Annotated in this window: 222 protein-coding genes and 1 riboswitch (2 of these 223 only partly in view); of the genes, 22 read left to right on the top strand and 200 right to left on the bottom strand. The window is 43.3% G+C overall.

What is annotated here, in order from left to right; translation table 11 throughout:
* From J2Z69_RS09695 to J2Z69_RS09765, 15 genes are all read right to left on the bottom strand, one after another.
* Positions 1-254 carry the beginning of a beta/alpha barrel domain-containing protein gene (locus J2Z69_RS09695; RefSeq protein WP_209861570.1) on the bottom strand. 1036 nt of this gene lie to the left of the window's left edge, so the window shows 254 of its 1290 coding nt (coding positions 1-254); its start codon is at positions 252-254; its stop codon lies beyond the left edge, outside the window.
* Positions 255-278: 24 nt separating this feature from the next.
* Positions 279-1523 carry a M20 metallopeptidase family protein gene (locus J2Z69_RS09700; RefSeq protein WP_209861572.1) on the bottom strand — a complete coding sequence of 415 codons (1245 nt, stop codon included), beginning with the start codon at positions 1521-1523 and terminating at the stop codon, positions 279-281.
* On the bottom strand, positions 1516-2844 hold the full coding sequence (locus J2Z69_RS09705) for a helix-turn-helix domain-containing protein (protein WP_245339238.1): 1329 nt from the start codon (positions 2842-2844) through the stop codon (positions 1516-1518). The genes J2Z69_RS09700 and J2Z69_RS09705 overlap by 8 nt, the downstream gene beginning before the upstream one ends.
* A 30-nt stretch (positions 2845-2874) precedes the next feature.
* Entirely contained in the window at positions 2875-3675 is an 801-nt protein-coding gene (locus tag J2Z69_RS09710; protein ID WP_209861574.1) for a sugar phosphate isomerase/epimerase family protein, read from the bottom strand.
* Positions 3676-3724: 49 nt separating this feature from the next.
* Positions 3725-4723 carry a Gfo/Idh/MocA family protein gene (locus tag J2Z69_RS19425; RefSeq protein ID WP_209861575.1) on the bottom strand — a complete coding sequence of 333 codons (999 nt, stop codon included), beginning with the start codon at positions 4721-4723 and terminating at the stop codon, positions 3725-3727.
* 12 nt (positions 4724-4735) lie between these two features.
* Complete coding sequence (locus J2Z69_RS09720) at positions 4736-5560, bottom strand: carbohydrate ABC transporter permease (RefSeq protein WP_209861576.1); 825 nt, start codon at positions 5558-5560, stop codon at positions 4736-4738.
* 30 nt (positions 5561-5590) lie between these two features.
* Positions 5591-6553 (bottom strand): carbohydrate ABC transporter permease, encoded by a 963-nt coding sequence (locus J2Z69_RS09725; RefSeq protein ID WP_209861577.1) that lies wholly within the window; start codon positions 6551-6553, stop codon positions 5591-5593.
* A gap of 125 nt (positions 6554-6678) precedes the next feature.
* The gene (locus J2Z69_RS09730) at positions 6679-8004 is read right to left on the bottom strand and encodes an ABC transporter substrate-binding protein (RefSeq protein WP_209861578.1); all 1326 of its coding nucleotides are present in this window, start codon (positions 8002-8004) and stop codon (positions 6679-6681) included.
* A 61-nt stretch (positions 8005-8065) separates the two neighbouring features.
* Positions 8066-9964, bottom strand: a complete 1899-nt coding sequence (locus J2Z69_RS09735; protein WP_209861579.1) for a family 20 glycosylhydrolase — start codon at positions 9962-9964, stop codon at positions 8066-8068.
* A 19-nt stretch (positions 9965-9983) separates the two neighbouring features.
* Positions 9984-12041 carry an alginate lyase family protein gene (locus J2Z69_RS09740; RefSeq protein WP_209861581.1) on the bottom strand — a complete coding sequence of 686 codons (2058 nt, stop codon included), beginning with the start codon at positions 12039-12041 and terminating at the stop codon, positions 9984-9986.
* Positions 12038-12967 carry an L-serine ammonia-lyase, iron-sulfur-dependent, subunit alpha gene (sdaAA, locus tag J2Z69_RS09745; RefSeq protein ID WP_209861583.1) on the bottom strand — a complete coding sequence of 310 codons (930 nt, stop codon included), beginning with the start codon at positions 12965-12967 and terminating at the stop codon, positions 12038-12040. The genes J2Z69_RS09740 and sdaAA overlap by 4 nt, the downstream gene beginning before the upstream one ends.
* 52 nt (positions 12968-13019) lie before the next feature.
* Positions 13020-13685 (bottom strand): L-serine ammonia-lyase, iron-sulfur-dependent subunit beta, encoded by a 666-nt coding sequence (sdaAB, locus tag J2Z69_RS09750; protein WP_209861585.1) that lies wholly within the window; start codon positions 13683-13685, stop codon positions 13020-13022.
* The gene (locus J2Z69_RS09755) at positions 13682-14755 is read right to left on the bottom strand and encodes a dihydrodipicolinate synthase family protein (protein ID WP_209861587.1); all 1074 of its coding nucleotides are present in this window, start codon (positions 14753-14755) and stop codon (positions 13682-13684) included. The genes sdaAB and J2Z69_RS09755 overlap by 4 nt, the downstream gene beginning before the upstream one ends.
* A complete protein-coding gene (locus J2Z69_RS09760) occupies positions 14756-15772 on the bottom strand; it encodes an NAD-dependent epimerase/dehydratase family protein (RefSeq protein WP_209861589.1) in 1017 nt (338 codons plus the stop codon). It abuts the gene before it with no gap.
* A 175-nt stretch (positions 15773-15947) separates the two neighbouring features.
* Positions 15948-16388 (bottom strand): VOC family protein, encoded by a 441-nt coding sequence (locus tag J2Z69_RS09765; RefSeq protein WP_209861591.1) that lies wholly within the window; start codon positions 16386-16388, stop codon positions 15948-15950.
* Positions 16389-16842: 454 nt separating this feature from the next.
* Between J2Z69_RS09765 and J2Z69_RS09770 the strand changes: the two genes are divergently transcribed.
* The gene (locus J2Z69_RS09770) at positions 16843-20715 is read left to right on the top strand and encodes a S8 family serine peptidase (RefSeq protein WP_209861593.1); all 3873 of its coding nucleotides are present in this window, start codon (positions 16843-16845) and stop codon (positions 20713-20715) included.
* 132 nt (positions 20716-20847) lie between these two features.
* On the opposite strand, the gene J2Z69_RS09775 is transcribed toward J2Z69_RS09770, so the two are convergent.
* Positions 20848-21435, bottom strand: a complete 588-nt coding sequence (locus J2Z69_RS09775; protein WP_209862628.1) for an MOSC domain-containing protein — start codon at positions 21433-21435, stop codon at positions 20848-20850.
* Between the two features lie 185 nt (positions 21436-21620).
* On the opposite strand from J2Z69_RS09775, the gene J2Z69_RS09780 reads away from it, so the two are divergent.
* On the top strand, positions 21621-22997 hold the full coding sequence (locus tag J2Z69_RS09780; RefSeq protein WP_209861595.1) for a cryptochrome/photolyase family protein: 1377 nt from the start codon (positions 21621-21623) through the stop codon (positions 22995-22997).
* Positions 22998-23105: 108 nt separating this feature from the next.
* On the opposite strand, the gene J2Z69_RS09785 is transcribed toward J2Z69_RS09780, so the two are convergent.
* The 19 genes from J2Z69_RS09785 to J2Z69_RS09875 all read right to left on the bottom strand — a co-directional run bounded on the left by J2Z69_RS09785 (position 23106) and on the right by J2Z69_RS09875 (position 45986).
* The gene (locus J2Z69_RS09785; RefSeq protein WP_209861597.1) at positions 23106-24002 is read right to left on the bottom strand and encodes an ABC transporter permease subunit; all 897 of its coding nucleotides are present in this window, start codon (positions 24000-24002) and stop codon (positions 23106-23108) included.
* Positions 23999-24943 carry an ABC transporter ATP-binding protein gene (locus J2Z69_RS09790; RefSeq protein WP_209861599.1) on the bottom strand — a complete coding sequence of 315 codons (945 nt, stop codon included), beginning with the start codon at positions 24941-24943 and terminating at the stop codon, positions 23999-24001. The genes J2Z69_RS09785 and J2Z69_RS09790 overlap by 4 nt, the downstream gene beginning before the upstream one ends.
* Positions 24940-26136 (bottom strand): hypothetical protein, encoded by a 1197-nt coding sequence (locus tag J2Z69_RS09795; RefSeq protein ID WP_209861600.1) that lies wholly within the window; start codon positions 26134-26136, stop codon positions 24940-24942. The genes J2Z69_RS09790 and J2Z69_RS09795 overlap by 4 nt, the downstream gene beginning before the upstream one ends.
* A 35-nt stretch (positions 26137-26171) precedes the next feature.
* Positions 26172-26708 (bottom strand): sigma-70 family RNA polymerase sigma factor, encoded by a 537-nt coding sequence (locus J2Z69_RS09800; protein ID WP_342591578.1) that lies wholly within the window; start codon positions 26706-26708, stop codon positions 26172-26174.
* Between the two features lie 188 nt (positions 26709-26896).
* Positions 26897-27958 carry a sensor histidine kinase gene (locus tag J2Z69_RS09805; protein WP_209861604.1) on the bottom strand — a complete coding sequence of 354 codons (1062 nt, stop codon included), beginning with the start codon at positions 27956-27958 and terminating at the stop codon, positions 26897-26899.
* Positions 27955-28632 carry a response regulator transcription factor gene (locus J2Z69_RS09810; protein ID WP_209861606.1) on the bottom strand — a complete coding sequence of 226 codons (678 nt, stop codon included), beginning with the start codon at positions 28630-28632 and terminating at the stop codon, positions 27955-27957. The genes J2Z69_RS09805 and J2Z69_RS09810 overlap by 4 nt, the downstream gene beginning before the upstream one ends.
* Before the next feature lie 56 nt (positions 28633-28688).
* Positions 28689-30473, bottom strand: coding sequence for an ABC transporter ATP-binding protein (locus J2Z69_RS09815; RefSeq protein WP_281069397.1), 1785 nt, complete (start codon positions 30471-30473; stop codon positions 28689-28691).
* A gap of 97 nt (positions 30474-30570) precedes the next feature.
* Positions 30571-31257, bottom strand: a complete 687-nt coding sequence (locus J2Z69_RS09820) for an MgtC/SapB family protein (RefSeq protein ID WP_425354997.1) — start codon at positions 31255-31257, stop codon at positions 30571-30573.
* Positions 31258-31567: 310 nt separating this feature from the next.
* On the bottom strand, positions 31568-32194 hold the full coding sequence (locus tag J2Z69_RS09825) for an FMN-dependent NADH-azoreductase (RefSeq protein WP_209861610.1): 627 nt from the start codon (positions 32192-32194) through the stop codon (positions 31568-31570).
* Positions 32195-32343: 149 nt separating this feature from the next.
* Positions 32344-34635, bottom strand: a complete 2292-nt coding sequence (gene metE / locus J2Z69_RS09830; protein ID WP_209861612.1) for a 5-methyltetrahydropteroyltriglutamate--homocysteine S-methyltransferase — start codon at positions 34633-34635, stop codon at positions 32344-32346.
* 157 nt (positions 34636-34792) lie between these two features.
* Positions 34793-34993: riboswitch (cobalamin riboswitch) on the bottom strand.
* A gap of 42 nt (positions 34994-35035) precedes the next feature.
* Positions 35036-36352 carry a voltage-gated chloride channel family protein gene (locus tag J2Z69_RS09835; RefSeq protein ID WP_245339172.1) on the bottom strand — a complete coding sequence of 439 codons (1317 nt, stop codon included), beginning with the start codon at positions 36350-36352 and terminating at the stop codon, positions 35036-35038.
* A gap of 11 nt (positions 36353-36363) precedes the next feature.
* Positions 36364-36735, bottom strand: a complete 372-nt coding sequence (locus J2Z69_RS09840) for a replication termination protein (RefSeq protein ID WP_209861614.1) — start codon at positions 36733-36735, stop codon at positions 36364-36366.
* Between the two features lie 292 nt (positions 36736-37027).
* On the bottom strand, positions 37028-37699 hold the full coding sequence (locus J2Z69_RS09845) for a response regulator (protein WP_209861616.1): 672 nt from the start codon (positions 37697-37699) through the stop codon (positions 37028-37030).
* Entirely contained in the window at positions 37700-38533 is an 834-nt protein-coding gene (locus J2Z69_RS09850) for a sensor histidine kinase (protein WP_209861618.1), read from the bottom strand. It abuts the gene before it with no gap.
* A 136-nt stretch (positions 38534-38669) separates the two neighbouring features.
* Complete coding sequence (gene nagE, locus J2Z69_RS09855; protein ID WP_209861620.1) at positions 38670-40127, bottom strand: N-acetylglucosamine-specific PTS transporter subunit IIBC; 1458 nt, start codon at positions 40125-40127, stop codon at positions 38670-38672.
* Positions 40128-40160: 33 nt separating this feature from the next.
* Complete coding sequence (locus J2Z69_RS09860; RefSeq protein WP_209861622.1) at positions 40161-40661, bottom strand: PTS sugar transporter subunit IIA; 501 nt, start codon at positions 40659-40661, stop codon at positions 40161-40163.
* A gap of 33 nt (positions 40662-40694) precedes the next feature.
* Entirely contained in the window at positions 40695-41549 is an 855-nt protein-coding gene (locus J2Z69_RS09865; protein ID WP_209861623.1) for a PRD domain-containing protein, read from the bottom strand.
* Positions 41550-41756: 207 nt separating this feature from the next.
* Entirely contained in the window at positions 41757-44132 is a 2376-nt protein-coding gene (locus J2Z69_RS09870) for a glycosyl hydrolase family 18 protein (RefSeq protein ID WP_209861624.1), read from the bottom strand.
* 522 nt (positions 44133-44654) lie between these two features.
* On the bottom strand, positions 44655-45986 hold the full coding sequence (locus J2Z69_RS09875) for an outer membrane protein assembly factor BamB family protein (RefSeq protein ID WP_209861626.1): 1332 nt from the start codon (positions 45984-45986) through the stop codon (positions 44655-44657).
* A gap of 101 nt (positions 45987-46087) precedes the next feature.
* On the opposite strand from J2Z69_RS09875, the gene J2Z69_RS09880 reads away from it, so the two are divergent.
* Positions 46088-48238, top strand: coding sequence for a YhgE/Pip domain-containing protein (locus J2Z69_RS09880; protein ID WP_209861628.1), 2151 nt, complete (start codon positions 46088-46090; stop codon positions 48236-48238).
* A 75-nt stretch (positions 48239-48313) separates the two neighbouring features.
* Here J2Z69_RS09880 and J2Z69_RS09885 read toward each other — a convergent pair whose 3' ends face one another.
* The 11 genes from J2Z69_RS09885 to J2Z69_RS09935 all read right to left on the bottom strand — a co-directional run bounded on the left by J2Z69_RS09885 (position 48314) and on the right by J2Z69_RS09935 (position 62500).
* The gene (locus J2Z69_RS09885; protein WP_209861630.1) at positions 48314-48868 is read right to left on the bottom strand and encodes a general stress protein; all 555 of its coding nucleotides are present in this window, start codon (positions 48866-48868) and stop codon (positions 48314-48316) included.
* Between the two features lie 82 nt (positions 48869-48950).
* Positions 48951-51461 carry an ATP-dependent helicase HrpB gene (gene hrpB / locus J2Z69_RS09890; RefSeq protein ID WP_209861633.1) on the bottom strand — a complete coding sequence of 837 codons (2511 nt, stop codon included), beginning with the start codon at positions 51459-51461 and terminating at the stop codon, positions 48951-48953.
* A gap of 138 nt (positions 51462-51599) precedes the next feature.
* Positions 51600-52406, bottom strand: a complete 807-nt coding sequence (locus J2Z69_RS09895; protein ID WP_209861635.1) for an SDR family oxidoreductase — start codon at positions 52404-52406, stop codon at positions 51600-51602.
* Positions 52407-52575: 169 nt separating this feature from the next.
* Positions 52576-53400, bottom strand: a complete 825-nt coding sequence (locus J2Z69_RS09900; RefSeq protein ID WP_209861637.1) for a hypothetical protein — start codon at positions 53398-53400, stop codon at positions 52576-52578.
* A gap of 3 nt (positions 53401-53403) precedes the next feature.
* Positions 53404-54156, bottom strand: a complete 753-nt coding sequence (locus tag J2Z69_RS09905) for a vWA domain-containing protein (RefSeq protein ID WP_209861639.1) — start codon at positions 54154-54156, stop codon at positions 53404-53406.
* A gap of 33 nt (positions 54157-54189) precedes the next feature.
* Entirely contained in the window at positions 54190-56292 is a 2103-nt protein-coding gene (locus J2Z69_RS09910) for a serine/threonine-protein kinase (RefSeq protein WP_209861641.1), read from the bottom strand.
* Between the two features lie 19 nt (positions 56293-56311).
* Positions 56312-56590 (bottom strand): WXG100 family type VII secretion target, encoded by a 279-nt coding sequence (locus J2Z69_RS09915; protein ID WP_209861643.1) that lies wholly within the window; start codon positions 56588-56590, stop codon positions 56312-56314.
* A gap of 42 nt (positions 56591-56632) precedes the next feature.
* Positions 56633-57370 (bottom strand): hypothetical protein, encoded by a 738-nt coding sequence (locus J2Z69_RS09920; protein WP_209861645.1) that lies wholly within the window; start codon positions 57368-57370, stop codon positions 56633-56635.
* Between the two features lie 5 nt (positions 57371-57375).
* A complete protein-coding gene (locus J2Z69_RS09925) occupies positions 57376-58200 on the bottom strand; it encodes a hypothetical protein (protein ID WP_209861647.1) in 825 nt (274 codons plus the stop codon).
* Positions 58201-62172: a type VII secretion protein EssC gene (essC, locus tag J2Z69_RS09930; RefSeq protein ID WP_245339243.1), complete on the bottom strand. Its 3972-nt coding sequence runs from the start codon at positions 62170-62172 to the stop codon at positions 58201-58203. It abuts the gene before it with no gap.
* Between the two features lie 49 nt (positions 62173-62221).
* Positions 62222-62500, bottom strand: coding sequence for a hypothetical protein (locus J2Z69_RS09935; RefSeq protein WP_209861651.1), 279 nt, complete (start codon positions 62498-62500; stop codon positions 62222-62224).
* Positions 62501-62861: 361 nt separating this feature from the next.
* Between J2Z69_RS09935 and J2Z69_RS09940 the strand changes: the two genes are divergently transcribed.
* Both J2Z69_RS09940 and J2Z69_RS09945 read left to right on the top strand, forming a co-directional pair.
* A complete protein-coding gene (locus J2Z69_RS09940) occupies positions 62862-63101 on the top strand; it encodes a hypothetical protein (protein WP_209861653.1) in 240 nt (79 codons plus the stop codon).
* 606 nt (positions 63102-63707) lie between these two features.
* A complete protein-coding gene (locus J2Z69_RS09945) occupies positions 63708-64484 on the top strand; it encodes an alpha/beta hydrolase (RefSeq protein ID WP_209861655.1) in 777 nt (258 codons plus the stop codon).
* A gap of 99 nt (positions 64485-64583) precedes the next feature.
* Here the strand turns inward: J2Z69_RS09945 and J2Z69_RS09950 are convergent, their stop codons facing one another.
* Together J2Z69_RS09950 and J2Z69_RS09955 are read right to left on the bottom strand one after the other, a co-directional pair.
* Positions 64584-65087 (bottom strand): DUF3939 domain-containing protein, encoded by a 504-nt coding sequence (locus J2Z69_RS09950; protein WP_209861657.1) that lies wholly within the window; start codon positions 65085-65087, stop codon positions 64584-64586.
* 100 nt (positions 65088-65187) lie between these two features.
* A complete protein-coding gene (locus J2Z69_RS09955) occupies positions 65188-65784 on the bottom strand; it encodes a DUF2087 domain-containing protein (protein WP_209861659.1) in 597 nt (198 codons plus the stop codon).
* Positions 65785-65972: 188 nt separating this feature from the next.
* On the opposite strand from J2Z69_RS09955, the gene J2Z69_RS09960 reads away from it, so the two are divergent.
* Complete coding sequence (locus J2Z69_RS09960; RefSeq protein ID WP_209861661.1) at positions 65973-66977, top strand: YpdA family putative bacillithiol disulfide reductase; 1005 nt, start codon at positions 65973-65975, stop codon at positions 66975-66977.
* Positions 66973-67419, top strand: coding sequence for a DUF441 domain-containing protein (locus J2Z69_RS09965; RefSeq protein WP_209862636.1), 447 nt, complete (start codon positions 66973-66975; stop codon positions 67417-67419). The genes J2Z69_RS09960 and J2Z69_RS09965 overlap by 5 nt, the downstream gene beginning before the upstream one ends.
* A gap of 144 nt (positions 67420-67563) precedes the next feature.
* Here J2Z69_RS09965 and J2Z69_RS09970 read toward each other — a convergent pair whose 3' ends face one another.
* Positions 67564-69312, bottom strand: coding sequence for an ABC transporter ATP-binding protein (locus J2Z69_RS09970; protein WP_209861663.1), 1749 nt, complete (start codon positions 69310-69312; stop codon positions 67564-67566).
* Positions 69313-69487: 175 nt separating this feature from the next.
* Here J2Z69_RS09970 and J2Z69_RS09975 point away from each other — a divergent pair, with 175 nt between their 5' ends.
* On the top strand, positions 69488-70000 hold the full coding sequence (locus J2Z69_RS09975) for an ADP-heptose synthase (protein ID WP_209861665.1): 513 nt from the start codon (positions 69488-69490) through the stop codon (positions 69998-70000).
* 53 nt (positions 70001-70053) lie between these two features.
* Here J2Z69_RS09975 and J2Z69_RS09980 read toward each other — a convergent pair whose 3' ends face one another.
* Positions 70054-70359 carry a HesB/YadR/YfhF family protein gene (locus J2Z69_RS09980; protein ID WP_209861667.1) on the bottom strand — a complete coding sequence of 102 codons (306 nt, stop codon included), beginning with the start codon at positions 70357-70359 and terminating at the stop codon, positions 70054-70056.
* 520 nt (positions 70360-70879) lie between these two features.
* Between J2Z69_RS09980 and J2Z69_RS09985 the strand changes: the two genes are divergently transcribed.
* The gene (locus J2Z69_RS09985) at positions 70880-72637 is read left to right on the top strand and encodes an ABC transporter ATP-binding protein (RefSeq protein ID WP_209861669.1); all 1758 of its coding nucleotides are present in this window, start codon (positions 70880-70882) and stop codon (positions 72635-72637) included.
* Positions 72638-74713, top strand: a complete 2076-nt coding sequence (locus J2Z69_RS09990) for an ABC transporter ATP-binding protein (protein WP_245339175.1) — start codon at positions 72638-72640, stop codon at positions 74711-74713.
* A 58-nt stretch (positions 74714-74771) separates the two neighbouring features.
* On the opposite strand, the gene J2Z69_RS09995 is transcribed toward J2Z69_RS09990, so the two are convergent.
* The 3 genes from J2Z69_RS09995 to J2Z69_RS10005 form a co-directional block, all read right to left on the bottom strand.
* On the bottom strand, positions 74772-75638 hold the full coding sequence (locus J2Z69_RS09995) for a protease complex subunit PrcB family protein (RefSeq protein WP_209861671.1): 867 nt from the start codon (positions 75636-75638) through the stop codon (positions 74772-74774).
* Positions 75639-75684: 46 nt separating this feature from the next.
* Positions 75685-76146, bottom strand: a complete 462-nt coding sequence (locus tag J2Z69_RS10000) for a hypothetical protein (protein ID WP_209861673.1) — start codon at positions 76144-76146, stop codon at positions 75685-75687.
* Positions 76147-76324: 178 nt separating this feature from the next.
* Positions 76325-77410: a branched-chain amino acid aminotransferase gene (locus J2Z69_RS10005; RefSeq protein WP_209861675.1), complete on the bottom strand. Its 1086-nt coding sequence runs from the start codon at positions 77408-77410 to the stop codon at positions 76325-76327.
* Positions 77411-77534: 124 nt separating this feature from the next.
* Here J2Z69_RS10005 and J2Z69_RS10010 point away from each other — a divergent pair, with 124 nt between their 5' ends.
* Positions 77535-78443 carry a LysR family transcriptional regulator gene (locus J2Z69_RS10010; protein ID WP_209861678.1) on the top strand — a complete coding sequence of 303 codons (909 nt, stop codon included), beginning with the start codon at positions 77535-77537 and terminating at the stop codon, positions 78441-78443.
* 120 nt (positions 78444-78563) lie between these two features.
* On the opposite strand, the gene J2Z69_RS10015 is transcribed toward J2Z69_RS10010, so the two are convergent.
* Both J2Z69_RS10015 and J2Z69_RS10020 read right to left on the bottom strand, forming a co-directional pair.
* Positions 78564-78896 (bottom strand): four-helix bundle copper-binding protein, encoded by a 333-nt coding sequence (locus J2Z69_RS10015; RefSeq protein WP_209861681.1) that lies wholly within the window; start codon positions 78894-78896, stop codon positions 78564-78566.
* A 96-nt stretch (positions 78897-78992) separates the two neighbouring features.
* On the bottom strand, positions 78993-79955 hold the full coding sequence (locus tag J2Z69_RS10020; protein WP_209861684.1) for a CobW family GTP-binding protein: 963 nt from the start codon (positions 79953-79955) through the stop codon (positions 78993-78995).
* 111 nt (positions 79956-80066) lie between these two features.
* Between J2Z69_RS10020 and J2Z69_RS10025 the strand changes: the two genes are divergently transcribed.
* Positions 80067-80582, top strand: coding sequence for a MogA/MoaB family molybdenum cofactor biosynthesis protein (locus tag J2Z69_RS10025; protein WP_209861687.1), 516 nt, complete (start codon positions 80067-80069; stop codon positions 80580-80582).
* 108 nt (positions 80583-80690) lie between these two features.
* Here the strand turns inward: J2Z69_RS10025 and J2Z69_RS10030 are convergent, their stop codons facing one another.
* The 9 genes from J2Z69_RS10030 to J2Z69_RS10070 form a co-directional block, all read right to left on the bottom strand.
* A complete protein-coding gene (locus tag J2Z69_RS10030) occupies positions 80691-81185 on the bottom strand; it encodes a hypothetical protein (RefSeq protein WP_209861690.1) in 495 nt (164 codons plus the stop codon).
* A gap of 249 nt (positions 81186-81434) precedes the next feature.
* Complete coding sequence (locus J2Z69_RS10035) at positions 81435-82451, bottom strand: D-alanine--D-alanine ligase family protein (protein WP_209861693.1); 1017 nt, start codon at positions 82449-82451, stop codon at positions 81435-81437.
* Positions 82452-82610: 159 nt separating this feature from the next.
* Complete coding sequence (locus tag J2Z69_RS10040; RefSeq protein ID WP_209861696.1) at positions 82611-82880, bottom strand: hypothetical protein; 270 nt, start codon at positions 82878-82880, stop codon at positions 82611-82613.
* A gap of 263 nt (positions 82881-83143) precedes the next feature.
* Positions 83144-84601, bottom strand: coding sequence for a nicotinate phosphoribosyltransferase (locus J2Z69_RS10045; RefSeq protein ID WP_209861699.1), 1458 nt, complete (start codon positions 84599-84601; stop codon positions 83144-83146).
* A 49-nt stretch (positions 84602-84650) separates the two neighbouring features.
* Entirely contained in the window at positions 84651-85193 is a 543-nt protein-coding gene (locus J2Z69_RS10050) for a cysteine hydrolase family protein (protein ID WP_209861702.1), read from the bottom strand.
* Positions 85194-85226: 33 nt separating this feature from the next.
* A complete protein-coding gene (locus J2Z69_RS10055; protein ID WP_209861705.1) occupies positions 85227-86003 on the bottom strand; it encodes an NUDIX domain-containing protein in 777 nt (258 codons plus the stop codon).
* A 114-nt stretch (positions 86004-86117) separates the two neighbouring features.
* Entirely contained in the window at positions 86118-86531 is a 414-nt protein-coding gene (locus tag J2Z69_RS10060) for a YlbF/YmcA family competence regulator (RefSeq protein WP_209862641.1), read from the bottom strand.
* 68 nt (positions 86532-86599) lie between these two features.
* Positions 86600-88147, bottom strand: coding sequence for a tRNA (N6-isopentenyl adenosine(37)-C2)-methylthiotransferase MiaB (gene miaB / locus J2Z69_RS10065; protein ID WP_209861708.1), 1548 nt, complete (start codon positions 88145-88147; stop codon positions 86600-86602).
* Positions 88148-88359: 212 nt separating this feature from the next.
* Complete coding sequence (locus J2Z69_RS10070; RefSeq protein ID WP_209861710.1) at positions 88360-88566, bottom strand: DUF1657 domain-containing protein; 207 nt, start codon at positions 88564-88566, stop codon at positions 88360-88362.
* Between the two features lie 199 nt (positions 88567-88765).
* Between J2Z69_RS10070 and J2Z69_RS10075 the strand changes: the two genes are divergently transcribed.
* From J2Z69_RS10075 to spoVAD, 3 genes are read left to right on the top strand one after another with little or no spacing between them, the layout of a single operon-like run.
* Entirely contained in the window at positions 88766-89626 is an 861-nt protein-coding gene (locus J2Z69_RS10075; protein ID WP_209861712.1) for a DUF421 domain-containing protein, read from the top strand.
* Positions 89627-89638: 12 nt separating this feature from the next.
* On the top strand, positions 89639-90127 hold the full coding sequence (spoVAC, locus tag J2Z69_RS10080; protein WP_209861714.1) for a stage V sporulation protein AC: 489 nt from the start codon (positions 89639-89641) through the stop codon (positions 90125-90127).
* 3 nt (positions 90128-90130) lie between these two features.
* Positions 90131-91144, top strand: a complete 1014-nt coding sequence (gene spoVAD, locus J2Z69_RS10085; protein WP_209861716.1) for a stage V sporulation protein AD — start codon at positions 90131-90133, stop codon at positions 91142-91144.
* 497 nt (positions 91145-91641) lie between these two features.
* Here spoVAD and pduL read toward each other — a convergent pair whose 3' ends face one another.
* The 96 genes from pduL to sucC all read right to left on the bottom strand — a co-directional run bounded on the left by pduL (position 91642) and on the right by sucC (position 190314).
* Entirely contained in the window at positions 91642-92214 is a 573-nt protein-coding gene (pduL, locus tag J2Z69_RS10090; protein WP_209861718.1) for a phosphate propanoyltransferase, read from the bottom strand.
* Between the two features lie 111 nt (positions 92215-92325).
* Positions 92326-93192, bottom strand: a complete 867-nt coding sequence (locus tag J2Z69_RS10095) for a 2-oxoacid:ferredoxin oxidoreductase subunit beta (protein ID WP_209861720.1) — start codon at positions 93190-93192, stop codon at positions 92326-92328.
* Position 93193: 1 nt separating this feature from the next.
* On the bottom strand, positions 93194-94969 hold the full coding sequence (locus J2Z69_RS10100) for a 2-oxoacid:acceptor oxidoreductase subunit alpha (RefSeq protein ID WP_209861722.1): 1776 nt from the start codon (positions 94967-94969) through the stop codon (positions 93194-93196).
* Positions 94970-95185: 216 nt separating this feature from the next.
* Positions 95186-96151: a dipeptidase gene (locus J2Z69_RS10105; RefSeq protein ID WP_209861725.1), complete on the bottom strand. Its 966-nt coding sequence runs from the start codon at positions 96149-96151 to the stop codon at positions 95186-95188.
* 90 nt (positions 96152-96241) lie between these two features.
* Positions 96242-96502 carry a stage V sporulation protein S gene (locus J2Z69_RS10110; RefSeq protein ID WP_007430104.1) on the bottom strand — a complete coding sequence of 87 codons (261 nt, stop codon included), beginning with the start codon at positions 96500-96502 and terminating at the stop codon, positions 96242-96244.
* Between the two features lie 122 nt (positions 96503-96624).
* Positions 96625-97419, bottom strand: a complete 795-nt coding sequence (locus tag J2Z69_RS10115) for a TIGR00282 family metallophosphoesterase (protein ID WP_209861728.1) — start codon at positions 97417-97419, stop codon at positions 96625-96627.
* Between the two features lie 109 nt (positions 97420-97528).
* Positions 97529-99070, bottom strand: a complete 1542-nt coding sequence (gene rny, locus J2Z69_RS10120; RefSeq protein ID WP_209861731.1) for a ribonuclease Y — start codon at positions 99068-99070, stop codon at positions 97529-97531.
* A 304-nt stretch (positions 99071-99374) separates the two neighbouring features.
* A complete protein-coding gene (locus J2Z69_RS10125) occupies positions 99375-100181 on the bottom strand; it encodes a regulatory protein RecX (protein ID WP_245339179.1) in 807 nt (268 codons plus the stop codon).
* A gap of 119 nt (positions 100182-100300) precedes the next feature.
* Positions 100301-101359, bottom strand: coding sequence for a recombinase RecA (gene recA / locus J2Z69_RS10130; protein WP_209861734.1), 1059 nt, complete (start codon positions 101357-101359; stop codon positions 100301-100303).
* 270 nt (positions 101360-101629) lie between these two features.
* The gene (locus tag J2Z69_RS10135; protein WP_209861737.1) at positions 101630-102895 is read right to left on the bottom strand and encodes a competence/damage-inducible protein A; all 1266 of its coding nucleotides are present in this window, start codon (positions 102893-102895) and stop codon (positions 101630-101632) included.
* 50 nt (positions 102896-102945) lie between these two features.
* Positions 102946-103542 carry a CDP-diacylglycerol--glycerol-3-phosphate 3-phosphatidyltransferase gene (pgsA, locus tag J2Z69_RS10140; protein ID WP_209861739.1) on the bottom strand — a complete coding sequence of 199 codons (597 nt, stop codon included), beginning with the start codon at positions 103540-103542 and terminating at the stop codon, positions 102946-102948.
* Between the two features lie 225 nt (positions 103543-103767).
* The gene (locus J2Z69_RS10145; RefSeq protein WP_209861743.1) at positions 103768-104259 is read right to left on the bottom strand and encodes a YajQ family cyclic di-GMP-binding protein; all 492 of its coding nucleotides are present in this window, start codon (positions 104257-104259) and stop codon (positions 103768-103770) included.
* Positions 104260-104576: 317 nt separating this feature from the next.
* Positions 104577-105608, bottom strand: coding sequence for a helix-turn-helix domain-containing protein (locus tag J2Z69_RS10150; RefSeq protein ID WP_209861746.1), 1032 nt, complete (start codon positions 105606-105608; stop codon positions 104577-104579).
* A 38-nt stretch (positions 105609-105646) separates the two neighbouring features.
* Positions 105647-106417 (bottom strand): YmfK family protein, encoded by a 771-nt coding sequence (locus J2Z69_RS10155; RefSeq protein ID WP_209861750.1) that lies wholly within the window; start codon positions 106415-106417, stop codon positions 105647-105649.
* A gap of 213 nt (positions 106418-106630) precedes the next feature.
* Complete coding sequence (locus J2Z69_RS10160) at positions 106631-106885, bottom strand: DUF3243 domain-containing protein (protein ID WP_209861753.1); 255 nt, start codon at positions 106883-106885, stop codon at positions 106631-106633.
* Between the two features lie 94 nt (positions 106886-106979).
* Positions 106980-107747, bottom strand: a complete 768-nt coding sequence (ymfI, locus tag J2Z69_RS10165) for an elongation factor P 5-aminopentanone reductase (protein ID WP_209861756.1) — start codon at positions 107745-107747, stop codon at positions 106980-106982.
* Entirely contained in the window at positions 107744-109027 is a 1284-nt protein-coding gene (gene yfmH, locus J2Z69_RS10170; RefSeq protein ID WP_209861759.1) for an EF-P 5-aminopentanol modification-associated protein YfmH, read from the bottom strand. Before yfmH ends, ymfI begins: the two co-directional genes overlap by 4 nt.
* A 3-nt stretch (positions 109028-109030) precedes the next feature.
* Positions 109031-110311 (bottom strand): EF-P 5-aminopentanol modification-associated protein YfmF, encoded by a 1281-nt coding sequence (gene yfmF, locus J2Z69_RS10175; protein ID WP_209861761.1) that lies wholly within the window; start codon positions 110309-110311, stop codon positions 109031-109033.
* A 150-nt stretch (positions 110312-110461) separates the two neighbouring features.
* The gene (sleB, locus tag J2Z69_RS10180; protein WP_209861763.1) at positions 110462-111331 is read right to left on the bottom strand and encodes a spore cortex-lytic enzyme; all 870 of its coding nucleotides are present in this window, start codon (positions 111329-111331) and stop codon (positions 110462-110464) included.
* 137 nt (positions 111332-111468) lie between these two features.
* Complete coding sequence (locus J2Z69_RS10185; RefSeq protein WP_245339188.1) at positions 111469-114087, bottom strand: FtsK/SpoIIIE family DNA translocase; 2619 nt, start codon at positions 114085-114087, stop codon at positions 111469-111471.
* A 69-nt stretch (positions 114088-114156) separates the two neighbouring features.
* Positions 114157-114387, bottom strand: coding sequence for a YlzJ-like family protein (locus tag J2Z69_RS10190; RefSeq protein ID WP_209861765.1), 231 nt, complete (start codon positions 114385-114387; stop codon positions 114157-114159).
* A complete protein-coding gene (locus J2Z69_RS10195) occupies positions 114384-115151 on the bottom strand; it encodes a ClpP family protease (RefSeq protein WP_209861767.1) in 768 nt (255 codons plus the stop codon). Before J2Z69_RS10195 ends, J2Z69_RS10190 begins: the two co-directional genes overlap by 4 nt.
* A 175-nt stretch (positions 115152-115326) precedes the next feature.
* Positions 115327-117006: a ribonuclease J gene (locus tag J2Z69_RS10200; protein ID WP_209861769.1), complete on the bottom strand. Its 1680-nt coding sequence runs from the start codon at positions 117004-117006 to the stop codon at positions 115327-115329.
* Positions 117007-117364: 358 nt separating this feature from the next.
* Complete coding sequence (gene dapA, locus J2Z69_RS10205) at positions 117365-118237, bottom strand: 4-hydroxy-tetrahydrodipicolinate synthase (protein WP_209861772.1); 873 nt, start codon at positions 118235-118237, stop codon at positions 117365-117367.
* 37 nt (positions 118238-118274) lie between these two features.
* Entirely contained in the window at positions 118275-119495 is a 1221-nt protein-coding gene (gene dapG / locus J2Z69_RS10210) for an aspartate kinase (protein WP_209861775.1), read from the bottom strand.
* Between the two features lie 79 nt (positions 119496-119574).
* Entirely contained in the window at positions 119575-120618 is a 1044-nt protein-coding gene (locus J2Z69_RS10215; protein ID WP_209861779.1) for an aspartate-semialdehyde dehydrogenase, read from the bottom strand.
* Positions 120619-120685: 67 nt separating this feature from the next.
* The gene (locus J2Z69_RS10220) at positions 120686-121270 is read right to left on the bottom strand and encodes a dipicolinate synthase subunit B (RefSeq protein ID WP_209861782.1); all 585 of its coding nucleotides are present in this window, start codon (positions 121268-121270) and stop codon (positions 120686-120688) included.
* Positions 121252-122163, bottom strand: coding sequence for a dipicolinate synthase subunit DpsA (gene dpsA / locus J2Z69_RS10225; protein ID WP_209861785.1), 912 nt, complete (start codon positions 122161-122163; stop codon positions 121252-121254). Before dpsA ends, J2Z69_RS10220 begins: the two co-directional genes overlap by 19 nt.
* A 156-nt stretch (positions 122164-122319) precedes the next feature.
* Complete coding sequence (gene dut, locus J2Z69_RS10230) at positions 122320-122769, bottom strand: dUTP diphosphatase (RefSeq protein WP_245339190.1); 450 nt, start codon at positions 122767-122769, stop codon at positions 122320-122322.
* A complete protein-coding gene (locus J2Z69_RS10235; protein ID WP_209861791.1) occupies positions 122747-124012 on the bottom strand; it encodes a M16 family metallopeptidase in 1266 nt (421 codons plus the stop codon). The genes dut and J2Z69_RS10235 overlap by 23 nt, the downstream gene beginning before the upstream one ends.
* Before the next feature lie 97 nt (positions 124013-124109).
* Positions 124110-125114, bottom strand: coding sequence for a polysaccharide deacetylase family protein (locus tag J2Z69_RS10240; RefSeq protein WP_425354998.1), 1005 nt, complete (start codon positions 125112-125114; stop codon positions 124110-124112).
* Between the two features lie 133 nt (positions 125115-125247).
* Entirely contained in the window at positions 125248-127344 is a 2097-nt protein-coding gene (gene pnp / locus J2Z69_RS10245; protein ID WP_209861797.1) for a polyribonucleotide nucleotidyltransferase, read from the bottom strand.
* A gap of 177 nt (positions 127345-127521) precedes the next feature.
* Complete coding sequence (gene rpsO, locus J2Z69_RS10250) at positions 127522-127791, bottom strand: 30S ribosomal protein S15 (RefSeq protein WP_209861800.1); 270 nt, start codon at positions 127789-127791, stop codon at positions 127522-127524.
* A 168-nt stretch (positions 127792-127959) separates the two neighbouring features.
* Positions 127960-128907, bottom strand: a complete 948-nt coding sequence (locus J2Z69_RS10255; RefSeq protein WP_209862651.1) for a bifunctional riboflavin kinase/FAD synthetase — start codon at positions 128905-128907, stop codon at positions 127960-127962.
* A 52-nt stretch (positions 128908-128959) separates the two neighbouring features.
* Complete coding sequence (gene truB, locus J2Z69_RS10260) at positions 128960-129883, bottom strand: tRNA pseudouridine(55) synthase TruB (protein ID WP_209861802.1); 924 nt, start codon at positions 129881-129883, stop codon at positions 128960-128962.
* A complete protein-coding gene (locus J2Z69_RS10265) occupies positions 129880-130857 on the bottom strand; it encodes a DHH family phosphoesterase (protein ID WP_209861805.1) in 978 nt (325 codons plus the stop codon). Before J2Z69_RS10265 ends, truB begins: the two co-directional genes overlap by 4 nt.
* Positions 130858-130869: 12 nt before the next feature.
* Positions 130870-131217, bottom strand: a complete 348-nt coding sequence (gene rbfA, locus J2Z69_RS10270; protein WP_209861808.1) for a 30S ribosome-binding factor RbfA — start codon at positions 131215-131217, stop codon at positions 130870-130872.
* 14 nt (positions 131218-131231) lie between these two features.
* Positions 131232-133811 (bottom strand): translation initiation factor IF-2, encoded by a 2580-nt coding sequence (gene infB / locus J2Z69_RS10275; protein ID WP_209861810.1) that lies wholly within the window; start codon positions 133809-133811, stop codon positions 131232-131234.
* Positions 133804-134127 carry a L7Ae/L30e/S12e/Gadd45 family ribosomal protein gene (locus J2Z69_RS10280; RefSeq protein ID WP_209862654.1) on the bottom strand — a complete coding sequence of 108 codons (324 nt, stop codon included), beginning with the start codon at positions 134125-134127 and terminating at the stop codon, positions 133804-133806. Before J2Z69_RS10280 ends, infB begins: the two co-directional genes overlap by 8 nt.
* Complete coding sequence (gene rnpM, locus J2Z69_RS10285) at positions 134120-134437, bottom strand: RNase P modulator RnpM (RefSeq protein WP_209861815.1); 318 nt, start codon at positions 134435-134437, stop codon at positions 134120-134122. The genes J2Z69_RS10280 and rnpM overlap by 8 nt, the downstream gene beginning before the upstream one ends.
* A gap of 28 nt (positions 134438-134465) precedes the next feature.
* On the bottom strand, positions 134466-135563 hold the full coding sequence (nusA, locus tag J2Z69_RS10290; protein ID WP_209861818.1) for a transcription termination factor NusA: 1098 nt from the start codon (positions 135561-135563) through the stop codon (positions 134466-134468).
* Positions 135564-135608: 45 nt separating this feature from the next.
* On the bottom strand, positions 135609-136076 hold the full coding sequence (gene rimP / locus J2Z69_RS10295; RefSeq protein WP_209861821.1) for a ribosome maturation factor RimP: 468 nt from the start codon (positions 136074-136076) through the stop codon (positions 135609-135611).
* Positions 136077-136309: 233 nt separating this feature from the next.
* On the bottom strand, positions 136310-140635 hold the full coding sequence (locus tag J2Z69_RS10300) for a PolC-type DNA polymerase III (RefSeq protein ID WP_209861824.1): 4326 nt from the start codon (positions 140633-140635) through the stop codon (positions 136310-136312).
* A gap of 131 nt (positions 140636-140766) precedes the next feature.
* The gene (gene proS, locus J2Z69_RS10305; protein ID WP_209861827.1) at positions 140767-142218 is read right to left on the bottom strand and encodes a proline--tRNA ligase; all 1452 of its coding nucleotides are present in this window, start codon (positions 142216-142218) and stop codon (positions 140767-140769) included.
* 37 nt (positions 142219-142255) lie between these two features.
* Positions 142256-143527, bottom strand: coding sequence for an RIP metalloprotease RseP (gene rseP, locus J2Z69_RS10310; protein WP_209861830.1), 1272 nt, complete (start codon positions 143525-143527; stop codon positions 142256-142258).
* A gap of 118 nt (positions 143528-143645) precedes the next feature.
* Entirely contained in the window at positions 143646-144785 is a 1140-nt protein-coding gene (locus J2Z69_RS10315) for a 1-deoxy-D-xylulose-5-phosphate reductoisomerase (RefSeq protein ID WP_209861833.1), read from the bottom strand.
* Positions 144786-144825: 40 nt separating this feature from the next.
* Positions 144826-145629 (bottom strand): phosphatidate cytidylyltransferase, encoded by an 804-nt coding sequence (locus J2Z69_RS10320; RefSeq protein WP_209861836.1) that lies wholly within the window; start codon positions 145627-145629, stop codon positions 144826-144828.
* A 22-nt stretch (positions 145630-145651) separates the two neighbouring features.
* Positions 145652-146425: an undecaprenyl pyrophosphate synthase gene (locus tag J2Z69_RS10325; RefSeq protein ID WP_209861840.1), complete on the bottom strand. Its 774-nt coding sequence runs from the start codon at positions 146423-146425 to the stop codon at positions 145652-145654.
* 69 nt (positions 146426-146494) lie between these two features.
* Complete coding sequence (gene frr / locus J2Z69_RS10330) at positions 146495-147049, bottom strand: ribosome recycling factor (protein ID WP_209861843.1); 555 nt, start codon at positions 147047-147049, stop codon at positions 146495-146497.
* The gene (gene pyrH / locus J2Z69_RS10335; protein ID WP_209861846.1) at positions 147049-147777 is read right to left on the bottom strand and encodes a UMP kinase; all 729 of its coding nucleotides are present in this window, start codon (positions 147775-147777) and stop codon (positions 147049-147051) included. Before pyrH ends, frr begins: the two co-directional genes overlap by 1 nt.
* Positions 147778-147905: 128 nt before the next feature.
* The gene (gene tsf / locus J2Z69_RS10340) at positions 147906-148556 is read right to left on the bottom strand and encodes a translation elongation factor Ts (protein ID WP_209861849.1); all 651 of its coding nucleotides are present in this window, start codon (positions 148554-148556) and stop codon (positions 147906-147908) included.
* Positions 148557-148681: 125 nt separating this feature from the next.
* Positions 148682-149380 carry a 30S ribosomal protein S2 gene (gene rpsB / locus J2Z69_RS10345; RefSeq protein ID WP_209861852.1) on the bottom strand — a complete coding sequence of 233 codons (699 nt, stop codon included), beginning with the start codon at positions 149378-149380 and terminating at the stop codon, positions 148682-148684.
* Positions 149381-149575: 195 nt separating this feature from the next.
* Entirely contained in the window at positions 149576-150166 is a 591-nt protein-coding gene (locus tag J2Z69_RS10350; RefSeq protein WP_209861854.1) for an endolytic transglycosylase MltG, read from the bottom strand.
* Entirely contained in the window at positions 150163-150726 is a 564-nt protein-coding gene (locus tag J2Z69_RS10355) for a DUF6115 domain-containing protein (protein ID WP_209861857.1), read from the bottom strand. The genes J2Z69_RS10350 and J2Z69_RS10355 overlap by 4 nt, the downstream gene beginning before the upstream one ends.
* 25 nt (positions 150727-150751) lie before the next feature.
* The gene (locus J2Z69_RS10360; protein WP_209861860.1) at positions 150752-151075 is read right to left on the bottom strand and encodes a hypothetical protein; all 324 of its coding nucleotides are present in this window, start codon (positions 151073-151075) and stop codon (positions 150752-150754) included.
* A 24-nt stretch (positions 151076-151099) separates the two neighbouring features.
* A complete protein-coding gene (locus J2Z69_RS10365; protein ID WP_209861863.1) occupies positions 151100-152512 on the bottom strand; it encodes a FapA family protein in 1413 nt (470 codons plus the stop codon).
* Positions 152513-152544: 32 nt separating this feature from the next.
* Positions 152545-153333, bottom strand: a complete 789-nt coding sequence (locus J2Z69_RS10370) for a FliA/WhiG family RNA polymerase sigma factor (RefSeq protein WP_209861866.1) — start codon at positions 153331-153333, stop codon at positions 152545-152547.
* 15 nt (positions 153334-153348) lie between these two features.
* Positions 153349-153738, bottom strand: a complete 390-nt coding sequence (locus J2Z69_RS10375) for a hypothetical protein (protein WP_245339195.1) — start codon at positions 153736-153738, stop codon at positions 153349-153351.
* A 14-nt stretch (positions 153739-153752) separates the two neighbouring features.
* Positions 153753-154250 (bottom strand): chemotaxis protein CheD, encoded by a 498-nt coding sequence (locus tag J2Z69_RS10380; protein WP_209861871.1) that lies wholly within the window; start codon positions 154248-154250, stop codon positions 153753-153755.
* Entirely contained in the window at positions 154247-154834 is a 588-nt protein-coding gene (locus J2Z69_RS10385) for a chemotaxis protein CheC (protein ID WP_245339198.1), read from the bottom strand. The genes J2Z69_RS10380 and J2Z69_RS10385 overlap by 4 nt, the downstream gene beginning before the upstream one ends.
* A gap of 36 nt (positions 154835-154870) precedes the next feature.
* Positions 154871-155332, bottom strand: coding sequence for a chemotaxis protein CheW (locus tag J2Z69_RS10390; protein WP_209861876.1), 462 nt, complete (start codon positions 155330-155332; stop codon positions 154871-154873).
* A gap of 13 nt (positions 155333-155345) precedes the next feature.
* Complete coding sequence (locus tag J2Z69_RS10395; RefSeq protein WP_209861879.1) at positions 155346-157430, bottom strand: chemotaxis protein CheA; 2085 nt, start codon at positions 157428-157430, stop codon at positions 155346-155348.
* Between the two features lie 30 nt (positions 157431-157460).
* On the bottom strand, positions 157461-158864 hold the full coding sequence (locus tag J2Z69_RS10400) for a protein-glutamate methylesterase/protein-glutamine glutaminase (RefSeq protein ID WP_209861882.1): 1404 nt from the start codon (positions 158862-158864) through the stop codon (positions 157461-157463).
* A gap of 31 nt (positions 158865-158895) precedes the next feature.
* Positions 158896-159789: a MinD/ParA family protein gene (locus J2Z69_RS10405; RefSeq protein ID WP_209861885.1), complete on the bottom strand. Its 894-nt coding sequence runs from the start codon at positions 159787-159789 to the stop codon at positions 158896-158898.
* Positions 159786-161132 carry a flagellar biosynthesis GTPase FlhF gene (gene flhF / locus J2Z69_RS10410; protein WP_209861888.1) on the bottom strand — a complete coding sequence of 449 codons (1347 nt, stop codon included), beginning with the start codon at positions 161130-161132 and terminating at the stop codon, positions 159786-159788. Before flhF ends, J2Z69_RS10405 begins: the two co-directional genes overlap by 4 nt.
* The gene (gene flhA, locus J2Z69_RS10415; protein ID WP_209861890.1) at positions 161129-163162 is read right to left on the bottom strand and encodes a flagellar biosynthesis protein FlhA; all 2034 of its coding nucleotides are present in this window, start codon (positions 163160-163162) and stop codon (positions 161129-161131) included. Before flhA ends, flhF begins: the two co-directional genes overlap by 4 nt.
* A 24-nt stretch (positions 163163-163186) precedes the next feature.
* Complete coding sequence (gene flhB / locus J2Z69_RS10420; RefSeq protein WP_209861893.1) at positions 163187-164275, bottom strand: flagellar biosynthesis protein FlhB; 1089 nt, start codon at positions 164273-164275, stop codon at positions 163187-163189.
* 21 nt (positions 164276-164296) lie between these two features.
* The gene (fliR, locus tag J2Z69_RS10425; RefSeq protein WP_425354999.1) at positions 164297-165052 is read right to left on the bottom strand and encodes a flagellar biosynthetic protein FliR; all 756 of its coding nucleotides are present in this window, start codon (positions 165050-165052) and stop codon (positions 164297-164299) included.
* A gap of 44 nt (positions 165053-165096) precedes the next feature.
* Positions 165097-165366, bottom strand: a complete 270-nt coding sequence (gene fliQ, locus J2Z69_RS10430; protein WP_209861896.1) for a flagellar biosynthesis protein FliQ — start codon at positions 165364-165366, stop codon at positions 165097-165099.
* A 60-nt stretch (positions 165367-165426) separates the two neighbouring features.
* Positions 165427-166185, bottom strand: a complete 759-nt coding sequence (gene fliP / locus J2Z69_RS10435; protein WP_209861899.1) for a flagellar type III secretion system pore protein FliP — start codon at positions 166183-166185, stop codon at positions 165427-165429.
* An 8-nt stretch (positions 166186-166193) separates the two neighbouring features.
* Positions 166194-166706 (bottom strand): flagellar biosynthetic protein FliO, encoded by a 513-nt coding sequence (locus J2Z69_RS10440; protein WP_209861901.1) that lies wholly within the window; start codon positions 166704-166706, stop codon positions 166194-166196.
* Positions 166707-166717: 11 nt separating this feature from the next.
* The gene (locus tag J2Z69_RS10445; protein WP_209861909.1) at positions 166718-167083 is read right to left on the bottom strand and encodes a response regulator; all 366 of its coding nucleotides are present in this window, start codon (positions 167081-167083) and stop codon (positions 166718-166720) included.
* Positions 167084-167108: 25 nt separating this feature from the next.
* Positions 167109-168401, bottom strand: coding sequence for a flagellar motor switch phosphatase FliY (gene fliY, locus J2Z69_RS10450; protein WP_209861910.1), 1293 nt, complete (start codon positions 168399-168401; stop codon positions 167109-167111).
* Positions 168391-169389, bottom strand: coding sequence for a flagellar motor switch protein FliM (gene fliM / locus J2Z69_RS10455; protein ID WP_209861911.1), 999 nt, complete (start codon positions 169387-169389; stop codon positions 168391-168393). The genes fliY and fliM overlap by 11 nt, the downstream gene beginning before the upstream one ends.
* Before the next feature lie 39 nt (positions 169390-169428).
* Positions 169429-169884: a flagellar basal body-associated FliL family protein gene (locus J2Z69_RS10460; RefSeq protein WP_209861912.1), complete on the bottom strand. Its 456-nt coding sequence runs from the start codon at positions 169882-169884 to the stop codon at positions 169429-169431.
* Positions 169881-170105: a flagellar FlbD family protein gene (locus tag J2Z69_RS10465; protein ID WP_209861914.1), complete on the bottom strand. Its 225-nt coding sequence runs from the start codon at positions 170103-170105 to the stop codon at positions 169881-169883. Before J2Z69_RS10465 ends, J2Z69_RS10460 begins: the two co-directional genes overlap by 4 nt.
* 57 nt (positions 170106-170162) lie before the next feature.
* On the bottom strand, positions 170163-170981 hold the full coding sequence (gene flgG / locus J2Z69_RS10470; RefSeq protein ID WP_209861916.1) for a flagellar basal body rod protein FlgG: 819 nt from the start codon (positions 170979-170981) through the stop codon (positions 170163-170165).
* Between the two features lie 97 nt (positions 170982-171078).
* Positions 171079-171459 carry a TIGR02530 family flagellar biosynthesis protein gene (locus tag J2Z69_RS10475; protein ID WP_209861920.1) on the bottom strand — a complete coding sequence of 127 codons (381 nt, stop codon included), beginning with the start codon at positions 171457-171459 and terminating at the stop codon, positions 171079-171081.
* Complete coding sequence (locus J2Z69_RS10480; protein ID WP_209861922.1) at positions 171456-171971, bottom strand: flagellar hook capping FlgD N-terminal domain-containing protein; 516 nt, start codon at positions 171969-171971, stop codon at positions 171456-171458. Before J2Z69_RS10480 ends, J2Z69_RS10475 begins: the two co-directional genes overlap by 4 nt.
* A gap of 44 nt (positions 171972-172015) precedes the next feature.
* Complete coding sequence (locus J2Z69_RS10485; protein ID WP_209861925.1) at positions 172016-173476, bottom strand: flagellar hook-length control protein FliK; 1461 nt, start codon at positions 173474-173476, stop codon at positions 172016-172018.
* A gap of 40 nt (positions 173477-173516) precedes the next feature.
* Positions 173517-174434 (bottom strand): MotE family protein, encoded by a 918-nt coding sequence (locus tag J2Z69_RS10490; protein WP_245339200.1) that lies wholly within the window; start codon positions 174432-174434, stop codon positions 173517-173519.
* 40 nt (positions 174435-174474) lie between these two features.
* Positions 174475-174918, bottom strand: a complete 444-nt coding sequence (gene fliJ, locus J2Z69_RS10495; protein ID WP_209861928.1) for a flagellar export protein FliJ — start codon at positions 174916-174918, stop codon at positions 174475-174477.
* 11 nt (positions 174919-174929) lie between these two features.
* The gene (gene fliI / locus J2Z69_RS10500) at positions 174930-176246 is read right to left on the bottom strand and encodes a flagellar protein export ATPase FliI (RefSeq protein WP_209861931.1); all 1317 of its coding nucleotides are present in this window, start codon (positions 176244-176246) and stop codon (positions 174930-174932) included.
* Positions 176236-177093, bottom strand: coding sequence for a FliH/SctL family protein (locus J2Z69_RS10505; RefSeq protein ID WP_209861934.1), 858 nt, complete (start codon positions 177091-177093; stop codon positions 176236-176238). Before J2Z69_RS10505 ends, fliI begins: the two co-directional genes overlap by 11 nt.
* Complete coding sequence (gene fliG, locus J2Z69_RS10510) at positions 177086-178102, bottom strand: flagellar motor switch protein FliG (protein WP_209861936.1); 1017 nt, start codon at positions 178100-178102, stop codon at positions 177086-177088. The genes J2Z69_RS10505 and fliG overlap by 8 nt, the downstream gene beginning before the upstream one ends.
* Before the next feature lie 11 nt (positions 178103-178113).
* Positions 178114-179706 (bottom strand): flagellar basal-body MS-ring/collar protein FliF, encoded by a 1593-nt coding sequence (gene fliF / locus J2Z69_RS10515; protein WP_209861939.1) that lies wholly within the window; start codon positions 179704-179706, stop codon positions 178114-178116.
* A 34-nt stretch (positions 179707-179740) separates the two neighbouring features.
* Positions 179741-180049 carry a flagellar hook-basal body complex protein FliE gene (fliE, locus tag J2Z69_RS10520; protein ID WP_209861943.1) on the bottom strand — a complete coding sequence of 103 codons (309 nt, stop codon included), beginning with the start codon at positions 180047-180049 and terminating at the stop codon, positions 179741-179743.
* A gap of 36 nt (positions 180050-180085) precedes the next feature.
* On the bottom strand, positions 180086-180538 hold the full coding sequence (flgC, locus tag J2Z69_RS10525; protein WP_209861945.1) for a flagellar basal body rod protein FlgC: 453 nt from the start codon (positions 180536-180538) through the stop codon (positions 180086-180088).
* Between the two features lie 2 nt (positions 180539-180540).
* On the bottom strand, positions 180541-180951 hold the full coding sequence (flgB, locus tag J2Z69_RS10530) for a flagellar basal body rod protein FlgB (RefSeq protein WP_209861947.1): 411 nt from the start codon (positions 180949-180951) through the stop codon (positions 180541-180543).
* 371 nt (positions 180952-181322) lie between these two features.
* On the bottom strand, positions 181323-182729 hold the full coding sequence (gene hslU, locus J2Z69_RS10535; RefSeq protein WP_209861950.1) for an ATP-dependent protease ATPase subunit HslU: 1407 nt from the start codon (positions 182727-182729) through the stop codon (positions 181323-181325).
* A gap of 26 nt (positions 182730-182755) precedes the next feature.
* Positions 182756-183298, bottom strand: coding sequence for an ATP-dependent protease subunit HslV (hslV, locus tag J2Z69_RS10540; protein WP_209862658.1), 543 nt, complete (start codon positions 183296-183298; stop codon positions 182756-182758).
* Between the two features lie 99 nt (positions 183299-183397).
* Positions 183398-184717: a methylenetetrahydrofolate--tRNA-(uracil(54)-C(5))-methyltransferase (FADH(2)-oxidizing) TrmFO gene (trmFO, locus tag J2Z69_RS10545; protein WP_209861952.1), complete on the bottom strand. Its 1320-nt coding sequence runs from the start codon at positions 184715-184717 to the stop codon at positions 183398-183400.
* Positions 184718-184763: 46 nt separating this feature from the next.
* Entirely contained in the window at positions 184764-186860 is a 2097-nt protein-coding gene (gene topA, locus J2Z69_RS10550) for a type I DNA topoisomerase (protein WP_209861955.1), read from the bottom strand.
* An 86-nt stretch (positions 186861-186946) separates the two neighbouring features.
* Positions 186947-188032 carry a DNA-processing protein DprA gene (dprA, locus tag J2Z69_RS10555; RefSeq protein ID WP_209861958.1) on the bottom strand — a complete coding sequence of 362 codons (1086 nt, stop codon included), beginning with the start codon at positions 188030-188032 and terminating at the stop codon, positions 186947-186949.
* A 164-nt stretch (positions 188033-188196) separates the two neighbouring features.
* On the bottom strand, positions 188197-189126 hold the full coding sequence (gene sucD, locus J2Z69_RS10560; protein ID WP_209861961.1) for a succinate--CoA ligase subunit alpha: 930 nt from the start codon (positions 189124-189126) through the stop codon (positions 188197-188199).
* A gap of 27 nt (positions 189127-189153) precedes the next feature.
* Positions 189154-190314, bottom strand: a complete 1161-nt coding sequence (sucC, locus tag J2Z69_RS10565; protein WP_209861964.1) for an ADP-forming succinate--CoA ligase subunit beta — start codon at positions 190312-190314, stop codon at positions 189154-189156.
* Positions 190315-190736: 422 nt separating this feature from the next.
* Here sucC and J2Z69_RS10570 point away from each other — a divergent pair, with 422 nt between their 5' ends.
* Positions 190737-191243 carry an RDD family protein gene (locus J2Z69_RS10570; RefSeq protein WP_209861967.1) on the top strand — a complete coding sequence of 169 codons (507 nt, stop codon included), beginning with the start codon at positions 190737-190739 and terminating at the stop codon, positions 191241-191243.
* A 166-nt stretch (positions 191244-191409) separates the two neighbouring features.
* A complete protein-coding gene (locus J2Z69_RS10575) occupies positions 191410-193020 on the top strand; it encodes a YifB family Mg chelatase-like AAA ATPase (RefSeq protein WP_209861971.1) in 1611 nt (536 codons plus the stop codon).
* Positions 193021-193116: 96 nt separating this feature from the next.
* Here the strand turns inward: J2Z69_RS10575 and J2Z69_RS10580 are convergent, their stop codons facing one another.
* The 11 genes from J2Z69_RS10580 to rplS all read right to left on the bottom strand — a co-directional run bounded on the left by J2Z69_RS10580 (position 193117) and on the right by rplS (position 202373).
* A complete protein-coding gene (locus J2Z69_RS10580) occupies positions 193117-193779 on the bottom strand; it encodes a hypothetical protein (RefSeq protein ID WP_209861974.1) in 663 nt (220 codons plus the stop codon).
* Positions 193780-193791: 12 nt separating this feature from the next.
* Positions 193792-194304, bottom strand: coding sequence for a hypothetical protein (locus J2Z69_RS10585; protein WP_209861975.1), 513 nt, complete (start codon positions 194302-194304; stop codon positions 193792-193794).
* Between the two features lie 415 nt (positions 194305-194719).
* Positions 194720-195223, bottom strand: a complete 504-nt coding sequence (locus tag J2Z69_RS10590; protein WP_209861977.1) for a DinB family protein — start codon at positions 195221-195223, stop codon at positions 194720-194722.
* A 233-nt stretch (positions 195224-195456) separates the two neighbouring features.
* The gene (locus J2Z69_RS10595) at positions 195457-195855 is read right to left on the bottom strand and encodes a YraN family protein (protein WP_342591579.1); all 399 of its coding nucleotides are present in this window, start codon (positions 195853-195855) and stop codon (positions 195457-195459) included.
* Entirely contained in the window at positions 195852-196145 is a 294-nt protein-coding gene (locus tag J2Z69_RS10600) for an EscU/YscU/HrcU family type III secretion system export apparatus switch protein (protein WP_209861979.1), read from the bottom strand. Before J2Z69_RS10600 ends, J2Z69_RS10595 begins: the two co-directional genes overlap by 4 nt.
* Positions 196142-198229 (bottom strand): flagellar hook-length control protein FliK, encoded by a 2088-nt coding sequence (locus J2Z69_RS10605; protein WP_209861980.1) that lies wholly within the window; start codon positions 198227-198229, stop codon positions 196142-196144. Before J2Z69_RS10605 ends, J2Z69_RS10600 begins: the two co-directional genes overlap by 4 nt.
* Positions 198230-198302: 73 nt before the next feature.
* Positions 198303-198923 (bottom strand): ribonuclease HII, encoded by a 621-nt coding sequence (locus J2Z69_RS10610; RefSeq protein WP_209861982.1) that lies wholly within the window; start codon positions 198921-198923, stop codon positions 198303-198305.
* Entirely contained in the window at positions 198920-200107 is a 1188-nt protein-coding gene (locus J2Z69_RS10615; protein ID WP_209861986.1) for a polysaccharide deacetylase family protein, read from the bottom strand. Before J2Z69_RS10615 ends, J2Z69_RS10610 begins: the two co-directional genes overlap by 4 nt.
* A 252-nt stretch (positions 200108-200359) precedes the next feature.
* On the bottom strand, positions 200360-201223 hold the full coding sequence (gene ylqF, locus J2Z69_RS10620; protein ID WP_209861989.1) for a ribosome biogenesis GTPase YlqF: 864 nt from the start codon (positions 201221-201223) through the stop codon (positions 200360-200362).
* 87 nt (positions 201224-201310) lie between these two features.
* On the bottom strand, positions 201311-201925 hold the full coding sequence (gene lepB / locus J2Z69_RS10625; RefSeq protein WP_209861992.1) for a signal peptidase I: 615 nt from the start codon (positions 201923-201925) through the stop codon (positions 201311-201313).
* A 103-nt stretch (positions 201926-202028) separates the two neighbouring features.
* Entirely contained in the window at positions 202029-202373 is a 345-nt protein-coding gene (gene rplS / locus J2Z69_RS10630; RefSeq protein WP_209861996.1) for a 50S ribosomal protein L19, read from the bottom strand.
* Between the two features lie 232 nt (positions 202374-202605).
* On the opposite strand from rplS, the gene J2Z69_RS10635 reads away from it, so the two are divergent.
* Complete coding sequence (locus tag J2Z69_RS10635; RefSeq protein ID WP_245339202.1) at positions 202606-203070, top strand: cupin domain-containing protein; 465 nt, start codon at positions 202606-202608, stop codon at positions 203068-203070.
* Positions 203071-203281: 211 nt separating this feature from the next.
* Here J2Z69_RS10635 and J2Z69_RS19300 read toward each other — a convergent pair whose 3' ends face one another.
* The 21 genes from J2Z69_RS19300 to J2Z69_RS10735 form a co-directional block, all read right to left on the bottom strand.
* Positions 203282-203416: a hypothetical protein gene (locus J2Z69_RS19300; RefSeq protein ID WP_281069399.1), complete on the bottom strand. Its 135-nt coding sequence runs from the start codon at positions 203414-203416 to the stop codon at positions 203282-203284.
* A 151-nt stretch (positions 203417-203567) separates the two neighbouring features.
* On the bottom strand, positions 203568-203936 hold the full coding sequence (locus J2Z69_RS10640) for a YkvA family protein (protein ID WP_209862000.1): 369 nt from the start codon (positions 203934-203936) through the stop codon (positions 203568-203570).
* Between the two features lie 27 nt (positions 203937-203963).
* The gene (gene trmD, locus J2Z69_RS10645; protein WP_209862002.1) at positions 203964-204773 is read right to left on the bottom strand and encodes a tRNA (guanosine(37)-N1)-methyltransferase TrmD; all 810 of its coding nucleotides are present in this window, start codon (positions 204771-204773) and stop codon (positions 203964-203966) included.
* The gene (rimM, locus tag J2Z69_RS10650) at positions 204773-205291 is read right to left on the bottom strand and encodes a ribosome maturation factor RimM (protein ID WP_209862004.1); all 519 of its coding nucleotides are present in this window, start codon (positions 205289-205291) and stop codon (positions 204773-204775) included. Before rimM ends, trmD begins: the two co-directional genes overlap by 1 nt.
* 90 nt (positions 205292-205381) lie before the next feature.
* Positions 205382-205612 carry a KH domain-containing protein gene (locus J2Z69_RS10655; protein ID WP_209862006.1) on the bottom strand — a complete coding sequence of 77 codons (231 nt, stop codon included), beginning with the start codon at positions 205610-205612 and terminating at the stop codon, positions 205382-205384.
* A gap of 23 nt (positions 205613-205635) precedes the next feature.
* Positions 205636-205908 carry a 30S ribosomal protein S16 gene (gene rpsP, locus J2Z69_RS10660; RefSeq protein WP_209862664.1) on the bottom strand — a complete coding sequence of 91 codons (273 nt, stop codon included), beginning with the start codon at positions 205906-205908 and terminating at the stop codon, positions 205636-205638.
* Positions 205909-205956: 48 nt separating this feature from the next.
* The gene (gene ffh / locus J2Z69_RS10665) at positions 205957-207345 is read right to left on the bottom strand and encodes a signal recognition particle protein (protein ID WP_209862009.1); all 1389 of its coding nucleotides are present in this window, start codon (positions 207343-207345) and stop codon (positions 205957-205959) included.
* 32 nt (positions 207346-207377) lie between these two features.
* Positions 207378-207722: a putative DNA-binding protein gene (locus J2Z69_RS10670; RefSeq protein ID WP_209862012.1), complete on the bottom strand. Its 345-nt coding sequence runs from the start codon at positions 207720-207722 to the stop codon at positions 207378-207380.
* A gap of 131 nt (positions 207723-207853) precedes the next feature.
* The gene (gene trhA, locus J2Z69_RS10675) at positions 207854-208501 is read right to left on the bottom strand and encodes a PAQR family membrane homeostasis protein TrhA (RefSeq protein WP_209862015.1); all 648 of its coding nucleotides are present in this window, start codon (positions 208499-208501) and stop codon (positions 207854-207856) included.
* A 26-nt stretch (positions 208502-208527) separates the two neighbouring features.
* Positions 208528-209532, bottom strand: a complete 1005-nt coding sequence (gene ftsY / locus J2Z69_RS10680) for a signal recognition particle-docking protein FtsY (RefSeq protein ID WP_209862017.1) — start codon at positions 209530-209532, stop codon at positions 208528-208530.
* Positions 209533-209631: 99 nt separating this feature from the next.
* Positions 209632-213201, bottom strand: a complete 3570-nt coding sequence (gene smc / locus J2Z69_RS10685; protein ID WP_209862020.1) for a chromosome segregation protein SMC — start codon at positions 213199-213201, stop codon at positions 209632-209634.
* 164 nt (positions 213202-213365) lie between these two features.
* Positions 213366-214067 (bottom strand): ribonuclease III, encoded by a 702-nt coding sequence (rnc, locus tag J2Z69_RS10690; RefSeq protein WP_209862024.1) that lies wholly within the window; start codon positions 214065-214067, stop codon positions 213366-213368.
* Positions 214068-214079: 12 nt separating this feature from the next.
* Complete coding sequence (fabF, locus tag J2Z69_RS10695; protein ID WP_209862027.1) at positions 214080-215318, bottom strand: beta-ketoacyl-ACP synthase II; 1239 nt, start codon at positions 215316-215318, stop codon at positions 214080-214082.
* A gap of 203 nt (positions 215319-215521) precedes the next feature.
* A complete protein-coding gene (gene acpP / locus J2Z69_RS10700) occupies positions 215522-215755 on the bottom strand; it encodes an acyl carrier protein (RefSeq protein WP_024630176.1) in 234 nt (77 codons plus the stop codon).
* 82 nt (positions 215756-215837) lie between these two features.
* Complete coding sequence (fabG, locus tag J2Z69_RS10705) at positions 215838-216587, bottom strand: 3-oxoacyl-[acyl-carrier-protein] reductase (protein ID WP_209862031.1); 750 nt, start codon at positions 216585-216587, stop codon at positions 215838-215840.
* A gap of 184 nt (positions 216588-216771) precedes the next feature.
* Positions 216772-217716: an ACP S-malonyltransferase gene (gene fabD / locus J2Z69_RS10710; protein WP_209862034.1), complete on the bottom strand. Its 945-nt coding sequence runs from the start codon at positions 217714-217716 to the stop codon at positions 216772-216774.
* Between the two features lie 74 nt (positions 217717-217790).
* On the bottom strand, positions 217791-218780 hold the full coding sequence (locus J2Z69_RS10715; protein ID WP_209862037.1) for a beta-ketoacyl-ACP synthase III: 990 nt from the start codon (positions 218778-218780) through the stop codon (positions 217791-217793).
* Entirely contained in the window at positions 218781-219776 is a 996-nt protein-coding gene (plsX, locus tag J2Z69_RS10720; protein WP_209862040.1) for a phosphate acyltransferase PlsX, read from the bottom strand. It abuts the gene before it with no gap.
* Positions 219760-220356, bottom strand: coding sequence for a transcription factor FapR (gene fapR, locus J2Z69_RS10725; protein ID WP_209862665.1), 597 nt, complete (start codon positions 220354-220356; stop codon positions 219760-219762). The genes plsX and fapR overlap by 17 nt, the downstream gene beginning before the upstream one ends.
* Before the next feature lie 203 nt (positions 220357-220559).
* A complete protein-coding gene (gene rpmF, locus J2Z69_RS10730; RefSeq protein WP_026263995.1) occupies positions 220560-220733 on the bottom strand; it encodes a 50S ribosomal protein L32 in 174 nt (57 codons plus the stop codon).
* Positions 220734-220775: 42 nt separating this feature from the next.
* Complete coding sequence (locus J2Z69_RS10735) at positions 220776-221288, bottom strand: YceD family protein (protein ID WP_209862042.1); 513 nt, start codon at positions 221286-221288, stop codon at positions 220776-220778.
* A gap of 229 nt (positions 221289-221517) precedes the next feature.
* Between J2Z69_RS10735 and J2Z69_RS10740 the strand changes: the two genes are divergently transcribed.
* Positions 221518-222747, top strand: coding sequence for a nucleotidyltransferase (locus J2Z69_RS10740; protein ID WP_209862045.1), 1230 nt, complete (start codon positions 221518-221520; stop codon positions 222745-222747).
* Here the strand turns inward: J2Z69_RS10740 and J2Z69_RS10745 are convergent.
* Positions 222734-223768 (bottom strand): SepM family pheromone-processing serine protease, encoded by a 1035-nt coding sequence (locus tag J2Z69_RS10745; protein ID WP_245339206.1) that lies wholly within the window; start codon positions 223766-223768, stop codon positions 222734-222736. The genes J2Z69_RS10740 and J2Z69_RS10745 overlap by 14 nt on opposite strands.
* Positions 223769-223877: 109 nt before the next feature.
* Here J2Z69_RS10745 and J2Z69_RS10750 point away from each other — a divergent pair, with 109 nt between their 5' ends.
* Positions 223878-225122 (top strand): nucleoside recognition domain-containing protein, encoded by a 1245-nt coding sequence (locus tag J2Z69_RS10750; protein ID WP_209862050.1) that lies wholly within the window; start codon positions 223878-223880, stop codon positions 225120-225122.
* A 1-nt stretch (position 225123) separates the two neighbouring features.
* Here the strand turns inward: J2Z69_RS10750 and coaD are convergent, their stop codons facing one another.
* The 5 genes from coaD to J2Z69_RS10775 all read right to left on the bottom strand — a co-directional run bounded on the left by coaD (position 225124) and on the right by J2Z69_RS10775 (position 228091).
* A complete protein-coding gene (coaD, locus tag J2Z69_RS10755) occupies positions 225124-225636 on the bottom strand; it encodes a pantetheine-phosphate adenylyltransferase (protein ID WP_209862053.1) in 513 nt (170 codons plus the stop codon).
* Entirely contained in the window at positions 225629-226231 is a 603-nt protein-coding gene (gene rsmD, locus J2Z69_RS10760; protein ID WP_209862056.1) for a 16S rRNA (guanine(966)-N(2))-methyltransferase RsmD, read from the bottom strand. The genes coaD and rsmD overlap by 8 nt, the downstream gene beginning before the upstream one ends.
* A 46-nt stretch (positions 226232-226277) precedes the next feature.
* Positions 226278-226472 carry a single-stranded DNA-binding protein gene (locus tag J2Z69_RS19165; protein WP_245339207.1) on the bottom strand — a complete coding sequence of 65 codons (195 nt, stop codon included), beginning with the start codon at positions 226470-226472 and terminating at the stop codon, positions 226278-226280.
* Between the two features lie 302 nt (positions 226473-226774).
* Positions 226775-227047, bottom strand: coding sequence for a WGxxGxxG family protein (locus tag J2Z69_RS10770; RefSeq protein ID WP_209862059.1), 273 nt, complete (start codon positions 227045-227047; stop codon positions 226775-226777).
* A gap of 501 nt (positions 227048-227548) precedes the next feature.
* Positions 227549-228091 carry a DoxX family protein gene (locus tag J2Z69_RS10775; RefSeq protein ID WP_209862062.1) on the bottom strand — a complete coding sequence of 181 codons (543 nt, stop codon included), beginning with the start codon at positions 228089-228091 and terminating at the stop codon, positions 227549-227551.
* A gap of 286 nt (positions 228092-228377) precedes the next feature.
* On the opposite strand from J2Z69_RS10775, the gene J2Z69_RS19170 reads away from it, so the two are divergent.
* Both J2Z69_RS19170 and J2Z69_RS10785 read left to right on the top strand, forming a co-directional pair.
* Positions 228378-228641 (top strand): restriction endonuclease, encoded by a 264-nt coding sequence (locus J2Z69_RS19170; RefSeq protein ID WP_342591586.1) that lies wholly within the window; start codon positions 228378-228380, stop codon positions 228639-228641.
* A gap of 66 nt (positions 228642-228707) precedes the next feature.
* A complete protein-coding gene (locus J2Z69_RS10785) occupies positions 228708-228917 on the top strand; it encodes a DUF6199 family natural product biosynthesis protein (protein WP_209862064.1) in 210 nt (69 codons plus the stop codon).
* Positions 228918-229228: 311 nt separating this feature from the next.
* On the opposite strand, the gene J2Z69_RS10790 is transcribed toward J2Z69_RS10785, so the two are convergent.
* Both J2Z69_RS10790 and J2Z69_RS10795 read right to left on the bottom strand, forming a co-directional pair.
* A complete protein-coding gene (locus J2Z69_RS10790; protein ID WP_209862067.1) occupies positions 229229-230455 on the bottom strand; it encodes an exo-alpha-sialidase in 1227 nt (408 codons plus the stop codon).
* Between the two features lie 22 nt (positions 230456-230477).
* Positions 230478-230686, bottom strand: the 3' portion of a protein-coding gene (locus J2Z69_RS10795; protein WP_209862069.1) for a hypothetical protein. 160 nt of this gene lie beyond the right edge of the window; only the last 209 of its 369 coding nucleotides appear in the window; the start codon falls outside the window, past its right edge; the stop codon is at positions 230478-230480.

Raw genomic sequence — 230686 nt, forward strand, 5'->3', positions numbered from 1 at the left:
ATGAACCCGAGTCCTGCATCCACATCCGCCTTGACTTGATCCACATTGACTGATAATTGACCTGAAGCTTTACCGAATGGGTTCTTGATCCAAGTGGTCCCGTATCTAGAAGACACATCCACCCCATACTTGTCTAAAATGAACTGTTCCACCTGCACAGGAAGTCCACCTTTGAAGCGATCGTAATCTTTTGCAATTTCCAGCAGTACATCTTTGGCAACGAGTGGGTGTGCCGGAAGAATAGGGCCCATCATTGTACGTCAACCCCCTGTCCGTAATCATGAATCGATTCGTACTTCATCCTCTTCAGGATGGATTGTCTCTTGATTATTTTGTGCTCCTATGCGATCTAGGGCGCTTATGGCAAAAGCCGTAAGAAAAGTAGCCCCATAGATTAAAGCCTTCTCATCGATATTTAGTTTGGGATGATGCAGAGGGAAATTCATTTCATGAGGATGACCTGCTCCCACAAGAACGAACACGCCAGGAATTTGCTCTAGGTAGTAGGCCATATCTTCGCTCGTCATCTGTGAATGCTTCAGCTCGACTACCGCAGGTATGCCCCAGATTGATTCAATAGTCTCTTCAGCCAGCGTATTCAATTCGATATTGTTCACGGTTGGAGGATAGCCGAAAGTGTAATTCACTTCTGCCTTAGCATTCATGCCTTCTGCCACATGCTCAGCTAGAGCTTGAATGCGAAGAGCCATGCGCTCGCGAGTTATGGCATGGACAGAGCGAACGGTTCCTTTGAGTTCCACACGGTCCGCGATAATATTAGGAAGTGTTCCTCCATGTATAGAACCCATGCTAAGAACGACAGGTTCCGAAGGATCACTTTCCCGGCTGATTAACGATTGGAGCGCCGTCATAACGTGGGCAGAGATGAGCACGGCATCTACACCTTGATGAGGAGCTGCACCGTGTCCAGCTTGACCGATGATCGTGATATCTACGGGATCCATACTTGCCATGATCGTTCCTGACCGCACACCAAACTGTCCTACGGCCAGGTCAGGCCATACATGCAGTCCAACAATAGCCTCGACCTTCGGATTCTCAAGTACCCCTGCTGTAATCATATGCCGAGCACCGCCCAGCATTTCCTCCGCGGGCTGAAAAATAAACTTTACTGTTCCTGAAAGCTCTTCACGCATGGTGCTTAATATGTTTGCAGCACCTAGAGCCATAGCCATATGCCCATCATGTCCACACGCATGCATTTTCCCTTCGTGCAAAGACTGAAAATCAAGCGCAGTCTGTTCATCTAGTGGAAGTGCATCCATATCCGCTCTTATCGCGATGACGGGCCCTGGTTGGCCACCCTTCAGTATGGCGACTACTCCTGTTCCCGCAATCCCTGTCTGTACTTCTAAGCCTATCCGGGTTAGCTCTTCAGCCACATAAGCGGAAGTGATAAATTCTTCAAAACCAAGTTCAGGATATTGATGCAGATGCCGCCGAATGTGTTGCAAATCCTCAGCTAAGGTCTGGGCCAAGTTCCAAATGCGATCATTAGTCATGGCTAACTCCTTCTATAGTTAGATGATAGATTTGTCTAGGTCGGCCCCTTCCAGCGGGTTGCTCCTCGCCTACAATTTGGGCCACATCGAATTTTTCCAATACCGCCATAATCCGCCGTGCGCTTCGCAGGGTAATTCCAAAACCTTCTGCAAGCTGTGATGCCGTGAACGTTGTCGTCCCTAATCTTCTGCAAAAGGACTGCAACTTGTTGATCGTCCCTACACTCAGTCCCACTTTTTTAGCTATCGAGAGTAGATAAGGATCTTCGCTTCGTACCGAGTATTCCAAGGTGAGTTCCGAACCCAAAGGCCCAAACACTAATCCATCTTGCATAATCAAAAAGCAGTTGCCTCCACCACTAAGCTTGGCTTTAAGTAAAGCTTCTCTCGCCTTCCCCTCCGCTTCGTTCGCGGTCCGACCAATGCCAATGCCCACACTTGCATTCCACTGCAATTTCTCCATAATCTCAAACAGCAAGGGCGCTTCCTGAAAACTACGTGTTGTCTGTTCGATAATGCCGCGGGTTGTAATGAAGGACACTTCATCGCCATCGCTCCATTTAATTAATGACTGAGTCTCTTCCCCAAAATCTAGCAAGATTTGCTGGAGGATTAGCTTTTTACGCTGAATCTCATATTCGGAAGAAGCTTCCTTAGTAAGCTGCAAAAAGTTATCTATATTAATAATTCCTACCGCGATCTGAGAACTGCTGAAAGAAAGGCTTTTACGTTCTAATAATGCACGATTCAACCCGTCCCGTATGGCCGATCCAGTGGGGACCACGCGGTACACGGGTAAACCCAACTTTTGCAGGCGGTTATAGACCGAAGTAATACATGTCACCGTAGCGTCTACTTTTCCTTGCTGCCAAAGATTCTGATGAAATGCGACCAGTTCGTCCGTCTCCATCCCGACGTCATACTTCTGAATGAACAACTCATACTGCACGATTCCAATCTCCTTAAGCCGTTCTATCACAGCTTCCCGCTCCAACACATCCACGCTAATTCGTAGCTTTCGATCAAAATGCATGACCTCGTCCCGTAGACAATCGAATAAAACTTTGTATAGCGCCGTCCCCGAATAATGGATATAGACCATAGGTTTGTCTCGAACGACTTCCAAGGCGAATTGATAGGGAATGGGACCTGTAAAAACCATGATGTCCACTTGGCTTTTTAGTTCAATCACAAGAGGAAGAGTATCCCGCTCATGAATATACACGCCGGGAATCATCGAGAATTGCTCGAACTGGGAACCGAATGTCATTACGGCATGCACCAGATCTTGAGGGCCAATTACAGCAATCTTTGTGTTCATGGGCAAGCTCAACACCTCCGCCAGTTTGGTCTACTGGTCTTTTGCGGCATGTGGCCCCCTGCTCTGTATCAAGTAGGCTTCAATCTCTTGAGCTGAATGCGCCGCAAGTTCAACACTCCGCTCTCCAAAATATTCCAGTGAAATCGATCCCTTATAGCCCAGCCGCTCAAGTGCATCTACGATCTCCAAGTGATCGCAATCCCCTGCCAGAATCGAAGTCGGTATACTCGCACTCCAATTCTCCCGATTCCATGTATAATTTTTGAAATGAACATGCCCTATCCGTTCGTAATAAGATTCTAAAATCGACAATCGATCCACTTGGTCTACATATAAATTAAAGGGATCATAGATCAATTCAATGGCGGGATGCCCAGACATCTCCAGCATTTCCTGAAGGCTATGTGCACGGTCTGCCATCGTATGATTATGAATCTCTACAGCTAGCTTCACCTGATGCGTAGCACAAATCTCTGCGGCCAGCTGTAATCCTGTGGCAATTAGCACCCGTTCTTCCGGTGCATATTCTTGAGAGGGACGCTGACCCGCGAACGTCCGCACTCGCTCGCTGCCTAAAGCTGTGGCCCAAGAGGCTGCCTCATGAATGATAGCTAGATCGCTATCTACATCGCTATCTCGTGCTAAACCTTCGATTTTAGCGTCGAATCTAGCATAGGTAGCAATTGCAGGAACCGTTAAGTTTGCTTTTTTTAGTTGATCAGCGATCTCTTCACGGCTGTGCCCATGTTCTACTGCCATCTCAAGATGCCCAAGCCACAGCTCAATACCATCTAATTCAGCAGCGGTAGCCGCAGCTATATATTGCTGCAAAGTCCACTCCTTATGACCAGTAGAACAAATACAATAACGCCAGAGTCTTTTATTTAAAGGGGTCAATCTTCCGCTCAGCTCCTTCGTCATGGGACAGATACGCCGCTTCAATGGCTGCGATGACAGACCTTGCGTACATTCCTGAACTTCCAGGAGGCTTTTTTTCTTCGATCTCCTGCACAAGATCTTGATACATTCGTATAAATGGGTCTTCCAGAGCATCCAGAGATTCGATTTCAAATTCCTGCCCTTCGCTTACCCATAAGCCTGCACTAGAGATCAATCTTGCTCTTCCCCCTGTGAAGATTAGCTCCGTAAGATCCAAGGGCTTTCCCAGATAACCAGACTGTACAATCGTAGCCGCGACTCCTGTTGACGTGGTTAAAAAAAGAACACTACTTCCCTCTACATCCCCGATTGATCCATACTTTGTCATCGATGCCGATATACGGTCCACACGGCTAGAAGTCAGAAATTGAATTTTATCGATGGAATGAGCACCAAGGTTCATAAGAATGCCTCCGCCCGATTTAGCCTTCTCAAGGAACCATCGCGGGCGTTCCTCACTGAAATAGGGAAGGTGCCTCGTATCCTGTATAGCAATCAGGGGGCCCAGTCTACCGCTCTCAATAAGCTTCTTCGCCTGTAAGTTCGCTGGCCAATAATGCTGCGTATGCCCTACGAGCAGTGTAACCTTAGCCTCAGTCGCCGCAGCCAAAATCTCATTACATTGCTCCAGCGTGAGCGCCATCGGTTTTTCTAGTAAAATATGACAGCCCTTTCCTGCACACCATACTGCACATTCTTTATGCAAAAAGTGAGGCAACGCAATCACTGCAATATCAGGTCGCTCCGTTTCGATCATTTCCTGATAATTCGTAAAGGCCTGTAGATCATACGCTTCAGCCCATACTTCCGCCTTGCTCCGATCGATATCTGCTATAGCTACGGCTTGTAACTCAGGATGAACTTGTATTGCGTCCAGATGATTTTTGGCGATTATGCCTCCACCAATTAAGGCCACCCGATAGCTTGTAGCTTGGGACACCCCATCCCCTCCTTATTTGATCCCTGCCGAATTACTGCCCTGAACGAAATATTTCTCTGCAAAGAGAAAGACTAGCAATATAGGAACTAAGCTCATTAAAGCTGCGGCCACCATGTACTGTTCATTACCAGACCACTGACCAGTCATAGATAAAATCCCGATCGGCAACGTGAAATTCTCTTTGGATGTAAGGAAAATAGCTGGCGATAGGATCTCATTCCATTTCGTCATGAACGTGAATACCGCAAGCGTTGCAAACGTAGGTTTGCACATCGGAATGAAGATGCGCCAATAAATCTCGAATGGATTGCAACCATCCAGCTTGGCAGACTCTTCATAATCCTTGGGAATGGCTAGGAAGGCCTGCCGCATTAAAAAAATGCCGAAAGGCTGAGCCAGCCACTCTAAAATCCACAGCGGCGTTAAAGTATCGAGCATCGATAAATTTTTGAAGATAACAAATTGAGGGATGATAAGGACTACAGGCGGAATCATCATCGTTCCGAGCACAACCATAAATAACGTATTTCGAAACGGAAACTGGATTCTAGCAAAAGCGTAAGCCACCATCGAGCAAGATAGCAGTGCACCCACTACAGATACGAGCGTAACAATTGCACTATTCCAGGTGTACTGGGCAAACGGGCCCATTTTCCAGACTTCACTATAATTGCTCCATTGAATGGGCGTCGGGAACCACTGGGGAGGGACAGCCGTGTACTGAACGTAGGTCTTCAAAGAGTTAAATAACGTCGTAAGGAACGGCACCAACATGATCAACGAGCTTACGATAATAACGAAATAACTAAGCATACTGCGAAATCTTATCCGGCCCATGGAATTCCCTCCTCTCTGACAGCCTCTACGCTATTCATAGTGCACCCATTTCTTCTGCAGACGGACTTGGATGACAGTAAGCACGAATAAAATAATGAATAATACCCAAGCAATTGCTGAAGCATAGCCCATACGTAAAAAGGAAAATCCTTCTCGGTACAAGTAGATCATCAGGACAAGACTTGAATTGTTAGGACCTCCAGCCGCTGTGGCATCCAGAGCCCCTCCTGTCATCACATAAATCTGTTCAAAGGCTTGGAACGTTGAGATCGTACTCAGTACGACCACAAGGAACGTTGTACCAGAAATCAGTGGAACCGTGATATTGATAAATTTCCTCCATGTTCCTGCACCATCAATCTGAGCCGCTTCATAGACATCGGAGGGAACATTTTGCAGTCCTGCTAGAAAAATCACCATAATATAGCCAATCCCTTTCCAGATGGCAATCAAGACTAGTAAAGGAATCACAAGCCTCTCATCTTGCAGCCAACGCTGTGGGTCCAGGCCTAATTTGACCAAAAAAGCATTTGCAAGACCAAATCTTATATTAAAGAACGCATCCGCTACATACAAAATTACGGTCCATGAGGAAATGACAGGCAAGAAATGAGCTAAGCGGAATAATTTCAGTCCCTTTAATCGCTGATTGAGCGCAGTCGCCAGCATTAAGGCAAATACCGTCTGAAGAGGAACGAACAATACGGCGAAATAAAGCGTATTTCCTAGGGATTTCCAAAATATTGGTTCATGAAACAGCTTCTCGTAATTTTGTAATCCTGCCCATTTGGGGGGATTCAGAATGTCATATTCTGAGAAGCTGTAATAAAGCGAGGCCAAGAGTGACCCTAATACAAACACCACAAAATGAATAAGATAGGGGGTAACCATAAGCAGACCCCATTTCCCATCTGAACTACGCAATTTCTTTCGGCGCACTGGCCGTGCCGTTTTGGAGCTTGGGGAAGGATGGATCACATCGGCGGGTTCCATGATTGCTGTTCACCTTCTTCATTTGAATAGTTAGATTCGTCATGTCGTTAATTATGCGCTTTACTTTACGAACACCTTAAGTCCTGCCCGGGAAGGAAGCAGGACTAACCGGTATGTGGACTTTTTTATTTTTTATAGAAACCGTCTAGCACCTCTTGAACTTCTTTGTTGGCTCCAGCAATGGCGGCATCTACCGTTGTCTCGCCATTAAAAGCTCGGTTGATATTATCGTTGAATTTACCCACCCACTCGCTCCATACCGCATTGACATCCAGCGTTCCAGCAAATGCAAAGCTATCAAGGAATGCTTTCTTATTCGCAGGTTTGCCGTTGAGAAAATCTGCGGAATTAGCCACGGATTTCTTCACGGGTACAGCTTCACCCAGAGAAGCCCATTCTTTCTGAGCTTCAGCATCTGTTGCCCAGTACTTCACCCATTCCCAAGCGGCATCGCCTAACTTCCCTTCAGACTTCTTGTTAATCACCCAAGAGTTCGCGATAACCGGGGAGAATCGTTTGCCATCTGGACCCTTCGGAAGCACGGTAACGTCATAATTCAGTCCTGCGTTGTTGGCATCAATGGTCCGTGCGTAGATCCCGATTCTCATCGCCGCAGCTTTACTTGGAAAAGGAGCCATATTACTTTGGAAGCTCTTTAAATCCGCAGGAGTAGGAAGCAAATGACGCTTCATTCCATCCACAATCCAGTCTAGCGCTTTCTTATTCTCGGGTGATTGAACAGTGGATTTTGTTAGACTAGCATCGAGTACATCGCCGCCGAACGCTTTGATAACGGGCATCCAGCCCTCTGTGACACTAAAGAAAGTAAGGCCATATTGCTTCACTTTTTTTCCGTCAAATGCCGCATCTGAGGCATATTTCCCATTGGCATCCAATGTCAATTTGGCGGCCGCCGCCTTAAGATCATCGTAGGTCCAACTATCTGTAGGGTAAGCAACTTTGGCGGCATCGAACATATCTTTGTTGTAATACAGCACTCCAATCTGAATCCCTTGAGGTACTCCCCAATATTTTCCGTTCTTATCTTTATTGAAATCCAGACCGTAGTAATCATCATGCTTCAAGTCTTTGCTAATCGAAGCGGTTAGATCTTTGAGTGCACCACGTTCTGCATATTTAGGAACTAGCACACCATCGGACAACCAGACATCGGGTGCATTACCTGCCGCAATTTGAGTATCTAACTTCTGGAAGAATTGTCCGTAAGGAGAGGATTCTGGTTTCACCTTGATGTTTGGATGAGTGGATTCGAATTTTTTGACAAGTTCCTGCATTTTTGCGTCGGTTTGAGCAGATGAATAATAGCCAAGTCTTAACTCAACCTTGTCATCTGAGTTTTTATTGCCACTGTTACACGCGGACAGTACAACAGAGGTCAGCAGTACTGCCGATATAAGCCCTGCACATCTTTTGAATGCCTGATTGTTCATGAACATCCCCCTTAAAATAATCGATCGATCCATTCCCTTAATTACTGTGGACAACACCACATCAAATGAGATGTGCAGTTACAATTCTCTTATATTCGTTATTACGTCCAAGTAATGAGTGTCCTTCTTTAGTTAGCGTCCAGTATTTCAATCTTTCTTCTTCTAACTCTTCCAACGTATCTATATCGCCCTTCAAAAAAGACTGTAGACGATACATGCTGGTCTCGATGCGAGAGAGTAGCCCGCCATATCTCAGGTCTAATACCTCCCAACCAAAAGGTCTATACCAGGTATGCCATAACGATCGGTGGCGAATTCGAAGTTCTTCCACAGCTTGCGTTAATAGTGGTAAGGCCTTCTGCTCCACCTCCTCTAATTGCATGCGCTTCCCCTCCCTGTAACTTTGCTGTATATGAAGTCCAAGTCCTGCCTTGATGGAGAGTACTAAGGCCAGCTGTTGATAGAACGATAGCAACGATGACCACGTTCCTTCTTTAGCTATGGACTGTGCTTCTGATGCTAGCTGCTGATAATACTCAGGCAATGCGGGGACGTCTAATTGATGATCAAATAATCCAATGAAAGGGTCCGACCACAATATATATTTAGATGGATTATCCGGCTCTAATCGGTGCGGATTCGCACCTGGTGGACAATCCAATCGTCCTAGCGTTAAGAAAGCATCCCAATCCCCACCCGTACAGGTCTGAAAACGTTGTGCCAGTTGATCATCTTGCATCTCAGCATGATAGGCATGTTCTGCAAAAAGCTGTAACCCCGGAAGAGCCGTAATCATGGGCGTCTCTGCACCATCATCCAGCCAAATCGTAGCTAATACTTCCTGCACGCCCTTCTTCTTACATGAATTTAGGGCTGCATGCGTACTTAAAAAAGACTTGGTATAGTGCGGGGCAATTCCTGCAAAGGTCCATACGCCTCCAGCAAAAATAGTTCCAGGTGCGAGTTCATCATGCCGATCCAAGTAATCTTCGTAGAAGGCCTCATCTTCATGGTAGTAATCCCAATAGACGAGCTGAACTCCTTCAGGAATATGCGCAGCAACTTCGGGAGGGATAGCCCCTTCGAGGTCGTAGTATTCACCCGTTGTAGACCCTAACCTAAAATACATATCACTCCAGATAATAGGCTTCAGTCCCAATGATTCAGTAATATTTAATACTTGCTGTAAATGCCGATTCATGAGTTCAAATCGATTCTGATATCCGTAATTCTCCAAGTAGCGACCTAGCCCAAGACCGTGGGCTTCATCCATACCGATATGAATTCTTCGGCTGCGCACGGGCCGCTGGGCCGCTTCAATCATCTGCCGAATCCATGCATAGGTGGGTTCTTCACCGATAATAAGTACATCTGCGGTATCTTTGAGCGTAGAAGCCGTGTCCCAGCGGAGGAAGGTGGCTAGGTGAGCCAGCGTCTGGATGCAAGGGATGAGTTCAATGCCTAGCTTATCTGCATAATCATCGAAACCCTTAATCTCATCTTCGCTATATCTGCCCCTCATATAGCCAAAATAAGGTTGGCTCTCTATGGTATACGTGTCTTCGGTATATAACATGAACGTATCAAAACCCATAATAGCTGTCATTTCTAGAAATTGTTCTACACTTTCCTTTGTAAGAACGGCATTTCGGGATACATCCAACATGCACCCTAAGGTGCGGAACTGAGGGGTCTCCGTTAATGTACGCCTTGTTATTCCTTCTTTAATGTGTTGAATAAGCAATCCTAGTCCTCGGAAGAAATGAACCCGCTTGCCTCCGTATCGTATGACATGGCGCTGATCTTCAGAACCTACAGATACTTCCACCAAGTCCTCTTTTACATAAATGACTTGGACTTCTTGCCCTTGATCGGTCTGTTCGAATTCAAGCCGCTGTTCGAGCAGGCCTATTCCTTCAATCAATCCTTCAACATCTCCTATAAATTGAATAGCTATCACGTGGCTCCCTCGCCTCCTTTCAGATTTTAAGAGTCCAGCTCTCTGATTTCTTTCCAACATCTTGTCTCGCTAACAATACGGTTCCACTTCGATGTACACCCGCAAATTGATATCCTTTTGGGCCTTGATGGGACAGCAAGAGGGTATCCGTAACGACTCCATGCTGAATCTCAATTACAGTAGCTTTGTCAGACGTCACTTCTTTTCCATAACTATCTAGACAAGAGGTCTCCTTAAAATAAAGCTTCGTATGTTCATTTGGACGTTCCGGATACAGCAAAGTAATGAACTGCGTTATTCCCCGTCCGCTCTGACTGAGGACCGCCTTTACAGCAGGAGATTTCTCATTGTAATGGCGTGACACCCAAGAAGGCTCAAATGCCATACCGACCGGTCTAAGACTAAAAATTCTTAGGGAAGGGTCACAAATCGATGCCTTCTCGGACGTGGCGATGAGCTCATGCCGATCTTGGTTCTCAGTCAGCGTTAAACCTTCAGCAAAATGCAAAGGTAGTTCATAATGATGCGCATCCTTGGACAAGCATGTATCAATCACAATCCAATAACTTGGTTTCACAAATACAATTTGTCGTTTGACTTGAACGGGGCTCTCTAGCTTCCAATAGCCATCATGCGAAGCCTCTGCATAGTCATAGCTGACATGACTGCGCCAGAAGGCACCTATGGGATTGGCTTCATCCTTCCAATTCCAAGAATCCACGTAATTAGACATAGCCTTCCTGTCTACATGCAACGTGTTATGCTGCCAAGAAGTTTTGAAGTAGTGTCTCATTTCATTCTCCATGTAAGTGTATCTTCCAGGATCAATTAGAAATTCCTGACCGTATGCACTAAGACTAATGTGCAGGACATCATCATGACCATGAGCACGAATCACATCCATATGCCCTGCATCGAAGAGTAAGTATTTGGCATCCGAAGACCAGTCACTACGCATGAAAGCGTAACCACTATCTTCTAAGTAAATGGAAGCTACGGCAGGAGCTATAGCTGGTAGTTCATCATAATTCCGCCATCCCGTAGCACCGAAGTACCACAGTCCATCATAATCAAGGGTTGGATACGCCTGACTCTTCAGATCTCCACGCTGGAACAGTACGGCACCTCGCGCAAGAACATCTCTAACATCCGTGCCATCGCTATCCCCCAGCATAGGCTGCGTCCCATTAGGCTGAATAAAGGCAAGCGTTGCAGAATACATACGGTTCAATGTATCAGCCACCTCCGCAGGTAGATCCATGTGATTGCGTTGGCATAGAGCTAAAGATTCGAATAAGCAATGGAGCACTTCATGGTGATACATTGTGCATTGTTCATTATGCATCCCATCAGGGAAGACTTGGATCTTCGCCATATCAGTCAGGCGTGCTATAGCCGTCTTAAGCCAAGCTTGCGATTGTTCCAGATCAGAAAACAGTAAGGCTAACTGCAATAAACCATTCGTCTCTAAATACCCCCAGTTACTTTGTGCATCATGCACTGTGTATGCGCGGCTAAGATATACTCCGTGAAGTTGCACGCTAGAGCGGAATAACTGCTCCTCCTCTTCCCCCCATGCCTCCGACGACCTTATGCAGTAATATCCTTTAAGCCAGTGCGTGATTCGGATGCCGCTATCAAGCTTCCTCCATGTATCCTTGACGTTAAAAGCACGAGTAGCACTAGACTCTAGTTCCTCTTCTGTAAGTGCATTACTCTGAATCCAATCTTTCATCAGCCGAATATATCCCGCCGCATAACTCTCATCACCTGTCAGCCAATAGGCCTGCCCCAGCTCACCCATATAACGCGCTCGATTTAACATGACAAGCCATTCTAGGTCCTCATTGTGTCGATAATTCCAATCTACTGTATTAACAAAGGTTACGGGATCTGTGCAACGTTCCATATCCCAGCGATGGGTGAAGATAAATGTCAGTTCAAGCGCCAGATCTGCACGGTGTAGTACTTCTTTCACTTCATCTGGCCAGTGCTTAAGCGCTGTAGTGACAATAAACTCACGATCTGCTTCATTCCAAAAAAAAGTGTTGGGTCTATGCTTAATGTGTGCGTTCATGCTGTGGAATCCTCCTCTCGCTCACTCCCTACTGCCCTAGGTGAGGGAGAATTTATGCCAAATAGGCGCTCTTTAATTTGTCTACCTGTTGGAGTGTCCGCCAATCCACCCAGTGCGGTTTCTTTTAATGTGCTGGGCATCGCCTGACCTACGCGGTACATAGCGGATACCACTTCATCCGCTGGAATCACAGTGACTACCCCCGCCAAAGCTAAATCTGCAGCTACATAAGCATTCGCTGTACCCATCGCATTACGCATAACACAAGGCACTTCTACTAAGCCGGCCACAGGATCACATACCAAACCTAATGTATTCTTGAGTGCAATGGCTGCAGCATGTGAGGACTGTTCTGGCGTTCCCCCCGCCATCTCCACGATAGCAGCAGCGGCCATAGCTGAAGCCGATCCGACTTCGGCTTGACACCCACCCGCGGCGCCTGAGATGAATGATTGATTCGCAATGACAAAACCAATCGCACCTGAGGTGAACAAGAACCGCACCATCTGTTCCCGGGTTGCGCCAAGCGATGGAGCAAGACCGAATAGACATCCCGGGATGACTCCGCAAGCGCCAGCCGTTGGAGTAGCGACGATGGTGCCCATAGCTGCATTCACTTCATTGGTTGCAATCGCTCTACTTACAGCCTCAAGCATGGCCGTACCTGATATGGTGTTGCCTCGCTGCATATAGCCATGTAGACGTTTGCCTTGGCCTCCCGTCAGCCCACTGCGAGATTGTATATCTTCATGCAGCCCACGCTCCACCGCTTGTTCCATAGTGTTCAAATGTTCTTCCATTCGAACCATGACTGCTTCTCTTGTGCAGTCTGAGACGGACATTTCTTCCTGGATCATAATTTCCGAGATTGGCAATTCCTCTTGTAAGGCTAACTCCACCAATTGCTGAATCGTCTTGAATCTCATCACATGCCTCCTCCCTCTACACACTGTACTCCGCTGTTATTTTCCATCTCTCTTATAGAGGGGGCGTAATCCGTGCACTCGTAACATGTTCAAATTGTTCAATGTGAGCCAGAATGGAAGGGTCCATCTCTTGATCAGTCTCAATGATTAATAATGCCGACTGCCCTTTGCCTTGACGCGACATGTGCATGCTCCCGATATTAATGCACTGATCCGCAAGCAACTGCGCTACGGAAGCAATCATTCCGTAATGATCTTCATGAAAGACGAGCAACGTGGGAGCATCCCCATGCATCTGCACTTCAAAATTATCAATTTCAATAATTTCAATCTTGCCTCCACCAATAGAAATTCCTTTTACATCTAATCTTCCCTGCTCATCATGAAGCTTCACCAGCACTGTGTTGGGGTGTTGCTCTGGGTCATCTTCCGTGTGAATGACGATGTCCATCCCCACATCTTTGGCTATCGTCAAGGCATCTTTGATTCGCGGATCCGATGTATCAAATAAAAGAATGCCTCCTGCAAGTGCTACATCTGTTCCATGTCCTTTATACGTAGTGGCAAAAGAACCATATAGAACAAATTCAGCACGGGCTGGCTGTCGGCCAAATAAAGCACGAGCCATTCGGCCTATCCTTGCGGCTCCCGCTGTATGCGAACTGGAAGGCCCAATCATTGCTGGACCAATGATATCGAACACCGATTTGAATTTCATGCCGTAAGCCATGCGTCCAGATGAGCTGCAATGAAGGCATCGTCATTTAGTTCAGGGTATGCTTCATAGACACGATCAATCTCCTCTTTTTGGCCCGGCGACAATTCTTCATTTGGATCTAAGCACCATCGACCTTCTAATAATCCTTGACGACGAAGTACCTCATGAATCCCTGGAATACAGCCATGAAAAGCGTGTGCAGGATCAAAAAAGGCAGCGTTTGCATCGGTAATCTGAATTCCTTGGGTCAATAATGATTCCGAAATAACCCCACCATGTTCTCGTTGTTCAATGATAGCTTGCAAAAGCTGGACTGCCTTCTGCGTCCACACGGCCCAGTGACCTAATAACCCTCCTGAAATACGCTTCGTTACTTGACGACCTTCCACTTCAAATTGATAGGTCGTTAGCAAATCCGGAACAATGTTATCATCATTTCCTGTGTACAGGACAACTTCATCTCTTCTACTACTGCTGCATACTGCACGCACCACATCTAGCGACTGGTAACGATTAAATGGAGCCAGCTTAATCGCTTTTACACCTGGAATCTCAGCTAGTTCTCGCCAGAACGAATAACTAAGCGCTTTTCCGCCGACCGCAGGCTGTAAGTAGAATCCAAAGACCGGAATAATGGCCGTAATCTCTTCGACTCGCTTAAGCAATTGACTTTCGGACCAATCCTGAAGCCCTCCTGCACTAACAAGACCTAAATCATAATCATATTTGACAGCTAGTTCCGCCTCGCGTAATGCCTGATCGGTTGGCCCGCAAATGCCCGCAATCTTAATCGGTAGTTGATCCAATTTGGCCGCGTCGATCTCTTCTGCCGCCAGACGAAGAACGGGTTCAAGTAAGTCCACACCGGGATTACGGATTTCGAATTGTGTCGAGTGCACCGCTACTGCTAGCCCTCCAGCGCCTGCAGCTAGATAATACCTCGTCAGTGCCCGCTGTCTACGTTCATCTAATTTGCGATTCGCATCCAGTGCTAACGGATGGGCTGGAATAACCATACCTCGCTCCAGACGTGAATGCAGAACAGAACTCCATGCCTCCGATTGCCCCATTTAGAATGCCCCCGTTCTTTCCTGAAAGTGAGTAGGCTTTCCTAATGTCTCTCCGCCTTGATTGACCCAGTCCGCAGTCCATTCGATCATCTGACGCAAGGACACTCTTGGATAGCCGAACGTCTGATGGGATTTGGACGCGTTATTTAATAGCGCAGTATCCCGCTCTGTTCCAATGAACTGAGGCGTTATTCCAAAAATAGTTCCAAATCGTTCTGCCAACCAGCGAATGGAAACGGTTTCAGGACCAGTTATATTAAGCGTTACTGCTGGAGAATCAGCAATCAACAAGGATCGAATCGCCATTTCATTCGCATCCCCTTGCCAGATCACATTTACTTGACCCATACCTAGATCTATAGGTCGCCCTTCTTTGACCGCTGTGGCTACCTCAAGGAGAATGCCATAACGCAGATCAATGGCATAGTTAAGTCTAAAATTGACGACAGGCGTTCCATATTGATGTGAGAAATATTCGAAAATACGTTCTCGACCAAGACAGGATTGAGCATATTCTCCAACGGGGCCAACCGAGCTCTCTTCCGATGCCCCGCCCAGCGATATCGGGGTAAGTGGATAAATGTTACCTGAGGAAAAGGAGACGATATTCGATTGTTTGAACTTCTCTGCAACACGTCCGGGTAGATAAGAATTCATCGCCCACGTAAAATATTCCCTGCCCGTGGTTCCAAATTTATGTCCTGCCATGTAGATGACATTTTTCACTTCGGGTAGCGCTTGCAATGCACCATCATTCAGTAGATCAGCGGCGATCGTCTCCACACCTGCATCTACAAGCTCTTGCTGAAGAGAACCTGTGGAGAACCGGGATACGCCAATAATTTTTTTGGATACTCCCGCGGCATCCGCCCCACGCTTAGCCAATTTAGCCAAGCTAGGCCCCATTTTTCCACCAACCCCTAAAATCAGAATATCTCCATCCAGCTGAAGCAGATCTTCAGCCAATGCCGCGGATGGCTCACTCAGTTTTTCTTCCAATTCGGTTACAGATTTCACAAGCTATCACCTCATCGTCAATATGGTATTTCCTACCACAAATCATATGAGCGACCGCATTAAAAGACAACGACTTTAAATAGTCCCTAATTCACAGCTACATACAAAAAACCCCTCGGACACCATCCGAGAGGCATTATTATTGCATTTCATATTCATAGAGTACTTACATGAGCTAGAAGGAAATCATGGCTCCGCTTTCATCAAAGATCGCAGCAGGGTTATAAGCCACTTCCCAGACGTGGTGTTCTGGATCAGAGAAATACCCCACCCTACCTCCCCACACCGCTTCGAACGGTTCACGCAAAATTTGAGCACCATGTTTTTTTACCGAGGCCATTACAGCATCCACTTCTTCGGCGGATTCAACGTTAATCGCTAAGGTGATACCAGAGAACGTCAGACTGGGCTGTCCATGAACCCCGGGATCTAGATTCGTGTCCTTGAGCAGATCTTGATAAGGATATAGTGATAAGAGAACACCCGCTGTCGTGAACACACTATAATCATCACTACTTGCCGGCGTTTCCTCCCAGCCTAGTGCACTATAAAAAGATCTCAGCTTTGGCACAGATTGTGCACCTAATGTAATCAGCGTAACTCGTTGCGGCACCATTCACATCATCCCCCTTTAGTTAAAAAATAAGAATCCCCCTATACCTATTTAAGCAAAGAAAGTTGTAATGTACATCGTACATCTTCAAGCTCAGAATTTCCATACATTTCCTCACTAATCCCGAAAAATTTCAACCCTATTTTACCGTAATAAAATATCCTACTGAAATGGACCCTCTATTAATCACCCTTCACATCTATTTTTTCATCGTGACTTTAGAGGGTTGAATTGTATTTAAGCATTGTTATACAGTTCTTAAGGTTTAGGTATATGGACCTTCATTTTCCTTGTATCTAGCAAATCCGACGTGATTAGCCCTAATCTGTCGATAGGAACCAGCAATCGCCATTCCCGATAACATAGTATAAGGGTAGGATTTAAATCTACTGGAATTTATGTAAAATCTTAACTACCTTGAAGGTGATCATTTAGTAGAATCTAAGGAGGAAGGCATTTGAACAATTATTCGCGTCAACCATGGTTAGCAGGTGCTCTAAGTTTGTCGTTATTGCTTGGCTTAGCCACTCCAGGACTAGCTTCAGCGAAAGAGACAGCAGGAACCTCAGAACTCAAGTCAAAGATTCAGTCCAAACTGAATCCTGAGCTCAATCTCTCACGCAATCTAGCCAATGAGTTGGACCATCAACGCGCTACAAAAGCCGCAGACCCTTCCATCACAGGTCCCCAAAATTTTGTCCCTGCCAGTGACAGTAGCGCCCTAACCACCGTCATTGTTCAACTAGAGAATGAACCCGTCAAAGTATATGAGAAGCAAGCCGTAAACGGCAGCACCAGTGATCAGGTGAATAAAATCCGTATTGAGCATAACCGATTTAAGTCGGCTGCCCAGGCTTTGATCTCCTTAACTATTCATAGAGAGTATACCAAAGCGTTCAACGGATATTCTGTTCAACTTCCCGCAGATCGTATAGAACAACTTTTGAAATTACCTGGTGTTAAGGCGATCTATCCTAATATTGAATACCATGCCATCCCTATAGAATCCGATGTTTCGGATGCAGCAGTAAGTGCTAAAGGTACAGACCTAAGCTCCAAACAAGACCATAGCATTCCTTTTATCGGAGCTGAGACTTTATGGAATGCGGGTTACAAAGGAAAAGGGATTAAAGTAGGCGTAATTGACACGGGCGTGGATTATAATCATCCAAGTCTGAAGGCTGCATTCAAAGGGGGATATGACTTTGTCGATAACGATAAAGATCCTTTTGAGACCAAGCCGAACCCATCGGTTCCTCCGGTAGCAGGCAAATCTTATGAGACCGAACACGGCACGCATGTATCCGGTACAATTGTAGGACGTGGGGATCCAAGTAATCCCAAAGGAGCTACAGGCTGGGCACGCGGCGTGGCCCCTGAAGCTGATTTGTATGTATATCGTGTGCTTGGACCCTACGGAAGCGGCACAAGTGAGAACGTCATTGCAGGTGTCGAAGAAGCGGTAGCGGATGGCAATGATGTTATCAACCTCTCCCTAGGTTCCGATTCCAATAATCAATATACAGCAGACGCCATCGCACTCGACAATGCTGTCAAAGCTGGGGTTGAAGTCGCTGTAGCTAACGGTAATGCAGGACCTGGACAACAAACGGTAGGCAGCCCCGGCGGATCACATTTGGCTATATCCGTAGGTGCTTCCACTCCACTTACAGACACACCCGTATTTAAAGCTCCAGGACTTAGTGACATCTTCGCAAATCTCGCGACATACTCTCCAGAACTTAAGGATACAACGGCTGGCTATGAAGTTATTGCTGCGGGTCTTGGCAAACCTACCGACTATGCCGGCATTAATGTGAAAGGCAAGATAGCATTAGTCTCGCGTGGAGAAATTTCTTTTCATGACAAAGCAGTGAATGCTAAAGCTGCGGGTGCAGCAGGCGTCATCATTTATAACAATACGACAGGTGAGATTCAAGCTACACTAGGTAGTGAGGGTAACTACGCACCGACCTATACCGTTACCCAAGCTGATGGTCTGAAGCTTAAGGACAAAGCTGCTGCTGGGGGGTACTTCATTCATCTTACATCTGTTAAAGAACAAGATCACCTCGCTGACTTCAGTTCAAGGGGACCTGCCATTCCAGACTATACGATCAAACCGGACGTACTTGCCCCAGGAGTAGATATTACTTCTTCTATTCCTTCATTTAACGGCGATTACAGCAATGCCTATGCTTCATTACAAGGGACGAGTATGGCTTCGCCGCATGTAGCTGGCGCTGCAGCACTGCTGATCCAACGGTACAAATCCGAGCGTAAAGAAAAGCATTTGAATCCTGAAGAAGTCAAGTCACTTCTCGCTAATAATGCCACAGAAGCCCATGATCGATCAGGCAAAGCATATACCGTGCAAGAGCAAGGAGCGGGACGAATTGATCTGACCAACTCTTACTCTGCGGAAGCCATCGCACTTGTGAATGAGACCCTTCCCGTGCAACTTCAAGGCAATAGCAGCACGTATCAGACAAGTAGTTTGTCTTTTGGACCTCAAGTGGCGGGTGCCAATCTTAGCAAAGAGATTACACTCAAAAATATAGGGGGAACTCAGCAGACTTATACGGTTCAGGTCAAATGGAGTGGCACGGGCGACAAAGCACCTGTACTAACCTCCTCTAGCCAGCAGATTACACTTCAAGCCGGACAAAAAGATACTAAATTTCATGTGAATCTCACAATTCCAAAAGGAACATCAAAAGGCGTGTATGAAGGTCAAATCTCCCTTATCAAACAAGGCAATGGGCATACGCTACGCCTTCCAGCCAGCGTATATGTTGGGGAAGATTACAAAGTGGATGAAATTCATAACATCACATTTGATCCAGACATTTTCTCCCCGAATGGAGACCATCTGGCGGACACTTCGACAATTGGATTTGATGTAACCCGCCCCATTAAAGACTTTGACCTCATCGTAACTAGCGACAAAGACGGAGATCAAGGAACTATTTACTCAGGCCTTCGCCAAGCTCCGATTCATAACCCAGATAACTATAGCATTATCGATTGGGATGCTAAGGTAACCGACACTCAAGGTAAAGAAAAGATCTTGAAAGATGGATTATACTGGTTAACTCCCGTCATTCATGATTCCAATTCTCGATTAAATAAAGACAGTGCCCCTTTCATTGTCGATCGCGAAGCTCCTAGAGCTCAATTGGATACGCCAAGTCTAGTAGTAAGCGGCAATAAAGGTAAAATCTCTGGACAGATTCTTGGGGATACGCTCCTTGATGTTCTTCCAGGCGCAGCCTATTCCGATGTGATCGCTGTATCGGTGCTTAGCCAAGATAAGAAAGGGCTTTATACTCAATTCGATGGCGTCATTGATGCAAAAGGTCACTTTACCGTTGATGTACCTGTAAATGATGGGACGAACACGTTCGAAGTATATGTGTACGATGCAGCCTATAACGGTGTAATTGACCCACTTCAAGTGATTCATCAGGAGTCCGGCTCCCTTTCCCTTGATCCGGCTTCCCAAGAAGTGAAGACGAATAAACCTTTTGATATCGATGTAAAATACGCTGTTCAGAGTAAAGCCACTTCCGCCTCCTTCAGTCTGGAGATTCCAGGAACATTCCAAGTCAATGACGTGAAGGTGAATCCGGCCGTAGTGACAGACCCTACCGCAGTTGTAACCAAAGACATTGTGACAAATACGGATGGAAGCAAACAATTAAATGTCAAAATTGACTTTAAGAGTGGCACCGTAACCGGTTCAGGCAAGCTTGCAACCATTACTTTGCAATCTGCAAAAGAGGGCAGTTATAGTCTCAAACTGGTTCAAGCTGGATTTGGCAGTGCAGCAGGTGCTATTACGGTCTCCAATCTGAATACCGTTCAAGTTGTAGTCAAATCGGATGGCACACCTGACCCAGGGACGCCTCAAGACGGCACTTTCTACCTGGATTCTGTAGATTACTCCCTCCTTGTAGGTGAGCAATTCGAGACCGAAGCGCTTTTCAAAGGCAAAGATGGTAAAGTAGTCAACGTCACATCCCAAACCGTCTACGCGTCCAAGAATCCAAAAGTAGTAACCGTAGATGCGCAAGGAACACTGACGGGGATAAGCAAAGGTTCAACACAAATTACAGCCACTTACAAGGGGAAGACGATAACCGCTGATGTATTGGTTGTAGTACCTTATGTGAAACCTAACAAACCAGCTTCAGATGTTACCCCTGCGGTGACTCCTGCAGGAGATGCAAAAACTAACATAAGCACTCCTTCCACTACACCTGCATCTACATCTACGCCTACGCCAGTGGATGGAACTACAGCTCCTACAGTGAAAGCTACACCGTAGTAACGAACCCTATGCTTCTCATGGCATTAAGGAAATATACAAGCTGACAAAATGCTTAGAAATAAAGCGACCTTCCGGTAAATCGGAAGGTCGCTTTTGCAGTAATATTATAGGTTATATATGTATGTTTTTTCATCGTTTACTCAAGGTTTCGCGCCAAGATGCAGAGAGAGCCTCCACGGCTAGAATTCGCCGCGCTCCATCCAGATTCAATTTATCATGGAACATGATCTGGTTCGCCAATGCTATCGTAATTCCACCATCATCTTGCCGTTCTAGCACGAATCGATCTCTTACAGATACTCGGCCCTCTTGCAACACACGGCAATAAAATCCGGTATATCCAGTCTGCTGAACTTTAAGTACCATTTCTGGAACGCCGTGCTTTATCGCAAGTTTGAAGCAAGGTTGTCTAGGTTGCGTAACTTGAATTTTTGCTTCACCCCATTTAAAAACATCCCCGATATGGACCTCAGGCTCCGTTAGCCCTTGTAGGGTCACATTTTCTCCAAAGGCCGCAGCTGCAAAGTCAAGACCAAGCTCATCGTTCCAGTAGCTATAATGCTCCTCCGAGTAGAGACACAAAGCTTTGTCGGGTCCTCCATGATGAATGAGATTAGCCTGTGCGTCTCCTTCTAGTCCTGTGTATGACAGGAATATATCCTGATCTGTAGCTTTTTTGTCAATCGCAGACCATATTTTCTTCTCATAATTCTCCATCTGCTTCGGTTGTCCTACATGGACAGACTTCACTTCGTATTCTCGCACACCAATCAACCTCCCATCTAAATCTTGCTCTATGCCATGTATACTCTAGCATCTGTAGATGTAGCATGTAAATAAAGTAAGTTGCATGCATTTCTATTTGAATTTGCGTACAATTGCATAGAGAGGAGCGATTTGTTTTGATTCTATTTATTCATCGCAAAGATCTGCGAATTCAAGATATGCCTGCATTTGAATATATCACACAGCGTGAAGTCCCAAGTCTACACACATTCATTGTCGATCCCGCAATTATCGGCCAAGGGAGACATGTAGAGCATAGTGGAATTCAATTTTTGAGAACTCTTAGTAAACTAGTAGAACTCTACAAGCATGATGGCCTTACGCTTCATTTGCTGTATGGAGATCCTATAGAGATTACACATGATCTTGTTCAGCGTTATCCCGTGCAAGAAATCGTGGTTCATGAAGACTATACACCTTATTCTAGAGAGAGAGACGGAAAACTGGAACGTGTTGCAGCTCAGCGCAATATTTCCTTTACAAGTCTTCCTGACCAACCCCTTATCGATTGGGAAGACTTCCATAGATTTGCGGAACGGACGGATGCCTATAAGGTTTTCACCCCATTTTATCGCAAGTGGAAAGCCTATATGGATTTATTTTTCCAGCCTCCTGTATTCACGGATGTAAACGAGTTACAGACTGTAGCTCTGGATTCTGAAGTGTTGGACAAATACAGTCTCCCTTTTCTCATTCCTAACTCTTCTATCGATGAACCGTCAGTAAGATTGCAAGATTTTATTGAAGATGACCTAGATTCCTACGAGAGATACCGAGATTATTACTCGGAAGAAGGAACAAGCCACTTAAGTAGTGCATTAAACACTGGGGCGATTTCATCTCGTGAGGTGTATGCAGCAGTACTTCATCTTCCGCAAGCCGAATCTTGGCGTAGACAGTTAGCATGGAGAGATTTCTACCTATATCAGTCACACCAAGATCCTGTTTTCTATAGCTACGAGAATAGATTTGATCTTTCGGCGCTGAATGACTTCCATTTTGAAGCTTGGAGTCAAGGAAATACAGGAATTCCTGTCATTGATGCCGCCATGAGGCAATTGAATCAGACCGGTTATCTACCCAATCGGCTTCGTATGATTACGGCAATGTTTCTTACTAAAAATTTGTTATGCCCCTTTTCACTTGGAGAAGCTTATTTTCGAATTAAGCTAGCGGATTATGATCATGCACTGAACCGGGGCGGCTGGTTGTGGTGTTCTTCCCTAGGTTATGATGCTTCTCCTTATTTCCGGATCATGAATCCGGTGACTCAATCCCAGAAATTTGATCCACATGGAAGATATCTTAGGGATTGGTTACCCGAGCTTGCACATCTGGAAGGAAAAGCTCTCCATCAACCGCACCCGCAAGCCATTGTGGATTTGAAAGGTTCTCGCTTGCAGGCGATAGAAGTCTATCGTGGCATTTTGCAGACTAGTAAAAGTCAGCCCCTGACTGACAACTCGTTTCCTCGACATCATCAGGTTAAATGAAGAACGTTCATCAAAAAAACATCGTTAGGAGTAGATAAGTCTACTTCAATCGATGTTTTTGGTTATATACCTATGTAACGGCATTGTCGTATACATGCATGTGCCTTCCTATAGATCTTTGCGCTGAAAACGCCAGAGTCCTAAGGCTAATGCTACTAATGTATACACTAAGGCATACCAGAGAAAAGCGGGCGAAGGAGCTGAACCGATACCGAAAATCACAAAAAAATCGTTATTAGAGCTAGAGATCAGTTCCTGCAAAGAAGAATAATTGAACAATCGATCTAACATCGTACGCTGCAACCCATCTGCAGGCATCGCAAGCGATAATAGTCCAGATATAGTATCCAGGGAAGATCCCATCTCATGTTTTAAGCTCGCAAATTGGCTAGCCACTTTATCAATCATACCTCCAAGCCAACCACCACCATAGAGCATCGTCATGAATACACCGTTACCAATCGCGGAGAAGAAACTCGATCCGAGCATGGACAAGGAGATTAAAAGCGGAACAACCGAGGCGAATAGAAAATAGGCGATGACGATATTCGTGGCTTCTTTAGGAATAGTAGCATGTATGTTCGTAATAATTAAAATTGCTGAAAATAATGCTAGTGCATATACCATACAAAAGCTTACATAACCCAGCCAGCGACCTAAATACCATTTCCAACGAGCAATGGGCCTTGGCATTAAGGCTTGCATAATGCCCTGTTCGGCTTCTCCTGAAATGACCGAAGAGGAGCTAAAGATAGCTAGAAAAGCTAATACAAAAGAAGCAAAAAAGAAACCCAGACCTAAAATAACCATCCCCTCGCTAAATTTAGTAATAAGCAATCCCGGATCACTGGATGGTAATCCTCGGTTCGAACCGGAGTACGAATTTCCAAGGGTAGAAGCAATGAACCAAAATGTAATTAAAAATAAGACCGTGAGGATGACCGTCAACAACAGTACTTTTTTTCGCAACAATTCTTTCCATGTCATACTCCAAATGGTTGTCATACTTTCTCCCCCCGATGACTCTTTCCAGAGAGTTCTGTTACGAACCATTCTTCGAGTCTAGTCTTTGCACGTGCCGATTCATAGAGAGTCATCCCTTGTTCAATAAGTAGAGCATGAAGCCAGCCTGCCTGCTCTTCTTCCTCAAGTTCCGCTTCAATAACGGCCAAGCCGTCTGGACTTATCTCTATAATACTCATATTCAACCCACTTTCTTCTTGAATCCATGGGAACAAGCTGGAGGTGAATCCACCGATTCGTAATCTCCAGCGAGGGCGCTGCTGTAATACTTCAGATACAGTACCTTGCTGCATAATCTCTCCATTATTCAGAAGAGCAACCCGGTCGCATAAGGACTCCACATCTTCCATTAGATGTGAATTCAGAAAAATCGTCTTGCCCTCTCCTTTTAGCTCATGCAATAGCTGTCTGACCTCGCTGCGTCCAATCGGGTCCATTGCAGATGAAGGCTCGTCCAAGAATAGAATCTTCGGATCTCCCACAAGTGCACAAGCGAGTCCCAATCTCTGCTGCATACCCTTCGAATAATTCCTTACCCGGTCGCTTGAACGAAGGCCGATGCCAACTTTCTCTAATAGCGCGGGTATTCTTACATTCGCTACTTCTCTAGGTATTCCGCATAACTTCGCATGAAGTCTCACCACTTCCTCGCCGCTAAGCCATTCCTGATAGCGATAAAGTTCAGGTAAATAGCCAACGAATTGCCTTGCGGCCAGACTACCTATAGGTTCGCCCAGCAGAGAAGCCCGACCTTCCGTGGGGAAGATCAGGCCTACCAACATTTTGACACAAGTACTTTTTCCTGCACCATTCGGACCAAGGAAGCCAAAGGCTTCCCCTTCCTTAATGGTAATTGATACATCACTGCACCCTCTACCGTTAGCATAACGCTTAGTTAATCCTTCTGTCTGGATAGCAATCACGCGTGAACCAACTCCTCAAGTTTCTGATCAAAGAAATCTTTTTGGTTCCGTTCTTTATCCAAGTTAATCGTGAATTGGTTCATGATTCCATCCTTCACCCATGTAGCTTGTTTTGTCGTATTTGTTTTGTAGCTCTGTTCTGTGATTAACACTTTTGTGCCTGAAATGATCTTCTCTTTGGACGTTCCCTCCGTAATTACAGGTAAAGGAAGATTCCCTGTAGTCAGGAACTGACTGCGTTCCAGACTTTCTCGAACTTGCGAAGGGAGTAATGGGAACTGTAATACTGCTTTCATCGCTTCTTCCAAGTCGACACCATCTTCTACAGTAATATTAGGCGCCTTCAGCTGTGATAGGTCTGCATAAGCTTCTCTTCTTTCCTCATCCGTATCTGCATTATTAAAAATAGTATAGTGTACCGAAGGCGAATTAGTTAAAGTAATTTTTTTACCATCCACGCTCTCAGGAAATAGATAAGTGGCTCCAAGATTTTTCATCGTATTATTCATCTCATTCACATGAAGTGTAAACTCTATGCTATTACTGGAACTCACATAATAATTGTCTTGCTTTCCTGTGATGGATTCCGGAACCAATGGGAAGCCCACCGATTGTGCGGCAGCATCTGCCTTCATATTATCATTCCGATTTTCCTTACCCGTCACTACACGAAATGTGCCATATCGATTTATGGCTTGTTCAGAAGCTCCATCTTGGAAAATTTTATTAAATAATTGCTCCAAATCCTCCTGATTCACCTCTGTCACTTGTTCCATACGGAACTGCCCTAAGATGGAAGCCAGTGCCTTATTTCCAACAGGCGTGGACAACGTAACGGCCACGACTAACACTGCAGCGGCTGCAGCTGACCAGCGCCGCATGCCTCTACTCATCCAGCGACGGGATACTTTTTCCTGAGTTTTGTTCTCATGGAATTTCTCCATATCTGAGGTTCGCTGGTCCATCTTTCCTTCTTTTGCATGCGCCGCAAGCGTGGAAGGCTGCTGCAAGGAATCGCTCGCATCCCATGCTGCCCACTGCGCTGAAGGCTGCTCCTGCTGCATCGCAGCTACCATACGCTGCCATGCAGCATCCGTTTTCTTATTGTCCTTTTTAGGATGTCTCAACACGGGATCGATCCTTGATGATTCTTCTTTATCTGCGTTTAATTTGTCGTTAGGCTCTAGTTTCATAATCCGCTGATCCTCCTTTTATCGTGCCTGTTTCTTTATCTTGCTTCCGTAGCCGCTCTAGAACTAGCCGAATCCACCGCACATTTGCGTAGGCGCTGTGTTGCTCTGGCAAGCAGTGTTCCCACTACTGGGGTGCGAATTTCTAACTCCGCTGCTATCTCTGCATAACTGTATCCCGAGTAACGGAGCAACAATACTCTTCGATCACGTTCAGGTAATTGCTCTAACCATTCCCTAACCTCAGCTTGATCAAGTCTTCGTATAATTTCATCTTCACTAGATGGAGTTGCCGCTCCCTCCTTAGGCATTTCCTGTTCCTGTCGATCTACTAATTTGCGTTGCCTGGATGCTGAACCCATGTAATCATAAGCCAAACGAGTTGACACACGATGAAGCCATGCTCCAATAGCTTCCATATGATCTGGTGGCTGGCGATATAATTTTAAGAAGGTCTCTTGGGCTATATCCTCAGCTACATTCTCATCACGCAGAAGTGCTGTAAGTTTGCGAAGTACAATGGGATAATGCTCATAAAATATGTGCTTAAATGTTGCTGATTCCGGAATTTTCACGAGTCTGTAACCTCCTTTTCTGCTGCAGCTATAGATAAGACGGGTGTGAGACTGAAAAAGTATCACCTCATACAAAAAACCTATGCGTAACATCCCCCTAGCGAGGAAACTTTACCCATAGGCCTTATCATCCAATTTGAATTTCAAATCTAGTTCAGTTGAACGGCTGTCGTCTTGATACAACCTACTCAAGCCGTCCCCGTGGGTAGCGTTACGATAAAAACAGTCCCTTCTAAGGGTGTACTTTCTACCGCTATCTCTCCACCATGCAGATCGATAATCTTTTTGACAATAGCTAGTCCTAGCCCATTGCCGCCTGCCTCTCGGTTACGAGATTTATCAGCTTTGTAGAATCGATCGAATATGTAGGGGAGATCGGTCGCTTCAATGCCTACACCGCTATCCACTACACGTATAACCACCTGTTCTTCTAGGAGCTGAGATCTAATCTCAATAAGCCCGCCCTTTGGCGTGAACTTGATGCTATTATTCAGTAAATTTAGCCATACCTGACTTAATAATCCCTCTTCTGCACAGATATTCATGTCATCTAAATGCACATCAATCTGAAGATCTTTAGCTGACCACTGAGATTCACAAGCTAGAATCATACGCCGAATTTGTTTGTCTAGGCGATAATTACGTGGTTCCAGTGACTCTGTCCCATCTTTTTCAAGTGTAGATAATTTGAGCAAATGATCACTTAACTGCGATAATCGGCTAGTCTCCGATTCAATAATATCTAAATAATGCACACGCAAGTCTTGACTTAAATGTTCATTTTCTTTCAGAGCCCGTGCAAACCCACCAATGGAAGTAAGCGGGGACTGGATCTCATGCGATACATTTGAAATGAAATCCTGTCGCATCGTCTCCAAATTACTCAGACCCTTAACCATTTCATTTATAGAGATGATTACATCTTTGTATTCTTGTTCTTCATATTCGGTCTGGTCAATACTCACATTAAAATTGCCTTTAGATATAGCCTCTAGCACCGCTCGAACTTTCTCAAACCTCTGATCAAATCGTCTATGGAACAGTCGACCAATCAGATAGAAGAGAATCATAAATAGAACCTCACCGAGCATGAAATATAAAACTTGACCTAAAAAATGATGCGTGTTGCGATACGTTGGTTGCACTAAGGAAAATATACCATAAGATCCTATACCCGCTAATATTACAATCACTATGATCATCGTCCACAAAAAGATATGAAAGAGATGCTTGCGCATTCGCGGACTCATAAGCCTACCTCAAGCCGATAACCAAGTCCGCGTATAGTTCGAATGAGAAACCCTGATTTATCTTGAGGAAATCTTTCACGTAGTCTATTCATATGCACATCGAGGGTCCGCTCATTGCCTTCATAATCATAACCCCAAATTTCCTCAATTAATTGATCTCGATTCAGAGTAATCCCCGGATAACTAGCCAGCTTGAATATTAGCTCGAACTCTTTGAGGGGAAGGGTCATAGATGTCCCTTCCATCGTCACCTCATAGGTTCTTCGGTTCAGTTCAACAAGTCCCGCTCGCACACGTTGTGAAGAAGAGATATGATATCGCTTTAGGAGCGCTTTCACTCGTGCAATCAGAACGGGTGGATCAAAAGGCTTCAATAGATAATCATCCGTGCCCAACTCAAAACCTTTTACAATCTGGGTCGTCTCTCCCTTAGCGGTTAGCATAAGCAAAGGCATATCATAATGTTCCCGCAGCGTTCTGCATAGTTCCCAACCATCCATCTCAGGCATCATAATATCCAAAATGACTAAATCCACTTTTGAAGTTTCCAGTATTCGTAATGCATCTTTGCCATTAACAGCCTCCAGCACATCTTCAAGCCCATCCGACTGTAAAAAAACCTTTACCAGTTCCCGAATATGCGCATCGTCGTCTACAATCATAATTTTGGCCATTCGTAGTTCCTCCTTCCCCCTAAATCCATATTCTACATTGGTCCTAACCAACATTATCATTCAGCCACAGGAGTGAATTCTTCATGCTGGAATTGCTGTGAAGCAAACTCCCTATAAAGATCATGATTTGCTAACAATTCCTGATGGCTTCCGTGACCAGTAATTGTACCTTTTTCTAAAAATAAAATTTGATCAGCACGAACCACTGTAGATAATCGATGCGCTATAACAATGGTAGTACGCCCATCCATCAAATTGTTAAGGGCTTGTTGTACTACGGCTTCAGACTTGCTATCCAGACTAGATGTAGCTTCATCCAGCATGAGGATTTTGGGGTTCCTAAGCAAAGCCCGAGCTATAGCAAGTCGTTGTCGTTGCCCTCCGGATAATTTCACGCCTCGTTCGCCGACTTGTGTATCATATTGCTGCGGGAGGTCCTTAATGAACATGGAAGCATACGCCATATCTGCAGCCTGTTCCAGTTCAATCTGTGACACTTCCCGGTCCATGCCATAACAGAGGTTGTCCCGAATGGAACCCGCAATCATGGGACTGTCTTGGGACACATAACCAATCTGTTGCCGCCATGCCCTCAGTTCATACGTATCAATATTCTTTCCACCTAGCAAAATCTCACCCGTATTGGGAAGATAAAAACGTTCTAGTAGCGAGAAAAGCGTAGTCTTACCGCCCCCACTTGGCCCAACAATAGCTGTAACTTGCCCAGGCTCCATGGCGAACGTAACCCCACGCAAGATCGGTTCGGATTCGCTATAGCCAAAATGGACATTTTTTAAAATTAGAGACTGATCCGTTGGAACCGTTTTGCCCCCATTTTGATGATTTTCTTCATCCGCATGTAAAGTATCAATAATACGTTCTGTAGCCCCTTTAGCTTTCTGGAACTGAGTGAAGAACTGGGTTAGCTGCGTCATCGGCATAATAATCTGGATTAAATACAAAATAAAAGCGACCAAATCTCCTGCTGTAATCGTTCCTGTCGATACTTGCATCCCGCCGTAACCAATGATGATAACAAGCAGCATCATTAATACAACTGAGATAATCGGGCCGATCCATGCGGACACTTTGCCTTCTCTTACGCCGTAGCGAAATAGATTTTGAATGCCTTTGAGTCCCTTATCATATTCTCTCGGTTCTGCATTAGATGACTTCACCAATCTCATCTCACTAAGCACTTGATTCAGTGTAGCTGTGAAATCAGCCGTTTCATCTTGCATCGCCTTGGAGATTTTGTACATCTGACGACCCAGTGGAACAAGAATTAAGACGGCTAACGGAATGACAATGAACATAACCAAGGTCATTTTCCAGTTCAAATAAAGCAATACCCCAATCGAACCGACAATTGAGATGATCCCACTGAAAAACGAAGCGGCGTGTTCCGAAATTAATGTTTTGAGAATGATCGTATCATTAGTCATTCGGCTACTCGTCTCGCCCGTCCGATTGTTATCGTAATAAGCTAACGGGAGAACTAAAAGCTTCTTCCATAAGCGTTCTCTTAAGCCGGCAACTACCTTCTGCCCAGCGTAATTCAGCATATAGATGGATACTCCACTTGCTACTGTCTGCAAGACAAAAGCTATAATAATCAGCACAATTTGCTTTCCGCTTATCGAAGATAGAGAGAATCCATCCACCAGTTGCTTAGTGAACATGGGAATAACTAATCCCACAAGTGTCGAAATGACACTTAACAATACTGCAAAAATTAACATAAACATCGGAGGTTTAGTTTCTCGAATAAGACGCATAAAAGCACCTTTATCTTTTGATGTAGACGCAACCGATGCTTGGCTATTTGTACGTTGTGACATGTTCCTTATCTTCCTTTCGCATGCTCGGTATGACCTAGTAAGTCTTCAATTAGCCATACTATAACCAAGTAATATGAACTGAAGTTAAACTGGGCTTTTATAGATGCTCTACTTCAACACTAATCACATGATCTATCTTCTTAATAAAATAATAAATTTCCGTCATATACTCTTTCTCTGGAGCAGAGATGACCATATCAATTCGCTGTCTACCGTCATCCAAATCCTTGATTTTAAGCCTACGGATCCGGTGTATGGCTTGAGGATGTCTACCGGTCTCGCGCTTGCGTTCAATCATCTGGATCAGATCCGTCATGAAATCATTTGTCTCCATCACGATCTTTACAGCGACATCCCGCTTATTCAAATTCTCTGGCCCTAAGGCTTTGATCAAATAAGGCACACCATTCACTGCAATAATTAATAAAATCACGGCCACACCTGCCTCTAAATAGAACCCGGCTCCAATGGCTATTCCTAGACCTGAAGCTGCCCAGATCAGCGCCGCAGATGTAAGACCCGAGATTGCATCATTGCTTCTTCTCAGGATGACCCCGGCTCCCAGAAATCCGATGCCGCTGACAATCTGCGCCGCTAACCGCATCGGGTCCATATTCGGATGATTAGGACCTGCTAGACGTTCAAATGCTTCATTCGATACGATAGTAACCAAACAGCTCGCAATACAGATGACCATACTCGTTTTGACACCAAGTGGTTTCTGTTTTAATTGCCGATCAATGCCGATAAATAATCCAAATAAAAGTGCCAAACACATTTTCATTACCATTTCATATTCAGTATGCATAACAGTGCAGTCCCTTCAAGTGTATAAAGTGAGTATAATTGCATTATTAGTTTTATAGCAAATGGGCACGATCTCACATTGGGCAATAGTCAGTCGCTTCATATCCTGAAATCACAATGTGTATTCCACTACTTGTTATATTCAAGATCAGATGCATATAGTTAGCGATGTATGTAAATTCAAATGATCTAACGTGAACACATTGGGTTAGCTATATATCAAAGCTATAACAAAAAAACCTTTATCCCTAAGGATAAAGGTTTTACATGATACAGTCGAATGGATCTTAGAATTTAGCTGCTAATGTAGCTACTTCATCAAGTCCTGCTTGTACAATCGCTTCGGCGCGATCTGGGAATTGGTTATGACCTTCAACTACAACAACTTCAGGATTAGTTAAGCCCCAGAATGCTAGTATAGCCTTCACGTAGTTCAAAGACATTTCCATAGCTGCCATAGGTCCTTCCGAGTATACGCCACCACGAGCTTGTAGCAATACTACTTTTTTGTCCCCTACAAGACCTTGAGGACCTTCTGGTGTGTATTTAAATGTTTTACCTGCTTGGTTCAGATAGAACAAGTAAGTTAACATTTGAGCAGGAATGGTGAAGTTCCAAAGTGGGAAGGCAAATACAACTTTGTCTGCACCCAAAAATTGATCGAGATACGTATTAGCCAAGTCAGCAAGACGTTGTTCTTCAGGTGTAGTTTCCATTCCTTTACCTATTTTGAACTGACCCGTCATCATATCATTATCAAAATATGGAAGATTAGCTTCAAATAAGTTCAATTCGGATACGAGATCATCCGGGTGAGCTTCCTTGTAAGTCTTTACAAATTGTTCGTACAATTTAACCGTAACAGATTGATCGGACGGTCTGTTATTCGCTTTTACAAATAAAACGTGTGCCATGTATATTGCCTCCTAGTATGTGTAAACTCACTTTAATAAATATAGTATCTATCATTTAATACGTGTTGTCAACCCTTTTTCGTTGTAATAAAGAACTGGCATAATTCTTATTAGGAATTATGCCAGTTTCTATTATACATTGTAATTTATTATACGCTAATCTTAGATCTACTAACCCGAACTTGTTTCGCGGCTTCTACCATGTTCTTCAGCGATTCAACGGTTTCCGATTCACCGCGTGTCTTCAGACCACAGTCTGGATTGATCCAGAATAATTCTGGGTCCAATACTTGCAGCGCACGGCCGATCATAGATACCATTTCATCTACAGAAGGAACACGTGGGCTGTGAATGTCATACACCCCTAGACCGATACCAAGAGGATACGTATGCTCTTCAAAGCTATGAACTAGTTCGCCATGACTACGGGATGTCTCGATAGAGATTACATCTGCATCCAGTGCGGTGATGGAGTCAATAATGTCATGGAATTCACAATAGCACATATGTGTATGAATTTGCGTAGTATCTTTTACCGTGGAAGTACTTAGCTTGAAGGCTAACACGGCCCATTCTAAATATTGATCCCACTCCGCACGTTTGAGGGGAAGTCCTTCTCTCAAGGCCGGTTCATCTACTTGAATCATTTCGATTCCCGCTTGCTCCAAAGCTTCTACCTCTTTACGAAGTGCGAGTGCAATTTGATAAGATACTTGTTCACGGCTAAGATCCGTACGTACAAAAGACCAATTCAGAATGGTAATCGGACCTGTTAACATCCCTTTTACTGGCTTATCTGTGAGGGATTGTGCATAGACGGTCTCTTCTACAGTCATCGGGGCAAGGAATTCTACATCCCCGAAGATCACGGGAGGCTTCACGCAACGTGAACCATAGGACTGCACCCAACCGAAGCTCGTGAACGCGAAACCAGCCAATTTTTCACCAAAGAATTCAACCATATCTGTACGCTCGAACTCACCATGCACAAGCACGTCAATACCAATCTCTTCTTGTTTGACAATCCAATCTTTAATCTGTGCATTTACAAACTCTGTATATTGCTCACGGGACCATTCCCCTTTACGCCATTTCTGACGAGCTGCACGAACCTCAGCAGTCTGTGGGAAGCTTCCGATCGTAGTAGTGGGTAGGAAAGGCAACTGCCATTTCTTCTTCTGCTCTACTTGTCTTACTCCAAAATCATGTGCCCGGTTCGACGGTTGCTCCGAGACGTGAGCTGCTGCGTGACGAACTTCCTCTCGATTTCTTGCAGGAGAAGCATTGAGCGCTTGAATGGCTTCTCTACTAACCGCAAAAGCTTGTTCATCCTTATGCCCATTCGCTGCATTGGCGAGGAGAACTAGTTCTTCTAGCTTTTCTTCAGCAAAAGCTAGAGCATTCTTCAGCACCACATCAAGTTTCTCTTCCGTCCGTGCCGTTACAGGAACATGCAGCAAACTGCTTGAAGGTTGTACGAGAATCTGTGTATCCGCAGCAAGCTGCTGAATCTCTTGAAGGACAGCAAGCTGTGCATCTAGGTCCGCTCTCCATACATTTCGGCCATCAATAATCCCTGCAGCTAGAACTTTATCTGATGGGAAGCCGAACTTACGCAATGCTTCAAGATTATGCCCTTGATCATGCACGAAGTCTAATCCTAAGCCTTGAACAGGCAATGCTACAAGCTCTTCATATTGATCTACAGCACCAAAATAAGTCTGAAGCTGTACAGAGATGCTTGGCACTTCACGCTGCAATGTCTCATAAATATGTTGAATATGTTTGTAGTCTTCTTGATCAACCGTAGTTACAAGAATTGGCTCGTCGATCTGTACCCATGCCGCGCCCTCAGCTGCTAATTCTTGCAATACTTGTACATATAAAGGAAGGAATTGTTCAATAACTTCATCAAGTTTAGACGTATCATACCCTTTAGATAGCTTAAGGAATGTATATAAACCTACTAATACAGGTCTTCCTTCAATATTCAGTTGCTCTTTTGCTTCACGATAGGCAAGAAGCGGGCGATTTATAGTCAATTGTGGAGTTACATTTTGAAGTTCAGGAACGATATAATGATAATTGGTATTGAACCATTTGGTCATTTCACTGGCTGTCGCCTCTGTATTACCACGGGCTACACCATAATAGGTTGCGAGGGATACTTCGCCTCCGACATAATTAAAGCGGGTTGGGATGACACCGAACATCGTTGCCGTATCCAAGATATGATCATAGTAAGTAAAATCGTTAACGGGGATAATTTCAACGCCTTTTTCCTTTTGAAGCTTCAAATTATCTAGACGAATGGCTGCCAATTGCTTGTGCAAATCTGCTTCTTGAATTTTACCTGCCCAAAAAAGTTCGATTGCTTTTTTCCATTCTCTCTTTTCACCGATCCGGGGAAAACCCAGATTACTGCTTCTTACATTACTCATGTCAAAACCTCCAATTAATATATGATAGGTATACGAAAATCAACATAAGCACAACCAAAAAAGGCCTTCTTCAACCTATTTGGATAGGTTAAAGAAGACCTTCGAGATATAGACGATGGCAACATTCTTTAACACCTTCCCATCTCCCGTAGGTTTGTCAGTGCTGTTAGAATAGGCAGGTCTCCTGGCTTTCAGAATCAACATGAAATACGGCCTTCCCAGTTTGTTGGACAACCCAGTGGCATGAATCGCATTACACTTCTCTGTTACAGTGGCGGGACCGCGTCGGCGTTACACCGAACTTCCCTTTTAAACTTCAACTTTCCATAGCTGAAGCACCTATTCCCACATATTTGATTGGAATAATCATACATCAAAGTTTATAACAATTCAATGATTTTTAACGATGTTTTTGGTGCTTGATCTGCGCTATTGTATCGTTTTCATGTATTTTCCAAAGTTTAGATTTGGATGCACCTACTTGTTGCGAAGTATAAATCCCTGTATGACCTGAAAATAAGTAACCTAGAATACACGCTGGAAGCATGTACACAGCAGCTGAGCTGCCGAATAGTTCAATGCCTAGCACAAAAGATGTGACAGGTATATTAGCTGCACCGCTAAAAACAGCGATTAACCCTAGTGCAGCGAACAGGCCTACTGGCTCATGAAGCCATAACCCTAAGGTGCTTCCGAGCGTTCCTCCAATAACGAATAAAGGCGTCACTTCTCCGCCTAAGAAACCCGCGCCAAGAGTCAACGATGTAAAAAGAATCTTGAGTAGGAAAGCGGTGTCTTGGGATTGCCCAGCAAAAGCCTCCTGTAACAGGGGCAGACTGAGTCCTAAATAATCACGCGTACCGAAGAGGTATACAAGCAGGATAATGACTAAGCCGCCTACAAAGCCACGTACCATAGCATTCTTAAACCAAGAGGTGTAGGTGCGTTTCATCAGATGAGTGAACTGGCTGAACAGCATAGCTGTAAGTCCAAATGCTATGGAAGCGACCATTACTTTAACCAAGAGAAATATTGAAAATTCAGGGATAGTTCCGATTGAATACTGAACATGATGAACCCCCCATGCCAGCGTGGTGAGATGGCCTATTAGGCTAGCTATAAAGCACGGCAACAATGCTTCGTAGCGCATAAACCCGATGACGAGAACTTCAAGCCCAAACAACGTTCCAGCTAGCGGCGTTCCAAATACCGAGCCAAATCCGCTGGCCATCCCGCACATAAGGATAATTTTGGTATCTGCTGAATCAAGCTTGAATACCTGACCGATCCAAGAGGCAAAGCTCCCACCCATCTGCACTGCTGTTCCTTCGCGCCCTGCCGAACCCCCGAACAAATGAGTAAGAATCGTACCTACAAGTACCAGTGGTCCCATTCTAAGCGGTATACGCGACTTCCCCTCCTGAATGGATTCTAAAATAAGATTGTTACCTTTCCCGGAAGCCAAACCATACCGAGTATAGATTAGACTCATAAAGCCGCCTCCAAAAGGCAGAAGAAATAAAAGCCACGCATGTTCAAGTCTAGTCTGTGTAGCCCATTCTAGGCTAGTAAGAAAGAGCGCTGATACACTTCCCGTTACCACTCCTATAAGCCCAGCAAGCAGAAGCCACTTCAGACTAAAGATAATCAGGGCTGCATGCATATAAGTGCTAGAGAAGGCATGAATTTTCTGCTTTATCCCCTGATGTTCAGCCATGTAGTGTTCTCCTAACTCGTATATCCGAAATTGTCATGCTCCGCTTTATGTAATATCCCCAGACAACGGTCTAGATCAGTCTTGATTTGTTTGCGATACAAAGCCGCTTTTTCCTTACCATCACTCGTGAAATGATATAACACAATCTCTTGAAAATCGACCGAAGGATCGTTCCCTTTCAGCTTTTTTGTTCTAAATAAAATCCCTTCTTGAACAAGTTCATGCAGCGCACGATATATTTCACTTTGAGGAGGGGTATATCCTAGCGGTTTGAATTCCGCTTTCAGATCGTCAAGCATCTGATACCCATATCCTCTTCGATCCTCTACCATTTTAATTAAATATAACTTCAAGAATGCTCGCTGAGCAATCATAAATGCCATCGGGTTGTGCCTCCTTCAAAATTGGAATATCTCTCCTCTATTATATGAAATTTTCATAATAGTGGCAATTCTTCACTTTTGATAATAAAGGCATCTTAGATTTCAACTAATTCATACAGGGCAATAAGCAAACTGAACGCTGAATGAGAAAAATTGGGGAGACGAGATAAAAGAAAATGATATGAATTTTTCATATATTGAAATTTTCTATTGAAAAATATACTTAAAGTCAATCAACAAACTTCCCATTACCAAATGAAATCAATAAAATAGACAACTCTACTATTTCAGTTTAATTAGAATGTTTTTCAGGCCTTGATCCAGGCTCCACCCACCCCTGTTCAAAAGCATACCTTGTTAGCTGTACTCTATTTTCTAATTGGAGTTTTTGGAGGATATTTTTCAGATGATTTTTAACGGTCTGATCTGAGATCTGTAACTGATGGGCGATTTCTCGATTTGTATTCCCCTGAGCTACCCAGTCTAAAATTTCCCGTTCCCTTGTAGTAAGAGGGTGATCTCCAGCACCCAGCTTGGGCTGAGTTAAAGGAATTTCTTTAAGAATTTGGTGAGCTAAGTCGCGCGAGAGCGGCGCTTCATCGATAAGAACCGCATTCAAGTATTCTAACCATGTGGAAGGCGCCAGATTTTTGAATAAAAATCCCTGTGCACCATTTTTCAACGCTTGGAATAGATGAGCCGCATCGTCTGATACTGTAATTAATACAATTTTGACATAGGGATATCTGAGCTTAATTAAACGTGTAGCTTCTAGGCCGTCCATACCTGGCATATGAATATCCATAAGAATTAGATCTGGCATGAACTTTTCGGTCAGTTCAAGTGCCTCCACCCCGCTAGAAGCCAGCGCAATAACTTCAAAGGATGCATCTTCAGACAAAATATCACAGATGCCCTCCAGAGCATGTGCATGATCGTCTACCACCAATACCCGAACTTTCATTTACCGTTCCTCCCTGTTCTCAATTTGTACAAGCGTAAGTCCATCTTGTCTGCCCACTTCTAAAACCCAACCCATCTCTTCTGTTCGCTCACGCATGATTTGTATACCATACTTTTCCGGATTAAAGGACTTAAGAATATCATGACTCTTTCCATTATCGATTACCCGTACTGTCCACTGACGGCCTTTAGAATGTCCTTCTATTCGGGTCAAAGAGGCGTTGGCATGTTTTCTAGTATTTACGAGCGCTTCTCGTATACAAGCTAATAACTCAATTTGTTCTTTTGGTGTAAATTGGTCGTCCACAAGATTCCAAATAATATCTGCTTGCACCTGTGCTTCCTCGGCCAGTTGTTCTACACGTTGTTTCATTGTACATGTAGCGGGAGCAGCGTGATCGCTTCTGGCTGGATATTTCAAATTGGATATGGACTGTCTCACATATCGATTCACTTCATGGACTGTCTTTCTTAACTCTCCCCAGGTTACCGCTTGTCCAGACTGCTGTAATCGTTCAGCCTTATCAATTTTCACTGAGAGTAAAAACAAAGACTGCGCAATGCCATCATGCAATTCTCTTGCCATCTGCTCTCTAGCTTCGAGTTCCGCCTTATGTGACTTCTCTCGCTGAAGTTCCTCTTGAATGACTTCAAGCTGTACAAATAGTTGATACAGTAGCGTTACACTAATCAAAAATAAAAGAATAGGTGTAATTAAATTTCCCGTACCCATAGAAAGATAAGGCATTAAAAATTGATGTCTTACGAATTCCCATATGCCTATAATCAATGAAGGTACGACAAGGATCATCCACTTAATTAGTCTGTATGTCACAATGTTCTCCCCTTTTAACTAGTGCTTTCTCGTCTATTTTAGCAGAAATTGAAAACTTCCATTGTTCATAAACGTAACAAATAAAAAAAGCAGAATGGATTGTTATCCACCCTGCTTTTTTCATTATTCGATGAAATTACATAAGTTTTTGAATATCGTCCTTAATCGCTTCGGATTGTGGTCCAAATACTACTTGAACTACACCTTTACCAAGACGCATAACGCCAGAAGCACCGAGGTTCTTCAGAGCTGGATCATTCACGGCTTTATCGTCTTTTACAACTAGACGAAGGCGTGTGATACAAGCATCAATGGACTGGATGTTGTCTGGTCCACCGATATTTTGAAGAATTTTAGCTGCTCTGCTGTCGCCAGCAACTACAGCGTTGTTACCTACAACTGCTTGATCATCTGTAGATACTTCATCTTCGCGACCCGGTGTTTTCAAGTTCATCTTCACGATAATAATACGGAAAAGGAAATAGTACACGACTGCGAATACAAGTCCTACTGGAATCAACAACAGTGGCTTCGTTGCCAATTGATAGTTAATAGCATAGTCAAGCAGGCCAGCGGAGAAACCGAATCCGAGCTTAACGCCTAGTGCATACATTACGTATCCTGCAATACCTGACAAGATAGCATGAATACCGAACAATACAGGAGCAACGAACATGAATGCAAATTCGAGCGGCTCTGTAATACCTGTCAAGAATGAAGCCAAAGCAGCACCGATGAAAATAGAACCTACTGCTTTACGTCTTTCAGGTTTAGCCGTATGAATAATAGCAAATGCCGCAGCTGGAAGACCAAACATCATGATTGGGAAGAAGCCCGTCATGAACATTCCCGCACTTGGATCTTTTGCGAAGAAGCGATGTAAGTCACCATGTACTACAGCGCCTGCTGCATCTTTAAAGTCACCAATTTGGAACCATACAATAGAGTTAATGATATGATGAAGACCAAATGGCAAGAGGAGACGGTTAGCAATCATGTAGATCGCACTACCGATACCACCAAGACCTACAATCCAGTTACCGAATGTGTCAAGCGCGGATTGCACAGGACCCCAGATTAGACCGAAAATCAAACCTACAACAACCATTGTTACTGCGGTAACCATTGGAACGAAACGTTTCCCACCAAAGAATCCGAGCCAGTCCGGCATTTTAATAGTGTGGAATCGCTTGTATAGGTATGCCGATACGCAACCTACGATAATACCACCAAGTACACCCATATCGAGCTTAACATCTTTACCGCCAATGAAGTCGGTGAATACAAGAGGTACTTTTGCTAATACTTTTAGCAAAATCAAGTAACCGATTACAGCCGATAGGGCGGCTACAGCGTCACCTGCAAGACCAATCGCTACCCCAACTGCAAAGATCAAAGGCAGATTGTCGAAGATTGTAGAACCCCCGGCATCTAAGAATGGAGCGATGTAGTGGTTCAACCATTCGCCCGCGCTTCCCATGTGGAAGTCTTTGACATAATCGATATTACCGAAACGCATGAGAATCGCTGCTGCCGGAAGTGTTGCTACTGGAAGCATTAAAGATTTACCGATTCTTTGGAGAAATGACAACATCTTTACTTCACCCTTTCAAATATATTGGCTTTTTTAAGCCTTTAAAATCGCTTTCAGAACGACATCTCTGCCAGCTGTTACCGGTCCGAGGTTGGTGTCGATTGTCTCTGTCAGTTCGTCTGCGTTTGTTACTATGATCGGTGTAATCACAGGGTATCCCGCACTTTTAATCGCTTCAATATCGAATTCGATTAAAGTTTGTCCCGCTTTTACTTTGTCACCTACAGCTATATGAGTTGTAAAACCTTCTCCTTTAAGAGAGACGGTGTTGATGCCAATGTGAAATAAATATTGTAGTCCATGCTCATCTTCTAACATCACAGCATGCTTTGATTTGATAACGTGTGCAATCGTTCCATCAAACGGTGCTACAAGTTTGCCTTCGGTAGGTACAATAGCAACACCTTTACCCATATGACCACCTGCAAAGGCATCATCTGGTACACTTGCTAGGGATACAGCTTCTCCTGTTAAAGGGGCAACAATTTCCACGACTTTTGGTTCAGCTTGTTTCTTTCTCCATTTTGAAAACATTTGAACTCCTCCTACCTTCTGCTTCATGTTGAATTAGATGTTCGTCCGATACAGGCGGTACAGATGCATCGCAATGTAACAAATCTCTTCTTCAGGAACTTTCTTACCTAATTCCTCTTCCATTACTTTGCCCAACCTGCTTGCCAATAAATACTCTTCCCTATATTCAAATCGAATATGATTGACAAAAGGATTATCAATCCTTGTGTTCTGAAGTAAACGCTCAAGTGAATACCTCAGATGCAACATCAGACGCACATGACTCATACTACCCTGCTGAAATTTTATATTTTTCTCTTTTTGTATAATTTCAAGCAAGTTATTAACAAGATTTGATGCTTTGACCAATTGACCGACAGGAACATTACTTACAGCTGAATACACATGATAGGTCAAAAATCCAACTTCGTCCTCCGGTACATGAATATGAAAAGCTTCACTAATCATTTCGGCAGCTCTCGACGCAATTTCGTATTCCTTAGGAAAACAAAGCTTCGTCTCTTGCAAAAAAGGATTGATGATATCCATACCATTGCGTAACCGATAGACTGTGAATTGAATGTGACTTGGGAGCGCTAGATACACTTTGTCATTGAGTTTCTCTGGGAAACTCTCCGAAATATAATGAATGATCTGATCCGTAATGTTCATGACCTTTGGATCAAAATCTTCCATTAACCTTTCGTATTGACTCCATTGTTCGCGATCTTCAAGTCGGAATCTCTTCTCAATACGGGGATCATCCGCTTCGATTACTCCCGCACCTTTTACTGCGAAACCGATTCCTTTACCAAGAAGAACATATTCGGTTCCATTCTTCCCGCCTTGAGCCATCACAACGTTGTTACCTATAACACGTTGAACTTGGAGTAGTTCTTTTTCACTCATATCGATGGAACCCTCCTCATTACAAAATCAAAAAGAGCCAAGGAAAGAATGACCTTATGTAATAAGGTTAATCGTTCCTTGGCTCATGCCCGTTAACGGTAACACGCCATTGTGTTTTTCATTTATGTGATTATCATAAATCAATCACGTACATCCGTCAACAGGAAAATGTAAGCGTACAACAATTGTCAAGTTTCTTAAGTCGGATTATTGAAGTTGGAACAAAGCAGGAACATTGGATGGTTCCCAACCATTCAATGAAGTATGTGGTTGAAGAACCTTATAAGTTTTACCATTATAAGTTACCAGTTGTCCCGCAGTGTAAGCTACACCTGGTGCCCATGCTGTAGCTCCACCTGGAGTAGTTGTAGCATCTGTAGTCTTCACAGAAAGTGCAGAGCTAGCAGCAGATACGTTACCTGCAGCATCCTTAGCTTTTACCGTAAAGGAATACGTTGTGCCTGCAGTTAACCCACTAACTGTAGCAGATGTTCCTGTTACAGAAGCAGCTAACGTACTACCATTGTATACATCGTAACCTGTTACACCTACATTGTCCGTAGCTGCATTCCAGCTCAACGACACGCTAGTCGTTGTCTTAGCTGTGGAAGTTAAGCTAGCTGGAGCTGTTGGTGCTTGAGTATCGGTAGTAGTCGCAGCATTTGTAGTTACGCTTAGTGCTGAACTAGCAGCTGAAAGATTGCCCGCAGCATCTTTGGCTTTTACTGTGAAGGAATAGGCTGTGTTAGCTGTCAGACTGCTAACTGTAGCCGACGTTCCTGTTACTGTTGTGACCAACGTGGAGCCATTATAGATATTGTAACCTGTTACACCCACATTATCAGTAGATGCTCCCCAGCTTAGGGATACAGATGTAGCCGTTTTGGCAGTTGTAGAAAGAGCAGTTGGTGCTGTTGGAGCTTGCGTATCTGTAGTAGTTCCTGCACTTGTAGTTACACTAACAGCACTGCTTGCTGCAGAGCTATTATTTGCCGCATCTTTAGCCTTCACTGTAAAGGAATATGCAGTGTTCGCAGTTAATCCACTGATGGTAGCTGTTGTTCCCGTTACACTTGCAGCTAATGTGCTACCGTTGTATACATCGTATCCTGTAACTCCAACATTATCTGTAGAAGCTGTCCAAGATAAAGTTACGGAGTTGGAAGTCTTCGCCGTTGAAGTTAAGCCAGCTGGTGCTGTTGGAGCTTGAGTATCTCCGGTAGTAGCAGGTGTTCCAAGTACGGAACGAAGTTTATTTTGAAGCGTCTTGTTACGGTCAGAACTAAGTTCCCAGAACATCCCGCCTCCAAGACCTTTAGACTTGATGTAATCCGCTTTAATTCCAATGGATTGTGCATCATCATAAGAGATAAAACGTTTGTTAGATGGGTTATAAAGGAAAGGAACTTTTGCCGTATCGTTCCAGTAACGTGTATATCCATTCTTGTTGATATAGTTGGCTTCTAAGTCATTGAAGTCAAATACACCATTCTCCCAAGTTCCAGCTTGTGAGGCACCCGTTCCTGTTTGGTATTCCCCATTGTTCGTTGCACCGATTCCATCCCATCCACGGCCGTAGAACGGAAGTCCAAGTACTAACTTGCTAGCCGTTACACCCGCTTTTAGATAGTTGGTTACAGCTGTGTCTACATTAAATGTATCCGCATTTGGAACACCCGCTGTTACAGCTGCTGGATCTAAGTAAAGAGGTGCATTGTGAGCAGAAATCGTCTGCCATCCACCATTAAAGTCGTAGGTCATGATGTTGATCCAGTCTACGATTTTGTTAATTTTATCAAGTTCCGTATTGTTAATATAAGAATTGGAAGCTCCAGAAGCAATAGTTAGATAGTATTTCTTACCATCTTTTGCTCCGGCTGCATCAAGTTTGTTACGAATCTCTTGCAAGAGGAGTGTGTAGTTTTGTTTGTCTGCTGCACTATAGCTGTTCCCAGCCAAACCGCCACTTACTGGATACTCCCAGTCTAAATCCACACCATCAAAGCTGTATTTGTGAATGAAATCTACAGCAGAATTCGCGAATACTTCGCGCGTAGCTTGTGTAGCTGCAACATCTGAGAAGCGGTTAGACCAAGTCCATCCACCCACTGAGATGATTGTTTTCAAATTAGGGTTTTTCTTTTTCAATTGGATTAATTGATTCAGGTTACCTGACAAGGGTTGATCCCAAGTATCGCCAGCAAAACTTTTTCCTCCATCAATCCAAGGATCACCTAGAACAATTGTACCGTTAGGCACGTTGATTGTTTGGCTCTTCTCATCTTGAGTTGGCCATGTTGTAGAGTTCGGTCCAGTTGGATCTGGGTTTCCGTGACGCCCGTTCCAAGCGATGTCAGCAAACGCATAGTTGATAAAATCAACCTTCGATGCATCAATATCCGTTACATTGAAAGCGCGACCATAAGCAGCCCAAGAAGGGTAATAACCGACAATTTTGTAGCTATCGGCAGCAGAAGCATTTGTAGGAACACCGGATACTACTGGAATCACCAAAGCTGCAGTAAGACTGAGAACGGCAAGGGCGCGTGCAGCCTTGGATCCTCTCATTTTAAAAATGGACATGAATAAAATTCCTCCTCTTATTGTGTATAAAATAGAAACTATGAAAACAATTAATGATAGAGCAGTGTGTTACATGCAAAAAATTCTATGAAATTGTTATGGACGTTTGACGGACATCCGCTCCGCATGACTCAATATAAATGATCACCTTTCACTAATTAGTTGGGTATAGTAACAAAGCACTCAATAAGATCCGTGCTTTCATGGCATGGGCATGATGCCTGTCCCTTCTCATTCTCCTTTCTACCAATAGATTAACGAGAGTACTTGTTAAAAATTGTATAACGTAATTACTGGCAGATACCTTAACAGACATAAGTTGACCTCACTTAGGCCTGAGGCTCATTATCATATGACGGAAATAGAATCCGCTTTCAATTGAAAATCTGCCTCTTAATTACAACTTTATTTAAACACAATAAAAGAGGGTATAAAAGGATAAATTTCTATTATAGCTATGACAAAACTCATCAATTTTCGCTATAAACATCCTTTTTATACCCTTATTTTGCAAAATCAGAGCTATATCTTAGGTAATTCAACCGCGATCATACGTTCGGAAGTTTGAATAATCAAGGTATTATTTTCTATTATGCTCGGTCCATATTCGCTAGAATTTGTCCGAACGGACAATAATTCCTCTTTTTGTGTTCGGTCATACACGCGCAGTGTGCCATTTTCTTCACCAATACATACATATTTTCCTATTACATCAATATGCTTAGGCTTTCCCTTAGATGGATAAGTACGTCCTAATGCATCTACCGGGAAAGACGGATTTATCTCAATTGACGATAACATAGAGTATAAGTCAGCCGAATTCTTCTCTATATAGAACAGTTGACTCTGATCAAGCTGCATCATCGGTTCTTCCATTTGCCCGCTCTGTCCTTCAAACATCCATTCAGGCTTATCCTGATTACCTGTATAATTATTAAGCTGGAACTGAGCTAGTACATGATTGTGATAGGCAAAAAGTGTAGTCCCCTTCATAAATGCACGAGCTTCAAGCTCAGGAATGATTGACCCAGAAGGAGTGGTCCAGTTGTATTCATATGTAGTTTTTTCTTGTCCTGTTCTTAGATCTAATGTTCGCAGAACCAACTCAGCATGAGGTTCATCCAAGAGCGTAGGCAAAGATAATGAATAGGCTAGCCCATCTTCAACTTGCAAAGGGAGTTGCTGATTAGGTTTTGACCATAACTTCCGACCATTATTGAAGTCATAAGCTTGAAGTACTATGCTGCTCACATATCCAGGTATGTAATAATTGCGAAATAGAATTCCATTCGAGACAAAAATCTGTTCGGATCCATGAAAAGATGTAGAATCATGATCTTCCCAGTCTAGATGGCCCGTTTTTGTATCAAACACATAGGTATCTATACCCCTAAGAACAACAATCTTATCCTCATGAATGACGAACTCTTCTGGGCTATATATACTTTGGCTTGTAATCCACTTGACTGTTCCATCTGTATGTAGTGCAAAGACGCGTCCATCGTTAAGACTTCCATATACCGTCCCCTTATCGTACCTCAGGATCGAATATAAATCTTGCCCATAAGTCCATAATATTTTGCCCGTAGTGGCATCCACAGAGACCAGTTTTTTATTCTTAATTAAAAAGACCTTTCCCTCACCCGATGCAGTATCTCCTCCGTTAGAAGATTTGGTGGTGTCCTTGCTTAGACTCCAAGTCGGTTGGACATCCTTTTCTATGGAAATATCAGTTGTAGAGGTCTTTGGCAGGGTTGTTGTCTCTGCGAAAACGGTGTCTGTTATGGAAGCTAGAAGGTTGATTGCACAGATAGTCACTGCTCCAAATCTCAAAATTCTCTTCCCTTGTCTCATTGTACATTCCTCCATGGAACAGATTTAATTGTTAAAAAGGGGATGATTCCCGCTCTTTCCAGAGATAATAACGTAAAAATTAATTAGGCGGTTATTTGAGAATGGCAAAAATTATCGAGATCTATCTTCGAGACTTACGACGCATATCTACAAACTGGGCTGCAGCTGTAATCATCCTCGGCCTTGTCTGTCTTCCTTCTTTGTATGCCTGGTTCAATATTGAAGCTTCTTGGGACCCTTATGGTTCTACGAGCGGAATACAGATCGCCGTTACAAATCTGGATGAAGGAGCCGAACTACAAAAGCAACCCGTGAACATGGGCAATGAAATTATTGAATCCTTAAAAAGCAATAGCTCTATAGGTTGGATTTTCACTTCTCATGAGAGCGCTAGGAAGGGACTTCGACATGGAGATTATTATGCAACCCTTGAAATCCCTAAAGATTTTTCAACTAAAATCGTCAGCGTACTTACGCCAAACCCTATCAAAGCTGAGATTGTCTATGAAGTAAATGAAAAAATTAATGCCGTTGCTCCCAAAATCACGTCCAAAGGTGCAAGTTCAATCATAGAAGAAGTGAACCGTAATTTTGTAAAGACAGCGAATGGAACGATATTTCGAATTTTCAATCAAATCGGAATTGAATTAAAAAGAGAACTTCCTGTTATTGAAAAGATGAAGCGACTAGTCTATAAGCTAGAAAGTATGTTTCCTGAAATTTATAATGCGACCGATACAGCTCTCGCTGATCTTCAAGAGACGCAAAAGCTTGTATCTAAAGTACAAAAACAAATACCTACAGTGGTGGATCTAGCCCAAAAAGGTTCAACCTTTTCTACTCGCCTGAGCCAATTTCTTGGTCAAGTCAAGGTAAATCTAGAGGATGCGGCACCCAGCATTAAACTTACTCTCACGGAGCTCAGACAGGTAGTCACTTCTGCTCAGCAAATTGCGGAATCTATTCCAACTCTGAAACCTGATGATCCTCTCTTAAAGCAGAAACTCGATGCTCTGAATCACGGACTTATCACAGGAGTGAACGTTACCAAACAGGTAAGTAGCTTTATAAGCAAACTTAATGAAATCGCCCCATCCCAAGTACTGAGCAAACTTGTGGATAACTTGAACAATATCAGTGCTCAATTCACGACTTTACAGCAACAGCTAGTTAAAATTGAGCATGCGGCTTCCTCAGGAAATGAGGCTTTGGCCTCCCTGCTTGCAGATTTTAGTACATTAGCTACACAAGCGGGAAATAAGTTAGACGAGATTCTTGCCGAGTATGATAGCCGAATTGTCCCTAAAATTAAGTCAGCTATTAACCAAGCAACGCAAGCGGCAGAAACGTCTCGGCGTCTTTTGGAATCAGCCCTTGCAGACATTCCCAAAGTAGAACATCTTTTATCGGATGCCACCAAAGGTCTAGAACTCGGAACTAGCGAAGCTAAGAAATTAAGAGTACAGTTACCTGAAGCCCAATCCAAAATCAAACGAATAAGTGACCAAATGCGTGCATTTGAAAAAGAAGGTTCACTTTCTGATTTAATTGAACTGCTGAGTATCAATTATCAGAAAGAAAGTGATTTTTTTGCGGAGCCTGTTGCTTTAATTGAGCACAAACTGTTCCCGATTCCGAACTATGGATCTGCCATGTCGCCTTTTTTTACGACATTATCCTTTTGGGTGGGCGGTCTTCTCCTAGTCTCCTTACTTACGGTGGAAGTACATGAACATGATGTGAATTATCGGAGCTACCAGATTTATTTGGGACGCTTCCTTACCTTTGGCACTTTAGCCTTACTACAGTCTTTGTTAGTTACTACAGGAGACTTGTATATACTAGGAACCTATGCGGTTAGCCCGATCTGGTTCATTCTCTTTGGCATGGGAATTAGCTTAGTCTTCATGCTTATGATCTATACTTTAGTGTCTGTATTCGGAAACGTCGGAAAAGCGATGGCGATCGTTCTCCTAGTCCTTCAACTGGCGGGATCTGGAGGCACCTTCCCTATCCAAGTTACGCCTCCCTTTTTTCAAGCTATCTATCCATTTCTGCCCTTCACTTATGGGATCAGTCTACTGAGAGAAGCCGTAGGAGGGATCGTCTCCGACTTAATTGTTAGAGATGTGTTGATGCTCACTTTGTTCACTGCTGTAGCCCTAGTGGTCGGGATCGCTTTAAAGAAATCCATAAATCACTTGTCCAAACCTCTAGTCGCAAAAGCACGCCGCAGTAAGATTATTCATTAATTCAAGAAAAAAAGTCTGCTTTTAAAAGCCAGACTTTTTTTGATCTATAGCTATAAAAGCCATGCTTATTCTATATTAATAACGCGGCTCTGTATCGTTTGGAGTAACTCCAGCACCTACGTTACTGTTATAAGATCCATACCTAGAAGCATTCAATGAACGGTTATTCTTAAATGTATCATAAACTTTAGTATGACGGTCATCTTCGTCCACCAGAACGAGGATTTTGCCATTGTCTACATAAGTACCATATTCATTCGCTTCATCTTCAGGAATACCCAGACCTACAAGTCCGCCCACGAGTCCCCCTGCTCCAGCACCAACGGCTGCGCCTGTTAATGTTGCCGCGATGGGTCCCGCTGCCAAGATAGGACCTACACCTGGAATAGCCAATAATCCTAGACCTGCCAACAAGCCTGTTACGCCACCCACGACGCCACCTGTTGCTGCTCCTGTAGCTACGCCTTCTGGTGCTTTCGAGCCTGTTTCTTCGCTGATTGCTTTTTGATCGGAACGATTTTTCGTTATGACAGACACCTCATCCGAACTAAAACCCTGTTGCTGAAGAGATTCAATTGCAGCTGTTGCTTCCCGGTCTGTATCGAATACACCGACAATTTTCTTAGCCATGTTCAATTGCCTCCTTTATTTTAACTTGCTCTCCCATCATTACCCTAGTAAGGAAGAAATCAACCAAAGAATACTAAAGAAATTAATTGCTTGGGGGACGAACTTTCCTTGTTGCAATAGCTTCCAGCGGCTGATCCGGCCAATAATGTTTGGGATAGCGACCTTTTAGATCCTTCTTTATTTCAAAATATGTCGTATTCCAAAAGCTTCGCAGGTCAGATGTAACTTGTACAGGTCGCGAAGCAGGCGATAACAGATGCAGCGTTAATGGAAGCTCTTTATAAGCAATCTTCGGTGTATCGGTCAGACCAAACATCTCTTGCAGTCGTACCGCTATATACGGATATTCCGTCCCATATTGAATAGGAATTCTGGAACCACTAGGGACAACAAAATGAGTAGGTGCTTGCTCATCTAAGATTTGCTGCTGTGTCCATGTCAAAAGATTTAATAACATTTGATATAGTGGAAGTCTTTGGACATCATTTCGATTTCGAATTCCATCTAAATAAGGGTAAAGCCATTCCTCTGCTTTCAACAACAGTGCTTCCTCTGTATAATCAGGCCAGTCTTTATCCAGGTAGCGTCCTAGCAATATGGCTCTTTGTTGTAGCTGAATACATTTATCTGTCCAAGGCAATATAGAAAGCCCATCGCTCCTGATGGCATCCAGCATGGCCTTTTGCATTTCTTCTTGGGTAGGGGGTTGATTGCGTGTCTCGGATAAAATAATAGCGCCTAATTTTTTCAGGGTTCGTGCAGTAAATTTTCCTCTCTGGTCATAGGCAATCTCTCGCACTTGTTCCAATTCAGGCTGGTAAAAATCTAGTATATCTCCTTCGTCTAGAGGTGCAGCCATCAGAATCGAACTCTCCATACCGGAGTCCTCTACTTCAACGGCCACAATATATTCACTGCTTGAAATGGGCTGTTGTCTCCTAAATTCAGCACCACGACCATTTCTGAGCACATAGCGACCATCGGCTCTACGCTTTCCAATGCGATCCGGGTATGCTAGAGAACATAGCAGACCACATTTATCCATCGCTTCTTCTACCGAATGCTCTACTTCATCTTCTAATCCTAGTCTCTTCATTAATTCTTTAGTTGATCGTAGTAATTGGGCTTCCTCTCCATGCCAAGTCTCAGAACTCGAACTTCTTCGCCCAGTAACTAGGAGCATGACTCTTTCTACACTAGTGCGAATATCTTGTTCATCTAATTTCAGTCTACTTTTCTCCTCAAGAACAATAGCAACATAACAAGCCACCCTGCCATATCCCAACGCTTTGGCTACTAATACCATATGAGCAAGCCTTGGATGTATTGCCAAATACGCCATCGCTTTCCCATGACTAGTTATTTTCCCATCTTTATCAACAGCTCCAAGTTGAATAAGCAGCTGAATGGCATGCTGATACCTACTCTCTTGAGGCTGATCCAGCCAGCATAATTCTGCAGGATCACGAACCCCCCAAACCGCAAGTTCCAAAGCTAAAGAAGTGAGGTCTGCTTCCAATATTTCAGGAGTGGTCCGGGACGCCATGAGCTGATGTTCGGATTCAGTCCATAGTCGATAGCATACGCCAGGTGCTGTACGACCTGCCCGCCCTCGGCGCTGATCGGCGGAATCGCGTGCGGCTCGAATTGTAGTCATTTTTCCCATCCCAGTTCGTGACGAGAATAATTGAGTTCGACGAAGTCCAGCATCCACGACGATATGTATCCCCTCTACAGTTAGACTTGATTCTGCAATCGAAGTGGAGAGCACAATTTTGCGTTCTCCTTCAGGGGCCTTCTGGATGGCTTCCGCTTGTTGTTGTTGCGTCATGTTGCCGTATAACCTAACGATATGTATCGAACTAGGGAGTTCACCCGACTGGAGCAGCTGCTGCTCGACGCGGCGAATTTCTCGAACTCCAGGTAAAAAAGCTAGCAAGCTGCCCTTATCCCGCTGTATAGCAGCTAGGATGGTATTCGCCATTAGTTGTTCCATGGGCTGAGTAGAACCACTTTTACTTTGGGGGAGATATCGGGTCTCCACCGGAAACATTGTTCCTGAACTTTGAACAATTGGAGCATGATTTAATAGGTTCGAAATGGGCTCCGCGTCTAATGTGGCTGACATAATTAGAATTCTAAGATCCTCTCTAAGCAGTTGCTGGCATTCTAAGCTAAGCGCCAGTCCCAGATCTGCGTGAAGATTTCGTTCATGAAATTCATCAAATATAAGTAAACCTACTCCGGGTAATGAGGGGTCACTTTGGAGCATACGAGTAAGAATGCCTTCCGTTACTACAGTAATTCTTGTGTTTGCACTTGTATGGCTCTCTTGCCGAATACGATATCCTACGGTGCCACCAACCTGTTCCCCTTGCTGATTAGACATATAGATAGCCGCAGACCTCGCCGCTAGCCTGCGTGGTTCAAGCAAAATTATATCCTGATCTTGGAGCCACTCTTCCTCTAGAAGTGCTAGTGGAACTCGAGTAGTCTTTCCTGCACCGGGCTCAGCAACAAGAATAGCTGCTGTGTTTTGTCTCAAAGCTGTTTTCAACTCGGGCATCACTTCATCAATTGGATATTGTAACATCCTAACTCTCCTTATTCTGACTATATACCTTAGAATGAACTCATCATAAGGTGTGGTCTTTCTCCTGTCAAAAATAGTGCTGTACATAAAAAAGCCAATTCACCTGAGGTGAACCAGCTTCTGTGAACGAATTATCCCTTACAGCATCGATTCTGCTCCGTCTATCACAATGCGCGCACCTGTAATATGTTTGGACTCAGAAGAAGCTAAAAATGATACCAAGTCAGCTACATCCTCGGATTGCCCTGGACCATCGGCAAGCGGTTGATTCCCCTGAGGGTACACGACCGGAATAACAATTCCGCTTAATTCCGCACTTGGCTTGGAACTCTGATCAATATTCGTAGCAATCGCTCCTGGGCAGATGACATTGACTCGAATCTTGAATTTGGCTAATTCCAATGCGGCCATCCTTGCAAAACCAACTTGTCCAGCTTTAGTCGTGCTATAAGCGGACATCCCGAATCCAGAGAATCGGTCACTACCATTAATGGAACTGGTAATGATAATGCTGCCACCGCCACTTTTCTTCAAGAAAGGAACCGTATATTTTACAGTTAAGAATGTTCCATTTAAGTTAATATTCATCGTATTGTTCCAATCCTCAAAACTAATCTCATCTAAAGGAGCCAATACCCCATTAATACCTGCATTGGCGAAGACAATATCGATCCCCCCGAATATCTCTGCTGCTTCATGAACCGCTCGTTCCATACGAATAGGATCGGATATGTCTACATCAAATGCTCTGGATGACTCTGGATAGAGATAATTAATCTCCGCTTCCGTCTGCTGCGTACGCTCCCTATTCAAATCGAATAAGATAACTTTGGCTCCTTCCTTAGCTAACCTAAGAGCAGCAGCTTTGCCAATGCCAGATCCTGCACCTGTAACAATAGCTACCTTCCCTTGAAAACGTGACTGATACATTTGCTGTTCTATCATATGTAATCTCCTTTGCTATAAATTGGAGTCGATCACTTTAGTTGCTCACTGTCTCAAGATTACCCATAAATAGGTAGTCTTTAATCATTTACCCCGGCATAACATAAAAAAAAGACTCTAACCTTCAACAAGCAAGGTAGAGTCTTGGTAACATATGAGAAATAGAAGATTAACTATTCCATTGAATCTCTAAGTAACATGCATCATCCTCCAAGCCCTGTCCATCAGCCAACTTACTCAGTTCAAGATGTTCCTCCAGTCCAGAAGATCGTTGCCCGTCTGGAGAAATTATCCTAAGTCCATCACTATGAAGGACAAGTCGATGAAGGCCGGGTTGCGGGAAGGTATGCTGTATTTCAAAGCTGTGAGGTATATGTTCCCCACACCCTTTAAGAACAGACCAACGTTCAGACGTTCGAAATAAGGATGGATCTGGTGAGGCTTCTGATGTTCCTTCAACCCAGTGGCTGACTTTACTATCCCCCATCCAACCTAACCATAGAGAATAAGATGAATCATAAGGGGATAATGTCAATCGCCCACAAATGAACATGGATTCGGAACCCAGTGTTTTTTTATGAACAAGCACTTCCTTAAGCAGCGGAGGAATGCCGTTCTCAATGTCCAGCTGTGCATAAGAGTCATGCAGTTCTCTAGGAATAGTATTCAAAAATACAGCTAAAGCTTCCGCAGAATAACAATACTCTCGCTCAAGCCATTCCATCAGATAATTCCCTACATGACGCGCGGCAAAGTCACCTTGAAAGCTCATAGACACGCCATCACATAGAGCAAAATAACAAGTATTGCCTACAATTTTAACTCGAAGAAAATCTTGTCCTGCTTCTTTGGATTCCAAAGTATCCTGCGCGGGGCTATAGCCGTATTTACAACGAAATCTGGACTGCGTGTGTAAAGAAAGTGGCTGACATTCCTTTTGCTGACTGGCCCATTCCCATACATCTTCCGAGGGGTCAGGATAAACCTTAGTCATCTTCTACCTCACCGGCGTTGCAGCAGACATTTGGAATCCGATCGACACAAGTTCAGCACAATTCCCAGGAAGTAGCATAAGCGCGCCCGGTGCAAATTGATAATCCGCTTCCGCAAGCATTTCTCGATAACTCTCGGGAAGTTCGGAAGACATCTTGCGCAGCTTGCTACCGGATCCTTCTTGTAGCAACGTTTCTGGAAGAATACCTTTCCATCGCCTCGGTTCCGAGATGGGTTGGTCTAGCACATAATCAGATATGAAAATATTTTCAACTAAGACCTGACCATCCGCTACACCCATGTTCATAATTCTTCGCACAATAGGCTCTGGATCTGCTCCTGTACTTACACCGTCAGTCATGTGGCAAATAAGGGGTGCTGGACATCCCTCCATGTAAGGAAGCTCTTCTAGTAATATTTGCTCCGCTTGCAAAAATGCTTTGGCCGAATCGGAAAACCTTCGAGGTGTAAGTTCCGGCAAAGGCCCCATAGCGGCAATTTCGTCAATGCTTTTGACCCCGCCTAACAGATCATAAACCTCATCACTATAGGCTAAAAGAGCAAGTCTATATCTTGGGGTGAGGCGATTCCCTTTTGTAGAACGAAAGACCATCTGCCTGACTGCAAGACTTAATGCTTCATAGACAATATCTATTCGCCTACGCCCTTCCATTAGCAAATTCATGGATGCACTAATATCTATAAGATAAATGATAAGAGCAGGGGTACGCTGAGAGGCCTGTACAATGTATTTCATGTTCCTTCTGTCTCCTTTAATATCTCTATACATTTAAATGTCTGGAAGCCCCTGACGATTACTGGCTAAGTATTTACGCATTGCTGATGCCCTTCTAGCTAACTGACTCTTCTTGCCGTAATAGGAAGCATCCTTATTGTAAGTATCCATAAATTGTTCGCCATACATTTTGGCCACTTCATTATTTTCTGTTTTGAGAGCATTATATGCTTGATTATAAGAAGCGTTGAGAGCTACAATCCCTTTTGAACGCTGATCTGCTAACAATTTTGCTCGTTTAGCATCAGCTTCTTTTTTTTCTTGCCTTGCTTTCTCCGCCGCTCTTTCTGCCTGTTTTTTACGCTCAGCTTGAGCATCTTTAGCCGCTTGGGCATCTTTAGCCGCTTGAGCTGCTTGGGCATCCTGAGTTGCCTTAGCAACCTGAGCTTCTTTGGCCAACTGTTTATCACGTTCTTGCTTCCATACTAAATATCGATCATATTGCGTTTGGCGATCCACTTTCTCTTGATCTGCCTTTTTCTTAGCTGCCTGCTCTTTAGCTAGTTCTTGCTGCTTTGCTAACTCCTTTTTCTTATCTTCTTGCTCTTGAGCTACTTTAGCCGCTACGGCTTTAGCTTCTTCGTCCTTAGAATCATGCACAGGAACAACAACGGGAGGTTGTACCGGTTGAGGCACTTGCACTGAAGAAGGATGTAAGGATGAGACTTCTTTATGAATAGATTCTTGATTCTGCTGAACACGAAGTACTTTTGCCGAATTTTCCATACGGCTCAGAAATGTCCAAATACCTGCTACTATAAATAAGGCTACAATGAACAAGGCAATGCGAGTTCTGTAACGGTTTCCCTGAAAGAAGTATGAGGACAGGGGCGCGAATTTATTTGTCTTTGTTGTCCTTGTTGTATCTGTCTTGGAAATAGCTAGTAAAGGAGCAGAGGCCGCGGTTAACTCAAATACTGCCGCTTCAAGCTCAGCATGTTCCTCTGTTCCAGGTATAGAGGTTCTCCAAGCTTCTTTATATAAACTAAGCGCTTGTCCTATTTCACCTTGGGATTCAAGTAATCTAGCTTCTTCTAAGAGTTCCACTCCGATTAGACCGACTGGAAGTGAACCTTCCGAATCTTTGCGAGTATACTTCGTATCTATATCATGAATCGACTTATTTAATTCCAATACTTCTTCCTGAAAAAATCCATTTGCCTGAGGTTCTACAGCCTCAATGGCGATCAGCCATTCCCCAAATGTGGGACAACTTCGAACATCATCGCTCTCCCAAGCTCGTGCGAAAAGTGTAGCTATATTGCTACCCCAATGCTTCTCTAAGCTTAAAGCTAAAGTGTTATACCTCTTACAATTCTGCTGCATGTCTTCTGGCCCAAAGTAACTTTCTCCCCAGACTTCTGCACACACGTCAGGATCGGACCAACCTAACATTTCTGCGATAAGCACCGCTCCTGCAAAACGATCTACGTAGGCATGCCACATTCGGCTACCCTGTGAAACTGCAGAAGCATACCCAGGTGACCCATATAAATCGAACTCTGGTGCATGAAGCTTCGGGCTGTACAATTGTTCTACATCAATCCATTGAATAGGAAAGACCTCTTGTAGCGAACGCTCTTCTCTAAAATAAGGAAGAATGACATTCGATGCTGATAGATCACTGTGAGCAATTCCCCTTTGCTCCATGGCAGAGCCAATAGTTGCCATAGATTTAGCAAGTTCTAAACTTTCTAATCTAGATATGCTCTCTTCACTTATCAATATATCTGTCCATGTTGAACCATGAATCCATGGCATGACAACTGCGTAGATAAGCTCTGGAAACTGATGAATGAGTTCACTATGATTCTCCGGAGTCAACACCATACGAGAACACACACGAAGTCCCTGCATCTCTTGATACTCAGCTATCTGCTCGGATTGATAGACTAGAGCAGGATTTCTGAATTTGAAAGAAAATACTTTTAGCGCCTTCGCTTCCAACCTGGTCTCATCCACTGGTATCAGTTGATAGACTAAGCCTTGACGACCAGCCTGCGCATAGGCCAATCCCGGGGCAGCTGGGTGCTGACCGACCCGATAAGTGATGCCCTGGATAATTAACTGATCTCCCGGGTTTGGCTGAAATGCCATAATCAAACCCTCTTCCTCTTTAAAATTTATTCTGATCTATGCTCCTGAACCTTTGCGAGATTGAATTCAATTCTTCACTAATCGACTCTAAGATTTGAGCAAAATACTTCATTTGCTTATCCGCTTCTTCAAATTCTTGAATAAAGCGTTGCTTGGTAACCCCTTCCCAATCACTTTCCATACCTTGAACGGCTTGAGTAAGGCCCAATACAATCTGACGGCTTTCCTCACTACTTTGTTTGAATTGTCTTGCGATCTGCTCCACTTGTTCCGGGCTTATAGTAATGCGTCCTGACATGTTAGCTCCCCCTTTACGCAAATGATGAGACATAGATACGATTTATATCGGCTTAGATCTAAGTTTTTCTCGAAGTTCACTAAGTTTGATGTGAGAATGCATCTTTCCCGCCCCCTCGGCAGGAATTCGACGAAGGCGTAATGACTCGCGGAGACTAGAAGACGGATTCATGAATTTCCATCCATTTGGATTATTCACAGCTTCTTCAAGTACACGTCTACCATCAGGTAATCTCTTACCAATCATCAAATTAATAATGGCTGTAGAGGATGACGGTTCTTCTTGAACGTTACCTAGCAATGTAGATACTTCTCGATCATTAGCCTTCTGTTCCCAACGCGGCCTAATGTATCCGCTTTTTTCTGTATGCACTGCAATGACGGCCGACTTGGGATCAGAGATTGCGTCATGCATTAAATACTTGCCAGGAATGATTACTCTGCGTAATGCACCCAGGCCCACAAAGAGAGCCGATGCATTTACTCCTACCTTGTCATTAGTTTTAACGCGACTAGAGGGAATTTCGTTCTCTAAAGCCTGGAAAGCATCTGCCTTTGTATCAGCAGTAATACCCAATCTATGTAACTCAGATAGAAGATGCTCTGATAAAAGCTGTGCTTGTTGCCATTGATCTGCTATGGGACCCTGTGCTGCATTCTCCTGAAGCAACAAGGCCATAGACTGATTCAGATAAGCTGTGATTTGACGCAATTGTTCTGCGGAATGCTGCAGATTTTTACTTAGATTTCGCAACTGTTCTGGTTCTACGCGTATTCGCATTATAATCACCTTTCCTCTGTCTGAGAAGGACGCTCCAACCACAATAGCAACATACTCTGAAACTGCTCCCTCGTTGTTGGAGTAGCTATGAGCCAGTCATCTTCCTCCCTAGAACTTCTCCGAATTAACCAATTCACATGATCATTGATCAGAAAAGCTGCTCCTTGGGTATCCCAAGCTTGACCATTCCACACGGACAATTGAAGCTCACCATCACATAATCGATGTTTAAGACTTTTAGCCAAAGCCAAAGATCCTTCAGGGTCATCTGTTAGTTCCACAAGAACAGAACTCATCTCATCCATACTTAATGTAGAAGAAGAATTATATAATTCATTGAACTTAGCTCTAGATAACAGTAATGCTGGCATATTTCCCGGTGATTTATCATTCCATTTCATACGCTGGACTAAATCATCACAGGCTACAGGGATTGTACCTTTCTCTCTTAATTCATAGAGATTCACCTGATCCCGCGGCTGCTGCACTTCCACTACCTTTTCGTCCGTTATATGCATGTACCCTTCATAAGAATCTTCTTGTGTTCTATAGGAGATCCAGCATGCACGTTCAGCTAATCCTGCAATAGCAACCCTTGAAAAAACTTCAGGCGGGATTAATAGCTCTACACCATTCTCTGCTTGTATTAAGTATCCTTTGCTTAGCAGAGATTGTTTGGATTTCTCCCATTCTTGCACGATTTCCTCCGATAAGAAGCCCTTAAATGGATCATCTACACCAAGCAATCTATCGGAACCTAATATGCCTGCTAGAAAAAATAACTCTTCCCGCTCAAGTGCAACTTCGCCATTGTACGATGTTGTCAACATTCACCCCACCTCCCCTCCTACTAGTATTTTCCATCTGGATTTAATCTTCTGGACCCAGCTATTTTGTTGATGATCGCCATCATACGGGACAGCAACTTTAATTTTGATATATTTTCTCTTGATATAGTAGCCTTGTCCTGCTGATAGCACAGGGACTTCTCCACTTGTCATTGAACCTTCACTCATAGGAATTCTGAAATAAGATAGATCGTTGGCATCTCGGCTTCCTAACAAAAACCCACTGTGCCCATTTCTAATTTCCGTAAACCACTCGACACCGAAAGTTGGAAAATCCGTCGGAATTCCAGAAACAATAACATGAATTCTATACTCTCTGGCCTTGCGAATGGTCTGATTGAGTTTGTCCTTCAATGCAAAATCTTGAAGTTGTCTTGCAAAAACGTCAGCATCATCAATTACCAATAATTTTACAGGTTGACGCAGCTTGCCTTCAGCATTCGTTAGTAAAGACATCGGACGAACTAAATTTTCAAGCAGTTCCAGTAGATTGCGCTCGCCAGATGAATAGCCTCTAATATGGGGTAGATCAGACAATTTGCTCAGCGCATCACTGCCTTGTCTACCATCAACCGTAAATATTTGCAGTTCTTCAGGCGACATGCTCCACGCCAAAGATAGAATCCAACTAGTTAATAATGTTGATTTCCCACCTTCTAGGGGAGAACCCACAATAAAATGAGGTCCAGACTGTAGAGAAACTTCAAAAGGTTCCAGATCCTCCGTCTGAATTCCAAGCTGTGCACTACCAAGTTCATCTTGATTCCTGTTCATAGATAACAATTCATGAAGAAAGACCTTTTCTGGTAAAGGGCGGATTTCATCCGGCCGCCTACCGTTCCATAATGCATCCAGATGCTGGATCTGATCTCGTAAAATGGCATATCGTTTTAGCTCATCTGGCCCTGATGCCGGAAGTGCCGTCTGAAATTCTAATACTTTGGCATGATGTTTCACAAAACCGCGTCCAGGTGGTAGTTGTGGCTCTGCTGTTGAAGGCAAGCGACCCATGACAAAATGATATTCACTGGGATCTGCCAACTGAAATACGATGGATCGTGGAATACTACTTCTCATTTTTTCAGGCATGTCTCCGAGACGATGCGTAGTAATAAGAAAATGAATACCTATGCTTGCGCCTTCTCGCAGCAAAATTTCAAGCGATTCATTTTCCGCAGGAAAGGACGAACGGAACATATAATATCCATCCAGCACAATAAGAAGCTCGGGTAGTGTTGAATCCGTCATTTGTCTATACTCAGTAAGCGTCTTAACTCCATGTAGAGCCATAGACTGTCTTCTCTCGGTCAAAACGCGCATGACGAACCGGAATAGACGCTTCATCCGATCTTCATCATTGGGATCAATGATATCGCCAATCTGAGGTAAATCTTTGAAATCCTTCATTGTTCTACCCATATCGATGATATAGCCATGCCATTGATCAGGAGAATAACGCTGAGCTAGCGACATGAGGACGGTATGGACGAACGTGCTTTTGCCTGAACCCGGCATGCCATACAGAATGAGATGTCCTTCATTAAGGGATACAGCTAATTTCTCTTGATTCTGTTCTGCAACGTTATCAAGAAGACCCACCCAAGCATGAAGCTCTGTTGGATCTTCAACATACGGTTCGTGTAGGGTGTCAACAATCGGATCAATCATATCGGGTAATGGCTCTAGCCAAGGCCCTTGAAGACGCTCCACCTGAAGAGACTTGGCATGTTCGTTTACGCACTCTATAAGAATTTGCAGTTGTTTGACCACGGAGGTAGCCATATCGGCTTCTTCTTCCCTATCTAGGTAAGGGATTCGTTCGCCACTAAGCAGAACTCTAGAAATTTGAATAGTTCCAGGGTTCTGATCTCGTTCGACGTAAGGTGCTCCACTCCAAGCAAACTGTACTTCTTCGAATACTTCACTACTTCCTACTTGAAAATAACCACGACCCGACTTATTAATCCATGCCGCATCAGGAAGTTTGATCATATCTCGGCTATCCGCTTCGCTCTCAACCCGCAGGCAAATACGAAATCTAGCATTGCTCCAGATCTTGTCATCTACGACTCCAGCAGGTTTTTGCGTAGCTAATATGAGATGAAGTCCTAGGGTTCTTCCAATAGAAGCAATACTTACTAATTCATCCATGAATTGAGGATGATCCCTTTTAAGTTCCGCAAACTCATCAATAATCACAACTAAATGAGGAAGAGGTTCAGGATTAGCAAGTTGATAATATTCATCGATATGTTGCAGATTTCCAGCTTCTTTCAGGATGCGTTGGCGTCTCACAAGTTCTGCTCTGAGCGAAATTTTGGCACGGTCCATAACCTGTTGATCCAGATTTGTAATAGAACCCATGACATGGGGAAGTAATCCGAACGTATTGGACATCCCCCCACCTTTATAATCGATTAACAAAAAGGTAAGATCATGGGGATGATATTCTAATGCGAGCGTAATAATGAGTGATTGTAGTAGTTCGCTTTTTCCTGAGCCTGTCGTCCCAGCAATCAAGCCGTGCGGGCCATGACCTTGACGCTCCATTTTGTCATGAAGATTCAGTATCATGGTTTTCCCACCTGAGCGAATACCAACAGGTATGGGCAAAGTTAAAGGGAAGCGATTGCGATCCCATGTCGTCTTTACATCCCAATCGTCCAGCCCCCTCATACCTAGAAGATCCATGAGCGGTAAGCTTAACGGCAATTCTCCGAAAGCTGTTCGTTTTAATTGAATAGGAGCTAGATTCCTAGCTAAAATCTCTATCTGCTCTCGGCTGATTGCGTCGGGTTCAAACTCACATTGAAGCGAAGAACCGTCTTCCTTTTTATAATAATAAGAAGTTTGGTCTTCCTTGCAATCTACAATTAGTCTGCATTGTCTAGGTAAATTCTCTGTAGAGTCTGCCATAATAAATGTAAATGAATTCGATTCATAAGACTGATCCATCAGGAGAGAATATAACGATTCATCCTCTATGCCTTGCGTATACGTTAAGACAGTAACCAAGCTTAAGGTTCTCTGTAAGGGCTCAGATCCATCGCGCTGATTAGCTCTTGGGTGCAACTGATCATATAAAGTCTCTGCAAGAGCCCTTCCCTCTGCACGTGTACCAGCGACATAACGTTGATCTTTTTCTTCATTCCATGTATGGGGGAACCAACGAATCCATTGCCAAGCATCAGCAGTCTGAGGTTCATAAAATGCAGCTAACTTTACTTCATTAGGGGCATGACTTGCGGTAAGTTGGGTCAGTATCACCCTCATCATATTTGCAGTTAACTCCGCAGAACCTACAACCCCCACAATTCTTGCTTCATGTACAGGTAAAGTCACAGGGCAAAGTGGTACAGAACGAAACTCAGATCTGAGTAACTCCCCTTCGGACAATAATAGATCTTCGCTATACCCTTCTTGCTGGGCACTTTTTACCTCAACATGAAAGGGAACAGAGCCTGTCCCTACACGCAGTTCTAAGAAATCTGAATCTTTAGGTGAACGCTCCCATAAGGAAGGGTAAGGAACACTAGCAACCTCCATCCACTCATGCGGGGAACAATGAATAGATGTCATCACACTTCGCTGATTTTCTGCATTTTGCTGAAATTCCTTGCGATATTTCTCAAGTAATTCTTGATATTTCAAAATTCTTTCTTGCGTACTATTTACAAATTCACGCTTGGTGCCGATATAATGAACCAGTGGATAAATGTAGGAGATCAGAACTAGTAAAGTGGTAAGGATTTCATAGATTACATAATGACCCTGCGCTACTTTTCCAGATATACTCATATAGATAAAAAAAGAAACCGCCATCATAGTCATTAAAGCCGGCAGAATAAAGTTTATCGAGGATACTTGAGGCTTATTCGGCTCTGCAGGTGGCTTCATCATTTCGATCTGAATAGGCTCTAATGAAGGAATGATTCTGGGAGATCTTTGGTACATCTTACTCACGTAATGAACCTCCTTACTACACGCTCACAGGATAAATGCATCACTTTACATCTTCCTTTATCGTACTATAGGTACGTTGAACCCGGATAAATCCGCCATCTTGTAGGCCACTTAGTCCCAATTCAGTATGTGCTCCGATTTCAAACCAAGCTTGATCTGGTAATCTTCCCTCAAGAATATATGGATGATTCAGATGATTAAAATGGTGCCCACTTGCATTATGTAATTCCTCTAATACCTTACCAGCCAAGCTTTTTTCGTCCACCAAAATATCGAACCAATCCGCTTCAACTCTTCCATTACACACCGTAACTATCACAGTATTGACCCCAGCCTTTCCTCCTAGGAAATCTCTGTCTACCTCTCGTCTTTTCTATCATATCATTGTTCTACTCTATATGGAGTAGGTACACGACCCGATTTGTTACGTTTAGCCCATAAAAATAGGAAATATATCTTAGTTTTTGATGTAGTGAAACGAATAGTCTCAGTCAAACGTTACATTTTTATCTAGGTGAGATTCATTGCGAGGGGTTTTGGGTAAAGCAAAAAAAGAAGAAAGTAAGATCTCCTCTAGCACACTTGAAATTATTTATGGTTCCATAAGGATATCTTAAGCTAATCTTAATATTTAAAAAGTACAATACTTAATATGAAACCACTGTATAGAGGTGATAAGCGTGAAAATACTAATTCAATTTCAGAACCATCTTGTACCTGTTTATTTTGCAGTAGATACAAAGCAGCCTATTCAAAGAACCTTAAAATTGCTGACAAGTGCGCTTGAAAAAAAGTTCACTAGCGGTAAGCGTGCACTAAAAAAATGTCTTACTTCGTTAATAAGCATTGAAATTGACGGTTCCGAAGCCATTCTTCACAGCAAGAGTGAATTTGATTCCTTGGCTCTTTCTCTCTACTAAATACAACCATGTTCTAACAAAAAAAGAGGTCCATAGTAATCAGCGGTTAACCCGCGATTCTGTGGGCTTCTTCTTCATACCATGCCTTTTCGATCCTTATGAGAAATAGCGAAAGCAAATTTTCTCGTAGACTCTCCTCATCACAACGTGCCAATTTGGTTAGAATGAATCGATCAATAGCCATGTACTGCACACCCTCTCATTTAATAGAGTTCCAGTATTTGTTATATAACCGTTTCAATATTTTTCAAACGTCATGTCTTCGAAATGGTTCCGAGGCTGCTGAAAAATACGCCTGCATTTTTTCCCATTGAAATTTCTCTGCACTCCCCCTCTCCTAATTGTGAACCGTATCCGCATCTGTAGAGACTCTATAGGTATAACTATATTTACATTTAAAACCTAAGCTTTCATACAATGCTGTGGCTCCCTTGTTATTTTGACCGCTAGCAAGAAAGCTTAATCCCTCCTCATCAATTCTTTTCCACAATATACTAATAAATCCCTTAATCTGCAATGGCTATAAGATTAGAGAATGTCTATAATAAGTTTTTGATAATAGATTAATCTAATCGATAGTTTTGTTATGTGAAGGAGTGTTCAATAATGGCTTTAATGCAGTGCAAATTTCACTCCCAAGTGCTGGGCTTAAATACCTCTATGACTGTTATACTGCCTGAACCTGCAGGTGCCCAGATTGGAATGCCTGTACACAATCGTAAAGGGAATCTACCCACTTTATATCTTCTGCACGGTTTGTCGGATGATGATTCCACGTGGATCCGTAGAAGTTCTATTGAACGTTATGTAGCCCAGATGGGCATTGCAGTCGTCATGCCTCAAGTCTTCCGTAGCTTCTATACGGATATGGCCTATGGAGGAAAGTACTGGACGTTCATTAGTGAAGAATTACCTGTCATTGCGAGATCCTTTTTCCCTTTATCCGAGGCTAGAGAAGATCAATTTGTTGCAGGACTTTCTATGGGAGGATATGGGGCATTCAAATTAGCTCTTCGTCACCCAGATCGCTATGCAGCCGCAGCCAGCTTATCAGGCTCCTTAGAGATTGAATTCATACGTGATCGCGAGCCCGAGCTATACCATCAAATTTTTGGAGACCACGCAGTGCTTGGTACGGACAATGATTTGTTCTACTTATTAGATCAATTAGGACAAGCCAAGAAGGTGCCTCAACTGTATCAAGCCTGTGGTACCGAAGATTTTTTATACCAGAGCAATACTAATTTCCGTGATCATGCTAGACAATACAACTTAAATCTTACTTATTGCGAAGGCTCTGGAGAACATAATTGGGAATATTGGGACACGCAGATTCAAGAGGTACTTCGTTGGCTACCTATACGCAGTGTTTCCACCCTCTAAACTAAAAAAAAACGCAAAAAAGGTGGATCAGATTCCTCTGATTTCACCTTTTTCTCCGTAAAATAACTTATACCTTTAGTTACACAAGCTCTCATTGCGCTAAAATTCTAATATCATCACAGATGAATCTTCCTTGGATGACCTTCCTGTCGCTCCCGGACGATGGGTAAGCATAAGTTCCTGCTCTGTCACATAGAGAGGAATTGTGGGCACTTCCCTCAAATAGTTCTCGCGTACTAAGCGATAACAATCCACTTCATATTCTGTCGAATTCTCCACTAAAGGAAGTTGCCCTGTAGTATTGACATAATCATCAACAGCTACTTGAACCGTGTCCAAATAGTGAGGAATATGACGTTCATGTTCAGGGAAAATCTCATACGTCTCCCTAGAAAGATAAAATTTTTGCTCACTTTGTCCGCCTAGATAGCGTTGTAAACGACTGAGGTCTAGACTTCCATCTTGTTGTCTAAGAGACATCCGATTTATGGGTGCTGGCATCTCATCTTCGTATTTCATTACCGCTCTTCGTATATCTTCGATCGTCGCCTCAATATAAGGAAGACTCTGTGGATTACGACGCTTCGTTTTCCAAAATAGCATAGTAGTTTCCTCCCTTCTGATCTTGATTCAAGGGTTGTTCAGGAAGCGCTTACACTACTATTGTATCCTTTATTTCTTTTTTTGAACATCCTTGTAAAAATTAATTTAGCAAGGTCCATTGGGCCCACATTTCTGTCGGGTTCAGTTCGTATTTGTCCTCTTGACGGTACATGAACTGATGCATGATGAGCTCTCTACGTAGAGTAGCAAAATCAGCATGATAGGGCCGAATATAATCGTTGATTTCACGTTCTGTATAAGATCTGCCCTTCTCTAAATCCTTAATCATGTATTCTAGAACTATTAATTTTTTCTTCAACTGAGATGGAATTTGTCGAATCCCCCCATCCTTAGCGATAAAATTGCGCAACACTGAATCACGGAAGCTTTCTTCTGTTGCATGCATTATACTCGTTCTCTCCTCTTGTTCCAAAATAAAAGTTAGGCTTGCCTTCCCAAATATTCGAATGACTTCTTCATTTACTGAAAAAAATACCGTATTTCTCTCTCTGCGTTCCTTGAGGATAGAAGCTTCGCGTAACTTAGCTGTATGGTGAGTAATCGTAGGTTGAGAAAGCGTTAACTTATCCGCTAGTTCCAGTCCGCTCGCTTCACCTTTAGATAAAATCATAAGCATACGTAATCGTGTGGGATCTCCAAGAGCTTTGTGATAAGCTACTAATTTTTCTAATTGCATGAAGACACTTCCTTGCTAGGTAATTTATTAATTAGACAATTAACTAATTATATAATAATCTAATTGTATATTATTCTAATCATTAATAGCCGTCAATAGTGGAAATGGTCGTTCAATTCCTGTAGAATTAGAATGTTTCCCTAAAGAGTTGCACATAGTTGCACGTACAAATAAAGGAGGATTAACCTATGGAAGAAGTAATCATTATTGGTGCCGGGCCTTGCGGGTTGTCCGCTGCCATTGAATGCCAACGTCAAGGCATCCAGACTAGAATTATTGAGAAGCATAATTTGGTTCACTCCATCTATTTATATCCAACCCATATGCAATTTTTTAGCACACCAGAAATGCTTGAGATTGGTAATATACCTTTTATTACGCCCAACGATAAGCCCTTCCGTTATGAAGCACTCGCTTATTATCGAAGAGTAGCTGCTCATTATAATCTGAAGATTCAAGTATACGAAGAAGCTCTCTCTATTGATCGCCAGGCTGATGGCAGCTTCATCGTACATACTCGTACTTCAGCTCGGGCAACTCATGCGTACCCGACCCGCCAAGTTATTCTCTCATCGGGTTATTTCGACCATCCCAACATCATAGGGATTCCTGGCGAAGAGACAGAGAAAGTAACCCACTATTTCCGGGAAGCACATCCCTATACGGGCATGAAAGTGACTATTATCGGGGGAAGCAACTCGGCTGTAGATGCTGCGATGGAACTTCTTCGCGTAGGTGCTGAAATTACGATGGTCTATCGAGGAGCTGACTTGTCCAGTAATATTAAACCCTGGGTTAGACCTTTATTCGATGGGATGATTACGAAAGGAAAAATTGATATGCGCATCGGATCACGGGTCATTGATATTCTTCCCGACCGAGTGCTTATTGAGAACATAGAGGATCAATCCATTGAGGAAGTAGAGAACGATTTCGTGCTAGCTTTGACCGGTTTTAGACCTGATCGCAAATTACTCGCCACTGCAGGAGTAGAAATGTCAGAAGACATGGATAAGCCTGTATTCAATCCTCTTACGATGGAGAGCAATATCCCCGGACTTTATGTCGCAGGAGTAGTAGCTTCCGGCAGAAATGCCAATGAAGTATTTATAGAAAGCGGTAGAAATCATGGTAATTTAATTGCCAGCCATATTGTAAGCAGAGGGCAGAAGGAATCATATGAATCAAATTGACGTTACCTCTTTAATTTTGCTTCTCATGGCGGGTTTGGGTATTCTAAGTAGCAACATGCCCATCACGGTAGCTATGATTTCCCTGCTCTTACTACGAGTGACCAAAATGCAAATGGTGTTCCCTTGGTTAGACAGGTATGGACTCACCTTGGGAATCATTATCCTTACAATAGGCGTTATGTCTCCATTAGCTAGCGGTAGAATCTCCCCACAGCTTCTGTGGGAATCTTTCTTCCACTGGAAATCACTCGTTGCTATAGGAATCGGAATTTTCGTCGCTTACTTAGGGGGAAGAGGGGCCTTTCTTATGACGAGCCAGCCTACCATTGTAGCGGGCCTTCTCATCGGTACGGTTCTAGGCGTCGCTTTCTTTAAAGGTGTGCCTGTTGGACCCTTAATTGCTGCTGGCCTTCTTTCTCTTCTCATTGGAGGAAAGGGCTGACTTGCTGTGGTATCTGGTATCAGAAATCAAACTCACCAATGTATCTGATCACGCTTCTGACTTGCTGAAATATGTACAAAAAACCCCTTTCACCAAGAAAGGGGCTTTTGCTTTTAACATACCTGCTTGAACTCATTGGCTTCATCATGCACGTAAATGCTGAATATTATAAAGACCTGCATAAATTCCATCCGCCTGCATTAAGGCATCATGTGTGCCTGATTCTGCAATTTCTCCATCCTTCATAACTACAATACGGTCAGCATGGGTAATCGTAGATAGTCTGTGTGCCACAACGATTGTCGTTCTGCGGGCAGATAAGTCAGCAAGTGACTGCTGAATCAGATGTTCTGATTCAAGATCCAGCGCGGATGTGGCTTCATCTAGAATGAGAATAGGTGGATCTTTCAGAAATACGCGGGCTATCGCAATTCTTTGTTTTTGTCCGCCTGATAATTTCACACCACGTTCACCTACTTCGGTGTCATATCCTTTAGGTAAGCTCATGATGAATTCGTGTGCATTTGCTGCCTTGGCCGCTTCGATAACCTGCGCGTCAGGCGCCTCAGGCGAACCTAATAATATGTTATCTCTGACTGAACCGCTGAATAAGAAATTATCTTGCAGCACCATCCCGATATGACTTCTTAGACTCTCCATGGTATAGTCCCTTACATCCACGTGATTCACAGTAATTGAACCTTCTTGAATATCATAGAATCTTGGAATCAGACCAACAAGCGAAGACTTTCCGCCTCCACTCATACCGACAAAGGCTACCATCTCTCCAGGGCTCACATCGAAAGAAATATCCTTCAGCACCCATTTGCCCTCTTCTTGGTATTTAAAATTCACATGCCTGAAAGATAACTCACAAGCGTCTGCTTCGAGAATTTTAGAATCTAATGTATCCTTCATATCATAAGGTTCATGCAGTAACTCCAACACCCGTTCCCAAGAAGCAGAGGCTTGCGTGAGCACCGTAGAGGAATTTATTAATCGTTTTAACGGCCCATACAATCGATCGAGATAACCAAAGAAAGCAATAAATGTTCCTAAAGTTAAATTCCCCTGAATCACTTCATATCCCCCATACCCAATCACAAGGATCGGTGCAACATCCGTCAACGTATTAATAATGGCGAATGTCCAAGCATTCCAGCGACTTTGGGCTAACCCTTTCGTCAGAAAGGCTGCATTTGTAGCTTCGAATTGCTTGCGGTCATATCGCTCTAGGGCAAAGCTACGAATGACTGAAATCCCCTGAATTCGTTCATGTAAATAAGCCTGAATCCCAGCAAGCGCTGCGGAACGATCCTTCGTTAGTTTCTTAAGGCGCTTGTACAGAATTTTTACAGCCAAAGCATATAAAGGCAAAATAGCTACGGAGACTAAAGTCAGGATCGGATCTAGGTAAACCATGAATCCGAGTACAAAAATTAATGTGAATAAATCAAGCCATACATTCATCATGCCTACTTCAACTATATTTTTGGTCTGCTCCGCATCATTAATGAACCGGGAAATGACCTCTCCGACTTTTGTATTCTGATAAAATCTTAGCGATAACTGCTGCAAATGCTCGTACAATCGATTGCGTAGGTCATACAGAATTCTGGCTGTAATATATTGAGCAAAATACTGCCTAGCATACTCAATAGGCCCCCTTACGACGACAAATAGGAAGAGAGTCCCCCCAAGAATCATCATAAGTTTGCGGATCTGATCACTCGTACTCATCGTATGATTCAACAGAATATCGTCAATCACATATTTCTGGATTAAGGGAAGGAGAGACGGAATACTGAACTTAAGAATCCCTATACACAACGTAATAATAATCCATTTAAGATAAGGCTTTACAAACACAAAATAGGCTTTCCAATATTTCAATACTTGTGCACTTCCTTAGTTGTTTATTTTGAGTAGTTCATTAACTTATACCTAGCTTGCCACAAGCTCGGAATTTAAGTATACCATGCATCTCCAGTTCATAAGGAAGCGCATATGCCTAAGCCGCTTAGATATGGTATACTGGGGTCCATAATAGTAGATTGCGAGGAACCTCATGTCACGAAGATTTGTAATTGAAGCCGTCATGGTGGCGATTTACGGGGAGCTCATGGCCATGTCTACTCCTGTTGAATATCTTGTTCCGTATTCGACAATCCGTGAACTGTATGAATTTCAGGAGAGCACAGAACCATTACTCAATGACCCCGACGATGACCATCATGTCAAACATAAAATTAATGAGCTCATTGCTTATTTAGAAGAGCCTCTGAATCGTAAAAAGTTAGATCGTGCACTTCAGGTACATTGGTCTAAGAGTCCGTCCATTATTCTGAATGACTCCGTACGCTGGACCATTATCAACGCTTATGATAATGAACAATATGGGGAATTTCTGGATCCCATCGAGACGGAAATGATTCTTATCGCTCAGCGCGAATCTGTACCAATCCTTACGGATCAACCGGAGCTGATTAGCCGCATTATTGAAGCGGAAGCTCCGGTTCAAGTGTTCGATATTCAAGACTTCGATTTTGCTTTGGAAGATAATACATTTTCCCCAAAATAAACTCTAAAATAGGCCCGCTCAAGAGCGGGCCTATTTCTATATTCAGATCTTTACTATGCAGATCTGTTGTTCACCTTCACATATTCATAATGAATATCATCCGTAGTTTCATCGTAGGTAACTTGCAAATCATATCCTTCTAAGTACCATAGATCTTGCTCTTCCATGAAAAACTGAATGTCATCGACTACTGTAGAGAATCCGGGTGTAGTAGCATGCTCAACTTCAATTCCTAAGGAAAATCCAGGGTGTATATGACCTCCAGCACTATAACGCACGAAGAAACGGACGGCTTGCCCTGCTTGAAGCTCAAGCTCCTTTTTGTACCACATTGCTGCCTTCACGGAAACATTGATCATTCGTCATTTCCCCCTTTGTCCTCCGTATAACTTTAACACTTTTTAGCCTAGAGTATATGCTGCTTCCTCTATCTTATCTTATTGAGGGCTCCATGCCAAACGTCCCTTTTGACAATATTTCAAAAAATAAGTTTGACATTCCCTGAAAATGGGTGTTAAGATTCTCAACATAAGAATTAGTTAAATTTAATTCAATTTTTGAAGAAAGGGTGATCACGGTGTTGACAATTCATTTCATTACCGCACATCAGGTTGCGGAATACAACCAATTGAATACCGAAGTAGCCCTGCATGTTACGGATTGGCATTATGCTAACTCTCTTGCTTAGAGAGACCATTAGTTCTGAACGCTAACTATTACGCACGGTTACTGAAATGTTAGTAACGTATGCGTGATATGTGACCTCTAAATAGAAGGCATATCGTCTACGAGACGATATGCCTTTTTTTGTTGGTTACCGATAATTGCAGGGATATGTTGTGCACAGAAAATATAAACTGGATTAAAGGAGGGAACCTCATGTTATCGGTTCTCAAAAATTTAGGATGGTTTTTCCGAAGGGAAAAACGGCGATATACCATCGGACTCGTCCTACTCATTATTGCGGGTATTGCAGAAATTGCTCCGCCTCGCATACTTGGAAATGCCATTGATGAAATTGTAAATGGATCTATTACTGAGCAGTCTCTTATGAACTATATTGTACTTATTGTAGGCATGCTCATTTTTATTTATCTCATCACATACATATGGATGCGCCAAATTTTTGGAGGCTCTAATCTCGTCGAACGCTTGCTACGTTCTCGTTACATGGCACATTTATTAAGGATGACTCCTCCTTTCTTTGAACGTAATCGAACAGGAGATTTGATGGCAAGGGCAACCAATGATCTGCGCTCTGTAGCCATGACTGCTGGTTTTGGGATGTTAACTTTAACAGATTCGACAATTTATCTTATGGTGCTCTTTATCGCCATGGCCTTCGTAATTAGCTTCAAGCTTACTCTTGCAGCAATGATTCCCCTTCCCTTCATCGCGCTAGCTATGAGTATTTATGGCAAAGTCATTCATAGACGATATACGCTTGCCCAAGATGCATTTGGAGATATGAATGACCAAGTGCTTGAATCTGTAGCAGGCGTCCGAGTCATCCGTGCTTATGTACAAGAGCGTAACGACAAACATCATTTTCAAAATATTACGGATGATGTGTACAAGAAGAACCTAGCTGTTGCAAGAGTAGATGCCTTCTTCGAACCTACGATACGCCTTTGTGTTGGACTGAGTTACGCTATAGGTCTTAGCTATGGTATTTATCTAGTATTCCACAATGAACTTACGCTCGGCGAACTAGTATCGTTCAACATGTATCTTGGGATGATGATCTGGCCGATGTTCGCCATCGGTGAACTCATCAATGTGATGCAGCGAGGCGGCGCTTCCCTAGATCGTGTTAATGAAATATTGAATGTGGTACCAGATGTACAGGATGTGAATTCACCTACAAGCGTTGCAATACCACAGACTATCGAATTTAAGGATGTTACGTTCCGTTATCCAAGTTCGACTGTTGATAATCTGCGACATGTGAATTTGACGATTCATCCCGGTGCAACCCTTGGAGTCGTAGGACGAACAGGTAGCGGCAAATCAACGTTGCTCAAACAACTTTTACATGAGTATCCTCTGGGCACGGGTCAGATTACCATTTCCGATGTGTCGATAGATCAGCTCCCCATGCTTGAGCTCCATTCTTGGATGGGTTATGTGCCACAAGAGCAGATCCTCTTCTCCAAGACGGTACGGCAAAATATTCAGTTTGGCCTGAAAGATGCTACAGATGAGCAAATATTGGAGGCCATCCGCACAGCGGCCTTTGACAAAGATCTTCAAACCTTGACTGATGGGCTTGATACGTTAGTAGGAGAAAAAGGCGTAGCCTTATCCGGCGGACAGAAGCAGCGTGTAGCTTTATCTCGTGCCTTTATCGCTAATCCTGAGATCTTAATCTTGGATGATGCTTTATCCGCCGTTGATGCACGTACAGAAGCCAAAATCATAGAGAATATTCGCAAGCAGCGTTCCGGTAAGACGACACTCATTTCTACTCACCGACTTTCTGCCATTGAACATGCGGACTGGATCGTTGTGCTCGAGAAAGGTCAGGTCATTGAAGAGGGTACACATCAGGATTTAGTAGCCTATGGTGGATGGTACCGTGAACAATTCGATAGACAACAAGTTGAATCTAATCTAACAGATGGGGAGGTGTCCTAATTGCACACCCACACAGGTCGTTCCTTATTAAATTATGCCTTAACCGCTAAAAAAACGTTTATACTTGCACTCATTATGTTAGCCATCGGGGTAGCAGCGGATCTTGCTGGTCCTTTTCTAGCTAGAACTATGATAGATCAGCACGTGCTTGCTATTGAAAAATCATTTTACCAAACGACCACTAATGATGAGTATGCCGTGAATTACCACAATCAATTATACAAACGTGAAGATCGTTTTTCACCTACTGAGAAACGCGGTGAAGAAGTACGAATTCTTCAAGTAAATCGAGGATTTGTTCTCGTTCATGGGGCGGTCGTCTCTAAAGAAGGACAGCGCAGCTATGCCGATGGCGTTCTTTCTATAATGAGAAACGGGCAGACCCTTTCCTATCCCGCTGTGACCTTAAGTGCAGCTGAGATCTATTCCTTCTATAAACCTGAATTCCCTGACGTTCTTCAATTGCTAGCATGGTATTTAGGCTTTCTAGCCATCGCTATTGTGATGGAGTTCGGCAAAACCTACTGGTTGCAATCTTCCGCTAACCGGGTCATTCAGAAACTAAGACATGATGTGTACGCTCATATTCAGCGGCTGCCTGTCCATTTCTTTGACAATCTGCCCGCAGGCAAAGTGGTTTCACGTGTAACCAATGATACTGAAGCTGTAAAAGACCTGTTTATTGCTGTATTATCTAATTTTTTTACCGGCATCATTAATATTATAGGTGTATATGTCGCCTTGTTCCTGCTCGATCTGCGATTAGGGCTCATATGCCTCTTCGTTGTTCCTATTTTGATACTGTGGGTCATTTTTTATCGAAAATTTGCTACTCGCTATAATACAATTATTCGTTCACGCCTAAGTGAGATTAATGCGATTATCAATGAATCTATTCAAGGAATGTCTATTATTCGAATCTTCCGCCGCCAGCAGCAGACCAAGGAAGAATTCGAAGCACTTAACGATGATTACATGACTTATCAGGATAAAATGCTAAATTTGAATTCATTCACATCCTATAATCTAGTCAATGTATTACGAAGTGTTACCTTTGCAATTATTTTATGGTATTTCGGATCATCCGCTTTGGGTGCAGAAAGTATTGTTTCCCTTGGTGTTCTGTATGCTTTTGTAGATATTCTTGGACGTCTCTTTCAACCTATTACGGGGATGGTTAATCAGCTTGCGGCTCTGGATTCTTCGATGGTGTCGGCGGGTCGGGTCTTTGAACTCATGAGTGAGACCGGTGAGGCCGTGACTGACGGCTCAATGCCTAGGTATAAAGGAAACGTTGAATTCAAAGATGTGACGTTTGGCTACAAAGAAAATAATCCGGTTCTCAAACATATTACATTTGAAGCAAAACAGGGCCAGACTGTTGCTTTAGTTGGTCATACGGGTTCTGGTAAAAGCTCGATCATTAACTTGTTATTCCGTTTTTATGATCCACAAAAAGGAACGATTACCATTGATGGAAAGCCCGTAACTGAGCTCCCCAAACAGTGGATTCGGCAACATATGGGGATTGTACTCCAAGATCCTTACCTGTTCACAGGAACCATAGCATCCAACGTGAGTCTCGGGGATGCTCGCATCAGCCGCGAGACGGTAGAGAAAGCCCTGCGCGACGTTGGCGCGGAGCGAGTACTCGCTCATTTGCCTGGGGGGCTGGATGAACCGGTTGTTGAAAAAGGAAGCACTCTCTCGGCTGGAGAACGACAACTGATCTCATTTGCCAGGGCACTTGCCTTCGATCCTGCTATTCTCATACTAGACGAAGCTACAGCAAATATTGATACGGAGACCGAAGCTCTCATCCAATCTGCGCTAGAAGTGCTCAAAAAAGGACGGACTACCTTCATCATTGCCCACCGTCTATCTACGATTCGTAGTGCAGATCAGATCTTAGTCCTGCATCGCGGGGAGATCGTGGAACAAGGAAGTCATGATGAACTACTTGCCCTCGGCGGACGATATCATCAAATGTATCAGCTGCAGCAAGGTGCATCATCTTTAGTACCAGCTGCTCCTCAGGAAGTAAATCAGCTTGAGTCTGTAATAAAAGGAATCTAGACATAACAAATAGCCGCATTCCCAAAAGGGATTGCGGCTATTTGTTATATTCATATTGTTAGTCTGCGGACAATTTCACCTGATAGTCACTATCAATATATGTGGATACTTTGGCTTCGGTCATGACCTGTGGATACATTTTACCCGGCTCAGGAGAGAGCAGCTTGTAATGAATAGTAGCAGTTGTCTCGTTGAATTCAATGTGACTAATCGTAATGCCATATCCAGGGTTAGCCTGCTGGCCACGGGTAAGGATAATTTTATTGATTTGATCACTGACCTTTTCAGATACATAACTTACCCCATGATCGTCTGCCTCGGGTTTATCTTCTCCATACTGATTCACAAATGCCACCGCCTTTGAAATCATGTGTGCGGCTTCAATGCGTGTGATTTTATCCTTCGGATTGAATTGATGTTTGTTATCTAGCGTAGCTATTTTCATGAGCAATAAGTTCTGAACGGCCCCCTGAAACATCGGATTGAACTGATCATCATCCGCTACTTCTATAAACATCTTTATCAAAGGATAATCAACCACTGCATGAATGCCTTTGAACAAAGTATATGAGAACTCTTCCTTAGTTAATTCATTTTTGCCCTGATTAGATAGCTGCTCTATTGGAAGATCCAGAGACTTGGCAGCGGCCAGCATCTGATCAAGCGTAAGTGTAGTACTCGCCCCAACACCTACATTTGAAGTTTTTTGTAAGGCTTTAAGTATAAGTGTAAATCCCTGCAGCCCAGTAAGATGTCCTGTAGGCGCAAAATGCTCTTTTGAAATTCCTTGAACAATCCCTTGGTTTCTGAGACCATCCACGACTTTGGCATCCTCTCCTTGAACATCTGAGAACGCATAGGCAGAAGTTGTCGAAAGCAAGGAACAACCCAGCAGAAATGCAACCATTGTATTAAGTTTCTTCATCAGCGAACACCTCCATCCTTCTGACGGACTTTACAGTTGAAAAGTTTCATGAATCTTCCATCGCCGCGCCTACTTGTTCATACAGTTCACTTGCGTAATGCTGCAGTTTACGTTCTAGAGCTTGAGCTTCATCCTTGAACTGGAGCAATTCTTTGATCATCGTCTGACGTCCTGAACGTGAAAATGTGTCATGAATCCGTTCTTTGAAATAATCATGAACAATATAGTTTCGTTGTTTCCATATTCGCGTAAGTTGATTCGTTTCTTCTTCAGAGAATGCGAAATGATGCTGAATTTCCTTAATTAACTGGCCTAGCGAACTACTTAACTTGGCCTGAAATAATTCAGAAAAATCTTCGTCAGAAGGTACTTTGCCACTAGAGAGCTTCATGAGCATAATCAGATTAGCTAGTTGGTGCTCCAATGCCTGAGAGTAATACACAGCAAGTCCAAAGTAAGAGAACAGCTCTTTGGCCTGCTCACTATCCATGCCCTTCACAGTCTTCATCCCTGAACCATCCTTTGTTCGGTAAATCTTCATTATTTTCTTGTTATAAAAAACCTACAGTAGCAACATTTATCAATTCTATCATACCAGCATCCAAGCTTTAGGCACAATATTTCTCCTAACAAAAACACCTCCCCAAGCTTAAAGCTTAGGGAGGTGTTGTCTACTTGCTATGCAATTAAGCTTTTTTCAATTGAGGAATCTCCACGACCCAACCTGCTGGTCCTTCTATACGTCCATGTTGAATTGATGTCAGGGTGTGATACAGCGTAGCCGCAAGTTCTCCCGTTCTGCCCTCTTGAATGATGATCTTCTCATCACGCCAATTCAGCTCCCCTATCGGAGAGATTACTGCGGCTGTCCCTGTACCAAATGCTTCTTCTAAAGTACCGTCTTGATAAGCCTGATATACCTCTTCCATAGATAACTGACGTTGCTCTACAGGAATATTCATGTGCTCTAGGAGTTCAAGGATCGAACTACGTGTGATCCCTTCCAAAATACTTCCATTTAAGACTGGGGTGATGACTGTGCCATTAATTTTGAAAAATACATTCATACTTCCTACTTCTTCAATGAACTTTTTATGGACACCGTCTAGCCACAGAACCTGAGAATATCCCTTCTCGGTAGCTTCTTCCTGTGCCTTCAGACCCGCTGCATAATTTCCCGCCGTTTTTGCATTTCCTACTCCGCCTGTCACCGCACGTACATACCCAGGTTCAACATAGATTTTGACAGGATGAATTCCTTCAGCGTAGTAAGACCCTACGGGGGATAGGATAATCATAAATTTATATTCCAGTGAAGGGGCTACGCCCAAAGCCGACTCGGTTGCAATCACGAAAGGACGGATATACAGTGAAGTTCCCTCAGAATGAGGAATCCAATCTTGGTCCACTTCCAGTAGCTTGATAAGGGCCTCCAGAGCGAACTGTTCATCCAAGGCAGGAATGCTTAGACGAGCATTAGAGATATTCAATCGCTTGAAATTCCGATCTGGGCGGAATAACAAAAGACGTCCGTCTTCCGCACGGTACGCTTTTAACCCTTCAAATACACTCTGGCCATAATGAAAAATCTTAGCCGCCGGATCAAGTGAAATCGGTTGATACGGAATGATTCGAGGGGAATGCCAACCTTGTTCTGCTGTGTAATCCAAAATAAACATATGATCTGTATAATATTTTCCAAATCCTAATGTCTCATCGGCTGGTTTTGTCTTCAGTTGTTTACTTTGTTCTATGGAAATTGAGTATGTCATCGCATTTACCGCTCCTTTGGCTCCACTTTAATTAATTAAATGTTATCATTACTTCATGCATATTGAAAAGTATCATTTTTATCGCAATCCAATACCTTAAAGGTATGGATGGGAGGGGAACGAAATGGACCTGAGACAAATGCGTTACTTTTTAGCCATAGCCCAAGAAGGCCAAGTTACTAGAGCTGCCAAAGTACTCAACATGGAACAGCCTCCCTTAAGTCGGCAGCTTAAGCTCATTGAACAAGAACTCGGCGTCACTTTATTCGATCGAGGTAGTAAACGCATGAACTTAACCCCCGCGGGCCAACTGTTAAAGGAAAGAGCCGAGTCTTTCATATTACAGTTCGAGGAAACGCTGAGAGAAGTAAAGCGGCTGGATCAAGGTATCGAAGGGACGCTATCTATTGGTTCCGTAGTCTCTTGTATTTCTTTGCTGCCATCACCGATTGAATTGTTTCGCAAGCATTTCCCTGCAGTAAAGTTCAAAATTACAGAAGGGGATCATTTTTTGTTAGGAGACCAGCTACTGCAAGGACATATTGAAGTCGTTCTAGCTCGTCTTCCTTTCGAAGCTGACTCTGGAAGTCATGTATTCGAGAGTCTTCCTCTACCTTCTGATCCTTATGTAGCTGTCGTTCCTACTAGTTTGTTCCCGGAACACACTCAGCCATCCTTCCTCATGAAACAACTAGCCGATATGCCTTTTTTAACCCTAAAGACGGATCATACTACCCGAATGCATGAACAAGTGCTTAAAGAATGCCGACATCATAATTTTGAACCGAATATTGTGTGCGAATGTTCTAGTGTAGCGGTTATTGTTGCCCTAGTTGCAGCAGGAATTGGAGCCACCGTACTTCCCAAATCCGTTATGAGGGCTTTTCCCATCCCTGCAATTCGCATCCTTCCAATAATAGATGCTACCTTCCACTCTGAGGTGGGACTCGTGTGGGTTAAAGATCGATATTTATCTAAAAGCGCACAGCGCTTCATCCAAGAGTGCGCTATAACAACCCAACTTAATGTATAGCGAAATATGTCGTTTTATGTAGTAAATTTACCATGCTCCTGACTTAAAAGCGAATAGCCCGGAAAAAGCTCATCATGAGCTTTTTCCGGGCTATCTAATCGTTCTGTTATGCAACTTGTATTACGCAGCCATAGAACGGCAAGCTTCTGCACACAATCGGCAAGCTTTTGCACATGCTTTGCAATGTTCGTGTTCATGCTTCTCACATTCTTCGGCACAAGCTTCACATGCTTTTGCACATAGTTCACAAATCTCCGCAGCGAACATCGTATTTCTAGATAATGCATCGGCTGCAAAAACACAGATATCTGCACATTCACGGTTCAATCGAATGCAATCTCTTAACATGGCCAAATCGTACTCTTTCAGACTTGATACATAACAGTAATTACAAGCATCCATACACGCCAAGCAAGCATCTATACAATCTCGATATTGTTGTTCTTGTGTCATGATAATAAATCCTCCAGTATACTAATGAATTATGCGATCCGTAATCACGCTATACTGTTAATTACCGTCTAAAGGACAAGTTGAAACAAACCTGATTTATTTTTTGATTTCCAATTTTTCCAGTTGCTTAGCAAGGGCTTGTTTGTCAAAATGTTCGCCTATAAACACGGCCACATTAGGCACTTGTTCATCGGGTGAAATTTTCATATAATCTAACTCCCGATAGGCATATTGAAATAAAAAACGGCTTGCTGTATCCGTAAAATTTACTACTCCTTTTCCCCGGTATATATCGCGTGGCAGTTCTTTTATGAAGCTCTCAAATTGATTACTATCGACTTCCCCTTCAAAGTAATAAGTAAACACAGTGACGTGCTCATGAGAAGGGTGGACAAGTCCAGTTGCATGGGAAGGACTAAGTTTGACATCCTCTATGTCTTGGGAGGAGGCCGTAATTAGCTCGTCTAAGTCCACATTACAACGAATAGCAGGAACAATTCGTGCAAAAGTATTCCATCGCCCCAAAAGTTCCCTGCATTCTTGCTGCTCTTGGTGCTCTACTCGATCCACTTTGTTGAGGATTATTGTGGACCCACATCGAATCTGATCTTGCATCAATCGAAACGACTTTCCTTTTTGGCTGTGAGCAAGCTCAAGTAAATGTGGTGCATCTACAACGGTAATCATAGGCTGTATTCGTAGCGGGAGATAAAGTGCTGCTTCTGCTACAGCATCTAACACTTCCATAGGATTCGCAATGCCAGTTGCCTCTATGATCACTACATCTGGCTTCTCCTTACGAATGAGTTCCGACATCTCTACCGCGAGATCCTGCTTGATAGAACAACAAATACACCCACTGAGCATTTCTGCCATGGGAATTTCATTTTGAACCAGTAGACCATCTAGATTTACGTCTCCCACTTCATTCATAATTACAGCAGGACGTAATCCCTTCGGTTTCCAGTAGTTAATGAATTGTTGTAATAACGTGGTCTTACCACTGCCAAGAAAACCACTCAAAATATATACAGGTGTCCGTGTGTCTGGATAAATCATGAACCATTCTCCCCCAATATCGTTTCACTTACTTGAATCGGAGTGTACTACATGGTTAAGGGCAATGCAATGAGCACGATGTAATAAAAATAAAAAAAGTGAGGTTACTTTATGACAACATCTGTTGAAGAACATCGAATGAGCGCACCGGCTACGGTACAATGTTTTATTCTTACCATATCTGATACCCGAACGGAAGAGACCGATACAAGCGGCGCCTTAATTCAACAATTGCTTGAAGAACATGGATACTCAAAAGCTGGATACGCAATCGTCCCCGATGATTACGAACATATTCGCCAGCTCTTACATGAGATTGCATCCGATCCTCACATCGAGGCGATTCTGCTCAGTGGGGGAACAGGAGTATCCCCAAGAGATACAACCTATGAGGCCGTACGAAGCCTACTCACTAAAGAATTACCTGGTTTTGGGGAATTATTCCGGTACCTTAGTTTTACCGAAGATGTAGGTTCTGCTGCTCTGCTTAGCCGGGCTATAGCGGGAACTATAGGCTCCACTGCTGTGTTTTCGATGCCTGGGTCTACCGGAGCTGTGAAGCTTGCCATGAATCGTCTCATATTACCTGAACTGCGTCATGTGATGAGAGAACTATATAAGTTGTAATTCAAAATAAGCTGTAATTCAAACTTGATGAGTTTTAAAAGGACAAGCGTCTACCCCCTGAGGTATAGCGCTTGTTTTTCATTTTAAAATTGGTACTGAATTATTTAATTACTCATGCCCCATCAATCTTTCAAAAATGCTGCGAACTTTGTCTCTGTAGATACTGTTTTTTTGAGATCCAGAAGCATATACTAGAGCCGTATTTCCTTTGGCATATAGTACTGCCGCGTTGCTCGCAGAGGTTATGATGTTGCCTTTTCCACGCTGATTTGAATACATTTCTGCCATCTCCTTAATTCTAATCGCTTCAGAAGGATAGGCGTGTGCAATAATATAATGCGCATTATCCCCATTGATGAGATAGGTATAACTAATATGTCCTCCCACTCCATCTGCATAAGTCTCACCAGACAAAGGGATGCCTTCTGCCGCAAATTCAGACTTTAAAGCTTTTAAGAAGGCAACATTGACACCCGTACCTTCTAATTGCGAACTGCTTACCCCCTCTTTATAAGACTTCATATTATATCGATTGTTCTCATGAGAAGCGATATTTCTTGTTTTTTGACTGCATGCTGACATCCCGACTACTAATACAATCATGATATATGTGAACCACTTTGACCTCATCGCTGCACCTTCCTCTGTTAGCTATTCCTACTTAGATTGTGTCATGGTTCTCTGAATTATCCTGAAATCATCGGTATATGTATATGCCAAATTACATAATTGAAGTGAGAATATGATTCAGTTATCAGTCCAATATAGTAGTAAAGGTCGGTGATCATTCAAACCAAACAACCCTCGCACTAAGTACGGGGTTGTTAATGGATTTCTGATCTTAGGGCAACTCTATTGGGATAGTTCAATTAACTTCTCACATAATTCGGGATAATCTATTCCTTTAGCCTTTGCTTCTTTGGGAAGTAGGCTCGTAGGTGTCATACCTGGAAGAGTGTTGGCTTCAATACAAAAAATATGTAGATGTGAGTCCACCATAAAATCTATTCTAGAGTAACCGGAAAGCCCTAGAATCTTATGTACTTTGAGAGCTTCTTTTTGTAAAGAGGCGGTTAGTTCATCTGATATTGCTGCTGGGGTTATTTCCGTTGCTACCCCATCCTGATATTTATTGTTATAATCATAAAATCCATTTGTTGGTATGATCTCAATAACAGGCAATGCCTCTTCCCCTAAAATTCCCACTGAGAACTCTCTGCCTTCAACCATTTGTTCAATGAGTACAGACTTTGAGTACTTGCACGCATTTTTTAGCGCATTTGCCAAATCATGATGACTAAAGACTAACTCAACTCCGATGCTTGACCCATTATCGTTTGGCTTCACAACACAAGGGACCGGAATATTTGAAGTGTCATCGCCCGCATAATATATGATCCAGTCAGGAGTTGTCACCCCATTAGCTGCCATCAATTGTTTGGAAAGTCCTTTGTCCATGGCAAGCAAACTTCCCGCATATCCACTTCCACTATAGGCAACTCCATAAATATCAAATAAAGCCTGCAGCTTACCATTTTCACCAATTCCACCATGCAAAGCTAAAAAACAAAAATCTGCGCTCTGGCAAATCGAAATAACATGGGGTCCAATTGCTGACTTTTGATAGTTTTGTTTTTTTCGGAGTAGTTCCAGATCGGGTTCTTCCTTCGGAACTGCATATTCATATTTAGAGATCGAGAGATCATGGTAAGCATCTTCAAAGTTCTCGTGATCAGCAACACCTATGTATATATCTATAAGAAGCACCCTATGACCTCGGCTAATTAGCGCATTTGCAATTTGACTTCCTGATGATAACGATACGTCTCTTTCATCGCTTAATCCACCCGCTAAAACAACAATATTCATATCGTTCCTCCATTAGTGTGTATTCTTTCCACTTGATAAGGGATCAAAAAAAGACACTAAAATCTGCTCGACTAGAAAACACCACTATAAATATCAAAAACCTATTAGATGCTCAAAGATTCAGCTATGCGATCAAAATATTTAGAGTGATACACTAACTTAACGGGTAGGTCTTAAGCTTTTTGTACGTAGGAACCTAAACAAAAAGAAACCTAATCCAATAATAATTAAAACCAAACCAAACCAAAATGTGTAATTTGTTAAACTCCATATATAAGGTGGGACTCTTCCCAATAATTGATCTATTGCAGCTACTTGTTCATGCAATGCATTGAACAAAAGTATCTTCTCCAGCCAACTTAGCACAATAATCAATGAACCTGTAACAAACAAGACTAACTCAGGAATATAACCAGCAGTACTCTTCATTAGAAATCCCCTCCTTTTTTAGGTAATATAATCCATTATACCATCAGAAAAAAAATAACGCATACCTTGAGGGCTTAATTATATGTATTCACTTTTTATGCTTAAATTCATTGATTCAACTAACTCATCTCCAGATTGATATATGTTTACTTTTTCAGTTTTCTTTTAAAAAAAGCGCTCAACGAGTTGAATGTAATATCTTCATCTCGTTGAGCGCTTTCTGAATATTAATTCACAACTTTAATCCTAATAGGATTATCTGATTAATCTTCACTATCTTTCTCCATATGTTCTTCCATCATACGCTGCTTCATAGCCCACGCGGTTGTACTCAGGTGAACGCGATAGATCTCAGGGTTCAGCTTTCGCAAGTATTCTGGCCAGAATAATTCCATTTGTTCTTGATGATAGGCACGAATACTTGTCAGATTCGGAAGCTCGTAGACTAGTTCTCCATCCTTAAATACCGACTGAAGTAAGCTAACTGCTTCGAAATGCTTAACGGTCTTCTGCATATAAGGCTGCAAAGGATTAGCGAGTATTAATTTACCATTTCCATTCGGATTATCTTCTTCCGATAGGGCAATGTAATCTGCAATAGCTCGTCGGCTCCCGCTACTGATAATGCGGTATACATCCTTTTTACCAGGTGTGGTCACTTTTTCAGGATTGCCTGATATTTTTATGGTCGGCTCCATCACGCCGTTGCGCTCGCGTTCCACTAACTTATAGACCCCACCTAGTGCAGGCTGATCTGCCGCAGTAATTAGCTGTGTACCTACGCCCCAAATATCAATTCGAGCCCCTTGAGCCTTCAAGTTAAAGATCGTATTCTCATCCAAATCGTTAGAAGCAACAATTTTCACATAGTCAAGACCCGCCTCATCCAGCATCTTACGAGCTTGAATAGATAGATAGGCCAAATCTCCACTATCCAGTCGAATACCGACCATTTTCTTTCCCTTTGCTTCCAGCATCTTAGCTGTACGAATAGCGTTAGGCACTCCACTTTTCAGCGTATCATAGGTATCCACAAGCAGCGTAACTAGGTCAGGCATTGCCTCTGCATAAACTTCAAAGGCTTCTTCTTCATTGTCAAAAATCTGTACCCATGAATGGGCATGCGTGCCCTTAGTAGGAATATCGAAAAGTTCCCCTGCCAGCATGTTGGATGTCGCATCAAACCCTGAAATATAGGAAGCTCTAGCTCCCCATACAGCAGCATCTGCTTCTTGAGCGCGCCGCGTTCCGAATTCCAGCAAAGTATCATGAGGTGCGACCTGCTTAATTCTGGATGCTTTTGTGGCAATAAGGGTTTGAAAATTCATGAAATTGAGAATGGCAGTTTCTACGAGTTGCGTCTCTAATATACTCCCTTCTACTCGAATAAGCGGCTGGTTAGGAAATACCAATTCGCCTTCACGCATGGAGAAGAGCTGTCCACGAAACTTGAATTGTCTTAACAACTCTAAAAACTCAGGTTGATATTGTTCCTCTTGCTTGGCAAGATAAGCGATATCCTGTTCCGTGAATTTTAAATCCTGTATGTAATGAATAATCCGTTCGAGTCCTGCAAAAACAGCATATCCGTTGCCAAAAGGTAACTTACGGAAATAGGCTTCAAATACAGCCTTTCTCGTGTGTGAACCATGAATCCAATGGGCATAGAGCATGTTAATCTGATATTTATCCGTATGAAGCGCTAAGTTTGTTGTTAACATGAATTTGTCTCTTCCTCTCGACCACATGACTTGATTTAGATATTCTAATTTAATTGAATCGCTCTACTCTAGCTCCGAGACTATCCTTGAAATGCTCGAGCGCCCACGTATGTCCAATGGAATTAAAGCTCGCTGTGGCATCCTCATATACAGTGATACGAAATCCCTTATTGTATGCATCCACAGCTGTATGAAGCACGCATATATCTGTACAGACACCGATGAGGTATATCTCTTGTATACCCCGTTCTCTAAGTTTTACCTCAAGATCGGTTCCACAAAACGCACTATATCTAGATTTGTCCATCCAAGTTATGGATGTTCTGTGCTGATCGTATACTTTTCTCAGAGGTCCATACAATTCCCGACCTTCTGTACCCCGAATATTATGCGGAGGGAAAAGCTTACTTTCCGGATGATAACGGTCTGCTTCATCATGCAGATCGACAGCCATAACCACAAAATCGCCACGCTCAGCAAACTGCTGCGTGATTGAAGCCACGGAAGGAGCAATCTGAATCGCTGGCTCTCCTACAGGTAAGTTCCCATCTACAAAATCATTCGTAAAATCAATGACAATGAGTGCTTTCATACTTTTACCCATCCCTTCTTGGTAAATGAATTGTTACGTATAAATCGATAATCGAGGCGTAAAGTCTGTGAATTTGTACAACTGCGCTGGGCGCTGAGAATACTGATTAGATAACAGAGGTACTCCTTCTTCGCTACGAGCCTCCTCCAAAATCCCTTGACGACTGCGTGTAGATGTGATTTTTCGAATGAAATTCAGCTCTGCAAAATCCGGTACCACGGTCTGAATCACTTGATACAATTCACTTAAGGTGAAATGTTCAGGTAAAAATTGCTTGGCAATGGTGGTCTGTAACATCTGTTCCTGAATTTTGCGATAAGCATCTTGCAAGATTTCTCGATGGTCGAAGGCAAGTTCCAGCTCATGCAGAGCTTCTTGAACAGTAAAAAGCCCCACGGTCTGAGCGTCGTCAGCCGCTTGTCTCTTCTCAAGTACCCATTCCTCCACCAAAGCGAAAAAAGCATGTGATATAATCCATCCTCTTGGGTCTCGGCCCGGGGTGCTGTATACGCCAAGATACTCTAAATGGCCCTCATCTACACCGGTTTCTTCTTTCAATTCACGACGGGCAGTCTCGTATAGCGATTCGCTTTCTTGAGAAAAGCCACCCGGTAAGGCCCATGCTCCTGCAAAAGGCCAACTTTTTCTGCGAATTAACATAACTTTGAGATCAAATCTAGGTAAAGACTTTGTCGCAGCCCTACGCTCCTGCCGAGTCAGTGTGAACATCACAATATCGGCCGGTATGCCATCAGGCGTACGATATTTTTTAGCATCATATTGTTGTTTCGGATCCAGTTCGCTTGTCATTATCTTCACCACATCTTCGTATTTATAATGGTATTTATATTTAACCAATTAGAAAAAGCCTTAAAAAGTAAAAAGTGCGAGTAAATACCCCCGCACCTTCCGTTTGTAATGTAATTAGTCGCACTGGCTAGGTGCCGGTGTACTGCCTTCTTCCACAGTCACTTTCTCAGAGACCGTATCACGAATTACGGACATCACGAGTTGAAGCAAATAGTTAATGTCCGTTTGGCTCTGCTGGAACTCATTTACGAGAGGAATGCTATCAATCTCATCTTGAAGTTCTTCAATTTCTTTCTCGATCTTAGCTACCATCGTTTTATTCTCAAAACTTTCGAAGGCCACAATTTCTTTTTGTTTCTTCTTGATGACTTGGATAAGACCCTGAACCCGTTCATGACGCTTAATCTTTTCCTCCGCCTTTTTGAAGTGCTGAACTTCTTCACTGGTGCCAATCAAGTCCGCTAATTCTCTAGCTTTTGACATAATATCATCACGAATGACAAGATTACGATTGTTAAAGGTTGGCATGCCGCAATCATTAAATTGCTGTTCCACGGTGGTTCCCCCATTTATTCTATATTTCGGTCTGGCATCGCTTATACAATTACGGACTCCGTGATGATCTTTCCTTTAATGTACCAAGTCATGGGGTCCGTGATCTCAACTTGAACAAAAGTTCCTACGAGATCTGCTGAGCCTTCAAAATGAACTAATTTGTTGCTGCGTGTACGTCCTGCGAGAACATGTGCATTGTTTTTGCTCTCGCCTTCTACAAGCACTTCTACAATGGAGCCTACAACCTGTTCATTGCTTTTGCGACTATTCAGATTAATCGCTTCATTTAGACGCTGTAGACGGGCTTTTTTCACTTCTAGAGGTACATTATCCTCCATAACTGCAGCGGGTGTACCCTCACGCGGTGAATAAATGAATGTATACGCGGATTCATATCCGACTTCTCTCACAAGAGAGAGCGTATCCTCGAACTCTTCTTCCGTCTCACCCGGGAATCCTACGATAATGTCGGTGGTTAGCACCGCATTCGGTATGAATTGCTTAATCTTTCGAGCAAGCTCCAGATAGTGCTCACGTGAATATTTACGACTCATTTTCTTCAAAATTTGCGTACTACCTGACTGAACAGGCAAGTGGATATGTTCCACTAAATTGCCGCCTTTAGCTAAAACTTCGATCAGATGATCATCAAAATCACGGGGATGGGAGGTCATAAAACGAATCCGAGGAATATCAATTAATCTCAGATCATCCATCAGATTCGCGAAGCTATATGTGATGTCTGTAAAGTCTTTACCGTAAGCATTTACATTTTGTCCTAATAGGGTGACTTCCTTAAAACCTTGACGAGCAAGTTCACGCATCTCCGAGATAACATCCTCAGGACGCCGACTTCTCTCCTTACCTCGGGTGAAAGGAACGATACAGTACGTACAGAACTTATCACAGCCATACATAATGTTCACCCAAGCACGCATACCTTCCCGTTTTTTCGGAAGATTCTCGACAATATCGCCTTCTTTAGACCATACTTCAATTACCATTTCTTTACTGAAGAGCGCCTCTTGAACTAGATACGGGAGACGATGAATATTATGTGTTCCAAAAATCATATCTACGAAGCTATGCTTCTGCATGATCCGATTGACTACGTTTTCTTCCTGCGACATACATCCACATACCCCGAGGATCAGCCCCGGTTTCTGAAGCTTCAAAGTCTTCAAATGTCCTAATTCACCAAACACTTTATCTTCGGCATTCTCCCGTATAGCACAAGTATTGAGTAATATAATATCAGCCTGCATGCGATCCTCGGTGGGCTGATAACCCATCTCTTCTAAAAAGCCTTTAATGGTCTCAGAATCATGTTCGTTCATCTGACAACCAAACGTATACACAATGTAGTGTTTTCCGATTCCTAAAGTTTTTAATTCACTTGGAACGGTTTGTTCATATAATACTTTCACGTCTTGCTTTCCGCGCTGTTTTTCTTGACGCGAGTTAGGCTCGGACATAATATGGATATCTCTACCCCGGATGCGAATTTTTTTGCCATGTTCATCCTCAGACAAAATTTTTGCATCTGAAAAATCAAAATATTTGGAGTAATCCTTTTTGTTTTCCGTCATAGTGTACGGTTCACTCCTTCGAATCATCTATCCCTTCCCGCATAAATGCGGAACATAAATATCTTAAAGGCATTACACCAAATTATAACATACCTATTGACTGTTATCTATACGCTTCCTATTGGTCAAAGCTAATATGCATAGACAAAGAACCGCTTCTACAGAAGCGGTTCAGGTTGGTCTTGTTGCATAAGTTATAACATGAATAAGGCTTAGAAACCTTTATATTGGGGTTCTTCGCTCTCTAATTGTTGTACCCGAGTCTCTACTTGATCCACGATTTGTTGCGTTTGTTCAGCAGCCGTTGTAAATAAGTTTTTGGCTTCTTGATTTTGTGTACTTAAGGCAAAAGATTCTAAACTCGCTTGAGCACTTTTTAGAGAGGCTACCGTTGTTTTCACTTGGGATGCTACAGTCATGTTTAACTCACCTCCTTCGCGGTTTGAGCACCTAATTTAACCTTTACCTTTGTGATTTATACAGGCATTCAGTGTACTGGTATGAATCCCCTGTTTATCCATGGATTCTCGAACCTCTTTGCCTCTTTGTGCAAATAATTTCAGGCACACATTGCCATACTTTATGGTAGAGCAGCCTTGAACAGAAAGGGGTAGAGACATGCCGGATTGGGCAGAGGTCATCATTAGAACGGTAACAGCAGTACTGTTTCTATTCATACTCACAAGATTACTTGGCAAACGCCAGATCTCTCAGCTTTCCTTCTTTGAATATATAACAGGGATCACAATCGGGGATTTGGCCGCCACCGTCTCCTTAGATATTGAATCCAAATGGTTCTTAGGGATAATATCGCTCAGTGTGTGGGTTCTCATCTGCATATCGATTGAGTTTCTAGAGATAAAAAGCAAGAAGGCTAGAGATCTCATTGATAGCAGCGCAACCGTTTTAATTAAAGATGGCAAGATCCTTGAAGACAATCTAAAGAAAGAAAAGTTAACGAACGAAGAATTACTGCAACAATTACGTAAAAAAAGTGTTTTTCGAGCAGCCGAAGTTGAATTTGCCCTGATGGAAGTAAGTGGCGAGATCAATATTATGCTAAAAAAAGAATACCAACCTCTCACACCCTCCTTGCTTGGGGTAAAGGTAGCTCCTGAAGTGGAACCACAGACCATCATATTAGACGGAGTCATTATGGAAGAACCTTTAGCCACAATTGGACGAAATATAAACTGGCTCCATCGCGAATTAGAGAAAATCGGGGTTTCTTTAGACAATGTATTTTTAGGACAAGTCGATGCATTCGGGGGATTATACGTTGATTTGTATGATGATCAGATTAAAGTGCCCGAACCCCAAGAAAGAGCAGTTCTACGAGCAGATCTTAAGAAAATCGAGGCCGATCTTGAACTATTCTCTTTAGGCACACAAAACAAAGAAGCCAAAAAAATGTACGAGCAGAGTTCCATTCAGTTGAAACAAATCATTCTCGACTTAGAATATCTACTTACAAGGTAGGAGGTCACCTGCATGCCTAGCAAAAAAAAGAATAAAAAGCTCACTCCTGTGCAGCAGGAGTATAACGAAATGTCCCAAAAGCATGAGCCCAAGCGACCTGTCTTAAAAAATTGCATCATCGCCTTTTTGGTTGGCGGCTGTATATGTCTTCTAGGCGAATGCATTAGGCAGGCTTTCATCCATTATGGAGGCTTTAATGTAAAAAAAGCTGGCGATCCTACCGTGGCTGTTCTGATTCTGATTTCAGTAATTTTAACTTGCTTTGGGGTCTACGATAAAATTGCCCAATGGGCAGGTGCTGGAACCGCAGTGCCCGTTACGGGGTTTGCCAATGCTATGGCATCCTCTGCTATTGAAAGCAAAAGCGAAGGTCTTGTTCTAGGAGTCGGGGCCGGAATGTTCAAGTTAGCTGGACCCGTTATCGTGTATGGTACCGTTGCTGCGTTCATTATCGCCTTGTTCCATCTGATATTTATTCCCGGGTTCTCAGGAGGTCATTAGATCATGTTAAAAGGTCATCAGAGTTGGGTGTTCGAGAATAAACCAAAGATTATATCTAGCGCAACCGTTGTAGGACCCTTTGAAGGAAAAGGACCTCTTGCGGAAGATTTTGATATTATTCATGGAGATCTATACATCGGTCAAGATAGCTGGGAAAAAGCGGAGAAAACTTTGATTGAAGAATCCGCCAAACTGGCCATTGAACATGCAGGACTGACCAAAGAAGATATGTCTTTTCATTTTGGCGGTGACTTGATGAACCAGATTATCAGCAGTAGCTTCGCGGCAAGAACGTTATCTATTCCATATCTGGGACTGTTTGGCGCTTGTTCAACTTCCATGGAGGGACTAGCTTTAGCCGCTTTTGTTACAAATTACGGCGGTTCTAAGTATGTACTTGCGGGGACTTGCAGTCACAATGCCAGCGTCGAGAAGCAGTTCAGATACCCTACTGAATATGGTAGCCAAAAACCACCAACAGCGCAGTATACGGTGACCGGCGCGGGAACCGTCGTCGTTGCTCCATCCGGGGAAGGTCCTTCCATAACTTCCGCCACCATAGGCCGGGTCATTGATATGGGCATAAGTGACCCTTTTAATATGGGAGCAGCCATGGCTCCTGCGGCCGTAGACACCATTGAAGCGCATTTTCGCGACCTCCAGATTGAACCCAGCTATTATGACTTAATTGTGACAGGTGATCTATCTAAAGTAGGGTATGCCATTGCTAACGATTTGTTCAACAAGCACAATTTTCCCATCCATCAGACAGAATATAAAGACTGCGGTATGATGATTTACGATTACAACACTCAAAATGTTCAAGCCGGAGCCAGTGGTTGTGCATGCTCTGCCGTAGTCACTTATGGGCACCTGCTCAAGCGGATGCGCAAAAGAGAGCTTAATCGCATCCTAGTAGTCGCGACAGGAGCCCTTTTATCCCCTCTCTCCTATCAGCAAAAAGAGACCATTCCCTGCATTGCTCATGCGATATCACTTGAGAATCAAGACGCCTAAAAGGCGTCTTTTTGTGCACTGCAATTTACGCTTTTCAGATATACCTTTTTTCTATATCTATATAATTCTTATAATTAATAAGCATATATCCAAAAATCAAACTTCAATAATTAAAAACGCCTCATCTTTATTGTATTTTTAAGATTAGAATGCCTTGCTCTTTGTTTTTTTCCTCTACTATGTTGCTTATTTGCACCCCTGATTAAACTGCTCTTTATAGTTATGCTTCTTTCTCTTAGCTTCTACTCTGTCATGCTTTGTTCTACTTAGCTTTAGTTCTTACTTTAGTTCTCCTCTAATTCTTACTTTAGTTCTACTTTAGTTCTACTTAGGTTCTGCTTTAGTTCCACTTAGGTTCTGATTTGCTTCATTCCTGATTCTGTTCTAATCCGCTGATCTGGTCTTTATTTTCTTCTTTTAATTATCTTAGTACGTAATTTTTCATATAAAAAAAAGACCCAGCCCAAGGCCAGATCTCTTTTTAAGTGTATAGTATTTTATTCTACGATTTCTGCAGTATCTCCGGTCTTAGCGCCAGCAGCATTCGCTTCATCAGTATCAATATGCATATCTAACGCGAAGGATTCAGAGACCCGTGCAATTACATTGTCAAAAGTTAAACCGCGTTCCCCGCCCAAACGTACTTTAAGCAATTGTTGATCTTTAATTCCCCATTGCTCAGCATCGGAGGTATGGAAATGAATATGGCGTGCTGCTACAATTACACCTTGCTCTAGTTGAACTTCGCCAGCTGGTCCTTGGATTGTAATCCCAGGGGTTCCGTCAATTCTACCCGATTCCCGAACAGGAGCTTTAACACCAATCGCAAAAGCGTCAGTGCGAGATATTTCAAGTTGAGAGGCTGGACGCGCTGGTCCCAAAATACGAACTTTGTCAAATTGACCTTTAGTGCCTTTTACCACAACAGTTTCATTTGCAGCAAATTGACCCGGCTGGGACAATGGCTTAAATTCCGTTAATTTATATCCTTGTCCGAACAAAGTTTCAATGTCTTCTTGGGTTAAATGAATATGACGTGCTGATACGCCAACAGGTACGATTTTACTCACAGTAGGTCACTCCTCTTTATGTCTAGGGTCTTTCAAATCGCTTACCATTATACATCTTTATAGGACAAATAAAAAGGTGACCGGGGAAACCCGATCACCTTGATGAGTGTATTATCTGAATTCTGCAACCAATTTGTCAAAATCAGACTCAGAAAGCGTAAGATCTTGATGCACTAGCGGTTGTTCCTTAAAGCCGGTGACCAAATTCTCATAACTTCTCTTCGCTTTATTTTGATAAATTAAGCCTGTAATCATGCTATTCGTCTCCATGAGCTTCGTCATCGCTTGAATTCGGTTTGTAGGATCATAATCAGGGACCGATTCCAAGTTCACAATATTCTCTTTGAACCAATCATACGTGTTCACCTTGTTGAATGTTACACAAGGGCTAAATACGTTGATTAAGGAGAATCCTTCATGCTGAATACCTTGTTCGATAAGCGAAGTAAGCTGCTTAAGATCACTTGAGAAAGATTGAGCGACAAATGTAGCGCCCGCGGAAAGAGCAATCTCAAGAGGTGACAATGTAGTCTCGATTGAACCTTCTGGAGTACTCTTTGTCTTAAATCCTTCACTGCTTCGTGGTGAAGTCTGACCTTTTGTTAGTCCATAAATCTGATTATCCATAACAATGTACGTCATATTAATATTACGACGAATTGCGTGAATGGTATGGCCCATCCCGATCGCAAAACCATCTCCGTCACCGCCAGAAGCAATAACTGTCAAGTCGCGATTGGCAAGCTTCACACCTTGAGCAATAGGGAGTGAACGTCCATGAATCCCGTGCAATCCGTAGGCATTAATATAACCAGAAATCCGTCCAGAACATCCAATACCTGAAATTACGGCAAGCTGTTCTGGTTCCAGACCCGAGTTGGCAGCGGCACGCTGAATGGCAGCTTGTACGGAGAAGTCTCCGCAACCTGGACACCAGTTCGGTTTTACATTATTACGGAACTCTTTAAACGTTGCCATGTTATACCAACTCCTTGCTTAGTTTCTCAGCAGAATCTTCACTGCTAAGGACTTTCTTGCTTTCTGCATAAACTTCGGATGGAAGGAACGGATTACCATCATATTTAAGAACATTGTTGATTTTCTCGCGGAATCCAACATTAAGTTTGATCAAATCAGCTAATTGACCTGTAGCATTATTCTCTAGTACGATTACCTTTTTCGCTTTTTGCAAGTGCGGTAATACGTCATTAACTGGGAACGGGTGAAGTAGACGAACTGTTAAGTGACTAGTCTTAATACCCTCAGCTTCTAGATGAATACGTGCTTGGTCGATTGTTCCTCCAGTAGAGCCCATACCGATGATCAAAAGATCTGGTTCTTCATGAGTAGCCTGTACATGAACTGCATTCTCAACTTTGAGATTGTCTAGCTTAGATAGACGTTTATCCATCATATTTTTCCGATTAATTGGGCTTTCTGAAGGACGTCCCGATTCATCGTGTTCTACACCCGTTACATGATGGATACCATTCTTCGTTCCAGGTAATGCTCTAGTGGATACATGATCCTCAGTAAGCTCGAAACGTTTGAATAAGCTACCATCTTCACGATCTGGAATGTCCGAGGCAATTTTGCCACGATTGATCACAATTTTGTTGTAATCCAATACATCACAAGATTGTTTACCTAAGGATAATTGAAGGTCTGTCGCTAAAATAACAGGCACTTGATATTCTTCAGCTAAGTTAAAAGCATGAATTGTATCATAGAAGCACTCTTCAATTGAACTTGGGGAAAGGACAATCTTAGGGATCTCCCCGTGAGTACCGTAAATGAGCGCATTGATATCACTTTGCTCTTGCTTAGTTGGAAGCCCCGTAGAAGGACCACCACGTTGTGTATCTACGATGACTACAGGCGTCTCTGTCATCCCCGCAAGACCAATGGCTTCCATCATCAAAGCTAGACCTGGACCCGCAGAAGCGGTCATTGTTCTTACTCCAGCGTAGTTGGAGCCAATTGCCATTGTAATTGCCGCAATTTCATCCTCAGTTTGAACGACTGTTCCACCGAATTTAGGCAATTTCTTGATTAGGTACTCCATAATTTCGGAAGCTGGAGTAATGGGGTATGCACTCATAATACGGCATCCAGCTGCCAACGCTCCAAGAGCGATTGCATCGTTACCAATCATAAATAGTTTCTGTTCACCATCTGCAGGCTCAAGCTTTAAGCCTTCAATCGGTCCACCCGCAAGTTCTAATACATATTCAGCACCGCGGCGTACAGCCTCGATGTTCTTTTCAACAATAGCTGGACCTTTACGTCCAAATTCCTCTTCTACCGCTTTGTTGAATACTTCCAAAGGAAGTCCAAGCAAAGCCCAAGAAGCTCCAGAAGCCACCATGTTCTTCATCAAAGATGTTCCCAATTCCTCAGCAATCGCTGTAATCGGTACAGCAAATAATTTTGTTTTAGATTCATCTGGAATCGTTGGATTAAATTTTGCATCCGCTACAACTACGCCACCTTCGCGAAGTTCATGCGCATTAAAATCAATACTTTCTTGGTCAAACGCTACCAGTATATCCAGATCATCCGAGATTGCCCGAATGGGTTTCGTGCTTATACGAATTTTGTTGTTCGTGTGTCCGCCCTTAATCCGTGAAGAGAAATGACGGTATCCATATAAATAATATCCTAGTCTGTTCAGTGCTGTTGAGAAAATTCGGTCAGTACTTTCAACGCCTTCGCCTTGCTGTCCACCGATCTTCCATGATAATTGACTAATCAAGATCGCCCACCCCTTCAATCGTATCGCATTAGGAGAATTATACATGCATGAATACAGAAGAATAATAGAGACTATAGGACCAATTACCCATGTCATTTATGAATATTCTGTTTCACAACCATGTCAATTTTATGTCGATAGCGTTTAAAAAGCAAGCGTTTTCTCGACATTTTCATATAGTTGTTTTCGATCGAATCAATCTCGACCCAAGATGGATTAAAGCGTTTTCTTTCTCACTGGTAGATTGGTTCTCAAAAATGAACTCGCATTCCCATAGGTCCACTTCTGAACCAATGTCTCCGAATATACTTTCAAGAGTTCATTAATAAGCACTGAATAATGCCCACTATGTTCTAATCCTTCAACATATTGATCGATTCCATCAAAATCAGAACCAAACATAATGATATTCTCCCCACCCAAAGAACAGATGTGTTCTAAATGCATCAGTATATCTCCTATTGTTACCTTATTACCCTTTTTTACAAACCTTGGAACAAATGTGATGCCTATTCTTCCTTTTAATTGAATTAGAGTTTGAATCTGATTATTTTTCAAGTTACGGGGATGATCACATATCTGATAGGCATTGGAATGGGAGGCAATGAAGGGAATTGACTTCGCCTCAGCAATCGCTGCAAGCTCCCAGAAGCCCTGCTCTGAAAGGTGGGATACATCTAGTAACATTCCTAGGTCATGGCAGGCCTGGACTAACTGAAGCCCTTTTAATGTGAATCCTCCATTCCGAGGTTCCATCACTCCATCTACAGCCCAGTTGGCATGATTCCAAGCCAAGCCCAAAATGCGGATTCCTTGTTCAAAACATAACTTTACATAATCCAGATTACTTTCTAGAGCTGCAGCTCCCTCTAGGGACAACAACGCTTGAGGAGTAACATCAGAATCTAAATGATTGAGGACATCTTCTTTCCAGAGTAGAGGTGTAATCCCTGTTGGAACTACTTTGCGCATAAAGAGCTGTAATTGATCTAAGACATGATAGATTCGAGGTTCACCTAAGCGTTCAGCTATAAAGATAGCAAAGACTTGCACTGCTACTTGCCCTTCGCTGATACGTTTTCGATTGACGCTTAACCTCAGGTCTTCATCAAATGTTAGCGACTCATTCATTTGTAGTTTACATAGAACGTCACAATGAAAATCAATAACTTTGTGATTCATACCTCTACCTCCTAGCGGGCCATTGTAAAAGGTCAACGCAAAAAAGCCTGTCTACAGATACTGTAAACAGGCCGTTAATAATCGCGCATATTATCTAGGCTCCACAATTAGCTTAATTGCCGTGCGATCTTCTCCATCGATTACAATGTCAGTAAATGCAGGAATACAAATCAGGTCCACACCACTTGGAGCCACAAATCCTCTGGCGATAGCTACCGCTTTTATAGCCTGATTAAGCGCACCCGCTCCAATTGCCTGAAGTTCGGCATTGCCACGTTCTCTTAACACGCCTGCCAGTGCGCCAGCAACGGAGTTGGGGTTGGATTTTGCCGAAACTTTTAATACGTCCATGATTAGTACCTCCTGGGAATGATGAATGGATTCCACTGTTTAATCCTATTCGTGAGATTCAGAAAGATTCCTTCTTTTCCCATTCAATCATCTGTAAATTAATCCCAGTTACCTAAGAGGTCCTAGTTCATGATCCATTCGTCTTCGAGCAATCTGATTTTTGTGATACTTTTGGCTCTCCCTGTTGTATCATCCAAATCTACAATCACTGCATGGAAGTGCCATTTTCCTGCATCGACTTGAAATCTTACCGGAAGCTGATATTGAAATTTTCGTAGTACAGCATCCTTTTCCATCCCTAAAATTCCTTCTCTAGAGCCTACCATCCCTACATCAGTAATATATGCGGTCCCTTGTGGTAGAATCACATCATCATTGCTCTGAACATGCGTATGGGTTCCCACAACGATGGACGCTCTTCCCTCTAAATGATATCCCATAGCGATTTTTTCGGATGTTGCTTCAGCATGAAAATCTACTAGAATATGTTTGTGCTTCGCTCTAAGACGATCTACAATTTCATCCGCAGCTCGAAAAGGACAATCTATTGCGGGAAGAAACGTTCTCCCTTGTAGATTGACTATGGCGAGTTCTTTACCCCCGGCTTTAATGACAGTATCTCCGCGGCCCGGCGTTCCCGGTGGAAAGTTGGCGGGACGAATCATTCGGGATTCATCATCAATGAAATCAAAAATTTCTTTGTTGTCCCAAGTGTGATTCCCCATGGTCAGCCCATGAACTCCTAGTTCAAAAAATTCTCGAGCTATCCCCTGTGTAATTCCTCTCCCTGAAGCTGCATTCTCCCCGTTCGCAATGATGATATGAGGATTATATTTCGATTTTAAAATGGGTAGTGTAGTTCTTAAGGCATTTCGCCCGGTATTCCCGCAAATGTCTCCGATAAATAACACTTTCATAGTTCATATTCATCCCTTCTCCTCTTACCGAGCCATTTCATTCTTACGTTATATCCCACAAATGAAAAAGCGGCCCCAATAGCGGGGCCACCTCCCTAATCACTCTATATTACTTCGCGTATTCAACCGCTCTAGTCTCGCGAATTACGGTGACTTTAATATGTCCTGGATAATCCAGTTCATTCTCAATCATCTTCGTAATATCACGCGCTAAGCGGAAACTTTCCGCATCATCAATCTTCTCAGGCTGTACCATAACGCGAACTTCACGTCCTGCCTGAATCGCATAGGATTTCTCCACACCTTCGAAGGATTCAGAAATCTCCTCCAGCTTCTCTAAGCGGCGGATGTACGTCTCAAGTGTCTCACGACGAGCACCTGGTCTTGCAGCAGATAAAGCATCTGCGGCACCTACCAACATGGCAATGACGGATGTTGCTTCTACATCTCCATGATGCGACGCAATACTGTTAATAACTACAGGATGTTCCTTATACTTCTTAGCAAGCTCTACGCCAATCTCAACATGAGAGCCTTCTACTTCATGATCCAGTGCTTTACCAATATCATGTAATAGACCTGCACGTTTGGCCAGAACGATATCTTCTCCTAGCTCTCCTGCCATGAGACCTGCAAGATAAGCTACTTCCATGGAGTGCTTCAGTACATTTTGGCCGTAACTTGTCCGGAATTTGAGTCTACCTAAAATCTTAATAAGATCTGGATGAAGCGCATGTACGCCCACTTCAAAAGTAGCTTGTTCTCCGTATTCGCGAATTCGCTCATCCACTTCACGACGAGATTTTTCCACCATTTCTTCGATACGCGCAGGGTGAATTCGACCATCTGCTACTAATTTCTCAAGAGCAGTACGGGCAATTTCTCTACGAATCGGATCGAAGCCGGATAGAATAACTGCTTCTGGAGTATCATCGATAATAAGATCAATTCCCGTTAGTGTCTCTAGTGCACGGATATTACGACCTTCGCGTCCAATAATACGACCCTTCATTTCTTCATTAGGCAAGGTGACAACAGAAACAGTAGTCTCTGCCACATGGTCTGCAGCACAACGCTGAATCGCGAGGGTAATAATTTCGCGAGATTTCTTATCAGCTTCTTCTTTTGCTTGTTGCTCAATATCTTTGATAAGCTGTGCCGTTTCATGGCGAACTTCCTGCTCCACGTTGGTCAAAATGATGCTTCGTGCATCTTCCGTTGTTAAGTTAGAGATTCGTTCCAATTCAGTCACTTGATTTTTGTAAATCAAATCAATTTGTTGTTGAGTTTCTTCAATACGTTTCTCTTTGCTGGCCACTTGTTCTTCTTTACGTTCCAGTGATTCCAATTTTTTATCCAGCGACTCTTCTTTTTGCAACAATCGTCTTTCAAGTCGTTGATTTTCATTTCGACGCTCACGAATGTCTTTCTCAGCTTCAGCTCTTAGCTTATGGACTTCATCCTTCGCTTCAAGAACTGTTTCTTTTTTCAATGCTTCTGCATCCTTCCTGGCGCCCTCCAGGATTTGGGTTGCAGCATGTTCTGCACTGGAAATCTTAGCTTCTGCAAGAGACTTGCGAATAAAATATCCGATCACGAACCCTAAGAATAATGCGACCACAACGAGAATAATTGCTAGCCAAGGCTGCATTCTGTTCACCTCCTCGTTGATTACTCCAAGGCATTTCCCTGGGATGTGTGATTGTTAATAATGTACATTCATCTTCATACATATGAACCCAAATCATTTACCGAAACATTAACTGTCCTGACTGTATTAAGCTTAGAAGCTATACAACCAAACCAGTTCCTCCATGCGGTGGTTAAAAGAATCTTACAATAGAAGTCAGAATGTAATGAAGGTATAAATAGACTCTATGCAAATAGATTCAAGTATATTTTATTATTTGATGAAAGAAATTGTCAAGCGTATGAAGGCTCCATGTAAGGTATCCTTAAGTAGAATGCCCATAATCTTCATCTTCTTCCAATAAAATAGAATCTTCTTCCAACAGTTCTCGTATTACTTTTGAGGATAGGCTACTCGAGTATCCACGACGTAATAAGAAAGCTCCCGTTTTTCTTTTACGATCCGTGGGCTCACCGTGGGTTTGTCTCCACTTCTTTCTTCCAAGTGCAAGGGCACTGGAATATTCATCCTCTTCTGATACATTGCTTAGAGCTTCCTCAATCAGAGGCTTGGAGACCCCTTTCTGACGGAGTTCCTGTCTTACCCAGAGCTTTCCCTTACCGCGGCTCCGCACGCGCTGATTAGCCCATTCCTGAGCGTACATAGCATCGTCTATAAGCCCTTCCTTTATCAATCGTTGCAATGTCTCCATAATCGCCTGCTCTTCGCAACCTTTTTCATTTAATTTACGATGAATTTCTAAAGCTGTTCGAGGTTTCCTACTTAAATAACTGAGCGACTCAACATAAGCAATTTGTCGCTCATCAGCGATAATAATATTTGAAAGATCTTTCTTCGTGAATAATGATCCCTTGGTCATTCTATATTTAATTAGTATATCTTCATGTACAGTTACGGATATTTCCCCAAATCGAATTAAAAAGCGATTCTTTGGGCGCTTTATCACTTCTACAGAGGTAACTTCAATTTCGCCATCTTCTGGAAAACCATGCAGTCTATCTGGCTCCTCCCCATGTTCCTCTTCACTATCCATAAGCTCGAGATCTATAGGAACGAGGCCATCGGATATATCGCAAATCCCATGATTGACCAAATCTTTCGCCTTATTCATTGTTAGCCTCCTGACCATTACCTAATCTTACATTACAAAAAGGTATGTTGTATAAGAAAAGAAGCGCTTTGACTGCAGAAATATAATCTGCAAATCAAAACGCCACTGCATTTAATTATCTATTCTTCAAAAAGTGCTTTTTCTTCTTTAGATTCTTCTTCTAATTCGCTTGAAGTAACCTCAGGGACTACATTCGTCAGATTGCTAGCCTCACGAATCTTTTGTTCAACCACTTGAGCAATCTCAGCGTGTTCCTTAAGGAACTGCTTAGCATTCTCACGTCCTTGACCTAGACGTTCTCCAGAGTAGGAATACCAGGCACCACTCTTATCTACAATATCCTTCTCTACGCCGATATCAATCAAGCTACCTTCTCTAGAGATTCCTTCGCCGTACATAATATCTACTTCCGCTTGTTTGAAAGGCGGGGCAACTTTGTTCTTCACTACTTTGACACGCGTACGGTTACCTACAATGTCATTGCCCATCTTAATACTCTCAATTCGGCGTACATCTAGACGAATAGTCGAATAGAATTTCAAAGCTCGTCCGCCTGGAGTTGTCTCTGGATTACCAAACATCACACCTACTTTTTCACGAAGCTGGTTAATGAAAATGGCAATTGTCTTCGACTTGCTAATTGCTCCCGAAAGCTTACGTAAAGCTTGGGACATCAATCTCGCTTGAAGACCTACGTGAGAGTCTCCCATTTCCCCCTCAATCTCAGCTTTAGGAACAAGGGCAGCAACGGAGTCAATGACAATGATATCAACCGCACCACTACGAACTAATGCTTCCGCAATTTCAAGCGCTTGTTCCCCAGTATCCGGCTGGGACAACAATAGTTCATCAATATTTACGCCCAACTTGCTAGCATAAGAAGGATCCAGCGCATGCTCTGCATCAATAAAAGCAGCCTGTCCACCTGATCTTTGTACTTCTGCAATCGCATGTAGCGCCACTGTTGTCTTACCTGAAGATTCAGGGCCATATACTTCTATAATTCTTCCGCGAGGAAAGCCCCCTATGCCTAATGCGATGTCCAATGCAATAGAACCACTGGGTACAACTTCCACTTGCATATGGGTGGATTCACCCAATTTCATAATAGATCCTTTACCAAATTGCTTTTCTATTTGACGAAGCGCCATATCCAGCGCAGCACGACGATCTGACAATGAATTCACATCCTTCAAAATTATACATACAGGAATCATTTACAAATTAATTGTACCTTGTTCGCAGACGTTTGCCAAGCTTTTTTTCGAACATACATTCGTTTTTTGAAGAAGCACCTCACTCTCTAATGTAGAGTTTTGCTTCTTCAATACAAAAAAGAACCGCAGCACCCACATGGGTAATCTACGGTTCTTCCGTGTATCTATTATACCTGAAAGTAATCCCATTCAGCAAGCTTCCAATAAATAGAAACCAAGGATTTTATCCAGCTAAACTTCGTTCTGAATTTCCTTCAAACGAAGCCATAACTGATATAAAACGGACTTTGCAGAGCGAATCCGGATCGTTTCCCGATTGCCTTTGAAATTAAATTGATGTGTCACTGTCTTTCCGCCACGTTCTGAAATGGCGATGTATACCAAGCCTACAGGCTTGCGTTCAGAATAAGCAGGGCCGGCAACGCCTGTAACAGAAAGACCAAAGTCTGTATCTGTGATCATCCGAATCTGCTCTGCTAACACTTCTGCTGTCTCTTTACTCACCGCTCCTGGAGCATGCTCACCTTCTAACAAGTCAGCTGGAACATTAAGAAGCTTGTGCTTCATATCGTTCGAATAGCACACTATGCCGCCCATAAACGCTGTTGCACTACCAGGAATTGATGTCAGACTCTGCATAAGTAGTCCACCCGTACAACTCTCCGCACAACTTACGGTTAATTTCATTGCGGTCATCGTTTCGATAATCACCTGCTCAATGGGAATGTCACGATCCGCGTACAAGTGATTCGACAATCGACTCTCAATCTGTTTTTGTAAAGCACTTAATTTATTGTCGGCCTCCGCTGTATTCTGTGCTTTAGTTGAGATTCTGACCGTAACTTCACTTTCCTTGGCATATGGGGCTAACGTAGGATCAGACTGATTCTCTATAAGATCAAGCAATTGCGTCTCTAATGCCGACTCTCCAATTCCCGCGAACTTGAGCATACGTGAATACAAAGGTAATTCTCCCGTTAGCGCATGACTCAAAATCCAAGGCCTTGCTTGATTATAAAACATAGGCATCAGCTCTTTGGGTGGACCAGGAAGGACTACATAGTGCGTGTTATTCACGGTAATAGCATTGCCAACTGCCAGACCCGTTTCATTAGGAAGAGGAGTCGCTCCATTTATTACCAATGCCTGCCGCCCATTGTTCTCTGTCATGATAGAACCTCGGTTCTTAAAGAACGCCTCTACATTATCCATCGCTTGACGGTCTATGTGAAGCTCAAGCCCAAGACTCGCAGCTAAAGCATCTTTAGTGAGATCATCCTGAGTTGGACCAATTCCTCCAGAGAAAATAATGATGTCTGCACGATCTTCGGCAATATGAATCGCTTGTTGTAAGCGAATGAAATTATCTCCTACTACTGTCTGGAAGTAGACATCCACACCTAAGGCGGCCAGTTCCTCTGATAGATAACGGGCATTGGTATTCACAATTTGTCCTAGGAGCAGTTCCGTTCCCACAGCAATTATTTCAGCTTTCATCAGAATTTCCAGCTCCTTTTACTTCACCACTGAATTGTTGATGGACTGCTTCAAATCTTAGAAATGTTAATAATATTCTTGTTCTTAATAAAGTAATCTACACCTGAGTAGATTGTAATTATCGCAGCTAACCAAATGGACACAATATCAAAACGGAAATTCACCCAAGCGAATGGGAAATTATTCAATAACAAAGCAGAGATAGCTATAATCTGTGTAATCGTCTTAGCTTTTCCCCATTTGCTTGCAGCAATTACGGACCCTTCCAACAAAGCGACTTCACGCAGACCAGTTACTGCAAACTCTCGGCTAATAATGACAACTGCAATCCATGCATCGCATTTCCCTAATGCCACCAAAGAGATTAACACAGCCGATACAAGGAGCTTATCCGCTAGAGGATCTAAGAGCTTACCAAGATTCGTTACCATGTTATTTTTCCGCGCAAGATAACCATCTATACCGTCCGTGCTTGCTGCTAAAATAAACAAGAAAGCCCCAATTAAGTGGTTCATCGGGAGCGTATAATTGCCCCAAGTTAAAGGATAAGACCACCAAGTAACTGAATCCAAGTCTACCAACAGGAACACAAGCATCAAAGGAATCATAAATATTCGCAAAAGGGTAATACGGTTGGGCAAATTCATCTAGTTATCCTCCCCGTATAATTCTACATCCCATATGTATACAGCAACCGTCGTCCATGAAGTATCATTCCATCTGTCTCTCATCGGTATCCCCCAAATTTGTCTGAATGTTCCGTGGGTCCTTAATTATCCATACAAGTATAATATACGCCCTATACCCTGTCAAAATGGCACAAGGCTCTTAGAAAGGAACAATTTCCTGTTCAAAAAGAGCCATGTGATGGTTTATTTCATATTCGTAAATTGTAGGTCAACTGTAAGATCAGCTTTGCGAAGCAATTGAATTACGCCTTGCAAATCATCCCGGCTTTTTCCAGTTACTCGAATCTGATCCCCTTGAATCTGGCTTTTCACTTTAAGTTTGGAATCGCGAATCAAAATGTTGATTTTTTTTGCATTTTCTTGATCCACACCTGATTTCAGCGTAATCCGCTGACGAACCGTACCTAGCGAAGCCGGTTCTACTTTGCCATATTCTAAATTCTTAATGGGCAAAGAGCGTTTAATCATTTTGGTTTGTAGAATGTCAATTACGGACTCTAATTTATATTCATCATCTGAAATGACAATAAGTACGTCTTTTTCAACTTTAATACTGCTCTTGCTACCTTTAAAGTCAAAACGAGTCTCAATCTCCCGCTCTGCTTGGGTAATCGCATTCGTTAGTTCCGCCATATCTACCTTAGATACAATGTCAAATGAACTTTCACTACTCATGTAGTAACTCAACTCCCTGTTTGTTCTATTATTTAATAATTATATGAGAAAGTAATTACAAAGTCCATTCGCACTCTTTTATCTACATTTCCTCAAAAAAAAGTGTCCTGTCTACAAGAGACAGAACACTTTCTTAAAAAGAATAATATTGTCCAAGCCTGAACATCATCTAGACTTTAAGCCCCCGCGAATGAGGTCTACCGCTCCTAGAATACAGCAGGCGGATCCAAATCCCAAATAATCCATATCCACCATGTGCTTCTGGCATGAAGTAATAGCACCATCTCATCCTAGTAAGATAACCTTAAAGTACGAATCTACTCTCCTGCTTTGCCGGTATCTGCCTCAGGCTCAGAAGTACCCGTTCCAGACTCGGTGTTTGTTCCCGCACTATCGCTTAGATTTAACTGCACTCTAGTTGTATTTTTCCCATCATCCACCGATTGACCTGCAACCGTAATCTGGGTATGACTGGAACTTCCCGATTTGATATACAATCCAGATGCATCCAAATCGTAAGATTGAAGTGTTCCATCATCTACAAAATCAAAGAACAATTTTTCACCTTTGGAAGAACCACGGCGCACTTCAACCCAGCTCTTTCCGGTTCCTTTGATTTCTACTTTCACTGGAGCTCCTTTAGTACCCGTAACTTTGAATAGGGTTGTGCTACCCTTTTTACCATCTTTCGTAACAGCTACGGCCCCCGACTCAGGCACTACAGGTGTTATTCCCGGATCTGGAGTAGGCGTTGTCGGTTCCGGAGTTGTAGGTGTTGTTGGCGCTGGTGTTGTAGGTGTCGTCTGTCCCGGAGTCATTGTAGTCCCACCTCCAGAAGGAGTCGGACTAGGCGTATCAACGCCTGTAGATGGCGCGACAGGATCCGTTACTTTTGGATCATTTGCCTTATCGTTCGTGGTCACAGATGTGCCATCTGGGGCCTTTGTATTACTTGCACTCTTATTATTTGAAATCACAATATAGATTACTACTACGATCAACAACGCAAATGAAAACATCAATACCGTAGAAAGCCATTTTGAATTCCCACCTGTTGATACTTGGGTACTTCTTCTCTTCTGCATAACAGGCTCAAGGACAGGTTCAGGCTCGGCTATAGGTACATCTTTTCGATGTTCCTCAAGCAGCCCATCAGGTTCCACCCCCACTGCTTCTGCATAAGTTTTGATGAATGCTCTTACGTAAAAACTTCCTGGTAATACCTTATAGTCTCCTGCTTCGATGGCTTCCAAATATCTCTTGCGAATTTTAGTCATGTCCTGAACATCATCAAGTGACAAGCCTCTTTGTAGCCTTGCCTCTTTTAACTGTTGGCCCAGATCCGACATACCATCACCTCCGTTCGTTAGTTGTATAATCTGTTACATTAAACATCATCTGCATAAAGCGTAGTGAACGTATCATAAACGATTTCTTCCTCGGGATTGTTGCGTAATTCAATGAGGATATCGAAATCGCTATAGTCGTATTTAGATTCCTTAATGAAAATATCGGGATGCTCAATTACCTTAGTAGAAGGCATCGACATGATATCTTCCAATAGTTGGTAGTGTTTTTCATTGGAACGAATTGTACTTATAATGCCATCAATAATAAAAATATTATTAGGATTGTTCTCTTCTTCCGATAGTTGACTACGCACCGTCTGTCTAAGCAGTGTAGATGATACAAAAGTCCATCGTTTCATGGAACATACACTACCTGCAATAATAGATTCTGTCTTACCTACACGTGGCATACCCCGAAGACCTATCACTTGATGGCCTTCCCTTTTAAATAATTCACCCAAAAAATCAACCAGTAACCCAAGTTCATCCCTAGTGAATCGGAACGTCTTGCGGTCATCGCTGTCTCGGTCAATATAACGCCCATGGCGTACAGCTAAAATATCGACCAGTCTCGGGGTTCGCAAAGCAAGAACGGTAATATTCTCTACTTTTGTCATGATCTTGCCCAACATTTCAATCTTGGCATCGTCATCACATTCAAGCAGCATACCTCGATTTTGTCCTTCTACACCATTAATCGTAATGATATTCACATTAAGCATACCGAACATAGAGGCAATATCACCCAATAAGCCAGGACGATTTCTATGTATTTTGTATTCCATATACCATTGTTTCTTTTGTTTCATTCGCACACCTCTTCTTCGGCACAACAATATTCAAGCAATATTCGACAAAATGCTGCTACATTCCTGCATAATCAACCAAATATGATTCTAATTTCTCTTTACAACGCAGAAAGACAATCATATCTATTAATGATATATAAAATAAAAATGAAAGGCAAGTATCGTCACGAATATGCCAGAAAAGCCCCCATCAGGGAGCTTCTCTTGTCTACATTATGCGTACTTCTTGGCTAATTTGACCATCAATCTTGCAATGGTCTTGCGCTCGTCCTCATTGCCTACATCCCATATTTCTTTGAGTGCCCGGTTAGAAGCATTTTGAGGATCTACTTTCTCATCCAGAAAGCCACCTATTTCGTAAGCCAAATTCGCAATGGAATCTTCGCTAAGGCCTGCTTTTTCAGCATGCTTCACACGTTCTCCAAGGAACTTTTTCCAACCATCGAAGTTACTTAGCACAGTTGACATGATAAATCCTCCTTCGCCTAATGCAAGATTTAAAATCAACAGTTGTAATATGCGATAGTTGGAGCTTTCTTATACAGATTACTGCATTGGAAATTTAAGTCATCCATCCCCCGTTAGGGCTTATGATTTGACCTGTGATATAACCAGATTCGGGTAAGGCCAGAAAATAAACCAATGAAGCAATTTCATGAGGCACGGCTAATCTTCCCGCCGGGATATCCTCCTTCAGCCGATGTAATTCTGCTTCTTCAAAGCTATTCATCATGTCGGTCTGTACAGCTCCTGGGGCTACCGCATTCACAGTTACTGCTGAAGGAGCGATCTCCTTAGCAAGTGCTTTAGTAAAGGCATTGACGCCTCCCTTAGCCGCTGAATAGGCTACTTCGCAGGAGGCCCCTGATACTCCCCAGATTGAAGAGACGTTAATGATACGTCCATACCGCTGACGGATCATATAAGGCATGAATGCTTGAGTGCAGAGAAACACACCTTTTAAATTCACATTTATAACTTCATCCCAAAGATCTTCTGTCGTATCTTCCAACATGCCATAGCTTGCAATGCCTGCATTGTTAACTAGGATATCAGGATATAAATCATGACTATCCAATTTATCACGCATGCGATCAATTTCAACTTTACTTTTTAGGTCTGCAGTAATTGTAAGAACCTTAGCCCCATAACTTAAGCACCTTCGCGCTGTCTCATTGGCTTGTTCATGCGCTTGATTGTAATGAATCACCACATTCATTCCTACTTGAGCAAAACGTTCTGCAATCGCTGCACCAATCCCGCGACTTCCCCCCGTTACCAGTACGGTCATATCACTGATATTCTTCTCTCTCCCAGATGCCAAATTCATTCGGGACTTACCACAAGTGATATCGCTAATTGATCCCAATTGATATGGTCACGCAGACGTTGATTCACTTCTTCTAACGTGAACGACTCATACAATGCTTGAACATTAAACAAATCACCACCGCGGAAACGATATTTAGTAAACTCATGCGCGATATTCTCTGGAGAATTCAGCATTCTAAGGTAACCGCCAATTTTCTTTTTACGAGCCCGTTCGAAATCTTCCGATCTGAATCCGGTCTCTACAATGGTGCTAACTTCCGTCTTTATTGTACTTAATAATGCCTCAGGATCTCGGGTATCGCCCCCAATGGCAGAAAAAGCATAGTTAGGATCACTGTTATACTCATGACCAAAACTATCTGAGATTAAATCTTGGTCATATAGTTTTTGATACAGCGCTGTGCTTGAACCGAATAGCAAATCCAAAGCCATCTTTGTAAGCAAATCTTGTCGAATACGTGCTTCTCCTCGGATCCCCACCTGAATTTCTTTGAAACCGAACAAGCATTTCGGAAGAGATACAGCAAGTCTGGATGTACGCTTTCTTTCATTTACTTCTTTCGGTTCTGGTGTAAATATTCTGTCAATTTCACCCTGAGCCTTATAATCTTTTTTGGCTTGGTTCGCTCGAACTAACTCAAATACTTCCTCAGGCTCCACACCACCAACCACAAATAACAGCATGTTACTTGGATGGTAGAAGGAGTGATAACACGTATACAAGGTTTCTTTTGTAATGGTGGCGATGGATTCCACTGTTCCAGCGATATCAATATGAACTGGATGAACTTTATAGAGCGCTTCAATTAATCCAAAATAAACACGCCAATCTGGATTATCTGCATACATGCCGATTTCTTGCCCAATAATCCCTTTTTCTTTTTCGACATTTTGGTCGGTGAAGTATGGATTCTGCACAAAATTGATTAGAGTCTCTAAATTAGCAGGAATATTCTCCGTAGCTGAGAACAGATATACCGTCTGATCAAAGCTTGTAAAAGCGTTGGCTGATGCACCTTGCGTAGCAAACGTAGCAAAAATATCTCCTTCAGGCTCTTCGAACATTTTATGTTCTAAAAAGTGTGCAACGCCATCAGGAACTTGATGTTCTTCTTGTCCCGCAACCTTAAAATGATTATCCACTGAACCAAATCGGGTTGAAAATGTAGCATATGTCTTCTGAAATCCTGGCTTAGGAAGAACATAAACCTGCAGTCCATTGTCCATCACTTCATGATAGAGTGTCTCCTGCAATTTCTCATAGTGCAGCTTCTCCACAATTTACTCCTCCTTCTCACCCTGCAAAAAGTAAATCGTATCCAAATGGAACGTTTGGGCAGCTTCGATAACATCTTCTGGGGTGATTCTATCTATTTGTTGTAAAAGCTCCTCGGCAGAACGCTCTTTACCTGAGAGTACACGATTAAAATCATAAGCTATCTGTTCGAATGCGGAGTCCTGCATCTCAACCAGCTGATTACGAATCATTGCTTTCGTTTGACTCATTTCTAGTTCACTGATCTTGCCTTGCTTAAGATCTTCTAATTGATTCTTTATAATCTCCAAAGCTTTCTCTTCATTAGCGACTTCAATTCCAGCTTGAATCATGCCCATGCCCTTGTGTCCGTCATAACGAGAAGCTGCATAATAAGCCAAACTTTCTTTCTCACGCACATTAATGAATAATTTGGAGTGAGGGTAACTGCCCAATATACCGTTATAGACCAGTGCTGAAGCATAACGATCATCCCCGTAGGTAATGGAAGTACGCAAACCTAGATTCAATTTCCCTTGGTTCACATTAAGCCTCTCTTCCACCTTACGAACTTCATCTTCCGTGAATTGAATCTGAGTGCCGGTGTATACAGGTTCCGAAGGACGACTGATTGGAAAATTTTTGGCAACCAGCTGAGATATTTCTTCAAGTGTAGTATCGCCGACCACATACAAATCAAAGCTAGCCTCTTGTAGCCATTTTTGATAAGCTTCGTACAAAACCTCCGGGGTGATAGCAGCAATATCTACTCGATTACCTAACGGATGAAGACGATACGGATCTCCCCGGAACATCTCTTCAGTACAACGCTCTGCTGCATAACGAATTTTATCATTAACAATGGATTCTAATTTTTTGCGAACCGTCTCTTTCTCTGCGGTTACATAACTTGACCGAAATTTTCCATCCTCCAGCACAGGCTTAGTTAATACTTCCCCTAAGAAAGCAAAGGATTGGTCTAATAGAGGCTCATCACTTTGGACAAATGAATCGTTAATGGTATCCATTCTCAATTGAACGATCTGATAATCGCCTCTTTTATAAATATCAAAGCCAAAACCTGCACCGTACAGCCGCTCGAGTTCTTCTCTAAATTGGGTTGTCTCTGGATAAGAGACTGTTCCTCTGCGCAGTACAAAGGGAATGAGTCCCGTTGTCGTTACCGTTTCTTCTTGTAGAGGAATCCCCGCATAAAGTGAAATCGCGAATGTCTTGAATCTTTGTGTAGGTAGCACATGGATACGGATATTGTTCACGCTTCCGCGTTCAAACAATGATTTACTCAAGGACAAAACTCCTTTGCATGAGGCGATTGATATTCTTGAATTTAAGACAAACCTTCTAGTAAAATGAACCAATTTCATCTCATTCTAACAGTTCCCAAAGTAAAGAAGCAACCTTATTACTATGGGTTGCTTCACCTGTCAAGCTGTTTTTTACATACAAAAAATATGTTTGCCAATGGTTTTAACTTGAGGTCTACTCCAAATCCATTTGGATGTCGCCGTCTCTGGGTTAAAGTAGTACAAACATCCCCCTGAAGGATCCATGCCATTCATCGCTTCACGAACGGCCTTACGAGAACTTTCATTGGGCTCTAGCCAAATCTGCCCATCTGCGACCGCGGTGAAGGCGCCGGGTTGAAAAATTACCCCAGATACCGTATTTGGAAAACTAGGTGATTTCACGCGATTAAGAATAACTGCAGCTACCGCGACCTGCCCTTCAAACGATTCCCCGCGTGCTTCGCCATTTACCGCGTTGGCCATAATCTTCATGTCATTTGAGGACAAACCCAGTGGGTTCGAAGAGGATAATTCTCCAGAATTACTATTCGAATTAGAGGATGTGTTTTCTTTATCGCCACTCGTCGATTCCGAAGATCCTGAAGTGTTTTCTTTGCCTGCATTCGGGTTCGGGTTGTAGGAAGAAGCTTGAGGCTTCCAATCTTTAGAGGCCGTATACAGTTTGAGCTTTGTCTTGGCGCCGGCAACTCCATCTGCCTTCATTCCAAATTCAGATTGGAACCACATTACAGATTTCTTCGTTGATTCACCAAAGTTACTATCTAACTTTCCTTTGTAAAACCCTAAAAAAGCTAATCTACCTTGAAGTTCATATACATCCTGACCGAATGCGCCTACCTTAATAATCTGTGAAGAGAATACAGGCACTGCATTTTCGGGGGTCTCATACTCTGTAGGTGTTGTCTTAGAGCTAGATTTTTGTGACTGATAAGCCCCGATAAGCGTTATGACTAGCAAAAAAACTAGGCCCGCCGTTAACCAGCTTTTTCTGTTCTTCATATGTTTCGTCCTACCTTTCACATGGGTTGTACTTAGTTGGGTAACTTTAGTATGACAACCCCTCCAGCATCCTATGCACTTCTTAGAAAGGAACACAAAAAAGCCCCATGCTTCTTAGCACAGGACTTTAATGTTTTTCATGAACTTACTTTACTTTGACGATACAGTTCCATAGAAGTTAGCACTTCTCTGGGTTTACTGCCTTCATAAGGTCCAACAATTCCACGAGCTTCCATTGAATCAATGAGACGCGCTGCTCGCGTATATCCGACCCGCATTTTTCTTTGAAGTAAGGATACCGAGGCTTGCTTGGCTTCTAAGACAATTTGCACGGCCTGATCATAGAGCTCATCAAGTTGTTCAGCTGGTTCCTGAATGGTATCATCAATTTCGGGAATAAGACTTTCATCATATTCTGCTTGACCTTGAGCCCTGACGAACTCGACAATATTCTCGACTTCCTGATCACTCATAAAGGCTCCTTGAACACGAATTGGCTTGGAAGCTCCCATAGGCATGAAGAGCATATCTCCTCTACCTAGCAATTTCTCCGCTCCACCCATATCAAGAATCGTACGTGAATCTACTTGGGATGATACGCCGAATGCAATTCGTGAAGGAATATTGGCCTTAATAACACCCGTAATGACATCTACAGATGGGCGCTGTGTAGCTATAATCAAATGAATACCTGCTGCACGGGCCATTTGAGCCAATCGAGCAATGGCGTCTTCTACATCATTGGCTGCGACCATCATAAGATCCGCCAGCTCGTCCACAATGACAACAATGTAAGGAAGTACAGCTGATGCATTCACATCTCGCATCATGTTGTTATATCCCTCAACATTTCGTGCCCCTGATTTGGAGAACAACTCATAACGCTTCTCCATCTCGACGACAATCTTCTTCAGTGCAAGCGAAGCTCTTCGCGGATCCGTTACGACAGGTGCTAATAAATGCGGAATACCATTATACATATTCAGTTCAACCATTTTAGGGTCAACCATTAGAAATTTCACTTCATCTGGTTTGGCTTTATACAAAATGCTCGTAATAATTCCGTTAATACAAACCGATTTACCTGATCCCGTCGCCCCTGCAACAAGTAAATGGGGCATTTTAGCCAGATTGCCTACAATAGTCTGACCTGCAATATCTCGACCGAATGCAATCGATAATTTGGCATCTGCTTCTTGGAACGTTGCCGTCTCCATAACTTCTCGCATCGTAACAATGGATACTTCTCCGTTGGGCACTTCAATACCGATTGCAGATTTACCAGGTATCGGCGCCTCCATCCGAATATCTTTTGCAGCTAATGCAAGAGCGATATCATCTGTCAGATTTACAATTCGGCTCACCTTTACTCCGATATCCGGCTGAATTTCATACCTAGTCACCGCGGGTCCTCGCACCACCTCAAGCACTTTAGCTCGCACTCCGAAACTCTCTAAGGTAGCTTCAAGCTTGCGGGCCGTTTGCATATAATCAGCTTGATCCCCTGCCTTCACATTAGTGCTAGCCTTGGCTAACAACTTAAAAGGAGGCAATTTATACGGTCTGGGGGCTGGCTTTGGTGCTTCAGGTACTATAGTCTCTTCAGCTGTCCCTGAAGTAACTGGATTAGACTCTACCAACGGGGCAGATATCAAGTCGTCCGATGATATTAGGCTGGAATCTACCGGTTCCTGATCTAATGCAGTCTCATGTGATGGATCATCCTCCGTATGTATATCGTCCCTTTGAATCTGGTCGAAAAAATCTCTAATAATTAACGCGGGAGGTTCATTAGTAGGAGGTAACTTTGATCCTATGACTTCATTATCTGGGACGGATGACACACGATTGCTATAATTCAAATCGTTCCAATCCACAGCTGGCTTTGCTTCCCAGATCATATCTGTCTCATCCAGTTGTGTATCCAAATTTTCCTTTTGTTCTTCTTTGTATCCGAGAAGTTGGAATAATCCTGCTTTCCTTTTCGGTTGGTTCATAGGCCGATCATCGATGTAGTCTTCATCGTCATCATCTGGGATAGAAGCACGCATATTTATTTTTGGACCTGTTCGCTCCGCTTTCGCTTTTATTCGTGGTTTGGATTCAGCAGCTACAGGACGCAGATGCTTGATCTTTTTGCTTATTTCAACGGCTGCATTCCCCGTATATTTGCGAAATAATACGAACAAATCAACATAAGAAAGATTAGTGATTAGCATAAAACTGATTGCGAACATGACCATCAGCAGGAGTTTGACCCCCGTCATTCCAAAAAGCATATAAAGTACAATGAACTCAAGAGATCCTACGTACCCTCCGCTGATGTCTAAATTGAACATGGTCGCTACTCCACCCGTTGATGCTTTAGCAAAAGCATAAGTAATATCTTGATGAATTTGAGTCAGCACATTGCCGGGTGTAACTAATAACGTGGGAACCAATTTAGTCTGAACGGCGGTAATTGTACTCATCAGGGCAAAAGCCATAACAAGAAGCACTAATCCTGTCTTTCTTGAACTCCAGCGCGATGGCCATTTCCGATGTATCATAACGGCTAGGCCTACATATATACCTATAAGAGGGATCACGAAATAGAACTTGCCCAAAACCATGGCAGCCATTTTGAAAAGCGTACGCCCCACTGCCGCTTCGCCAGAGAGAGCGATTATCGAGAGGGTAATTAGAATAATTCCGTAAATTTCATACTTTAGTACGTTGCCCATGGTGGCCTTTTTCTTCTTTCGTTTTGTTGCCAATGCAGAACACCCCCCAGAAGAATATTATATCATAATCCTTGAGGGGTACCTATAGGATGGATGCAGTGTTTACTTGTTGTTTTGCAGTGTTGGCATATACTGTATTTCCTGACCTGGCGCAATTGAAGGATTCAAATAATCCTCTAGTCCCCCTCTTAGCAGTCGGACAATCGTAGCCCGATTCCCCTCTTCCATTCGAATTTGCAGCAGGACACCGTTCAACTCAATTTCAGTAAATGTCTGAACTTCATCTTCTTGTTCAAATATTAGCTCCCAAGGTAGGATTGTATAGTGGGTCATTGCGTAAGTCCCCCTGCTGACTTTAACTCACGGCGAGATGCAATGAGGTTATTTAAATATGTAAGAGCTTGGCCAATACCGCCAATTCCGTCCATAAGTCCATACTCAACCGCATCCTTGCCACCAACAGCAGTACCAATATCCCGATTCAGGTCACCTGTCTTGAACATTAATTCTTTGAAGTGAACGTCCGTTATTCTCGAATGAGATGTTACAAAGCGTACGACCCTCTCTTGCATCTTTTCAATATACTCAAATGTCTGAGGTACCCCAATTACTAATCCATTCATCCGTATAGGATGAATCGTCATGGTCGCACTTTCCGCGATAAAAGAATATGTGGATGCTACAGCAATAGGTACCCCAATGCTATGTCCTCCGCCAATGACTACCGTAACCGTAGGTTTCGATAAGGATGCAATCATTTCTGCAATGGCTAGCCCCGCTTCCACATCTCCTCCCACTGTGTTCAATATAATCAATATCCCTTCAATATGTGGATTCTGCTCTGCAGCAACCAACTGTGGGATGAGATGTTCATATTTCGTCGTTTTATTTTGTGGAGGGAGTACGATGTGCCCTTCAATCTGTCCAATAATGGTTAGACAATATAGATTAGATTCTCCTGCCGTAGGAACACTGGTCTGTCCGAGTTGCTGAATATACTCCACCACCGGTTTTTTCTCAACAGGTAATTCCGTAGGCGGAAGTTCAGACTCAGTTGCGTGTTGCGCACCAGCTTCATTTTGTCTCTGTGTATCCATTTTCACATCTCACCCTTCCCTTAGTCCTGATCTTGGTTAGTATTCCGCTCATTGGAATAGAGATATACACGCTAAATGGATAAATAAAGATAGAAAAAGCCCCCACTCCGCCGGGAACCGTCCATATTACCGGTGGGGAGTGGGGGCGACTGTGTGCCAACCCTGATGTCTAAAATTAAACTTCCATAATGATCGGAAGAATCATTGGTCTACGGCGAGTCTGTTCGTACAAGAAGCGGCCTAGCGCATCTTTGACGTTCGTCTTGAGGGAAGCCCATTCATTGACGTTCTCGCTCATTAACCGTTCCAATGTACTTGTTACAATACGGTTGGCTTCATCTAAGAGGCCTTCCGATTCTCTAACGTAGACAAATCCACGAGAGATAATGTCGGGTCCAGATACAATCGTACCATCTTGCTTGCTAAGAGTTACAACCACCACAAGAATACCATCTTGCGAGAGAAGTTTGCGATCACGAAGTACAATATTACCTACATCGCCCACACCAAGACCATCAATAAGGACGTTGCCTGCTGGCACTTTGCCTGCTTTACGCGCAGCACCATTTTGAATTTCAATTGTATCGCCGATATCAATGAGGAAAATGTTCTCTGAAGGAATACCTACAGCTTCCCCTAAAGATTTATGCTTGCGTAGCATGCGGTACTCACCGTGGATAGGAATGAAGTATTTCGGTGTCATCAGGTTAAGCATCAACTTCAATTCTTCCTGACTTCCGTGACCGGAGACGTGTACTCCCGGATTTGTACCACTATAGATTACGTCTGCTCCAAGACGGAACAATTCGTCAATCGTGCGGCCTACATACTTCTCATTACCTGGAACAGGGGTAGCAGCAATAACTACAGTATCTCCTGGCATAATATCTACTTTGCGATGCGTAGAACGAGCCATACGTGTAAGCGCAGACATCGGTTCTCCTTGGCTACCAGTAGACAAGATAACTACTCGTTCGCCAGCCATTTTGTTCACTTCTTCTGGCTCAATAAGAATACCATCGGGTACTTCAAGGTATCCAAGTTCAGAAGCAATCGACACTACATTCACCATACTGCGACCAATAACAGTCACTTTTCGACCTGTGGAGTAAGCAGCATCAATAACCTGCTGTATACGATGCACATTAGATGCAAACGTGGCTACAACTACGCGTTGTTGCGCTTTGCGGAAAATATCCCCAAGAACAACTCCCACGTTTCTCTCGGAAGGTGTGTATCCTGGCTTTTCAGCATTTGTACTATCGGACAAAAGGGCAAGCACGCCTTTTTGACCAATTTCAGCCATACGTTGCAAGTCTGCAAATTGACCATTGACTGGTGTGTGGTCAAATTTAAAGTCTCCCGTATGCACAACGTTTCCTTCTGGCGTCTCCACACATACACCCACGGAATCAGGAATACTGTGATTCGTCTTGAAGAATGTTGCTTTTAAAGTGGAACCCAATTGAATCTCAGAATCTGCATGGATTAGAATACGCTTGGTATCTCCTAACAAATTAGCTTCCTTCAATTTGTTCTCCACAAGACCTAATGTCAATCTAGTACCATAGACAGGGACATTTAAATTCTTAAGAACATAAGGCAATCCGCCAATATGGTCTTCATGTCCATGCGTTAAGATAATTCCTCTTACTTTATCGCGGTTCTCTGTTAAATAAGAAATATCAGGAATTACGATGTCGATACCCAGCATGTCTTCTTCAGGGAATTTAAGTCCCGAATCAATGACAACGATGTCATTTCCGTACTGAATTACGTACATGTTCTTCCCGATTTCTGCAACGCCGCCCAGTGCAAAGATCGTTAGTTTATCAATATTATTTTTTTTGGACAAGTGAATCTAACCCTCCTAATTATATTGGACGTCGTATCATTTCGATGAATACGGATGAAGTAAATTACCCCAAATATCACATTTAGGCTCATCCCGTACCTTTATATCAATTCAAAAATACCGCACCCAGTCACTTGACCTCATTATACATGATCAAATTGGCAAAAAACAAGTTAAACTGGAGTATACCGCATCTTCCACCATAATTTGAATCAGAAATATGTTATCGCTGTGTATCTATACGACAAATAATTCTTATCTCTTTGAAGAATTATTCTGTGGTGAATTAAAAGTAGCATTCCCATATCGCGCAAAAAAGCCCGACATTCCATTATGGAATATCGGGCAACTCTTGAATTTACAGGAGATTACGGATGAAAGCTTCCTCTTCCTTCGATGCTTCCACAAGCGGTAATCTTACAGATCCTACCTTGATTCCACGTTCATTAAGTGCAAATTTGACAGCAACGGGATTGGGTAAAGGCGTAGGACATTCAAAAAGCCCTTTAAACGTAGGCAATAATCTTTGATGTAACTGTGCTGCCTCCTCCACTTGGCCTTCTAAATATGCTGCAATCATTTGCTTCATTTGGGGTCCAATAATATGACTTGCCACGCTTATAATACCATATGCACCAACAGACAATGCTGGAAGGGTTGCACCATCATCTCCAGAGTATACCTTGAAATGTTCTGGTGCTCTGTAAGCTACTTCTGCTACTTGATCCAACGAAGCACACTCTTTAATCGCTATGATATTAGAAATTTCCGCTAGACGTAAAATGGTTGGAGTGGATAGACTCGTAACGGTTCGCCCAGGTACATTATATAGAAGTATAGGCAACTTCGTTGCCAAAGCTATAGCTTCGAAATGTCGATAAAGCCCCTCTTGACTCGGCTTGTTGTAGTAAGGTACAACAATCAATGCTCCATCAACACCAAGCTTCTCCGCTTCTTGTGTAAGATGAATGGAATGAGCCGTATTGTTGCTCCCTGTCCCCGCAATAATACTGACTCTGCCTGCCGCATGTTTCACAGAGAAGTCTATCAAGGCAAGTTTTTCTTCATCACTTAGTGTTGGGGACTCCCCTGTCGTGCCGCATACAACTAATGCATCAGACTTCTGTTCATTAATCAAATAATCTATTAATTTGGCTGTGTTATCCCAATCTATATCGCCTTGTTCATTAAACGGGGTGACCATTGCAGTAATCAGTCTTCCAAATTCCACCTTGTCTCCTCCTTCATCCCAATCATAATTGTAATTGCTATAATCTATTGAGTTCAAATTTGGTATGCAATGCTCGTAATGCCTGCACCATATCATCTTTGGTTACAAGCACCCATATCGTTGTATTCGAATCCGCCGATTGCAAAATAGGAATATCATGTTCTGTAAGGGCCTCTACGATCTGAGCCATAATTCCTGGCACACCGTTAATGCCGCCGCCAATAACAGAGACTTTTGCACATCCATTGACTACTTTAGGAGAAAATCCTTGATCCTCTAAGACGGATACTGCTTTTGTACTATCACTATCAAAGACCGTATACACTGCCCCAGCAGGAGTTACATTAATAAAGTCAACGCTGATCGCATGCTCGGCCATAGCTTTGAAGACTTCTAGTTGAAGACGATGACCTCGTCCCTCTGCCGATACAGTAATTTGAGTAACGTTATTCACATAAGCAATGCCTGTTACAAACCGATCAATAATACCGTCCTGTTGGTCTTTAAAACTTTCTGGATTGGATACTAATGTACCTTCGCCATCAGAAAAAGTAGATCTTACTCGAACTGGAACACCGGACTGCATAGCAATTTCCACGGCTCTAGGGTGAATGACCTTAGCTCCCTGATGAGCCATATTACAAATCTCCGTATAGCTGACATAAGACAGGGGTCTAGCATCTTCCACAATTCTAGGGTCCGCCGTTAGAATCCCATTTACGTCAGTATAGATATCAACGATTTCTGCACGAAGAGCCGATCCTAATGCAGTCGCTGAGGTGTCGCTTCCTCCACGGCCCAAGGTAGTTATTTCTCCATTTAAGCTTTGTCCTTGAAAGCCAGTCACGATAACCACTTGCTTATGCTGTAATTCATCTAAAATACGAGCAGGTACTACCTCTAAGATTCTTGCATTCCCGAATTGTTCATCTGTACGGAACCCTGCTTGGGCTCCCGTCAACACTGATGAAGCTATAGATTCCCCAGCCAAAAGACCACAAAGCGTCGTTGCCGAAATAATTTCCCCACAATGCAGCAGTAAGTCCTTCTCGCGTGAAGGAAGAGGTCCCCCTTGCACATCCACCCAATCCAGCAGTGTATCGGTAGCATAAGGCTCTCCCTTGCGTCCCATAGCAGATACAACGATAACTAAACGGTAACCAGCCTGCAATTCTCGGTGGATATGACGCAGGACATGACTTCTTGCTTCCGGTGTGGCTAGAGAAGTTCCACCAAATTTCTGAACCATGATGCGCATTGCTATTCCTCCAGTATGTTGTCAAAAGAAGACATACGCTCCCTCTTCATCCAAGAAGAGGAGCGTATGATTATGAGAGTTATTTGTTAGATTCAGCCGCTGCAATAATTTCTGCAATTTGCACTGCATTCCAGGCTGCACCTTTTAATAGATTGTCTGACACAATCCAAAGATTAAGTCCACGTTCATTCGTCAAATCACGGCGTAATCGGCCGACAAAAACATCATTTTTACCAGCAGCATCAGTTGCCAGAGGATATTGTTGATTGGCAGGGTCATCTACAAGTGTTACACCCGGGGCATCTGCAAGTAATTGTCTAATTTCTTCAAGATCATAATCTTGTTTTAGTTCGACATATACAGATTCAGAGTGCCCATAGATTACAGGAATTCGCACGCAAGTTGCCGTAACTAGCACCGATTCATCGTTAAAAATTTTCTTGGTCTCACGAACCATTTTCATTTCCTCAAGCGTATATCCATTGTCTTGAAACTTATCGATTTGCGGAATCGCATTATAAGCAATTTGATGTTTCACAGGCAATGATCCAACGGGTAAAATAGCAGGCTCAGTGACTCTACCTTCTACGATATCTTTCGTCTGACGATTCAATTCATCAATTGCACTACTTCCCGCGCCGGATACAGCTTGGTAGGTTGATACAATGATGCGGGCAATTCCGTATTTATCGTACAACGGTTTGAGTGCAGCAACCATTTGAATGGTAGAGCAGTTCGGATTCGCAATGATTCCCTTATGTTCAAAAATCTGAGCCTCATTTACCTCCGGAACAACAAGCGGTGTATTCGGGTCCATACGAAATGCATTCGTATTATCGATACATACAGCTCCATGACGTACCGCATGAGGGGCCAGTTCCTTGCTGACATCTCCCCCTGCACTGAACAGAGCAATATCAACACCTGCAAAACTGTCCGGGCCAGCTTCTTCAACCGTAATTTCCTGTCCTTTAAAGCTAACGCGAGTCCCTGCTGAACGGGCCGAAGACAAGAACTTCAGCTTATCAATTGGAAAATCTCTCTCTTCCAACAATCTGATAATTTGTTCCCCAACAGCTCCCGTGGCTCCTACTACTGCGACATTAAATTTCGTTTTACTCATCTGGCACGTCTCCCCTTCTCTAATCGCTACTATATATAATAAGTTCGAATTACTATGATTAGGTTGCTTAATACTCAATAATTACAGGTTGAAGCTGATTGCCTGTAATAGCAGCAAAACACGTCTCTGGAATGAGTTCCATTCTGGATACGAGTGAGTTCGGCTTTCCTGTAGGATTATCCTGACCAAATGGTACAAAGTAAATATTTTTAGCTACAATGAGCTTCGCAATGTTGGCCATGTTAAATCCTAGACCATCATTAGTTGAAATGGCAATAACAACAGGTCTTCCAGTACGAAGTTGTGCCTTGGCTGCCATGAGAACGGGACTATCTGTCATAGCATTCGCAAGCTTACTAGCTGTATTCCCCGTGCAAGGCGCAATAGTCAGCACATCAAGCCGCTTGGAAGGACCGAGCGGCTCTGCCTCGACAATTGTAGAAATGATATCATTCCCCGTAATATCTTTCAACTGTTTTTGCCAATTGGCTGAGGTTCCAAAGCGTGTGTCTGTAGTCATAACCGTATGAGATGCAATAGGTACAACTTCTGCACCTGCATCTACAAATCGCTGAATTTGCGGCATTATCTCTTCAAAGGTACAATGGGAACCTGTAATGGCATACCCCACGGTTAATCCTGTAAAGTCCATGATTCATCCCCCCGTGTCTTCTCATCCATAATCGACTGAGTAATACAATTCGCCATGATAATACCAGCCGTTTTGGGTGCGACGATTCCGGGTAAGCCTGGGGCAAGCATGGCCTTAACTCCACGCCGCTGAGCATAACGGAAATCCGTTCCTCCAGGAGCAGAAGCTAGGTCAATGATTACAGCTTGCTGAGGCATCTTTGAGATGATTTGCGCTGTGATTATCATATGCGGAATTGTATTAAAAATCAAGTCAACATCGGTTGCCTCGTCGGCCAAATCCGTTGTTATAAAAGGCTTCCAGCCCATTTCAGCTGCTCTAGCAAAGTGGTCATCCCTATGAACCCCAGCCTTCACTGTGGCTCCTAAAGACTGAAGATTTCTTGCTAATGTAAAGCCAGTACGACCTAATCCCAGAACCATACAAGTGGATCCATGTAGCGTAATTTCGGTATTTTGAATGGCCATCATCAAAGCGCCTTCTGCTGTTGGAATAGAGTTATAAATAGCTACATCATCCCGATCTAACACTTCAAACAGCTTTAAGCAGTATTTCTTACACATGTTTCGGACAAAATCTTTAGCCATTCCTGTATAAATAAGAACATCCTCAGGCATCGCTGCAAAATGTTCTTCCGTAAGCACTAAAGGTTCCGTTGCAAAGGAAGTCGGTATCACTCCATGCTCATCGCTTCCCACAACGGGTAAAACAAGTACATCGGCTGAAGAGATAACTTCAAGCGAGATGGACTCGTGCATGACCCCTGACAGCGGTGCTGGAAGATGATCAAAGCCGATGACCTTCACATTGGCATCAAGTTCAGTACTTTTGCGGATCACTTCCAGTTGGCGGGCATCTCCACCTAAGAAAACGAGGGTCAAACCGGTAAGCATTGCAGGAGACCACTCCTTTCATGACAGCACATATAAGATATTCTATGCCTCTTAGGGATCAGGGGTGATTGCCTTTAGATATGAAAACACAAAAAAACCTACATTTAGTTAAATGTAGGTTTTTGTACAATCGATGTAGCATGTGGATTACTATTTTTAATTTTTGCCGGTGTGCCCAAATCCACCTATGCCCCGCACCGTGTCACTGAGTTGATCCACTTCTTCTAACTGGACTTCAGGAACAGACTGAAATACCATTTGTGCAATTCGTTCATTTCTGGCGATATCAAAGGATTCCTGGCCTAGGTTAATTAGCAAAACCTTAATCTCACCACGATAGTCCGCATCAATCGTTCCGGGGGTGTTCAGGCAAGTAATGCCATGCTTAAAAGCTAGCCCGCTGCGCGGTCTAATCTGAGCCTCTAGACCTGCTGGCATAGCGATTGCAAACCCTGTAGGAATTAACTTACGTTCACCGGGTGCCAAAGTAACAGGAGCATCTACTGCGGCATAGAGATCGAATCCTGAAGCTAATGCAGACATCTTTTTAGGAAGTTCAATATCCTCATGTCCAGATAGACGATTAATTTGTACCAGATAAGACAAGTTCATCTCTCCTTATTCCATTAATTACTCGGTCAGACGCACCAACCATAGCGAGAGAGAACGGTTTCTCAAACATCCAGTCCAGTACATATCGAACATCTTCCATTTCTACCGCTTCAATTCGTTCAATCATCTCATCGAGTGTATAGTGCTTACCGAGCATAAGTTCATTTTTGCCGAGTCTATTCATACGACTGCCTGTGCTTTCCAGACTAAGAATCAGACTACCTTTTAGTTGTTCCTTGCCTTTACGAAGTTCGCTCTCCGTAAGTCCTTGAATGGAGACATCCCGCAAAATTTGTTTGGTCAGTTCCAGTACATCTTTCGTCTGCTTCGGCGCTGTCCCTGCATACACAGTGAAAAGACCGCTGTCTGCATGCGAGCTATGATAGGAGTATACAGAGTAAGCTAAGCCTCTCTTTTCTCGAATCTCTTGGAACAATCTCGAACTCATTCCCCCACCTAGTGCATTATTAAGAAGAACCATAGCATACTGACGAGGATCATCAATAGGGAGCCCTTGGAAGGAAAGACAAATATGATTTTGTTCCGTTTTCTTTTTGCGGTATCTCAGATCTCCCAAGAACTCTGGCATATGAATCGTATTTCGTCCACCTGAACGATTAAAGTCTCCAAAATGTCGCTCAATTAAATCAAGGACCTGATCATCAATATTACCAGCTACACTAATGACCGTATTCTCTAGCGTATAATTTTCCTTCATGTAAGCCTGAAGCGTAGATGAGGTCATCCGAGACAAACGTTCTTCCGTCCCCAAGATAGGATATGCGAGAGGATGACTTCCATAAGCTGCTTCAGTCACAAGATCATGTACAATATCATCGGGTGTATCCTCATACATCGATATTTCTTCCAAAATAACATTTTTCTCTTTGCTTAGTTCAGTCTCGTCAAAGAGTGAATTGAAAAACATATCAGAAAGCACATCCACTGCAATCGGAAGATGTTCATCTAACACTTTGGCGTAATAGCAGGTGTACTCTTTAGATGTAAATGCGTTGACATTTCCACCAATCGCATCAAACTGCTCCGCGATGTCTTTGGCATCGAACCGCTCGGTACCTTTGAATAGCATGTGTTCGATAAAATGGGATATTCCATTCTCTTCAGGTCTTTCGTCTCTTGAACCTGTTTTCACCCAGATTCCGAACGACACTGAGCGGCAGGTAGGAATCTGCTCCATGACTACTCTCAAGCCGTTCTTTAGCTGCACTTTTCTCACGAAAGGACCTCCTAGACTTTGCATTATCTATAGTTGTGTATTTTTTCATATAAATGCATCATAATCCTATCAAAAAATTAAGAAATCCTCAAGCCGTCTACTTCGCGGGGATGCGATCTGAAGAAAGCGTCTCGTCTATCGTTCCAAGTTCTAGGCCCTTATTGTGAATCGCTTGAATCATTCCTTGTAACGCATCTCTTGAAGATTGGGTCGGATGTAACAGAATCAAGGTTCCGGGCTCAGTACGCTTGGCTATTTTGCTAACAATACTTTGAGGTGAGGGTTTGGTCCAGTCTACCGTGTCTAAGGTCCATAAAACAGTCTTCAGCCCTTGAGCTGCCGCTTGTTCCACGGTTCGTTGGTTAAAATCCCCGGATGGAGGAGCAAACCAGCGGTTATCTACATTTAAAGAAGATTTGAGCAAATCTTTGGTACGGCTAATCTCAAGTACGGCTCGGCTTTCTGTAAGTTGTGTCATATTCGGATGAGAGTAAGCATGATTCTCCAGCTGATGACCACGCTTCTGAATTTCTTTAGCCAAATCAGCATTTTTGTTGAGCCAGCTTCCATCGAGAAAAAAAGTTGCTTTAACCTTCGCTGCATCCAGCGTATCGAGCATCGGTATTAAGTACTCATTCCCCCAGGCCACATTAATCATAAGCGCAACCATTTTTTTAGCTGGATTGCCGCGATATATAGGGAGGGCACCCAGATCTTCTAGCTGCACCTTAGGTTTCACTTGTCGGTAAATATAAGGAATTTGATTCAGAGATAATGTGGGAGAGGACTGGCTTTCTTTTAAAGCTAATGCTTTCTGATATGTCTGGTCAATATCCACTTCAAGGCCATTGTATCCAGGAATCGCTTTCCATACGCGATCATGTACTGCATCTATAGGAGCTACATTCCTCCGCACTGCTTCCTCTTTAATCTGTGTTAAAAGTGTACTATCTTCCGAGCTTCCTCCAAAAAGTTGAAAGGCATATTGCCCAGGAGTCTCAGTAATCTGCTGATTCCAAAAAGCGTGAACACCGCTCCATTGTCCAATGATTAATGCGACCGCCATACTGCATGCTATAACTACTATTTTTCTACGAATCATCATAGGCCATCCTTCCCAACATGTTTGTCCTCATCATATGTGAGAATACGGAAGAATATGCACTAGGGACAACGCAAAAAGAGCCAGAATAGAACATCCATTCTGCCTCTTGCGCTATATCTATACGACTTGGTTATTGGGAAGCGGTGTCCGCTGTAAGTACAGCTTTGCGGGAAAGATTCACACGACCTTGTTGATCGATCTCTGTAACTTTCACTGTAATGACATCCCCAATTGCGATAACATCTTCAACTTTAGCTACACGCTCTGTGGATAATTGAGAAATGTGAACTAATCCATCTTTACCCGGCAAAATTTCAACAAATGCACCGAATTTCTCTATACGTTTCACGGTACCCATGTAGATCTCGCCAATAACGACTTCTTTTACAATTCCTTCAATAATGGAACGAGCCTTCTCATTCATTTCCTGATTTGTGGAAGCGATGAATACACGGCCATCTTGTTCGATATCAATTTTAACACCCGTCTCATCAATAATTTTATTAATGATCTTACCTCCTGCACCAATCACATCACGGATCTTGTCCGGATTGATATTCATGGTTAGGATTTTAGGTGCGTATTGTGACAAAGTAGTCTTCGGCGTCTGAATGACTTCCATCATCTTCGAGAGGATATGCATCCGGCCTTCACGAGCTTGCTCCAAAGCAGATTCCAAGATTTGACGGTCAATCCCATCAATTTTGATATCCATTTGGATTGCTGTAACTCCTTCAGCTGTACCTGCAACCTTAAAGTCCATATCTCCTAGGTGATCTTCCATACCTTGAATATCCGTTAGGATGGATACATGCTCACCATCTTTGATCAGACCCATCGCTACCCCAGCAACTGGCGCCTTAATAGGAACCCCTGCGTCCATCATCGCAAGTGTGCTTGCACAAATACTTGCTTGGGAGGTAGATCCGTTCGACTCAAGTACTTCAGATACTAGACGGATGGTATAAGGGAATTCCACTTCAGAAGGGATAACCTTCATCAGCGCGCGTTCACCCAAAGCACCATGGCCAATTTCCCGGCGACCTGGTGGACGAAGCGGTCTTGCTTCCCCTACGCTGAATGGCGGGAAGTTGTAATGATGCATGAAACGTTTGGATTCTTCGAGGCTAATGCCGTCTAAGATTTGGACGTCTCCAAGTGGTCCTAAAGTACAAATACTAAGCGCTTGAGTCTGTCCACGCGTGAATAGACCCGATCCGTGTGTACGCGGAAGCAAGTTAATATCACATTCAATAGGGCGAATCTCTTCAAGCTTACGTCCGTCTGGGCGAACTTTATCATGAGTAATCAAGCGACGAACTTCTTCTTTTACGATATCATGCAGAACTTCTTTGACATCCTTCATCAGCTCTGGTGATTCTATGTACTTCTCAACAAAAAAGCCCACAGTTTCATCATTTACCGCATCAATTGCTTCTTGGCGTGCATGTTTCTCAGCAATCTTGACTGCTTCCACCAGACGGGAGCTTGCATGCTCACGAACTTCGCGATTCACATCCGCATTAACAGCGTGCAATTTCACAGCCATTTTTGGTTTGCCAGCAACTTGTACTAGTTGCTCAATCGTAGCTACGATGTTCTTAATCTCATCATGACCGAACATAATTGCTTCAAGCATCACACTTTCTGGCAATTCGTTAGCTTCTGCTTCAACCATCATAATTGCATCTTTGGTGCCTGCAACCACAAGGTACATATCACTTACAGCTTGCTGCGCAATGTCAGGATTAATTATGAATTGACCGTCAATTCGGCCTACTGCCACGCCACCCACTGGACCACTAAAAGGAACGTCCGAAATACTAAGTGCCGCAGATGTACCGATCATCGCTGCAATTTCAGGTGAGCAATCTTGATCCACGCTCATGACTAAGTTGGCAATTTGTACATCATTACGGAATCCTTCCGGGAATAATGGACGAATCGGGCGATCTGTTAGACGGCTGGAAAGAATTGCTTTCTCACTTGGACGTCCTTCACGCTTGATGAATCCACCAGGTATTTTACCTACGGCATATAGTTTCTCTTCATAGTTCACAGTCAGTGGGAAAAAGTCCAGATCCTTGGGCTCATTAGAAGCCGTAACTGTACAAAGCACCACTGTATCACCATAACGCACGGTTACCGCCGCATTCGCTTGTTTGGCAAGACGTCCCGTCTCTAGAGTAAGAGTACGACCGCCAAGTTGCATATTCACTTGTTCCATGGGATACCTCCTTGTCCTCATCTTTACATAGTTATGTTCGTTGTCATTCTCATTATTTCCTGCTCGTCCACAATTCATAAACTTCAGCTATTATAAAAAGCAACCTAGCGGCCACCGTTCGCTTGAGTTAAGCGCATCCGGTGGCAACCAGGCTGCTTTCGGGAAAAAACAATGTAATTAACGGCGCAATCCGAGTTTTTCGATTAGCGCACTATAGCGTCTTACGTCTTTGTTCTTCAAGTAAGCAAGAAGCTTACGACGTTGACCTACCATTTTCAAAAGACCACGACGTGAGTGATGATCTTTCTTGTGTGTACGGAAATGGTTAGTCAAGTTCGTGATGTTTTCCGTAAGGATAGCTACTTGCACCTCAGGTGATCCAGTATCGGATTCGTGAGTTTTGTGCTCGTCAATCAATTGGTGTTTGCGTTCTTGAGTCAATGCCATCCTGTTCACCTCCTTCATTATAATCGCCTTCAGCCTCGATGCCGCCGGTGAGAACGAACAACCAAGCCGAGGTTATGATTGTCTAGTTCAAGGCATATGCCTAGAGTGATAAACAACGTTAGTTAGTATACCATAAGGCATCTACAAAAGTAAAATATTATGTGTTATTTATTTTAGATGATTTAGAAGAGTAACCGCTTCTTCCGCATCTTTGCGAATTTGAGTGATTAATTCATCTATCCCACTAAATTTGCGTTCCTCACGAATAAAGCTAACGAGTTCGACTTGAAGCATCTCTCCGTATAGATCTCCGCTAAAATCAAATAAGTGGACTTCTAGGGAAGGCTTAACATCTCCACTATGAAACGTAGGCTTCACACCAAGATTGGCCACACCTTTATACACCTTATCTGCATAGGTTGCTAGAACCGCGTAGACCCCTTTGATAGGTAGGGCATAATACTCATCGAGCTGTATGTTAGCCGTAGGAAAACCAATTTGTCGTCCACGTTTTTCTCCATTCACCACGATGCCAATCAATGTATAATGTCGCCCTAGCCATGCCGAAGCATTTGCAAGATTTCCTTCGAGTAAATGTCTACGGATTCCCGAGCTACTCACCTTTTCACCCTCAATAAGAAAGGGGGGGATCGTAAGCACGTGAAGTTGATCATTTCCAAGTACACGAAGCATTTCAGCATCGCCTTCACCCTTATGTCCAAATCGGAAATCAAAGCCGACAACAGCGGTATGGACCATTAAGGGTTCAAGCACTTCATGAACGAATTGATAAGGAGTTACTCGCGAGAATTCTTCGTTGAATTCAATGATGTAAAGCACATCAATGCCCATGGAGCGTAACTGAATTTCCTTTTCCCTTGAAGGGGTCAAATACCCATCATAATCGCCTTTTTTCATAACCTCTTTGGGATGAGGATAAAAGGTCATCATCGCAACAGGGAGATGTAATGTCTTCCCTTTATCTAAAGCAGCTTGAATGACACTGACATGTCCTAAATGCAATCCGTCGAATTGTCCTAGTGCGAGTACTTGAGGTTTGGCATACGGCGCTAATAGATCCGGATCTAACGGATACGCTAAATTTACAATCTCCAACTCATTCACCTGCATTCCAGCATTTAATAATATAATTTGAATACTTGGGGCCCTATGAATCTTCGGGAAGAAATACCTTCACCGCAGAGATAGCCCCTTTATCCTCATTCCATTGAAAGAGACCAAGGAATTGCTTCGCCGGACTATAGAGCCTAATTAATTGTTGCCCTTGAACCGGAGGATGTATTACAGAAGCAGATAACTTTTGTCCCTGCAAAGCTGACTTCACTTTGTCTTCCTGAACTTCATGAGCTGGTAGATAAGAGACGGCCTGATCTACAGGAATTAAGTAATCTTGAATATTACCCGTGTGAACAGCTTGCTGTACTTCTTCAAAAGTTAAGCAACGTTCGAGTGGGATACTAGCAGACATCGTTCTTTTTAGATCTGACATGACCGCAGGGACACCAAGCGCTTGACCAATATCTACACACAGTGTACGGATATAGGTCCCTTTCGAACACAGGACTCGGAACGAAATGGAAGGGGAATCGGCATTCAGATTTAAGTTCGTCACATCCAGCTTATAGATTTCAACTTCTCTAGCCTGACGTTCAACAACTTTACCTTCACGCGCTAATTCATAGAGCCTTTTTCCGTTTTGCTTCAGTGCAGAATACATCGGAGGAATCTGCGCAATAGTTCCAACGAAGTTCTTCAATGCTTCACGCACTTGCTCTTCGGTAACATGGACCCCATCCACTTTGGACGTCACAGTTCCCGTCATGTCTTCTGTATCTGTAGCGATACCAAGAATTAAAGTAGCCTCATATTCCTTAGGAAGCTCTTGCAGATATTCTACTACTCGGGTAGCTCGGCCTAGACATAGGGGAAGCACTCCTGTTACTTGAGGATCCAGTGTTCCCGTATGTCCAATTCTCTTCATGCGAAGAATTCCGCGCACTTTCGCCACCACATCATGAGAAGTAAATCCCTCTGGCTTATGAATCGGTAAAATTCCTTCAAGTGAACTCATAGCTGTTCTTTCACCCGTTCTACGACAAGCTGAATAATCTCTTCAAGCTGCCCTTCAATTCTTGCTCCTGCTGCCCGAACATGTCCGCCTCCACCAAAACTATGACAGATGGCAGCCACATCTACTTTACCCGCAGACCGCATGCTTACTTTTACTGCATTGTCATGAATGACTTTGAACAGCATGCCTACCTCAACCCCTTGAACATTCCGAGGATAGTTCACAATACCTTCCAAATCTTCATTAATCGCCCCGGTCTCCGCCATATCTTCTGGCGTTATACTTACCCAGCTGATTAGACCATCTTCGCTCATCTGCAACTTAGTAAGAGCTTTGGTGAGAATTTGCAGCTGTGGATACGTAATTTGTTCCAGTAGAAGCTCAGATAGTCCCGGGCCATCTACTCCAAAACCTAGGAGCCGTGAAGCTTGTGCCATCACTTTAGGAGAAGTGTTCGAATATCGAAATCCTCCCGTGTCTGTAAGCAGACCGGTATAAAGTGCCGTCGCTATATCTGTAGTCAAAGGGATTTCAGCATATTCAATCAGATCCAATAAAATCTCCGCTGTAGCTGCTGCTTCAGGGACTATTAACTGCACTTCGCCATACCCGTCATTCGTTGGATGATGATCAATATTAAGAATTCGTGCATCTTCTGAAAAGTCTTGTTGCGTCTTTCCTACTCGCTGAAAGTCAGCACAATCTACACAAATTACGTTGCGATACTTCGTATCTAGTGGATTCTTAGAAAGATCCAATACCTGATCTGAGTGCCATAAATAAGACATTCTGCGCGGTATTGGACCTTCATTTACCATAACATAATTTTTACCCAGACATGAGAGAAGCCAGCCCACCGCTAGGGTGGAACTGACTGCGTCTCCGTCCGGCTGTACATGCGAGACTATCAGGAAATCGTCGTGCTCCTTAAGAAATGCAAGTGCATTCTGGAGTTCCTGTGGATAGGTCTGCATCGCGTCACCTTCTCATTTATCTTCTTGAATATCTCCAAGCAATTTCTCGATGTGGCTACCATAAGCAATGGACTCATCAATCTTAAAGATCAATTCCGGCGTATGGCGTAGTAGCATCCGCTTTCCGAGCTCTGAGCGAAGGAATCCTTTGGCTTTTTCTAGCCCCTTTAATGATTTATCTTTTTGCTCATTATCTCCGAATACACTGAGATAAATTTTGGCTTGAGATATATCATTGGTTACTTCGACCCCAGTCACGGTAACAAAACCGATTCGTGGATCTTTCATTTCCGTTTGAATCAGGAGACTAAGCTCCTTTTTGATCTGCTCGCTTACGCGACCTGTACGATTTTTAGCCATATGAACACCTCACATTACTTCCGTTCTACTGTCTCCATAATGAATGCTTCAATTACATCGCCTTCTTGAAGATCATTATACCCATCGATGGTAATACCACATTCGTAACCTTGTGCTACTTCCTTCGCATCATCCTTGAAACGTTTCAGGGAATCAATTTTACCTTCAAATACCACAATACCTTGACGAATCAAGCGAATCTCAGCAACACGCGTAATTTTGCCGGAAGTCACCATACATCCTGCAATAGTTCCGACTTTACTGATCTTGAATGTGCTTCGAACTTCTGCATGACCAATAACAACTTCTTTGAAGATTGGATCAAGCATTCCCTTCATCGCTTGTTCAATCTCTTCAATGGCATTGTAGATAACACGGTGTAGACGAATGTCTACTTTCTCTTCGTCAGCAACCGATTTCGCACGTGGTTCAGGACGAACGTTGAATCCAATTACGATAGCATTAGAAGCAGCAGCTAGAATGATATCTGATTCAGTAATCGCACCTACGCTGTTATGCAAAATTTTAACACGTACTCCCTCAACTTCAATCTTTTGCAGGGAACCTTTAAGTGCTTCTACAGAACCTTGAACGTCACCTTTAATAATAACGTTCAGATCTTTGATTTCTCCATCAGAAATATGCTTGAAGAGATCATCTAAAGTTACACGTGTGTTGGAACCCATTTCGGATTGACGTTGTGTGATAGAACGTTTGTCTGCGATGGAGCGAGCTTTACGCTCATCTTCAAATACCATTAACGGATCACCCGCTTGTGGTACTTCCGTCAGACCTGTAATTTCAACAGGTGTAGATGGACCCGCTTCTTTTAAACGACGTCCTTTATCGTTAACCATGGCACGAATACGTCCAAAGCAGTTCCCTGCTACGAATGCATCCCCAACTTTCAAAGTACCATGCTGAATCAAGACGCGGGCAACAGGACCACGACCTTTGTCCAGTTCTGCTTCAATGACTGTACCGCGAGCACGTTTGTCTGGATTCGCTTTGTACTCATTCACTTCGGCTACCAAAAGAATCATTTCAAGCAATCCTTCTAGACCGATACGCTGCTTAGCAGACAAGTTTACGAAAATGGTATCGCCGCCCCACTCTTCAGGTACCAATTCATATTTCGTTAATTCTTGCTTCACGCGATCAGGATCGGCGCCTTCTTTGTCAATCTTATTAACAGCAACAATGATCGGCACACCAGCTGCTTTTGCATGGCTAATCGCTTCCACGGTCTGAGGCATAACACCATCATCAGCTGCAACAACGATAATCGTAATGTCCGTAACTTGAGCACCACGAGCACGCATTGTAGTAAACGCTTCATGACCTGGTGTATCGAGGAATGTGATTTTCTTATGATTAATTTCAACTTGATATGCACCAATGTGCTGTGTAATGCCGCCTGCTTCTCCGCCTGTTACATTCGTAGAACGAATAGCATCAAGCAAAGTTGTTTTACCATGGTCAACGTGGCCCATGATAGTTACAACTGGAGGACGTTCTTTAAGGTCTGCTTCTTCGTCTGTTTCTTCGACAGTCTCAAAACGATCATCTTCCACAGCAATTTTGATCTCTACCTCAACGCCATAATCACCCGCAAGAAGTTGAATCGTCTCGAGATCCAGTTCTTGGTTAATGGTAGCCATAACGCCTAAGCTAATTAGTTTTTTGATGACTTCGGATGCATCCTTATGAAGAAGCTTAGCCGTTTCGCCTACAGTTGACTCACCACGAACAATGATCTTTTTCGGTGTATTGTCAATCTTTTCGCGACGTTCTTGTTGTTGACCACGACCTCGGTTGTTCTTACCACCACGATTGTTTTTGTAACCGCCTGAACGATTATCATCAAAACGCTTCTGACCTGGTCTGCTGTTGTTGCTGTTGTTATTACCTGTACCGCCCGTTCTCTTTTGACCTTGGCCTTGACTCTGACCTTGGCCCCCACGTGATGCATAATTGCTATCGCCACCTGTAGAAGCGGTTCTTGCCGCTGGTTGCGAACTGCGATTTTGCTGTGGACGTGATGTAGAGGACCCTTGCCCTCCGCTTTGCGGACGGCTTGTGTTCGATGAAGTATTACTACGATTCTGACTAGACTGGCTTGTGCCAGTGGACGAGTTGCTTCGTGACTGCGTCGCTTGAGCGCCGCTATTAGGTTGGTTCGATTTATTGTTATTCATGCTAACCTGCTTTTCCGGTTGATTTTTGGTTGAATTGGGTTGTTGCTGTCCAGGAGTTTCGGTGCGAACAGACTCTCCACGTTGCTGCCCACTTGCAATGACTGGGGCGGAATCTAATTTCGGTTTGGGATCTCCTCCTGCGGAGATCGGAGCCGGCGCTTTGGCGGGAGCTACACCTTTGTTCTCAGAACCTTCTCTTTTGGCTGCTGCATTGGTCTTAATATCCTTAAAAAAATTCTCCACACGAGACACGGTATCGTTCTCCATGACACTCATATGGTTATTCACAGGAATATCCAATCGCTTAAGAATGGTGATAATTTCTTTACTGCTCATGTTGAGTGATTTGGCATATTCGTATACTCTGAGTTTATCCTTGTTATCTTGTTTACTCAATATACTCCACCTCCGACAAATTACACACTGTTTTTCGAATCATTTTAGCAAATCCTTGATCCGTCAATGCCAGTACGATCCGTTCCGGTTTGCCTATGCTTGAACCCAGCTTATCCCGCTCAAAGCCGATCATCAGTGGAACGTTGTACGTCCCACATTTGTCTCGGAATTTCTTTTGTGTGTTAGCGGATGCATCCCCTGCTAAAATAACAAGTTTCGCCTCATGAGACCGCACTGCTTTCAGCACAATTTCATCGCCTGTTACGAGTTTGCCCGCCCGCATAGCTAAACCAAGCTGTGAGTATGCTTTATTCAACATCTTCATCGCCCACCTGACTAGCCAAGGCCTCAAATTCATCCTGAGCTGCTACAAAATCTCGGGCAAGTTGCTCGTAAATCTCCGGCTTCACCGGCGCCTTAAGCGCTCGGTCTAAGGCACGGTTTTTGTGGGCCAGCTTGAAACAAGCTACATTGCCGCACAAATAAGCGCCTCGTCCAGATTTCTTGCCAGTCAAATCAATTAATACCTCATCCTCCGGAGTCCGAACGACACGGATTAACTGCTTCTTCGGCATCATTTGTTGACAGGCGACACATTTACGAAGCGGTATTTTTCTTTGCTTCATTGGATGTCCCCCCCACTGAAATTCACACTTAATCTATCGTGATCGAATCCTGAGGCAACTCTTCTGTGCTGCTCATCGGTCTGCCGTATTCCTGCTCGGCCTGAGTTTCACTCTTAATATCAATCTTCCAGCTCGTAAGCTTTGCAGCTAGACGTGCATTCTGACCTTTAATGCCAATAGCAAGAGATAACTGATAATCAGGTACAATCACACGAGCCATCTTATCCGCTTCAAAGATCTCCACTTCCAGAACTTTGGATGGACTGAGGGCATTCGCCACATACTCTTGAACATCTTCTGAGTAACGCACGATGTCGATCTTCTCGCCGCGCAGCTCATTCACGATGGTCTGAACACGAATTCCTTTGGGCCCTACACAAGAACCTACAGGATCAACTTCTGCATTACGAGAGAACACGGCAATCTTCGAACGGAAACCCGCTTCTCTAGCAACCGAACGAATCTCAACAACTCCGTCAAAAATTTCAGGAACTTCGAGTTCGAACAAACGTTTTAGAAGACCCGGATGTGTTCTGGACAAAAGGATCTGAGGTCCCTTAGTTGTGTTCTCCACTTTAGTAATGAAAGCCTTGACGCGGTCGCCATGCTTGAATTTCTCATTTGGCATTAATTCATTCAGCGGAAGATGTGCTTCTACTTTCCCTAAATCAATATATACATTACGAGTATCTTGACGCTGTACAATTCCCGTAACAATATCTTCTTCTTTATCTACAAAAGCATTGTAGATTAGTCCACGTTCTGCTTCACGAATCCGTTGAGTAACTACCTGTTTGGCTGTTTGCGCAGCAATACGACCGAAGTCGCGAGGCGTCACTTCAATCTCAGCGATATCTTCAAGCTGGAAATGTGGATTGATTTCCCGTGCAGCCGGTAATGAGATTTCAGTGCGCAAGTCAAGCACTTCATCTACAATGAGCTTCCGGGCATAGACTTTAATCGCTCCGGTGTGGCGGTTCATATCCACACGTACATTTTGCGCTGTGTTAAAGTTGCGCTTATAGCTTGAAATCAATGCAGCTTCAATTGCTTCAAAAAGGATATCTTTGCTGATCCCTTTCTCTCTTTCCAGTTCGTTCATAGCTTCAATAAAATCCATACTCATTTGCCTCAAGCTCCCCCTTTCATAATTGCCCGTTCCGTTGGTTCCCTAGAAAATAATAGCCAGTCTAGCACTGGCGACTTTTGAGTAAGGGATCGTAACTTGTTTTTGTTTTTTCTTTGTAGCTACGAGCATTTCCTCGTTCTCAAATGAAAGCAGCCGTCCTTCGAATTCCTTGGCTCCATCGATCTGCTCGTATGTAGTCACAAATACATCCTTACCTACAGCCTTAAGAACGTCTTCTGATTTTTTAAGTGGACGTTCTGCTCCTGGTGATGATACCTCAAGAAAATAGGCGGTTGGAATCGGATCGTTCGCATCGAGTTGTTCACTAAGAAACTCACTGATCCGTCCACAATCATCGATATCAATCCCGCCATCCTTGTCAACAAATACACGCAGGAACCAGTTGCTTCCTTCTTTTACGTATTCCACGTCTACCAATTCAAAGCCATTCTCTGACAGAAAAGGCTGGGTGATTTGCTCTACGTGATCCTTGATATTGGGTGTGCTCAAGCGTTCATAACCTCCAAGAGTATCTTCATTCCTATATACCAAAGAGTAAAGAGTGGGTTTCCCCACTCTTTACACAACGGTTCTATCTCCATGATTACCAAAAAAATTATAACATAGTCCACAAACACTGACAAGTAACAGAGCTTGACTGTCAAGGCTTGCAAGGCTTTAGGTGAACATTATACCCGCTTTTGAAAGCCCATATTTCGCTAGAAAAGAACACTGTGAACTATTTAAAATAATGAAAGTTGATTGCTTTCAGGCAGACCCCGGAAACAGCCCATTTGTCCCAATAGCTCAATCACCGTTTTACTTGCTTTTGATTTTTGCTGGAAATCCTCAACAGAAAGGAATTCCCCCAAATCTTTGGCCGCTGCAATATTGCGGGCAGCATTATCTCCTATACCTGCAAGAGCAGAGAATGGGGGAATTAGAGCATCTTGATCCACCGTAAACTTAGTTGCATGTGAATGATACAAATCAATATTTTTAAATCGAAGACCCCGCGCAGACATTTCTAATGCCATTTCTAACACGGGCAACATCCCTTTTTCTTTGGGTAATGCTTGGAACCCTTTTTGTTCGATCTCTTCAATCCGACGATATATCGCTTCGTATCCTTTACAGCAAAGTTCAATATCAAAATCTTCAGCACGCACAGTAAAATAGGTCGCATAGTACTCGATCGGATGATAAAGCTTAAAGTAAGCCGTTCGCACAGCAGAGATGACATAGGCTGCAGCATGTGCTTTCGGGAACATGTATTGGATTTTTAGGCAAGAGTCAATGTACCACTGGGGTACCTTGCACTTCTTCATCTCATCAATCCACTCTTGGGATAACCCCTTACCTTTACGAACATTTTCTGTGATTTTAAAAGCTAGACTCGCATCCATGCCCGCCTTATAAATCAGGAACAACATGATATCATCCCGGCACCCTATCACGGTCTTGATGTTGCACGTATTATTCTTAATCAAATCTTGGGCATTCCCAAGCCATACGCCCGTACCATGTGACAACCCTGAGATTTGGAGTAAATCGGCAAAGGAAGAAGGTTTGGATTCAATCAGCATCTGCCGAACAAATTTGGTGCCCATTTCCGGAACGCCATAGGTCGCAACAGGTGTACGAATCTGCTGAGGCGTTACGCCTAATGATTCGGTAGAATTGAACATACTCATCACTTTAGGGTCATTCATTGGGATAGTCGTCGGATCAACGCCCGTTAAATCTTGCAACATCCGCATCATTGTCGGATCATCATGCCCCAGAATATCCAGCTTCAAGAGGTTAGCATCGAACGCGTGATAGTCAAAATGGGTCGTCTTCCATTCTGATGAGGTATCATCTGCTGGATATTGCACAGGGGTAATGTCATCCACATCCATATAATCAGGAACTACAACAATACCGCCCGGGTGCTGACCTGTACTCCGTTTGACGCCCGTACATCCGGATGCAAGCCTACTAAGTTCAGCAGCACGCCACTTCTTGCCATGGTCTTCTTCGTATTTCTTCGCATATCCAAAAGCCGTCTTGTCTGCTACCGTACCAATGGTACCTGCACGGAATACATTTTTCTCACCAAAAATTTCTTTGGTGTAATTGTGAGCATGCGGCTGATACTCCCCTGAAAAGTTAAGGTCGATATCGGGTACTTTGTCCCCTTTAAATCCTAAAAACGTCTCAAACGGAATATCTTGTCCTTCCCCTTTCAATCGTTGACCACACTCCGGACAAGGTTTGTCGGGTAAATCAAATCCACTTGGGATAGTTCCATCTAAGAACCATTCGCTGTGTCTGCATTCTTTGTTCAAACACACATAGTGAGCGGGCAAAGGATTTACTTCTGAGATCCCTAAAAATGTGGCTACAACAGATGAACCTACCGAACCTCGGGAGCCTACTAGATACCCATCTTGGTTGGATTTCTTAACTAGCCGCTCAGAAATTAAATAGTTGGCAGAGAAACCATACTTAATTATGGGCTCAAGTTCTTTCTCCAAACGCTTGATTACCACATCCGGAAGGTCATCTCCATATAGGGATTTAGCCGTATCGTAGCAAGTCTGACGTATCTCTTCGTCTGCGCCTTCAATGATAGGTGTGAAAAGTTTGTCCGGGAACAATTCAAGTTCTTCAAAGCGATCAGCAAGCTCCGACGTATTGGTCACTACCACTTCAAAAGCCTTTTCTTTGCTCAAAAATTCGAACTCGCTTAGCATCTCCTCTGTAGTTCGTAAATGCGCATCTGGCTTGCGAATATCTTTTAGAGGACTAAATCCGGTAATTCCATGAATGGCAATATCTCTATATAGCTTATCGCGAGGTTCAAGATAATGAACATTGCCTGTAGCAATGACTTTTTTCTCAAGCTTCCTACCGATCTCACATATTTTGAGGACAGCTGTCTCCAGTTCAACAGGACTTCCCACAAGCCCTTTGTCCACCAAATGCATATACATAGTCAAGGGTTGAATTTCTAATACATCATAAAAATGAGCGATCTCTTCTGCTTCTTCCACAGACTTGTTCAGAACTGCTTCAAAAAATTCCCCTTTTTCACAGCCAGAAATGACAAGCAGACCTTCCCGCATCTCCGCAAGCTTGGACTTAGGAATGCAAGGCACACGTTTGAAGTGATCGGTATGAGATAGCGATATTAATTTAAATAGATTCTTTTTACCAGTCATATTCAAGGCGTAAATGGAACAATGGAACGGTCTTACATTTGATAAATCCTTCCCGACTCGTTCATTGAGCTGATCCAGATGGGTGAAACCTTGTAATTTCGCGGCATCTTCAAGTAAGCCCGTTAAAATCTCTCCCAATGCCAGCGTATCATCGATAGCACGGTGGTGGTTCTCAAGCGAAACTTTATACTTCGATGCTAGAGTATTTAATCGATGATTCTTCATCGAAGGATACAAAAGTCTGGCAAGTTCCAAAGTGTCGAGTACAGGGTTCGTTATCGGTTCCACCTTTAATTCTCTAAGCTTCTCATTAACAAAGCCTACATCGAATCTGGCGTTATGTGCAACGAGGATACCATCTTTAGCAAAATCAAGAAATGCCTTCAGTACGACATCTACTTCTGGCGCATCTTGAACCATTTCGTCATTTATATTAGTCAACTGCTGAATGTTATAAGGTATTCGCTCATGCGGATTGACAAAGGAGGCATATCGATCGACTTCTTTCCCCTCCACCATACGCACTGCGGCAATTTCAATAATTTTATTTTGTGTAACAGATAGTCCCGTTGTCTCAATATCAAATACGATATATTCGGAAGATTTCAAGTCGAGCGGCTTAGGATTTAGTACTACAGCTACATTATCGTTGACTACATTCGCTTCCACACCATACATCATCTTGATGCCGTTTTTTTTCGCAGATTTGGCTGCATCTGGATAGCTCTGCACTCCGCCATGATCTGTAACGGCAATCGCTTTGTGTCCCCACTTTGCTGCTAATTTGACATATTGATCTATGGGAGTAATGGCATCCATAGTGCTCATCGTGGTATGAAGATGAAATTCAACTCGCTTCTCTGGTGCATTATCTTTGCGACCAGCGGGTCCGCCTACTTCTGACAAATCTGATGGAATCATGACTAACTCAGGAATTTGCATAAAGCGGTCATATTCAATCTTGCCACGCGCTTTAACCCATTTCCCATTCGCTAATTGACTCATCACTTTAAGATCATCTTTAGTCTTCGCGAACATCTTCATTTGAAGAGAATCACTAAAGTCCGTTATATAGTAAGTAAATAGGGTACTGCCATTACGCAGTTCCTTACGTTCCAATCCGAAGATGGTACCTTGAATAGTAATCTTCTTTTCTTCATCCTGAATATCTTTAAGGGGCACAGGAGCTTCCTTAATATCGTAACCCACTTGAAGCTTGACCACTTCACCATTATCATCTGGTAAGGGTTCCATTTCCGCTTCCATACTCGTCATCATCTGCTGGATAACTTCACGGCTCTCCTCAACAATTCGTTGCTGAAATTCTTCATGAGCATCCGTTTGGCCTTCGCCAGCTTGTATTTTGACTCTAAGAGAGAGCGCGAAGAACATATCGTAAAAGGCGGTAACGGCTCGGTCGATTCCCTTTTTCTTAGCTAACTCCAGAGAAGTAGCATCCCCCATTGAAATAACAACCAGATCGCCTTCTACTTCAAAAGATGCTCTTGTCATCCATCCATTTACCGAAGGGACTTCCTTTTTCACCCATTCTAGAAAGGATTGCCAGTATTCTTCAACGATCTGCCCAGACGTCAGACCGGCCTTATACCTAAATTCAAAAGAAATAGACGAAATATGCTGCATTTTCTCTTGAACCTGCTGACAAAAAGCACGATAGACAGGTCCAGGGATCATTATCTCCTTTGAGACAATGATCTTCCATTCTCGATTGGATCGACTCACTTCTACCTTTTCAATCCATCCATCCAAAAAATGATTATCGATCATGCCCCCAGGAATCTCAGCCTGTTTTAATAACAACTCAAATCTTCGTCTCTTATCTAATTTCTCCGTCTCGCTCATTGTTCTCCCCTTTCTCTAGCTTCCCAAATGAGAAAAGAGACTTCCGTCAATGGTTGTGTGCGCATCACCCAACTACTGCCGGAAGCCCCAGGCTTATATTTATCTATACCAGCTTATATCTGTTGTTACGATTAATAGGCTCTTGCAAATACCACTGTATGGTTAGCTTTCTGTCCGCAGACCAAGCAAAGTTCTTTCTCAACTTGCGGATCAAAAGGAATGTTACGACTTGTAGCACCGGTCTCTTGTTTTACAGCATCTTCACAAGCTTCGGAACCACACCATCCAGCAAGTGTAAAACCACGTTGTTCTTCAATGTTGGCTTTCATCTCATCCAGTGTATCCACACTGTAGAAATGACTTTCACGGAAAGCTAGAGCTCGATCGTACATTTCTTGCTGTACTTGATCTAGCATAGCTGTAACTTCCTCAACCAATTGATCTTGTTGAACCACTTTCTTTTCACCGCTAATGCGAGATACCAATACACACACGCCGTTTTCCATGTCACGAGGTCCAATTTCAAGACGGACAGGAATACCACGCATCTCATATTCATTGAATTTCCAACCTGGTCGAACATCTGCACGATCATCGATACCTACGCGAATGCCCGCTTTTTTCAATTGTGCAAACAGTTCATCCGCACGGCCAACAACCTCGTCCCGTGTCTTAGGTGGCCCGATTGGAATGATCATCACTTGTTTTGGAGCTACTTTGGGTGGAAGCGCAAGACCTCGATCATCGCCATGGACCATAATCAGAGCCCCAATTAGACGAGTACTTACACCCCACGAAGTGGTATGCACGAACTCTTGTACATTTTCGCGATTCAAGTATTTAATATCAAAAGCCTTGGCAAAATTAGTCCCTAGGTAATGTGATGTTCCGGCTTGTACAGCACGTCCATCTTTCATCATCGCCTCAATGGAGAATGTATCAAGAGCGCCAGCAAACTTCTCCGAAGGTGTCTTCTGTCCCACTATAACAGGAATGGCCAAGAAATTCTCAACGAAATCCCGATAGATATCCAAGATTTTCATCGTCTCTTCCCGAGCTTCTGCTTCATTCTCATGCGCAGTGTGGCCTTCTTGCCATAAGAACTCACTTGTACGTAAGAAAGGCAATGTACGTTTTTCCCAGCGAACTACGTTAGCCCACTGATTAATAAGTACAGGCAGATCACGATAAGATTGAATCCAGCGTTCATACATATGACCAATCATCGTCTCAGAAGTAGGACGAATGGCTAGTCTTTCTTCCAGCTTCTCTCCAGCGGCTTCCGTAACCCAAGGAAGTTCAGGATTGAACCCTTCTACATGATCCTTTTCCTTTTGGAAGAAACTCTCTGGAATGAACAAAGGGAAATAAGCATTCCGGTGTCCCGTTTCTTTGAATCTACGATCTAGATCTTGTTGTATATGTTCCCATATCTCATATCCGTCCGGCTTGAATACGATACAACCACGAACGGGGGAATAATCCATCAGATCAGCTTTCTTAATTACATCAATATACCAGCGAGAAAAGTCCTCAGACTGGGACGTAATCTCTGTTACGAACTGCTTGTCTTCTTTAGCCATTAGAAACCGTATCCCCCTATAATAAAAACCTGCAAAATTAACCGTTAATTAATCGTAAAATATCGTTATATGTCACTGCAATCATGAGTAAGAACAACATCGCAAACCCCACGAAATGGACCATACCTTCACGGTTCGGATCAATAGGTTTGCCTCGCAATGCTTCCACGCCTAAGAATGCTAATCGACTACCGTCTAAAGCAGGAATAGGCAATAGATTGAAAATCCCTAAATAAAGACTCATGATCGCTGCCCAATACGTGAGTTGTTCAATACCTTGTTTTGCAATTTGACCCGTGACTTCAAAGGTCCGAACCGGTCCGCCTAGATCGTTCATATTGAATTTGTTGATAAGTTGTTTGAATCCCATGAAAATGGCTTTTGTGGTATCTACCATCGCTTGACCTGATTTCGTAAAGGTCTCACCAAACCCTACACTACGTGTAGGAAGCGCAGGAGTAATCCCTACTTTTCCGCCTTCTTGTCCCTTCATACCACGCGGGGTAATACTCACTTCCATCGGTTGATTATCTCTGATAATCGTCCATTTCATCGGTGTATTTTTCGAATCCGAAATTAAAGTAATCATTTTCTGAGGGTCCGTACCGATTTTCTGTCCGTTAATCGTATCAATGATATCTCCCTTTTGAAGATGAATCTCATCGGCTGGCATGCCTTTGGTAATTTCACCAATTTGAAGATATTTAGGATTCTCAATGGCTACTCCTGCCATTTGCAAATGAAGAGCAAATAACACAAAGGCCAAGATGAAGTTCATCATTGGACCAGCAAAAATCGCCAATGCACGTTGCCCTACAGTCTTACTACCATATTGACGGTTTTTCGGAGCAATTTGAATTTCTTTTCCCTTAGCTACAAGGTGCGCCTTAGGATGAACTGCGTACGTATGAGCTTCTCCGTCGACTTCCAGTACAATTTGAAGTTTGTCTTCAAGATCTGCACTTTGTACTTCACCACGGATTACATTTTTGCGATTATCAAGACGATCCATATAGATCTTGGTTACTTCTTGGCCTGAACATCTCAGGGCCACGGTCTGACCTGGCTGAACCGCAACGAGTTCCGGATCTTCACCAGCCATTCTTGCATATCCTCCAAAAGGTAACAGTCTCAATGTGAACTGTGTCTCGTCTCTTTTGTAAGAAAAAAGCTTAGGACCAAAACCAATGGCAAATTCTCTTACCAGAATTCCGGCACGCTTGGCAAAATAATAGTGTCCCCATTCATGTACAGTTACGATGAGAAAAAACATTAACACCGTAAGAAATATAATCTGCAGCATTTCCAATCGAGAGCATCCTCCTTTGGTAGACCGGATCGCTATAGCCAGCTTGCCGTCTCTTCTATTATCATCCTATTCCGCTTAAGAGAAACTCAGTTCTCTAACTTTAGAGACGTAAAGCTATTTACGCACGGGAAGCCAAATCCCTTGCCCAACGATCTGCTTCTTGAATAGTTCCTAGGTCAGGCGCCGCTATACTTGTATGCGCGGCTAACACTTTTTCAATCACAGTCTCGATGTGCAGGAAGGAGATTTCCCCTTTCAAAAAGCGGGCAACCGCCACTTCATCTGCTGCATTATATACGCAAGTAGCGGTACCACCTATTTTACCACATTCGAAGGCAAGTCTTAAACAAGGGAAGCGTTCGAAGTCCATTTCCTTAAAATGGAGCTTGGACACCTCTGCAAGAGAAAGCCGTTTAGCTGGGGAAGGCCAGCGCTCTGGATATGTTAGTGCATATTGTATAGGCACACGCATGTCAGGACTTCCGAGCTGAGCCATAATACTTCCATCATGGAATTCCACATAGGAGTGAATGATACTTTCCGGGTGAAGCAAAACGCCGATCTGTTCATAAGGAAGTCCGAACAACCAGTGAGCCTCAATGACTTCAAGTCCTTTGTTGACCATCGTTGCTGAATCAATCGTTAACTTGGAACCCATCGACCAGTTCGGATGCTTCAAAGCAGCTTCCACCGTGACCTCTGCTAATTGAGCGCGGCTATAATCACGGAAAGATCCTCCAGAAGCCGTAAGTGTAATTTGAGTGACTTCAGACAGTTTCTCCCCATTTAAACATTGGAAAATAGCTGAATGTTCACTATCGATCGGAAGCAACGAAACCCCTTTTTCACGAGCTAGAGAAGTCACTAGGTGACCAGCGGTCACTAAGGTCTCCTTATTCGCTAGTCCTATAGTCTTTCCTTCTTGAATGGCAGCAAGCGTTGAAGGTAAACCTGCACTACCAACTACTGCAGTGATCACCATGTCTGCTTCTGTACCTGCGGCTACTTCCACTAGTCCCTCAGGACCGTAGTACAGTTCAACACCAGAAGGTAAATAAGGACGAATCTCGTCTGCTAGCGCTTTGCTTCCTACGGAAGCTTTGCGAGGTTTATAGGTTTTGACCTGCTCCATAAAAAGTTCAATATTTGAACCTGCAGCCAATCCTTCAATTTGGAAATGTTCAGGATGCATCTGCACGACATCTAAAGTTTGTGTTCCAATAGAACCCGTAGATCCTAGAATAGATAACTTCTTCATATGGATACCTCACGTTATTTGATGAAATTCAAAGATGTAGCTAAAGGCTATAGAAAGGCAACAACATTAGAATATGTACAAAGGGAAAGACGGTAAGCCAACTATCACAGCGGTCCAAAATTCCTCCATGCCCCGGTAAAAGTGTGCCTGAATCTTTTATACCATATACTCGCTTATATGCAGATTGAACAAGATCCCCTAACTGCCCGATAACAGCAGCAACTAGCCCTAGTACTACGGCTCTGCCTATAGATAATGTGCCGTTGGAGAATAATGCAAACCCTACTGCAACTACCACAGCAAGCACAACCCCACCCAGTGCGCCTTCAATCGTCTTGTTCGGACTGATGGATGGCCACAGCTTATGGCTTCCCCATTGTCTGCCTACAAAGTAAGCACCTGCATCGCTAGCCCAAATGGAGAACAGTAATAAAAATGTCCAAAACAGGCCATGTCCATCTGGCGTGCTCCGAGACTCCGCTATATATGAGAAGCCAATCCCCACATATACACTCCCTAGAAACAATAAAGCAGCTTGATCAATCGTAATCCGGTTCTTGGTAAATACCGTGACAAATAGAAATAAAAGCATGAGTACCCAAAGAAGCGATTGAGGCGTAAACGAAATTCCCATAAGGCGCCAAGGCGCCACAAGAATGAACACCCCAGCAAAACCTAGGAGGGCTGTTCCACTTACTGCGGACGTCTTGGTCATGCGGACAAATTCGAAATAACCAATTAGAGACATAATAAGAATTAAGCTATGATACCAAAAACCTCCTGCCAAAGAGAGTCCAAGAAATACTATGGCTGCTGCCACACCAGTAATCAAGCGTTGCTTCAAACAAGTCCACCTCCATCCACAATTAAGATAAGCCTCCGTAACGCCTTGTTCTTCTTTGGTATTCTGCTACAGCTTGGGCGAGTTGGTCACGTCCAAACTCAGGCCAATACAAATCAGTGAACCACAGTTCACTATAGGCTAATTGCCAAAGCATAAAATTGCTTAGTCTCAATTCTCCACCCGTACGAATTAACAAGTCTGGGTCAGGTAGAGCTGTATGATACAAATGCTCTCCAATCCATTCTTCCGTGATATCAGCAGGTGTAAGTGCTCCCGAAGCCAATGCTTCTGCCGCTTCTTTGAATGTCTCTTTGATTTCTCTACGACTGCCATAGTTCAGAGCAAAGTTCAGTACAAGGCCCGTATTATTCTCTGTTCTTCGCATTGCTTCTTCCATTGCGGCAATCGTGTGAGAAGGCAGTTCTTCTGGATGTCCCATCATCTGAATACGTACATTTTTCTCAATCAGTTCTTCGAGTTCCATAGCCAAAAACTCCTCTGGAAGCCGCATTAAAAAATCCACTTCATCCTTTGGACGTTTCCAGTTTTCTGTTGAAAAAGCATACATCGTCAAATATTCAATACCAATCTCATCTGCCGCTAAAGCTGCACGTTTCACGGCTTTCATTCCTGTCTGGTGGCCCACAATGCGAGGCAGACCTCTACGGTTCGCCCAACGACCATTCCCATCCATAATAATGGCAACATGACGAGGAATATTATCTTTGGACAAGGTAGGAACAGGTAATTTTTGAGCTTTATTCTTGTTCCACCAGGATTGAATTATGTTGATCATTCCCTTTTCCTCCAAGCGATGATGAAAAAGAGACAAACCCCACCAATATGGAGGGGCTGCTCACGTCTCTTAAACTTCCATGATCTCTTTTTCTTTCGCAGCGAGCACTTTCTCCACTTCCGCGATAAATTTGTCCGTAGACTTTTGAACATCATCTTGATGGCGACGTGACTCATCTTCGGAGATATCCGTTTTTTCCATCTTTTTGATGTCATCATTTGCATCGCGACGAATATTACGAATCGCTATTTTGGCATCTTCACCAAATTTCTTCGTCGTCTTCACTAGATCTAAGCGGCGCTCTTCCGTCAATGCAGGTATGGACAAGCGAATCGTTGTTCCATCATTTGCAGGCGTAAGACCAAGGTCAGACTTCTGAATAGCGCGCTCAATATCTGCCAAAGAGGATTTATCCCAAGGCTGAATAAGTAATGTTCGTGAATCTGGTGTGTTGATATTCGCCAATTGATTCAGCGGTGTAGGTGCACCATAATAGTCAAGCTGAATGCGATCTAATAAAGAAGGAGTAGCGCGACCCGCACGAAGTGTGGACAAATCTCTTTTCAAAGAAACAATCGCTTTTTCCATACGCTCTTCTGCGTTGTTTTTCACTGATTGTGGCATTAATTAACACTCCCTTTAACGATAGTTCCGATTTTTTCACCCAGAACAACACGTTTTATATTCCCCTGCTCCGTTATAGCAAAGACGATAAGAGGGATATCATTATCCATACAAAGCGAGGAAGCTGTGGAATCCATGACTCCCAGATTGTTGCTTAGTATTTCCATGTAAGTCAGTTGCTCAAACTTCTGTGCGGTTGGATCTAGTGCTGGATCTGCTGAATATACACCGTCTACTTTGTTCTTCGCCATAAGAATAACTTCCGCTTCAATCTCTGCTGCACGAAGAGCAGCCGTTGTATCTGTGGAGAAGAATGGATTTCCTGTACCCGCCGCAAAAATAACGACACGACCTTTTTCCAAATGGCGAATAGCACGGCGACGAATATAAGGCTCAGCAATTTGTTGCATGGCTATAGATGTCTGCACTCGAGTAGGCACTTCAATTTGTTCTAGGGCATCTTGCAATGCAAGTGAGTTCATTAGAGTAGCCAGCATTCCCATGTAGTCTGCTGTTGCACGGTCAATCCCCTTGGCACTTCCTGCAATCCCGCGCCAAATGTTACCTCCACCACAGACGATAGCTACTTCCACACCCAACTCTACTACTTCCTTCACTTGCTGTGCAATAGAGGAGATCATCTGGGCATCAATACCATATCCGTTTTGACCGGCTAGAGACTCCCCGCTGACTTTCAAGACAACACGCTTAAATACAGGCTGTTCCAAAGTATACCCTCCACTTTCCATGATAGCTCTTAACAGCTATCAAGTTAAAAAAGAAGGAACACGAAGTGTTCCAGTCTTTTTGTTATAGATTAAATTATAGGTCAATCTCCATACACATTATGCTTGTATTATTTTTTAACTTGGGACAAAACTTCTTCAACGAAGTTGTCGACTTTTTTCTCAAGACCTTCGCCAAGTTCGTAACGAACGAAACGACGGATTGAGATATTTTCGCCAATTGTGCTGATTTTTTCGTTAACCAATGTGTTGATAGTTTTATCAGGGTTCTTAACGAATGTTTGCTCAAGCAAGCAATATTCTTCATAATATTTGCTGATGCGGCCTTCAACCATTTTTTCAACGATTTTTTCTGGTTTGCCTTCATTCAAAGCTTGAGCTTTAAGAATTTCTTTTTCTTTCTCAAGTTCATCTGTTGGCACTTCTTCACGACGAACATATTTAGGGTCAGCTGCAGCGATTTGCATTGCGATATCACGAGCGAACTCTTTGAATTGGTCTGTTTTTGCAACGAAGTCTGTTTCACAGTTGATTTCTACAATTACGCCAATTCTTCCGCCAGCGTGGATATAAGATTCAACTACGCCCTCAGTAGCAATACGTCCTGCTTTGTTTGCTGCTGCTGCAAGACCTTTTTCACGAAGCAATTCAGAAGCCTTTGTCAAATCACCGTTTGCTTCTTCCAATGCTTTCTTACAATCCAGCATACCCGCACCAGTTTTCTCACGCAACTCTTTTACTGCTTTTGCATCTACTGCCATGTATAAAACCTCCATAATTTAGATTTAATCGGTTTTTATCCCTTAAAAAAAAGGTGGTGAGAGGTTCTATCACCTAACAACCACCCTTTTCATATATTCCATCGTGTATGTTAGCTTAACATAAATTAAGCTGTAGTTTGTTCACCTTGGTTAGCTTCGATCACTGCATCAGCCATTTTACCTGTCAGCAATTTAACAGCGCGAATCGCGTCATCATTACCTGGGATAACATAGTCGATTTCGTCTGGATCACAGTTCGTATCTACGATACCTACAATTGGGATACCCAATTTGCGAGCTTCAGCTACTGCGATACGTTCTTTGCGTGGGTCAATAATGAATAGAGCACTTGGTAGGCCCTTCATGTTCTTGATTCCGCCTAGGAACTTCTCAAGACGATCTTTTTCTTTGCGAAGAATGATAACTTCTTTTTTAGGTAGCACAGCGAATGTGCCGTCCTCTTCCCATTTTTCCAAAGTCTTCAAACGATCAATACGTTTTTGGATAGTTTGGAAGTTAGTTAGAGTTCCTCCGAGCCAACGTTGGTTAATGTAAAATTGACCTGCGCGCTCAGCTTCTTCTTTTACAGAATCTTGTGCTTGTTTTTTCGTTCCGACGAAAAGGATTGTACCATTTTCCCCAGCAATACTTTTAACGAAATTATAAGCTTCTTCTACCTTTTTCACTGTCTTTTGCAAGTCAATGATGTAAATACCGTTTCTTTCTGTGAAGATATAACGATCCATCTTCGGGTTCCAACGACGTGTTTGGTGACCGAAATGTACCCCTGCTTCGAGGAGTTGTTTCATCGAGATAACTGCCATCTTCACGCACCTCCTAGGTTTGGTTTTATTTTGTGTTGCCCTCCGCCAAGATCATCTCCCGTTAAAACTCGCCATACAGCAAGCACCCTTAACGAAATCAATCAGCGTGTGTTTTAACACCGTCATTTAATATACCATAATTGCAAACGGGATGCAATAATTTATAGGACTTTTTATTGGGCACAATGACTCCCTTTATTTACTAGTTGCGGGCTTAGTAATCTTTGTAATGATGGACTCTACGTTCTCACCTTTCTTAAACTGGAAATCTCCCATTTGTAATCTGTAATTTGCTTTAAGTCCATCCGCAACTTGAACAAATCCACTTGCGTCATTAATGATTCCAGCTTTTTTAAGTCCTGCTGCTACATCATTAAGCGTATCGCCTGAGACAATAGTAAATGTAGTTACGGAAGGTTCCTTAGGAGAAGAGGTAGTAGAATTCGCTGGTGCTTTAACTGAGGGGTTGTCATCTTTGTTAGCAGGCTGCTCGGGTGTAGTGGGTGCAACTACAGCTTTGGGCACGACAGGTTCTTTGGTAGGTGTCACAGGTTTCTCCTTAGACGCTTTTTCCTTAGCCTGTTTTTCCTGCCATTCTTTCTCTGTATATACCTTGTCCTCTGAGCTATATACTTTTAGCCCTTGCACGATGGCTGCCTTGTCTATCTGTTCTCTTGTCGCTAGTGTTCCTGTGGATGATCCCTGACCGAAATTCATAATTTGAAGCAATAGAGCCCCGGCTATCAGACCAATACCCAGCCCAAGCATAAAGAGGCGATTTTTCATAGGAAAATCTCCTCCTTATTTGCTAGTTGCAGGATCAATTGTACTTCTCCACGCTGGATACCCAGTGCCTTAGCAATCGCATCCATGGACTTTCCTTGGTTATGCAGCTCGAACAAATCAGCATAACGATCTCTCACACTCTGGGATGCGCTGTTCACCGGAACGGATTTCTCGTTCTCCTGTTTTAACATCTCAGCCCTTGCCACATTTTCTGCTGCAGTTGCTGTATCTACAGAGAATGATCGTTCCAGAAGTTGAATTCTCATGTCTTGTGCTGCATATGATCTGTCAGATTCAGATAAGCGAGTACGAAGCTCCGTGACCTGCTCTTGAAGAGAAAGGCGCTGAGCCTTAGCCTCCGTTCTGATCTGAGCAACAAGTTCTACGATCTCAAGATTTTCTCTTTCAATTTCAGACATATAATGCTCCATGGTAGCTTCAACTTGTGAAGTATCCGTGGAGAACTCGGTAAGTTGTTCTTTTCGCTTAGGCAGCATTAAAGAATAGACGATTGCAGCTGCTCCGAGCAGCACTACATACAGCCAGGGACTTCCACTCATATACTCACCCTACTTAGTGTAATAGTTATAATGAAAAATCTATATTGAGACCTTTATATGGATGCTCTGCGGGATGATCAGCAGGTTTATCCTTGTCTTCTTCTCGTAATTTAGGTCCATGCTTTCTCGATTCATTATTAGAAGAAGCATGCTCTCCATCTTTTATCGATGTTTGAGTGGATTCGTGAATTCCACTACTCCTCTTGCGCTCCTGAGCTGCATCTTGGACGACTTGATGCTCTAAAGTATGTTGATTGTGAGCATGCCTCTGCAGATGATCTTGTTGCATTCTACTCGCATCACTCGTGCGTGGAACAGCAATTTGCAACTCAACCGCTTTGAAATCCATGGATAGACCTCCCCAACAGCAAACTCAGACGTAAGCTGACATTAAAATATCACCTTCACTGAAATAAAAAGTCATTCTTGAAATGGGATCATTTACGAATTTAGTATATCTACCGATGACAATTTTCGAACCACCATAGATCATTTTTATTACCTGTACTTTGGCACGACTAGTATCTTCAAGAGACTTCTCAATCTCTAACATGCGCTCTTTCAATTCTACTTGCTGACTCTTATGAAGCTTCTTTGTCATATTCAGCTTGGTCCGCATATCCATCTTATCTTGAGTTAACTTACCTAGCGAAGCCAATTGATCTAAAAGTGTTAAAGCTTTTTCTGACTTATCCAGGCTGGCGACGATTTCTTTGAACTGCTGTTTGAGTTCGACAAGTTCATTGCGAAGTTCCGGTAATGCACCCACTTCAATGGTTGTTGCCGTAGACATGGGGTTGCCAATTACCCGGGCAATGACCCGATCTCCTGCTTGAACATTCCCACCTATAATCAATCCTTTCGGACCGTTACAAATGACATTTTGTCCAGCACGAATATGGGAATGCATAATACTTTGAGAGACCAGGATGTCTGCACTAGCATGTACATTTCCATCTTGAACAAATGAGCTTTTTACATTTAGGCCCGCCTTAACGATGCCTTTGTTATAGCCAATAATGCCACCACTAATATCAATAGAACCTTCCGCAATCAGTTCAGCGCCTTCAACACCGCCAATGACTCGAATGTCTCCTGACGCAGTAATCCGGAATCCCGTTAATACATTTCCCCGAACGACTACAGTTCCTACAAAATTGATATTTCCTGTACTGTAATCAACATCGCCGTTCACCTCAAATACAGGGAATACATTCACTTTACCTCGCTCAGTAGGGGTAACGAGACCATCGATAGCGGCATACATCGCAGTCTGCTCCCCATTGAGGACAACATTTTTCCCCATTTTAAATCTCGCATTTTTTCCTGCCTTATAAGGCAGTTCTTCACCGGTTACTGCAATCCCGGACCTACCATCTGTAGGTGGAACAAGTTCAGCGATGAGTTGACCTCGTTGAATATTGTTTAGCTTGGTAACTTCTTTATAATCCACACTTCCGTCTTCGTTCTCTAGCGGTCCTGTGAAATCATCATAAATGGGCATAGTATAGCGTATAGAGCCATTAACTCCATGTATGGGATCCACGCCATATGCAACGGGAGTCCGGCTAAAATAGTATTCCTTCGGATTCAATACAAAACTTCGTATGATATCCTCTTGTAGCCCATACTTTACTCCGTGAGCAAGAAGGAATCCTTCCAGAACTTGCTCTGTGCAGCTGAAGGATTCATCTTCTTTAATAAACTGGATATAAGCCACGGTTTTCTCATTGGATATCGTTACGCTCAAATATTGATTCAAATCCAGTTCCACTTGCTCTCCCATCACTACCCCTCCATTTCAGATTAAAATGTACCTTAGTCATCTTGCATTAACAGATCCCGCTGTTTATCCAAGCTGCCGCGGAGCCGTAGAATCGCCTTAGAATGTAATTGTGAAATACGTGAAGGGGATAAAGACATCACCTCTGCAATCTCACTCAATGATAAATCTTCATAATAAAGTAAAGAAACGACCGTACGCTCTTTCTCAGTCAATTTCTCAATTCCCTTAGTCAATGAATCCTTTAAAAAGAACTCCCGGACTTTGTAATCCGGATTCTTCGCTTTGTCATCCACCAGTATGGATAGTCGAGTCTCGGTGTCTTCATCTCGGATAGGATCCTCCAAGGAACAAAGTGTCATTACAGCTACTTCTTGGAGCATGGTTTGGAAATCCTGGATAGAAATATCCAGATGATGGCTCATTTCTTCATCCGATACGGTACGTAAATACTGTTGTTCTAACTTCTGATAGCCTTCTTCAATTCGTTTTGCTTTCTCACGAACAGAACGAGGAACCCAATCCCCTTGTCTTAGCCCATCTAATATTGCTCCACGAACCCGCCAAGACGCATAGGTCTCGAATTGGAGTCCCCGTTTATAATCAAATTTCTCCACGGCATCAATTAGACCCATAACCCCATTACTAGCCAAATCATCTCTGGACACATTCTTAGGCAAACCTACGGCAAGCCTACCTGAAACATAATCTACAATAGGAAGAAATTTTTCAATCAATACTTTTTTGGCCTCGATATCTCCATGCTCTTTCCATTTCTCCCAAATATCTGCATGGTTCAGACCTGTTGATTTGCGCTCGTTCACTCGCCTTCACCCTCCTTATTTTTCTGTCAGGTGACGAACAGCCTTCGCCAGTTCCTCAGGATCCCGCTGTGATGTTGTAACCAGTTTTGGCGGACTTAAAGGTGAAAATTGGTTCGGCTGCTGCGAAACGTCCGGTTTTGGTTTGATTAAATCACTTAGTTCATCTGTCTCATCGGGGGTCGTGTAATCCAGTCTTGTCCCTCTATTGTAATCATCTATTCTATCTGCGGATAACTGAGGCTCACTAATCATCTTAAATACCCATCTGATTGCAAAGGCTAGGACAAACCATACAGCAAATGCCATCAAGCCTCTTATAAAACTTGTCAGCAGCATGTTGTTCGCAAAGGATACCATGAAGGTCAGCAAGAAGCCGATGCCTCCACAGATCCAGTTAAAACTCATTTTTCCTATCATGGCTACAATTCCTTTATACCCATTTGTGCACTACGTATGAACAATATTCCTGTCTCACAATCGAGTTCGATCGTGCGTCCATAATTACCACCCGTGTCTTCTGCAATTAAGGGTATTCCCAGTTCAGCTAACTTAAGCTTGCATGACTCTACATTTCTAGGCCCAATTCGCATGGTATCTCCTTTGCCCGCAAATACAAACATTTGAGAGCCACCTGCCATCTTAGCTACTATTCTTTTGGGTGAAGCTCCTAAACGGATTAATTTGTCAAAAACTGAAGGGACAGCTGTATCCGCATACTTAGCTATATTCAGCGCACCTTCACGAGCAATATCGGATGAAGGTAGCATAACATGGGCAAGTCCTGCTACTTTTAGGTACGGATCATACAAGGTTAACCCTACGCAGGATCCTAACCCCGTTGTTCGAATGACACCCGTTTTCTCAATAATATCAAGCTCGGCCATGCCCACTTTTACGATGCGCTGCTCATCAATCATTTCGTCGGCACTCCCAGCGAAGTAAAGATTTTGTCAAATGACTCGGGATCAGGTATCAAAAAGAACTGTCCTTCTACTTGCTGCTGATCTTCGATAAACGTAGTGTCTATAAGTAATGCGTCGTCTCCCATCTCACCAAACTGGAGTAAGCCATAACTTAGGATGGCTCCTGCCATATCAATGGCCAGTGCCGGAACGGTAGGCCACATAGACAATCCTGTGAAATCTGCTAAGGAAGATAGATAAGATCCGGCAAGAATATTGCCAATCTCGGACAAGGCCGACATTTCCATCTCCGTAAATTCGGACTCCTTAGCTACAGTCAAATTAGCTAGACGATGAAGAAGCTTTTTCCCGGCATCTGGAGTCATAATAAAAAACAAATTACTGGGTGCTTCGCCCTCAACTCTAAAAAATATAGCCAAAACAATTTCTTCCGCTCCGCCCACTCTTTCTGCGATGGCTTCAAAAGGAAGCATCTGGACTTTGGGAACTGCCATGTCAATCGGCTTGTCCAGCAGACAGGATAATGCAGTTGCCGCATTTCCCGCACCTATGTTTCCGATTTCTTTCAGTACATCCATTTTAAATTCCGCAAAGTCCTTAAAGAGATCCACGGCTTATCCCTCAATACTTTCCAATTGAATAATTTCACTTCGGTTCAAAACTTCGGAAAGATTCAGCATAATGAGCAGACGTTCCTCCGATACTCGCGCGACACCATCTAAATACTTGGCTTTAATTCCACCTACTACTTCTGGTGGTGCATCAATAATATCGGTATTCAAATCCATAACATCATTAGCAGAATCTACAATGAATCCCACTTCCAAATCTTCAGCAGTTACAATAATGATTCGGCTCTGTTCTGTGAAATCAGCTTCCGGCAATCCAAAGCGTCCCCTTAAGTCAATCACAGGGATAACTACGCCTCGTAGATTGATCACCCCTTTAACAAAAGAGAATGTCTTGGGTACCCGTGTAATAGGCAAAATTCTCTCAATCGTCTGTACTTTCTCTACTTCAATTCCGTACTCTTCATTCGCAAGCTTAAACACAATTACTTTAATATCCTGTCCCATGGAATTGCCTCCTCTATTTAATGAATGTATTTGGATCGATAATTAAAGCCACTTGACCATCCCCTAGGATTGTCGCGCCGGCAATTCCCTGAATCGAAGGAAGATATTTACCTAGATTCTTAATTACAATTTCGTTCTGTCCTATAAATTCCTGAACCGACAATGCAGCAAGTCGATCTCCCTTACGAATAACTACGATCTCGGTCTCTTCCTCTGCCTCTTCATCAAAGTCAGGAACGCCAAAGATCTGAGCTAAGGAAAGTAAAGGAATATGACTATTGCGATAAGAGACCATATTATAGCCATGCACTGAGCGAATCTGATTCCGTTCAATCAGTCCAGTCTCTACAATGGAGGAGAGTGGGATCGCATATTTCTCACTGCCAATCTGAATGAGCATCGCAGAGATAATAGAGAGCGTAAGTGGGAGCTGAACCGAGAACTTTGTTCCTTGACCCCATTTGGATGAAATCACTACTGTACCACCTAAGGACTCAATTTTACTTTTAACAACATCAAGACCTACGCCACGTCCAGAAATATCTGAGATGGTATCCGCTGTACTAAAGCCTGCTGCGAACAGGAGCTGAGCGACTTCATCATCCGTATAGGATGAAGCTTGTTCTGCGGTAACTACCGAATTTTTCACGGCTTTTGCCAGCACTTTGTCGCGGTTGACACCATAGCCATCATCTTGAATCTCAATAAATACGTGGTTACCGGAATGGAAAGCTTTCAAAAGCACAGTACCCGTGTCAGACTTCCCAGCAGCTAAGCGATCCTCGGTGGATTCTACACCATGGTCAACGGCGTTGCGCAGCAAATGCACCAGCGGATCTCCGATTTCGTCAATGACGGTACGATCGAGCTCAGTGTCGGCTCCTTCAATGACTAGATCTATTTTTTTATTTAATGTTTTGGCTAAATCTCGAACCATACGCGGGAATCGATTAAATACGGTATCAATCTGCACCATTCTCAGTTTCAAGACTATATTTTGTAGATCCGTACTTACACGGCTCATATGTTCCACGGTCTCCGTGAGATCCGCGCGTTTCACTTCACCCGCAAGTTGCTCTAATCTTACTCGGTCGATTAATAGCTCACTAAATAGATTCATTAGAACATCTAGACGTTCAATATCTACTCGAATGGTTCTAGAAGGCGTATTCGCAGCTGCTTTTTTTGCTTGAGGAGCATTGGCATTAGAATCTGTCTTCACGGGTACAGTTGTCTTGTCAATTTCCATAGCCACTGAAGTTTTCTCTTTAGGTATCTCGGGAGCTTCCACGGCAGCCGCAGCTTGAGTGGATACTTCCTGTGAAACTTGTTTTAGCGTTTCTGCATCCAAAGCTACAACTGATGCACGCTCAATTTCGGAGAGATTCAGTATCATTTGTTCGAGTTCGGCATCATCTTGCTGTGTTATGTAATAAAGGGAGAAGCTATAATCAAATTTATCTTGCTCAATATCCTGAACCGAAGGAGAAGACTTAATAACTTCGCCAAATCTCTCTAGTAAATCAAATACCATATAGGCACGAACTGCTTTCAACTGACAATCCCGGCGAATAGCAACTTCAATGTAAGAAACCTTATGGCCCTCACTAATAGACTGTTCAAGTACAGAGTACTGGAACTCATCCAATTGAATAGCCGCGGTAGTCATCGTTGGCTCAACATTACTAGAAGAAGCAGATGGCTGTTCCAAAGGATTTTCTCCACGAACAATAGCCTGTAGAGATGACACAATAGACGTCACATCTTCTTTACCTTCCCCACCATTCGCAATATCTTGAACCATGGATTGCAAGGCATCTAGACTTTTGAATAACGTATCAAATATGAAATCTTGCATCTTCAGTTTGTCATTGCGGACTAGATCCAGAACATTTTCCATCTGATGTGTTAAGGAAGCGAGGTCTTCGAAGCCCATGGTCGCTGCCATACCCTTCAAGGTATGCGCGGATCTAAAGATAATCTGAACAATAGAGATATCTTCTGGATTGTCTTCAAGTTCTAGCATTTTCTCATTTAACGATTGCAGATGATCATTTGACTCATCAAGAAACATGGATAAATATTGATTCATGTCCATGGTGAGACACCCCCTATAAGATTAAATTCTTCATTTCACAATCTTTACAAGCTTTGATGCAATTTCATATAAAGGAACAACTTCATTCACACAATCCAGCTCCACGGCGGATCTTGGCATGCCGTATACCACACAAGTCTCTTCACTCTCTGCAAGGGTTGAGGTTACACCAGCATCATGTAATTTTTTCATCGCCTTGGCACCATCACTTCCCATTCCGGTCATTAATACGGCGTGATGCTTGATCGATGTGATGGGTAATAAGGATTCAAACATGACATCGACAGATGGGCGGTGACCGTTGCGCAGTTCTTCCTTATTCAAATGAATAAGGCATTCACCAGCGGGTACTTGATGAATAATCATATGGAATCCACCAGGAGCAATGTAGGCTGTTCCCTTCTCAATCACCATGCCCTCTTCGGCTTCTACGACTTGCAGTGGACTTAAGCTGTTCAGCCTTTGAGCCAAAGAATGCGTGAAATTAGGAGGCATATGCTGGACGATGACAATTGGAGCTGGGAAATCGCTTGGAATTTGTTCTAGGACGGCCTTTAAAGCTTTAGGTCCCCCTGTTGAACAACCAATAGCCACCAATTCATTAAATTCTGTCCTTAGCCCTTGCTTTCGAGCAGGCTGGATAGAACGGGATGTTTGCACTTCTTTAGTTCCTGCATGTGCTAGTTTGTTTCTGGATCTTAGTTCAACAATTTCACTAGCAGCTGTAGGCTTGGATTGTGCTAACTTTTCCTTCTTATCCTTTGTGTTTTGACTACGATGAGTGTTCTCTGGTACTAATGTCTGATTATAGGATCCTTCTGCCTCCGAGGGCGACACATCGGAAGCCCGCGAAAGGGGCATGAGCAATGGATTCTTTAGTTCAAGTGGAGCAGCAGGTATTTCATTTGGAGAGTGGGTGCGATTAGGTGCATTCGCTGCAGGATGAGGATCCAATCTGCGATGACTATAACGCCTTTGTGGCAATAAAGCTGCGGCCCGTTCTGCCGCTTCTCTGGCTTCTCTGCGTTCCTTCATCTGCATGGCTGCCATAATTTGCTCGCGCAATGCTTGTCCCACTTGCTCTATACCCTGCGAGGTTGTGGCTGCGGAAGGTTTTCTAATGAAATCAAAAGCTCCCAGTTCTAAAGCCATAATCGTCTCTCGCATCCCTTGCTCATTAATACCAGAGAGCATAATCACAGGCAATGGTTTGTCTTGCATAATTGCGCTTAGAGCCTCAAGTCCGTTCATGATGGGCATTTCAATATCCATAGTCACTAGATCAGGCTGTAATTCTTTTACTAGTTCAATCGCTTCTTTTCCATGTACTGCGGTTGCTTCAACTTTCAAATCGGTATCTTCTTCAATTAAGTCTGATACAATCTTTCGCATAAACGCCGAATCGTCCACGACTACAATTCGATAAGGCTTCATGTCATGGCCTCCTTGTGTACCTTAGTAAGAATCATTTGGTGCGTTTGAGCCATCTGTGTAAAAATCCCTTGATTCCTGCAAAGGTGGTGTTGTCCTGCACAGAAGAAGCAGCTATGTATTCAGATGCTACTCGGTGTACATCGCGTGAAGCAGCACTAGAAGGGTAAGCAATAGAAAAAGGAACCTGCTTTTTGACGGCTTGGACAACATGTGGATCATCACTCATGGAACCGATCATCGGAATCTCTAGATTCAAGAATTTTCTGGCTACAAGCGAGATCTTTTCTGCAACCTGCTTAGCCTCACGTTCATGCTCGACTCGATTGATCATAAGCTTAAATGTAACGGGTTCTTGAAGGTCTAAGTTACTTACGACTTTGATTAGCGCATAAGCATCTGTGATGGATGTCGGTTCCGGGGTTGTAACTACTAGGCATTCATCTGCAGCCGTAATGAACTTCAACGTCTCTTTGGAGAGCCCCGCCCCCGTATCAAAAATAACGTAATCCATTTCCCCGGAAATTTCTTCGATCTGCTGTGTAAAATATGAGAGGTCAGATTCCGATAAGGTGAATAGGTCGATCATGCCAGACCCCCCCGCGATAAAAGGTAAACCATTCGTTCCATAATCAACGATTTCCCGAATCGACTTTTCTCCTTTTAGTAAATGATAGAGAGAATAGGGGGCTCTAACGCCCATCAGCACATCAATGTTCGCCATCCCAATATCTGCATCGAACAACAATACCTTTTTGCCTAAAGATTGTAGAGCTAATGCAAAATTAAGCGTGAAGTTCGACTTGCCTACGCCACCTTTTCCGCTACTAACTGTGATAATCTTCGCGACCCGATCTCCCGTGTCTGGAGAAGAAGATTGTTCCCTAGAAGTGATGATGTTGCGTAAAGATTGCGCTTGATCATTCATTTTCCTTGCTCTCCAAGCAATTGATTCACTAATAAAGCTACATCCGCTCTTAATAGATCGTCTGGAACGTTCTGTCCATGAGTCAAATAAGACAATTTCACAGGATAGTCATGCAACAGATTGAAGAGGGAGCCACATGTCTTTGTCTCATCAAGCTTCGTAAAGATTACTTTATCTAAGCCGAATTTGATGAAATGTTCCGTGATTTTTTGCATATCTTCTGTCTTGGAAGTTAGGCTAAGAACCAAATAGGTCTCGCTATGCTCATCTATGGACAAAAGACTATGCAGTTCGGCAACGAGTAATTCGTTTAAGTAATTACGACCTGCCGTATCCATAATAATTAAATCGCAGTATTGCAGTCTCTGTACAGCCCGCTGGACATCGCCCGGTGACTGAACGACTTCGAGTGGAACATTAAGTATCGAGGCATACGTCCGTAACTGTTCAATAGCAGAAATTCGGTACGTATCTGCGGTAATGAAACCCACTTTCTTTTGATTCCGGAAGATTTGATCTGCAGCCAGCTTGGCAATGGTCGTTGTCTTTCCCACACCCGTAGGTCCGGCAATATAGACCATTTTAGTTGATGCTGAAATCCCTTCCCCTAAGCGTCCTAGCAGAAAATCACCGATTTGCACTTGAAGCAGTTGACGGGCCTGACTAAGGCTTGCCTCCTCCGAATTCCACATAAGTAATGCAGCTGTTATCCACGCTTCCGCTAAAGTAGATTCAATGCCTTGAGCTACCAGATGATCCTGTATAATCTGTAAAGCTTCTGGTAGATCTGCTGTGGTCGGATCTTTCAAGGTCAAGCGGTTCATCATTTGTTTCATTTGCTTCAATTCATTAAAAAGTCGTTCCTCCGACAGATTACCTTCTGCAAGACTTTCCGGCTTAGAAGATGGAGGAGAAGAAGAAGAACTAGTCTGAGTAATTGTTGGCTCTACCTTTAGACTTTCTTGGGAATACGAAGCTGAATGTACTACGTTTGGCCCAAGCTCAGGTTCGATCTGCGAATCCGCAGGCCGCATCTCTGCCGAATTCAAGCCTTCCTTTTCCTCTGAATTCAACAGACGAGCTGATTTCTGGTAGGCAGCAGGCACACTGGCTCTAGCCACTGGAGCAGGCTGAGACATAGACTTAGCAGGTCTTGGAGCAGGCTTATCTTCCTTAGCCTCCACCGCAGCGATAACCTCTATTTTTTTCTTCTGGAACATAAACATAAATCCGCCTACTTTAAGTTCCTTTGAACTGAGGATGACCGCATCATTACCGAGTTCTGTACGAATCTTATGCATAGCTTCAGGCATGGTATCGACGATATACCGTTTTACCCTCATAAATTCACCACTCCCACACTCTGAATTTCTACGTTAGGCTCAAGCTCGCTATAGGAGAGAACGGGGATGTCTTGCATCGTACGTTCCATCACTTGTCTCAAATACATACGGATCGTAGGGGATGTAAGTACGATAGGTTGTTGCCCGGACTGAATTAAACGATTGATCTGTTCTGTAAGCTTTTGATAGACCGTCTGCGTTGACACCGGATCCAGTGCTACATAACTCCCCTGATCCGATTGCTGCACACTCTCGGCAATTTTTTTCTCTAACATAGGTCCCACGGTAATCACTTTCATCGTCTCACCTTGGTTCGTGTATTGCTGTGTGATCTGTCGGGATAAAGCCTGCCGTACATATTCGGTTAGTACATCAGGATCTTTGGTATATGAACCATAATCGGCCATCGTCTCAAAAATAGTAACCATATCCCGAATCGAAATTTTTTCCCGTAACAGCTTCGCCAGTACTTTTTGTACATCTCCTACAGACAGTACAGATGGAATAAGTTCATCTACAAGAATAGGGTAGCTTTCCTTGAGGTTATCCACCAACGTCTTCGTCTCTTGTCGTCCCAGTAACTCGTGAGCATGTTTCTTGATCATTTCTGTTAAATGCGTAGCTACTACGGACGGCGGATCTACTACCGTGTACCCCGCCAATTCTGCTCGTTCCTTAGTCGCCTCATCAATCCACAAGGCAGGCAATCCAAATGCTGGCTCTTGTGTCTCGATTCCAGTGACAGAATCATCATCATATCCCGGGCTCATCGCCAGATAATGATTGAGGAGTAACTCCCCGCCGCCAACGGTATTGCCTTTAATCTTAATGACATACTCATTAGGTCTCAATTGAATATTGTCGCGAATCCGAATGACGGGAACGACGAGTCCCATCTCTAGTGCACATTGTCTACGAATCATAATGATTCGGTCCAACAAATCTCCGCCCTGCTGTGTATCTGCAAGGGGGATGAGGCCATATCCGAATTCGAACTCGATCGGATCTACCTGAAGTAAGTTAATGACACTTTCTGGACTTCGCACCTCTTCGATCTGTTGTTCCTCCTCCTGCTGTTCTTGCGCGACTTGTTTGCGGTCCATGTTCTTCTGCATCTTATAAGCCGCATAACCAAGCGCCGCAGCTAGTGGGAACGTGGTTAGAAAGTGAATGGGTGTGAAAATGCCTAATAAAAGAATCGTTCCTGAAACGATATAAATTAGTTTTGGATAAATAAAGAGCTGACTCGTAATGTCATCTGCCAAGTTACCTTCTGAAGAGGCTCGGGTCACAATTAAACCTGCTGACGTTGAAATCAGCAGCGCCGGAATCTGACTTACCAGTCCATCCCCTATCGTTAAGAGGGAGTAGGTAGATACGGCATCCATGAAAGACATGCCTTTCATCGAAATGCCGATGATGAATCCCCCCACTAAGTTAATAACGAGGATGATAATACTCGCAATCGCATCGCCTTTTACAAATTTACTTGCTCCATCCATCGCTCCATAAAAGTCGGCTTCCCGTTCAATTTTACGACGACGTTCACGTGCTTGCTGTTCATTGATAAGCCCCGCATTCAGGTCTGCATCAATACTCATCTGCTTACCCGGCATCGCATCGAGTGTAAATCTTGCCCCCACTTCTGCTACCCGCTCGGAACCTTTGGTAATGACAATAAATTGTACAACCACCAAGATCAGGAACACGATAAACCCGACAACGGGCTGACCTTGCGATACCCAGCTACCAAAGGTAGCCACTACGTTTCCTGCACTCGCTTCACCCAATATAAGTTTGGTTGTAGACACATTCAGCGCCAGTCTGAACAAAGTTGTAATCAGAAGCATCGCTGGGAAGATAGAGAATTGCAAAGCTTCCTTTGTATTCATCGCTACCAGCAAAATCATCATGGCAAGCGAGATATTAATGACAAGTAGAATGTCCAGCAGCCAGCTTGGGATCGGAAGGATCATCATCAGCACAATGCCGATAATTCCGAGCAAAACAGATATTTCTTTGATTTTCATGCGGCCTCTGCCTCCGATCCCTTGTTATTTCACTTTTCCTTGTAACTTATATACGTAAGCCAACACTTCAGCAACCGCCTGGAAAAGATCCGACGGAATACTATCCCCGATCTCCGATCTAGCAAACAGTGCTCGTGCCAACGGCTTATTTTCCATAATAGTAATGCCGTGTTCCTTGGCAATTTCCCGAATTTTCAATGCTGTAAAATCCTGACCTTTGGCTATCACTTGCGGGGACTCCATATGAACACCATCATATTTAAGTGCAACCGCGAAATGCGTAGGGTTGGTAATAATTACGTCTGCCTTAGGGATCTCCTGCATCATACGACGCATGGCCATTTGGCGCTGACGTTCCCGGATTTTCCCTTTAATCATGGGATCGCCTTCCATTTTTTTATACTCATCTTTAATGTCCTGCTTCGACATCTTTATACTCTTTTCATGTTCATAACGCTGATAGAGAAAATCCAGAACTGCTAGAATGAACAAGGCTACACCAATCTTGATTCCAAGGTTCATTGTAAGCTTTACACTGAATGAAAACGTAGTTTCCACAGGTTCTTGACCTAGTTTTGCAATCTCGCCCCGCTCTCCCCAAATGGTAGAATAGACAAGATAAGAGATAATCGTAAGTTTAAAAATAGACTTAAGAAATTCCACCAAAGATCTAATGGAGAAAATATTCTTGAATCCTTTGATCGGATTCAGCTTGCTGAATTTCATCTTGATGCCTTCACCGTTCAACATAAATCCGACCTGTACGTAATTCGCTAACAGCCCCACGATGATTACAGCAACAAATACTGGAGCTAACATGATCAATATTTGAACACCATATCTCCCTAGCATATTGACTACATTATCATTCGTAACCTGCATAGTTAGACGCCCTACTAAAACTTCTGTGAACAAGGTTAGTAGCCGAGTCTTAATATAATCACCAAATATAAGCAGACATAAGAAGGAGGATAGTAGGACTAGAGAGCCTGAGATATCCATACTTTTGGCTACCTGTCCTTTTTTGCGTGCATCCTGTCTTTTCTTAGGGGTAGCGGTCTCAGTCTTCTCTCCGGCAAATAACTGAAGGTCGAGTCTGTGCCTGAATTGCAAGTCATATCCTCCATCCACATCTTACTTAGGCCTCTGCCCAATCGTTCCCATTAAGTTCTCAAGTGATTTGAACAAGATCTGGAATAAATATTCAAAAGCATAAACGAAACTGGGCAATAACAACATGAGCATGAGCAATCCCACGATAATTTTCAGCGGAATCCCTATAACGAATACATTGAACTGTGGTGCAGTACGGGCCAAAAATCCCAAAGCTACATCCGTTAAGAACAAAGAAACAACTAAAGGTGCCGACATCTGAAAAGCTAGTAGGAATGCCTGACTGAACGTGCGTAATACAAACTCTGAGATGCTGCCATTATACAAAGTTACAAAAAAATTATTGCTGAGCGGAATCCACTCATAGCTCCTCATCACGGCTTGCAAAAGATAATGATGGCCGTTGATACTTAAGAAGACGAGCGTTGCGACCATATACTTAAAATTACTAATAATAGGTGCCGATGCACCCGTCATTGGATCTAGAACATTGGCTATGCTAAAGCCGATTTGAATATCAATGAATGCTCCAGCCATTTGAATTACAGAGAAGATTAGTAGAGCGACGTAACCCATCAGAAGTCCAATTAGAATTTCACGGAACATCAGAATGACATATCCTAGATCAGGTGGAATGGTCTGATGCACACCCTGCACTAAGTAAATCATGAAAGCGATCATCGCCGATAAACCAATTTTGAAGATCGATGGCACCGATTTACTTGAAAATACAGGAGAAACCACAAAAAATGCTGTTATTCGACAAAAGATAAGCATAAAGATGGAGAAATTTTGTAGCAACAACGCTGTGTCCATCCCCGTTAACCGATATAACTAGCTAAATTACCTAGAATATTGGCTGTAAAATCAACCAACGTGGTTAATATCCACGGGCCGAACAATAGAAGTGCTAACAAAACCGCTACAATTTTAGGAACAAAAGCAAGTGTCTGCTCCTGAATTTGTGTCGTTGCCTGAAATATACTGATGATGAGTCCCACCACTAGACCCAAAATCAGCATGGGTGCACTGACTTTTAAAACGGTGTAAACGGCTTGTCCGGCCAACCCGATAATAAACTCCGAACTCATAACCGTCCTCCTCGTTCTAGCAAGATATAGACTCTCTCTTAGGTATCCGCTTCTATTTCGTCAAGTATTGAAGCTCATTAGAAGGGATTTGATAACCAAGTACCATCCATCTACAAGTACAAATAATAAAATTTTGAAAGGTAATGAGATCATTACCGGTGGTAGCATCATCATCCCCATGGCCATAAGTGTACTCGACACAACAATATCTATAATGAGAAAAGGAATAAATATCATGAATCCCATTTCAAATGCGGTCTTGAGTTCACTGATTGCATAGGCGGGAACCAACACTGTAATCGGAATATCTTCATATGTCTTAGGCTTCGGAGTCTTCGTATAACTCATAAAGAGTTGAAGATCCTTCTCCCTCGTATGCGAAGACATGAACTTCTTCATCGGTACAGCTGCTTTTTCGATAGCTACCGTCTGACTAATGTTACCCTTAAGGTACGGTTGTAAAGCCACATCATTCACCTGCGAGAGTGTTGGGCTCATAACGAATAAGGTTAGGAACAAGGCTAGACCCACCAGAACTTGGTTCGGCGGCATCTGCTGTGTTCCAAGTGAACTTCGGACAAATCCAAGGACAATCACAATACGGGTGAAACTGGTCATTAACACCAGAATCGCAGGCGCTACACTTAATATCGTAACGAGAAGAAGAATAGAAAGTGAACTTGTGCTTGGCTTACTGCTATCCGAGCTGCCGACTTGCACATTAATGTTAGGTATAACATCTGCTGCAGAAGCAATGGTTACCGAAAAAGCACTGAGAATCAAAATAAGTAAACTTACAATTATGACCTTTTTCTTCATGTAACCCTCTACCGATCTTTAGATTGTTCGTCCTGGAGTAAATCCTCCATCTGTTGTTTGCGTGTAGGCAATTTTCTCAACTTGGACTCAAACACTTCTTGAAATGGTGTTCCCTCTAGCTCTTCGTCCTGTGTCGCTTTTGGCTTACGAAGTCGTGTAGCCCAGCCAGAGAGTGTAGAGGAGAGACTTGCGAAGTCCGAAGTCCCCTCCTCGAAAGAAGTGAGCAACAAGGCTACTTCTTCCGGCTCTGCTATTTTATCTACGAGCGAGATATTTTCTCCTACACCAATTACATATACAGAACTACCCACCTCAATGACCTGTAGAGATTTGTTAGGTCCAAGACCCACAGCTCCTAACGTTCGAATCGACTGTGTCCTTGTAAACAACCGGTTCCGTCTTCCCAAGAAACGGATAAGAAAAACAATCAATACTACAATGACTATGAGTACGATAATGACATTTACTACATTGGAAATGAATCCGGTTGTACTAAAAGGTGTATCTACTTCTAAATACATGACGTACTGCCTTATATACCGAGTGTTTTGTTAATAGCTTCTACAACTCGGTCTGATTGGAATGGCTTAACAATAAAGTCTTTTGCCCCTGCTTGAATCGCATCGATAACCATGGCTTGCTGGCCCATAGCTGAACACATAATAACTTTAGCAGCAGAATCAATTTTTTTGATTTCTTTAAGTGCTGCAATTCCATCCATTTCAGGCATGGTGATATCCATGGTAATTAGATCTGGACGAAGTTCCTTGTATTTTTCAATAGCTTGAGCGCCATCTTGTGCTTCCCCGACAACTTCAAACCCATTTTTTGTCAGAATATCTCTGATCATCATACGCATAAAAGCTGCATCATCTACGATAAGAATACGATTTGCCATTACTATAAATCCTCCCTAACCATCTCTATTGTAATTTTTGAATGCGGTCCCACTGGCTGACGATGTCTGTTACACGAACCCCAAAATTCTCATCAATAACTACGACTTCACCTTTAGCTATCAACTTGTTATTTACTAGAATATCGACAGGTTCGCCTGCTAGCTTATCCAGTTCAATTATGGAGCCTTGGGAAAGCTCCAAAATATCCTTAATTTGCTTTTGGGTCCTCCCTAATTCTACGGTTACATTAAGCGGTATGTCCATCAATAAGTTCAAATTGTTCTCATCGACATTCCCATAAGATACCGGTTGTAGGTTAGAGAACTGCACAGGCTGAACGTTAACATTCCGATTTGTTGCATTTCCATAATGTTGCGGTTCTGCAGGCGGATAATAATTTTGCTGATTTGGATGTGCATAAGGCTGCTGATAAGGTGCTTGTTGCTCCATCTGTTGTGGTTGTTGATACTGCTGTTGATTATATTGCTGCTGTGGTTGCTCATATTGCTGTTGCTGCTGTGGCGGCATGCTCCCGGCCGGGATAGACGCAGGCGGCTGTTGTGATACAGGGGCCTCTTGTACAGGTACAGGCGCTGCTTCTGCCGCTGGAGCTACTTCTTTGTGTGCTGGAGCTGGGTCTGTCCCCCCTCCAATGAGGCTGTTTACCATATCTTTCGCAAATTGCACAGGTAACAGCTGCATAATTGTGGAATCTATCAAATCTCCGATTCTAAGTCGGAACGAGATTTTGATTAATGTTTCATCTGGAGGCAAGTTGCCTACGCCATCCCCACTATCCATATTCAAAATATCTATTCCTGGAGGAGAAATGTTAACGAATCGATTGAAAATGGTCGACATAGATGTAGCTGAAGATCCCATCATTTGGTTCATTGCTTCCTGCACGGCACTGACGTGAATTTCGTTCAGCTCTTCATCCGCTGGATTTCCCTCCCCTCCAAGCATGAGGTCCGCAATGATCTGGGCATCTCTAGTTTGAATAACGAGAGAGTTGATACCTTGGAACCCCGCGACATAAGTAACATGAATCGCTACATGTGGTTTTGGGAATTCTTGTTGGAATTGCTCCCGAGTAATGATGCCAACTTTTGGCGTAGTAATATCTACTTTAAGACTCAGCAAGTTAGATAGAGCTGTTGCTGCACTACCAAATGTGATATTACCAATTTCACCGAGGGCATCCTGTTCAAGCGCAGTCAAGAAGTCGTCGACTGTCTTCTCATTGGACTCTCCTTGAACAGCCTGCTTGAGAAGAGCATCGATTTCTTCTTGGGACAAATAGTCTTTACTCGTCAAATTCTTCAACTCCTTCGCTGACAATTTCATCAATCTGAATGGCGACTCGGTCTTTGATGGTTCCCGGGCTGCCGATATATTTCATCTTCTCGCCTACTCGAATCCTAAGCCCCTCCTGAACCGGCTTGTTCAGTGTAATCACATCTCCAACCGAAAGCCCGAGGAACTCTCGTATTGACAGCTGAGAATCTCCAAGTTCTGCAATAATGGGCAGTTTGGCTTTGCTAACCCGCTGTCTAAGCGCCTCCACTTCTTCTGGTACTCGCGATTTTTTCTGCGACACAAACCAGTGATGGACGGATAACTTGGGCATAATGGGCTCGATCACCACATGTGGAATACAGAGATTGATCATACCTGAAGTATCACCGATTTTCGTGCTAAGAGAGATCAGTGCAATGGTCTCATTGGGTGAGACAATCTGCATGAATTGCGGATTCGTCTCTAGCGCTTCCATTCGAGGAGAGATGTCAATGACCGATTTCCAGGCTTCTTGCAGGCTCTCAAAAGCTCTGCTGAAGATTCTTTCCATAATTATGGTTTCAATCTCTGTCAGCGTACCGATCTTGGAAGGTGCCATCCCAATACCACCAAGCAATCGGTCTAGCATCGCAAATGCAACATTGGGATGAACCTCAAGCACCATTCTACCTTCAAGCGGCTCGGCCTCAAAAATATTTAAAATCGTCATTTTGGGAATCGAGCGAATGAACTCATCGTATGGTAGCTGTTCTACCTGTACTACGTTAATTTGTACAAAGGTACGCAGCTGGGCGGAGAAATAGGTGGTTAGGTACCTGGCAAAGTTCTCATGAATTCGGGTCAAACTTCGAATATGATCTTTGGAAAAGCGAACAGCTCTTTTAAAGTCATAGGCTCTAATTTTTTTCTGTGTATCTTCTTTTTTGAGTTCTTCCGCATCCATCTCACCGGAAGAAAGCGCCGCAAGCAAAGCGTCTATCTCATTTTGCGATAGGACATCTACCAACTTATTTCACCCCCTAAAAAGGATTTGTCTATCGATATTTTATATAGTTGTCATAATAAAGTTAGTAATATCGACCTGAACTATCTTCCCTTCCGGGAGCGTACTATTAATTAGATTCATAAGTTTATTTGCAAGTTGATCTTTACCTTTAGCTCCGGTTAACTGATCCGGTTTGGAGTCGGCTAACGTTTTGATAATAATAGACTTTAGCTTAAAATCTTTGATTTTTTCAAATGCTTCTTTGGCTTTAGCGTTGTTGAATTGAAATGCAAAATCCATCACGACTACATAGTTTGGATCCGACAAGTTCGTCTTGATGCCTTCGAGTATGCCTGTGACTTTGACCAGATCATCAGCAGATAATGCTTTGACTGTCTCTGGTTTGGCGGCACTTGCCGATGAATTCTTGTTCATAGTAAGAGCCAGGAAGACGACCATTCCGACCAATACCACAGACAGAACAATCGTAATCATCCAAGGAGCAGCTTTTTTCATGATAATTCCTCCGTTTGATGCGCTTTAATAGTTGCCGCGTGGATGCCGATCTCCGTGTAATATTGATTAACCAACCGAATAATCTCAGCAGATTTCTCCAGAACGATAAAACGTTTCCCCGTGACAAGCGTAATATATGTATCTGGGGTTTCCTCAACGGTCTCGATCAATAAGGCATTAAGCCACATCGGCGTACCGTTCAAGCGCGTTACAGCAATCATGACGACCCTCCATAAAAGTCCGGCAGGAGAAGTTCTTCTCCCCCGGCTCTCTCAAAATTAACGTTTCAGGTTCACTACTTCTTGCAATACTTCATCTGACGTAGTGATAATTCGAGAATTCGCTTGGAATCCACGCTGAGCTACGATCATTTCTGTGAATTCTCCAGTTAAATCTACATTCGACATTTCCAATTGGCCAGTAACCATGGCACCTGTTCCCGATTCAGCACTATTCGCTGTTAAATAGGTAAGCGTATCATTAATATCCGCGTTTGGGGTTGTGCGGTACATGTTCCCGCCCACTTTTTCTAGTCCCTCGGGATTCGTGACTTTAACTACACCAATTTTTACATCAGAATTTGTAGTACCATCGCCGGCTTTTTGAATAATCGTGCCATCTTGCGAAATAGTGAAGGCAGTAGTCGTGTCCTCAATAGTAATAGGTGCACCTTCACTACTCATGACAAGCATGCCATCAGATGTAACTAGATTCCGAGCTGCATCTAGGTGGAAATCTCCTGCACGGGTAAGGAAAGGAACTTCCTGATCCGCTGAAAGCTTGACAGCGAAAAATCCATCTCCATCAATTCGAAGATCAAGCGGATTGTTAGTTGTCTGTGCACTACCTCCCGTATGGAGTGTATCTACTGAACCCACTTGAACGCCAAGGCCAATTTGCTTAGCGTTCACGCCGCCTTGCTCACCAGCGGTAGGTGTGGTCACCCCGGATACCGTCTGACTCATAATATCTTTGAACATTACACGTCCTGCCTTAAAGCCCACCGTGTTGACGTTTGCGATATTGTTACCAATAACATCTAATTTGGTTTGAAAACCTCTCATACCTGATACGCCCGAATACATTGATCTTAACATTGAATAAATTCCTCCTTAAGATGGGATCGGATCAGCTGCTTCCATCGATCGGCAGCTATACTTGGCTTCCGAAACCGGGCCAGCCAAGTTGTTACAATTAAGAAATAATTACGGCGCTATCAATCTGTGTAAACACATTGTCTTTCATACTTTTTCCATCCATGGCTGTGACCACGGTTCGGTTATTTACATTTACAATGAGGGCCATATCTTTCATCAAAATCAAAGAATCTTTAGACCCTTTGGCTGCAGCATTATCTATAGCAGATCCAATCTTAGCAATTTGTTCAGGTGCAAGCTCAATGCCCCGTTGTTCTAGCCTTTTGACCGCATGGTTGCTGAACTTAACCACATGATCTTGCAGCATCTGCTGGAAGGAGACTTGAGATTCATTGGATGCAGTCGGCTTAGACCGTGTTACGGCGTTCGGAGGAATTCTGGACGGATATAATCGCCCTACGGAGATAGGTTCGTTCATGGCATTCCCGCTCCGGTCGTCGTATTCGTAGCAGCAGATGTAGTCGGTTTGCTATTATCGATCTGTAAGATTTTATCCAGCGCAACTTCCTTATCTCCGACCTTAGCGTATTGAACCCCACTTCGAATCACAATAGAATCAACAATTCCGTTTAGACTTGAAGTATTCGTTACGGCTTGTCCGGTTGACGAATCATACTCTACACCTTTAGTGGTCTCAGACCATGTAATCTGTTTGCCAATAAGGCCTGATAAGTTGCCTAAATTCTGGTTCATATTCGTTAACTGAGTAGAGATGTTCATAAGCTGCTCTACGGAAGTGAACTGCGCCATTTGAGCTATAAATTCTTTATCTTGCAGCGGTTGCGTCGGATCCTGATTACTTAACTGAGTAATCAAAATTTTCAAAAATTGATCTTTACCCATGGATTGATTATCTTTAGCTGCTGCCTTTTGGACATTAGAAGTTGAATAATTTGGCCATGTTGTGTTAGTTGGTGTAACATTTGCCATGTTGTTGTGCCTCCTTTCCAAGCAGGTTAAATACAGATGGAATACTAAGCTTTAGCTACAAATGAACTACCGTAACCTTCCTCTTTAGAACGAACCTCGCGTACCCAATCGTTCCACTCATCTGTCATATCTGCCATTTGAATGGCATCATCCGTTGCTTCGCCACGTTGTCTTGTTCCCTGATGTTGCTTCCCTGCTCCGCTTCCTGACTGACGACCATCATGATACATATGCGAGGAGAGCGATTGGTTCTGAGTAACTTCCAACTTTTCTACTTGGATCCCTTGATTCTGCAAAGCCACACGAAGTTGGTTCATCTGTTGTTCTAATGAATCCTTAGCAGAGGCGTGTTCTGTGGCAAACTGTGCAATCAGCTGTCCATTTTGTAACGTGATCTTCACATCGACTTGCCCCATATGTTCTGGGAACAATATAATACGTGCTTCTGCCCCCCCTTGAAGTTTGAGAATATCTAATTTACTGACGACGAAACTGCCCATTTCTTTTGCAAATTGATCGACGGGAACAGCTGACGTTGCTACTTTAGCTATAGTGAATGTTCCTGATTCTCTCATTTGTAATTGACCCGCGGTCATGACTACATTGTCTGCAGTGGATAGCTTATGTTCCGTAGTTGAATCTTCTAGATGGAGGGCATTCCCTTTCGATGCTTTAGCCATCACAGCGCTGAGTGGAGTAAGCGAATCTTTTACAATCTTCACATCTCCAAGTTTGCTGGGTAGGGACGCATTATCGATTGATTGGTTTTCTTTCGCCTGACTTATAATCTTTTGCAATGATCTAAACAGTTGAGAAGTAACCAGATCTTCTTTTGAACCCATTACGTTTGTATTTTCAAAGTTAGAGACATTCTGAAGAGTCGCATCATTTAGATTGACAGCTCCTTTGCCAACTTTCTCTTGAACTAAAATAGAAGGAGAAAGTTCTAGCTTCTGTAGTACGAGTGTGTTATCTTTCGTGCTCACTTCTGAAGAACTATTTAACTCATTCAATAGCTGAGCAATGCTATCCTGAACAGCAAATCTGATAGTATCTGGATGCTTCGCAATAGTAGGAAGAGCTGAACCTTGCTCCTGCACTTCTCCTGAATCTCCAGAAGCTTGATATAGCTCAGGATTAAGAAATTGCTGAACTTGCTGCAACCATCCCTGAAGAGTCGCCATTAGAGAGGGGTCCGCAGCGATCAAGGCATCCAGATCCCCCATGCTTTGCAGTACATCCTCAAGACCTGCAGTATCCTCTGTATCCTTTGTCTCTGTAGATGGGAGTGAATCAACGCTATCTCCTTTGCTTACTTCTTGCGCTTTTTGTGTATTTGCGGTGTCCGTAGCTACTTGCCCCCCGAGCGTCGCAATTAACATTTGTACAAGCGTCTGGCCAAAAGGAAGGGCTGCAGTTGTAACACTCTCACCCGTTTTCGTTCCTGCTGTACTTTTTGCAGTTGATGAAACATTGCTTCCTGAACTATTGATCATTAGGCTCATTTTATTCACCTCCCTTCTCCACATAACAATAATGTGAGATTTAATTACTCAAAAGCTTATTCACAATTCTGGAGGTCGTAGCAGGTTCTGTTTTATTCATTTCTGTAAGAATTTTAGAACGGGATGCATCATCCACGGCCTTCAATATTTTCAACGTCTTATCCGGGCTAATTTTGTCGGTCTGAAGTAATAACTTTGCTGCACTTTCCGCAGTCATGGTCGAGAACGTTTGGGTAATCTGAGCATCTGTCAATCCCTGTGTTTGCGGAATGTTTTTAGAGTCACCGCCCGCATCCTTTTTCAGACGAGATTGAAGTGCCGCTATGGCAAGATCTTCTGATGTCTTAGCATCTTTTAGCAAGATAGATACTTGAGCTGCTTTTTTGGCATCCATTTTTTCTAAAATCGCCGCCTTGCTATCATTGCTCATAGCTCCCAGCATTTGGACGGTCTCTTCCGTTGTTAAATTCTCCATAATCGCAGCCGCTTTACCCGCATTCATTGACCCATATAAGTTGGCCAACTTTTTAACTTCTTTTTGATACTCATTCGCTTGATCCGAGGATTCTTGAGATTTTTGCTTATTAAGGGCTTCGTTGGCTGCGTCGAGTTCATTCTGAACGCTCTGTGTTTTAGCAGCCTGAACCTTCGCATCTTCATTGGCTTTATTTAGCACTTCTTCTTTTTTAGCCATTTCCTTCTTAAGACTATTTACTGTTTCTTTGGAGCTTTCGGCCTGTTTCGCTGCTTGGGATGGTTCGGGAAGCCAGTTCTTCACAATCGGAATCTTCTGACCCATTCCAATCAAATCATTTTTCAAATTCCCATTCAAAAACATGAACAGAGCGCCGATAAGAACTACAAGAAATAAGATGGGTGTTACAATAAACATCACTTTGGCGAAACCTCCGCCGGATTCTTCCTCTTCGATTACAGGCCTGCCAACAGGTCTAGCCAACTGTGATTCCTCCTAACTTCAAGCCGTCCCTAGATCTGAACTAACGAGCTCTCATAGCAAACCTTACGGTCGCCATCTCATCGAGCTCATTTTGTTCCCGAAGTATTATCATCTGTTGAAAACTGGATTGCGCTTTTTCTTTTGCTTTAAGCCACACTTTTTCATCAAGCATTTTCCCATTTAAATGAAGCTGATTCCGTTCAACATTTTGTTCAGCATTTTGTATATCCGCAAGCTTGTTTTGGATTAATAGGTTCAAATGTTCCACGTAACGCTGTAGTTCTTGAAGTCTCAACATCGATGAGCAGTTCTCACTCTCGACTAAAATGGTCTTATCCACATATGCTTTTTCTTCGACCAATTGATGGAGAGAACGTTTCTCGGTCTGGAGCTCTCCAACCGCTGCAGATAACAGCCATTCCGCTTGAGTTTTCTCATTAGACTTCAGATCAACGACTTTTTGGTAGACATAGTTGAATTTCATAAATGAAAAGATCAGCTCCTCGTGAATTCAGAAATCAGACGTTCGTACGACTCTTCGTAAGTTGCCTTCTCAAGCACTTTCTGTTTGACAAAATCTAAGATGCTTTGAATCGCTTCGATAGATTCATCAATATCTGCATTGGATCCTCGCTGGTAGGCACCAATATTGATTAAATCCTCTGACTCTTTATAGATGGAGAGCAATCTTTTCAAATTTTCAGCCGCCTCGGTTTGATCATCCGTCACGATATCCTTCATCACCCGACTGATACTGGCAAGAATATCAATCGCAGGGAACTGTCCTTTATTGGCAATATTACGATTGAGCACAATATGACCATCCAAAATACCTCGAACTGCATCAGCTATCGGTTCATTCATATCGTCCCCATCGACTAGAACAGTGTAAAAAGCTGTGATAGAACCATGTGTGGCATTACCTGCACGTTCTAGTAGTTTAGGAAGGGCCGCAAAAACGGATGGAGTATATCCCCGCATCGCAGGAGGTTCACCAACAGCTAGCCCTACCTCTCTGAGTGCCATCGCATACCGCGTAACAGAATCCATCATGAGCATTACATTCAGACCACGATCTCTGAAATATTCTGCTATGGTGGTGGCGATAAGAGCCCCCTTCATACGAATGAGAGCAGGTTGATCTGAAGTTGCAACAATTACGACGGAACGCTCCAATCCTTCAGGGCCTAAATCTCTTTCAATAAAATCAAGCACTTCTCTTCCACGCTCACCCACGAGAGCAATCACGTTCACATCGGCTGCGGTATTGCGGGCAATCATCCCCATTAAAGTACTCTTTCCTACCCCAGACCCGGCAAAGATCCCTACACGTTGACCTCTCCCTATAGTGAGCAGTCCATCAATAGCCCGAACACCAATGCTAATAGGTTCTAGTACTCTAGGTCGGTTCAAAGGATTCACAGGCTTATTGTACGTGGAGTACTGTGCCATCCGAGAAGGTAGCAAAGAGCCATCTAACGGTTGACCTAGACCATCAAGCACTTTACCTAACAATTCGGAACCCACTTGAACCGTTAAGGGTTTACCCGTCCCTACTACATCACATCCAGGACCAATCGATTGAAGTTCCCCTAGCGGCATGAGCAGCACTTTGTTATCTCTAAACCCCACAACTTCAGCTTGCAAGGGTGTATTAGATTTTGAAGGGTAGATATAACATACCTCTCCTATGCTGGCATCTGGACCTTCTGACTCCACCATAAGACCAATCACCTGTGTAACTTTTCCATTCACACGCACCGGATCCAAATGTCGTAAATGCTCTGTATAACGCTGCGCATCAAGCTTCATCGTGATCGGTCCCTTGCTCTTCTGGGTGAAGTGACATGCGTAGCAATTCTTTCTTAATTTCAATTAACTGCGTATCGACTCTTGCATCAATACTGCCAAAAGCAGAACGGATTACACATCCACGATCTTTTACTGTGGAATCCGGTAGAATCTGAAGCTCTGCTTGTGAATCAATAACAAGGCTTAATTCTTCTCTGGCTCCTTGGATGAACGAGAACTGGGATGGGGCTACGCACAAAGTTAATACACCCTGTTCCTTTTTACGTGAAAGACTTTTACGAATTAATTCTAGCGCGAACTCGGGTTCCAATTTAAGTTGAGTATCAATTACTTTCTCAGCAATAGAAGCACTTAGTTCAACTAGAAAAGGTTCGGCTTCCTGTATAATCTGCTCTTTGGCTTGATAAGCTTGCTGAAGAACTTGTCTGCCTTCTTCCATCATCTCTTGAATCTGGAACTCCAAAGAATCAAGCGCACTTGCTTTGCCTTCTTCAAACCCTTCATGAAAAGCTTCAGCTTTCACCGCTTCTATTAGATGTTCATCTTGTTCACGACGCTCCTGCCACCAGGCGGCAATCTGTTGATTAGCCTCAATCAACAATCGCTCTGCCTTTTCTGAAGCTTCTCTAACTTGCCGCTCTGCAAAGTCTTTAGCATCATGCAGCATTACTCGGCGTGCTTCTTCGAACTGCTCATTACGGACCCGGTTCACCTCCGCATCATAGGATTGAGGAGGTGCAGTCAAGGGTGATTCATGCTCTACAGGAGGACTATAGTGCTTGGACAAATCTAACTCTTTCAACATATCTACAGGAACGTACTGAGTAGATTTAATGAGATTAGACAATGATGTCATCTCCTCCGCCGCGCGCAATTATTATCTCACCGGACTCTTCCAATCTACGGATTGTGGCTACGATGCGTGTCTGTGCTTCTTCCACATCCCGAAGACGAACAGGTCCCATATATTCCATTTCTTCTTTGAAGGTCTCCGCCATACGTTTGGACATGTTTCTGAATACAGCCTCTCGCACTTCTTCACTAGCCACTTTAAGAGCCAGTTGAAGATCTGCGTTTTCAATATCACGGATAATCCTTTGAATTGCACGGTCATCCACATTAACGATATCTTCAAAGACAAACATGCGTTTCTTGATTTCCTCAGCAAGTTCTGGATCTTGAATTTCCAAAGAGTCTAAAATGGTTCGCTCTGTTCCTCGGTCCACTCCATTCAAAATTTGGACGATGGATTCAATACCGCCAGCACTTGTATAGTCCTGCGTTACCGTAGAAGAGAGTTTTTGCTCAAGAACACGCTCCACCTGATTAATGACTTCTGGTGAAGTACTATCCATCATCGCAACTCTTCGTGCCACTTCAGCCTGCTTCTCTTGAGGAAGTGAAGAAAGTATGACGGAAGCCTGTTCAAATTGTAAGTAAGAGAGGACCAGAGCAATCGTCTGAGCATTCTCATTTTGTATAAAGTTAAGAATTTGATTCGGATCCGCTTTACGTGCAAAGTCAAAAGGTCTTACTTGAAGATTTGCCGTTAGTCGATTGATGATATCTAGCGCTCGCTGCGGACCTAATGCTTTCTCCAAAATTTCTTTAGCATAGTTGATACCGCCCTGAGAGATATACTCTTGTGCCATACAGATCTGATGGAATTCAGCTAGAATCATTTCCTTTTCAGAACCGTCTACTTTGCGCACATTGGCGATTTCCAAGGTGAGTTGTTCAATTTCTTCATCACGTAGATGTTTGAAAATTTGAGCTGATACTTCAGGTCCTAATGATATTAGAAGAAGTGCCGCTTTTTGTTTACCACTTAATCCTTGGTTAAGTACTCTTGACACTGCTTTCACCTCTATTCGTCAGCCAGCCAAGTACGAAGTAGATTGACAAATTCATCTGGTTTCTTCTTCGCCAATGTTTCAAGCTGCTTTCTTACTTGACTATCATTCGTAACAGATTCCAAAGTGATGGACGGGAATTCCGTAGGCATCGAGAGTGGAACATCCTCTTCAAACTCTTCCTGTTCTCTGCGGCGACGCCGTCTCACTACCAGTAGTGTAATACCAGCCGCAATTACAAGTGCTGCAATGCCCAATCCCCACCACAGTTTTGAATTTGCTAGCCATCCCGTATTTTCTACCGAATCTTGTGAAAAAGCTTGAGAGAGAACCGAAACTTTCTTAAGTAGGTCAGCGTCTGTATATGTAGATCCAGAATCTGCTAAGTAAGAACCCACGATGTTTTTAAGCACATTTTTGATTTCGCCTTGGGTTTGATCATCCAGACTGTTTTTTCCTGCAGGTGGTTCAACCATGACATTAATGGTTAAATCTTTTACGGTATAAGGTGCTTGTACTACTTCTTTAGTGATTCGATTTACTTCATAATTAATAGTGGAAGTATTATCTTCTGAACTTGTGTTAGAAGTATTGGATGAACCTGGATACCCGGGCACTTCAGTTTCACCGGTTCCTGTAACTCCACCTTGATCTGCACCTTTACCTGTATAACTTTTTTGAATCTTTTGGGCACTGATTTCAATGCCTTTCATATTATCTACGTCTACCGGAGTTACTAGATTTGACTTCTCACTTACTTGGTCAAAATTCAACTTCGAAGCTACTAGAACATTTACTTTGTCAGGACCCGTAAGCTTGCCTAAAAACTGTTGCACAGCCAGGCGAACGTCACTTTCGAATTTCTTCTGCAAAGCCATATTCGTATTAACTTGAGCTTGAAGCCCACCGTTATTTCCGTTTGAATCGGGGCCAGATAGTTCTTCGCCACTTGTATCACTAAGCGTAATATTAGCAATAGGCAAATTGGGAACTGCCGTCTTCATCAGATTGTAGTAACCATTGATTGCCGCTTGATCTGGATGGTAACCAGGTTTGAATGAGATCACCCCAGATGCTGAAGCTTTTTCTTGCTCGTCTTCTGTAGCGAACATCTTTTCAGCAGGCAAATTAATTAATACTTTCGCACTGCTCACACCCTGCATTTTCGTAAGAAGCTGTTCAACTTCCCCATTGAGTGCTGACTTGTACTTCACCTTGAATTCATTCTCCGTCATCCCAATCGCGGAATTACTACTACCAAATGTACCCGCAAAACCTAACGAGCCATTCTGTACAATTCCTTGCGATCCTACATCCACTTTCGCTTTAGCTGCATCTGTTGAAGGAACTGAGATACTTTTTCCATCTGCACTTAATTTGTAAGGAATGCTACTAGATTCAAGATACGTAATTATTCCTGCTGCATCTGATGAATCGAGTCCTGTAAATGCAACTTCATATTGCGTTTTAGAGAACTGCATCGTAAGTAGAATCACCGCAACGAGAATAATAGCGATGGTTGAAATTAGTAATGTCTTTTGCTTCCTAGTAAAATGATTCCAGTACTGACTAATTTTTTCTCTGTACTGGGCAATTCTCTCGTTCACATTGTCACCTCATCCAAACTTTGCTGAATTCAACCTACATTTGTATTCGCATAATCTCTTGGTAAGCTTCAATTACCTTATTTCGAACTTGCGATGTAAGTTGCAAACTTAACAATGCTTGTTCTGAGGCTACCATAACTTGGTCCATATTTACTTTTCCAGTCATATACTTGTCACCCATAATTTTTGCATTTTCTTCCTGACCTGCGACGGAATCAATAGCGTTTTTTAGGAATGAGCTAAAGTTCTGAACCGTGTCATTTGGCGAAACCTCTGTAGTCTTAGCTGTAGACTGGACGAGCTGGATGGGGTTAATCCCAGTTAATGCAGCACTTTGAATCATCTATACACTCTCCTAACCAGTGGTCATTTAAATGGATTACTTACCTATGGACAACGCTTTGGTTTCCATGGCCTTCGATGCATTTAGTGCTGTTACATTGGCTTCATATGACCTTGTTGCCGATATCATATCGACCATTTCTTTCAGAACATCGACATTAGGCATGTAGACATACCCATCTTTGTCTGCATCCGGACTTGTAGGGTTATAAACAGGTTTAAATGAGGATTGATCTTCTCTTATTGCGGAGACCGTGACACCTTGTCCGGCAGATTGTTGGCCGCTCACAGCGGATTGGAGCATGGAGCTGAATTGATTTTCTTTAGGGGTCATCACAACCATTTTGCGCCGGTAAGGCACAGCCTTTCCATCAACAACAGAAGCTCTAGAGGTCTCAGCATTCGCAATATTTGAGGAGATCACATCCATACGAAGTCTTTGAGCAGTTAGGGCTGAAGAACTAATATTAAAACTACTGTTGATTGTCATGGTTATGCTCTCCCTTCTATGCCTGTACGCATCATCTTGATGCGACTATTCATTTGCTCGATGTAGGCGTTGTACTTTAGTTGGTTGTCTGCAAGGGAACTCATTTCACTATCCATATCAACGTTATTCATATTGTTGTTCATTGTCGTAGAGTTATCTGTGTTCACAACCATATTTGGAACGGTACTAGATGACCCAATGGCGAAATGTTTTGGGTTAGTTCGATTCCCCTCAAGTGCAGGAAGATCCCCGTTCATTTCTCCTTGAAGTAAGCTTTCAAAAGAAACTTCGGAACGTTTGAAATAAGGCGTATCCACGTTCGCAATATTATTAGCGATAACGCTTTGGCGGGTGTTTGCTGCGTTAATTGCACCTTCAAGTTTATCAAACCCTACCCCATTCAATAATTGCACTTTTAGCCCCCCTAGAAAGCTTTAGTTTTACTCACTCTAATGATAACTTCCATAAAAGATGCCAAAAATCCTTTTTTTTCGACAAAATATCTTTTTTTCTTCTCAATCCATTGTCCTATTATAGAAAAATTTGGGGTAATGTAATATATCCTAAGTTTCGTAGAGTTTGGCCTATATTACAATAAGAAAAAAGCCCTATTTTTTTAAAAAAAATGGTAATTTTTATAAATTTGTCCCGGTTTAGCTCAAATTCAATGCTTTTTATCCAAAATACGACAAATACATTTTACAAATATTGTAGAAAAAGAAAAACCGACCCATAGTCCTAGTTCTAAGGACTAAAGTCGGTCTTTTGGCGCGTCCAAAAATGTTCACAAAATAAACTTACTTAAATCCCGATCTTTCGCAATATCGCCCAATTTTTCATTCACATACTGAGGCGTAATTACTATCTTATCTAAGGTAAGCTCAGGAGCTTCAAAGGACAGATCTTCTAACAATTTCTCAAGAATAGTATGAAGTCTTCGCGCTCCAATATTCTCAGTGTTCGTATTCACAGCTGCCGCAATACTTGCAATCTCACGAATGGCCTCTGGCGAAAATTCAATCTCAATATCTTCTGTCCTTAGCAATTCCGTATACTGCTTGGTTAGTGCGTTGTGGGGTTCCGTAAGAATGGATACAAACTCCTCAAGCGTTAGGCTACTTAATTCTACTCGGATCGGGAAGCGTCCTTGAAGCTCAGGGATCAGATCTGATGGCTTAGACACATGAAAAGCACCCGCAGCTATGAATAACACATAATCCGTGCGTACAGGACCGTATTTTGTCATGATGGTTGAACCCTCTACGATAGGAAGAATATCTCGCTGAACCCCTTCTCTAGACACGTCCGGCCCTGAACCTTGCCCGTGGCTAGCTACCTTGTCAATCTCATCGATGAAAATAATACCTGATTGCTCCGCACGTTGAATCGATTCCTGTGTGAGATCATCCTGATCAATCAGCTTGTTAGCCTCTTCCTGAATTAGAACTTTCCGTGCTTCTTTAATGGTTAGCTTCCGCCGTTTAGACTTTTTAGGCATGAAACTTCCAAACATCTCTTGCATATTCATTCCCATCTGATCGTTACCTTGACCCGAGAACATATCGAACATATTCGGTGCGGAATCTTCAACATCAATTTCCACAATATCCTCTTCTAGATTACCAGCAAGTAGATTAAAGCGAACTTGTCTTCTTCGTTCAGTTAGATTACTATCTTGTTCTTTATCCTCAGGTGGATCTTGAGATGCATTCGCATTGTTATTTCCAAAAAGCATCTCAAACGGATTGCGCTGACTTTTGTTTTTGCCTGAAGAAGGGACAAGAATATGGACTAATCTTTCGTTCGCTAACTCTTCGGCCTGCTCCTTCACCTTATCTGTACGTTCCAATTTAACCATACGAATTGAAGTTTCCACCAGATCGCGGACCATAGATTCTACATCGCGGCCTACATAACCTACTTCTGTGAACTTGGTCGCTTCTACCTTAACGAACGGAGCATTAACAAGTTTGGCTAACCTGCGTGCAATCTCTGTCTTTCCCACCCCGGTGGGTCCAATCATGAGAATGTTCTTAGGTACGATCTCATCTCGCACCTCTTCACTTAGCTTGCTACGACGATATCGATTGCGTAGAGCCACAGCCACTGATTTTTTGGCTTGCTTTTGACCTACAATATATTTATCCAATTCCGTTACGATTTGTCTTGGGGTTAAGGCTTCTTTAGTCATAGCTGTATCCTCCTCTTCTATTACAATCAGAGTTCTTCTACGATAATATTTCCATTCGTGTATACGCAAATTTCAGATGCGACTTTCAGTGACTCTCTCGCCATATCTTTGGCATCAAGGTCTGTCGCATGACGCTTGAGAGCCCGGGCCGCGGACAGGGCAAAATTCCCTCCGGATCCAATAGCCAGAACGTCATCATCAGGTTCGATGATCTCTCCGCCCCCTGAGATAAGCAGCATACCCGATTGGTCCATGACAATCATTAATGCCTCCAGCTTGCGAAGGACTCTGTCCTGACGCCAATCCTTAGCCAGCTCCACAGCCGCACGTTGTAGATTCCCATGGTGCTCCTCAAGTTTGCCTTCAAACTTCTCAAACAACGTAATGGCATCAGCTACAGAACCCGCAAAACCAGCAAGCACCTGTCCCCGGTATAATCGTCTTACTTTTTTGGCGGTCGTCTTCATAATTACGCTTTCCCCAAATGTGACCTGCCCATCCCCAGCTATAGCCCCTTGGCCATTATGGCGAACTGCACAAATCGTAGTCGCATGAAAAGACATTTCCATCATCTTCACCTCATCTATATGGATATGAATATCAAACGGATTCAAGACGCTCTAAAACAGAACCACCGCCCCAAGATTTAGGACGGCAATAGTTGTAATCTATAAAGTCTGATGATCTTTAAAATGGCGAAGGCTGTCCAGCGCACGGTGAGCAAGAGCTTCGTTTTTTTCACTTTTCTTTTTGAAACGAGTATCTAGTTTGGGAAACAATCCAAAATTCGCATTCATTGGCTGGAAGTGTTTGAAGTCGGCTGTAGTTATATATCTAGCCATACTTCCGAGCGTCGTATCCTCAGGGAATACAATTCCTTCTTGGTCCCGAGCTGCTCTAGCGGCATTGATGCCCGCAATAAGACCGGAAGCGGCAGATTCCACGTACCCTTCAACACCAGTCATTTGACCCGCAAAGAAGAGCGTAGGACGCGTCTTAGATTGATACGTAGGTTCCAACAACGTAGGCGAATTAATAAATGTATTGCGATGCATCACACCATAGCGCACAAATTCAGCATTCTCAAGTCCAGGAATCATCGAGAATACACGTTTTTGCTCTCCCCATTTCAGGTGTGTCTGGAATCCTACTAGATTGTACAAAGTGCCTGCTGCATTATCCTGACGAAGCTGAACAACGGCATGCGGTAATACGCCAGTATGTGGATTCATTAGTCCTACTGGTTTCATAGGCCCAAAAAGTGCCGTTTGCTTGCCGCGCTGCATCATGACTTCAATCGGCATGCAACCTTCAAAGTAAACTTCCTTCTCAAACTCTTTGAGCTGAGCTACTTCTGCATGGATTAGTGCCTCATAGAAAGCATCAAATTCGGTTTCGTTCATTGGACAGTTCAGATATGCAGCCTCACCCTTATCATAACGAGAAGCCAGATAGACCTTGTCCATATTGATAGATTCTTTTTCCACAATAGGAGCCGCTGCATCATAAAAGTAGAAATATTCTTCTCCAGTTAATCGCTGAATCTGCTCGGATAAAGCGGGTGAAGTTAGCGGTCCTGTAGCAATGACTACAATGCCCTCCGAAGGAATCTCTTGTAGTTCCTCATTCTTCACAGTAATGAGAGGATGGTCATGAAGAGTACGAGTAATTTCTCCAGAAAAACCATCTCGATCTACCGCAAGAGCTCCTCCGGCGGGTACTGCATTTCGATCCGCTGCCCCGAGCACAAGGGAGTTAAGATTACGCATTTCTTCTTTTAGTACACCTACTGCATTGGTAAGGCCGTTCGCCCGCAAAGAGTTACTGCATACCAACTCAGCAAATTGATCTGTATGATGAGCCGGTGTCTTCACGACCGGTCTCATCTCATAAAGGGTGACTGGCACCCCACGACTGGCAATTTGCCAAGCCGCTTCACTACCAGCTAGACCGGCTCCAACTACCGTTACCCTATTTACTTCTGTCAATGAAAAAACCTCCCACAATCTTGCCCTTACAACAAGCTATAATGTTTTACTCTGCTGCGTCATCGTCATCCTCAATCATCTCTGTAAAATCACATTCGGTACACTTAAGTTTTGCTCCTTGTTTGTTGCGTTTTTCAACTAGAAGAGCTCCGCACTGTGGACAAGGCTTAGCCGAAGGACGATCCCAAGACACAAAGTCACATTCTGGATATTTGTCACATCCATAAAATATACGTCCTTTTTTGCTGCGCCGTTCTACTACATGGCCTTCCTTACATTTCGGACAAGTAACACCGATGTCCTTAACGATAGGTTTTGTGTTTCTACAATCAGGAAATCCAGAGCAAGCCAGAAATTTACCAAATCGACCTAATTTATAAACAAGGGGTTTTCCGCATTTCTCACACAGTTCATCGGAGACCTCATCTTCAATCTCAATTTCTTTCATTTCTTCTTCAGCAACTTCAAGGCGCTTTTCAAAAGATTCATAGAATTCGCCTAATACTCGAACCCAATCTTCTGAACCTTCTTCTACGTGGTCCAGATCACCTTCCATATTTGCCGTAAATTCTACATTCAGAATTTCTGGGAAAAACTGCTCCATCTGCTCTATGACAAGTTCTCCAAGCTCCGTTGGCATGAACTTCTTCTCTTCCATCGCTACGTATCCACGCTTTTGAATGGTCTCTAACGTGGGCGCATACGTACTTGGTCTTCCTATTCCAAGCTCTTCAAGCGTCTTGACGAGTCTTGCTTCACTATACCGCGGAGGAGGCTGTGTAAAATGCTGTTTAGGATCTATATGTTCTGTTTGTAATGAATCTCCACTAGCTAAAGGAGGCAGGAACTTGTCATCATCGGTAGTTCCATCATCATTTCCTTCCACATATACCTTCATAAAACCATGGAAACGAACTTTGGAACCGACTGCACGGAATGTAGCTTCTCCTGCCTTGATATCCACAGAAAGGGTATCCAAAACAGCAGAGGACATTTGACTAGCCATGAAACGTTCCCATACCAATTTATATAATCGATACTGATCTCTACTCATCAATGACTTGATCGAATCAGGCTCCCTCAAAGCAGAAGTAGGGCGAATCGCTTCATGAGCTTCTTGAGCATTTGCCGCTTTTTTGGAATATTGTCGCGGCGTGTCTGGAGCAAATTTGTCACCGTATTTCTCTATGATGAATTCCTTCGCTTCTTCTTGCGCAGATGCTGCAATTCGAGTTGAATCGGTCCGCATGTATGTGATAAGACCCGTGGTGCCCTCTTTGCCAAGATCGATTCCTTCATAAAGTTGCTGTGCAATAGACATCGTCTTTGAAGCTCGGAAATTCAGCTTTCTTGCGGCTTCCTGTTGCAAAGAACTTGTCGTAAATGGTGCTGAGGGATGGCGTAAGCGTTCTTTCTCTTTCACAGCACTAACTGTGAAATCTGCACCCTCAATAGCCTTAAGAATTTCATTCACTTCATCCTCATTCGTAAGCTCTTTCTTTTCCCCTTTAAATCTGTGGAATTTGGCTTCGAATGAAGTATCCGCAATTTTGAGCCCTGCTGTAATGCTCCAGTATTCTTCTGGGACAAATTCAGAAATCTCATTCTCCCGATCTAGAATAATCTTGACTGCAACAGATTGGACGCGTCCGGCGGAGAGACCTTTTTTGACTTTTTTCCATAACAAAGGACTGATCTTGTAACCTACCAAACGGTCTAGTATCCGTCTAGCTTGCTGAGCATTAACTAAGTCCATATTAATCTTACGAGGGGTCTTAAAAGCGTCCTTAACGGCCTGCTTAGTGATCTCGTTGAATACTACACGACAACTTTTGGAAGCGTCAACATCCAGCACATGCGCTAAATGCCAAGCTATAGCTTCACCCTCACGATCGGGGTCAGCTGCGAGATAGATATTTTTTACTTTTTTACTGGCATCTTTGAGTTCCTTCAATATAGAACCCTTACCGCGGATGGTAATATATTTGGGATTAAAGTCATTCTCGACTTCAACACCAATCTGGCTTTTAGGCAAATCCCGAATATGGCCCATGGAAGCTTTCACAATAAATTTACTGCCCAGATATTTGCCAATCGTCTTCGCCTTGGCAGGCGATTCGACGATAACTAGTGAATCTGCCATAATTCCATCCTCCTCTCAAGCACGATCATAAGTATCTCCGGTGCGAATCTATAGTCTACTTCACCATTCTCACCCATGAGAATGAACTATATTAATTTGTAAAGAGATCCAGGTAATTGCACAACCTGCTTTTTTATGATTAAAGATAACAGAACTGAATGCAAAAGTCCAAAATCCCAAGCAGTTCGCGAAATTAATCCATCAAAATGGATACTGCCCTGCTCCAACATATGGTATATGTGCTTCTCCTGTTCTGTCAACTCAGGCTGTTTTTTGGTGCTATTCCTTTCCTCAAAACATAAATAATCCGCTTGATTGTATTCATCAAGTATATCTTGAGCTGACGTTATCAGCTTGGCGCCCTGTCGTATAAGTCCAAGGGTACCCACACTCTTAGGGGAAGTAATCTGTCCGGGGACCGCAAATACATCACGATTGGATTCCATGGCTGCATCTGCTGTAATTAAAGAGCCACTGCGCAGATCTGCTTCTACCACAACGGTTCCCCGTGTTAGGCCAGCAATAATTCGGTTTCGTTGAGGAAATAGCCCTGGGTGTGAGGCCGTGCCAGATGGATATTCGGAGACAATAAGTCCGTCCTTAGCAATCCGCTTATATAATCCATGATGCTCGGAAGGGTAGGGCATATCTATAGCAGTACCCATTACAGCAATCGTCTGTCCTTGACAGCCTAATGCAGCTTCATGACATACGCCATCGATTCCTCTAGCCATTCCACTAACAACGGTGACTCCTCTAGCACATAAGTCCTCCGTTAATAGAGATGCTACTTTTTTGCCGTATGCTGTCGGAATTCGTGTACCTACCATGGCTATGGACATGGATGATAACAATTCTAACTTTCCTTTTGCATATAACACCCAAGCTGGCTTGATACTTTCCTTCATTAATGTAGGATAATTTTCGTCATCTATCGTCAGAATGTGAATGCCCTTGCTTTGATGGAGCTCCGCTCGTTCTTGAATCCAGCTTTCTGTAAAATGAGTTGCCATGCGTGAAGCCTGTGTCTCTGATAATCCTTTTTCCACCCAATCACTCATTTTAAAATCTAATGCATGCTCGATTTCACCACTATGTATAATCCGTTCTACTGATTTCCATCCCATGCCAGGGCTTTCATGTAAGCCTATCAGGATTTGTCGTCTATCCATAGCACACCCCTATATAAGTTAGTTTGTTCCTACTTAAATACAAAAAAAGCAACCTCATCTTCACTATGGAAGTGTTAAGGTTGCTTACCTCGAAACATATTATGGCTATGGAAAGAACTGCGACTTAAAAAGTCACAGCTCAATCTATAGATAACACGAATAAATTAATGAGTTGTACAAGTGCTAAGTATACCACGTTCTTCAAGAACACTTACAAGCGTTGATCCCATCTCGGATGGAGTAGGAGCAACTTTAATACCGCAAGATTCAAGCTTCTCAATCTTTTCCTTAGCTGTACCTTTACCGCCAGAAATAATCGCGCCTGCATGACCCATACGTTTGCCCGGAGGAGCTGTAACGCCTCCAATAAAGCCTACGACAGGTTTTTTCATGTTATCACGAACCCATTCAGCAGCTTCTTCTTCTGCCGTACCACCGATTTCACCAATCATAATAACTGCGTACGTATCTGGATCATCATTGAAACGTGAAAGGATGTCGATGAACTCAGAACCTTTTACAGGGTCTCCACCAATTCCTACTGCTGAAGATTGACCAATCCCACGAGTTGTAAGCTGGTGCACTGCTTCATAAGTAAGGGTACCACTACGGGAGACAACACCCACGTGACCTGGAGTATGGATGTAACCTGGCATAATTCCAATTTTGCATTCGCCTGGTGTAATTACACCGGGGCAGTTCGGTCCAATCAGAACCGTATTTTTGCCTTCCATATAGCGCTTCACTTTAACCATATCTAGAACGGGAATACCTTCTGTGATACAAATAACGAGTTCCATACCTGCATCTACAGCTTCCATAATGGAATCCGCAGCATAAGCTGGAGGTACATAAATTACGTGAGCGGTTGCTCCTGTAACTTGTTTGGCTTCACGAATAGAGTTAAAGATAGGAAGTGTTACTACTTCACCGTTCTCCAACGTAATATCCAGGCTCGTACCGCCTTTACCAGGGGTTACTCCCCCTACCATTTGCGTCCCGTATTCAAGGCCACCTCTGGTGTGATAAAGTCCCGTTGCCCCCGTGATCCCCGAGGTGATGACTTTTGTATTTTTATCAACCAAAATACTCATATCCAAAGCCTCCTTCTTCATTCCGTATTATGATACGAGCTCTACTATGCGGCGTGCACCGTCAGCCATAGAATCCGCGGAGACAATAGCGAGTCCCGATTCGGCCAAGATATTTTTACCAAGTTCCACATTTGTACCTTCAAGGCGTACAACAAGTGGACGATCTAGACTAACTTGCTTCGCTGCTTCGACAATACCTTCAGCGATGACATCGCAGCGCATAATTCCGCCGAAAATATTCACGAAGATCCCTTTTACTTTGCTATCTGACAAAATAATTTTGAAAGCTTCAGTTACTTTCTCTGCCGTAGCACCGCCCCCAACATCGAGGAAGTTAGCCGGGTCTCCACCATAGTATTTGATAATATCCATGGTTGCCATAGCAAGTCCCGCACCATTAACCATACAGCCAATATTGCCATCAAGTGCAATGTAGCTCAGATCATATTTGGATGCTTCGATCTCTTTGGAATCTTCTTCTTCAAGATCACGAAGAGCCAGAATATCTTTATGACGGAATAATGCGTTGGAGTCAAAATTCAACTTCGCATCCAGCGCCATTACTTCACCGTCACCTGTAACTACAAGGGGATTAATCTCAGCGATAGAACAATCTTTTTCAACGAATGCATTATAAAGAGCCTGCATGAACTTCACGGTCTTGCCAACGAGTTCATTCGGGATATTGATCGCATAAGCTAGCCTACGAGCCTGGAATACTTGAAGGCCAACCGCCGGATCGACGACTTCCTTAAAGATTTTCTCAGGAGTTGCTTCAGCTACTTCTTCGATTTCTGTACCGCCTTCTTCCGAAGCCATCAGAACTACACTACCTGTAGCACGGTCTACAACAACTCCGACATAATACTCCTTACGGATGTCGCAGCCTTGTTCGATCAGGAGACGTTTCACTTCTTTGCCTTCTGGGCCTGTCTGGTGTGTCACCAGAACCTTACCAAGAATTTCGTTTGCGTACGTACGTACTTCATCGATACTTTTTGCCACTTTTACACCGCCAGCTTTACCGCGGCCACCTGCATGAATCTGTGCTTTTACAACTACTACTGGACTGCCCAGAGCTTCGGCTGCTTCCACGGCTTCATCCACCGTAAATGCCACGCGTCCTTCTGGTACCAGTACTCCATATTGCTTCAGGACTTCTTTTCCTTGATATTCATGGATATTCACTTCAGAATCCTCCTATCAACGGGCGGTTAGTAAGGCATAGAACTCATAATTAATTCCAAACCCACAATATTGTAACACGTTTTTAAAACGCTTTCCTTAAAAAGTTGTGTAAATTTACATCATTTTTGATATCGGTTTCATCGCATTCTGAGAACGATTACATTCTACATCATTCGCCAATTTCCTACAGGTTCTCGTTTTCTTCATAAAATCACGGTAAAACGAATGTAATGTACATCCGTACTAGATGAATTATTAAAAGGACGGTATACTTATTTACGAGTAAAAATATGTATGTGATAAGATTTATTTGATATGTATTTTGAGGTACCTTTTGAATTCATATTTATTGAACTTTAGAAATTCACACTACCTTAGCCTGAAATGAATGATCAAATTATATATGCCGGAGGTGAATTGGAATGATCTGCTCTAACTGTAACTATTCTAATACTCATCAGGCCAGCTATTGTGTGAATTGCGGCGCTCCACAGTCTGAATTAATCAATGATTACGCGGATTTAGCTTCTTCAGGGTTCTGGGACTATGCTGGATTCTGGAAACGTTTTATGGCCTACTTGATCGACAGCGTAATTATTAACCTACCTTTTTTTCTATTGTTCTTGATTACAAGCGATGGAAGCATAGAAAATACATCTTACAAATTCAGCAGTACAGTCATTTTTTTCATCTATATGATTCTTATGGAATCTTCTTCAATGCAAGCTACATTAGGAAAAAAAATTATGGGTATTCAAGTCGTAGATTTACAAGGGAATCGTATCTCTATCGGCCGAGCGACGGTCAGAAGGTTCAGCACAATTCTATCCGGACTCCTCTTCTCCATTGGATATATGATGGCTGGGTGGACCAGACAAAAGCAGGCACTGCACGATTTGATTGCGAGTACACTTGTAATTAATGTGTGATTCAGGGCGGATGTATATCAATCTGTAGTACATCTTGACTTTCCGATTAGTAAGTCTTGACTTTTTGATAGGATTTATTAGAATAAGTACATAAGAAAAATGGAAGCACCTTTTTCTCATTTGCAGTCAAGCTGCGCTTACTATGAGAGACGAGGTGCTTTTTGTTATGTATGCCAACGTATACAGTGCATGTCTATATGGAATAGACGGCGTGATTATCGAAGTCGAAGTAGACTTATCGAATGGTATCCCACAGACTTCTATTATTGGCCTGCCTGATTCGGCAGTACGAGAGTCGGTTGAACGGGTACGCTCCGCTGTCAAAAATAGTGAATTCAACTTTCCCTTACAACGAATTACGATCAATCTTGCCCCAGCCGACCTCCGGAAAGAAGGTTCTGCCTTTGATTTGGCGATAGCTCTAGGTTTATTATCTGCAAGTGGACAAATTCAGCTTCCTACGAATCAACGTTTACTAGTAATCGGTGAATTATCTCTAGATGGCGCCCTAAGGCCTGTGAATGGCATTCTGTCCATAGTCGATTTAGCGAAGAGACAAGGATTTACGGCTGTGCTCTTACCACAAATGAATGCATCCGAAGCTCATCTCATAGAGGGAATCGAAATTTATGGTCTCGATCATCTCCGACAGCTAACACCACAAACGATGTCGTCACCGCCAGCGAACCCCCCATCTGCCCATTCGTCATCCCCTCGTCCTACCCTGTACCTAAAAAATTTTGATCACTTAAAAACATCTTCTAACATTCACTTTGAATTTGAGAGCTCGTCATTAAGTATTCCAGAGGATTACTCAGATGTGTTAGGACAACAACACGTCAAAAGAGCATTAACTATTGCTGCTGCCGGGATGCATAACATTATGCTGATGGGTCCACCTGGAACCGGTAAAACCATGCTCATTCGCCGTCTACCTACGATTTTACCTACGCTTTCTAATGAAGAATCTCTAGAAGTTACCAAAATCTTCAGCGCAGCAGGAAAGCTTAAAGAGGCTGAGACAGGGCTTATGAAGCGTCGTCCTTTCCGTGCTCCGCATCATACGATTTCTGCAGCTGGCCTCATCGGTGGAGGAATGGTTCCAAAACCGGGTGAGGTTAGCCTTGCACATAAGGGTGTACTATTTCTAGATGAATTGCCTGAATTTTCTCGGACGGTACTCGAAGTACTACGCCAACCATTGGAAGATCGCTCTGTACATATCAGCCGGGCTCGTGCCTCTTATACGTTCCCCGCTCATTTTATTTTAGCCTGTTCTATGAACCCCTGTCCTTGCGGATATTTAGGCGCCGCTCCACCCTTACCCCCATGTACCTGCAGCCCTGGCCGAATTCTACGATACCGGGATAAAATATCGGGGCCGCTTCTTGATCGCATTGACCTGCAAGTCGAAGTCCCTCGGCCCTCCGATTGGCCAAGTGATGTTCAGCCGCTCTCCTCAGAGGCGATGCGTGAGCAAGTGAGACATGCGCAGCATCTTCAAGCTGAACGTTATGCACAACTTCCTTTCACTTGGAACAGTGAACTATCCGGTAAAATGTTACGTCAATTCACTTCGCGTACAAGCCAAGCGGATATACTTCTAAAGGGAACGTTTGAAGCACTAGGCTTAAGTATGCGAGCTTTTGACCGTATCTTGAAGCTTGCCCGCACCATAGCCGATTTGGAAAAGGCCGAGGTCATTGAAGCCTCACATATCGCCGAAGCAATCCAATATCGTCAGTTAGACCGCAAGGTGCAGGATTTGATGGGATAGCTCTCATATTAGTGGAAATGACTTATTATTGTCATCATAAACTTTAAATAAAAAAGGGCTAAAAGATTATTTAATCTTTTAACCCAACTTAAATTATTATATTTTTTTCAATATAATACTTTGATCTAATGATTGAATATTACCATTATCTATAGAGGAATTATAAAGTTTTCCTTTATAATCCTTTATTTCGTTTGCAAACTCATTACCAGAAAGCCCATCTATTTTTATAGCTTTATCACTTATTAATTTATTTGTTAAATTCTTAGCGGAAATTAATTTTTGATATTCAGCAGGTGCATAACTTTCCCAGTATATATCCTCATCAATTCCCATTGCATAAATAAAGTTTTTTTGTATACTTTGGACTTGAGCAGACTGCTTTTTAAGTATTTCTCTATTGTTTTTTGCTTCAAGTTTACCATCTTCAAGACTAGCCTCAACATTATTCTTTTTAGCAAGTTGCAAGAATAATTTTTCTTCTGCTATTTGCTGGAGAATTGTGGCGTCATCAAATTGCAATGTGCTAATACTGTTGTAAGTTTTATAGTTTGATACATCTTTATTCGTGATATACTCATTACCTACTTTTATTAAGTTCTTTATTTCAATACTCTTATTATTAGCAATAGTTTTGCGAATAGTCTCAAACTTAAAAGTGAGAGGATCTAAAGCATAAGAAGTAATAGTCCCTATGCATACAGTTGATAATAATGTTAAAGAAACAATTAAACTAGCTTTTTTTGTTGTTTTTTTCATTATCCTTCTCCTTTACCAATTGAAATCAACTGATGCCGTACTGTCTACTTGAAAACTTCCACTTCCACCGTAAAAAACAGATTGTCCGTATCCTGCTTGCGCGTTTGGAGAATAAATTTGGCTCGTCGTTGTAAGTTTACCTATTAAAGTATATGCTGGATCATAAATATAACTCCCTCTTGTATCTAAAGTAACATTTGATCCTCTTAAATTGAGTAGCCCCGGACCAAAATTAGCATTTGGGTAAGAAAGAAATGCATCTCTTAATGTTTGGCTTACCAACTCCCTCTTAGTGGCTAACCAGTTATTCCCAGACGTCGTAGCGTTAATAGAAACTTCTGTCTTTACAGATACTGGGGAGTATATAGAACCGGTATTAGTAACTCTCCAAATAGAAATTAAATCCGTATCTGTATAATTTGCCGCATTGGTATGAAACGTTGATGCTTTTGATTCTGTGCTAAAACCAAATAAAAGAGATCCCAAAAGGGTTGAAGCGGCTAGAACAATTCTCAAATTTTTCATAATTCCCTCCTTTTTTTGTCTTCATAATATAAACGCTTAAAGCAATAAAAAAGTTTCCTTTTAAATACATTTTTTACTTTTTTTAATTGTGTTATAATTATTTCACTACTTCCTAAAGGAGTGATATATAATCGAAAAAAATTATTTATCCGAATTCAGAGAAGATAAAGATGCATATTACGTGGATGAACAATTAAAAAATATCCAATATATTGAAGGTGGAGGACCACCAAAAAAAGTTAACTTTAAAGAGTTACCGGTACCTATAAGGTATTTAGGCTATTTTTTTGTAATTGTAGTACCTCTTCTCTTAATAGGGCTCATTATAATTAGTTTTTTCAAATAAATTTCTAAATTACTCTTCCACAAAAAAGACTCTACTGAGCAATCTCAGAGAGTCTTTTTATTTACTATTTTAAATTACGGGTGGCTCTGCCCCAAATGCGATCCATTCTTCAAGCGATGGTCCGTAAAGTCCTGGTACTTGCAGACCTGCTTGACGCATAAGCACTGTGAGTTGACCCCTATGATGAATTTGGTGAGTTACTAAAACCCAAAGTGTCAGGCCATTAGGCCATTCTTCTCCATACATATTCACTTTTTGTTGAAGGGAAGCATCAGTCCACTGCGATTGGACAGCTTGAAGTAAAGCTTGGCTAGACTGCTGATAACATGAAGCAATTGCTTTTGCGGTGTCTGGCAAAGGAGCATCATCGAGAGGAGCTTCGAACGCAAGTCCTGTCTTCGAGAGCATTTCATGTAAGGTAGTCACTAAATGCCAGGCAATTCGGCCTATTGTTCTGTGATTTGGCGAAATTCCTTGTGCTAAAGATTCATCCGTTAATTCGTCAAAAATTTTCTGTGTCATCTTGCTTTCTTCTTGCCAAGCTTGCTCGAATGCTTGAATTGAAGTGAACATAACTCTACAACCCCTTTAATTATTAGTTAAAAGATACACCTCAAAATATTAAACAAGAACTGATCTCAACAGCCTTAATAAGTTTTACCGACGCATACCATACAGATGTTAAAGACCTCACAGACCATACAAACCTTACAAACCTTACAAACCTCAGAACTCACAGACTCACAGACTCACAGACTCACAGACTCACAGACTCACAGACTCACAGACTCACAGACTCACAGACTTTAAAAAGCATGTCGTATATGCTCAAAATGCTCTACTTTGTTATGTGCACCTAGCGTAATGGCAACGACATCAAACCTCACTGCTCGTTGGGAGGATTGCATGTGATGCAGATACACCGATGCTGTTGCTCTAACCTGAGCTATTTTTCGTGGAGTAATCGACTCCATAGCTGTCCCAAAGGCAGAAGCATATGAGCTTCTACTACGTACTTCAACAAAGACGATGTCCCCTTCATCTTCGGCAATAATGTCAATTTCTCCTGACCGACAACGCCAATTGCGTAATACAATTCGGTAGCCTAATTCAGTCAGTATACGAACAGCTTCCTCCTCCGCCCACTGCCCCTTCTGTTTCCGTCTATCTTTGCCCACTGTTCCACATGCTACACGCTTGTTCACTTCTTAAGCCCCATTTCACGGTCTGAACGGTAAATAAAGCTTAGAATCTCAGCAACCAGACCATACAGTTCTGCCGGAATTTGTTGATCCAGATCAAGCTTGGATAAAACTTCGACGAGAGCCGCATCTTCTTGAATAGGAATTCCATGTTCCTTTGCTTTTTCTAATATTCGTTCGGCTAGTTTTCCGCTGCCTTTTGCGGCAATGACAGGCGCTTCATTCTCCTTAGAGTCATATTTCAGGGCCACAGCTCTGCGGAGGGATTGCGTGGGTACTTCTCGTCTGTTCATATACGGAAATCGACTCCTTTGTAGGCTTGCGGAACGTAAGGCGACATCTGCTCAGATGCAGTAGAGACAAGATCTGTACTTTTTAAGAGGTCCGTCTTGAGTGATAACAGGCGATATCCTGCCGAGTCCATGGCAGCTCGAATCTCTTCCTCTTTACTTTCGATAAATGCACCTATCATTTCCTGCTCGTTATGTACATTTAAGATAACTTTTTTGTCCGATACTTGTACATCGACCACGACTTGTCCTAAGTTTTTCATGTCTAGATCAAACCATAATCTACAATTCGAGGCATCCAGTTCTCCCTTTTTGCCACGCCGTGACTGAATATGAACGGAAGCTGTCTGCTCCCCATCAGGTCCTGTGAAAGGCAGCATTAAAGTCATCTGTGCAAAAGGAGCCATTCGATCTGTATTCATCAAAAGCTGCTGGCCGGTAATTTGATGAACAAGCTGCTTTGCTGTATCTTGCAGCTGCGCAGGCAGGTCTGCTGAACTCAAAGCCTGCAGTAGCAGTCCTTTGAGTGTCTCCATGCGCTCTGCGGCTGGCTCCGCCGCCGCAGACCCAATTGCCCCGGCCGCCAGCGGCTGGCCGGACAAGACCCCCGCCGCCCCGCTTCGCGCAGGGGCGGCCCCTTCTCCCGGCGCGGCCATAGTAGGCACGCCGCTGGACACCGCACCCGTGGCTGCGCCCGGGGCGGCTTTCTGCGCTGCGCCTTCTGCACGCGGCGCAGGAGCATTCGGCTCCGCCGGGGACGCGCCCTCAGCGAGCGTCACCGTGCGGGCCGCTTGCTGCTCGTGCTCTGCACCGAGCAGCTTCAGCACGCGCGACACCCACGGCTCCGCCGCCGCGTGGGTGTCCGCGGTCGTTGCCGCAGCATCTGAAGCTTCGGCTCCTTGCCCAACAGCGGCGGAACCTGCCGCGCCACTTGCTGCAACGGTTCGAATCTCACTTAGCAGAGACTGCAACCGAAGCAAGATCTCGGCACTTTTCCCTGTACTCAGCCGAGAAGATCCAAGTGCATTTATTTCTGAACCTGTTTTGCTTTGGCTAGAAATATTTTCTTCATGGCTATTTGAATCGTCTTTGACCTGATTCGTTTCATTTACGGGTATTCCATTATTTTTAGCCAGGCCCTGAGTAGTAACTACTGGGATACTATTCTTAGGTATAGCATATTTTCCGGCTCCCTCAGGAGCCTCATAATTCCCTTCATGTCCAGAAGATATTGAAATCAATGCCTTATTTTTAACAGCTGTATCTTTTGTAGAGAGTTCACCCCCCTGTCCCATAGAAGAATCTACTTCTCCTGTTTCTACAGCAATAGGGCTAGAAGGATTCGAGGAATTTGAAGAAATAGAAACTCCCAAAGCGACTGAACCCGCAGGTTTATGGATAGACCCGGCTTCTTTCCCTACATTTTCAGCGCCTTTATTTCCGTTCGGTATCTTCCCTTCTTTTCCTGCTTCCGTATCCTCAAAAATCCAAGATGACAGAATCGTCTGGATTTGCTCTTCAAAGGCACTTAATACAGTTTGAACCGAGACCCCAAATACCGCCTGATGAAGACCCGCTACCGACTGATCGGTAACTGGAAGCCCTCGGTGAATAGCAATCGCCGCAGATTGCACCCACTCTTGAAGGGGAACGTTCTGCGGTTTAGCAGCAAGGGTCTTCAAAATGGCCGATGTCTGCTCGCGTGTAAGCGGAATCCCTTGAGTCTGCATAATTTTTAAAACTTCACGATTTTGAGGAGTATTCTCCATTCCTATATCATCTAATGTCTCACCTAATGAAGCATCGGATAACATCGTAGAACTTTGTTCGGCTATCGGTTTCAAAATTGCCGTTCCATCCGCACTAGGAGGCTGAACCTGCAACACAGCTATCTGCCCCTGCTGTAAAGGGGTCTCTAGCGTAGCTTTGAGCTGTACACCTTGTACTTGAATGACGGCTTCTTGACCATCATCAGAGACGCTCATTACCGTACCTCTCACGACTTGTCCTACTTTTAGATCTAATTGCTTGGGTTGTCCTGCCTTTGCATCTCCCATTAAACCTCGTACTACTGGACCTATATTCATTATGTATTCCCCCTACACCGTAGATCTCACCATAAGTACAGTAAAACCCGCCCTTGTATAGGCGGGTAACATTTTAGAATAATTGCTGCTGTTGTACAAATAAATTACGCATAAAGCTTTTGCGATGCATAGGTGTTGCTCCAAACGTAAGAATCTGCTCTCGGTGCATTCGAGTTGCATATCCTTTATGTACAGCAATTCCATATTCCGGATATTTGGCTTCCCATTCTCCTTCACATAAGCGATCTCTCGTTACTTTTGCGACAATCGACGCTGCAGCAATAGACTGACTTCTGGCATCTCCTTTAATTATAGCAAGCTGAGGGATTTCAGAATCAACTTGTTCGGCATCAACCAGCAAAAAGTCAGGCTGAAAGGGTAACTGTGCCAAAGCAAATTTCATAGCGAGTCTAGAGGCTTGTCTTATATTCACTTGATCAATTACGGTCGAATCCGCGAACCCGACACCTACCGCAAGAGCATGTTCCATAATGATATCAAATAATTCATTCCGCTTTTTAGCCGAGAGCTTTTTAGAATCATTCACCCCTTCTAGCACTAACCCTTGGGGTAATAATACGGCTGCGGCGACCACATCTCCAAACAGGCAACCGCGACCTACTTCATCAATACCTGCAATATGGACATAATTCTTTTGCCAATACTGCGATTCAAACTCTAACATATCGTTCATGCTGCATCTGCTCCATTCTTCCGTTCGAACGAATCACTTTTCCCCTTAAGCCTGATGACTATATCATCCTTCCCAGAGGGATGCTCATGCTTCTGATATCGATCCGGCTGCTTAGGCAGTATTTTAAGGAATGTCCCTACTGGACCTTCATTCATTAAGTCAAAGGGACTTCTTGTCTTTTTCACTTTAGGTTCAGGCACGCCATTCTTCATTAATTGAATTAGAGCATCTGGATTATTTTTATCTCCGCCCGCGTTCACACGGAATCCATTGAGTTGGCCTTTTTTATTGATACCCGGCTTAACTGTGAATGTAATCTGTATCCCTAACTCCTTACATACATCCAAAGTCGTTTTGGAAAAGGAACCGTAAGGGAATGCCAACACATCCATATCATTGCCTAATTTTTCTTTGATTAGCGTTTGAGCTTGACTCAGATCTTTTTTCACTCGAGCTTTAAATTCGTCTATTGTTTCTTTGCGCTTCAATTGATCTAAATAAATAGGCCCTTGAAGTGTAGGTCGCTTGACACTATGCGATGCATTGACTGGAACAATGACGTGGGAATCGAAGGTATGATTATAGAAGTCAATGCCGTTCTTGTGCATGTCTGCGATTTGTTCCCAGCTCACTTTAGGAATACCAGGGTGTTTCGGATTAGATACGGTGTTAGCGATGAGGAACATGGTAGCAGGTATATTATTTTCTTTTAGAATTGGATATGCATATTGATAAAAAGATTCGTATCCATCATCAAACGTCATTAAGACTGCGTTATCGGGTACAGGAGTACCTTTCAAGATGAAATCCGTATACTGCTTCATCGTAATATATTTAAATCCATAAGCTTTCATCAGTGCTAGCTGACGTTTGAATTTAGATGATAGCACCGTTCCTGAGTCAATTTGCTCTGGAGTTACTTCATGGTACATAAGAACAATGACTTTATTACGATAATAGGACTTATAAGGAACTGTTTTCACAGGAAGCAGCGCTGTATCCGTCGTAGGAATGTTCACTGCATCCGAATCCGCTTTCGGCTTGTTTAAGCTAACATTGATCTGGTTCACAACACTAACAGGAGTGACATTATTCAGCTTCCTGCCTGAAGTTCCATGGGTCCAGAACTGACTAGCAACCAGTATCACAACTAGGCCAACTATAGCTATAGATAACCACTTCATTTTTTTCCACATACGCTGCATATTCCTTTCCGAACCTACTCTCTTTTTACCTTAAATTAGAGTAACATATCCAGTCTTAGGCAACACTTCTTTTTTGTAACTTATTTATCGGTGTAGATGACAAAAAAATAAACACTGGATATATTCCTTCATCCTATTAACGATTGCTTACCCTGAAAAGTTGCGAATTATATTGGAAAAAACTTACTCACATAACAAAAAAAGCACCAGCCCATGGCTGATGCCCCCTGATTAATAAGGAGATTCCATCGAGAATCCACCTAATTTACCTGCTCTAAGTTCTCTAAGCATCATACCTGACGCCTTAGCTAAATCAACTTTACCTCCGCTTACAATACATCCTCGCTTGCGACCGATGGCTTCCATAACTGCTACGACTTGGTCAGGATCTTCGGGATCTAGAGGTTTCTCTTGTAAGTCGAATCTTTCCTGAAGTTTAGGCCAATAATAACGGGATAAATATTGAATAGCAAAGAATGCGATATCTTCAACATTTAAAATCTCTTCTTTAATAGCGCCTGTAACTGCCAAGCGATAACCTACGTTCTGGTCTTCAAACTTAGGCCATAGAATACCTGGCGTATCTAAGAGTTCCATATCTGTACCCACTTTAATCCACTGCTGCCCTTTAGTTACACCAGGACGATCTCCAGTCAGAGCAATGCTGCGACCCGCTAATTTGTTAATCAGCGTGGATTTACCCACATTCGGAATCCCTACAATTAAGGCCCGAACAGGACGAGGACGAATCCCCTTTGCAATTTGTCGATCAATCTTTTCCTTTAACAGCTCTCTAGCTTTTACCGAAATATCCTTAACTCCATGACCCGTTGTGGCATCTGCCATTAATACAGCATGTCCCTCTTTTTTGAAATAGTCCATCCATTCTTTTGTAACCGCAGGATCTGCAAGATCGGATTTATTCAATACGATTAGACGGGGTTTATTGAGTAGAATCTCATCAATCATCGGATTACGGCTTGATAAAGGAAGACGGGCATCCAAAAGCTCAATCGCAACGTCGATTAATTTCAGCTTATCCTGGATCTGCCTGCGCGCCCGAGTCATATGTCCCGGGAACCATTGAATTGTCATCGTCTTCTCACCTCATGTACTTCCTGAATAATACAGAACGAACTAAAGTCTGCACAGAGCCCTTAGTCCGTTCTTATTATACTAGTATTAGTGTTTTATAAAATGGATATCCTTCATCGGCCAGAAAATCAGATCTGCACGACCTTTAATATCAGAGAAATCAACATAACCGATTCTACGGCTATCTGTACTATTCGAGCGATTGTCTCCAAGAACAAAGACATGACCTGCTGGAACTTTTTCTTCGGTCACTTCATCATTTGGAAAATCAGCTTCTACATTGTACAGTTGATTATTTTTATGCTTTTCATCTAACGCAGATTGAATATACGTCTCATTTACTACTTTACCATTCACAGTAACCGTATCCCCTTCAACCTTGACGGTATCACCCGGTACACCTATAACCCGTTTGATGAAATCACGATTTTCTGCTGGAACGTGGAACACAATGACTTCACCATATTTAGGCTGTCTGAAATCGTAAAGTACCTTATTCACAATGATACGCTCACCTGTATGGAAATTAGGCTGCATGGACGGCCCATCCACGATAAATGGTGCAAATAGGAGCCAACGAATAAGGACTACAAGGACTACAGCAATCAGGATGGCTTTGAGCCATTCCATAGCTTCGTTCTTACTCTTGCGGGGGGATTCCGGAAGCTGTTCCGGCTGCTCTGACTGATATTGCTGATCCATGGACCGCCGTCCTTTCTTTGTATATACGTATAGAACTCGTAAGCCTGTTTTATAAAAAACGAAAGGGGCTTGAAGATCAAGCCCCTTAATCGTAATCCTAAGATTAACGACGTACTTCTTTAATTCTAGCTGCTTTACCACGAAGTTCGCGTAGGTAGTACAGTTTAGCACGACGCACTTTACCACGACGAGCTACTTCGATTTTATCGAGTTTCGGAGAATGGAGTGGGAATGTTCTTTCCACACCGATACCATTAGAAATTTTACGAACTGTAAAAGTTTCACTGATTCCACCGCCACGACGCTTAATTACAACACCTTCAAACAATTGGACACGCTCACGAGTACCCTCAATAACCTTAACGTGCACTTTTAAAGTGTCGCCCGGGCGGAAACTCGGAATATCCTTGCGAAGTTGTTCCTGCGTAATCGCTTGTACGATATTCATATATGTCTTCCTCCTTCCACTCAGGTGTTCTTACATCTTCCGAAGAACCTCGTGTTCTTCATCATTATCTGTAGAGGACCACCGATTTCACAACACATTGAATTGTACCATATCCTATTAATCAAATCAATGCTTAATCTGTTTTATTTACTTTTTACATTCCTATTGATTTTGATGTAAAATTTATAATTAATACGCTGCTATATAATCCCTCATGAAAGTAGGAATACCTTTGTCTAATCATGAAATCTCTCCATTAGTTGAAGCCTTACAGCTCTCTCCGCACCAAGAAGGTGGATGGTACAAAGAGCTATGGAAATCCTCCTTTGACATTCCACATGAACTGTTGGACAGCTCCTATTCAGGTCCTCGTCCTGCCGCAACGTCTATCTATTTTTTGCTACACCCTCACGAATTCTCCGAATGGCATACCGTCCTTTCTGATGAGATTTGGTTCTGGCATTCCGGGAGCCCACTCTTGCTAACCCTTGGTGGGGATGGAGATCAGCCAGGAGACAAGGAAGAAATCATTCTTGGTCCCGATATATTGCAAGGACAACGTCCTCAGGCGCTTGTTCCTGCTAAGGTATGGCAGACAGCACGCCCGCTTGGTAACGAGCCTGTGTTTGTCTCCTGTGTGGTGTCCCCGGGCTTCCACTATGATGATTTCCGTCTCATAGATAAATCACAGAAATAATCAACGGCTCATAATAACAAATAAACCCCTAGACCATATCGGTAATGTTCACCGTAGGTCTAGGGGTTCATTGTATTGTCTATAGTCAGGTCTTCTTTACTCATTCGCCAAAGTGTCCATGATTTGTTCAGTCTCGGCTTGAAGCAATTCTGGAATCTCGTACATGGGTCACTCCTCCTCTCTTTTGCCTATTAATTTATTTACTAGCAGATTATTTACGATTTGCATAATAAGCAATGATATCATCTACCGTACTAAAAGCTGGTTTTTTCTCGGAATCCATCGAATCTTGTACATCCATATATAGGTCGGTTACTGGAATATCGGTTTGAATTTCTGGTGTCATTATCTGTTCATTTCCTCTCATGCGTTGTGCTTTGTTAGCGGTTCTATTCTTTATTACCCACATGAGATGTTTCTTGTAACAGCTGTAGCCAAAAAAAAAATTAAAAAAAGAAAAAAACCTGCTTACGATGCGTAAGACGCATCAAGCAGGCTCATTCCAGATCTAATGTTTTTTCCTTTTCAAAAAAGGCTTTTGCTTTTGCTTTATGTTCATCAGTGACGTGATTCCCTACTACTTTAAGGGCGGTGATTATTACACCGGCATCATCCGTAAAACCGAGGCCAGCCAAGGCATCAGGAATGGCATCGAGTGGAGAGATAAAATAAGCCAGCGCAGCAAACGCTACACCTTTTACATATAAGGGCGTCTTGCTATCCACGGCGCAATAATATAATGCCACAGTATCCTTAACAAAGGGGACCTTACCCGCCGCTCCCTTAAGCTTATCGAAAAAATTACGTTTTACCTTTTCCTCTTGTTTCGGATCATAGGTTACGGATTTTAGATGAATGGGCTTCATCTTTTCTCCCCCTTTCAGGTCATCCTCTTAATGATCAGTTCCACGATCTTCTTCTCGGCGTATTTCATCCAGCCATCTCATATCTTTAGAGGTTAATTCTATTTGGTCCAGCATGTCGGGTCTACGTTTCCATGTTCTCCGCAGCGCTTCTTTGCGTCTCCATGCCGCTACATTCGCATGATGTCCACTTAACAACATATCCGGCACCTTATGTCCTCTAAACTCAGCAGGTCTCGTATAATGAGGATACTCTAGAAGTCCCGTACTAAAGGAATCCGTCATCGCACTTGTGGCATTCCCCAGAACACCAGGCAATAAACGCACTACACTGTCGATTACCGTCATCGCCGGGATCTCTCCACCCGTGAGTACATAATCACCAATAGATAATTCGTCCGTGACCAAGTGTTCACGAATGCGTTCATCATAACCTTCGTAATGTCCACATATGAAGATCAGATGATCTTCCTGAGCAAGTTCCTCGGCCTTCTTTTGTGTAAATGTCTCCCCTTGGGGACACATGAGAATAATTCTAGCTGGTTGATGTACATGTGCAGCTTCGTCTTTGATCTCTGAACTATGAGATTCACTTGCATCCATGTCAGATGTACTGAGTATACTTTCCACAGCATTAAATATCGGCTCCGGCTTGAGGACCATCCCCCCACCACCGCCATAAGGCGTATCATCTACCATACTATGCTTGTTATCCGCGTAATCTCGAAAGTTCGTTGCTTTCAGGGTCACAATACCTTTGTTCTGAGCTTTGCCCAAAATACTAGTACCGAACACGCCTTCAAACATCTCCGGGAAAATGGTCAGGACGTCCACGCGCATTACAGTAGCCCCTCCATGATATGAACCTTAATTAGCTTTTCTTTCACATCGACATCCAAGATCACATCATCAATTACAGGCAGCAGAATTTCTTTACGCATAGGAGTCTTCACTACCCATACATCATTCGCTCCAGGACGTAGAATTTCTGATATAACACCCAAGTCTTCTCCTTCGTCCGTTAGCACCTTGCAACCAATAATCTCATGATAAAAATATTCATTCTCCGGGAGTTCAATCGTCTCATCTTTCGGAACTTTCAAATCCCAACCTTTATATTTCTCCACTTCATTAATGTTCCCAAATTGTTTGAATTTTACGATATATGTTGTTTTGGAAGCACGTGCTTTTTCGATGACCGCCTTAATCTGTTGGCCTGTCTCAACATGAACTAGAATGAGCTCTTTATTTGAAGCAAACCGAATCTCAGGAAAGTCCGTACTGGACAATACTTTCAGTTCTCCCTTAATGCCATGTGTATTCACAATTTTCCCAATGGTAAGTAAAGATTCAGACATAGTATCCTCCTGAAAATGTAATAAGAATTAGTGTTAAGCATGTACGAAAAAGGGTTAGGAAATGCATTCCTAACCCTCTTTCGTATATAGTTAAGACATAATGTCCACGGTTACCCGCTTGTCATGCTTGACTGCTGCTGATGTGACAACCGTGCGAAGCGCTTTGGCGATTCGCCCTTGTTTGCCGATGACTTTTCCTACATCCTCGGGATGCACAGATAATTCATAGATAATCAAATGCTCTTTCTCCACCACGTTCACACGCACATCTTCCGGATGATCAACTAAAGCCTTCGCAATAACGCCGACTAATTGTTCCATAAGAGGACCCTCCGCATCAGCCATTATTTCTGGTTCTTAAGATCATGGAACTTTTTAAGAACGCCAGCTTTGCTAAGCAAATTACGGACCGTATCAGATGCTTGCGCACCTTCTTGGAGCCATTGCAGTGCTTTATCTTCATTGATGTTAACTACTGCCGGTTCTGCAACCGGGTTGTAGTAACCAATTTCCTCGATAAAACGGCCGTCACGCGGGGAACGGGAATCCGATACCACGATACGGTAGAATGGTGCTTTATGAGCACCCATGCGTTTCAAACGAATACGAACTGCCACGAAATTCACCTCCTTAAATAGAATCAACTTCCACTATTCCTACAGAACTTAACGGAACGGGAACTTCATCCCGCCACCTTTTAAGCCTTTCATACCCTTCATTGCTTTGGCCATCTTACCGCCGCCACCTTTAGGTCCCATCATATCCGAGAACTGCTTCATCATGCGGCGCATCTCATCAAACTGCTTGATGAGGCGATTCACATCGGCCACGTTCGTACCGCTACCAATCGCAATTCGCTTACGCCGACTATGATTAATTAAGTCTGGATTTTGTTTTTCATGTTTGGTCATCGAATGGACAATGGCTTCGACACGTCCCATTTGTTTCTCATCCACTTTAACATCTTTTAATTGCTTCACTTTGCCCATACCGGGCAGCATATCCATAATTTGATCCAAAGGCCCAAGTTTCTTCACTTGATCCATTTGCTCTAGGAAGTCATCAAAGGTAAATTCATCGTTGCGCATCTTGCGCTCCATTTCCTTCGCTTTCTCCACATCAATATTGGACTGTGCTTTCTCAATTAGGGAGAGCATATCGCCCATACCTAGAATCCGTGAAGCCATACGCTCCGGATGGAACGCTTCAAGTGCATCAATCTTCTCGCCCAGTGCAGCGAACTTAATCGGACAACCCGTCACAGCTTTGACCGATAGTGCAGCCCCGCCTCGTGTATCTCCGTCGAGTTTGGTTAAGACAACCCCTGTCAGTTCTAACTGCTTATGGAAGCTTTCCGCTACATTCACGGCATCTTGCCCTGTCATTGCATCTACAACGAGTAGAACTTCATCAGGTTTGGTTACTTCATGAATCTGACGCAGCTCTTCCATCAATTCTTCATCTACATGGAGGCGACCCGCCGTATCAATAATCAGATAATCATTGCCTTGATCCTTGGCCTGTTGTAGAGCTTGCCGAGCAATCTCTACCGGACTTACGCCATCCCCTAGGGTGAATACAGGAACCGAAATCTGTTCTCCCAAAACTTGTAGCTGCTTAATCGCAGCCGGCCGATATATATCAGCGGCAACTAGTAGAGGTCTTGAATTCTGCTTAAGCAACAGCTTGGCTAGCTTCGCAGAGGTCGTTGTCTTACCCGCCCCTTGTAGACCCGCCATCATAATCACAGTCGGTGGACGATTACTCTTTGCAAGCTTGGCTTGACTACCGCCCATAAGTTCGGTCATTTCTTTATTCACTATGTCGATGATGACCATTCCAGGTGTAAAGCTGTCCATGACATCACTGCCGATGGCCTTCTCTTTCACCTTGGCGATAAATTCCTTGACCACTTTAAAGTTGACATCCGCTTCTAGCAGGGCGAGTCGAACCTCGCGCATTGCTTCATTCACATCGTCTTCCGATACCTTGCCTTTTCCACGCAGTTTGCTAAATACACCTTGCAGTCGGCTGGTCAATCCTTCAAACGCCATTCTCAGTCACCTCCGGGTTAAGTAATGTTAGATTACCACTCCTGCAAACTTCGTACCAAGCGAAGAGCTTCATCTTTATGTAATTCATTCTGTTCGAGTATTTGTTCTAAAGCACCTAGCTGAGCCATTCGTCGCTGTTGTTTGTGTAGAAGTCCTAGCTTCTCTTCATACATCTCCAACATCTGCTCTGCACGCTTAATATGTTCGTAGATTGCCTGACGGCTAATATTGAATTCCGATGCAATCTCACCTAACGAGAAATCATCATGGAAATAGTATTTCAAAAATGTCTGCTGCTTCTCCGTAAGAAGCAATTCATAGAAATCGAATAGCAGGTTGACCCGATTCGTTTTCTCAAGTCTATTCTCCTGACTCATATCGGGCACTCCCTCCGTCAAGGAAAAACACTTTACAGCGCATCAACGATCCTTATCATATAAGATAAAAAAGAAGATGTCAAGTTATTTCCCTTAACATCTTCTTTAATCATGACTGGAAGTAATTTTTGTTATTGTATAGGCAGGAGATACCACAGAATTGCGAAGAAATGGACGATGCTTCCCCCTAGAACAAACAGATGCCAGATTGCATGGTGATAGGGAAAAGCTCTCCACACATAAAATATAGTCCCAAAGGTATACATCAGCCCACCAGCCACAAGAAGATGAATGCCATTAGCCGGCAATGCCGCTGTAAGCGGCTGCCAAGCAATAACGATGGACCATCCCATGAGTATATAGAAAAGCGTAGACAGGAACAAAAACTTTTTCACAAAGAAGGCTTTGAACAAGACACCCAGCAGCGCAATACCCCATACTATTCCGAACAACGTCCACCCTAGAGGGCTCCGAACTGCTACAAGCATAAAGGGGGTATATGTCCCCGCAATATAAATATAGATCGAAGAGTGATCGAAAAACTCGAACAAATCCTTGAGTTTGCCCTCATGAAAACTGTGCACAAGTGTTGAGCTGGAGTAAAGGAGCAGCATGCTCACCCCATATACCGTGAAGCTAACCACATGCCATGCTGTTCCGTGCATACTAGAAAACACAATCAACAGCACCAAGGCCGCCACACTTAAAAATGCACCGATCCCATGAGTTACAGCATTGGCGACTTCTTCACGGCGTGGATACGTATGCGTATTGGCCACGGGAATTCCTCCTTTTGTATCATCTATTACTTATCGTCTTCCTGATTATCCGTATCTTCTTCTTTGAGCAATCCAGAGAACAGACCGTGTACAAATTGTTCTGAGTCGAATTCTTGCAGGTCTTCCATCTTCTCCCCGAGACCAACCAATTTTACGGGAATACTGAGCTCCTGACGAATAGCGACCACAATCCCACCTTTAGCTGTCCCATCTAGCTTGGTAAGCACAAGGCCCGTCACCCCGCTCTTCTCACCGAAAAGTTTAGCTTGGCTAAGCGCATTCTGCCCCGTTGTTGCATCCAGTACCATGAGCACTTCATGCGGTGCATCAGGAATCTCACGCTGAATGACACGGTAAATTTTATTCAGTTCTTCCATCAGATTCGATTTGTTCTGAAGTCTGCCTGCTGTATCACACAGAAGGATATCTGCTCCACGTTGCTTGGCTGCTTGAAGCGCATCGAACATTACAGCGGCAGGATCTGAACCAGCTTGTTGCTTGATTACTTCAACGCCTACGCGCTGTCCCCATACTTCCAATTGTTCTATTGCGCCAGCACGGAACGTATCTCCTGCGGCCATGATCACTTTTTTGCCCTGTTGCTTAAAATGATGAGCTAATTTTCCAATCGTCGTAGTCTTGCCTACGCCATTGACACCCACAAATAGAATTACCGTTGTACCATTTGGATTCAAGTGGAGGGAATTGTCTTCATCTCCGCGTAACAAATCACGAATTTTCTCAGAGAGTACCGGCTGAAGTTCCGCTGCATCTTCGATTTTACGTTTTTTGACTTCACCGCGCAGATCATCGATCAATTGGAGAACCGTGTTCACGCCAACGTCAGCACCAATCAGGATTTCTTCTAATTCTTCAAAGAACTCCTCATCAATTTTCTTGCGGCGAATGACTAAATCTGCAACTTTTTCTACAAACCCTTTACGACTCTTTTCCAGACCGTCTTTGAACTGCTTTGTTACCGTCTCCGTTTTGGAGGCAATGCTCTCTTTTAATTTTTTAAAAAAACTCATTCAGGTACTCCTTTAGGAACCTTCAGCCATGCTAGGCCAAAGGATATGTGTATTTGTATTAGATGAATAGATGATCTTATTATGACATGTGGAGGAAGCCTAAGCAATTTCAGAATCTTCATCTTCCAAGCGCACCGAGACTAATTTGGATACGCCTCCCTCTTCCATTGTGACCCCATAGAGAACATCTGCTTCTTCCATCGTTCCTTTGCGGTGAGTCACTACGATGAACTGCGTTTGCTCGGAGAATTCACGCAGGTACTGGGCAAAACGGATAACATTCGCTTCATCCAGTGCAGCCTCCACCTCATCTAATACACAGAAAGGTACAGGCTTAACTTGCAAAATAGCAAATAGCAAAGCCATCGCGGTTAATGCACGTTCTCCACCCGATAATAGCTGGAGATTCTGAAGCTTTTTACCCGGAGGCTGAGCAACGATATCAATCCCTGTCTCTAGAAGATGTTCTGGATCCAGCAAGATCAGATCCGCACTACCTCCGCCAAATAACTTCGTGAACACTTTACCGAACTCCCGGCGAATCGCATCAAATGTCAGTTTGAAGCGCTTGGACATTTCCTCGTCCATCTCGCGAATCACCTGATACAGTGTTGTTTTTGCCTCAACCAGATCATCTTTTTGGCTGCTTAAGAACTCATAACGCTCCGATACACGATCAAATTCCTCAATTGCACCTAAATTCACTTCACCTAGCGCAGAAATATTACGCTTCATCTCTTTAACATCTAGCTGAGTAACTTCAATGTCCTCAGGAATGGAATAGTGCAGCTTCGCCCGCTCGTAGGTAAGCTCGTAATCCTCACTCAGCTTCTTAAGCACATTATCTAGTTCCACATCGAGTCGATTAGCCTGAATTTCGGTCTGCATTAACTGTTCGTCTACCTTTTTTAAGCTAGCACGCTGTTCACGTGTCTCGTTCTCATCCGACGCAAGCTTCTTCATGTGTTCCGTCCGGGAAGCCCTTTGGAATTCGAGCCGTTCTCCAGTCTGTGTTTTTTTCAACTTGAAATCATTCAAGTCTTCAACTTGAAGCATGCTCTGGGACTCATTTTGACTTAACTCTAGTTCAATCGTCTGCAAAAACTTCCGATTCTGTGCCAATTCTTTGGACTGAAGAGTACAGTCTTCTGTAAGACGACGTAGATCCTCGCTTAGAGAAAGATATTCTTGATCCCCTTTTCCCTCCCGTACTTTGAGTTCGGTAAGTTGGATAACTAACTCATCTTTGGCGGATTCATTAGCTTTGCGGGCAAATTCTGCGGCAACGATAGAATCTTGAATGGATTGTTGCTTTTGTTCCAGTTGCTCTAGCTTAGCCTGTGACTCCACTTTATTTAGATCAAGTTCCTTCAGTTCTTGTAGATAGTGTCCCTTTTCTTGACCGTACAAAGTAAATTGTTCCGTGACGTGATTGTATTCATGCATTTTCTGCTTCAGGTCACCTGAGACGATCTGCTCGTCTGCTCGCATCGTATCGCCAGACTCCCGAAGTTGATCGAGCTTCAGTTCTAATTGCACGGATTGTTGCTTCATCTCTTCTATACTGCTGGATAGCTTCTGAATCATCTCCACTGCTTGGCGAATATCATGATCCAATTGTTCTAATTGACGATTTCGGCCTAACAAATTGCTATTTTTCCGATGCTGGCTTCCGCCTGTCATAGAACCTCCAGCATTGACTACATCCCCTTCTAAAGTGACAACGCGGAATCGGTATCCACCTTTAGCAGCCATTCGATTGGCATGTTCGAGAGAGTCCGCAAAAACGACATTGCCTAACAAATTGCCCACAATATCGGCATATCGAGGTTCAAAACCTACCAAATCAGCGCCAATGCCTACAAATCCCTCCGCATCCTCAATGGCCTTCTTGTCAGAGACAGAAATCTGTCTTGGACGAATCACATCTAAGGGCAAGAAAGTAGCGCGTCCCAACTGACGTTGTTTGAGAAAAGCAATCGCCTGTCTAGAGACAGTCTCATTCTCCATCACCACGTGCTGCATCGCCGCTCCAAGCGCCGTCTCCACGGCCATTTCAAGCTTTTCCGGCACCTTGATTAGTTCTGCCACAGCTCCATGTACACCAGACAAGGTTGCTTTGCGTGAAGCCTTAAGCACCTCTTTGACGCCTAAAGCAAAGCCATCAAAATCATCCTGCATTTCTTTCATTGTATCCCGGCGTGAGATTAGAGCTTCTCGCTTCTGCTCCCATGTGCGAAGACCACCGCGGCTCTCTTCAGCTAGCTTCTGAAGCGCATGCAGCCGTTCGCTCTCCGCTATGTAATTCTTTCGAACCTCGGCCATATTCTCAGCCATTGTAGCAAGCTTCTGCTCCAGCTCCAGCTTAACTATGCCCAGATTCGTCTGCTCTTCACTCCATTTGCTGCCTTCCGTCTCCGCCCGCTCCATCCGGCGGTTCACGCCTTCCTTCTGCTGGTCTGCATAACGAATCTCATTCCGGGTCTGAGCCATCAGATTCATGATCTCAAGCAGTTCATCCTTCAGTGCTTCTTCCTGATCTTGACTTATTCCGCCCGTCACCCCAAGTAATTTGGCTTCTTCTGCAGATAACTGACTACGCAGTTCTTTAAGGCTTTGCTCAGATTGCTTGAACCTAGCCTCTACGGCGTTTAATTCAGTTTTTTTGAGCTTATGGCGTTCATCATTCATAGCAATGGTCTCTAAGAGTTGCTGACGATTCTGAGCCAAATTCTTGGCACGCTCTCGTAACAATCCGCCAAAGCCTTCATTCTTCTCATAATTCTCGCTATACGTTAACAATTGATATTGGAGCTGCTCGATCTCATTCTCAAGTTCACGCAAAACAGAACGGTCCTTCTCAAGTTTAGCATCATGAACCGTCACTACAGTAGATAATGCAAGTTGTTCTTCCCGAAGCTTGTCCAATGTATGATTGGCTTCACTCCAGTTTGAATGAATCTGCTCGATCTGATAGATATACAAAGAGATCTCTTGGTGCTTCAGTTGCTCCTTTAATTCCTTGTAATGTAGGGCCTTTGCTGATTGCGCCCTGAGCGGTTCGATCTGAACTTCCAACTCGCATACGAGATCATGAATACGAAGCAAATTTTGTTCCGTATCATCCAGCTTCTTGCGGGCTTCTTTCTTACGAGACTTATATTTTACAATTCCAGAAGCTTCTTCAAATATTCCGCGCCGATCTTCAGAACGCGTGCTTAGAATTTCCTCTATTCGGCCTTGTCCAATAATAGAATAAGCTTCCTTACCAATCCCCGTATCCATAAATAATTCCGTTATATCTTTCAGTCGACATGACTGCTTATTAATCAAGTATTCACTATCCCCGCTGCGATGAACCCTACGAGTGACCGTGACTTCTGTAAAATCAAGCGGAAGGGCTTGATCCGTGTTATCCAGCGTGAGCGATACTTCTCCGTAGCCCACAGCTTTACGCGAATCACTTCCTGCGAATATAATATCTTCCATTTTGCCACCACGTAGCGACTTGGCACTCTGCTCTCCAAGCACCCAGCGAATGCCGTCGGAAATATTACTTTTCCCACTTCCATTAGGACCTACGACGGCCGTAATCCCCCGCACAAATTCCATTTCTGTACGATCGGCAAATGACTTAAAACCTGCCAATTCAATTCGTTTTAAAAACATACGCTTACCCTCACCTCTGTAGCCTATTGTACCATATGCAGTAGGCCTCTGGGACCTGATCTTGTCCAGTATACAGCCTTGTTCGCTAGCCGCTTGCACTCACAAAAAGGACCAAACGGAATCGCTCCGCCTGGTCCCTTTTATCATAGTTAATGGTCTTAATATTAACCTTGCAGTGATTCATTCAGCTGTCGTAATGCAACCGCAGCCGCCTGCTGTTCGGCCTCTTTTTTGGAGCGACCTGTACCTTGGCCCAAACTGCGACCATCCATGTATACTTCTGAGACGAATTCCCGCTCATGCGCAGGACCCCGCTCTTCGATAATACGGTATTCCAGAACACCCAAGTTGTGATGCTGTGTAACCTCTTGCAGTTCCGTCTTGTAATCCGTTACCTGAAGCTTACCGCTCAGTACAACCTGCGTAAAAATAAACTTATCCAAGAACGTTTTGACTACATTTAGTCCCTGATCCAGGTAAAGTGCACCTACAAAAGATTCAAATACATCCGCAAGAAGCGCCGGGCGGGTTCGCCCCCCCGTCAACTCCTCCCCTTTGCCAAGCAGAACGTACTGCCCGAACTCTAGGCTTTCGGCGAACTTAACTAGAGAAGGCTCGCATACAATAGCTGCCCGCTGCTTCGTCAATTCACCTTCCGGACGGCTCGGAAACAGATCGTATAGATATTCCGACACGGTCAATTCCAATACGGCATCCCCAAGAAATTCGAGGCGCTCATTATCTTCATGCTGACTGAAACGATGTTCATTCACATAAGATGCATGCGTGAACGCTTGTTTTAGTAGCTGACGATTCTGGAACTGAATTTGAAGTTTGTGTTGTAGCTGTTTCAGATCTCCACTCAACAGACTGACTCCTTAGACTTCGAATTTCTTAAGGATTATTGTAGCGTTATGACCGCCAAATCCAAACGAGTTAGACATGACAATATTTAAATCCGCTTCTCTTGGATGATTAGGTACGTAATCCAAATCACATTCAGGATCTGGATTATCCAGATTAATGGTAGGTGCGATAATACCATGTCTGAGAGATAGGCCACAAATTACGGCTTCTACTCCTCCTGCCGCCCCTAGCAAATGTCCTGTCATCGATTTGGTCGAACTAATCGCCACTTTATAAGCATGATCACCCAAAGCTTTCTTCACCGCTAGCGTCTCTGACCGATCTCCCACCGGTGTAGAAGTACCATGCGCATTAATATAATCAATTTGCATAGGCTCAATGCCCGCATCACGGATAGCCATCTTCATACAGCGAGCTGCTCCATCTGGATCAGGCTCTGTCATGTGATGGGCGTCACCGCTCAAGCCATAACCAATGACTTCTGCATAAATGGTAGCTCCGCGCTGCTGTGCATGCTCTAGTGATTCAAGGATGAGAACTCCTGCGCCTTCACCCATAACAAATCCATCCCGGTCTGAATCAAAAGGACGGCTTGCCTTCTCCGGTTCAGCATTACGTGTAGACATCGCACGCATAGCACAGAATCCAGCCATACCCGTAGGACGAATGGTTGCTTCTGCGCCGCCACAGATCATGGCATCTGCATCACCGCGTTGGATAAGACGGAACGAATCACCAATGGAATGTGTTCCCGTTGCGCAAGCCGTAACTTGCGTAGTATTCGGACCTTTTGCTCCAAAATTGATGGACATTTGCCCGGAGGCCATATTCGCAATCATCATCGGAATAAAGAAAGGACTTACACGTTTCGGGCCTTTTTCCAGCAAGATATTATGTTGATCTTCCCAAGTCCCTAATCCGCCAATCCCTGAACCGATGGATACGCCAATACGTTCAGCATCAATATTAGATCCAATCTCGATTCCACTCTCTTTGAGAGCTTGTCCGCCAGCTGCCACAGCAAGCTGGACAAAACGATCCATTTTTCTTGCTTCTTTGCGATCAAAATAATCCTCAGGATTAAAGTTCTTAATCTCTGCGGCGATTTGGGTTGTATAGTCACTTACATCAAAAGCTTCGATATGAGATACGCCAGATTTTCCGTTAAGCAGATTATCCCAGAACGTATCTACATCGATTCCTAAGGAAGTCATTACACCCATGCCAGTAATTACTACTCTATGTTTCAACACATTCACCTCGTATAGACTTCATGTGCACCCTGTTTGAATCATATGGATTGAACGAAAGAATGCGTACTCGTGACCCATACCCAACCCTTGTCAAAGCATGTAATCTTTAGTTCAAGCCATATCTCGAACACAACACTATCGTTATCTCCAGATGAGGAGAAGTCCCGCCTCAACAAACAAGGAACGGGACTCTTAATGACTTAGGTATGAGATTGTATGTAGTTTACAACTTCACCTACGGTCGTAATCTTCTCTGCATCTTCATCTGAAATTTCAAGATCAAACTCATCTTCTAATTCCATCACCAATTCAACTACGTCGAGCGAATCAGCACCAAGGTCCTCTTTAAAAGAAGCTTCAAGCGTTACTTCGGCTTCATCAGCGCCCAAGCGATCAACAACAATGCGTTTTACACGCTCCAATACATCAGACATCCGGTTCACCTCCTCTTTGGTATTATACGAGAATTAAAGTCAAAATGCCATAGAAGCACATGCAAATCCCGTTAGCTTCGATTTACATGTACATTCCGCCATCTACATGCAGGGTTTGTCCTGTCATATAAGAGGCTCCATCCGTCGTTAAGAATAACACAACCTTAGCAATTTCATCGGGTTGTCCAAGTCTGGATAAAGGGATTTCACCCAATAGCTTTGACCGTACTTCTTCAGGCAATTCACCTGTCATATCGGTATCAATAAATCCAGGTGCAACACAATTGACTGTAATATTACGAGAAGCAAGTTCACGCGCAGAGGACTTGGTAAGCCCAATTACTCCGGCTTTAGCAGCCACATAGTTAGCTTGTCCTGCATTACCCAATACGCCAACCACCGAGGAAATATTAATGATTCGGCCTGAACGCTGCTTCATCATCGGACGTGATACGGCTTTGATTCCGTTGAACACGCCTTTTAGATTCGTCTCAATAACCTGATCAAATTCCTCTTCTTTCATACGCATAATTAGATTGTCTCTAGTAATACCCGCGTTATTCACGAGAATATCAATGCGGCCCCAGGTCTCCACTACCTGCTTAACCATTCCGTCAAATTGCGTGGGATGGCCTACATGCGCTTGGATCGCCATGGCACGGACGCCCAAGGACTCGATTTCGCGAACAACAGACGCTGCTGCTTCCTCGTTCCCCGCGTAATTCACAGCTACGTCAGCACCTGCTTCTGCTAAGGCAAGAGCAATACTGCGTCCAATTCCGCGAGATGCCCCGGTAACCAAAGCCGTTTGGCCTTTTAATGGTGTCGTCATGAACATGAATCTCCTTTCTGAATAACTACGCAGCTAGTACGATTCTTCATATAGCATGCGGCTCCTTCAGACTATTGTTGGAGGTGTTACCCTCTGTATAGTCAAGGTGCAGCTGCAGCTAGAGAAGCTAGAAGAATCCATTCCTTCTATCTCTAGCTTACGCAGGCTAGATTCTAACTAATTATTAGGACTGCATCAGAAGTTCTTCGCTTGTATGCTCCAAACTTTCAAGGTTATGGATATTCAGTATACGAACGCTCTTATCAATTTTTTTGATGAGCCCCGCAAGAACATTCCCTGGTCCAATTTCCACAAATATATCTACACCTTGGGAGATAAGCCACGCAATCGAATCTTCCCATAATACTGGGGCGTAGACCTGCTCCACTAAAAGTCTTGAAGCTTCAGACTCGCTTGCTACAGGACGTGCCGTAACATTAGCAACAACAGGAGCAGAACCTGCTGAGACGGTTACATGGCTAAGTTTAGCTTCCAGACGTTTAGCAGCGGATTTCATCAAGGAAGAATGGAATGGTCCACTCACTTCTAGTGGTATGGCACGTTTGCCTCCAGCTTCTTTTACCCGCTCCACAACGGCTTGAACGCCTTCCGTGCTCCCAGACACTACAATTTGTCCTGGGCAGTTCACATTAGCTAATTCCACCACATGTCCTTCGCTTGTGATTGCAGCGCATAATTGACCTAACGCCTCACGTTCAGCACCAAGCACGGCCGCCATAGCACCTTGCCCACCAGGTACGGCTTGCTCCATGAATTCTCCACGCGCCCGCACAATCGCCACAGCATCCTCAAAACTAAGCATACCCGCTGCAGTCAGCGCACTATATTCTCCAAGACTATGCCCTGCAAAAAAGTCAGGGATAACGCCTTTTTCTCTAAATGCTTGATACAAAGCTATACTTGTTGTCAGTAAGGCCGGCTGAGTATTCGCGGTCATTTTCAGTTCTGACTCGGGTCCCTCAAAGATCATCTTGCTCAGGTCAAATCCTAGAATTTGATCTGCTTCTTCAAATCGTGCTTTGGCTTGAGGAAGGGCATCATACAGATCTTTGCCCATACCCACGCGCTGGGAACCTTGTCCCGGAAATACGAATGCTATTTTACCCATTACAGCTTATGCACTCCTTCAGTCCCAACATGAACTTCGCAAGTCCTTCATGCCAGCATAAATATCGTTAAGTATTACCAGACGAGAACGGAAGCACCCCATGTAAGACCGCCACCAAAGCCAACCAGTAGAACGGTGTCGCCTTCTTTCATTCTTCCTTGCTCAGCCGCTTCTACGAGAGCAAGTGGAATGGAAGCCGCTGATGTATTGGCGTAACGGTCTACATTAATTACACACTTCTCCTCTGGTAAATCCAGTCGATTCATTGCAGATTGAATAATCCGAATATTGGCTTGATGCGGTACAAATAAGTCCACGTCTTCTTTGGTAATTCCTGCTTTTCTAAGCACATCATCCGTGGCAGTACCCATGACACGCACTGCGAATTTGAAGACTTCACGGCCATTCATGTACATAAAGTGTTTGCCATTCTCAACCGTATCGGCTGAGGCGGGAAGCCTCGATCCACCGGCTTCTAATTTTAGAAGATCTGCCCCTGAACCTTCTGCACCCAGATCAAATGACTGGAATCCTCGGCCTTCTGGCACTTCACCTAAGATTACAGCGCCCGCTCCATCTCCGAACAGAACACAAGTGTTACGATCCGTGTAATCCGTGATTCGGGATAACGTATCCGCCCCAATAACTAAGGCATTGTTATACATCCCTGTCTTGATAAAGTTCGTAGCCGTAGCCAAGCTATACACAAAACCTGAGCATGCCGCCGAGAGGTCAAATGCTGCCGCTTTCTTCGCTCCTAATTTTTCTTGGAGAATACAGGCTGTTGAAGGGAACGCAGTATCCGGCGTTACCGTCGCAATAATAATAAGGTCCAGTTCATGAGCCTCTAATCCGGCAGATTTCAATGCACGAACAGCTGCTTCATAAGCTAAATCGGATGTGGCTTGTTCTGGCGCAGCGATATGTCGCTCCCGAATACCCGTACGTGAGACAATCCATTCGTCATTTGTATCCACGATTTTCTCAAGATCAGCGTTCGTCAGAATCTTTTCTGGAACATACATACCTGTGCCTACAATTCCTACGGAACGTAAATTCGTCAATTAAACTCTCTCCCCATTACTAAATTCCTTTGAAATACTCTCAATCAATTGACCCTGAAGTGCTATACGAGCTTGCCGAAAAGCATTCTTAATGGCTCCTGCATCTGAGGAACCATGTCCCTTCACAACCAGACCACCCAATCCAAGCAAAGGTGCACCGCCATGTTCTTTGTAATCCATCATGGTCTTCAATCCCCGAAGTTCAGGCATAAGTACAGCAGCGGCCAATTTATTTTTGAGTGAACTGCTAAATTTCTCTTTCAAAATGGAAAACATAGCTCCCGCCGTGCCTTCCAACGATTTAAGCAATATATTCCCGGCAAATCCATCACAGATCAGCACATCACAGGCACCAGATAATACCCCATGTGCTTCAATATTCCCGACAAAATGAATAGGCAACTGTTCTAGCAGCGGGTACGCAGCCTTCGTTAGTTCATTGCCTTTAATCGCTTCCGTCCCTACGTTCAAAAGCCCTACTCGCGGCTTCTCTAGTCCATGAACTTTCTGACGGTAGACGCTCCCCATAAGTGCATACTGTGCCAAATGTTCAGGCTTAGCGTCCATATTAGCTCCAAGATCTAATGCCAGCACACCGCGGCCATCCATCGTAGGAATCATAGGAGCAAGCGCTGGTCGCTCTATACCTTCCATTCTCCCTACTACCAAAAGTCCCGTCGTCATCAGGGCACCCGTGTTGCCTGCAGAGATCATGGCATCGGCTTCCTTTTCTCGAACCATACGACCGGCCACGACCATGGAGGCATCCTTTTTACGGCGAACCGCTCTTACGGGCTCATCTTCTGCCCCAATAACTTCAGAAGCGTGACGAATACTTAGGTTCGAAGGCTTTTCGGTAAGGAGTGGCTCAAGAATTGCTTTGTCTCCTACCAGCACGATCTCAATATCTTTCCATTCCTTAGCGGCAGCTATGGCACCCTCTACATTACATTGCGGCGCATGGTCTCCACCCATCGCATCAATGGCGATCAACATGTTGTGTGCCTCCTTCGCTTGCTTCTTCTTTAGCTGAACGATAGATGACGAAGTTCCCTTGGAAGACCATTTCTTCACCTACGTATGTAAATACTTCCACCTTGGCCTTGCCTTTATTTCCTGCCTCTGACCTTACATAGGCTTTAGCAATACACTTTTCTCCTAAATGAACCGAACGCACAAAACGAATATCCGCCGATGAGGTCAATGCGATTTCATCATTTATGACGGCTACTGCAAGTGAGTTCGCCTGTGCAAACACATGATGCCCTCTAGCAATGCCTGTGCGTGAAAATACATGTTCATCTTTAATCTCAAAAATTGAAATTCCGCTCTTGTCCAACTGTAAATCTACAATATCTCCGATAATCTCATGCAGTGGTAACGACCGGACCTGATCATAGCTCAGCTCGGCCATCAGTTTCATCCGCTCCCGAAGCTCAGGTATGCCCAGCTCTAAGCGGTCTAGGCGAATAGTCTGTATACTCACTTTCAACTGGCGTGTCAGCTCTTGATCCGTAATAAAGGGATTCTCCTCAATCATCCGGACGAGTTGCTGCTGTCTAGCCCGTTTAGGCACTCGTTCAATAACGTTCGCCCCCTCTGCAATCATCTATTTGGTGGTCTATATGAACTCGATTATATTAGAACCTGGTACTAAGGTAATTATAAATCATCCTCTACTAAAAAGAAAGAACCTTCCCCTACCTAGGTGAAGGCTCTAGTAATTCTCAAAAAAAATAGCACCCCATCCAAGATGTAGGCACTACTTTGATTGTCGGACTATTGCTTGATAATTTCTCTTGCTTTGTATGTTCCACATACTTTACATACGTGGTGAGCAAGCTTCAATTCTCCGCATTGTTCACATTTTACCATGCCCGGCACAGCCAATTTGAAATGCGTGCGACGTTTGTCACGACGCGTTTTGGACGTTCTCCGTTGAGGTACTGCCATGGTTCCCACCTCCTTATTCAAGTCAACCGTTAGTGCATCATCTTATTCTTTAAAAAAGTCTTTGAGCGCCGCAAGACGCGGATCGATGACTTCTCTATCACAGCCGCATTCCTGTTCATTCAAGTCAGCTCCGCATGTAGAACACAGACCTTTACAGTCGTCTTTACATACAGCAGCAAAAGGAAGATTCAAAAGCAAGGCTTGTTCAACATAGGGAACAAGGTCCACGTTATCGTCTGCAACGTTGATGATATCGTTTTCTTCATCCTGAACTTCTTCACCTTTAGGCAGATGCTTGAATGATTCATGAAAATAGGTACGGATCTGTTTCTTCAAGGGCTTCAGACAGCGGGAGCAGGTCATATCCAGTTCCACCGATAAGTTTCCCGTCACATCCACGATGCCTTCACTGTTGAACATCAGTTGAAGATCAGCAGTCAAAGGACTGATATGGGTAATATCGTTGCGGTCCCGGACGACATTCGTTACATCCAGTGCCTTATGAATAGCTACAGGCCCTTCGGCTGCTGCTATTTTACGAAATTGAAAGTGCATGTTCACCACTCCAAACAAACAAAAATTATTATACCGATTTTGGCAGAGTTTTGTCAATAACTTATACGTCTTTCTCCCTAATTATACAAACCCTCTTTAAGAAAAAGGACGCATCTCTATCCGAAGAAGTCAGATTTATATATTATAGCACTTTTATTCGGTAAATGCTCAGTCTTCGTGGTATCATTTTTGGAAGAGCATCACTTATGAACCTTCAGGAGGTAATTTTTTGCATATTAATGGCCTCATTGTTGAATATAATCCGCTACATAACGGACATGTCTATCATTATACTCAGGCTCTTCAAAGCTCAGGTGCGGAGGCCACGATCGCCGTCATGAGCGGCAATTTTCTGCAAAGGGGCGAACCCGCTATCGCCTCGAAATGGGCGCGTACCGAGATGGCGCTGCATATGGGCGCCGATGTGGTTATTGAGCTTCCGGTCGGCTATGCCGTGCAGCCGGCGGAATGGTTCGCGTACGGGGCGGTGTCGCTGCTACAGGCGACGGGGCTCGTGACGCATTTGGTCTTTGGCAGTGAGGAGGGGGATACCTCCAAGCTGCATGAGCTTGCAGCGCTGCTCGCTACCGAGAGCAGCGAGCTTACACGCCAAGTGGCCGAGCATCTGGCCACGGGCGTGAGCTATCCCGCCGCCTACGCAGCGGCGGCGGCTTCGCTGCTGCGCGGCGCGTCCGCAGACGGCGCGCGCGAGCTCTTACAGCAGCCCAACAATGCGCTTGGGCTGCACTATTTGATCGCGCTGCGCCGCTTAGGCAGCGCGATCCAGCCGCTTACAATCCGGCGCGAAGCAGCCGGATATCACGATGCGCAGCCGGGGGCAGGGCGCATTGCCAGCGCGACGGCCGTGCGGCGGCTCCTGCTGGAGTCGGGGCTTGCGGCAGCTAGTCCCTATCTCCCCGATTATACTGCAAGCATTCTAGCCCGTGAGATGGAAGCGGGACGGGCGCCCATAACTTGGGATACGCTTCGCCAGCCCTTATTCCATGAATTACTAGTTCAGTCTCCTGCCAAATTAGCTCAACTACTTGAAGTGACCGAGGGACTGGAGCACCGAATCGCCAAAGTCTTGCCTATCTTGCCTGAACTTTCTGTAAATCACTTACTTCAAGCTCTAAAGACTAAGCGGTATACACATACCAAGCTTCAGCGGATGTTAGTCCATATTTTATTGCAGCATCCACGTGAGCTATTCACTCGCGAGAAGCTAGCGCAAGGTCCTGCCTATATTCGCGTACTAGGATTCACCAGCAAGGGGCAGCAGCTCTTAAAGCGCATGAAAAAGACGGCATCGTTACCGATTCTAACGAAGCCGTCTGATCTGGATGATGTATATCTTACGCTGGACATTCAAGCTGCTGCTGTATATGCCAATGCTAATTCACTAGGTCAGGCTATTGAAGCTTTTCGTGACTATCGCCAGCCTCCTATTCGGATTTAGGTGGTAGCTTACTTAGATAATCCAGCACGTCCTGCGCTTTTTTGACGGAAATCAGCTTCATATTCGTGCCGATTTCATCGGCTTTTTTCTTCGCTATATCATAATTTTTCTCAGGCACAAAAAATAGATCGGCTTTTTCCCGGTTGGCAGCCACAATTTTGAACTGAACGCCGCCAATAGGTCCTACACTCCCGTCGGTACCGATGGTTCCTGTACCTGCAATTCGGTAGCCTTTACTAAGATCTCCTGGAGTTAATTGATTGTAGATTTCCATCGTGAACATAAGTCCCGCAGAAGGTCCACCAATTTGTGTGGATGCAAATTCCACTTGTTTGTTGGGGTCGTTCGCTTTTACCTTTCGGTATTCTCCCAGACTCACTCCAAGTCCCGCTCGAACTTCTCCGGTCGCTGCATCTTTGAGCGGAATCAGTTCCACATTCTCGTTCATTCTTTTCCCATCCCGCTCAAGTAAGACCTGGACATGGTCGCCTACCTTATGTCCCCGAAGAGCCGATGACAAGTCTTCAAACCGCGTTAGCGCCTTTCCCTCAATCTCTCTTACGATATCCCCCGACACGAAATTTCCCTTGGGCGCAGGATCTTTGGATAACGCGACGATAAAAACATATTCCGGTACAATCTGGTAAGGAACTTTAGCTAGATTGTAGGCTTCAGTCATCGCATTCGATTGAGAATCCGTCATGTAATACACTTGCTGTGTCTCATATTCCTTCGTTCCCTGATCTTTTGGTTTCTCTACAATCTCCGATTGCCGATTAAATCTAGACATAGCTAATAAAGCCAAGTTCGCGTATGTAACCGATACCGTAGTAAGCATAAAGGTCCCCTTTTCTTCCGGATCGCCTACCTTGACCTTAATCATCGGTTTTACTTCTTCCGCAGTCCCCGGTTGCTCAATCATATAAGGTGTTGGTAAATAGACGATAACGTAGACCAGAATAGCGACGATAATGACGTATATCGTAGATTTCAGTAAGGTTTTTGAGCTTCTTTGTTGCAATAAGGGTCTCTCCTTTTTGTCACCTACATCGCACAGGTGCTGGTCTGAATGTTCGTGTACTAGCATAAATTGGACTAGACCTATTACAAATCTATGAGGTGAACTTACCATGAACCCCCATAAATCTGAGCAAATTCCTATCCCCCATGAGCACAGCCTTATGGTCACGATTAGCCTTGGATTAGGCGCTGTCCTGTTAGCCATCTGTGTTGTGCAAAACCCTGGTGCAGCTTTTGAGGCAGCCCTTCAGGGACTTACACTCTGGTGGAGAATTGTCTTTCCAGGCCTGTTACCTTTTTTGATGTTATCTCAGATGTTAATAGCTTATGGGTTTGTTCATGCTTTAGGACAGATGTTAAATCCTTTTTTCCGAAAATTATTAGGCATACCAGGCTCCGCCGCTTGGTTAATCCCGCTGGGTCTGACGGCTGGATTTCCTGCGGGAGCTGAAGCTGCTGCACAATTGTACAAAAAAAATCAACTGTCAGCTCGAGATGCCGAACGTCTAGCAGCCCTATCTCACTTTTGTAATCCCATGCTGCTTATTGTCGTCATTGGTACCGGTTTTCTACACCGTCCTGCGTTAGGACTTCTCCTAGCTTCCATTCACGTACTTTCTGGCCTAATTGCGGGTATGGCCTTTCATCTTTTGATGCAGATGCAGCGCAAAAAAACATCTCTATCCTCTTCACAAGCAGAGATAGCATCCGATCGCCATGTCTCTTGGCTACGTTCAACTTCAAGTCGAATGAATGAAGCTAGATTGCTGGATGGACGAAGTTTTGGCAAGCTATTAGGAGATACCGTGACCACGTCTGTTCAGACGCTCATGATGGTAGGTGGGTATATGTTAATCTTTGCTGTCATCCTTCGGATGGCTGGACAGTTTCTACCCGACACCATCGCATCTTATATTCTACCGGGATTAGTTGAGATTCATTTAGGAGCCTATGCTGTAGCTGAATCTGCTATCTCATCCCCCGCCTTCCAAGCTGCCCTTCTTAGCGCAATCCTAGGATGGAGTGGTCTATGTGCTTATCTTCAAGTACAAGCCGTAATGATCTCTGCTGGACTACGCATACAAGGATTTATTCTTATGCGTCTACTGCACGCAATCACTGCATTTGGACTGACTTTTTTGTTATGGATACCCCTTGTCCGCATATTTCCAGAGGCTCTACCTACCTATTTGGCAAATGGCATGTCAATGGCTGGTTATAATAGTGCTGCCATACTGCCAGGCTGGAAACAAGCTCTTTTCCTATGGCCTTGGCAAAGTATTATTCTCACCATTACCATAGCATCTCTCATCCTTTTCTCCCTGATCTGGAAAAAACAGCAGTCTAAGCTATAGATTATTTGCGATTTCTCTCTAAATACTTGAGCTTTAGCATCTCATTCACTTCATCGGGAACCAGATCCGCAACTTCCCCTTGGTAATGAGCAATTTCCTTTACTACACTGGAACTTAAATAACTATATTTCGGGTTTGTCATCATAAAAATGGTCTCCACTTCACTGTTCAGCTTGTGATTTGTGGAAGCCATTTGCATTTCATATTCAAAATCAGTTACTGAACGAATGCCGCGCACAACGACATGAGCTTGTTTTTGAATCGTATAATTCACTAATAAATCTTGAAATGTATCGATCTCAACATTCGGCAGATGTCTCGTGGTCTGCTCAAGTAACGTCTTTCTTTCTTCTACCGTAAACAAAGGATTTTTACTCGTATTGTTGCTAATTGCGACTACCAAACGGTCGAACTGCTTCGCAGCACGCTGAATAATATCCATGTGTCCTTTGGTAACCGGATCAAAACTCCCCGGATATACTGCAATGCGCAGACCTAAGTTCACTTCATTCATGATGCTCTTCCTCCTTATCCTGAACAGCTTGTGTGTCCCTGGACTTGTCGTAACTATAAATGGACACCGCTGTCTCTCCATATGCTGTCTTGCGGATACATTCGAAATTCCCGAATTGCTCAGGATAGACGTAAGAGGATTCATATTCCAGAACGAGTATAGCTTCATTTGCTAGTAACCCTAGTTCTTCCATCTGAAGCATAAGCTGATCTCCATTTTTCATACGGTACGGTGGATCTAGGAATACGAGATCAAACTGCGTGTCCCTTTTGGATAGCGCCTTCAGCGCCCGCTGAGCATCATTCTTAAATACTTCAGCCTGTTCGGTTAACCGTGTAGCCGCAAGATTGGACTTAACGACTTCCAAGCTCTTATATTCCAAATCTACGAAGACCGCCTTGTCCATCCCTCGGCTAAGCGCTTCAATGCCTAATCCCCCTGTTCCTGCGAAAAGATCCAGCGCTTGTCCCCCATCAAAATAAGGACCAATCATACTAAAAATGGCCTCTTTCACCTTATCTGTCGTCGGTCTAGTCCCTGTTCCTGGGACCGCCTTGAGCGGCCGACCTTTTGCACTGCCTGAAATTACCCGCAACTTATGTCACACCCTGTTCTCATCGTCACTAAGCCGTGTCGCTTTTTTATGACGATATCGTACCACACTCCGGATTAGATTGAAAAATACATTCCTCCGAATTCCCTTTTTTGTGAATACGAGGTATAAAACTAACCCGAACGGACAAACTGAAGATATCGACATCACCAAATGTCGTAGACAACCGCGGAGAAGACTTACGTTTCCCCATAAGCTCTTCGTCCGGTTTCTCCTCTCCCATGAGGGTGCTCTGAAAAGGGCACCCAATTTTTTTAATATTAGAACCCTTATATACCAACCTTTCTTTCACAATAATATCGATAATGACAATATTTTGTTTACTGTCTCCTATTAGAATTTTCGCCAGATCTTTAAGGTCAGATTGATTTTATAGAGGTGTTTGCCGATAAAATTATGCACGTCACCAGAGTCATTTCATTTAAATAAAAAAGTCCCTGTGACTGTCCACAGCCACAGGGATCTCTTCATTCCATTCCATCTACTGTTCATTGCTCGTTAACGGCATCTGAATGTAGTCATTAACTAGGTTCTTGGATCCCTTGGATCATCATGCTTTTTGCGCAGTCCTAACAGGCCTAAGAGGCCCAAAAGACCTAACCAGCCCAAGTCTGTTTTATTATCATCATCGTTAGCATAGGTTTTATAGTTATTTGTTCCATAGCTTCCCGTAACGTTGCTGCTTGAACCTGTACCTCCATTTTGTGATGATTCATTATTAGCGAATGCTAAAGATGGAGTAACTAACATAAACGAGATACATACAGTACAGATTGACATTAATAATCGCTTTTTCATTTTCATCCTCATTTCTTTGTTGTGTTTTTCAATTCTTAAATTGTTATGTCCTAAAACTTTTGAGTTTATGCTACCGTAATCACATAAATCCGCTTTCGACTAACAGCTAGTAAAGAGAATTACTATTATTAATTTCATAAACTAAAGAAAAATTCACGAATTAAGAAGCAAGATACATGGCAGATAATTAAAGTAAGATAAAAAAAACACTAGCCTATAAATGGTTAGTGTTTTTTAAGGGAAAGCTCTAAATATAAAAGCCCCGAGTCCAATCAAGCTCTCAAGGCTTTAACTTTAATTAGCTTCTCAACTGCAATACGTTTACGTCTGTGAGGCAAAATCCCTATATTAAACTGAATACTATCCGTATATAGTAGTAATATTTTAATATCCAGTCTAGACTTATCTACTATTGATATTAGATTTACAACTATATAATACTCCTCTTTCTAAACTGGTTCACTCTTTCAGTAATTACGCTTTCTTCATCGACTCGGCTTGTTAAGCCGCGCCTTTAATTTTCTTCACCCCGCCTTGCGGAGCAGGTGCAGGAGCAACATCATGGTTGTTCTTGTGGAAGAGGCCGCGTACATAAGGCATTACCCAGTAGTCAAGTCCGATGCGTCCGGCATTGGCAGCAGCGACGACGATGAAGATCTCCAGCACTACCATTTGGGCATTGGTGCTTACGGTGCCCGAGAAGAGGAAGGCGAAGTTCATTACCATACCCATCAGGGCAGCAAGGGTGGTAAAGGTACCTAGGATGAGCCCAAGACCTACCAGCGTTTCACCAAGCGGGATGACGACGTTGAACAATTTCACCCCAGGCAGTGCGCCATGTTCCAGGAATGCCGCCCACCAGCCTTGCACGGCGGGGTGATCGCCGCTTGCCTTGGCGATAGCGCCTTGGAGGAAGCCTCCGGCATCAAATCCGCCTGTTAATTTCTCAATGCCGCCTTTGATCCAGGTATATCCAAGGTAGATGCGTACCACCGTCAGTAACCACATTGCCAATTTGTTGTTTCTCAGCCAGTTGTTGAACATTACAATCCACTCCTCGTTTTGGTGTTATTTTAGGAAGCACTTTGAAAGCTGTTATTCTTGGTGTTCGGCTTCTTTGTGTTTGATGGAAGATGATCATCTCTTTCATGTCTTTATTATATGTGAAAAATTTCACATTAACTGTGATATAAATCACACTTTTTAAAAAAAATGAATTTGTTTTTACGTAGCAAAGCATTATATATGCTTTCTTTCATATAGAATATTTTGTAAATTAAAAGAGGTTATTAGGAATAGTTGTCGAATTAACTTTTCTATCATACAAAATATTGTAGTACAGGCCAAAAGGTATAGCAAAAATGTCGGCCTAAAAGCGGTTCAAGAGGTTCAAGGAGCAAAAGCACATTATAAAGCATCTGAGGCTTGGGTTGTTACGAACAGTGACTACACACAGCAAGCGTATAATTTAGCAAAGTCAAACCAAGTTAAGCTAATTAATCGAGATCAATTAATTGAACAGCTTCTACAAATGAAATCCAAGATGGATACTCCAAATAACATTGCTAATACAAATACAAAAACGAGTGCATAGGACAAGAGGTACATAAGCTCATTCTCAATGTTTGGACTTCACATATAATTTCCTAGAGGTGATCCTATGTCAGGAATAGGAAGAATTATTTTTGGAATTGTATTTATAGCCCTTGGCATTTTTTCTTATAGAAAGCCAGACTCATGGTTTTTTAGACCGAGGGGATCTAGTATCGATTACGAACCCAGTGAAGGCTACATAGGTTATTTAAAAATAGTAGGAATATCTATTGGGATTGTTGGATTTATGATTTTATTGACCGGAATTCTCTTTTAAAAAACAAACTCAACGCTATAGTTAGAGCGAAGCGAATTGAGCGATCCAGGAAGGCACAATTTAGCAAGGCACAATCCTCTTATAAAGAGGCTGCTTTTTAACTTTCATAATCAAAAATTCAATTTCCATAACACAAAAAAAGAAGACTCGGAACTAACCCGATTCTTCTTTTTTATAGCTAGTTCCCCTTAGACATTCTTCTTTGAATGTTTTACGACAACTTTGATGCTAATAATCATATTTAAGACTATCCCCTGCACAAAAACAGCCGTACCAATTAGAAAGTAGTTGTTATTTCACCCTTCCTAAAATCATGTCGAGAAATAAATATCTTCATTACCAGTAGCTGGTGTGGCTGCATTCCATACGGCTGCCAGTGTATCGGGCAGACTGGTTGCGGCGGTAATATAATCTCCAATAAGGTCTAGCGGAACTGGGGAATTCCCATTAGGGTTAAATGAAAAATCGGACAACCTTCTACTGGTAAAAGATCGTCCCCCGTTGAAGGATTCGGACACAAATACATCCAACAGAAAACCATTTACTTGATTGGTATAATAAATAATCCGAACTGTACCCGTTGATGGAGATACCGTTATGGAAGGAAAGAAATTTTGAGTTCCTGGTGGCGCTCCGGTGATGCTCATAGGTTTGGACCATAATTGCCCATCCGGTGATGTGCACAATAGTATCTCTGCATAACCATTACGAAAATCATTCCAAGCTGCGTATACATTTCCGCTTCCTAATCCACTAGATATATCTGCTCCCAGAGTCAAGTTTGTCTGAACCCGAAAGCCATACCCAGGAACAGGTAGGGGAGATTGCGCAGGAACAACCGTAGAAATTAAAATCGATTCATGTTGAACAGAGGGTTGAAACGAGGCGCCCCCATCATACGAGATCCGTAAATTAGCAGCAGGATTAGTCGGTCCTGTCAAGACATATCCGGAATAAACTTCCCCGGATAGCCCTACCGCTATAGCAGCTCTATCATGAAACCCTCTAGGATCGCTAAGTCTTTCTGTATTAATCCAAGTGGCTCCCGCATCCAGTGAACGTTGGAAAAAGATAGCGGAGTAATTGAACAGTGGGGTGTAACTTACGTAAGCATTTCCAAGATACGGGCTGCCTGGCGAACGATCCACAGCAATAAAAGGCTCATCATTATGAACAATGGTACCGTATCCTCGCTCGACGATAACAGGAGGATTAAAATTCACTCCATTATTAAACGAAGTGTAACTTACAATCGTGCCATCATTAAAATCATTGTATACATGAACGGCAACAATAAACGTATTCGGAAATGTATAGTCTACCGTCGGTGCTTCTCCGCTCATATATCCACTGGGTTGCGGCAAAATTTGAGTAGTCCATGTCTGTCCGCTATTAGAGGAAGTAGCTACACCCACTCGTGCTGTCCCCAAGCTATCATCAACATAGACTACACACATATTATTCGATAATACCGAATTCACGGCAATGGAAGGTTCAAAGTGATTCCCCGGCAAACCTGCTGTAATATTGACTGCCACATCCTCATCTCCTACGTCCAAATTAAGGGATTAACGTTAATCTATCAATCGGACTCATCTCTGACTGTAGCACGCGCTGCACCACATTCGTGTTGACATCCAGTCCAAATACATGAACTACAGCACTGGTAGCACTGTAATAATCTATCTGCACTTCATAAAATACCGCGGAGAACAAAGTATACGTAAAGCTCTGCGTGCTCTGTGGTTGAAGCGCGATGAGATTATGCC

Source organism: Paenibacillus shirakamiensis, assembly GCF_017874255.1.
Lineage (GTDB): Bacteria > Bacillota > Bacilli > Paenibacillales > Paenibacillaceae > Fontibacillus > Fontibacillus shirakamiensis.

What these genes read in the sequence shown, in the direction of transcription:
- rimM (WP_209862004.1), bottom strand. Translation starts at nt 205,291, where the DNA reads ATGTCTGAATCTTTACTTACCATTGGGAAAATTGTGAATACACATGGC.
- J2Z69_RS09955 (WP_209861659.1), bottom strand. Translation starts at nt 65,784, where the DNA reads ATGCAATTAGAAAAATTAGTAGCTTATCACAAAGCTCTTGGAGATCCC.
- J2Z69_RS10115 (WP_209861728.1), bottom strand. Translation starts at nt 97,419, where the DNA reads ATGAAAGTGTTATTTATCGGAGACATTTGCGGGAATACCGGGCGAAAT.
- J2Z69_RS09895 (WP_209861635.1), bottom strand. Translation starts at nt 52,406, where the DNA reads ATGATAGAACAGCAAATGTATCAGTCACGTTTTCAAGGGAAGGTAGCT.
- J2Z69_RS09805 (WP_209861604.1), bottom strand. Translation starts at nt 27,958, where the DNA reads ATGAGTCCGCGAATGCGCAAGCATCTCTTTCATATCTTTTTGTGGACG.
- J2Z69_RS10010 (WP_209861678.1), top strand. Translation starts at nt 77,535, where the DNA reads ATGGACCTGAGACAAATGCGTTACTTTTTAGCCATAGCCCAAGAAGGC.
- J2Z69_RS10365 (WP_209861863.1), bottom strand. Translation starts at nt 152,512, where the DNA reads ATGGGAGAGCAAGTGGAACTGGATTTGAATCAATATTTGAGCGTAACG.
- J2Z69_RS10785 (WP_209862064.1), top strand. Translation starts at nt 228,708, where the DNA reads ATGTCAGGAATAGGAAGAATTATTTTTGGAATTGTATTTATAGCCCTT.
- metE (WP_209861612.1), bottom strand. Translation starts at nt 34,635, where the DNA reads ATGAGTAATGTAAGAAGCAGTAATCTGGGTTTTCCCCGGATCGGTGAA.
- J2Z69_RS10655 (WP_209862006.1), bottom strand. Translation starts at nt 205,612, where the DNA reads ATGGAACAATTAGTCGGCGTTATTGCGAAGGCTTTAGTTGATCATCCG.
- J2Z69_RS10385 (WP_245339198.1), bottom strand. Translation starts at nt 154,834, where the DNA reads ATGGATGTACTGAAAGAAATCGGAAACATAGGTGCGGGAAATGCGGCA.
- J2Z69_RS09975 (WP_209861665.1), top strand. Translation starts at nt 69,488, where the DNA reads ATGTCACGAAGATTTGTAATTGAAGCCGTCATGGTGGCGATTTACGGG.
- J2Z69_RS10195 (WP_209861767.1), bottom strand. Translation starts at nt 115,151, where the DNA reads ATGGATACACAGAGACAAAATGAAGCTGGTGCGCAACACGCAACTGAG.
- J2Z69_RS10000 (WP_209861673.1), bottom strand. Translation starts at nt 76,146, where the DNA reads ATGAAGACTGTGAAGGGCATGGATAGTGAGCAGGCCAAAGAGCTGTTC.
- J2Z69_RS09880 (WP_209861628.1), top strand. Translation starts at nt 46,088, where the DNA reads ATGGCAAAAATTATCGAGATCTATCTTCGAGACTTACGACGCATATCT.
- J2Z69_RS09810 (WP_209861606.1), bottom strand. Translation starts at nt 28,632, where the DNA reads ATGGCCAAAATTATGATTGTAGACGACGATGCGCATATTCGGGAACTG.
- fliR (WP_425354999.1), bottom strand. Translation starts at nt 165,052, where the DNA reads ATGCTTATCTTTTGTCGAATAACAGCATTTTTTGTGGTTTCTCCTGTA.
- J2Z69_RS09785 (WP_209861597.1), bottom strand. Translation starts at nt 24,002, where the DNA reads ATGACAACCATTTGGAGTATGACATGGAAAGAATTGTTGCGAAAAAAA.
- J2Z69_RS10045 (WP_209861699.1), bottom strand. Translation starts at nt 84,601, where the DNA reads ATGTTAACAACAAACTTAGCGCTTCATACGGATAAATATCAGATTAAC.
- proS (WP_209861827.1), bottom strand. Translation starts at nt 142,218, where the DNA reads ATGGCTAAAGAAGACAAGCAGTTCGTAACAGAGATTACGTCCCAGTCT.
- rny (WP_209861731.1), bottom strand. Translation starts at nt 99,070, where the DNA reads ATGCAGCCTTGGCTAGCAATTATTCTCGTTGTGGTCGCATTATTCTTA.
- trmD (WP_209862002.1), bottom strand. Translation starts at nt 204,773, where the DNA reads ATGCGCGTGGACGTCCTGACCATTTTCCCGGAGATGTTTGAAGGCGTG.
- rplS (WP_209861996.1), bottom strand. Translation starts at nt 202,373, where the DNA reads ATGAATATCGTACAAGCGATTACGCAGGAACAACTTCGCAAGGATATT.
- J2Z69_RS10125 (WP_245339179.1), bottom strand. Translation starts at nt 100,181, where the DNA reads ATGAATAAGGCGAAAGATTTGGTCAATCATGGGATTTGCGATATATCC.
- nusA (WP_209861818.1), bottom strand. Translation starts at nt 135,563, where the DNA reads ATGAGTATGGATTTTATTGAAGCTATGAACGAACTGGAAAGAGAGAAA.
- sleB (WP_209861763.1), bottom strand. Translation starts at nt 111,331, where the DNA reads ATGAAGAACAGAAAAAGCTGGTTAACGGCGGGCCTAGTTTTTTTGCTA.
- fliE (WP_209861943.1), bottom strand. Translation starts at nt 180,049, where the DNA reads ATGATTCAAAGTGCTGCATTAACTGGGATTAACCCCATCCAGCTCGTC.
- J2Z69_RS10395 (WP_209861879.1), bottom strand. Translation starts at nt 157,430, where the DNA reads ATGGACATGAATCAATATTTATCCATGTTTCTTGATGAGTCAAATGAT.
- spoVAD (WP_209861716.1), top strand. Translation starts at nt 90,131, where the DNA reads ATGTTAAAAGGTCATCAGAGTTGGGTGTTCGAGAATAAACCAAAGATT.
- ylqF (WP_209861989.1), bottom strand. Translation starts at nt 201,223, where the DNA reads ATGACAATTCAATGGTTCCCGGGACATATGACTCGGGCGCGCAGGCAG.
- plsX (WP_209862040.1), bottom strand. Translation starts at nt 219,776, where the DNA reads ATGTTGATCGCCATTGATGCGATGGGTGGAGACCATGCGCCGCAATGT.
- J2Z69_RS10480 (WP_209861922.1), bottom strand. Translation starts at nt 171,971, where the DNA reads ATGGCAAATGTTACACCAACTAACACAACATGGCCAAATTATTCAACT.
- J2Z69_RS10640 (WP_209862000.1), bottom strand. Translation starts at nt 203,936, where the DNA reads ATGAAGCCCATTCATCTAAAATCCGTAACCTATGATCCGAAACAAGAG.
- rpsB (WP_209861852.1), bottom strand. Translation starts at nt 149,380, where the DNA reads ATGGCAGTTATCTCGATGAAACAACTCCTCGAAGCAGGGGTACATTTC.
- fabG (WP_209862031.1), bottom strand. Translation starts at nt 216,587, where the DNA reads ATGACGACACCATTAAAAGGCCAAACGGCTTTGGTTACCGGGGCATCT.
- J2Z69_RS10375 (WP_245339195.1), bottom strand. Translation starts at nt 153,738, where the DNA reads ATGAGTTTTAACTGGATCTGTGGAGGCATCGGCTTCTTGCTGACCTTC.
- J2Z69_RS09915 (WP_209861643.1), bottom strand. Translation starts at nt 56,590, where the DNA reads ATGTCAGGACGCATTACTATAAGCCCGGAACAAGTGGAGCAGATCGCA.
- pgsA (WP_209861739.1), bottom strand. Translation starts at nt 103,542, where the DNA reads ATGAATTTGCCCAACCGTATTACCCTTTTGCGAATATTTATGATTCCT.
- J2Z69_RS10060 (WP_209862641.1), bottom strand. Translation starts at nt 86,531, where the DNA reads ATGCCAACCTTTAACAATCGTAATCTTGTCATTCGTGATGATATTATG.
- dprA (WP_209861958.1), bottom strand. Translation starts at nt 188,032, where the DNA reads ATGGATAGACGACAAATCCTGATAGGCTTACATGAAAGCCCTGGCATG.
- J2Z69_RS09995 (WP_209861671.1), bottom strand. Translation starts at nt 75,638, where the DNA reads ATGAAGAAACTTAATACAATGGTTGCATTTCTGCTGGGTTGTTCCTTG.
- spoVAC (WP_209861714.1), top strand. Translation starts at nt 89,639, where the DNA reads ATGCCTAGCAAAAAAAAGAATAAAAAGCTCACTCCTGTGCAGCAGGAG.
- J2Z69_RS09985 (WP_209861669.1), top strand. Translation starts at nt 70,880, where the DNA reads ATGTTATCGGTTCTCAAAAATTTAGGATGGTTTTTCCGAAGGGAAAAA.
- J2Z69_RS10095 (WP_209861720.1), bottom strand. Translation starts at nt 93,192, where the DNA reads ATGGCAACGTTTAAAGAGTTCCGTAATAATGTAAAACCGAACTGGTGT.
- pnp (WP_209861797.1), bottom strand. Translation starts at nt 127,344, where the DNA reads ATGGAACAAGTGAATATGCAACTTGGCGGTCGTACTCTTACTCTAGAG.
- J2Z69_RS10610 (WP_209861982.1), bottom strand. Translation starts at nt 198,923, where the DNA reads ATGAACGATATGTTAGAGTTTGAATCGCAGTATTGGCAAAAGAATTAT.
- hslV (WP_209862658.1), bottom strand. Translation starts at nt 183,298, where the DNA reads ATGGAAATGTCTTTTCATGCGACTACGATTTGTGCAGTTCGCCATAAT.
- dapG (WP_209861775.1), bottom strand. Translation starts at nt 119,495, where the DNA reads ATGCGCATCATGGTTCAGAAATTTGGTGGAACTTCTCTAGCCACACCG.
- J2Z69_RS09795 (WP_209861600.1), bottom strand. Translation starts at nt 26,136, where the DNA reads ATGAAACTAGAGCCTAACGACAAATTAAACGCAGATAAAGAAGAATCA.
- coaD (WP_209862053.1), bottom strand. Translation starts at nt 225,636, where the DNA reads ATGAATGAAGTGAACTTAGGTCTGCGCATTGCAGTATATCCGGGGAGT.
- J2Z69_RS10405 (WP_209861885.1), bottom strand. Translation starts at nt 159,789, where the DNA reads ATGAATGATCAAGCGCAATCTTTACGCAACATCATCACTTCTAGGGAA.
- J2Z69_RS10350 (WP_209861854.1), bottom strand. Translation starts at nt 150,166, where the DNA reads ATGAAAAATCGCCTCTTTATGCTTGGGCTGGGTATTGGTCTGATAGCC.
- flgG (WP_209861916.1), bottom strand. Translation starts at nt 170,981, where the DNA reads ATGTTAAGATCAATGTATTCGGGCGTATCAGGTATGAGAGGTTTTCAA.
- J2Z69_RS09905 (WP_209861639.1), bottom strand. Translation starts at nt 54,156, where the DNA reads ATGAAATACATTGTACAGGCCTCTCAGCGTACCCCTGCTCTTATCATT.
- hslU (WP_209861950.1), bottom strand. Translation starts at nt 182,729, where the DNA reads ATGACTAAAGAAGCCTTAACCCCAAGACAAATCGTAACGGAATTGGAT.
- J2Z69_RS10110 (WP_007430104.1), bottom strand. Translation starts at nt 96,502, where the DNA reads ATGGACGTATTAAAAGTTTCGGCAAAATCCAACCCCAACTCCGTTGCT.
- lepB (WP_209861992.1), bottom strand. Translation starts at nt 201,925, where the DNA reads ATGGATCAGCAATATCAGTCAGAGCAGCCGGAACAGCTTCCGGAATCC.
- J2Z69_RS10615 (WP_209861986.1), bottom strand. Translation starts at nt 200,107, where the DNA reads ATGAAGTGGTTATCTATAGCTATAGTTGGCCTAGTTGTGATACTGGTT.
- J2Z69_RS10240 (WP_425354998.1), bottom strand. Translation starts at nt 125,114, where the DNA reads ATGATTCGTAGAAAAATAGTAGTTATAGCATGCAGTATGGCGGTCGCA.
- J2Z69_RS09840 (WP_209861614.1), bottom strand. Translation starts at nt 36,735, where the DNA reads ATGGCATTTATGATTGCTCAGCGAGCATTCTTGAAGTTATATTTAATT.
- J2Z69_RS10040 (WP_209861696.1), bottom strand. Translation starts at nt 82,880, where the DNA reads ATGAAGAGTACTGCTGGTTATATTCCTGAGTTAGTCTTGTTTGTTACA.
- sucD (WP_209861961.1), bottom strand. Translation starts at nt 189,126, where the DNA reads ATGAGTATTTTGGTTGATAAAAATACAAAAGTCATCACCTCGGGGATC.
- J2Z69_RS10220 (WP_209861782.1), bottom strand. Translation starts at nt 121,270, where the DNA reads ATGGACTTTACAGGATTAACCGTGGGGTATGCCATTACAGGTTCCCAT.
- rpsO (WP_209861800.1), bottom strand. Translation starts at nt 127,791, where the DNA reads ATGGCATTGACTCAAGAACGCAAACACCAATTGATTGACGAGCACAAA.
- J2Z69_RS10155 (WP_209861750.1), bottom strand. Translation starts at nt 106,417, where the DNA reads ATGAAACAAAAGAAACAATGGTATATGGAATACAAAATACATAGAAAT.
- sdaAA (WP_209861583.1), bottom strand. Translation starts at nt 12,967, where the DNA reads ATGAGATTCAAGACGATTCAGCAATTGGTGGAGTTAGCCTTACAAGAG.
- J2Z69_RS10775 (WP_209862062.1), bottom strand. Translation starts at nt 228,091, where the DNA reads ATGTTCAACAACTGGCTGAGAAACAACAAATTGGCAATGTGGTTACTG.
- J2Z69_RS09925 (WP_209861647.1), bottom strand. Translation starts at nt 58,200, where the DNA reads ATGTTGACAACATCGTACAATGGCGAAGTTGCACTTGAGCGGGAAGAG.
- J2Z69_RS10735 (WP_209862042.1), bottom strand. Translation starts at nt 221,288, where the DNA reads ATGCACTTTCAATTTCGTAAAATAGCAGCAGCCGAAGGGCCTGTAGCT.
- J2Z69_RS10770 (WP_209862059.1), bottom strand. Translation starts at nt 227,047, where the DNA reads ATGAAAAAGCGATTATTAATGTCAATCTGTACTGTATGTATCTCGTTT.
- J2Z69_RS10750 (WP_209862050.1), top strand. Translation starts at nt 223,878, where the DNA reads ATGAACCCCCATAAATCTGAGCAAATTCCTATCCCCCATGAGCACAGC.
- flhF (WP_209861888.1), bottom strand. Translation starts at nt 161,132, where the DNA reads ATGAGGGTAAAACGGTATATCGTCGATACCATGCCTGAAGCTATGCAT.
- fliP (WP_209861899.1), bottom strand. Translation starts at nt 166,185, where the DNA reads ATGAAGAAAAAGGTCATAATTGTAAGTTTACTTATTTTGATTCTCAGT.
- J2Z69_RS10215 (WP_209861779.1), bottom strand. Translation starts at nt 120,618, where the DNA reads ATGAGTAAAACGAAATTTAATGTCGCAGTAGTAGGAGCCACGGGAGCT.
- acpP (WP_024630176.1), bottom strand. Translation starts at nt 215,755, where the DNA reads ATGTCTGATGTATTGGAGCGTGTAAAACGCATTGTTGTTGATCGCTTG.
- J2Z69_RS10300 (WP_209861824.1), bottom strand. Translation starts at nt 140,635, where the DNA reads ATGAGCGAGACGGAGAAATTAGATAAGAGACGAAGATTTGAGTTGTTA.
- J2Z69_RS09950 (WP_209861657.1), bottom strand. Translation starts at nt 65,087, where the DNA reads ATGCTATTTTGGAAAACGAAGCGTCGTAATCCACAGAGTCTTCCTTAT.
- J2Z69_RS10070 (WP_209861710.1), bottom strand. Translation starts at nt 88,566, where the DNA reads ATGACTGTAGCATCCCAAGTGAAAACAACGGTAGCCTCTCTAAAAAGT.
- J2Z69_RS09775 (WP_209862628.1), bottom strand. Translation starts at nt 21,435, where the DNA reads ATGGAGAATTATGAGAAGAAAATATGGTCTGCGATTGACAAAAAAGCT.
- J2Z69_RS09835 (WP_245339172.1), bottom strand. Translation starts at nt 36,352, where the DNA reads ATGGCTGAACATCAGGGGATAAAGCAGAAAATTCATGCCTTCTCTAGC.
- J2Z69_RS10475 (WP_209861920.1), bottom strand. Translation starts at nt 171,459, where the DNA reads ATGAACGAACCTATCTCCGTAGGGCGATTATATCCGTCCAGAATTCCT.
- J2Z69_RS10585 (WP_209861975.1), bottom strand. Translation starts at nt 194,304, where the DNA reads ATGAAAAATTTGAGAATTGTTCTAGCCGCTTCAACCCTTTTGGGATCT.
- J2Z69_RS10360 (WP_209861860.1), bottom strand. Translation starts at nt 151,075, where the DNA reads ATGGATTTCAAAGCGGTTGAGTTGCAAATTGCTGTTCCACGCACGAGT.
- smc (WP_209862020.1), bottom strand. Translation starts at nt 213,201, where the DNA reads ATGTTTTTAAAACGAATTGAATTGGCAGGTTTTAAGTCATTTGCCGAT.
- J2Z69_RS10355 (WP_209861857.1), bottom strand. Translation starts at nt 150,726, where the DNA reads ATGAGTGGAAGTCCCTGGCTGTATGTAGTGCTGCTCGGAGCAGCTGCA.
- essC (WP_245339243.1), bottom strand. Translation starts at nt 62,172, where the DNA reads ATGTACCAAAGATCTCCCAGAATCATTCCTTCATTAGAGCCTATTCAG.
- rpmF (WP_026263995.1), bottom strand. Translation starts at nt 220,733, where the DNA reads ATGGCAGTACCTCAACGGAGAACGTCCAAAACGCGTCGTGACAAACGT.
- J2Z69_RS10390 (WP_209861876.1), bottom strand. Translation starts at nt 155,332, where the DNA reads ATGGGACAGGATATTAAAGTAATTGTGTTTAAGCTTGCGAATGAAGAG.
- fliI (WP_209861931.1), bottom strand. Translation starts at nt 176,246, where the DNA reads ATGAAGCTTGATGCGCAGCGTTATACAGAGCATTTACGACATTTGGAT.
- J2Z69_RS10005 (WP_209861675.1), bottom strand. Translation starts at nt 77,410, where the DNA reads ATGACATACTCAATTTCCATAGAACAAAGTAAACAACTGAAGACAAAA.
- J2Z69_RS09725 (WP_209861577.1), bottom strand. Translation starts at nt 6,553, where the DNA reads ATGGAACCCGCCGATGTGATCCATCCTTCCCCAAGCTCCAAAACGGCA.
- miaB (WP_209861708.1), bottom strand. Translation starts at nt 88,147, where the DNA reads ATGACGGAAAACAAAAAGGATTACTCCAAATATTTTGATTTTTCAGAT.
- J2Z69_RS10400 (WP_209861882.1), bottom strand. Translation starts at nt 158,864, where the DNA reads ATGAAGCCTTATCGAATTGTAGTCGTGGACGATTCGGCGTTTATGCGA.
- J2Z69_RS10075 (WP_209861712.1), top strand. Translation starts at nt 88,766, where the DNA reads ATGCCGGATTGGGCAGAGGTCATCATTAGAACGGTAACAGCAGTACTG.
- J2Z69_RS10440 (WP_209861901.1), bottom strand. Translation starts at nt 166,706, where the DNA reads ATGTATTTAGAAGTAGATACACCTTTTAGTACAACCGGATTCATTTCC.
- J2Z69_RS09730 (WP_209861578.1), bottom strand. Translation starts at nt 8,004, where the DNA reads ATGAACAATCAGGCATTCAAAAGATGTGCAGGGCTTATATCGGCAGTA.
- J2Z69_RS10020 (WP_209861684.1), bottom strand. Translation starts at nt 79,955, where the DNA reads ATGATTTATCCAGACACACGGACACCTGTATATATTTTGAGTGGTTTT.
- J2Z69_RS10105 (WP_209861725.1), bottom strand. Translation starts at nt 96,151, where the DNA reads ATGAATCACAAAGTTATTGATTTTCATTGTGACGTTCTATGTAAACTA.
- J2Z69_RS10580 (WP_209861974.1), bottom strand. Translation starts at nt 193,779, where the DNA reads ATGAAAAAAACAACAAAAAAAGCTAGTTTAATTGTTTCTTTAACATTA.
- J2Z69_RS10150 (WP_209861746.1), bottom strand. Translation starts at nt 105,608, where the DNA reads ATGTCGGATCTGGGCCAACAGTTAAAAGAGGCAAGGCTACAAAGAGGC.
- tsf (WP_209861849.1), bottom strand. Translation starts at nt 148,556, where the DNA reads ATGGCAGTAGATGCAAAAGCAGTAAAAGAGTTGCGTGAGAAAACTGGT.
- J2Z69_RS10380 (WP_209861871.1), bottom strand. Translation starts at nt 154,250, where the DNA reads ATGATTGATGAGCAGCGCATCGTAAAAGTGGGCATGGCCGAGCTTGAT.
- J2Z69_RS09900 (WP_209861637.1), bottom strand. Translation starts at nt 53,400, where the DNA reads ATGACTAAGGTTTATCCTGACCCCTCGGAAGATGTATGGGAATGGGCC.
- J2Z69_RS09815 (WP_281069397.1), bottom strand. Translation starts at nt 30,473, where the DNA reads ATGTCACAACGTACAAATAGCCAAGCATCGGTTGCGTCTACATCAAAA.
- J2Z69_RS10015 (WP_209861681.1), bottom strand. Translation starts at nt 78,896, where the DNA reads ATGACACAAGAACAACAATATCGAGATTGTATAGATGCTTGCTTGGCG.
- J2Z69_RS10135 (WP_209861737.1), bottom strand. Translation starts at nt 102,895, where the DNA reads ATGAAAGCTGAAATAATTGCTGTGGGAACGGAACTGCTCCTAGGACAA.
- rnpM (WP_209861815.1), bottom strand. Translation starts at nt 134,437, where the DNA reads ATGAAGCAAAGAAAAATACCGCTTCGTAAATGTGTCGCCTGTCAACAA.
- J2Z69_RS10035 (WP_209861693.1), bottom strand. Translation starts at nt 82,451, where the DNA reads ATGAATATTGTTGTTTTAGCGGGTGGATTAAGCGATGAAAGAGACGTA.
- J2Z69_RS19300 (WP_281069399.1), bottom strand. Translation starts at nt 203,416, where the DNA reads ATGACACCAGAAATTCAAACCGATATTCCAGTAACCGACCTATATATG.
- J2Z69_RS09740 (WP_209861581.1), bottom strand. Translation starts at nt 12,041, where the DNA reads ATGAACGCACACATTAAGCATAGACCCAACACTTTTTTTTGGAATGAA.
- J2Z69_RS10485 (WP_209861925.1), bottom strand. Translation starts at nt 173,476, where the DNA reads ATGAGCCTAATGATCAATAGTTCAGGAAGCAATGTTTCATCAACTGCA.
- J2Z69_RS10050 (WP_209861702.1), bottom strand. Translation starts at nt 85,193, where the DNA reads ATGAAAGCACTCATTGTCATTGATTTTACGAATGATTTTGTAGATGGG.
- J2Z69_RS10145 (WP_209861743.1), bottom strand. Translation starts at nt 104,259, where the DNA reads ATGAGTAGTGAAAGTTCATTTGACATTGTATCTAAGGTAGATATGGCG.
- fabD (WP_209862034.1), bottom strand. Translation starts at nt 217,716, where the DNA reads ATGGGTAAAATAGCATTCGTATTTCCGGGACAAGGTTCCCAGCGCGTG.
- fliQ (WP_209861896.1), bottom strand. Translation starts at nt 165,366, where the DNA reads ATGAGTTCGGAGTTTATTATCGGGTTGGCCGGACAAGCCGTTTACACC.
- sdaAB (WP_209861585.1), bottom strand. Translation starts at nt 13,685, where the DNA reads ATGAAATTCAAATCGGTGTTCGATATCATTGGTCCAGCAATGATTGGG.
- nagE (WP_209861620.1), bottom strand. Translation starts at nt 40,127, where the DNA reads ATGTTGTCATTTCTCCAAAGAATCGGTAAATCTTTAATGCTTCCAGTA.
- J2Z69_RS10460 (WP_209861912.1), bottom strand. Translation starts at nt 169,884, where the DNA reads ATGAAAAAAGCTGCTCCTTGGATGATTACGATTGTTCTGTCTGTGGTA.
- J2Z69_RS09845 (WP_209861616.1), bottom strand. Translation starts at nt 37,699, where the DNA reads ATGAAAGTTCGGGTATTGGTGGTAGACGATCATGCACATGCTCTGGAG.
- fliJ (WP_209861928.1), bottom strand. Translation starts at nt 174,918, where the DNA reads ATGAAATTCAACTATGTCTACCAAAAAGTCGTTGATCTGAAGTCTAAT.
- J2Z69_RS10030 (WP_209861690.1), bottom strand. Translation starts at nt 81,185, where the DNA reads ATGATTGTATTAGTAGTCGGGATGTCAGCATGCAGTCAAAAAACAAGA.
- J2Z69_RS10670 (WP_209862012.1), bottom strand. Translation starts at nt 207,722, where the DNA reads ATGAGTCAGGAGAATAGACTTGAGAAAACGAATCGGGTCAACCTGCTA.
- J2Z69_RS10575 (WP_209861971.1), top strand. Translation starts at nt 191,410, where the DNA reads ATGTATGCCAACGTATACAGTGCATGTCTATATGGAATAGACGGCGTG.
- J2Z69_RS10465 (WP_209861914.1), bottom strand. Translation starts at nt 170,105, where the DNA reads ATGATTGCTGTAACGCGCTTGAACGGTACGCCGATGTGGCTTAATGCC.
- J2Z69_RS09825 (WP_209861610.1), bottom strand. Translation starts at nt 32,194, where the DNA reads ATGGCACACGTTTTATTTGTAAAAGCGAATAACAGACCGTCCGATCAA.
- J2Z69_RS19165 (WP_245339207.1), bottom strand. Translation starts at nt 226,472, where the DNA reads ATGGGAGAGGAGAAACCGGACGAAGAGCTTATGGGGAAACGTAAGTCT.
- flhA (WP_209861890.1), bottom strand. Translation starts at nt 163,162, where the DNA reads ATGAAAATCAAAGAAATATCTGTTTTGCTCGGAATTATCGGCATTGTG.
- J2Z69_RS10600 (WP_209861979.1), bottom strand. Translation starts at nt 196,145, where the DNA reads ATGAACAGACGAGAAGTACCCACGCAATCCCTCCGCAGAGCTGTGGCC.
- ftsY (WP_209862017.1), bottom strand. Translation starts at nt 209,532, where the DNA reads ATGAGTTTTTTTAAAAAATTAAAAGAGAGCATTGCCTCCAAAACGGAG.
- J2Z69_RS09865 (WP_209861623.1), bottom strand. Translation starts at nt 41,549, where the DNA reads ATGAGTGAAAAAGAACTACTCCAAGTTCAACGTGTTATAGGTAACAAC.
- J2Z69_RS10265 (WP_209861805.1), bottom strand. Translation starts at nt 130,857, where the DNA reads ATGCAGACCTATCCACAGGAACTCCAGAATGCACTTGCATTTCTTAAG.
- J2Z69_RS09705 (WP_245339238.1), bottom strand. Translation starts at nt 2,844, where the DNA reads ATGAACACAAAGATTGCTGTAATTGGCCCTCAAGATCTGGTGCATGCC.
- J2Z69_RS10025 (WP_209861687.1), top strand. Translation starts at nt 80,067, where the DNA reads ATGACAACATCTGTTGAAGAACATCGAATGAGCGCACCGGCTACGGTA.
- J2Z69_RS09980 (WP_209861667.1), bottom strand. Translation starts at nt 70,359, where the DNA reads ATGATCAATGTTTCCGTGAAGGCAGCAATGTGGTACAAAAAGGAGCTT.
- J2Z69_RS09960 (WP_209861661.1), top strand. Translation starts at nt 65,973, where the DNA reads ATGGAAGAAGTAATCATTATTGGTGCCGGGCCTTGCGGGTTGTCCGCT.
- J2Z69_RS09765 (WP_209861591.1), bottom strand. Translation starts at nt 16,388, where the DNA reads ATGGTGCCGCAACGAGTTACGCTGATTACATTAGGTGCACAATCTGTG.
- J2Z69_RS09920 (WP_209861645.1), bottom strand. Translation starts at nt 57,370, where the DNA reads ATGCGAATACGCGTAGAACCAGAACAGTTGCGAAATCTAAGTAAAAAT.
- ffh (WP_209862009.1), bottom strand. Translation starts at nt 207,345, where the DNA reads ATGGCGTTTGAAGGATTGACCAGCCGACTGCAAGGTGTATTTAGCAAA.
- J2Z69_RS09755 (WP_209861587.1), bottom strand. Translation starts at nt 14,755, where the DNA reads ATGGGGCAATCGGAGGCATGGAGTTCTGTTCTGCATTCACGTCTGGAG.
- dpsA (WP_209861785.1), bottom strand. Translation starts at nt 122,163, where the DNA reads ATGCTTACCGGTTTGACCCTCGTTTTCTTAGGTGGAGATGCCCGCCAA.
- hrpB (WP_209861633.1), bottom strand. Translation starts at nt 51,461, where the DNA reads ATGTTACAATATCCAATTGATGAAGTGATGCCCGAGTTGAAAACAGCT.
- frr (WP_209861843.1), bottom strand. Translation starts at nt 147,049, where the DNA reads ATGCCACAATCAGTGAAAAACAACGCAGAAGAGCGTATGGAAAAAGCG.
- J2Z69_RS10570 (WP_209861967.1), top strand. Translation starts at nt 190,737, where the DNA reads ATGATCTGCTCTAACTGTAACTATTCTAATACTCATCAGGCCAGCTAT.
- J2Z69_RS10605 (WP_209861980.1), bottom strand. Translation starts at nt 198,229, where the DNA reads ATGAATATAGGTCCAGTAGTACGAGGTTTAATGGGAGATGCAAAGGCA.
- topA (WP_209861955.1), bottom strand. Translation starts at nt 186,860, where the DNA reads ATGGCAGATTCACTAGTTATCGTCGAATCGCCTGCCAAGGCGAAGACG.
- J2Z69_RS09885 (WP_209861630.1), bottom strand. Translation starts at nt 48,868, where the DNA reads ATGGCTAAGAAAATTGTCGGTGTATTCGATACAGACCGGGAAGCAACA.
- J2Z69_RS10325 (WP_209861840.1), bottom strand. Translation starts at nt 146,425, where the DNA reads ATGATCAACATAATTCAATCCTGGTGGAACAAGAATAAAGCTCAAAAA.
- J2Z69_RS10055 (WP_209861705.1), bottom strand. Translation starts at nt 86,003, where the DNA reads ATGACAAGCGAACTGGATCCGAAACAACAATATGATGCTAAAAAATAT.
- truB (WP_209861802.1), bottom strand. Translation starts at nt 129,883, where the DNA reads ATGAGTTCACTTGAAGGAATTTTACCGATTCATAAGCCAGAGGGATTT.
- J2Z69_RS09875 (WP_209861626.1), bottom strand. Translation starts at nt 45,986, where the DNA reads ATGAGACAAGGGAAGAGAATTTTGAGATTTGGAGCAGTGACTATCTGT.
- J2Z69_RS09820 (WP_425354997.1), bottom strand. Translation starts at nt 31,257, where the DNA reads ATGAAAATGTGTTTGGCACTTTTATTTGGATTATTTATCGGCATTGAT.
- J2Z69_RS10315 (WP_209861833.1), bottom strand. Translation starts at nt 144,785, where the DNA reads ATGAAGAAGTTATCTATTCTAGGATCTACGGGTTCTATTGGAACACAA.
- ymfI (WP_209861756.1), bottom strand. Translation starts at nt 107,747, where the DNA reads ATGAATTTGGCATCTGGGAGAGAGAAGAATATCAGTGATATGACCGTA.
- rbfA (WP_209861808.1), bottom strand. Translation starts at nt 131,217, where the DNA reads ATGGCTAAAAATCGTACAGGTCGCGTAAGCGAGCAGATCAAAAAGGAG.
- J2Z69_RS10190 (WP_209861765.1), bottom strand. Translation starts at nt 114,387, where the DNA reads ATGACCCACTATACAATCCTACCTTGGGAGCTAATATTTGAACAAGAA.
- flgC (WP_209861945.1), bottom strand. Translation starts at nt 180,538, where the DNA reads ATGACAATCAACAGTAGTTTTAATATTAGTTCTTCAGCCCTAACTGCT.
- J2Z69_RS09700 (WP_209861572.1), bottom strand. Translation starts at nt 1,523, where the DNA reads ATGACTAATGATCGCATTTGGAACTTGGCCCAGACCTTAGCTGAGGAT.
- J2Z69_RS09870 (WP_209861624.1), bottom strand. Translation starts at nt 44,132, where the DNA reads ATGTCCATTTTTAAAATGAGAGGATCCAAGGCTGCACGCGCCCTTGCC.
- J2Z69_RS10445 (WP_209861909.1), bottom strand. Translation starts at nt 167,083, where the DNA reads ATGGCAAATCGTATTCTTATCGTAGATGATGCAGCTTTTATGCGTATG.
- J2Z69_RS09720 (WP_209861576.1), bottom strand. Translation starts at nt 5,560, where the DNA reads ATGGGCCGGATAAGATTTCGCAGTATGCTTAGTTATTTCGTTATTATC.
- J2Z69_RS10160 (WP_209861753.1), bottom strand. Translation starts at nt 106,885, where the DNA reads ATGTCAACTGTGCTAAGTAACTTCGATGGTTGGAAAAAGTTCCTTGGA.
- J2Z69_RS09945 (WP_209861655.1), top strand. Translation starts at nt 63,708, where the DNA reads ATGGCTTTAATGCAGTGCAAATTTCACTCCCAAGTGCTGGGCTTAAAT.
- J2Z69_RS09910 (WP_209861641.1), bottom strand. Translation starts at nt 56,292, where the DNA reads ATGGCATTTCAGCCAAACCCGGGAGATCAGTTAATTATCCAGGGCATC.
- J2Z69_RS09860 (WP_209861622.1), bottom strand. Translation starts at nt 40,661, where the DNA reads ATGTTTTCAAAATGGAGAAAGAAACAAGCTGAACCAAAAGTCGTGGAA.
- J2Z69_RS10590 (WP_209861977.1), bottom strand. Translation starts at nt 195,223, where the DNA reads ATGTTCACTTCAATTCAAGCATTCGAGCAAGCTTGGCAAGAAGAAAGC.